189 protein-coding genes and 35 pseudogenes (1 of these 224 only partly in view) are annotated in these 230,686 nt (G+C 52.1%); 46 read left to right on the forward strand and 178 right to left on the reverse strand.

Translation table 11 applies throughout. From position 1 onward, the window contains the following. Together A0V43_RS13355 and A0V43_RS13360 are read left to right on the forward strand one after the other, a co-directional pair. Positions 1–778: the 3' end of a DUF6044 family protein gene (locus A0V43_RS13355; protein ID WP_063193302.1), read on the forward strand. 896 nt of this gene lie to the left of the window's left edge; the window shows 778 of its 1,674 coding nt (coding positions 897–1,674); its start codon lies beyond the left edge, outside the window; it ends in the stop codon at positions 776–778. A 16-nt stretch (positions 779–794) separates the two neighbouring features. After that, positions 795–1,787 (forward strand): glycosyltransferase family 2 protein, encoded by a 993-nt coding sequence (locus A0V43_RS13360; protein ID WP_063193303.1) that lies wholly within the window; start codon positions 795–797, stop codon positions 1,785–1,787. Between the two features lie 406 nt (positions 1,788–2,193). Here the strand turns inward: A0V43_RS13360 and A0V43_RS13365 are convergent, their stop codons facing one another. The 15 genes and pseudogenes from A0V43_RS13365 to hpf all read right to left on the reverse strand — a co-directional run bounded on the left by A0V43_RS13365 (position 2,194) and on the right by hpf (position 17,948). Continuing rightward, positions 2,194–3,642 carry a S41 family peptidase gene (locus A0V43_RS13365; RefSeq protein WP_063193304.1) on the reverse strand — a complete coding sequence of 483 codons (1,449 nt, stop codon included), beginning with the start codon at positions 3,640–3,642 and terminating at the stop codon, positions 2,194–2,196. A 392-nt stretch (positions 3,643–4,034) separates the two neighbouring features. Then, positions 4,035–4,746: pseudogene (locus tag A0V43_RS13375) on the reverse strand (pirin family protein). 589 nt (positions 4,747–5,335) lie between these two features. Next, positions 5,336–6,975 (reverse strand): annotated as a pseudogene (gene merA / locus A0V43_RS13380) (mercury(II) reductase). A gap of 262 nt (positions 6,976–7,237) precedes the next feature. Next, positions 7,238–7,471, reverse strand: coding sequence for a transporter (locus tag A0V43_RS13385; RefSeq protein WP_063193305.1), 234 nt, complete (start codon positions 7,469–7,471; stop codon positions 7,238–7,240). A 199-nt stretch (positions 7,472–7,670) separates the two neighbouring features. Then, complete coding sequence (locus A0V43_RS13390; RefSeq protein ID WP_063193306.1) at positions 7,671–8,969, reverse strand: murein hydrolase activator EnvC family protein; 1,299 nt, start codon at positions 8,967–8,969, stop codon at positions 7,671–7,673. A gap of 24 nt (positions 8,970–8,993) precedes the next feature. Continuing rightward, the gene (gene ftsX / locus A0V43_RS13395) at positions 8,994–9,887 is read right to left on the reverse strand and encodes a permease-like cell division protein FtsX (RefSeq protein ID WP_063193307.1); all 894 of its coding nucleotides are present in this window, start codon (positions 9,885–9,887) and stop codon (positions 8,994–8,996) included. After that, positions 9,868–10,562 (reverse strand): annotated as a pseudogene (gene ftsE, locus A0V43_RS13400) (cell division ATP-binding protein FtsE). Before ftsE ends, ftsX begins: the two are co-directional and overlap by 20 nt. A 260-nt stretch (positions 10,563–10,822) precedes the next feature. Continuing rightward, positions 10,823–11,157, reverse strand: a pseudogene (gene cccB, locus A0V43_RS13405) (cytochrome c551). 61 nt (positions 11,158–11,218) lie between these two features. After that, a complete protein-coding gene (locus A0V43_RS13410; RefSeq protein WP_013146413.1) occupies positions 11,219–12,082 on the reverse strand; it encodes a YitT family protein in 864 nt (287 codons plus the stop codon). 279 nt (positions 12,083–12,361) lie between these two features. Further along, the gene (locus tag A0V43_RS13415) at positions 12,362–12,595 is read right to left on the reverse strand and encodes a type II toxin-antitoxin system RelE family toxin (protein WP_063193308.1); all 234 of its coding nucleotides are present in this window, start codon (positions 12,593–12,595) and stop codon (positions 12,362–12,364) included. After that, positions 12,564–12,824, reverse strand: coding sequence for a hypothetical protein (locus tag A0V43_RS13420; protein ID WP_014196753.1), 261 nt, complete (start codon positions 12,822–12,824; stop codon positions 12,564–12,566). Before A0V43_RS13420 ends, A0V43_RS13415 begins: the two co-directional genes overlap by 32 nt. 111 nt (positions 12,825–12,935) lie before the next feature. After that, positions 12,936–14,040 (reverse strand): peptide chain release factor 2 gene (prfB, locus tag A0V43_RS13425; protein WP_013146416.1). Its coding sequence is split into 2 segments (ribosomal slippage): positions 12,936–13,964 and positions 13,966–14,040, totalling 1,104 coding nucleotides; the frame shifts between segments, so codons are not numbered across the junction. Positions 14,041–14,132: 92 nt separating this feature from the next. Further along, positions 14,133–16,646 (reverse strand): preprotein translocase subunit SecA, encoded by a 2,514-nt coding sequence (secA, locus tag A0V43_RS13430; protein ID WP_060788269.1) that lies wholly within the window; start codon positions 16,644–16,646, stop codon positions 14,133–14,135. A gap of 108 nt (positions 16,647–16,754) precedes the next feature. Beyond that, positions 16,755–17,312 carry an LA_3659 family protein gene (locus A0V43_RS13435; protein ID WP_063193309.1) on the reverse strand — a complete coding sequence of 186 codons (558 nt, stop codon included), beginning with the start codon at positions 17,310–17,312 and terminating at the stop codon, positions 16,755–16,757. A gap of 84 nt (positions 17,313–17,396) precedes the next feature. Then, entirely contained in the window at positions 17,397–17,948 is a 552-nt protein-coding gene (gene hpf / locus A0V43_RS13440) for a ribosome hibernation-promoting factor, HPF/YfiA family (RefSeq protein WP_063193310.1), read from the reverse strand. 173 nt (positions 17,949–18,121) lie between these two features. On the opposite strand from hpf, the gene A0V43_RS13445 reads away from it, so the two are divergent. Further along, positions 18,122–19,201 carry an HD-GYP domain-containing protein gene (locus A0V43_RS13445; protein WP_063193311.1) on the forward strand — a complete coding sequence of 360 codons (1,080 nt, stop codon included), beginning with the start codon at positions 18,122–18,124 and terminating at the stop codon, positions 19,199–19,201. A gap of 294 nt (positions 19,202–19,495) precedes the next feature. On the opposite strand, the gene A0V43_RS13450 is transcribed toward A0V43_RS13445, so the two are convergent. The 8 genes from A0V43_RS13450 to A0V43_RS13485 all read right to left on the reverse strand — a co-directional run bounded on the left by A0V43_RS13450 (position 19,496) and on the right by A0V43_RS13485 (position 24,930). Beyond that, positions 19,496–19,882, reverse strand: a complete 387-nt coding sequence (locus A0V43_RS13450; protein ID WP_063193312.1) for a DUF8042 domain-containing protein — start codon at positions 19,880–19,882, stop codon at positions 19,496–19,498. A 13-nt stretch (positions 19,883–19,895) separates the two neighbouring features. After that, the gene (locus A0V43_RS13455) at positions 19,896–20,249 is read right to left on the reverse strand and encodes a flagellar protein FliT (protein WP_063193313.1); all 354 of its coding nucleotides are present in this window, start codon (positions 20,247–20,249) and stop codon (positions 19,896–19,898) included. Beyond that, positions 20,249–20,650 (reverse strand): flagellar export chaperone FliS, encoded by a 402-nt coding sequence (fliS, locus tag A0V43_RS13460; RefSeq protein WP_049624805.1) that lies wholly within the window; start codon positions 20,648–20,650, stop codon positions 20,249–20,251. Before fliS (A0V43_RS13460) ends, A0V43_RS13455 begins: the two co-directional genes overlap by 1 nt. 161 nt (positions 20,651–20,811) lie before the next feature. After that, positions 20,812–22,317 carry a flagellar hook-associated protein 2 gene (locus A0V43_RS13465; protein ID WP_063193314.1) on the reverse strand — a complete coding sequence of 502 codons (1,506 nt, stop codon included), beginning with the start codon at positions 22,315–22,317 and terminating at the stop codon, positions 20,812–20,814. A gap of 15 nt (positions 22,318–22,332) precedes the next feature. Further along, positions 22,333–22,692 carry a flagellar protein FlaG gene (gene flaG, locus A0V43_RS13470; protein ID WP_044741923.1) on the reverse strand — a complete coding sequence of 120 codons (360 nt, stop codon included), beginning with the start codon at positions 22,690–22,692 and terminating at the stop codon, positions 22,333–22,335. A 301-nt stretch (positions 22,693–22,993) separates the two neighbouring features. Then, positions 22,994–23,380, reverse strand: a complete 387-nt coding sequence (locus A0V43_RS13475; protein WP_063193315.1) for a pepsin/retropepsin-like aspartic protease family protein — start codon at positions 23,378–23,380, stop codon at positions 22,994–22,996. Further along, on the reverse strand, positions 23,377–23,637 hold the full coding sequence (locus A0V43_RS13480) for a hypothetical protein (protein ID WP_063193316.1): 261 nt from the start codon (positions 23,635–23,637) through the stop codon (positions 23,377–23,379). The genes A0V43_RS13475 and A0V43_RS13480 overlap by 4 nt, the downstream gene beginning before the upstream one ends. A 183-nt stretch (positions 23,638–23,820) precedes the next feature. After that, positions 23,821–24,930, reverse strand: coding sequence for an RNA-guided endonuclease InsQ/TnpB family protein (locus tag A0V43_RS13485; RefSeq protein WP_063193317.1), 1,110 nt, complete (start codon positions 24,928–24,930; stop codon positions 23,821–23,823). 260 nt (positions 24,931–25,190) lie between these two features. On the opposite strand from A0V43_RS13485, the pseudogene A0V43_RS20535 reads away from it, so the two are divergent. Together A0V43_RS20535 and A0V43_RS21035 are read left to right on the forward strand one after the other, a co-directional pair. Next, positions 25,191–25,370 (forward strand): annotated as a pseudogene (locus A0V43_RS20535) (IS1634 family transposase); the annotation flags it as partial. A gap of 15 nt (positions 25,371–25,385) precedes the next feature. Continuing rightward, positions 25,386–25,564: pseudogene (locus A0V43_RS21035) on the forward strand (IS1634 family transposase); the annotation flags it as partial. A gap of 521 nt (positions 25,565–26,085) precedes the next feature. Here the strand turns inward: A0V43_RS21035 and A0V43_RS21040 are convergent. The 5 genes and pseudogenes from A0V43_RS21040 to A0V43_RS13500 all read right to left on the reverse strand — a co-directional run. After that, a pseudogene (locus A0V43_RS21040) lies at positions 26,086–26,264 on the reverse strand (IS1634 family transposase); the annotation flags it as partial. A 15-nt stretch (positions 26,265–26,279) separates the two neighbouring features. Continuing rightward, positions 26,280–26,459: pseudogene (locus A0V43_RS20540) on the reverse strand (IS1634 family transposase); the annotation flags it as partial. Positions 26,460–26,811: 352 nt separating this feature from the next. Further along, positions 26,812–27,846 (reverse strand): type II toxin-antitoxin system antitoxin DNA ADP-ribosyl glycohydrolase DarG, encoded by a 1,035-nt coding sequence (gene darG / locus A0V43_RS13490; RefSeq protein ID WP_063193318.1) that lies wholly within the window; start codon positions 27,844–27,846, stop codon positions 26,812–26,814. Between the two features lie 127 nt (positions 27,847–27,973). Beyond that, complete coding sequence (locus A0V43_RS13495; RefSeq protein ID WP_128578032.1) at positions 27,974–29,581, reverse strand: DUF4046 domain-containing protein; 1,608 nt, start codon at positions 29,579–29,581, stop codon at positions 27,974–27,976. A 249-nt stretch (positions 29,582–29,830) separates the two neighbouring features. Beyond that, positions 29,831–30,055: a hypothetical protein gene (locus A0V43_RS13500; protein ID WP_063193320.1), complete on the reverse strand. Its 225-nt coding sequence runs from the start codon at positions 30,053–30,055 to the stop codon at positions 29,831–29,833. A gap of 320 nt (positions 30,056–30,375) precedes the next feature. Here A0V43_RS13500 and A0V43_RS19290 point away from each other — a divergent pair, with 320 nt between their 5' ends. Continuing rightward, entirely contained in the window at positions 30,376–30,864 is a 489-nt protein-coding gene (locus tag A0V43_RS19290) for a hypothetical protein (RefSeq protein WP_236930830.1), read from the forward strand. Here A0V43_RS19290 and A0V43_RS13505 read toward each other — a convergent pair. Further along, entirely contained in the window at positions 30,806–32,473 is a 1,668-nt protein-coding gene (locus tag A0V43_RS13505) for an IS1634 family transposase (RefSeq protein WP_015374097.1), read from the reverse strand. The genes A0V43_RS19290 and A0V43_RS13505 overlap by 59 nt on opposite strands. Before the next feature lie 242 nt (positions 32,474–32,715). Between A0V43_RS13505 and A0V43_RS13510 the strand changes: the two are divergent. Continuing rightward, positions 32,716–34,085: pseudogene (locus A0V43_RS13510) on the forward strand (IS1634 family transposase); the annotation flags it as partial. On the opposite strand, the pseudogene A0V43_RS13515 reads toward A0V43_RS13510, so the two are convergent. Next, positions 34,083–35,553, reverse strand: a pseudogene (locus A0V43_RS13515) (IS5-like element ISGka1 family transposase). The pseudogenes A0V43_RS13510 and A0V43_RS13515 overlap by 3 nt on opposite strands. A 76-nt stretch (positions 35,554–35,629) precedes the next feature. On the opposite strand from A0V43_RS13515, the pseudogene A0V43_RS19295 reads away from it, so the two are divergent. After that, a pseudogene (locus A0V43_RS19295) lies at positions 35,630–35,881 on the forward strand (IS1634 family transposase); the annotation flags it as partial. A gap of 703 nt (positions 35,882–36,584) precedes the next feature. Here the strand turns inward: A0V43_RS19295 and A0V43_RS20545 are convergent. From A0V43_RS20545 to A0V43_RS13620, 22 genes are all read right to left on the reverse strand, one after another. Beyond that, positions 36,585–36,698: a flagellin gene (locus A0V43_RS20545; RefSeq protein WP_014196766.1), complete on the reverse strand. Its 114-nt coding sequence runs from the start codon at positions 36,696–36,698 to the stop codon at positions 36,585–36,587. A gap of 345 nt (positions 36,699–37,043) precedes the next feature. Then, the gene (locus tag A0V43_RS13520) at positions 37,044–38,333 is read right to left on the reverse strand and encodes a flagellin N-terminal helical domain-containing protein (protein ID WP_063193321.1); all 1,290 of its coding nucleotides are present in this window, start codon (positions 38,331–38,333) and stop codon (positions 37,044–37,046) included. Positions 38,334–38,529: 196 nt separating this feature from the next. Beyond that, positions 38,530–38,769, reverse strand: coding sequence for a carbon storage regulator CsrA (gene csrA / locus A0V43_RS13525; RefSeq protein ID WP_063193322.1), 240 nt, complete (start codon positions 38,767–38,769; stop codon positions 38,530–38,532). A gap of 16 nt (positions 38,770–38,785) precedes the next feature. Next, positions 38,786–39,220 (reverse strand): flagellar assembly protein FliW, encoded by a 435-nt coding sequence (fliW, locus tag A0V43_RS13530; protein ID WP_063193323.1) that lies wholly within the window; start codon positions 39,218–39,220, stop codon positions 38,786–38,788. 22 nt (positions 39,221–39,242) lie between these two features. Beyond that, positions 39,243–39,797: a DUF6470 family protein gene (locus tag A0V43_RS13535; RefSeq protein WP_063193324.1), complete on the reverse strand. Its 555-nt coding sequence runs from the start codon at positions 39,795–39,797 to the stop codon at positions 39,243–39,245. A gap of 34 nt (positions 39,798–39,831) precedes the next feature. Beyond that, a complete protein-coding gene (gene flgL, locus A0V43_RS13540; RefSeq protein WP_063193325.1) occupies positions 39,832–40,725 on the reverse strand; it encodes a flagellar hook-associated protein FlgL in 894 nt (297 codons plus the stop codon). A gap of 10 nt (positions 40,726–40,735) precedes the next feature. Further along, positions 40,736–42,331 carry a flagellar hook-associated protein FlgK gene (flgK, locus tag A0V43_RS13545; RefSeq protein WP_063193326.1) on the reverse strand — a complete coding sequence of 532 codons (1,596 nt, stop codon included), beginning with the start codon at positions 42,329–42,331 and terminating at the stop codon, positions 40,736–40,738. 12 nt (positions 42,332–42,343) lie between these two features. Continuing rightward, positions 42,344–42,811, reverse strand: coding sequence for a flagellar protein FlgN (locus A0V43_RS13550; protein ID WP_063193327.1), 468 nt, complete (start codon positions 42,809–42,811; stop codon positions 42,344–42,346). Between the two features lie 15 nt (positions 42,812–42,826). Further along, positions 42,827–43,093, reverse strand: a complete 267-nt coding sequence (gene flgM / locus A0V43_RS13555) for a flagellar biosynthesis anti-sigma factor FlgM (RefSeq protein WP_063193328.1) — start codon at positions 43,091–43,093, stop codon at positions 42,827–42,829. A gap of 71 nt (positions 43,094–43,164) precedes the next feature. Beyond that, positions 43,165–43,575 carry a TIGR03826 family flagellar region protein gene (locus tag A0V43_RS13560; RefSeq protein ID WP_063193329.1) on the reverse strand — a complete coding sequence of 137 codons (411 nt, stop codon included), beginning with the start codon at positions 43,573–43,575 and terminating at the stop codon, positions 43,165–43,167. 205 nt (positions 43,576–43,780) lie between these two features. Next, complete coding sequence (locus A0V43_RS13565; RefSeq protein ID WP_015375855.1) at positions 43,781–44,218, reverse strand: YaaR family protein; 438 nt, start codon at positions 44,216–44,218, stop codon at positions 43,781–43,783. Between the two features lie 82 nt (positions 44,219–44,300). Continuing rightward, positions 44,301–46,694, reverse strand: coding sequence for a flagellin N-terminal helical domain-containing protein (locus A0V43_RS13570; protein WP_063193873.1), 2,394 nt, complete (start codon positions 46,692–46,694; stop codon positions 44,301–44,303). An 18-nt stretch (positions 46,695–46,712) separates the two neighbouring features. After that, a complete protein-coding gene (gene fliS / locus A0V43_RS13575; RefSeq protein WP_063193330.1) occupies positions 46,713–47,138 on the reverse strand; it encodes a flagellar export chaperone FliS in 426 nt (141 codons plus the stop codon). A gap of 56 nt (positions 47,139–47,194) precedes the next feature. Then, complete coding sequence (locus A0V43_RS13580; protein ID WP_063193331.1) at positions 47,195–47,491, reverse strand: EscU/YscU/HrcU family type III secretion system export apparatus switch protein; 297 nt, start codon at positions 47,489–47,491, stop codon at positions 47,195–47,197. After that, positions 47,488–48,360: a hypothetical protein gene (locus A0V43_RS13585; protein ID WP_063193332.1), complete on the reverse strand. Its 873-nt coding sequence runs from the start codon at positions 48,358–48,360 to the stop codon at positions 47,488–47,490. Before A0V43_RS13585 ends, A0V43_RS13580 begins: the two co-directional genes overlap by 4 nt. Continuing rightward, complete coding sequence (locus tag A0V43_RS13590; RefSeq protein ID WP_063193333.1) at positions 48,360–50,381, reverse strand: hypothetical protein; 2,022 nt, start codon at positions 50,379–50,381, stop codon at positions 48,360–48,362. The genes A0V43_RS13585 and A0V43_RS13590 overlap by 1 nt, the downstream gene beginning before the upstream one ends. Before the next feature lie 72 nt (positions 50,382–50,453). Further along, on the reverse strand, positions 50,454–51,146 hold the full coding sequence (locus A0V43_RS13595; RefSeq protein ID WP_063193334.1) for a ComF family protein: 693 nt from the start codon (positions 51,144–51,146) through the stop codon (positions 50,454–50,456). Continuing rightward, the gene (locus A0V43_RS13600) at positions 51,143–52,534 is read right to left on the reverse strand and encodes an ATP-dependent helicase ComFA (protein WP_063193335.1); all 1,392 of its coding nucleotides are present in this window, start codon (positions 52,532–52,534) and stop codon (positions 51,143–51,145) included. Before A0V43_RS13600 ends, A0V43_RS13595 begins: the two co-directional genes overlap by 4 nt. 280 nt (positions 52,535–52,814) lie before the next feature. After that, positions 52,815–53,003 (reverse strand): hypothetical protein, encoded by a 189-nt coding sequence (locus A0V43_RS19860; protein ID WP_041470600.1) that lies wholly within the window; start codon positions 53,001–53,003, stop codon positions 52,815–52,817. Between the two features lie 112 nt (positions 53,004–53,115). Beyond that, positions 53,116–53,961, reverse strand: coding sequence for a DegV family protein (locus tag A0V43_RS13610; protein WP_063193336.1), 846 nt, complete (start codon positions 53,959–53,961; stop codon positions 53,116–53,118). 243 nt (positions 53,962–54,204) lie between these two features. Next, entirely contained in the window at positions 54,205–54,879 is a 675-nt protein-coding gene (locus A0V43_RS13615; RefSeq protein WP_063193337.1) for a response regulator, read from the reverse strand. Beyond that, positions 54,876–56,057: a sensor histidine kinase gene (locus A0V43_RS13620; protein ID WP_063193338.1), complete on the reverse strand. Its 1,182-nt coding sequence runs from the start codon at positions 56,055–56,057 to the stop codon at positions 54,876–54,878. Before A0V43_RS13620 ends, A0V43_RS13615 begins: the two co-directional genes overlap by 4 nt. Positions 56,058–56,276: 219 nt before the next feature. Between A0V43_RS13620 and A0V43_RS13625 the strand changes: the two genes are divergently transcribed. The 5 genes from A0V43_RS13625 (at position 56,277) to A0V43_RS13645 (ending at position 62,873) form a co-directional block, all read left to right on the forward strand. Continuing rightward, positions 56,277–56,918, forward strand: coding sequence for a YigZ family protein (locus tag A0V43_RS13625; protein WP_063193339.1), 642 nt, complete (start codon positions 56,277–56,279; stop codon positions 56,916–56,918). 32 nt (positions 56,919–56,950) lie between these two features. Beyond that, positions 56,951–57,958: an LCP family protein gene (locus A0V43_RS13630; protein WP_015375865.1), complete on the forward strand. Its 1,008-nt coding sequence runs from the start codon at positions 56,951–56,953 to the stop codon at positions 57,956–57,958. A gap of 237 nt (positions 57,959–58,195) precedes the next feature. Further along, positions 58,196–60,643, forward strand: coding sequence for an SH3 domain-containing protein (locus tag A0V43_RS13635; protein WP_063193340.1), 2,448 nt, complete (start codon positions 58,196–58,198; stop codon positions 60,641–60,643). Between the two features lie 217 nt (positions 60,644–60,860). Next, the gene (locus A0V43_RS13640; RefSeq protein ID WP_013146448.1) at positions 60,861–61,538 is read left to right on the forward strand and encodes an SH3 domain-containing protein; all 678 of its coding nucleotides are present in this window, start codon (positions 60,861–60,863) and stop codon (positions 61,536–61,538) included. Between the two features lie 3 nt (positions 61,539–61,541). Then, entirely contained in the window at positions 61,542–62,873 is a 1,332-nt protein-coding gene (locus A0V43_RS13645) for a SpoIID/LytB domain-containing protein (RefSeq protein WP_015375866.1), read from the forward strand. A gap of 106 nt (positions 62,874–62,979) precedes the next feature. Here the strand turns inward: A0V43_RS13645 and A0V43_RS13650 are convergent, their stop codons facing one another. The 13 genes and pseudogenes from A0V43_RS13650 to A0V43_RS13710 form a co-directional block, all read right to left on the reverse strand. Next, positions 62,980–64,236 (reverse strand): glycosyltransferase family 4 protein, encoded by a 1,257-nt coding sequence (locus A0V43_RS13650; protein ID WP_015375867.1) that lies wholly within the window; start codon positions 64,234–64,236, stop codon positions 62,980–62,982. Continuing rightward, positions 64,233–64,499 carry a hypothetical protein gene (locus A0V43_RS13655; protein ID WP_015375868.1) on the reverse strand — a complete coding sequence of 89 codons (267 nt, stop codon included), beginning with the start codon at positions 64,497–64,499 and terminating at the stop codon, positions 64,233–64,235. The genes A0V43_RS13650 and A0V43_RS13655 overlap by 4 nt, the downstream gene beginning before the upstream one ends. Continuing rightward, positions 64,499–65,578, reverse strand: coding sequence for a glycosyltransferase (locus A0V43_RS13660; RefSeq protein ID WP_063193341.1), 1,080 nt, complete (start codon positions 65,576–65,578; stop codon positions 64,499–64,501). Before A0V43_RS13660 ends, A0V43_RS13655 begins: the two co-directional genes overlap by 1 nt. Continuing rightward, positions 65,575–66,690 carry a glycosyltransferase gene (locus A0V43_RS13665; protein WP_015375870.1) on the reverse strand — a complete coding sequence of 372 codons (1,116 nt, stop codon included), beginning with the start codon at positions 66,688–66,690 and terminating at the stop codon, positions 65,575–65,577. The genes A0V43_RS13660 and A0V43_RS13665 overlap by 4 nt, the downstream gene beginning before the upstream one ends. After that, complete coding sequence (locus A0V43_RS13670; RefSeq protein WP_063193342.1) at positions 66,691–68,079, reverse strand: O-antigen polymerase; 1,389 nt, start codon at positions 68,077–68,079, stop codon at positions 66,691–66,693. Positions 68,080–68,091: 12 nt separating this feature from the next. Beyond that, positions 68,092–69,149: pseudogene (wecB, locus tag A0V43_RS13675) on the reverse strand (non-hydrolyzing UDP-N-acetylglucosamine 2-epimerase). Positions 69,150–69,181: 32 nt separating this feature from the next. Next, positions 69,182–70,630 (reverse strand): lipopolysaccharide biosynthesis protein, encoded by a 1,449-nt coding sequence (locus tag A0V43_RS13680; protein WP_063193343.1) that lies wholly within the window; start codon positions 70,628–70,630, stop codon positions 69,182–69,184. Position 70,631: 1 nt separating this feature from the next. After that, positions 70,632–71,363: an acyltransferase gene (locus A0V43_RS13685; protein WP_013524679.1), complete on the reverse strand. Its 732-nt coding sequence runs from the start codon at positions 71,361–71,363 to the stop codon at positions 70,632–70,634. 17 nt (positions 71,364–71,380) lie between these two features. Beyond that, on the reverse strand, positions 71,381–72,694 hold the full coding sequence (locus tag A0V43_RS13690) for a nucleotide sugar dehydrogenase (RefSeq protein ID WP_063193344.1): 1,314 nt from the start codon (positions 72,692–72,694) through the stop codon (positions 71,381–71,383). Positions 72,695–72,709: 15 nt separating this feature from the next. Then, on the reverse strand, positions 72,710–73,723 hold the full coding sequence (locus A0V43_RS13695) for a Gfo/Idh/MocA family protein (protein WP_063193345.1): 1,014 nt from the start codon (positions 73,721–73,723) through the stop codon (positions 72,710–72,712). Further along, entirely contained in the window at positions 73,720–74,457 is a 738-nt protein-coding gene (locus A0V43_RS13700; protein WP_063193874.1) for a GumC domain-containing protein, read from the reverse strand. Before A0V43_RS13700 ends, A0V43_RS13695 begins: the two co-directional genes overlap by 4 nt. Positions 74,458–74,575: 118 nt before the next feature. After that, positions 74,576–75,694 carry a DegT/DnrJ/EryC1/StrS family aminotransferase gene (locus A0V43_RS13705; RefSeq protein WP_033004666.1) on the reverse strand — a complete coding sequence of 373 codons (1,119 nt, stop codon included), beginning with the start codon at positions 75,692–75,694 and terminating at the stop codon, positions 74,576–74,578. A gap of 234 nt (positions 75,695–75,928) precedes the next feature. Further along, entirely contained in the window at positions 75,929–77,011 is a 1,083-nt protein-coding gene (locus A0V43_RS13710; RefSeq protein WP_063193346.1) for a glycosyltransferase family 4 protein, read from the reverse strand. A gap of 268 nt (positions 77,012–77,279) precedes the next feature. Here A0V43_RS13710 and secA2 point away from each other — a divergent pair, with 268 nt between their 5' ends. Together secA2 and A0V43_RS13720 are read left to right on the forward strand one after the other, a co-directional pair. After that, positions 77,280–79,673: an accessory Sec system translocase SecA2 gene (secA2, locus tag A0V43_RS13715; protein WP_063193347.1), complete on the forward strand. Its 2,394-nt coding sequence runs from the start codon at positions 77,280–77,282 to the stop codon at positions 79,671–79,673. Between the two features lie 38 nt (positions 79,674–79,711). Next, positions 79,712–80,605 (forward strand): accessory Sec system S-layer assembly protein, encoded by an 894-nt coding sequence (locus A0V43_RS13720; RefSeq protein WP_063193348.1) that lies wholly within the window; start codon positions 79,712–79,714, stop codon positions 80,603–80,605. A gap of 173 nt (positions 80,606–80,778) precedes the next feature. Here the strand turns inward: A0V43_RS13720 and A0V43_RS13725 are convergent, their stop codons facing one another. The 5 genes from A0V43_RS13725 to A0V43_RS13745 all read right to left on the reverse strand — a co-directional run bounded on the left by A0V43_RS13725 (position 80,779) and on the right by A0V43_RS13745 (position 87,124). Next, complete coding sequence (locus tag A0V43_RS13725; protein WP_063193349.1) at positions 80,779–82,191, reverse strand: S41 family peptidase; 1,413 nt, start codon at positions 82,189–82,191, stop codon at positions 80,779–80,781. A gap of 31 nt (positions 82,192–82,222) precedes the next feature. Next, positions 82,223–82,963: a hypothetical protein gene (locus A0V43_RS13730; protein WP_020753678.1), complete on the reverse strand. Its 741-nt coding sequence runs from the start codon at positions 82,961–82,963 to the stop codon at positions 82,223–82,225. Positions 82,964–83,126: 163 nt separating this feature from the next. Continuing rightward, positions 83,127–83,528, reverse strand: a complete 402-nt coding sequence (locus A0V43_RS13735; protein ID WP_015375879.1) for a hypothetical protein — start codon at positions 83,526–83,528, stop codon at positions 83,127–83,129. Positions 83,529–83,694: 166 nt separating this feature from the next. Next, entirely contained in the window at positions 83,695–85,653 is a 1,959-nt protein-coding gene (locus A0V43_RS13740) for a phosphodiester glycosidase family protein (protein WP_015375880.1), read from the reverse strand. A 238-nt stretch (positions 85,654–85,891) separates the two neighbouring features. After that, complete coding sequence (locus tag A0V43_RS13745; protein ID WP_063193350.1) at positions 85,892–87,124, reverse strand: CAP domain-containing protein; 1,233 nt, start codon at positions 87,122–87,124, stop codon at positions 85,892–85,894. Between the two features lie 221 nt (positions 87,125–87,345). Here A0V43_RS13745 and A0V43_RS13750 point away from each other — a divergent pair, with 221 nt between their 5' ends. Next, positions 87,346–88,089, forward strand: a complete 744-nt coding sequence (locus A0V43_RS13750) for a hypothetical protein (protein WP_063193351.1) — start codon at positions 87,346–87,348, stop codon at positions 88,087–88,089. 51 nt (positions 88,090–88,140) lie between these two features. On the opposite strand, the gene A0V43_RS13755 is transcribed toward A0V43_RS13750, so the two are convergent. The 6 genes and pseudogenes from A0V43_RS13755 to A0V43_RS13780 all read right to left on the reverse strand — a co-directional run bounded on the left by A0V43_RS13755 (position 88,141) and on the right by A0V43_RS13780 (position 98,941). Further along, positions 88,141–90,468, reverse strand: coding sequence for a bifunctional 2',3'-cyclic-nucleotide 2'-phosphodiesterase/3'-nucleotidase (locus A0V43_RS13755; protein ID WP_063193352.1), 2,328 nt, complete (start codon positions 90,466–90,468; stop codon positions 88,141–88,143). 497 nt (positions 90,469–90,965) lie between these two features. Continuing rightward, positions 90,966–92,207 carry an EAL and HDOD domain-containing protein gene (locus A0V43_RS13760; RefSeq protein ID WP_063193353.1) on the reverse strand — a complete coding sequence of 414 codons (1,242 nt, stop codon included), beginning with the start codon at positions 92,205–92,207 and terminating at the stop codon, positions 90,966–90,968. Between the two features lie 381 nt (positions 92,208–92,588). Then, a complete protein-coding gene (locus A0V43_RS13765; RefSeq protein ID WP_063193354.1) occupies positions 92,589–95,495 on the reverse strand; it encodes an Ig-like domain-containing protein in 2,907 nt (968 codons plus the stop codon). 372 nt (positions 95,496–95,867) lie between these two features. Next, on the reverse strand, positions 95,868–96,647 hold the full coding sequence (locus tag A0V43_RS13770; RefSeq protein ID WP_063193355.1) for a hypothetical protein: 780 nt from the start codon (positions 96,645–96,647) through the stop codon (positions 95,868–95,870). Positions 96,648–96,926: 279 nt separating this feature from the next. Continuing rightward, positions 96,927–98,278 (reverse strand): annotated as a pseudogene (locus A0V43_RS13775) (C40 family peptidase). 153 nt (positions 98,279–98,431) lie between these two features. Further along, the gene (locus A0V43_RS13780; RefSeq protein WP_063193356.1) at positions 98,432–98,941 is read right to left on the reverse strand and encodes a hypothetical protein; all 510 of its coding nucleotides are present in this window, start codon (positions 98,939–98,941) and stop codon (positions 98,432–98,434) included. Positions 98,942–99,149: 208 nt separating this feature from the next. On the opposite strand from A0V43_RS13780, the gene A0V43_RS13785 reads away from it, so the two are divergent. Continuing rightward, a complete protein-coding gene (locus tag A0V43_RS13785) occupies positions 99,150–99,557 on the forward strand; it encodes a helix-turn-helix domain-containing protein (RefSeq protein ID WP_063193357.1) in 408 nt (135 codons plus the stop codon). A 121-nt stretch (positions 99,558–99,678) separates the two neighbouring features. Here A0V43_RS13785 and ssb read toward each other — a convergent pair whose 3' ends face one another. Beyond that, on the reverse strand, positions 99,679–100,038 hold the full coding sequence (ssb, locus tag A0V43_RS13790) for a single-stranded DNA-binding protein (RefSeq protein WP_011232661.1): 360 nt from the start codon (positions 100,036–100,038) through the stop codon (positions 99,679–99,681). A gap of 269 nt (positions 100,039–100,307) precedes the next feature. Between ssb and A0V43_RS13795 the strand changes: the two genes are divergently transcribed. Next, positions 100,308–100,748, forward strand: coding sequence for a YwpF-like family protein (locus A0V43_RS13795; protein ID WP_013146485.1), 441 nt, complete (start codon positions 100,308–100,310; stop codon positions 100,746–100,748). A gap of 56 nt (positions 100,749–100,804) precedes the next feature. Here the strand turns inward: A0V43_RS13795 and A0V43_RS13800 are convergent, their stop codons facing one another. From A0V43_RS13800 to A0V43_RS13815, 4 genes are all read right to left on the reverse strand, one after another. After that, a complete protein-coding gene (locus A0V43_RS13800; RefSeq protein WP_063193358.1) occupies positions 100,805–101,434 on the reverse strand; it encodes a class D sortase in 630 nt (209 codons plus the stop codon). 6 nt (positions 101,435–101,440) lie between these two features. Then, positions 101,441–102,340, reverse strand: a complete 900-nt coding sequence (locus A0V43_RS13805; RefSeq protein ID WP_063193359.1) for a processed acidic surface protein — start codon at positions 102,338–102,340, stop codon at positions 101,441–101,443. Between the two features lie 379 nt (positions 102,341–102,719). After that, positions 102,720–104,096, reverse strand: coding sequence for an aspartate kinase (locus A0V43_RS13810; RefSeq protein WP_063193360.1), 1,377 nt, complete (start codon positions 104,094–104,096; stop codon positions 102,720–102,722). Positions 104,097–104,551: 455 nt separating this feature from the next. Further along, positions 104,552–104,986: a DUF1284 domain-containing protein gene (locus A0V43_RS13815; RefSeq protein WP_011232666.1), complete on the reverse strand. Its 435-nt coding sequence runs from the start codon at positions 104,984–104,986 to the stop codon at positions 104,552–104,554. A 431-nt stretch (positions 104,987–105,417) separates the two neighbouring features. Between A0V43_RS13815 and A0V43_RS13820 the strand changes: the two genes are divergently transcribed. From A0V43_RS13820 to A0V43_RS13830, 3 genes are all read left to right on the forward strand, one after another. After that, positions 105,418–106,005, forward strand: coding sequence for a hypothetical protein (locus tag A0V43_RS13820; RefSeq protein ID WP_033006607.1), 588 nt, complete (start codon positions 105,418–105,420; stop codon positions 106,003–106,005). Positions 106,006–106,218: 213 nt separating this feature from the next. Continuing rightward, positions 106,219–107,739 carry an aldehyde dehydrogenase gene (adh, locus tag A0V43_RS13825; protein ID WP_063193361.1) on the forward strand — a complete coding sequence of 507 codons (1,521 nt, stop codon included), beginning with the start codon at positions 106,219–106,221 and terminating at the stop codon, positions 107,737–107,739. 221 nt (positions 107,740–107,960) lie between these two features. Continuing rightward, positions 107,961–108,320: a DUF779 domain-containing protein gene (locus A0V43_RS13830; RefSeq protein WP_015375908.1), complete on the forward strand. Its 360-nt coding sequence runs from the start codon at positions 107,961–107,963 to the stop codon at positions 108,318–108,320. A 200-nt stretch (positions 108,321–108,520) separates the two neighbouring features. Here the strand turns inward: A0V43_RS13830 and A0V43_RS13835 are convergent, their stop codons facing one another. The 14 genes from A0V43_RS13835 to A0V43_RS13890 form a co-directional block, all read right to left on the reverse strand. Further along, complete coding sequence (locus tag A0V43_RS13835) at positions 108,521–110,137, reverse strand: MDR family MFS transporter (protein ID WP_063193362.1); 1,617 nt, start codon at positions 110,135–110,137, stop codon at positions 108,521–108,523. Next, entirely contained in the window at positions 110,122–111,045 is a 924-nt protein-coding gene (locus A0V43_RS13840; RefSeq protein WP_063193363.1) for a TetR/AcrR family transcriptional regulator, read from the reverse strand. Before A0V43_RS13840 ends, A0V43_RS13835 begins: the two co-directional genes overlap by 16 nt. Further along, positions 111,038–111,178, reverse strand: coding sequence for a hypothetical protein (locus A0V43_RS19865; protein WP_011232673.1), 141 nt, complete (start codon positions 111,176–111,178; stop codon positions 111,038–111,040). Before A0V43_RS19865 ends, A0V43_RS13840 begins: the two co-directional genes overlap by 8 nt. A gap of 207 nt (positions 111,179–111,385) precedes the next feature. Then, a complete protein-coding gene (locus A0V43_RS13845; RefSeq protein ID WP_063193364.1) occupies positions 111,386–112,258 on the reverse strand; it encodes an ROK family protein in 873 nt (290 codons plus the stop codon). A gap of 162 nt (positions 112,259–112,420) precedes the next feature. Then, the gene (locus tag A0V43_RS13850; protein ID WP_015375924.1) at positions 112,421–113,242 is read right to left on the reverse strand and encodes a carbohydrate ABC transporter permease; all 822 of its coding nucleotides are present in this window, start codon (positions 113,240–113,242) and stop codon (positions 112,421–112,423) included. Next, positions 113,242–114,213, reverse strand: coding sequence for a carbohydrate ABC transporter permease (locus A0V43_RS13855; RefSeq protein ID WP_063193365.1), 972 nt, complete (start codon positions 114,211–114,213; stop codon positions 113,242–113,244). Before A0V43_RS13855 ends, A0V43_RS13850 begins: the two co-directional genes overlap by 1 nt. Positions 114,214–114,273: 60 nt before the next feature. Then, complete coding sequence (locus A0V43_RS13860) at positions 114,274–115,569, reverse strand: ABC transporter substrate-binding protein (RefSeq protein WP_063193366.1); 1,296 nt, start codon at positions 115,567–115,569, stop codon at positions 114,274–114,276. A 605-nt stretch (positions 115,570–116,174) separates the two neighbouring features. After that, positions 116,175–117,716 carry an AraC family transcriptional regulator gene (locus A0V43_RS13865; protein ID WP_063193367.1) on the reverse strand — a complete coding sequence of 514 codons (1,542 nt, stop codon included), beginning with the start codon at positions 117,714–117,716 and terminating at the stop codon, positions 116,175–116,177. After that, positions 117,694–119,163 (reverse strand): sensor histidine kinase, encoded by a 1,470-nt coding sequence (locus A0V43_RS13870; RefSeq protein ID WP_063193368.1) that lies wholly within the window; start codon positions 119,161–119,163, stop codon positions 117,694–117,696. The genes A0V43_RS13865 and A0V43_RS13870 overlap by 23 nt, the downstream gene beginning before the upstream one ends. Before the next feature lie 58 nt (positions 119,164–119,221). Further along, positions 119,222–119,356, reverse strand: a complete 135-nt coding sequence (locus A0V43_RS20815) for a hypothetical protein (protein WP_255396861.1) — start codon at positions 119,354–119,356, stop codon at positions 119,222–119,224. A gap of 154 nt (positions 119,357–119,510) precedes the next feature. Then, entirely contained in the window at positions 119,511–120,524 is a 1,014-nt protein-coding gene (locus tag A0V43_RS13875; RefSeq protein WP_063193369.1) for a sugar-binding protein, read from the reverse strand. 517 nt (positions 120,525–121,041) lie between these two features. Further along, positions 121,042–121,854, reverse strand: a complete 813-nt coding sequence (locus tag A0V43_RS13880) for an RpnC/YadD family protein (RefSeq protein ID WP_063193370.1) — start codon at positions 121,852–121,854, stop codon at positions 121,042–121,044. Positions 121,855–121,974: 120 nt separating this feature from the next. Next, the gene (locus A0V43_RS13885; RefSeq protein ID WP_063193371.1) at positions 121,975–123,084 is read right to left on the reverse strand and encodes an RNA-guided endonuclease InsQ/TnpB family protein; all 1,110 of its coding nucleotides are present in this window, start codon (positions 123,082–123,084) and stop codon (positions 121,975–121,977) included. A 522-nt stretch (positions 123,085–123,606) separates the two neighbouring features. Continuing rightward, positions 123,607–124,950, reverse strand: a complete 1,344-nt coding sequence (locus tag A0V43_RS13890) for a 6-phospho-beta-glucosidase (RefSeq protein ID WP_063193372.1) — start codon at positions 124,948–124,950, stop codon at positions 123,607–123,609. A gap of 124 nt (positions 124,951–125,074) precedes the next feature. Between A0V43_RS13890 and A0V43_RS13895 the strand changes: the two genes are divergently transcribed. After that, positions 125,075–125,842 carry a MurR/RpiR family transcriptional regulator gene (locus A0V43_RS13895; RefSeq protein WP_063193373.1) on the forward strand — a complete coding sequence of 256 codons (768 nt, stop codon included), beginning with the start codon at positions 125,075–125,077 and terminating at the stop codon, positions 125,840–125,842. A 547-nt stretch (positions 125,843–126,389) separates the two neighbouring features. On the opposite strand, the pseudogene A0V43_RS19325 reads toward A0V43_RS13895, so the two are convergent. The 5 genes and pseudogenes from A0V43_RS19325 to A0V43_RS13915 all read right to left on the reverse strand — a co-directional run. Further along, positions 126,390–126,645, reverse strand: a pseudogene (locus A0V43_RS19325) (IS1634 family transposase); the annotation flags it as partial. A gap of 246 nt (positions 126,646–126,891) precedes the next feature. After that, positions 126,892–128,253, reverse strand: coding sequence for an FAD-binding oxidoreductase (locus A0V43_RS13900; RefSeq protein WP_063193374.1), 1,362 nt, complete (start codon positions 128,251–128,253; stop codon positions 126,892–126,894). Between the two features lie 109 nt (positions 128,254–128,362). Continuing rightward, on the reverse strand, positions 128,363–129,340 hold the full coding sequence (locus A0V43_RS13905) for an alpha-ketoacid dehydrogenase subunit beta (protein ID WP_063193375.1): 978 nt from the start codon (positions 129,338–129,340) through the stop codon (positions 128,363–128,365). Further along, positions 129,341–130,420, reverse strand: coding sequence for a pyruvate dehydrogenase (acetyl-transferring) E1 component subunit alpha (gene pdhA / locus A0V43_RS13910; RefSeq protein WP_063193376.1), 1,080 nt, complete (start codon positions 130,418–130,420; stop codon positions 129,341–129,343). It abuts the gene before it with no gap. A 101-nt stretch (positions 130,421–130,521) separates the two neighbouring features. Beyond that, entirely contained in the window at positions 130,522–131,817 is a 1,296-nt protein-coding gene (locus A0V43_RS13915) for a dihydrolipoamide acetyltransferase family protein (RefSeq protein WP_063193377.1), read from the reverse strand. 478 nt (positions 131,818–132,295) lie between these two features. Between A0V43_RS13915 and gloA2 the strand changes: the two genes are divergently transcribed. Together gloA2 and A0V43_RS13925 are read left to right on the forward strand one after the other, a co-directional pair. Further along, a complete protein-coding gene (gene gloA2 / locus A0V43_RS13920; RefSeq protein ID WP_033011380.1) occupies positions 132,296–132,682 on the forward strand; it encodes an SMU1112c/YaeR family gloxylase I-like metalloprotein in 387 nt (128 codons plus the stop codon). Positions 132,683–132,781: 99 nt separating this feature from the next. Further along, on the forward strand, positions 132,782–133,768 hold the full coding sequence (locus A0V43_RS13925) for a Gfo/Idh/MocA family protein (RefSeq protein ID WP_063193378.1): 987 nt from the start codon (positions 132,782–132,784) through the stop codon (positions 133,766–133,768). Positions 133,769–133,863: 95 nt separating this feature from the next. On the opposite strand, the gene A0V43_RS13930 is transcribed toward A0V43_RS13925, so the two are convergent. From A0V43_RS13930 to A0V43_RS13960, 8 genes are all read right to left on the reverse strand, one after another. After that, positions 133,864–134,301: a DUF4275 family protein gene (locus A0V43_RS13930; RefSeq protein ID WP_060788603.1), complete on the reverse strand. Its 438-nt coding sequence runs from the start codon at positions 134,299–134,301 to the stop codon at positions 133,864–133,866. Then, a complete protein-coding gene (locus A0V43_RS13935) occupies positions 134,280–134,519 on the reverse strand; it encodes a hypothetical protein (protein WP_236930831.1) in 240 nt (79 codons plus the stop codon). The genes A0V43_RS13930 and A0V43_RS13935 overlap by 22 nt, the downstream gene beginning before the upstream one ends. A gap of 4 nt (positions 134,520–134,523) precedes the next feature. Further along, the gene (arsC, locus tag A0V43_RS13940; RefSeq protein ID WP_063193379.1) at positions 134,524–134,943 is read right to left on the reverse strand and encodes an arsenate reductase (thioredoxin); all 420 of its coding nucleotides are present in this window, start codon (positions 134,941–134,943) and stop codon (positions 134,524–134,526) included. Positions 134,944–134,958: 15 nt separating this feature from the next. Then, positions 134,959–136,023, reverse strand: coding sequence for an ACR3 family arsenite efflux transporter (arsB, locus tag A0V43_RS13945; RefSeq protein WP_063193380.1), 1,065 nt, complete (start codon positions 136,021–136,023; stop codon positions 134,959–134,961). Between the two features lie 24 nt (positions 136,024–136,047). After that, positions 136,048–136,395, reverse strand: a complete 348-nt coding sequence (locus A0V43_RS13950; RefSeq protein ID WP_063193381.1) for an ArsR/SmtB family transcription factor — start codon at positions 136,393–136,395, stop codon at positions 136,048–136,050. Positions 136,396–136,620: 225 nt separating this feature from the next. Next, on the reverse strand, positions 136,621–137,004 hold the full coding sequence (locus A0V43_RS13955; protein WP_063193382.1) for a DUF1360 domain-containing protein: 384 nt from the start codon (positions 137,002–137,004) through the stop codon (positions 136,621–136,623). Between the two features lie 633 nt (positions 137,005–137,637). Continuing rightward, positions 137,638–137,754: a DUF3789 domain-containing protein gene (locus A0V43_RS19340; RefSeq protein ID WP_128578038.1), complete on the reverse strand. Its 117-nt coding sequence runs from the start codon at positions 137,752–137,754 to the stop codon at positions 137,638–137,640. An 87-nt stretch (positions 137,755–137,841) separates the two neighbouring features. Further along, the gene (locus A0V43_RS13960) at positions 137,842–138,294 is read right to left on the reverse strand and encodes a VanZ family protein (protein ID WP_063193876.1); all 453 of its coding nucleotides are present in this window, start codon (positions 138,292–138,294) and stop codon (positions 137,842–137,844) included. Between the two features lie 557 nt (positions 138,295–138,851). On the opposite strand from A0V43_RS13960, the gene A0V43_RS13965 reads away from it, so the two are divergent. Continuing rightward, the gene (locus tag A0V43_RS13965) at positions 138,852–139,037 is read left to right on the forward strand and encodes a hypothetical protein (RefSeq protein ID WP_063193383.1); all 186 of its coding nucleotides are present in this window, start codon (positions 138,852–138,854) and stop codon (positions 139,035–139,037) included. 147 nt (positions 139,038–139,184) lie between these two features. Here the strand turns inward: A0V43_RS13965 and A0V43_RS13970 are convergent, their stop codons facing one another. The 8 genes from A0V43_RS13970 to A0V43_RS14005 form a co-directional block, all read right to left on the reverse strand. Then, positions 139,185–140,657, reverse strand: a complete 1,473-nt coding sequence (locus A0V43_RS13970) for a sodium:solute symporter family protein (RefSeq protein ID WP_063193384.1) — start codon at positions 140,655–140,657, stop codon at positions 139,185–139,187. Continuing rightward, complete coding sequence (locus tag A0V43_RS13975; RefSeq protein ID WP_063193385.1) at positions 140,654–140,854, reverse strand: DUF3311 domain-containing protein; 201 nt, start codon at positions 140,852–140,854, stop codon at positions 140,654–140,656. Before A0V43_RS13975 ends, A0V43_RS13970 begins: the two co-directional genes overlap by 4 nt. 36 nt (positions 140,855–140,890) lie before the next feature. Beyond that, positions 140,891–142,075, reverse strand: coding sequence for a M20 family metallopeptidase (locus A0V43_RS13980; protein ID WP_063193386.1), 1,185 nt, complete (start codon positions 142,073–142,075; stop codon positions 140,891–140,893). A 33-nt stretch (positions 142,076–142,108) separates the two neighbouring features. Further along, entirely contained in the window at positions 142,109–143,338 is a 1,230-nt protein-coding gene (locus A0V43_RS13985; protein ID WP_063193387.1) for a Zn-dependent hydrolase, read from the reverse strand. Positions 143,339–143,494: 156 nt separating this feature from the next. Next, a complete protein-coding gene (locus A0V43_RS13990; protein WP_063193388.1) occupies positions 143,495–144,802 on the reverse strand; it encodes a helix-turn-helix domain-containing protein in 1,308 nt (435 codons plus the stop codon). 235 nt (positions 144,803–145,037) lie between these two features. Then, positions 145,038–146,393, reverse strand: coding sequence for a UDP-glucose dehydrogenase family protein (locus A0V43_RS13995; RefSeq protein ID WP_063193389.1), 1,356 nt, complete (start codon positions 146,391–146,393; stop codon positions 145,038–145,040). Between the two features lie 241 nt (positions 146,394–146,634). Next, positions 146,635–147,945 (reverse strand): branched-chain amino acid transport system II carrier protein, encoded by a 1,311-nt coding sequence (brnQ, locus tag A0V43_RS14000; RefSeq protein ID WP_063193390.1) that lies wholly within the window; start codon positions 147,943–147,945, stop codon positions 146,635–146,637. A 321-nt stretch (positions 147,946–148,266) separates the two neighbouring features. Then, positions 148,267–149,607 (reverse strand): N-acetylmuramoyl-L-alanine amidase family protein, encoded by a 1,341-nt coding sequence (locus A0V43_RS14005; protein ID WP_063193877.1) that lies wholly within the window; start codon positions 149,605–149,607, stop codon positions 148,267–148,269. A 312-nt stretch (positions 149,608–149,919) separates the two neighbouring features. On the opposite strand from A0V43_RS14005, the gene A0V43_RS14010 reads away from it, so the two are divergent. After that, a complete protein-coding gene (locus A0V43_RS14010) occupies positions 149,920–150,630 on the forward strand; it encodes a plasmid pRiA4b ORF-3 family protein (protein ID WP_063193391.1) in 711 nt (236 codons plus the stop codon). A 184-nt stretch (positions 150,631–150,814) separates the two neighbouring features. Here A0V43_RS14010 and A0V43_RS14015 read toward each other — a convergent pair whose 3' ends face one another. The 4 genes from A0V43_RS14015 to A0V43_RS14025 all read right to left on the reverse strand — a co-directional run bounded on the left by A0V43_RS14015 (position 150,815) and on the right by A0V43_RS14025 (position 155,644). Then, on the reverse strand, positions 150,815–151,312 hold the full coding sequence (locus A0V43_RS14015) for a hypothetical protein (RefSeq protein WP_236930832.1): 498 nt from the start codon (positions 151,310–151,312) through the stop codon (positions 150,815–150,817). Positions 151,313–151,675: 363 nt separating this feature from the next. Next, positions 151,676–152,653 (reverse strand): hypothetical protein, encoded by a 978-nt coding sequence (locus tag A0V43_RS20550; RefSeq protein ID WP_236930833.1) that lies wholly within the window; start codon positions 152,651–152,653, stop codon positions 151,676–151,678. Continuing rightward, positions 152,646–153,869, reverse strand: coding sequence for an SEC-C metal-binding domain-containing protein (locus A0V43_RS20555; protein ID WP_236930834.1), 1,224 nt, complete (start codon positions 153,867–153,869; stop codon positions 152,646–152,648). Before A0V43_RS20555 ends, A0V43_RS20550 begins: the two co-directional genes overlap by 8 nt. 458 nt (positions 153,870–154,327) lie before the next feature. Further along, entirely contained in the window at positions 154,328–155,644 is a 1,317-nt protein-coding gene (locus A0V43_RS14025) for an SEC-C domain-containing protein (protein WP_063193392.1), read from the reverse strand. Between the two features lie 216 nt (positions 155,645–155,860). Here A0V43_RS14025 and A0V43_RS14030 point away from each other — a divergent pair, with 216 nt between their 5' ends. After that, on the forward strand, positions 155,861–157,504 hold the full coding sequence (locus tag A0V43_RS14030; RefSeq protein WP_063193878.1) for a hypothetical protein: 1,644 nt from the start codon (positions 155,861–155,863) through the stop codon (positions 157,502–157,504). Next, a complete protein-coding gene (locus A0V43_RS14035; RefSeq protein ID WP_063193393.1) occupies positions 157,501–160,263 on the forward strand; it encodes a DEAD/DEAH box helicase in 2,763 nt (920 codons plus the stop codon). Before A0V43_RS14030 ends, A0V43_RS14035 begins: the two co-directional genes overlap by 4 nt. A gap of 165 nt (positions 160,264–160,428) precedes the next feature. Here A0V43_RS14035 and A0V43_RS14040 read toward each other — a convergent pair. The 10 genes and pseudogenes from A0V43_RS14040 to galU all read right to left on the reverse strand — a co-directional run. Then, a pseudogene (locus A0V43_RS14040) lies at positions 160,429–161,318 on the reverse strand (RNA-guided endonuclease TnpB family protein); the annotation flags it as partial. Beyond that, a pseudogene (locus tag A0V43_RS14045) lies at positions 161,315–162,783 on the reverse strand (IS5-like element ISGka1 family transposase). The pseudogenes A0V43_RS14040 and A0V43_RS14045, both read right to left, overlap by 4 nt. A gap of 73 nt (positions 162,784–162,856) precedes the next feature. Further along, a pseudogene (locus tag A0V43_RS14050) lies at positions 162,857–163,138 on the reverse strand (RNA-guided endonuclease TnpB family protein); the annotation flags it as partial. 354 nt (positions 163,139–163,492) lie between these two features. Next, a complete protein-coding gene (locus A0V43_RS14055) occupies positions 163,493–164,056 on the reverse strand; it encodes a Uma2 family endonuclease (RefSeq protein ID WP_063193395.1) in 564 nt (187 codons plus the stop codon). A 379-nt stretch (positions 164,057–164,435) separates the two neighbouring features. Next, the gene (locus A0V43_RS14060; protein WP_063193879.1) at positions 164,436–165,407 is read right to left on the reverse strand and encodes an MTP-1 family protein; all 972 of its coding nucleotides are present in this window, start codon (positions 165,405–165,407) and stop codon (positions 164,436–164,438) included. A 272-nt stretch (positions 165,408–165,679) separates the two neighbouring features. After that, positions 165,680–166,168 (reverse strand): macro domain-containing protein, encoded by a 489-nt coding sequence (locus A0V43_RS14065; RefSeq protein WP_063193396.1) that lies wholly within the window; start codon positions 166,166–166,168, stop codon positions 165,680–165,682. Further along, positions 166,165–166,545: a DUF488 domain-containing protein gene (locus tag A0V43_RS14070; RefSeq protein WP_063193397.1), complete on the reverse strand. Its 381-nt coding sequence runs from the start codon at positions 166,543–166,545 to the stop codon at positions 166,165–166,167. The genes A0V43_RS14065 and A0V43_RS14070 overlap by 4 nt, the downstream gene beginning before the upstream one ends. 6 nt (positions 166,546–166,551) lie before the next feature. Continuing rightward, a complete protein-coding gene (locus A0V43_RS14075; protein ID WP_063193398.1) occupies positions 166,552–166,983 on the reverse strand; it encodes a hypothetical protein in 432 nt (143 codons plus the stop codon). Positions 166,984–166,985: 2 nt separating this feature from the next. After that, positions 166,986–168,299 carry an AAA family ATPase gene (locus A0V43_RS14080; protein WP_063193399.1) on the reverse strand — a complete coding sequence of 438 codons (1,314 nt, stop codon included), beginning with the start codon at positions 168,297–168,299 and terminating at the stop codon, positions 166,986–166,988. A 224-nt stretch (positions 168,300–168,523) separates the two neighbouring features. Further along, positions 168,524–169,411: a UTP--glucose-1-phosphate uridylyltransferase GalU gene (gene galU, locus A0V43_RS14085; RefSeq protein ID WP_063193400.1), complete on the reverse strand. Its 888-nt coding sequence runs from the start codon at positions 169,409–169,411 to the stop codon at positions 168,524–168,526. 563 nt (positions 169,412–169,974) lie between these two features. Here galU and A0V43_RS14090 point away from each other — a divergent pair. After that, the gene (locus A0V43_RS14090) at positions 169,975–171,642 is read left to right on the forward strand and encodes an IS1634 family transposase (RefSeq protein ID WP_015374097.1); all 1,668 of its coding nucleotides are present in this window, start codon (positions 169,975–169,977) and stop codon (positions 171,640–171,642) included. A gap of 137 nt (positions 171,643–171,779) precedes the next feature. Here A0V43_RS14090 and A0V43_RS14095 read toward each other — a convergent pair whose 3' ends face one another. From A0V43_RS14095 to A0V43_RS14115, 5 genes are read right to left on the reverse strand one after another with little or no spacing between them, the layout of a single operon-like run. Next, positions 171,780–172,838, reverse strand: a complete 1,059-nt coding sequence (locus tag A0V43_RS14095) for a BtaManbiosPhlase (RefSeq protein WP_063193401.1) — start codon at positions 172,836–172,838, stop codon at positions 171,780–171,782. Positions 172,839–172,840: 2 nt separating this feature from the next. Then, positions 172,841–173,788, reverse strand: coding sequence for an MTP-1 family protein (locus A0V43_RS14100; protein WP_063193402.1), 948 nt, complete (start codon positions 173,786–173,788; stop codon positions 172,841–172,843). A gap of 41 nt (positions 173,789–173,829) precedes the next feature. Beyond that, positions 173,830–174,660, reverse strand: a complete 831-nt coding sequence (locus A0V43_RS14105) for a carbohydrate ABC transporter permease (RefSeq protein ID WP_063193403.1) — start codon at positions 174,658–174,660, stop codon at positions 173,830–173,832. After that, positions 174,647–175,525, reverse strand: coding sequence for a carbohydrate ABC transporter permease (locus A0V43_RS14110; protein ID WP_063193404.1), 879 nt, complete (start codon positions 175,523–175,525; stop codon positions 174,647–174,649). Before A0V43_RS14110 ends, A0V43_RS14105 begins: the two co-directional genes overlap by 14 nt. Position 175,526: 1 nt before the next feature. Next, positions 175,527–176,852, reverse strand: a complete 1,326-nt coding sequence (locus tag A0V43_RS14115; RefSeq protein ID WP_063193405.1) for an extracellular solute-binding protein — start codon at positions 176,850–176,852, stop codon at positions 175,527–175,529. Positions 176,853–177,450: 598 nt separating this feature from the next. Between A0V43_RS14115 and A0V43_RS14120 the strand changes: the two genes are divergently transcribed. After that, positions 177,451–178,464 carry a substrate-binding domain-containing protein gene (locus A0V43_RS14120; RefSeq protein ID WP_063193406.1) on the forward strand — a complete coding sequence of 338 codons (1,014 nt, stop codon included), beginning with the start codon at positions 177,451–177,453 and terminating at the stop codon, positions 178,462–178,464. Here the strand turns inward: A0V43_RS14120 and A0V43_RS14125 are convergent. Together A0V43_RS14125 and A0V43_RS14130 are read right to left on the reverse strand one after the other, a co-directional pair. Further along, positions 178,427–178,828 (reverse strand): RpnC/YadD family protein, encoded by a 402-nt coding sequence (locus tag A0V43_RS14125; protein ID WP_236930836.1) that lies wholly within the window; start codon positions 178,826–178,828, stop codon positions 178,427–178,429. The genes A0V43_RS14120 and A0V43_RS14125 overlap by 38 nt on opposite strands. Before the next feature lie 169 nt (positions 178,829–178,997). After that, positions 178,998–179,930 carry a DMT family transporter gene (locus tag A0V43_RS14130; protein ID WP_063193408.1) on the reverse strand — a complete coding sequence of 311 codons (933 nt, stop codon included), beginning with the start codon at positions 179,928–179,930 and terminating at the stop codon, positions 178,998–179,000. 264 nt (positions 179,931–180,194) lie between these two features. Between A0V43_RS14130 and A0V43_RS14135 the strand changes: the two genes are divergently transcribed. Beyond that, positions 180,195–180,668, forward strand: coding sequence for a hypothetical protein (locus A0V43_RS14135; RefSeq protein ID WP_063193409.1), 474 nt, complete (start codon positions 180,195–180,197; stop codon positions 180,666–180,668). Positions 180,669–180,711: 43 nt separating this feature from the next. On the opposite strand, the gene A0V43_RS14140 is transcribed toward A0V43_RS14135, so the two are convergent. Further along, positions 180,712–180,876 carry a hypothetical protein gene (locus tag A0V43_RS14140; RefSeq protein WP_236930837.1) on the reverse strand — a complete coding sequence of 55 codons (165 nt, stop codon included), beginning with the start codon at positions 180,874–180,876 and terminating at the stop codon, positions 180,712–180,714. 360 nt (positions 180,877–181,236) lie between these two features. Here A0V43_RS14140 and A0V43_RS14145 point away from each other — a divergent pair. Further along, positions 181,237–181,733: pseudogene (locus A0V43_RS14145) on the forward strand (L,D-transpeptidase family protein). A gap of 199 nt (positions 181,734–181,932) precedes the next feature. Next, a pseudogene (locus tag A0V43_RS14150) lies at positions 181,933–182,424 on the forward strand (transcriptional regulator); the annotation flags it as partial. Positions 182,425–182,553: 129 nt separating this feature from the next. Here A0V43_RS14150 and A0V43_RS14155 read toward each other — a convergent pair. Beyond that, positions 182,554–183,672, reverse strand: coding sequence for an RNA-guided endonuclease InsQ/TnpB family protein (locus A0V43_RS14155; protein WP_041470774.1), 1,119 nt, complete (start codon positions 183,670–183,672; stop codon positions 182,554–182,556). A 144-nt stretch (positions 183,673–183,816) separates the two neighbouring features. On the opposite strand from A0V43_RS14155, the pseudogene A0V43_RS14160 reads away from it, so the two are divergent. The 3 genes and pseudogenes from A0V43_RS14160 to A0V43_RS14170 all read left to right on the forward strand — a co-directional run. Continuing rightward, positions 183,817–184,239, forward strand: a pseudogene (locus A0V43_RS14160) (transcriptional regulator); the annotation flags it as partial. Positions 184,240–184,386: 147 nt separating this feature from the next. Further along, positions 184,387–184,845 carry a MerR family transcriptional regulator gene (locus A0V43_RS14165; RefSeq protein WP_013524778.1) on the forward strand — a complete coding sequence of 153 codons (459 nt, stop codon included), beginning with the start codon at positions 184,387–184,389 and terminating at the stop codon, positions 184,843–184,845. Positions 184,846–184,858: 13 nt separating this feature from the next. Continuing rightward, a complete protein-coding gene (locus tag A0V43_RS14170) occupies positions 184,859–185,467 on the forward strand; it encodes a DUF4411 family protein (protein ID WP_063193410.1) in 609 nt (202 codons plus the stop codon). Between the two features lie 354 nt (positions 185,468–185,821). Here A0V43_RS14170 and A0V43_RS14175 read toward each other — a convergent pair whose 3' ends face one another. The 5 genes and pseudogenes from A0V43_RS14175 to A0V43_RS14190 all read right to left on the reverse strand — a co-directional run. Continuing rightward, positions 185,822–186,202: a hypothetical protein gene (locus A0V43_RS14175; protein WP_063193411.1), complete on the reverse strand. Its 381-nt coding sequence runs from the start codon at positions 186,200–186,202 to the stop codon at positions 185,822–185,824. A gap of 12 nt (positions 186,203–186,214) precedes the next feature. Beyond that, complete coding sequence (locus tag A0V43_RS14180) at positions 186,215–187,135, reverse strand: ADP-ribosylglycohydrolase family protein (protein WP_063193412.1); 921 nt, start codon at positions 187,133–187,135, stop codon at positions 186,215–186,217. Between the two features lie 97 nt (positions 187,136–187,232). Further along, positions 187,233–187,961 (reverse strand): hypothetical protein, encoded by a 729-nt coding sequence (locus A0V43_RS14185; RefSeq protein ID WP_063193413.1) that lies wholly within the window; start codon positions 187,959–187,961, stop codon positions 187,233–187,235. A gap of 154 nt (positions 187,962–188,115) precedes the next feature. Continuing rightward, positions 188,116–188,294: pseudogene (locus A0V43_RS21045) on the reverse strand (IS1634 family transposase); the annotation flags it as partial. Further along, positions 188,293–188,490, reverse strand: a pseudogene (locus tag A0V43_RS14190) (IS1634 family transposase); the annotation flags it as partial. The pseudogenes A0V43_RS14190 and A0V43_RS21045, both read right to left, overlap by 2 nt. A 348-nt stretch (positions 188,491–188,838) precedes the next feature. Here A0V43_RS14190 and A0V43_RS20735 point away from each other — a divergent pair. Both A0V43_RS20735 and A0V43_RS20740 read left to right on the forward strand, forming a co-directional pair. Then, positions 188,839–189,369: an IS630 family transposase gene (locus tag A0V43_RS20735; RefSeq protein ID WP_063192184.1), complete on the forward strand. Its 531-nt coding sequence runs from the start codon at positions 188,839–188,841 to the stop codon at positions 189,367–189,369. Then, positions 189,369–189,896: an IS630 family transposase gene (locus A0V43_RS20740; RefSeq protein ID WP_014195312.1), complete on the forward strand. Its 528-nt coding sequence runs from the start codon at positions 189,369–189,371 to the stop codon at positions 189,894–189,896. Before A0V43_RS20735 ends, A0V43_RS20740 begins: the two co-directional genes overlap by 1 nt. Positions 189,897–190,150: 254 nt before the next feature. On the opposite strand, the gene A0V43_RS14205 is transcribed toward A0V43_RS20740, so the two are convergent. After that, positions 190,151–190,432, reverse strand: a complete 282-nt coding sequence (locus A0V43_RS14205; RefSeq protein ID WP_035018965.1) for a hypothetical protein — start codon at positions 190,430–190,432, stop codon at positions 190,151–190,153. Positions 190,433–190,663: 231 nt separating this feature from the next. Here A0V43_RS14205 and A0V43_RS14210 point away from each other — a divergent pair. Continuing rightward, positions 190,664–191,235: pseudogene (locus A0V43_RS14210) on the forward strand (4-hydroxythreonine-4-phosphate dehydrogenase PdxA); the annotation flags it as partial. Positions 191,236–191,348: 113 nt separating this feature from the next. On the opposite strand, the gene A0V43_RS14215 reads toward A0V43_RS14210, so the two are convergent. Next, on the reverse strand, positions 191,349–192,458 hold the full coding sequence (locus A0V43_RS14215; protein WP_063193415.1) for an RNA-guided endonuclease InsQ/TnpB family protein: 1,110 nt from the start codon (positions 192,456–192,458) through the stop codon (positions 191,349–191,351). A 154-nt stretch (positions 192,459–192,612) separates the two neighbouring features. Here A0V43_RS14215 and A0V43_RS19355 point away from each other — a divergent pair. After that, a pseudogene (locus A0V43_RS19355) lies at positions 192,613–192,864 on the forward strand (4-hydroxythreonine-4-phosphate dehydrogenase PdxA); the annotation flags it as partial. Between the two features lie 112 nt (positions 192,865–192,976). After that, entirely contained in the window at positions 192,977–193,453 is a 477-nt protein-coding gene (locus A0V43_RS14220; protein ID WP_236930838.1) for an MFS transporter, read from the forward strand. Between the two features lie 556 nt (positions 193,454–194,009). On the opposite strand, the gene A0V43_RS20820 is transcribed toward A0V43_RS14220, so the two are convergent. Both A0V43_RS20820 and A0V43_RS14230 read right to left on the reverse strand, forming a co-directional pair. Beyond that, complete coding sequence (locus A0V43_RS20820; RefSeq protein ID WP_257722292.1) at positions 194,010–194,144, reverse strand: hypothetical protein; 135 nt, start codon at positions 194,142–194,144, stop codon at positions 194,010–194,012. 126 nt (positions 194,145–194,270) lie between these two features. Beyond that, the gene (locus tag A0V43_RS14230) at positions 194,271–196,037 is read right to left on the reverse strand and encodes a GmrSD restriction endonuclease domain-containing protein (RefSeq protein ID WP_063193416.1); all 1,767 of its coding nucleotides are present in this window, start codon (positions 196,035–196,037) and stop codon (positions 194,271–194,273) included. Positions 196,038–196,292: 255 nt separating this feature from the next. Here A0V43_RS14230 and A0V43_RS14235 point away from each other — a divergent pair, with 255 nt between their 5' ends. Continuing rightward, positions 196,293–196,745: an N-acetyltransferase gene (locus tag A0V43_RS14235; protein ID WP_063193417.1), complete on the forward strand. Its 453-nt coding sequence runs from the start codon at positions 196,293–196,295 to the stop codon at positions 196,743–196,745. A 992-nt stretch (positions 196,746–197,737) separates the two neighbouring features. Here A0V43_RS14235 and A0V43_RS14245 read toward each other — a convergent pair. Then, positions 197,738–198,887: pseudogene (locus tag A0V43_RS14245) on the reverse strand (YifB family Mg chelatase-like AAA ATPase); the annotation flags it as partial. Positions 198,888–199,006: 119 nt separating this feature from the next. Next, positions 199,007–199,147: pseudogene (locus A0V43_RS20565) on the reverse strand (EamA family transporter); the annotation flags it as partial. 628 nt (positions 199,148–199,775) lie between these two features. On the opposite strand from A0V43_RS20565, the gene A0V43_RS14255 reads away from it, so the two are divergent. Next, entirely contained in the window at positions 199,776–201,443 is a 1,668-nt protein-coding gene (locus A0V43_RS14255) for an IS1634 family transposase (RefSeq protein WP_063193420.1), read from the forward strand. A gap of 364 nt (positions 201,444–201,807) precedes the next feature. Continuing rightward, positions 201,808–202,128, forward strand: a pseudogene (locus tag A0V43_RS14260) (transcriptional regulator); the annotation flags it as partial. Positions 202,129–202,272: 144 nt separating this feature from the next. Here A0V43_RS14260 and A0V43_RS14265 read toward each other — a convergent pair. From A0V43_RS14265 to A0V43_RS14310, 10 genes and pseudogenes are all read right to left on the reverse strand, one after another. Continuing rightward, positions 202,273–203,037, reverse strand: a complete 765-nt coding sequence (locus A0V43_RS14265; protein WP_128578042.1) for a uracil-DNA glycosylase family protein — start codon at positions 203,035–203,037, stop codon at positions 202,273–202,275. A gap of 121 nt (positions 203,038–203,158) precedes the next feature. Continuing rightward, positions 203,159–204,025 (reverse strand): annotated as a pseudogene (locus A0V43_RS14270) (ADP-ribosylglycohydrolase family protein). Positions 204,026–204,154: 129 nt separating this feature from the next. Continuing rightward, positions 204,155–205,429, reverse strand: a complete 1,275-nt coding sequence (locus tag A0V43_RS14275; protein WP_063193422.1) for a hypothetical protein — start codon at positions 205,427–205,429, stop codon at positions 204,155–204,157. A gap of 474 nt (positions 205,430–205,903) precedes the next feature. Next, a pseudogene (locus A0V43_RS14280) lies at positions 205,904–206,287 on the reverse strand (GDP-mannose 4,6-dehydratase); the annotation flags it as partial. Then, positions 206,281–207,751: pseudogene (locus tag A0V43_RS14285) on the reverse strand (IS5-like element ISGka1 family transposase). The pseudogenes A0V43_RS14280 and A0V43_RS14285, both read right to left, overlap by 7 nt. Positions 207,752–207,819: 68 nt before the next feature. Next, positions 207,820–208,419, reverse strand: a pseudogene (locus tag A0V43_RS14290) (NAD-dependent epimerase/dehydratase family protein); the annotation flags it as partial. Positions 208,420–208,433: 14 nt separating this feature from the next. Then, a pseudogene (locus A0V43_RS14295) lies at positions 208,434–209,714 on the reverse strand (phospho-sugar mutase); the annotation flags it as partial. Positions 209,715–209,897: 183 nt separating this feature from the next. After that, entirely contained in the window at positions 209,898–211,076 is a 1,179-nt protein-coding gene (locus tag A0V43_RS14300) for an RNA-guided endonuclease InsQ/TnpB family protein (protein WP_060788679.1), read from the reverse strand. Between the two features lie 395 nt (positions 211,077–211,471). Beyond that, positions 211,472–212,751, reverse strand: a pseudogene (locus A0V43_RS14305) (IS110 family transposase). 236 nt (positions 212,752–212,987) lie between these two features. Continuing rightward, positions 212,988–213,752 carry a tyrosine-protein phosphatase gene (locus A0V43_RS14310; protein WP_063193423.1) on the reverse strand — a complete coding sequence of 255 codons (765 nt, stop codon included), beginning with the start codon at positions 213,750–213,752 and terminating at the stop codon, positions 212,988–212,990. Between the two features lie 221 nt (positions 213,753–213,973). On the opposite strand from A0V43_RS14310, the gene tagU reads away from it, so the two are divergent. Next, positions 213,974–214,915, forward strand: coding sequence for a polyisoprenyl-teichoic acid--peptidoglycan teichoic acid transferase TagU (gene tagU / locus A0V43_RS14315; RefSeq protein WP_063193424.1), 942 nt, complete (start codon positions 213,974–213,976; stop codon positions 214,913–214,915). Positions 214,916–215,045: 130 nt separating this feature from the next. On the opposite strand, the gene A0V43_RS14320 is transcribed toward tagU, so the two are convergent. The 10 genes and pseudogenes from A0V43_RS14320 to spoIIID all read right to left on the reverse strand — a co-directional run bounded on the left by A0V43_RS14320 (position 215,046) and on the right by spoIIID (position 222,086). Then, the gene (locus tag A0V43_RS14320) at positions 215,046–215,831 is read right to left on the reverse strand and encodes an SGNH/GDSL hydrolase family protein (RefSeq protein ID WP_063193425.1); all 786 of its coding nucleotides are present in this window, start codon (positions 215,829–215,831) and stop codon (positions 215,046–215,048) included. Between the two features lie 58 nt (positions 215,832–215,889). Beyond that, positions 215,890–216,588 carry a CpsD/CapB family tyrosine-protein kinase gene (locus A0V43_RS14325; RefSeq protein ID WP_063193426.1) on the reverse strand — a complete coding sequence of 233 codons (699 nt, stop codon included), beginning with the start codon at positions 216,586–216,588 and terminating at the stop codon, positions 215,890–215,892. Beyond that, a complete protein-coding gene (locus A0V43_RS14330) occupies positions 216,578–217,321 on the reverse strand; it encodes a YveK family protein (protein ID WP_063193427.1) in 744 nt (247 codons plus the stop codon). Before A0V43_RS14330 ends, A0V43_RS14325 begins: the two co-directional genes overlap by 11 nt. Positions 217,322–217,572: 251 nt before the next feature. Next, the gene (locus A0V43_RS14335) at positions 217,573–217,944 is read right to left on the reverse strand and encodes a hypothetical protein (RefSeq protein WP_063193428.1); all 372 of its coding nucleotides are present in this window, start codon (positions 217,942–217,944) and stop codon (positions 217,573–217,575) included. 142 nt (positions 217,945–218,086) lie between these two features. Next, entirely contained in the window at positions 218,087–218,524 is a 438-nt protein-coding gene (gene fabZ / locus A0V43_RS14340) for a 3-hydroxyacyl-ACP dehydratase FabZ (RefSeq protein ID WP_063193429.1), read from the reverse strand. Between the two features lie 50 nt (positions 218,525–218,574). After that, complete coding sequence (locus tag A0V43_RS14345; RefSeq protein ID WP_063193430.1) at positions 218,575–218,907, reverse strand: DNA-directed RNA polymerase subunit beta; 333 nt, start codon at positions 218,905–218,907, stop codon at positions 218,575–218,577. An 11-nt stretch (positions 218,908–218,918) separates the two neighbouring features. Continuing rightward, the gene (locus tag A0V43_RS14350) at positions 218,919–219,740 is read right to left on the reverse strand and encodes a flagellar hook-basal body protein (protein WP_063193431.1); all 822 of its coding nucleotides are present in this window, start codon (positions 219,738–219,740) and stop codon (positions 218,919–218,921) included. Positions 219,741–219,761: 21 nt separating this feature from the next. Continuing rightward, a pseudogene (locus tag A0V43_RS14355) lies at positions 219,762–220,591 on the reverse strand (flagellar hook-basal body protein). Between the two features lie 123 nt (positions 220,592–220,714). After that, positions 220,715–221,716 (reverse strand): rod shape-determining protein, encoded by a 1,002-nt coding sequence (locus tag A0V43_RS14360; protein ID WP_063193432.1) that lies wholly within the window; start codon positions 221,714–221,716, stop codon positions 220,715–220,717. A gap of 106 nt (positions 221,717–221,822) precedes the next feature. Beyond that, positions 221,823–222,086, reverse strand: coding sequence for a sporulation transcriptional regulator SpoIIID (gene spoIIID, locus A0V43_RS14365; protein ID WP_011232801.1), 264 nt, complete (start codon positions 222,084–222,086; stop codon positions 221,823–221,825). Positions 222,087–222,393: 307 nt separating this feature from the next. On the opposite strand from spoIIID, the gene A0V43_RS14370 reads away from it, so the two are divergent. Further along, positions 222,394–222,903: a BsuPI-related putative proteinase inhibitor gene (locus tag A0V43_RS14370; RefSeq protein WP_063193433.1), complete on the forward strand. Its 510-nt coding sequence runs from the start codon at positions 222,394–222,396 to the stop codon at positions 222,901–222,903. 20 nt (positions 222,904–222,923) lie between these two features. On the opposite strand, the gene A0V43_RS20825 is transcribed toward A0V43_RS14370, so the two are convergent. The 8 genes and pseudogenes from A0V43_RS20825 to A0V43_RS14405 all read right to left on the reverse strand — a co-directional run bounded on the left by A0V43_RS20825 (position 222,924) and on the right by A0V43_RS14405 (position 230,661). Further along, positions 222,924–223,052, reverse strand: a complete 129-nt coding sequence (locus A0V43_RS20825) for a hypothetical protein (RefSeq protein WP_255407700.1) — start codon at positions 223,050–223,052, stop codon at positions 222,924–222,926. Positions 223,053–223,184: 132 nt separating this feature from the next. After that, a pseudogene (locus A0V43_RS20570) lies at positions 223,185–223,337 on the reverse strand (chromate transporter); the annotation flags it as partial. A gap of 25 nt (positions 223,338–223,362) precedes the next feature. Continuing rightward, the gene (locus A0V43_RS14380) at positions 223,363–224,967 is read right to left on the reverse strand and encodes a gamma-glutamyltransferase family protein (protein ID WP_063193435.1); all 1,605 of its coding nucleotides are present in this window, start codon (positions 224,965–224,967) and stop codon (positions 223,363–223,365) included. Between the two features lie 418 nt (positions 224,968–225,385). After that, on the reverse strand, positions 225,386–226,273 hold the full coding sequence (locus tag A0V43_RS14385) for a stage II sporulation protein SpoIIQ (RefSeq protein WP_063193436.1): 888 nt from the start codon (positions 226,271–226,273) through the stop codon (positions 225,386–225,388). 174 nt (positions 226,274–226,447) lie between these two features. Beyond that, on the reverse strand, positions 226,448–227,479 hold the full coding sequence (gene spoIID / locus A0V43_RS14390; RefSeq protein WP_063193437.1) for a stage II sporulation protein D: 1,032 nt from the start codon (positions 227,477–227,479) through the stop codon (positions 226,448–226,450). Between the two features lie 591 nt (positions 227,480–228,070). After that, positions 228,071–229,375, reverse strand: coding sequence for a UDP-N-acetylglucosamine 1-carboxyvinyltransferase (gene murA, locus A0V43_RS14395; protein ID WP_063193438.1), 1,305 nt, complete (start codon positions 229,373–229,375; stop codon positions 228,071–228,073). Between the two features lie 31 nt (positions 229,376–229,406). Continuing rightward, on the reverse strand, positions 229,407–230,162 hold the full coding sequence (locus A0V43_RS14400; protein WP_063193439.1) for a YwmB family TATA-box binding protein: 756 nt from the start codon (positions 230,160–230,162) through the stop codon (positions 229,407–229,409). A gap of 259 nt (positions 230,163–230,421) precedes the next feature. Continuing rightward, complete coding sequence (locus A0V43_RS14405) at positions 230,422–230,661, reverse strand: DUF1146 family protein (protein WP_011232810.1); 240 nt, start codon at positions 230,659–230,661, stop codon at positions 230,422–230,424. Positions 230,662–230,686 lie beyond the last annotated feature (25 nt).

Consider the following 230,686-nt stretch of genomic DNA (forward strand, 5'->3'; position numbering starts at 1 on the left):
GCGGCGCTTCCTTTTGCTGTTTTGGTTGAACATCGCCTTATCGGCTTGGTATGCGTTTTGGTTTTACAAAGGGTGGCAGCCGCTGAAAGAACGGATTTCCCTTTTGAATACGTTCAATTTCGCCCGCTTCCATTTTTTGCGGCCGATGGTCATTTACGTCGATTTTGCCTTGGCCTTGCAAATCTTAGCCAAGGAACGGACCGCATGGCGGCGCCTCGTGCCGATCGCCTTGGCGCTGCAGCTGCTTTTGCTTGGCGGGTTTAACGAGGAAATCCGCTATCGCCTCGCTGGCACGCCGTCGTTCGAGCAGTTTTATTCCGAACATTTATTTACCAAAATCAAGCAATACATCGGCAAGCCGGTATCGTCCTACCGCGTCGCCAGCGTTGGGCTTCACCCGGCCATCGCTCAATACAACGGGTTTTATACGCTCGATACGTACAACAATTTTTACCCGTTATCGTATAAGCGGAAGTTTCGCCGCATCATTGCGAAAGAACTGGATAAAAGCCCGGTGTTGAAAGATTATTTCGATCATTGGGGCAACCGCGTCTATTTGTTTTCGGCAGAGCTCGGGAAACATTACATGTTCACGAAACGCTCGCATAAGGTCATCCGTCATTTCGAGATCGACACCAAGGCGTTCAAACAGCTTGGCGGCAAGTACATTTTTTCCTCCGTCCCGATCGAAAACGCCCGCGACATCCATCTCCGCTTCTTGCGGGCGTTCACCGATCGACAGTCAATCTGGAAAATTTATGTATACGAAGTGGAGTGAAAAGGAGGCAAGAAACATGGTGGACAAACCATTGTTAGCCATCGTCGTCCCATGCTACAACGAAGAAGAAGTGCTGCCGGAAACGGCCCGGCGGCTGACCGCTTTGCTTGAGCAGCTGCTCGAAGAAGGAGCAATCGCCATCGGCAGCCATATCGTGTTTGTCGACGACGGCAGCCGCGACCGGACATGGGCGCTCATTGAAGAAGAAAGCGAGCGAAATCCTTTCGTGGCGGGCATCAAGCTCGCGCGCAACGTCGGCCATCAGCGGGCGCTGCTCGCTGGGCTCGAAACCGTTCGCGCGTACGCCGATTGCGCCGTGTCCATTGACGCCGATTTGCAAGACGATGTGGAGGCGATCCGCGAATTTGTGCAAAAATACCGCGAAGGATATGACATCGTGTATGGCGTGCGGCGGAGCCGAAAGACAGACACGTGGTTCAAGCGTACGACCGCCCAAGCCTTTTATCGGTTCATGAGGGCCATCGGAATCGAGCTGATTTACAACCACGCCGATTTCCGTCTGATGAGCAAGCGGGCGCTCGATGAACTGAGCCGTTACACGGAAGTCAATCTCTTTTTGCGCGGGTTGGTTCCGCTCGTGGGCTTCCGCTCGACGTGCGTCTTTTACGACCGGCATGAGCGGTGGGCTGGACAGTCGAAATACCCACTCAAAAAGATGCTCGCCTTCGCCTTTGACGGCATCACGTCCTTAAGCGTCGCACCGATTCGCGCCATTACGCTCATCGGTTTTTTGGCCTTTCTCGCGAGCGGTGCGGCCGGGCTGTACGCCCTCATCAGCAAACTTCTCGGGCACGCCGAATCAGGCTGGACGTCGCTCATGATCTCCATTTGGTTCATCGGCGGTCTGGTGCTCATGAGCCTCGGCCTCATCGGGGAATACATCGGCAAAATTTATCAAGAGGTGAAACGGCGGCCGCGGTTTGCGGTCGAAAAAACCGTGCAGCTGCCGCTTCCATCAGAAAGGGAGAAAACACCAGCCCGCCTGTAGGAAGGCATAGGTGATCCAAAACCGAAAAGGTCGGACGGATCAATCGGATCCGCTTGAACATCTCCTGCTTTCACTTGCGGCCTGGCAGCAGCCTCCTTCGATTCGATATAGATGCAACGAAGAAGTTTAACATATCCTTGACGGAAAAGTGGTTTGTCCATTTTCGACTGTCGAAGGCAAGCCTGTGGCTTGGAAGATCGAACAACGACTCGCTTCACAGACCCATTCATGGGTCTGGAAGCGGCGTTGTTCGGTCACTCGACAGTCGGATGCAATCACTGGTAAAAACGAAAAATGGTAAAGCTTTAAATTGCATCTATAGAGATGATAAAAAGAAAGGGTGTCCCAGAAAGATCGGGACACCCTTTCTGATTACCGTATATAGCATCAATCGTCCTCGGCTCGCTTACGACGGAAACAACACGCCAAGCGCTTTTTTCAGCTGCACATCATGGTTCGGATCGCGGACGGCTTCCATGATTTTCGTTTGCAGCACATCCGCCGTCGTCTCATCGATTCGTCCCGTAACCGGCAGCTGATTCGCTTTTTGGAACGCTTGAACGGCTTGTTCGGTTTCTTTGCTGAAGTAGCCGTCCGTGCGGCCCAGGTTGAAGCCAAGCCCTTTGAGCATTTTTTGCGCATTGGCGATTTGCTCGTCGTTCATGTCATACCGAAGCGGTTTTTCCACATGAAGCGGAGCGACGTGGAAATAATCCGGCTGCGCCACCGCGACATCCGGCTTGATCCCTTTTTTATGGATCCAATGCCCGTCCGGCGTCAGCCATTTGTACAACGTCAATTTGATGTTGCTGCCGTCGCCCATCGGAATCGCCTGCTGCACTGTGCCTTTGCCGAACGTCGTCTCGCCGACCAGCTTGTAGCCGCCCGCTTCCTTCAGCGCCCCCGCCAAAATTTCCGACGCGGATGCGCTTCCTTTGTCGATGAGCACCACGATCGGGTATGGCTTTTTCGCCGTTAAATCGGAATAAAACTTTTGCCGATCGCCATCGCGTTCTTCAATTTGCACATATGGTTTGCCTTTCGGGATGAGCTGTTTCAAAATTTCCTCAACGCTTTGCAAATAGCCGCCCGGGTTGCCGCGCACATCGATGATCAAGCCATCAATATGTTCGGCTTCAAGCTTCGCCAGTTTCTTTTTGAAATCGGCGGCCGTGTTTTCCGAAAACGACGTAATTTGCAAATAGCCTGCCTTTTTGCCGTTGTATGTTTTGATCGAGTCATACACCGTCTGAATCGGAATTTCGTCGCGGACGACTTTGACTTTCATCACGTTTTTGACGCCGGGGCGCAAAATGTCAAGCTCCACCGTTGTTCCTTTCTTGCCGCGGATTTTCAATACCGCTTCATATAAATCAAGCCCTTCCAGGCTTTCTCCGTTGACGCGCAAAATTTGATCGTTCGGCTTCAGACCCGCTTTTTCCGCCGGCGAGTTTTTGATCGGAGCAACGATCGTCACCTTGCCATCGATCATGCTCACTTCGGCGCCGATCCCCTCAAACGACGAGTCGAGCGACTCGTTGAACTGCTCCGTCGTTTCCGCATCCATGTAGACGGAATACGGGTCATGGAGCGTGTTGATCATACCTTGAATGGCGCCTTCCGTCAGTTTTTCTTCATCCACTTTCTCCACGTACCGATTCTTAATGAGCTCATAAGCTTGCCGGATTTTTTTCATCTCTTCGCTGTCGTTCGTCGACTTGGACGGCTCATTCGAAACAATCGTCGAAAGCGAGCCTTCCATCGGGCGGTCCGCCAACTGAAGGCCAGCGTACGTCCCTCCCGCCCCAATGAGCATCGATATGGCCATCAATGCGGCCGTCGTCGATTTTTTCACGTTGCTTCCTCCTCACCCTATGCTTGACCTTCCCCACCGCTTGCTGCGGTGCGAGAAGGGGGCTTTCTCCTCGCTCCTCCGTCAGTGAAGCAAATGAACATCCCTTCCGCCCCAACGCTGACGGCTTTTGCAAAACACGAAAAGGAAAAGCACCGCCTCACGCCGTGCCATGCCTTTATCTTCATCATATGTTGGGCTTGTACCGAGTATGCTAGTGCGTTGCCCATCCTTTACTAGTTTACACGCTCCTTGTTGATTTCTCAACTCATACAGAGCGGAAAAAAGAGGCACCCCTCGCCCTTGGCGGCGAACGATGCCTCTTTTTGATTCGTCTTCTTGGCACGATCTAGAATGGAAGCCAAACCAATGAGCCGGACAAAAACGAAACGCTTTCACCCCTCTTTTGGCAAGTCGATGAGCATCAACCGCGATCCTTTGTTCGTTGCGAGGCGAAGAACCGGCGTTTCCGTAATGCGGGCCGCGTCGCGCCGCTCGAGATGGGCCTCGCCGTTTAACGTCAAATCCCCCAATGACAAAGACAAAGATGTTCCGCCCTTCCGGCTGGGTAAACGTCAGCTCATGCCCGGCTTCCAAATCGGAAAGATAAATCGTCAAATCTTGATGAATGTGAGCAATCCCCGGGGAGGACGGGTGTTTCGCGACAATCGGCAGCAGCACATTTTTCATCTTCTCAACCGGGAATTCGGTCCGCTCGTACGACGGCGTGAGCCCATGCTCTTCCGGCAAAAACCATAGCTGCAAAAAGTTCACCTCTTCCGTCGCCGACGGGTTCACTTCCGAATGGACGATGCCGGTGCCGGCCGACATCCGCTGCACGCCGCCGAACGTTGTCACCGCCTTATGTCCGGTGCTGTCTTCATGTTGCAAATAGCCTTTCAGCACGATTGACACAATTTCCATCTCCCGGTGCGGGTGAGCGCCAAAACCGGCAAGCGGCGCAACGAAATCGTCGTTTAACACCCTTAGCGGGCCAAACTGGATGTTGCTCGGGTCATAATACTCGCCAAACGAAAAACTATGATATGTTTTCAGCCACCCGTAATCAGCATGATATCGGGACGACGCCCGGTCGATGCGGATCATCTTGTTCCTCTCCTTCATTTATCGAAATAGAGCACCAAGAGCATGCTTCTTTGATACGGCGATCGCCATAGCGATCATAGTCATGTGATATATACGATGCGGATCATGAAAAATCTAGAATGCTGGTGATTCAACAGGAAATGCGGTTCAATCATGTCGCTTCTCAAACGGAGGAGCCTTATATATAAATGTTGCTCTTCCCTCCACTCAAGAATCATCGATATTAGGGGAAATGGACGTTTTTCACCGGCCTCCTTGGAAGGCTAGCCAGCATGAAGTTCTACATCAATTTGATTGATTCTAAAATCTCGGATTCGAGATTATTATAGAAAAAACCGTTTTGCCTGTCAACTTTGGAACGGATGAAAAATAGGACAAGCGGTAATGTTTCACATAATCACCTCACCTAAAGGATCAACCGTGCACGATCGTACAAGGCCAAGTGAATCGGAACGTTGGGCCGGCATTTCGTTATGAATAGAGAAGCGCGCCGCCAAACGGACCGCTCCCCATTAAGCGTCGTTGCAAGTAGCCATGAGTTCCAACCTCTTGATAACGGTCCGCGAAGCGGCGGCCCAATTCGAAGGCCTCATCCCGCGCAGCACGACAGTTTCGAAACATCTTGGTCAAACGTAAGCGCCGCCAGCTTCAGCCCCTCCGCCATCGTTAAATACGGAGCCAACGTGCGGCGAAGGTCGTCGATCGTTAATCCGAATTGAATCGCCAACGTCGCAGCGTAAATGACCTCGCCGGCATTGGCCGCGACGATGTGGGCGCCTAGCAGCTTGCCCGTACGGGCCTCAGCGACAAGTTTCAACACCCCCGTTGTTTCCCGATTGACGATCGCGCGCGGCACCGCCTCAAGCGGCAGGACGGACGTTTTCACGTCATACCCGTTTTCTTTCGCCCGCTGTTCGGTCAACCCGACAGTGGCGATGGCCGGATGGGTGAACGTCACCGCCGGAACGACGGCCGTATCCCAGCGCTTGTTCAGCCCGCCGACGGCATTGGCCGCGGCAACGGCTCCCTGATAGGCCGCGACATAGACGAACTGCGGGCCGAGCGTGACATCGCCTGCCGCATAAATCGACGGGTTCGTCGTCCGTGTGTATTCGTCGATCAAAATTTCCCCGCGCGCCCCGACTTCCACACCGGCTGCTGGCAAGTTCAACGCCGCCGTATTCGGCGTTCTCCCGGCAGCCACGAGCAATTCGTCCGCTTCGATGACCCGGGTGCGGCTGTCTACATTCACATACACGTTTTTCGTATTCCCGTCTTGTTCGACCCGTTCAAACGAAGCGCCGGTGATGATGCGGATGCCTTGTTCCGTGAGCGCCCGCGCCACCGCTTCGGAAATTTCCGGGTCATACTCTTTCAGCAGGCGTGGGCTTCGCTGCATCAACGTCACTTCCGAGCCGAGATGGTGGAACAGTTGTCCCAACTCCATCCCGATGTAGCCGGCGCCGATGACGGCGAGCCGCTTCGGCACCTTTTTCAGCTCGAGCAACGTCGTGCTGGTCAAGTAGTCGACATCATGAAGCCCCGGAATATCCGGCACAGCCGGGGAAGCGCCTGTCGCGATCAAAAACCGTTTCGCCGACAGCGTTTGGCCGTTCACTTCAATCGTTTGGTGCCCAACAAATCGGGCTTCCCCTTGGATGAAATCGAACCCATACTCTCCGATCAAGTCTGCATATTTCGCTTGGCGAAGCTGCTCGACCAGCTCATTTTTTTGCTTCACTAACGGCGCCAAATCAACCGGACCAGCGGATGTATGCAGGCCGAGAAACGGATGATTTCGCGCCAACGCATGGATTTCACCAGCCCGAAGCAATGTCTTTGACGGCACGCAGCCGATATTGACGCACGTCCCCCGACCGTGCCACGTTCGACCATCGCCACTTTCGCCCCGTATTTCACCGCTTCGATCGCCGAGGAAAACGCCGCCCCGCCGGAACCGATGACGATGTAGTCATACTCTCCCTCGCCATCGATGACAGATCTGGCTGTCACGGCGATCTCCTCGGCTTCCCCCGGCTCGTAATGGGCGTTTTTGACCGCTTGTCTCGCCATGTCAACGTCCGTGCCCTCAGGCAGCGCGAATACCGCTTCACCGCGCCGGAAGCTGACGTCAATCTGCTGGGCCCCGATCTCCTCCAGCGCTTTGGCGACATGTTGTTCACAACCCGTGCATGTCATGCCTTGGACCGTCATTCGGTATGTTTTCATGGTAAAAAAACACTCCTTATCAACAAATGTCTCTTTCCTATTTTGTTCAGATCCTCGATGATGAAACCTATATCACTCATCCTCATGATTCGTTCGGAAGGGGACACAGCACACCTCATGGCCGTTTCCCGTTTTCCCTAGAAGGCCGGTGATTTAGTGAAAAATCTCGGAAAATGGACTTTTTTCTCAAATAGAGAAGTCTTGCAAAATCAACGCTTCTCTTTCGGCCGAAAACAATGGGTTCGGCGAAATCAGTCGTTTTTCACCAGCCTCCTAGGCCGCAGCTTTCCTTTTCACCTGATCGCATTGGCTTTCGCTTTCCAAACATCATCATCAGCGAAAAGAAAAACAAAACCGTAAACAAGCCGATGGCAAGGCTTTGGTGTCGGATCCAATACGCACCGGCCGATGTTCCGGCCAACAGCGGCAGAATAACCGCCAGATGGCACGGGCAGCTGAGCAGTGCCAGCACGGCCCAAAACGATTTTTTGACCATTCCATCGTTCTCCCTCCTTGCGATGACGGGGTGGGGGGTTCCCGTCTTTGCTCAACATTATAAACGATGGACTAAGGTACAGAGTCAAGGGGGATGTGGTGCGGCCAAACCATTTCCTTGATGTCCAATCAATCAAAAAATACGCAACTTGTCCTGCCAAAAGACAGACAAGTTGCGCCATGCCACCTACCGTTCGAAATTAGAAAGGAATATAGTCAAGCGGATTGACCGCATTCGTTTTCGCCTCGTTCCAGCCGCCGCGATGCAGTTCAAAATGAAGATGCGGACCGGTCGAATGACCGGTATTGCCCATGTAGCCAATCATTTGTCCTTTACGGACGTGCTGCCCTTCGCCAACAAGACGCGCTTCTAAATGAGCATACACGGTCGTATAGGTTTGCCCATTCATCACATGGCTGATGAAAATGACGTTGCCGTAGCTACTAGAATAGTAGGAGCGGAACACAATGCCGTCCGCTGCAGCGACAACCGGCACAACGGGAGCTCGCTTGCCGATGTCGACCCCTGGATGGAAGTCCGTGCCGCCAAACCGGTAGCCAAAGCCCGAGGTGATCGGTCCGTTGGCCGGCCGGGTAAACGCCCCGCTCGAGACGGGCGGCGTGCTGCCGCCGGATGGCGTTTCTCCTGATGACGCTCCTCCACCGTTTGGCGAGGCATATGTACGTCCTCTCTGTTTCGCTTCTTCTTCGGCCCGTTTTTGCCGTTCGAGTTCGGCAAGCTGCTCTTTCACCGCCGCTTCTTGTTTGGCGATCAGTTCTTTTTCTTCTTCAAGCGCCATCTTATGATCATGCTCTTCTTCCTCTTTTTGCTTCAAATCGGCCATCAGGCGATTTTTTTGTTCCAGCTGGCCGGCCAGCTCGGCCTGCAGCTGCTTCAATTCTTGCAAATCCGCTTGCAGCTTGTTCCGCTTCTCCGTCAATTCGGCTTCCTTTTTCTCTTTTAACGCTTTATCGGCTTCCTGCTCGCGGATGATTTGCTGGTCCGCTTCCATGATCGTCGTCACGGCGCTCATCCGGTCAATGAAGTCGCTGAAGCTTTGCGCGCCGAGCAACACTTCCAAGTAGCTGATCGCTCCGCCGCTTTCCTGCAAGGAACGAAGCCGCTCCTTCAAAATTTCATTCCGCTTTTCAATCCGTTCTTGAATTTCGGCAATTTCTTGTTTCAATTGGTCAATGGCCTGCTCCGTTTGGTCAATATCGGCGCTGACGCTACGGATTTTGCCGCTCGTTTCCTCAATGGCCATGTTCAGCTTTTCCATATCGTTGGCGACTTGTTTTTGCTGCGACTGAAGGGCTTCGATGTTTTTTTGCGCCTCGCTGATTTTTTCCTGCACCTCTGACCGTTTCGAACGAAGCGCGTCGATCTCGCCTCGCTTTTGTTCGATATCACGAGTGCTGACCGCATCCGCCGCCGGCGGCAGAACGCCAAGGCCGAGCGCCGCGGCGACCGCGAGCGCCATCATGTTTTTCTTTTTCATCGCTTTCCCCTCTCCCTATGATTCTTATACTTTCAAAAACTTGCGCACGGACATGACGCTTCCCCAAATGCCGATGCCCGCGCCGATCACCAAGAGCAGTGCGCTCAACTGCCACATAAACGGCGAAAACGGAAGAAGTTCAAAAAACGGCAAGGAAACGCGCTGTTCATACACTTGATACACGTTGTAGTACACGATCGAAAGCGCCGCGATCGGGAAGAGAGCGCCAAGCATTCCAAGCCATAACCCTTCCAAAAAGAACGGCCAGCGGATAAACCCGTTCGTCGCCCCGACAAGCCGCATAATTTCAATTTCGCGGCGGCGGGCGAAAATCGTAACTTTGATCGTGTTGGAAATGAGAAACATCGCCGTAAACAACAATCCGAGAATGAGCACGAGCCCCACGTTGCGCGCCACTTTCAGCGCGTCAAACAGCTTCTCGACCGTCCCTTGGCCATAATTGACTTTATGGACGAACGGCAATGTTTCGATTTGTTTGGCGATTTTCACCGTATCTTGCGGATGGGCCGCTTTCACGACGTATACATCGCTCAACGGATTGTCCTGTTCAAATAAGCGGAACGACGAGCCTTCATCCCCCATGCTTTTGATCAGCCGCTTCAGCTCTTCGTCCTTCGATGAATAGCGCACTTCCTTCACGTTTGGAATGGCTTCAATTTGCCGGCGCAAAGCGTCTTTTTGCCGGCTGTCGGCCGTCAGCTCGATATGGACGCGAATTTCGACATCGTTTTCGACTTTTTGGGCAAAATGGTTGATGTTGAACATGACGACAAAAAAGACGCCGACAAGCAAAAGCGTCACCGTGACGGCGCTCGCGGAGGCAAACGTCATCCAGCCGTTGCGGCCAAGGCTTTTGATGCTTTCCCGGACGTGGCGCTTAAACGTATGAAGCGTCATAGCCGTATTCCCCTTCGCCTCGTCGCGGACGATTTTCCCGTTTTCGATGGCGATGACGCGCCGCCGGGTCGCGTTGACAATCTCTTTGTTGTGGGTCGCCATCACAATCGTCGTTCCCCGGTCGTTGATTTTTTCAAACAGCTCCACAATGCCCCATGAGGTTTCCGGGTCCAAGTTTCCTGTTGGTTCATCGGCAATCACGATCTTCGGGGAGTTGACGATTGAGCGGGCGATGGAGACGCGCTGCTGTTCGCCCCCGGACAGTTCGTTCGGATAAGAGCGGATTTTATGCTTGAGGCCGACTAAGTCGAGTACTTCCATCACTTTTTTGCGGATCACTTTCGGCGATTCTTCAATGACTTCCAAGGCAAAGGCAACGTTTTCGTAAACGTTGAGCTTCGGAAGCAACTTGAAATCTTGGAACACAACACCGATATGGCGGCGCAAAAGAGGGACTTTGCTGTCTTTGAGTTTGGCAAGGTTGACGCCGTTGACCATAATGGTCCCGCTCGTCGGCTTTTCCTCGCGGTACATCATCTTAATAAACGTCGACTTCCCAGCTCCGCTGGGTCCAACGACATAGACGAATTCTCCTTGCTTGATGCGGACGTTGATGCCGTTTAACGCCACAACGCCGTTTGGATACGTTTTGTATACATCTTGCATTTCAATCATCATCATCACCTATTTTCGACTTCCCTGTTGCCATTTCTCGAGCTGTTTCGAATGAATCTTGCAAAATTCCGCAAGGATTATTATAACACGATTTTCTATTGTCGAATTTTACATTTATATTTCAAATGGGGAACAATGGAGAAACTAGGATAAAAGATGCAAAAACAGAAAACACCGCCCCGTTCTTAAGCGAACAAGGCGGTGCACCTTCCTTGAATGAAACGATCTTTTCCTTTCAAAGAGTCAGAAACATCCGTCCATTATTTTTTCGCAGCCAGCCATTCCGCCACTTTGTCGACGTCTTCCCCTTTAATGATTCCTGCCGGCATCGCGCCGCGGCCGTTGGCGATAATGTTTTTAATTTCATCTTTGGAATACTTGCTTCCAACCTTTTGCAAGTTCGGGCCGACCCCGCCCGACAGGTCTTGTCCATGACAGGACGCACAGTTTTGTTTAAAAATTTGCTCGGCAGCCGCTGCTGTATCCCTCCGCCGTTGCTGCCGCCGTTTTTCTCCCCGGCATTGTCCCCGCCACCGCCGCACGCGGCAAGCGCGAGCGAAACGCCAAGGAACATCGCAGCCAATTTCCATTTCATGGCGAACTCCCCCAGAAAACAAAAATTTCATTCTCCTTTATTATAACCGATTTCTTCCGCTTTACGTACGTTGAAATCCTTCGCCGAGCACCTCAGCGGCGTTCGCAACGATGACAAACGCTGTCGGATCAATGGTTCGGACCAATTGTTTCAATTTCGTGAACTCCGATTGCGCGACGACGCACATCAACACCGGCCGCTCATGTTCCGTGTAACCGCCATACGCGGGCAAGCGCGTCACTCCGCGGTCGATTTCGTGCAAAATGGCGCGGCGCACTTTTTCTTCTTCATTCGTAATAATAAGAGCGATTTTCGAATACCCAAGCCCGACTTGGACGAGGTCGATCGTTTTGCTCGTCACATACAACGCGATCAACGCATAGAGCGCCCGTTCAATATCAAACACAAACGCCGCGGTCAACACGATCAAGCCATCGATCAAAATGACGCACATGCCAAGCGACAGCCCGGTATATTTATGGATGATTTGCGCGGCCAAATCGGTGCCGCCGGTCGACGCCCGGCCGCGGAAGACAACGCCGAGGCCAAGCCCGACGCCGATGCCGCCAAAGATCGCGCCAAGAAGCGGATTCGTCGTCGCCGGCTCCATCTCTTTCGTCAAATAGACGACCAGCGGCAAAAACACCGTCCCGACAAACGTTTTCACGCCAAACTGCCGGCCCAAAAGCACAACGCCAGCGATAAAGAGCGGAATGTTGAGCGCCCATTGGACGTAGGCAGGCTGAATGCCAAACAACGCGTGCATAATCGTGCTGATGCCGCTAACTCCGCCCGAGGCGATCCGGTTCGGCAGCAAAAACACGTTAAACGCCACAGCGACGATCGCCGCGCCGATCAGAACATACGCATACTCCAAAGCCGCCTCCACCGCAGGAGGCATGGTCTTCTCTCTTCGCTTCCGCATGCTTCCCCACCTTCCTCTGTGAGTATAGCATGCCCGTTTTGGCAAGTAAATGACAGCCGATTAACGCGATAATGGTATGCTATGCTAAAGGAAAAAAGGACGATCCGATGATCGCCCTAGCCAAAAAATACAAGCCTCAATACACATCCCCGCGGTTGCCGATCGCCTCAATATATATAAGTTGTAATAAAGATTTTCCGATTGCTCGATTCTGTTTTCCTTCATACAAGTCAGTTTGATAGAATGCGGCGGGCGCTCTACTGGATGTAAAACAAAGTTTCAACTTATATAGATGATTCGTTCTTCATGATCGATGCGAAACAAAACACGATATGTTCCGACCCGCAGCCGATATAATCCATCCTGCCCCTTCAACTTTTTAATATCCCCCTGCGGCGGGATCGCAAGCAGACCTTGCAGCCCGAAAGCGAATCGTTCTTGAACATCTTTGTCTTGACGAGCGATGAATTTGACTGCAGCCTTACGGTAAATCAACTTGTAGCCCGAATTCACGCTTGGCTTCTCCCCCGGTGATATATCCTTCATCGCTTTGCAGCTGCTGGCGCTCTTCTTCCGTCAACGCTTCTTCTTCATCTGTTTCGTCAATCCGCTCCCATACCATTCGTTCCTTTCTGGACCGATCAAGCAAGTACATCAAAAAATCGTACACTGTTTGATGATCCGTTTCATCCAACCGGTCAATCAGTTCGTAAAGCAATTGTTTGCGCACAGCCAAAGCCATCGCCCTCCTTTTTCCTTATCATTACCTTCAGCGTATCACGAAAGCATAGATGCGTCAAAAGGCCAAAACACGATTTTGAAGCGAAAAAAAGGACGATCCGATGATCGCCCTTTACTTCAACTTCGCACGCAAATACGCGTCAATAAACACATCAATTTCCCCATCCATCACCGCTTGCACATTGCCGACCTCCACGTTCGTCCGATGGTCTTTGACAAGCGAATACGGATGGAAGACGTACGAACGAATTTGGTTGCCCCAGCCGATTTCTTTTTGCTCGCCGCGCAGCTCGGCAAGTTCCGCTTGCTGTTCCTCGAGTTTCTTTTGGTACAACTTCGCCTTCAACATGTTCATTGCTTTTTCGCGGTTTTTAATTTGCGACCGCTCCGACTGACACGTCACGACAATGCCAGTCGGCAAGTGGGTGATGCGCACGGCCGAGTCGGTCGTGTTGACGTGCTGCCCGCCCGCGCCGCTTGAGCGGTACGTGTCGATTTTCAGCTCTTCCGGCCGGATCTCAATTTCAATGTTATCATCCAATTCCGGCACAACCTCGCACGACACGAACGACGTATGGCGGCGGCCTGAGGCGTCAAACGGCGAGATGCGAACCAGCCGATGCACCCCTTTTTCCGCTTTTAAGTAGCCGTAGGCGTTGTGCCCTTTAATGAGCAGCGTGACGCTTTTAATCCCGGCTTCCTCGCCCGGGAGGTAATCGAGCGTCTCGACTTTAAACCCTTTTTTCTCCGCCCAGCGCGTGTACATGCGCAACAGCATCGACGCCCAGTCTTGCGATTCCGTGCCGCCCGCGCCCGGGTGGAGCTCCAAAATAGCGTTGTTTTGATCGTACGGCTCGTTGAGCAGCAACTGCAACTCAAACTCGCTGAAGTCTTTCATCAGCTTTTTCGCTTCCTCGACGAGCTCAGCTTGGAGCTCGTCATCCGGCTCTTCCTTGAGCAGTTCGTACGTCACTTCCAAGTTGTCAAACCGTTCTTCAAGCGAGGAAAATTCCTCGACGAGATCTTTGAGCGCATTCACTTCGGAAATGACCGCCTGCGCCGCCTTTTGATCATCCCAAAAGTTGGGCGCCGCCATTTGCTCTTCTAATTCGCGAATGCGCGCCTGCTTCGCTTCGAGGTCAAAGAGACCCCCTGATTTCCGCTAATCGCTTAGCCATTTTCTCAAGCTCTTGCTTGATTTCCACCAAATCGATCATGTTGTCCTCACCTCATCATCAATATAGTATGCCAACGATGAATGTCTGCCATTCAAAAGGGAGGCCGAGCCTCCCTTTATTATTTATAACGGTTATACCACTCTTCCGCAACAATGTTTATATTTTTTCCCGCTCCCGCACGGGCACGGGTCGTTTCGGCCGACGCGCACCGCCTTGCGGACCGGTTTTCTCTTCGGTTCTTCGCCGTCTTCTTTCGGGTGAACCGCTTCGCCTTTGGCCACCTCTTGGCGCTCAAGGTTATGGTGAATTTCCGCCTTCATAATATAGGTGGCGACTTCCTCTTCAATCGCCGCAATCATCTCCTCAAACATGGCGTAGCCTTCCATCTGATATTCGCGCAGCGGGTCGACTTGCCCGTAGGCGCGCAAATGGATGCCTTGGCGAAGCTGCTCCATCGCGTCGATATGGTTCATCCATTTCATATCGACAGCGCGCAAGACGACGACACGTTCAAACTCGCGCATCTGTTCAGGCGGGATTTGCGCTTCTTTCTCATCATAGCGCGCCTTCACTTTCGCCCAAATGAGCTCGATCATCTCTTCGGGCTCTTTGCCGCGCAAGTCAGCTTCCGTTACATCCCCTTCCGGAAGCAGATGGGCGTTGAGATACTCAACGAGCCCTTTCAAATTCCATTCTTCGGGAACCTCTTCTTTCGGCGTATGAGCGTTGACGACGCGCTCGATCACCGATTGGATCATCTTTTCGATAATGCCGCGCAAGTTGTCGGAATCAAGCACCTCATAGCGCTGGCGGTAAATGATTTCCCGCTGTTCGCGCAGGACATCGTCATATTGAAGCAGCTGTTTGCGGGCGTCGAAGTTGTTGCCTTCGACCCGCTTTTGCGCCGACTCGACGGCCCTTGTCACCATTTTGCTTTGGATCGGCTGCGAGTCGTCCATTCCAAGGCGGTCCATCATCGCCATTAAGCTTTCCGAGCCGAAACGGCGCATCAATTCATCTTCAAGCGACAAGTAAAACTGCGACACCCCAGGATCGCCTTGACGCCCCGAGCGGCCGCGCAGCTGGTTGTCGATCCGCCGGCTTTCGTGACGCTCCGTGCCGATGACCGCCAGCCCGCCAAGCTCCTTGACCCCTTCGCCAAGCTTAATGTCCGTCCCGCGCCCGGCCATGTTCGTCGCAATCGTCACCGCGCCTTTTTGCCCGGCTTGAGCGATGATTTCCGCCTCTTTCGCATGGTTTTTCGCGTTTAAGACGTTGTGCGGGATGCCGCGCTTTTTGAGCATCTCCGACAACATCTCGGACGTTTCGATCGCCACCGTGCCGACAAGCACGGGCTGCCCTTTTGCATGGCGGGCGGCGATGTCCTCGACCACGGCGCGGAATTTCCCTTCCATCGTCCGATAAATCAAATCCGGACGGTCTTCGCGGATGACCGGGCGGTTCGTCGGAATGACGACGACGCGCATGTTGTAAATGTTGCGGAACTCTTCCTCTTCCGTCTTCGCCGTCCCCGTCATCCCCGCCAATTTTTCGTACATGCGGAAATAGTTTTGGAACGTGATCGTGGCTAAGGTCATCGACTCGTTTTGAATCTCGAGCCCCTCTTTCGCCTCAATGGCTTGATGAAGCCCATCGCTGTAGCGGCGGCCGTGCATCAAGCGCCCGGTGAACGGGTCGACGATGATCACTTTTCCGTCTTGCACGACGTAGTCGACATCGCGCTGCATCGTCACGTGCGCCCGCAGCGCCAGCTGAATATGGTGGTTGAGCGTAACGTGTTTCAAATCGAACAAGTTGTCGATGCCAAACGCGCGCTCCGCTTTGTTGATCCCTTCTTCCGTCAGCTGGACGCTTTTCGTCTTTTCATCGTATGTGTAATCGACATCTTTGCGCAACGTGCGGACAAACGCATTCGCCTGCACATACAGCTTGGTCGACTTCTGCGCCGTGCCGGAAATGATGAGCGGCGTCCGCGCTTCATCGATCAAAATCGAGTCGACCTCGTCGATGATCGCATAATAGAGCGGCCGCTGCACAATGTGCTCTTTATAGAGCACCATGTTGTCGCGCAAATAGTCAAAGCCAAACTCGTTGTTCGTCCCGTACGTAATGTCGGCGTTGTACGCCGCCTGCTTCTCCTCGCGCGACATGCCGCTTAAGTTCAAGCCGACGGTCATGCCTAAAAACTCATACAATTTGCCCATTTCCGTCGCATCGCGCGTCGCCAAGTATTCGTTGACTGTCACGACATGCACGCCGCGCCCCGTCAAGGCATTCAAATAGACGGGCATCGTCGCCGTCAACGTTTTCCCTTCCCCAGTTTTCATCTCGGCGATGTCGCCTTCATGCAAGACGACGCCGCCCATAATTTGCACTTTATATGGGTACAAGCCAAGGACGCGCTTCGCCCCTTCGCGCACAACGGCAAACGCCTCAACAAGCAAATCATCGAGCGATTCGCCTTGTTGGTAGCGGGCTTTGAATTCCTCGGTTTTTTGCCGCAGCTGTTCATCGGACAGTCGGGCCATCTCCGGACCGAGCGCATCCACTTGATCCGCAATTTTCTCGAGCCTTGCCAACTGACGCTTGTTCGGGTCAAATACTTTTTTTAAGACTCCAAGCATAGGAAACGCTCCTTATTTTTCATGGACTCACTTCTTCATCATATCATTTACAGGGATAGGTGACAACTGTTGCACAGGCTTAGAGAGGGGCATGTCCAAAAGAGGGAATCACGCCTTGGACTGAAGCTGCTCAATCGCCGCTTCCGCATGGTGAAGCCGCCGGTTCAGCGCATAAATTTCAAAACTTTTCTCCTCAACTTTTTCATGAATTTTGCGAAGCAATATTTGCACATCATCCACAAGCTGCGTTTCGACCCGATGAAGCGTCTCTTTCACTTCCTCCAATTCAGTTTCCACACCATTCAACCGCGTTTCCACGCCATCCAATCGGGTCTCTACGCCGTCCAACCGCGTTTCCACGCCGTCCAACCGGGTCTCCACGCCATTCAACCGCGTTTCCACGCCGTCCAACCGGGTCTCCACGCCATTCAACCGCGTTTCCACGCCGTCCAACCGGGTCTCTACGCCGCCCAACCGCGTTTCCACACGGTCTAACCGCTCTTTCACCGCGCCCATTTCCTGTTCGAGGCCGACGAGGCGTCCGTTCATCTCCGTCAAACGGCCATCCATCTGCTCAAACCGTTGGCGAGTTTCTTCTTGGAACACCAAAAATCCTTTTTCCATGTTGTCCAACTTGGACAAAATTTGACGCAACAATTCCTCCATCGCTCTCCCCCATTTTGATTTTTCTCATGCATATTATAACATCCCCTGCCAAAAAAAGCAGGGATGCGCACAAGAGACAACTGTTTAATTCGCCTCGATCAATCCGTATTTTCCATCTTTGCGGCGGTAGACGATGTTCGTCCGGTTTGTTTCCGCATTGGTGAAAATGAAGAAGTTGTGCCCCAACAAGTTCATCTGCAAAATCGCTTCTTCGCTGTCCATCGGCTTCAAACTGAAATGTTTCGTGCGCACGATTTCAAACTCCTCTTCATTATTCTCCGCCGCGGAAGCGCCGTTTGGCACAGGGGCAGCCAGCTTCGCTTCTTTCTCGCGGTCGCGCAGCTTCCGATTGACTTTCGTTTTATGTTTGCGGATTTGCCGCTCGAGCTTATCGGTTACTAAATCGATGGCCGCATACATATCTTCATGGCGCTCTTCAGCGCGCAGCAACAAATGCGGAATCGGAATGGTCACTTCGATTTTCCCTTGTCCATCGTTATAGACTTTTAAATTGACATGGACATTCACGTCATCGGTGCGATCGAAATAGCGCTCCAATTTGCCGATTTTTTTCTCCACGTACTCGCGCAGCGCTGGCGTGACTTCGATGTTTTCCCCGCGAATGTGATACATCATCGCTGACCACTCCTTATCTTTAAAACTGTAAATCCCTACACTTTTTTATTACCCATCCAATCCATGTTTCAATCAAAAATATTTTTGAAGATTTTGTGAAAAACACAGGAAAATATGGTAAGATAGGCATAGGTGTTTTTCTTATGATGTGGAAGGTATGGAGTGTGTGAACGATGCGAAAGGTCCATATTTCCCATGCGAAAAGCGGTGACGTGCTCGCTGTCGACTTGTTCGCCGCCAACGGCAGCGTCCTTTTGTCGCGCGGCGTGCGGCTGACAGGCGGGTACATTCGCTCCCTCGAACAAAAAGGGATTCAATACATTTATATTGACGACAAACAAACCTATGACATCCGCCCGCGCTCGCTCATCAGCCCGACCGTGCGCCAGCAGGCGGTGAAAAAAGTGTACGAGACGATGACGGCCTTGATTGAGCAAAAAAAGCTGCTCAGCCGCGCCTCCTCGCTCGATTTGGGAAAAGAGTATGAAAAAGTGTTCAAAGACATTTTGGACTACTTATTGAAGCAAGAAAACTTGCTCATCAACTTGTCGGATTTGGTCATCTCGAACGGCTACTTTTTCCACCACTCGGTCAACGTGGCCACCATCGCCGGCGTCATCGGCATCGCCAAAGGGTATCGCCCCCAGCAGCTGCTTGACCTCGGCATCGGTGCGTTGCTGTTTGACATCGGCATGACCCAGCTGCCTGACGGTCTTTGGCGGAAAAAAGGAGCCTTGACGGAAGAGGAAAAGGAAATCGTCCGCCGCCATACATATCTCGGCTTCGAACTGCTGCGTCGCCAGCGCAACATCTCGCTCTTTTCCGCCCACTGCGCCTTGCAGCACCACGAGCGGTGCGACGGCAGCGGCTACCCGCGCGCCTTATCGGGCGATGACATTCACGAATACGCCCGCATCGTCGCCATCGCCGACGTTTTTGACGCCTTGACGTCGGCGCGCTACCACCGAAGACAATACTCGCCGCACGAAGCAGCCGAATACCTATCCGCGGCGGGCGGCATGCTGGACTACGAACTCATTAAGCTCTTCCTTTCCTACATCGCCGTCTACCCGGTCGCCACGACCGTCAAACTCAACACTGGAGAAGTCGGCGTCGTCTCCCAAGTGTTTCCGGGCTTCCCGCTCCGCCCGATCGTCCGCGTCATCAAAAATCCCGCGGGCGAGGAGCTGAAAAGCCCGTATGAGATTGACTTGCGGAAAGAGATGAACATCACGATTGTGAAGGCGGTTTGAAGCGAAAAGGACAGCACAGCGCTGTCCTTGCTTTTTTTCCGTTCTCTACTTAAACATCCGTGGCCGCCCGTACAACGAGCGAAACCGTGACAGCACGTTCCCTGCCGCTGCCCCGCATTCCATGCCAGCTGCCACCCCGTCGGTCATTCGTTCCCGTCGCGTGGCGCTGCGCTGATCCCAATGCCTCCCTCCGACAGACAAGGCTGGCGGATGATCGTCCCTACCTTGCGTTGGAATGGACTGGCGATGGATTGTATCTCCCCCTAAGCAATGACCTCGCCAATGGATCCATCCTCATTGAACGACATACCGCCGCAAGCCGTCTTCAACCGCGAGCTTCCACGCCTGAAACGCAGGCGACAACCGCCCGCAGACAATGCGCTCCTTCACCGCCGCATCGGAAAGCTGTCCATCAAGCGCCGCGGCCGCTTCCAACACATCCGCAAACCGTTCGATATGGCCTACCAAATCGCTCCCCCCAGCGAACAGCTCGCATAAATACACGTTCGTCTCGCCGATTTTCCCAAGCGCAAGCAAAATATCCCTAAGCAACACATCGGCATGCATCCGCCGCGGATCGGAAAAGCTCGCCTCCACATAGTCGAGCCCTTCCTCGATCGTCTCGAGCAGCGAGGCATACTGGCGGATGATGTCGAGCGCCGCGTCCGTCAACCTCGCCATCCAAAAATCCCACCTATCGTCGCTTATCGTAAAACATCCCGTCAAACGAAAGCGGCTGCTCATACGGGTGAACGTAGCGGGCGTTCGCCTGCCGCTTCGCCCCTGCCACCCGCAAGTCGCCGCGAATCTCATCGCGCACTTGATGAAGCCGCTTCTCAATCTCCTGATTCCAAGCGATGATCTCACGGCCAAGCCGCTGCTCTTCCTCGCTGTACGGCGGACGGAGCTCCCGAAGCAGCTCCTCGCGCTCCCGAAGCAATCGATCAACCGTCCGAAGCCGCTCTTCCCGCTCCTCGGACGGCCACGGCAGCGCCGTTGCCTCCAGCAGCTCCTTCGTCACCCGCCATACATCATGCACCACGCCCATTACGCCTGCCCGCCTTCCGCGTATTGGCGCTGCCGATGGAGCTGAATCACTTGCTTCCACGTATCGCGAAACTCGACGACATACCCTTCCACTTCATCCAAAATCGCCGCATCGCTTTTCACATTCGCTTCAACCAGGCGGCGGTAGATGTAGTCGTACATCGTCATCATCGACTTCGCAACCTCATACTCCATCTTCAACGTCTTCATCAGTTCCAAAATGATGTTTTGCGCCTTAATCAAATTCTCATTGCGCGCCGCAATGTCCCCCTTCTCGATCGCCTGGCGTGCGAGCTTGATAAACTTCAAGCAGCCGTTATACAGCATCAATGTCAGCTCGCCAGGCGACGCCGTCTGCACGGCGTTGGCTTGGTAGTGTTGATACGGATTGTTTGTCGCCATCTTCCGTCACTCCTTTTCTATGATTCTATGATGTCCACCCATCGCCAAGCCATCATCTGATTCAACGGGCCGCGCCGAACGCCCTTCATCTGTTGCCATCCGTGAGCGTGGTCGCTTCTTCCCCCACTGTCACCGCGACAGCGCCTCAGCCTTCAAACCGCTTACCCCTGCATGCCGCCGCCAAAGGCGTTCATCAAGTACATGCTTTGTTGGTTGGCGCGCTGAATCGCTTCTTCCATCGCCGTGAATTGGCGGTAGTAGCGGTCTTCAATTTGTTTCAAACGGTCTTGGAAGCGGTCAATTTGGTCATTGATCTGGATTAAATCGCGCCCGATCGCAAACTGCTGGTTCGTCCAAATCGTCTTCCCCGCCTTTTGCTCGATTTTCCCGATCGTCGCTTTGATCGTATCGCGCAGGCGGCGGGCGATCCCTTTTTCCGCATCCGTCGCACCGTCTTGGTTAAACAACTGATAGACGGCATCCGGGTTTTCCTTGATTTTCTCCCGCAGCTTCGTTTCGTCAATGATCAACTTCCCGCCGTCTAGATAATTCGACGACGTCGTAATCCCGATTTGCGCGAGCTGCGAAAACCCGCTTGGAATGTTCGCTCCTTCGACTTTCGTGTACACATTCATCCGCATTTGGCTCAAGGCGCTCGACAAAATCGAATCACCGCGAAGCATCCCGCTCCGCGCCTTTTCTTCCCACAGCTCAATTTGTTTCTCCGTCATCGCTTCCTTTTGCTCGTCGGTAAGCGGCGGGTAGTCGCGGTAGCGCTCCTCTTTCAGCTCGGCGTTGATTTTGTCGATCGTTTCGTTGTATTTGTCGACAAACCCTTTAATGGCGTTAAACATCGCGTCCGCGTCCGTCGCCACCGACACCGTCGCCGCGCCTGTCCCTTTGAGCGTGTACGTCACGCCGTTGATCGTAAATGTGTTCGACGAGCGGGTCGTTTGCAAGCCGTTGATGGTAATGTCGGCGTCTTTCCCCGCCGTTTTTCCCGTAAGCTCCTGCCCCGCTATCGCGCCCGCAAACCCGAGCTTTTGCGCAAAAAAGTCAGCCGTCGCCTGGTCGGCGAGCACAAGGCTCGCCCGCGCCCCCGTCTCTTTTTTCATGATCGAAACCCGCTCAGTTTGCTCGTCATAAAACGCGCTGACGCCAAGGTCTAGGTTGCTGTTGAGTTGGGCGATCACCCCATCGAGCGTCGTTCCTTTCTTCACTGTGATCGCCGCCTGCTTCGTCGTCCCATCCCCGTTTGTCACGTTGATCGTCAGCGTGACATCGGCGTCTACCGAGAAACTCGCTTTATCCACCCTTTTCGTAGCATCGGACAGCCAGACGGCCGATGTGGCCACTTGATTGACTTGAATCGCCGCCGCCACGTTCGCCGCACTCGAGCCCGCCGTCGCTGTGACGACCGATTCGTTCGAACTCGAGACGGTTTTTTTGAGCATGCTGCTTTGGAGCGTGATGTTGCTGAACAAATAGTCGTCAAGCCCCTGAAGCAACGTGTTCATCGCTCGGTAATCATCGCGCTGCCACTCAAGCAGCTGCTTTTTCTGCTTCAATTTATCAAGCGGCGCCCGCTCCGCTTTCATCAAATCGCTCACGATTTTGTCAATGTCCATTCCGCTCGCGAGGCCGCTGATGCGCAATGTATTCGCCATGTCGACTCACCACCGTTAAATTTTTTTATCCACCAAAAGCCCGACAAACTCCATCATCGCCGCGTACATATCAAGCAGCTTCTTCGGAGGGATTTCTCGAATGACCTCATCCGTTCGCTCATCAATGATTTGTACGTAATATTCCTGCAGCTCGTCATGCAGTTCAAACTTTAACGACGTATGGCTTGGCTGAAGGAATTCGTTTAAGCCTTTCACTACTTCTTCTAGTTTTTCTTTTGGAATGTTTTGCTGCGGTGCTTCCGAAGTGCTAGCATGATTCTGCTTTTGCGACTCGATCACGCTGCTTGCCTTTTCATTGCGAACACTTTCATACAAATAAGAAGGAGAATGCGAAGAGACCCTTTCCACCGACATAACGCCCGCTCCTTTGCATGAACACTATCTATGTTTTATATCGGATAAAGATGGAGAATTGTGAAGGGGGAGGGAACAATAAATGCAATCCATATAAAAATCAGGGGATGATGATAATTTCATTTCTTGTGTATAATACTTGTCAATTGTTGAAAATAGCGGGGGCATCATAAGCAAAAACTAACGAGGGGGAAGTAGAAACTTAAAAGGGGAATATAAAAGAGTAAAATCACATTAAAACAAAAAAACAAGATGAGGAATATAAGCACAAAACATTCTTGGCAAAACTCAAACATTGCTTTTATCCATATTTAATAATGAAATTTTTAAAATCAATAATCATTCCCGTTCTCTCCATAAAGTCTACGCCTAAAATTCCGTCAAAACCATATATTTCTTTAGTCATTCCCAGTTGTAATAAAAATGATGCTAGCTCCTTTCCATCAATTATAACGTTGTTTACGATTTGTTCATAACAAATCTCGCTGTATCCGCCTACTCCGTACATTCGTTTTGTTCTTCCATTAATAATGTCTAATTCTATACCGATTTGTGCGAGTACATCCGTATCAAAAATGGTCGTAGCACAACCTGTGTCCAACAACACGTCTGTTAAAAGAACAGTTTTTTCACCACACTTTATTTCGACAGAAACAATAGGTAATCCATTTTCTATTCTTATATTCATACTCTCCCCCGAATCCCTATAAAATATTGTTCTTCCACCTCTATTTGCTCCTTGCTTGTGTGAAAAATATATAATTCCTTCGCCGGGAAAGTTTTGTGTTGCTGCTTATAACCATTCCATGCATCAGACACACTATGATACCGATCGATCACTGCCATTTCTTTAATGATACGTTTGCCATTTTGTGAACAAGCCGAAATAGCCTCCACCAACACAAATTGATTCGGATATTGCTTACGTAACTCTGACCATTTCATTTGTTTGCCTCCATCTCTTTTTATTACATTTTATCACTAATCACCTTACATATATAAAGCAATATTTGTGACATACTCCCACCACCTACGCTTCGCTTAGAGGTGGGGGCTTCTCGGGTAATCCCATCTCATGATGGGAAGTTGACCGAGCGATCCCCGTGTGCCCCACGGTTCGAGGACAAATTAGACGATCGCCAATCGTTTCATGCCCTCATGTTTGATATTGATGGCCGCATTGACGTCCCTGTCGCTCTCGAATCCACATTCACAACGGAATGTCCGTTCAGAAAGCGATAGAGACTCCTTGACTCGACCGCAACACGAACACGTTTTGGACGAGGGGAACCATTTGTCGATTTTGATCAGCTTCTTCCCTTGTTCGGCCAGCTTGTACTGAAGGAAAGTGGTGAACATGCCCCAGCCGTTGTCATGAACGCCTTGACCGAAATGGAGGGCTTGTGACATCCCTTTCATGTTGAGGTCTTCGATGACCACGCAATCATACCGTTTCGCTAATTTGTGCGACTCCTTATGCAGAAAGTCCTTGCGCTGGTTGGCAATTTTCTCATGCAGCTTCGCTACTTTCAGACGCTGTTTGTGCCAACGATTCGAGCCTTTCTTTTTACGAGACAATTTACGCTGTTCTTTCGCTAATGTTTCCAATGCTTTGCGATAGAATCGAGGATAATTGGCTCTCTTACCCTCGCTATCGACATACAACGTACTCATGGAAAAATCAAGCCCAACAACCGTTTGTACTTCTTTTGGGGCAGGTTGATGTTCGTACTCTGTGAGAATAGAAATATAGTATTTTCCTGTTTTGGTTTTCGTGATCGTACAAGACTTGATGATATGGTGGGCAGGGATCTCCCGATGTTGCTTGAGCTTGATCCATTTCAGTTTGGGCAGCTTGATATAGCCATCTGAAAGCTTGATGTTGCCATTTACCATATTTGTGGTGTACGACTGTTTCGCCTTGCGGTTTTTGAACTTGGGAAATCCAGCGCGGCCAGAAAAGAAGTGTTGAAATGCTTTCTGCAAATTCAATTGGGCGTTTGCCAGCGCAAGGCTGTCCACTTCTTTTAGCCAAGGAAACTCCTTTTTGTACTTGGCAGGGGTCGGACATGTTTGCTGTTTCAAGGATTCTTGATCGTCCTTGAACTTTTCAAACATTTGTATGCGCTCTTCAAGCATTTTGTTATACACGAAACGGACACAACCGAAGGTTTTGGCGAGCAGTTGTTCTTGTTCTTTTGTTGGGTATAGACGGAACTGATAGGCTTTGTTTGCCATATCGACACCACATCACTTCATACCTTGATTTTCGATATATTTTTTCTATAACTGATTATATTGTAATACACAAAAAAGAGACAATTTTAGGCCCCGAGTTCGACAGTTTTGAGACCATTTTAGGCAAATGAAAATGGTTAAAATGCTGTAATATCAAGGATTTCACGATGTGGATCCTAGAAAAAAACGCTGAATTTCATAGGCACACGAATTGACAAATTAACCTTTTAAAATAGCCAAATATCGTTTATAATATAGGCATGTACATGCGGAAAGTAACACGCAAAAATAAAGATGGAACGACCGTGGCGTATCTCCGGCTTGCTCACAACGAATTGGATCCGAAGGTCAAATATGCGAAAACGAAGGTGATGGATTCGTTTGGGCGCGAAGACGAGGTGGATCGCGCTGTCTTGGAGCGTCTGGCCAAAAGCATTTCGTGATCCTTTCTCCTGACTCATGAATCGTGGCCGAAAGTAAGGGACGAATGCGAGCGTCTTATGCTTGGACATTTTTCTTCAAAAACGGAGACCTTGATCAACGAACCGAGCTGACGGCCAAACAAGCGCAACTCTTTGCGGCTCTAGGGCTGGAACCTCCTCCGAAGATCCTAGGCATCCATCCTCGCCCCTAGATACACGCCCGAAGTGTGCTCAAATGCCTCTCGTCCCTTTTGTATCAAGGGTCGAGAGGCATTTTGTTTGCCTAGTCACTGTCGAACTCGGGTTAGGCTATACCTAACCGAAATTCATCTCCCACTTTCACTTCGTTTAGAAGTGGGAGACTTCTTTCGGAAAGATGTTAAAATTTAAGCGTGGCAAGCAGTATGAGTACAATTTAATGCCAACGTCTAACATCATATCGATAGAAACAAACTATACTAAGGGAGTTTGCTTGTCCTCTGCTTTTTCAATCGGGACCCTATTCGATATCGAGCAAAAATTTTTGACTAATATCCACAGTAATAAGTAAATTTTCATGTCCTTGCTACCATCTGAATACAATTTACAGAAAATATTTCGTATATCGTTTGTTTCATCGTTATTTTCTGACTCATCTACCCCCCGAGTTCGACAGTGACTAGGCAAACAAAATGCCTCTCGACCCTTGATACAAAAGGGACGAGAGGCATTTGAGCACACTTCGGGCGTGTATCTAGGGGCGAGGATGGATGCCTAGGATCTTCGGAGGAGGTTCCAGCCCTAGAGCCGCAAAGAGTTGCGCTTGTTTGGCCGTCAGCTCGGTTCGTTGATCAAGGTCTCCGTTTTTGAAGAAAAATGTCCAAGCATAAGACGCTCGCATTCGTCCCTTACTTTCGGCCACGATTCATGAGTCAGGAGAAAGGATCACGAAATGCTTTTGGCCAGACGCTCCAAGACAGCGCGATCCACCTCGTCTTCGCGCCCAAACGAATCCATCACCTTCGTTTTCGCATATTTGACCTTCGGATCCAATTCGTTGTGAGCAAGCCGGAGATACGCCACGGTCGTTCCATCTTTATTTTTGCGTGTTACTTTCCGCATGTACATGCCTATATTATAAACGATATTTGGCTATTTTAAAAGGTTAATTTGTCAATTCGTGTGCCTATGAAATTCAGCGTTTTTTTCTAGGATCCACATCGTGAAATCCTTGATATTACAGCATTTTAACCATTTTCATTTGCCTAAAATGGTCTCAAAACTGTCGAACTCGGGTACCCGTTAGCCGCCAAATATAAAAAATTACAAATATTGCATAATATCACATTCGATTTTGTCATCTTTAAAAGGTCTGGACGTATCTTTATTTGATTGGGATAAGAATCTAATTAAGGTTTACACTGATAATAAAAGCCTCACTCCCCGAACGAGCAAGGCTTAATCTAACAAGCATTTTTTATTAATTAAGCATCCCTATTCCTTTCAAATGTTGCCAAGCTTTTGTGATATGCGTTTCTTTAAATATCTTCCGCTTTCGTTCGTTCCAATTATGAATTTCTTTAATAATGGAATGAATATCGTCTTTTATATCCGGATTTTCTTTCACAACCCAATGTACAGTGGAAAGCAATTCCAGCCCATATGGAGTTTCAAACCCTTGAATGACATTCCGCACTTTTTCTAAATGTTCGTCAGCCTCGGAATCCCCCTGCAAATACTGTTCAGCTTCTTGTACCACATTCGGTAGTAAATAAATTTCTGCATCCCGGTTGCGGTCGCCAAAACCTCGAATAAAATGACCGTCCAAACGCAGTAAAACATGATTCAAGTTGTCCGCGTATGGACCGTATTTTCCTTTCTCAAATCGCAATCTCATCGGTTCGCCGACAACCTGAAGAAAATAAGCCAACTTCTGAATTTCCAGCAATGACAACTTATACCCCGGAATGGAATAATCATTCATTAACATTAGCAATAACGCTCGAGATCTTGTCATCTTTGGTGGTTTTGTACGTATTTTGATTTGATCAGGGTTAGGGCTCCCTGCAGGCTCATACAAATGCACTTCCACCTCTTTTAAATGCTCAAAAGCCGCTTCAATTTTAGGACGTACTTCATCCCATCTAAGCCCACCATTTCCACAGCCAAGCGGCGGAAGCGCAATCGATTTTATATTAAGCTCTTTAACCACCTTTATCAAATCCGCCAACCCTAGTTCAATATCTTCCATCCGGGATTTATTTTTCCAATGGCGTTTTGTAGGAAAATTAATAATATATTTTGGGTTCAATAACGATTTAGTGGAAACGACATGCATTTTGCCTGGCTGCACTTCCTTGCGACGGCAAGCCTTTTCATACTCCGAAAACATTTCTGGATAAGCTTGCTTAAATTGCAGTGCAATTCCTTTCCCCATCACTCCGACACAATTGACCGTGTTTACCAAAGCTTCTGCTTCATCTTCCAAGAGATTGCCTTGTTTTAGGATGATCATTGCGTCACCTCCTTCAGTAGTACCAATGCGGCCGGACAGCTATCGGTTTATGGCAATGACATTGGCACATAATCTCTTCAACTTTTTGCTTCATTTTATCATTTTTAACCTCTTAATGCCTTAAAAATCATCGTTCCAGAGAACAATGAACATTAATCTGTATCCCATTACTAATCAAAAGGGACACAATTCTTTGAAACCCTTTTTCCCGAAAATCATCAGGCATGATCACAATCAACGTATAATCGGCGAGCGAATGGTAAAACTGCATTTTTCGGTCCGCCTTCTCCGTATACCACTTGTAACGCGTCGAACCATATAGCCCGAAATACTCGACAATCCACTTTCTGTCGTTTTGCTCGATCACCCAGTCAGGGATGTATACTTCGTCATATTCGTGGTTCACAAAACGACATCCTTCTCTTTCCACTTTCCCATCAACGACCGCGCGAATCAAAAAGTTATGGATTTCTAGTTCTTCTTTTGAATCGCACAATTGCCCATCCACGCCTACAAGCAAGCGAAACTCCTCGGGGGAAAACGTGTATTCCGGGTAGGATTCCATAATCCAACGGTAAAATTTGCTGTCGTAATGACGATCGACCATGCTGATAAACCGTGGGAAATGCTTGCGAAAATACGCCCGGTTTAACCGCGGCAACTCCTCACGGCCGATTCCCCGCTTGGCACAAAACGTCCGCAGCGCCTGCACCCGGTTTTGCGGAGAATGCCAATGTTGGTTTGGCACACGCTGAAACTCTGTCACATCATACTTACCCGGAAACACCGCCTCTATAATCTCAATCGGCGAACCGTGATATTCATGCAACAAACCTGTCAACCCTTCCTCCACCAGCCGCTGTTTCGTCATAAAGCGCGGGACATCCTGCTCGGCTACTTTCTCCCTGTTAATCAAATCCATAATCTCCCGTTTCACATTGTCAATATCTTTCCAGTAGCCATTTGGTTTGGTACGAAAATCATCGAGTGAAAACTGATTGGGGAAAAGGTATTGTATAAACTCTAGAGGCGAATTACGGTGATGTTTTAAAGCCGCACTAAAACGATGCTTGATGAGCATTTGCCGCGTCACTTTCTTTGGTACGTCTTCGAACCGAATCTTTTCCTGACGAAGCATGTTCATAAACTGCTCTTTCAAAAATTCGCGGTTCATTGCATAGCCTTGAGGAATTTTTTTAAAATCCGTTTCTTTAAAACGGCCGGGGTATAGGGCATTCATGAAGCGGTATGGAGAATGGCCGTGTCGTTTCAAAGGGTTGGAAAATCCCCACTCAACGAGCAAATCGTAATTCACCTTTCGCGGTATTTCTACAATCCTTATTCCTTCCCTGCGCAAATGCCATTCCAATCGATTGCGTATATTTTGAATATTGTTCCAGTAATTAATCGACACCCGTCTGAAATCAAACTCATTATATCGATCAGGATATACAAATTGAATTAATTTACGAATAGATTTAAAACGATTTAAAGCTCCCCAAAGCTTCTGCTCCTTTATGACAACTCGGTTGATCTTGGGGGTTTGCTCCTTTTTTAAGCCAAGATTCACTTCTAATGCATAACGGACAAGAATGATCACATTTTCGTCTTTTTCCCATGTACCTGAAGGAAGGGCCTTTCTCTTTCCGCTGATGAGTTCCTTATAAAGACTTACAATCGGTAATTGAGCTAGCTCAGAAGGACAAATGCTTCGATAGTAATTTAGATCATTCATATGATCACCTCTACTTTATTATAACATAGATAAGAACACATGTTCTATAATAATTTAAAGAAATAGAGCCTACTAGTCAGTAGACGCCTCGTTTTCACTGTTAAAATTGGAAATCATGATAGTGTCCCCCTTAGTTTTAGTTACTGTATATTGTTTCCAAGATAGTGGATTTTTTATGTGCATCTATGCATCCTTTATGCGTTTTGCAACACGCTCAAATCCTGTAGTCAGAGAATTTAACTTGAACTTTTATAAAAATATCCTATAGTCTTCATCCTCAATTACAGCCCCAGTTTCCTTTTGATATACAAAACCTACTAACGTATCATTCTTCATCCCTTCAAAAACCAAAGAATGAGATGTTTCCTTAATTAGCCTAGTATTAGCAACTTGATAATTGTCTTCAATAAAAACCCTAATTTGCTCTATTTCTTCCTGACTCAGTTCATTCCCCTTGAACAAATAAAGAATCATTACTTAACCACCTCTTATAATTAATTTTGCTCATATTGTAATAATCATCACTTATCCTGTAAAATATCGCTAGTTTTTGTTATTAATAAACAATACCTCTCCTCATCGATGTTCTAAAACTGTCTCATCCCTTTTGAAAAATTCCTAGAAGTTTCTCTATTTTCTTTAAAAAACCTATAATTCCCGTTGCACATAGCTTATAACTACTAAAATACTACCCCATAAAATTAGTCAAAATGCCATCTAAACCTTTCAAAAACATGAGGAATACATTATAATAAATATAAATAGAACATATGTTCTGAAAAGAGGTGAAATAAATGCACGATTTCTTGCGGTTAACTCCTATACAGCAAAATATTCTAATCGCCAGCATTATTGGTGATGGAGAAATTACAAAAATTTATAATAGTCGAAGGAAAAACCATAGTTATCGGGAACATTTTGGCATCGATCAAGAGGAATATCGAAAATGGAAAGTTTCATTTTTTAATGACCTTTTATATATTACGCATAAAAGTCAATGCGTCCGTTCATCATCACTGCCATTGTTTACAAAGTTATATCCTCATTTTTATCACGATGACGGTTCTAAGCACATACCGCTTTCCTTGTTACCATATTGTACGCTACCGCATTTTCTTTCCGTTTTGTATATCCCGAGTTCGACAGTGACTAGGCAAACAAAATGCCTCTCGCCCCTTGATGCAAAAGGGACGAGAGACATTTGGGCACACTTCGGGCGTGTATCTAGGCGCGAGGATGGATGCCTAGGATCTTCGGAGGAGGCTCCAGCCCTAGAGCCGTAAAGAGTTGCGCTTGTTTGGCCGTCAGCTCGGTTCGTTGATAAAGGTCGCCGTTTTTGGAAGAAAAATGTCCAAGCATAAGACGCTCACATTCATCCCTTACTTTCGGCCACGATTCATGAGTCCGGATCTCTACGATCCGAACTAACAAGAGAGCCAGCCAACTGAGCAGCACATGCGCCCGGATGCGGTCTTCCAAGCGATGATACATGGGACGCAGCTCAAGTGTCGATTTCAACGTCCGAAAGGCCTGCTCGATATCCACCAGCTGCTTATACCCGATGGCGACATCTTCCGCAGACAAGGTATCGTCGGATGTTCGGATGAGATATTTGCCGTCATACTTTTCCGCTTCACGAACCGCCTGCTTGTCGATGCGAAGCGTTCCATCCTTCAACTGGCGCAAGTATTTTCCGTAGGACGGATGGGAACGCAGCCGGCAGGTGGCCTTATGATGAGCTTCATTGGGGAGTTGGCGAAGCCCCTCCAACTCCTCTTTCAGCGATTCGAGCAGCGTTTCCCGTTCCTTGCGTTGGCGTTCGGCTTCGCTGGGATTGTACACGAGAACATAGCGCTGACGCGCTTCTCCGTCGCCCACGATGATTTCTTTGATATGCAAGTTCTCGCGAACTTGTTGGTAGCGCCCGCGACGGCTTAGGGCCTCTTCGACGGCGGCTTTGCCGGATCGCATTTTTTCGCCGACAATATAGTGTCCCCCGGCCTGTTGCAAGATTCGCAAATTCTCTTCAGAGGAAAAGCCGCGGTCCATGACGCTGATCACACGTCCAAGCTTCCAGCCAATCAAGTCTTGTTTCACCTGTTTGATGACCGTCATGTCCATGGTATTGCCAGGCCATACCCAAGCGCGAATCGGGATTCCTTCCCGGGTGACAGCCAGCCCAATGACGATTTGAACCAAATCAGGACGCTTATCTTTGGAAAACCCCTGCTTTCGAAGCGATTCTCCTTCCGGTGTTTCAGAGGGATCCACTTCGAAGTACGACGAAGTCGTATCAAAGTAAATCAAATCGACTTCCAGGTTCAATAAATCGGCCACGGCATGGAACACTTGGCGTTCCAATTCCGGCTGCACAGCCAGCAGCTCATCCATCGCCCGGTATAACTGGTGGCTGGCGACTTGGGGAAGATGAGGGATATGCACGTCCTTCTCCACCCACTCCTCCATCGCCAACTTGCTTGACGGATGAAGGGCACGATTCGCCACCATGGCAAAAATGAGCCGTTCCAACGGAATCTGATGATGTCGGGAGGCAAACAAGGAGTGGAGAATCTCTCCCAATCCCAGTTGTCTCCAGAGCTGATCCAAAAGCCAAGCGCCACCAAGGCGTTTGCTTGATTGAAACTGAAAGTCATCCGACACTTCTCCTGTCAACGTCTCGATTTCCCAAGCCTGCTCAGGAGAAAGGAATCGCGAAATGCTTTTGGCCAGACGCTCCAAGACAGCGCGATCCACCTCGTCTTCGCGCCCAAACGAATAAATCACCTTCGCTTTCGCATATTTGGCCTTCGGATCCCATTCGTTGTGAGCAAGCTGAAGATATGCAACAGTCGTTCCATCTTTGTTTTTGCGTGTGACTCTCCGTATGTACATGCCTATATTATAAACGATATTCGGCTATTTTAAAAGGTTAAATCATCAAGTCGTGTGCCTATGAAATTCAGCGTTTTTTTCTAGGATCCGCATCGTGAAATCCTTGATATTACAGCATTTTAACCATTTTCATTTGCCTAAAATGGCCTCAAAACTGTCGAACTCGGGCTTGACACACAAGGAATGTAAAGGAGTTTTTCTCTCATGAATGTGAAAGTCAAAGGGTCTATCGTAATGATTATTTGAATATAATAAGTGTTCTAGTCAAAAAGCTGGACATCCCCCGCTTGATTGACCATCTTGTACCCGTCGATCCACAGGCCAAACACGAGTCAGCGATGCCGTTCAGGCCATCCTTTACAATCTATTTGACGGCCGGCAAGCCCTGGTTCACTTAGAACGATGGGCTCAGGAGATCGATTTAGAGAAACTCATCCGTCCCGGTCTCCAACCTTCCTGGTTGAACGACGATGCCTTGGCTCGTCATCTCGATCGCTTGTATGAGGCCGATATTCACAAGGTCATCAGCACTTGCTTGATTCATATTTATCGCAAAGAAGGCCTTTCCCTCCGAGTCTTTCATGCCGATACGACGGACAAGACGGTTTACGGAGCCTATGAATCGGCCTCGTTGGAGGCTCTGCAGATCACACATGGCTACAACCGCCATCATCGTTGGCAAAAACCAATCGGCTTTGGACTGGTCGGCAACGAGGACGGCATCCCGTTTTACGGCGATGTGCACGACGGCAATCGATCGGATAAGGCGTGGAATCCTGAGGTGCTGTCGCGGATCCACGAACAGTTCAAACAAGCCAAGATCGACGATGAGTGGATTTACGTGGCCGATTCCGCCGCGATGACAAAAGACACCTTGGCGCAGACCAAAGCCGCCCGTGCCTTTTTGATCACCAGAGGCCCTTCATCGCTCCGGATCGTGAAACAGGCGCTCGCGGAGGCCGATTCGCCTCACATCCCGTGGAGCAAACCCTTTACCCTAGCGGAGAGAAACGGCGCTACGTATCGGGTATGGGAAACGGCCTCGACCTATGAAGGCCACTCGGTTCGGCTGATCGTCGTCGAATCGAGCGCCCTCGACCAGCGCAAAGGAAAGACGCTCGAAAAAGAACGAACCAAAGAAGCGGAGCTTCTTTGTGAGGAACAAGTCCGTTGGGAGCGCCACCCCTTCTCCTGCCGCGAAGACGCCGAACAAGCCTTGACGTCCCTCAAGGCGTCCCTTCGCCCTCGGTTTCATCGAGTGGAGGCCGCGGTCGAAGAGATCGTGCGTCCGAAAAAACGGCGCGGACGGCCGAAAAAAGGGGCGGAGCCCGAGACGGAGACGCTGTACACCCTTCGCCTAAACGTCGAATTCGACCAACCGGCATGGGAACAGGCAAGACGGAAAGCGTCCCGGTTTGTCCTCGTCACGACCGTTCCGAAGGAATGGAAGGGCCAACCCATGGATGCCCAAGAGATCCTAAAGCTGTATAAAGGGCAAATCTCGGTGGAAATGAACTTCGCGTTTTTGAAAGATCCGTTTTTCACCGATGAGATTTACGTCAAAAAACCGGAACGGGTCGCCGTATTGGGCTATTTGTTTCTGTTGGCCCTAGAAGGCCGGTGAATTAATGGGGCATAGACTTCCCACATGTCGAATTTTGGAGGCCATTCTCCCCGCCGTTTGGCGCCAAAGGATGGGAAGACGAGCAGGACTTCCTGCTCCCAATTCCGGTTTTGCGCACGCCAAAGAGCCGGTCCCCCCTCGTTTTTTTTCGAAACCGGCACAATCGCTTCAGATTTTGCACGACGGCGGTCAACAGCGCCTGTTCTTCCATGGCGTAAAGGCCCCGGCTTCGGGCCCGGTCCAGCCCGTGACATTCCTTCCCTTCGGCGAACACATGCTCACAACGCGTGCGAAGGGCTTGAATGGATCGATAGCCGCCCTGTTGCTGAATGAGCCTCGCTTGATTGCGAATCTGAACGTCTCGGACTTTCGCCTGGCGCTTTGCTTCCTGAGCGGGATCCTTCGCCCGGCGCTTCCAGGTTGGAATCTCCTCCATCTCCTTGCGGCGCAACGGCACGAGCGGTGTGATGCCTTGAACGAAGAGCGCTTCCAGATACTCGGTGGTGCCATACGCTTTGTCCGCAGACAAGGTCCGAATCGTAATCGACGGGTGGCGAAACTGAATCGAAGCCAGCTGCTCCAAACTCGTCTCCCGTTCCGCCGTTCCAGTGGCGAGGCTGGCCCGTCTGGATAAAATCACGCGCGACTGGACATCGATGACGTCGTGCACCAGATACCGAGGATACGCTTCCTGGCCTTTTCCTTTCTTGTACAACCGGGCATCCGGATCCGTCACGCTTCGATGGGTCCGGTTGGAAAACGTGGCTCCACGGAAGTTTCCCCGTTCTTCGGCATGGACGCGTTCCCCTGATTTTGGAGACGGAGAGGGTGGGTCGTCATCCGGATCCCGGGCCTCGGTCTGTTCATCTTCCCGGGCAGTGCGGGCCAGATAGTCTTCCAACGTCTCCACCGGAGCGAGCTTGACCTCCCGCAAGCTGTGGATCGAGGCATTCGCCCGCACTTGGGTGCCGTCAGCCGCCGCATGGACATCCGGCGAGACCAACCCCGCCGCGATGCATTGATCCACCACATAGGTCATCAGCCGGTCAAAGATTCCATGTTGGCGCCAGCGTTTCCGTGTTTTGACGAGCGTCGTTCGATCCGGAAGCGTAGGATGATGAGGATCCGGATGAAGCACGGATTCAAAGTCGAGACCGCAAAACCACAAGTATCCGGCATGCATGGGGAGGATCTCATACAACTCCCGCTCAGAGTGGTCGAACAAATACGAGAGCAGCATTAGGCGAAGCAGCCGTTCCGGATCCGCCGCCGGGCGACCCGTTTTTTCCGTGTACAGGGGAGCCACCCAATCGTGAATGACGGAAAAGTCGACGGCTTCGTTGATTTGGCGCAGGATATGGTGTGGGGGAACCAGGTCCTCCATGTCGATGACTTGAAACAGCCGAGGCTGAGTCGAAGGGTTTTTGGGGGCTTTCATCATCCATTCACGCTCCATTCCAACGATTTTTCTTCCTTTTTCGACATAAGCCCCCTAAATCCCTGCCTCAGGGTGTACTTTTTTCACCGGCCTTCTAGCGATTTACCGCGTTTTTCAGCGCCGGGTGCGCCAGTTCATCACACCCGAACGTCCGTTAAAGGGTGCGGGAGGCCGCAAGTTGACACGGCCAACGGGACAGGCGATTTTTCAGCTGTTTCAATATGTGAACGTCATCCTGCTGGAGCTGCCAGACGGGCGCATCCAACGCGCACTCGATCGCCCCCTCAACCCGGACCAGCGAAGGATTCTGCAGGGATTGGGCATGGATGAGAGCATCTACGTGTAACGTGATACGGAACGACCAGCGATGGTAAAAAAAGGATTGCCATCGCTCGTTGTGTTGGTCAAAAAGTTATTCTGAAAAACTAAATAAAAAATCCTTCGTTTTGACCTTGTTAGGGTGCGAAATGTGAGTAAAACCGTATTCTACTGAAGAAATACGGCTACTGAAAGAAATGAAGCAAGAAGAAGCTACGATTCAAGAAATCGCCGATGCGTTGCAAAGAAGCTATTGGTCCGTTGTGTATAAATGGAGAGAGATAAAAAATAAATAAGGTGTTCATGAAAAAAGAGACCCTAGATAACCTAAGGTCTCTTTTCGTTTGCGTATGATTAACGAAGCAATTGCAATACCCCTTGCGGTTGTTGGTTGGCTTGCCATGCCTCAACGTCTTTCGACCGTTGTGTAGACTATATCTTCACCCTCAGCTTTACCTGTTAGGGGCTGGGCACTTCGGTTCGGCTATCTTGCCTCCCCTACGGGCTTCATCACCATAGCACTCGCCTTAGGTGGTATGCCCTAGTCGTTGAACCTTCTCCACCCTTTCGGGACAGGAGCTTGGCTGCTGATTGCCCAATCCTTTGGCTTTTTCCGCCGTCACGTCTGCCGTTTCCAGCTCCGTTGTGGCGCCAAAGGCTCTTAGGGTTTCCCAGCAATTCACCCAGTCATCCTCTTAGCCGTTTCCAGCTAAGACGCCCGCCAAACCAGCCTACCGAAGCAGCTGCAACACCGCTTGCGGCAGTTGGTTTGATTGAGCCAACATCGCTTGCGCTGCTTGCGCCAAGATGTTGTTTTTCGTGAATTCCATCATTTCTTTGGCCATCGTGCCACCCACCCTTTCGGTGCGGGACAAGACTACATCTTCACCCTCAGCTTCACCTGTTAGGGGCCGGGCGCTTCGGATGAACGAGGACGATGGAAATCCTCTTCACCCTACGGGCTTCATCGCCATAGCATGTGCCGTAGGCGGTATGCCCTAGTCGTTGAACCTTCTCCACCCTTTCGGGACAGGAACTTGGCTGCTGGTTGCCCAATCCTTTGACTTTTTAAGCCATCACGCCTGCCGTTTCCAGCTACGTTGTGGCGTCAAAGGCTCTAAGGGGTTTCCAGCAATTCACCCGGTGATACTCCTAGCCGTTTCCAGCTAGGACGACTGTGCCTGTCGCCATTAAGCGGCTAAGGCATAATCTACGTCACGAATACGAGATTCAGCTGCTGTTAAGTTTTCAGATGCTGTTCCTAAGTTATTAATTGTATGTTCTAATCTATTTTGAATAGCCCCTAACTTAGAACGTTCTGTAGAAACTGTTCTAATAGCATCATCCACAGCAGTAATTGCACTTGATGCTCCAGAAACAGATGTAACATCTAAATTACTTACACCCAAAGCTGTAGAAGACATATCATTAATACTTAATTTTGTAGTTTGACCTGTATTAGCTCCAATTTGGAAAGTTAAGGCATTATTTTGGACAACAACATTAGTATCCGCACCAGTTGCGAGGTCTGCTTTAATTCCAAAATTAATTCCACCTATAGTAAAATCAGTACTCTTATAGTTAGTAAATGTTTGTGTACCAACTACAGTACCAGTATTAGTATTTGTTAGAGTTGCAGTAAAAGTTGCTTGCACATCGAATGTATAAGTACCATTAGCTAGTGCGGCACCTGCACCACCTTGTTTAGTAACAGTAAAGCCCCCTATCGTGAAAGTTGAACCATCATTTGTAGGATCAATATTATTTACTGTTTGTACAGCTCCGGTAGTTTTGTTTGTAAGTGTAGCTATTTTTCTCCCTGAGTTATTTGGGTCATCAGAAATTTTCAACTCATATACTCCCAAGTCCACATTAGCTTCTTGACCAGTAGTAATAGCAACACTTGCAACATTTGTACCACCGTTAATACCATTGGCTACTGCTGCTGAAGTAACTCCACTAATAGCCAACTGATAGGTAGCACTAGCAACAGTATCATCTACAACTTTACCACTCTTAATTTTAGCAGTATTCGTTCCAGAAATAGTAGTATTAGCAGCAAATGAACCATTTAATAAGTTTTTAGTGTTAAAATCAGTTTGAGTTGAAATTCTGTCAATTTCACTTTTTAATTGGTCAAATTCCTTTTGTATTTGATTACGATCATCTTGAGTAGTTGTTTCGTTAGCTGCCTGGACAGCTAATTCCCGCATGCGTTGAAGAATAGAGTGTGTTTCGTTTAAAGCTCCTTCAGCCGTTTGGATTAAAGAGATTGCGTCTTGCGCATTACGAGATGCTTGTTCTAATCCCCGAATTTGTCCACGCATTTTTTCAGAAATAGCAAGACCTGCTGCATCATCACCTGCGCGGTTAATGCGAAGACCAGAAGAAAGTTTTTCCATGTTTTTTGCTGCTGCGCCTTGACCGATCGTTAATTGACGATACGTATTCAACGCCGCAATGTTGTGGTTAATTCTCATCTTCTTTTCCTCCTTGAAATTTTTTTATTCCACATCCTTGTGGAATGATAGATTCGCGGATAGGAAGAAAGTCGGCCGCCTTTCTTCGCTATTCCGCGTTCACTTTTTATATCGGCGCGTTTTTTGGAAGTTTAATAGGGAAATTTAATTTTTTTGTCGATGGAGCGAAAAAAAGCGCCGCATGGGCGCTTCGGCGTTATGGATGTTTCCATTGTTTCAGCTTGGCGGTCAGTTCGGCGAGCGAGGCTTCGGACGCTTCGGCGGCGGCGCTGTTTTCCGCCTGAATGGCGAGGTACACTTCTTTGCGGTGAATGTCGATGTGTTTGGGCGCGTTGATGCCAAGCTTCACTTGATCGCCTTGGATAGCAAGGACAGTGATTTCGATGTCATCGCCGATTTGGATCGCTTCTTTGAGTTTGCGCGTTAAAACAAGCATGGTTCGCCCGCCTCCTTTACGTCGCCGCTTTTTCCGGGAAAAGGCGATGTTTCGTTTTGTACGCGGTGTTCGATAAGATCACTTGCTTGCCGAGCCGCTTGCGAACGTTGATGACAACGGGCGCCTGCAAGTTCGCCGTCGTGTTGTCGAACGGGTCGGCGACCGTCAAGATGACGTACACGGCGACGTCGCGTTCGGTTTCGATCTCAAGCTGTTCGACCATCGCTTCATCCAGTTCAAATTCGTACGCCGGAAAGTACGAAAACGGCTCGATCAACACAAACCCAAGCGCGGGCGTCTCGACCGACTGCAAGATGACAAACGGCGTGTCGGCGAGCGGCAAAAGGACGAACCGCTTCTCGTCCGCAAATCCGGGCAGGCCGTGGGGGAAGCGGATGATGTCTTCTTCCTTCACCGCCACCGTTCCGTGGTATTTCGTGTCGATGTTCAATGCTTGCTCCTCCTCATGTTCCTCAAATGACGACGTCAATGTGAAGCGACGGGTGCTGGGCGAGATCGATCTTGACCGCCCCTTGCTGGCAGCGGATGATCGGCGCATGCGCCTTCACATTAATGCGCGGCGTGTAGGTGTTCCAGTCGATCGTGAGTCTGCCCGGTTCATAGTCGACCTTGACGCTAAACGGCGGTGGGACGAGGGCGATCTCCAACTCAAGCGGCGGGCCTTCGCTGTTGGCCTCCGCCTGCTCCACGAGAGGATCGCCGCCGTGTTCAATGCGCATCAGTTCATCGCCTTGAATGGCGGCGCGCTCGATGAAGTCGAGCACCGCTTGCCGTCCGTCAGCGGTCGCGTCTTCGATCAGCCGAAACACGTGCTTGTTGTTGACCGCCGCCCACGCCTCGGTCTGGTCGATCGTCAGACGGGCGGGAATGGAGGCGATGCGCATGTCAGCGGGCGGCTGCTCGATCGTCATCTCCGCGGGCGGCTGGGTGATGTCAAGCCGCGCCCGTTCGCTTGAGATCGCCAGCTTGGCGTACGTCGCTTCCATCTTAAGCTGCGGAATGCGCATGGCCATCGCTCCTTTCGGCGGGCATTACGCTAGTTTAACGCAAAAAGTCAACCAACGTCGGCTGAATGACGCGCGCGCCGACGGCCAACGCCGCGCGGTGGACGCTTTCTTGCGTTTTCAAGTCGGTGATGACTTTTTCCAGATCAACGTCTTCGTTGTCCGACAACATTTTTTCCGCGATCACCTGCTGGCTGTCGATGCGGTCTTCCATGAGCTCGATCCGGTTCATGCGCGCGCCGAGTTCGGCGCGGACGCCGAGCAAATTCGTCAAGTGGCTGTCGAGTTTGTCTAAATAGCTCGTTACATCATTACCGGTCGTGCTCGGATTTTCGAGGGAAGCGGCCAAGTTTTGCAAATCCGAAAACAATCCGCCACCCGCCCCGAACGCTGTGCTCGGCGGAATGTTGACCGGAATGTAAATGCCTTTGGCAAGCTCTATGTTCAGCTGTTGGCTGTTTGCCGACACGGAAATCGTGCCGTCCGGGTTCACCGTAACAGGCGGCTCGGTCGTTTTGGCGCCGTTGAAAATGTATTTGTTGCCGACTTTCGTATTGGCGATCGTGACCAAATGTTCGGTCAACTGGCGCACTTCTTTGGCGATCGCCTGGCGCTGCGTTTCTTCGTATGTGTCGTTGCTCGCCTGCACGACGAGCTCGCGGATGCGCTGGAGCGCCTGCGTCGCCTTATCGAGCGCCGAATCGGAGTTTTCCACCCAGTTGTACGCTTCCGAGAAGTTGCGTTTGAACTGCTCGACTTCGGCTAAATTCGAACGGTAGGCGATTCCTTTCATCGCCACAACAGGATCGTCCGACGGGCGGGTGATTTTTTTCCCCGTCGAAAGCTGGGTTTGATATTTGTCCAAATTGGCGTAGCTTCGGGTGATCTGCTTAAGCGTATTGTTCGCCAACATGCTTTGCGTAATGCGCATCACCGTTCACCTACCTTCCGACGACGCCCATGCCGTTGATGAGCTTATCGAGCATTTCGTCAATCACCGTGATTTGCCTTGCCGCGGCGTTGTAGGCGTGCTGGTATTTGATCATGTTCATCATCTCTTCATCGAGCGACACGGAGCTGACGGACTGCCGTTTTTCCTCCACCGACTGGCGCAGCGTTTCGCTGTTCGTTTTCATCCGGTTCGCCTGTTCACCGTCGACGCCAAGCTGGCCGATCCAGCCTTGATAGTTCGTTTCAACCGTGCCTGAGGAAAGCGGCAAATTCAGGGACGCCAAGTTGACGGCGATGTTGTCTTGCAGCGAAACGGTCGCATTGGACAGAAGCAGGCTGCGGACGTTGGCGAGGTTGATGGCGTTGTTGCCGTTCCCTGTTTCCCCGCTTTTTGTGGACGCCGCGATGTTCGCCAAATCGTCGATGTCGTCGGCGAGCTTGATCGTGTTCGCCGCGCCGCTTACGGCACTGATCCCATCAAAAAACGGGTGATTCGTGCTCCCGTTTAGCCCGTAGCCTTGTTGATGAACGGCGTTGAACACCGTGCCGAACGTATAGGCGAGCTTGTCCAAGTTGGCAAGCATGTCAGGATATAGCCCTTTGACGATCGGCTGGCCGCTGGCGTCGGTTCCGCTTTGATAGCCGTATCCTTCGATCAACCCGCGCAATTTGCCGTTCGGAAGAGAGGAAAAGGAAACGGTCGTCCCGCTGACATCGAGCGTATTGACGCCTAGATCGGGAGGCATCTCCTTCACCCCGTCGCCGTCGACATCGCTGCCGTCGGGAAATGACACAACAGACGCCGTGCGCCCTTGAACGAGATACACTTTCGCACTCCCGTTCATCACGTAAACATCGTACGTTCCTTCCGCCATGGGCAAGGCGTTGCCGCCAGTTGGATGCTTTTCCACACCGATCTCCATATATTGCGACAGTTGGTCGATCAACCGATCGCGCTCGTCGTACAAGTCGTTCGGCAAATAGCCGTTCGGTTCAATTTCGGCGATCCGTTCATTCAATGCGCTGATTTGGTTGAGAAGGGAATTGATTTCCGTCACCGTCGTGCCGATTTGCGTGCCGATGTCCGTGCGGATTTGCGTCAGTGAATTCGATAAATAGTGGAACGTCTCGACAACCGCCAACCCGCGCTGGCGGACGACGGAGCGCGCCCCTTCGTTCTCCGGCTGGGTGCTCAAATCTTGCAGCGCCTGCCAAAACTGGTCCATCGTTTTCGCCAGCCCGCTGTCGGACGGCTCGTTCATGATGTCTTCCATCTTCGCCACCGCATCCGCGCGCGCTTCCCAGTACCCGAGCTTGCTGTTTTCGCCGCGGTATTGGATGTCGAGGAAATATTCGCGCACCCGTTCGACCGACGACGCTTCCACCCCTGTCCCCATTTGCCCTGGGATGTTCGGGCGGTTGAGGCCGGGCGTCGGGAACGGCGGCGTCGGCTGCAGTTGAACGCGCTGCCGTGTATACCCTTCCGTATTGGCGTTGGCGATGTTATGGCTTGTCGTATACAAGGCGGCCTGTTGCGCCATCATGCCGCGCCGGGCGGCTTCAAGGCCATGGAATGTCGAGAGCATCGTTCTTCCTCCTTACGCTTTCGATTCAAACAGCGGTCGCTCGGGCGAAGGGGCGTATTGTTGCGTGCGGCTGTACGTGGACGGCGTTGGGGCGAACGTCTCGAGCATCGCGGTGACAAACTGGAGCGACTGTTCAATAAGCTGGCGGTTCAGCTCATTCGCTTCCGCCACCGCGGCGACAGCCGTCTGAAGCCGCGCTTGGCATTCCTCCAACTCCTCGCGCTCCTTGCCTGTCGCCATCTCGACGCATCGAGAAATGGTCGCCGCCTCATCGCCGAGCGTCTCCTTCAGCCATCGCTGCCGCCGTTCCTCGAGCTGGCGGATGGCCAAAATATGCTTCTGTTCATCCGCAAGCAAAGCCGACAGCGCCTCGATGTCGTTTTTCTTCAACACTTCTGTCTTCCGCCGCGCCAGCGCTAACAAGCTTCCATGCAGCTCGACATGCGCCCGCAATAGGTGAATGAGTTCGGCAAATGTCATCTCGATCCGCTTCCTTTATCGATGGTTTCGGTAATAGTCGATCATCCGCTTGGCGACCGCCCGCGGGTCGACTTGGTATGCGCCGGTTTCAATTTGTTGGCGCAGCTCTTCAAGTTTCGCTTGCCGCGCCCGTTCCCAGCTTGCCGCTTCTTGCAGCTCTTTCGCTTCTTTGGAAATTTCCACTTGATCGCCCTTCGTCTTCCCCGCCGCCAACCGCTCCGTTTTGGCGAGCTGGCGTTGGTACGGGTTGACGTTCATTGGACCGATATGATGGATTTTCATCGCGTTCACCTCGCTTGAGAGACACGGTTCACATCGTGCTACTGTTTATATCGGAACACTGACGGAAATGTTTAGCGCTCTTTATGATCTTGGCTGTAATAAGTGGCGCGGCGGGAACGAGCTTCTTTTTCCTTTTCCCCCTCCGCCCGCCGCAAGTCGGCTTGCAGCTGGCCGAGGCACTTGGCGCACAACCGCCCTTCACGGATCATCGCACCGCACGAGTCGCACGGGTAGCCGAGATTCGGGAAATGAACAAGCTGCAACCGCCCTGCGCGAATCCATTTAATGATCAGCTTCTCCTCCACCCCTGTCGCCTCCACCACTTGCGCCATCGTCGCCGTGCGGTTTTCCCGTCTGCGCAAAAACGCGTAAACGCGTTCAAATTGCCGTTCTTCTTCTTGATAGCACGACTCGCATACGTCGCGGGTCGATAACTTGACAAACAACCGCCCGCACTTGGAACAATTGGCTAGTTCCGCCATCGTGCATCCCTCCCGATCATGGCCATAAAGCCGCCTTATAAAAGCGATTAGGTTGAGTAACGGCGTCTTCTCGTGATCACCGGCTTGGCGCCGACATCATCCCTCTGTCAGCGCCGCACCCCTGCATGCGGCGCCGTTAGCCATCTTCTACAGCCGCAAGCAGGTCGACCACGGGGCTATGTTGATGCCCACATAAACAGAGCGGTTATGTGTAAATGTTGATGATCAATCCTTGAATCTCGCCCACAAGCCGCAAAATTTCAAGCCCCTTTTGTTCTTTTTTCAACACTTCGTTCGTCAGTTCCACAAGTTTTTGATCCACTTCCTTCACGAGCTTATAAATGCGCGCGCGCCCGCCGCGGCTGAAGCCGCGTTGTTCCTCGAGCTGCAGGCCGTTTTTCACCGCGTCGTCCAAAAACGACTTGACGAGCTGTTTGTATTTGCGCAAATCCTCAACCGTCCGCGACTCGGCAAGCTTCTTCCCTTGCTCCTCGATTTGGCGGACTTGTTCGTTGATCCGCTCCCATACGACGTCGCGGCGCGTTTTCGCCATCACTTCGGTGAACGACACCGATTCCATCGGGGCATCATCTTTGCGGCCCACGTTCGCCAGCCCTGTGCGCGTCACTTTTTGCACTTCCATCGCCATCACCTCTCGCTACCCCCATTATCGCACAACCATAGCAAAAGGGCGAGGCGTTTATGCCCCGCCCGATGCGGTCCGATTAGCTTTTCAAAAGCTGCAAAATCCCTTGCGGCAGCTGGTTCGACTGCGCGAGCATCGCCTGCGCCGCTTGCGTCAAAATGTTGTTTTTCGTAAACTCCGCCATCTCCATCGCCATATCCGTATCGCGGATGCGGGATTCAGATGAGGTCAAGTTTTCTTCCGCTGTTTTCAAGTTATTGATCGTGTGCTCAAGGCGATTTTGGACGGCACCTAAGCTCGAACGTTGCTCTGATACCCGAGAGATTGCGTAATCGTAGACTTTTACGGCCGATGTCGCTTTTTCATGCGTCGTGACGTCGAGGGCATATTCGGTCACGCCGTCATTGTTGACGCCAGCCGTGTTCGTATAGTAGGCGGTGACAGTCTCCCCTAAATGGTTTGTAAATGAAACCGTTCCACCGGCGCTGTTGCCGGAAAGTTTTAACGCGAGCGCACGCATATCGTCAATACCAACACTGAGCATTTGTCCTTCATTCGCGCCGATTTGAATTTTCAGCGACTGGTCGTTCGTCCCTCCTGTGATCGTAAAGGAAGCTTCACCATTCGTTAGCGCACCGATATTCATCGTCAGATCGCCGTTTTGGAAACGCAATGTCGTATTCGGGGCGATATTGTTCAACGTCTCAACCTCAACGCCGTTCGTGCTTAACGTTGCTTTTGTCGCAATGGTTGCCCCTACTGTAAACGTCCGTGTTCCTGCTGACAATGTGTCAGTCGTAAACGAAACGCCTGTGCCGCTGCCAAACGAATACACGCCGTTATTGTCAACGACGAGCATCGGTACGCCGGACAGTGCGTTTCCCACGTCATCAACCAGCGTGGCTGTATACGATGACGTCGTGCCAACGTCAATCTGCACGGTCGTATCCCCTGTCGTATAATCAGTGATATTGTCGGCTGTATCAACGAAAATGCCGCCATTTAAGGTCAGATTGTCACCTGCATTAAACGTCGTGAACGTCGCTCCATCGGTCGAGTATGAAAGCATACTCTGTATGCCGAACGTTGCTGGTCGATTGATGTTCGTGCTGGTATATCCGTTATGATTGATTGTGTAGCTAATCCCATCCGAACCGTTAATGGTCACATTGCCAGCCGTCCCATCTGTCGGAGTGATGACAGCCGTTCCGATTTGCGTGCCATTTTTCTTTAAAGACAGCGCAATATCAATATCAAATTCATTGTATTTTCCGTTTTCACTTGCTGCCGCTAGTGTTCCGTTAATACCGGAAATCGTCGTAAAGGAAACACCAAGTTTGTTGCCAGATAAATCATAAAACTCGTAGTTTTGTTGGTTATTATCTAAGATGACCGCTTGGGATAAATCATTCCCGTTTTTATCTTGCAAAGTTACCGTGAACTGGCCGGATCCTGGTGACGTTTCTGTATAGACGAGCCGGAAATCTTCACCTTTTAGTGAAAATTTGCTAGAGTCAATATTGACATTCGTAATATATAGACCATTGGCCGTCCCATTTTGCACACCAGAAGCTTGGGACTTTGTTTCTATCACAAACGTATCATTTGGATCTAGATCTGCAGAGGCGGAAACTTGCACTCCTGTCAGACCCGTGCCACCTGATTGGAAGTTGTTCACATCATTCGTGCGACGGATCACGAGATTCACTGTTCCATCGCTTAACGGGGAGTTCGGCGCGATCGATACCGCATCAATGGCCGGCGACGATCCCGGATTGTTTGTAATAACTTTCACATCTTGCTGTTCGATTTTCACCCCGTATGTATTACCGACCGTCAAGTTTGATGTTGCATCCAGTGTGATTTGTTGCACCCCGCCGGCAGCTGGTCCTGTGCTTTGTATTGACTTCGTAGCAACATCTTCGATTTTCACTTTATAATTTCCAGCCACCATCGTGCTTTCCGGGTCCAGCTTCAGGCCCGCTCCATCGATTGTTGTGCCGCCTGCTGAAAAGCTACCTTGAGCAATTTGCACACTTCTCGCTTGGCTGGAAACGGACTCATTGAGCAATTTTTTCGTATTGTATTCGGTGGAGTTGGCAATCCGGTTAATTTCAGATGTCAACTGATTGATTTCCTTTTGAATCGCTTCTCGGTCTTCAGACGTATTCGTATCATTCGCCGCCTGCACAGCCAGCTCGCGCATCCGCTGCAGGATGCTGTGGACTTCGTTTAACGCCCCTTCCGCCGTTTGAATGAGCGAAATCGCATCGAGCGCGTTCCGTTCTGCCATTTGCAGGCCGCGAATTTGCGAGCGCATTTTTTCCGAAATGGCAAGCCCCGCCGCGTCATCAGCGGCGCGATTGATGCGCAAGCCGGAGGAGAGGCGCTCCAAGTTTTTCGAAATGCTCGATTGATTGGCCGCCAAGTTGCGGTAGGCGTTGAGCGCCTGAATATTATGGTTGATTCGCACAAACATCCGCTCCTTTGCTTATGATTTCTCGTATGTAATGAATTGTTCGTACGCTGCGGCTTTTTGCCTTTGTGCCGCATGCACGGAAGAGGCGCCGCTTTTGAGCGCCTCGTTCCACGCGGTGGCGATCGTAGTCGTTAATTGCCACACTTCCTGAACAATCTTCACGTCTTTTTTCATATTCGCCTCGATGAGGCGCTCAGCCATATAGTTGTAGAGCGCATCCAACTGATGGGCGATGATGCCCGCGTCATAACGCAATCCAACGCCGAGGCGGCGAAGGATGTCGTTTCCTTTTTGCAGCTGTTTATTTGCTTTCCAATAGTCTTTTTGTTCAAGGGCCGCGATGGCCTCTTCCAAACATTCCATCAATCCTTCATATAGCAATGCCGTCAGCTGTTGCGAGTTTTTTTGGTAAATCCATTCCTCGGTTAAAAAGTCCAACGCCGTGCACCCCCATTTGCCCTCTGTTTTTTATATCGGCGATGAGTCGACAATGTTTAAGCATTTTTTTCAATTTCTTCAATCAAAATCAAAATTTCGGCAATCACCGCGTACAACTGCGGCGGGATGCGGTCGCCCAGATCCAGCTGCAGCAAGTTTTGCACGAGCAATGGGTCTTCTTGAATCGGGATGTGATGCTGTTTCGCCAGTTCAATGATTTTCTGCGCCACATGTCCGCTTCCTTGAGCGACGACAGTCGGCGACCGACCCGATGATTCATCATAGCGGATGACAGCTGCCGTCGGGCCATTCATGTGTCTCTGCTTTTTTTGGTTGAAATAGTTCGCCATCATATCGTGAAATCGTACCCTCTTTCCGTAAACGATCCATACGGGCGAATGGATGGCGCCCGTTTTTCTTCTTCCTGCCGCTTCGTTTCATTCATCAGCCTTGTGATGTTGACCGCTTTGACGTGGTAGCCGATCTCCTCCAATCGCTCTTTCACCACATCGATGAACGGCGCGGCTTTTTCGGCAAAATCATCGCGGTCGTTGCGAAGGGTAATCGATAAGCTTCGCTCATTCGCCTGAAGCAAAATGCCGAGGCCTCCCAATTTTTTTGTCTCCAACAAGAAATAGAGCTGACAGTTTTCCCAATCGATTCGCTCGCCGTCTTGACGGGCGTTGACATAGACGTTGACGTTGCGCACCTCATGTTGCCATAACAGCGGCAGTGTGAAGAAAAAGCTTTGCCACCCCATCATGCCATCCCACTTGTTTAACAGCTGCTGGCCGGTCAAGTTCGTCAACGCTTGTTCCGCTTGCCGCGCAACCGATTCATTTCCGCTTTGCGCCAGCCGCAAAAGCACTTCCTTTATGTTTGGCGGCGCTGATTCCTCTTGGTTTCCCTTCAATACGAGCCGTTCGGCGGCTTCATACTCGTGCATCAAACCGAGACGGCGAATCGTGTCAAACACGTGCCGCGCTGATGGCCCATCGACTGGCGGCTGCATCACTTGATTCACTTGGTCAAGGAACACGTTGGACGAATCAGCCTTTGTGTCGTCTTGCATCCTCACAAAATGTTTCACCTTCGCCTCAGCCGGTTTGAACACGGTATGGGCTAACATGTCCTTCACTTCATTGACAATTTTTCGCGCTCCAACCGCATCGCCTTGGCGAAGCCGTTTTTTTGCCTCAGCGAGCTCGGAGCTGGCTTTCATCAACTGCTTTTCCGTCCCATATCCGTAAACAGCATGATGTCGCTTTTTAAAATGGTGTTGTCTAATTGTTTGATCGCCATTTCCAACATCGAGACAGCCTGCAAGCGGGTGGCGGGGCTGTTGTGTTCCGTCAACTGCGCCACCGTCTCTAGCCGGCGCATCACATCGCGCTTCACGGTTTTGAAATCAAGGCCAGCCTGCGCCATTTTTTTCGTGACCGTTTGCACAAGAAACTGTTTGGATTCGAGCGACAAGGCCGCTTGCCATGCCCCATCAAATAGGCTGTCACCATCCAGCGGGCGATCGGTTGGCGCGGACGGGATCGACGCCTCAATCTCACGCAGCGTTTTCAACACGGTCTGCCTTGCGGCGAGCTCCCGCCCTTTTTCCATCAGATTTCGCGCACTGACAAACGAATGAGCCCATGCTTGCTGCCAGTGAGGATGGACGCGAAACGCTTCCGCGACTTTCACCTCAACGGCATCCAACGCTTTCTCCAACAGGGGCTCTTGTTGCAGCAGCTTGATCGCCTGGCGAATGGCCTCACGCAGCTGTTTGGTCGGCGGGCTGTCGTTCGCCGCACCATCTGCCGTTTCGTTTAAGCTATTGGCCGAGGAGGCGGCGTACCGAACCCCATCTCCAAGCGCATCGATATCATCCGATAACTTTGCAGCAACGGGACGCTGTAAAGTTCCTTCCTGCCCTGACGCTGCTGTCGCTCCTGATGAAATCGACATGTCATCAACGACCGTTATATGGAATGAAGATGACGCCTCATTGCCAATAGGGGACGGTGGCTGGACAACTGACAGCTGTTCATTAGCTGTGCTTACGCTCAACTCGATTTGGCCCAGTTGACGGACAAGGTGGGCTCTTGCTGCCGCATGGTGGCCAGCTTGTTGCAACCACGCTGTCTCGTTGAACACCGCCTCTAGTTTTTGTCGGACATCTCTTGGCCACTCGCTGCGTTCAGCGAGCAACTTTTGAACTTGGAACAAGGTATTCGACAAATTTGGAGTGCGAGCGGCTTCCGTTCGGATGTTTCGAATTTGCCGCACTAGCTCTGAAGACGGTTGAGAGACATCAATCGCGAACCGGGCAGCCGCTTTCGACGCGCGAATTACTTGTTCCGCCTCCGCCAATGCTTCATTCAGCCGCGCCCGCGCTTCCCCTTCGCGCCCTTGCCGCTGCAGTTGAACCACTTCACGCATCGCGCGTTCCACTTGTTCCGCCACATCCCGGTCCACACTCGGCGCGCGCACGACTTCGCGGCGAACATCCTCCACTCCTTTTGACAAATTCCTTTCGCGTGCGATTTGCTCGCGCACTCGCTCGAGGAGATGGGCTGTTTCGTTGGATGGCGCCCTTCCCGTCCGCCACGCTTGGCGCTCGAACTGATCGACCGCAACGGCCAAATTGTGCGGCGTTTCTTTCATCGCGCTTTGTTCTTCTCGTTGAGCCAGTGTAAAGGCTGGATCGAGTTTGTTGGCAATCTCCGCGAACTGCTCCCCTAACGGCTTCCCATGCAGCGCCTCATGGACAGCCGCAAGATGAACGTCCGTCAGTTCTAAATGCTTATTGATGACCGCGCGGACGGTATCGAGTTTTTGCTCTACGGTGCCTAGGGCTTCAGAGAAAAACGTCCGCAAGGTGGAAACGATCTCTTTCGTGAGCGATTGTCCATGTTTTTGCAGCCAAGCCCCGACCTGTCTCAGCTCAGGTGATAACGGTTCAGAAGCAGAAAAATGAACCGCTTGTTTGTCCGTCTCTTGAGGAGGACGGGGAACGATTCGCGCCACCGGGACGCCGTCTTGTTCCCCGACGATCTTGACGGCCACACGTCCTTCTTGCGGCCATTCCCCTTCCGTTCGCACCTGCACTTCGGTTCCTTTGATTACGACAACAGCGGCGCCCCCTTGGCTTTCTTTGATGACCGCATCGTATGTTTCGCCTTTTTGCACGATCAGCGTTTGATTTGGCGCCGTTATCGATTGTCTAGTCAACACGTTGCGAATTTCCATCCCCGTTCACCTTCCGCTCCATTCGGTTGCTACTGTTTATATCGGCATCCTGCAGGCAAATGTTTAGCCCACTCACGCCCTCACCAACGTCAACGCCCCCACCTCGGCCGCCCCCGCCTCAAGCAGCACAAGGGCCGCGTGGCGGACGGTGATGCCCGTCGTGTAAATGTCATCGATAAGAACGATTCGCTTCCCATTTATCGGCGGATGGCCGGAGAGAAAAAACGGGTTGTCGGTGTCCAGCCGTTCGTGGCGCGATTTTTTCGACTGCTTCTCGGAATGCCGGCGGGCCAGCCAAGGGAAATACGGGGATGGAAGCAAGCGGGCGAGCGCTTCCGCTTGGTTGAAGCCGCGCTCATACAGCCGTTCGGGGCTCAGCGGGATCGGGACGATGTGCCAATCGCGGCCAAAATGGCGGCGAAACGCTTGGGAAAACGGACGGCGGAACGCCTCGACGATGACATAGTCGCCGCGGAATTTCCACAAGGCGACGACGTCTTTCATCCAGTCGTTGTATAGATAGACAGATCGGTTTTTCACGAGCACCCTCCTCCACTGTTCATCGTCCTGCCACCGGAGGCAGTCGGCGCACAAGGATGGCTTGGCTTCCTCAAGCGGACGGCCGCACATCTCGCAAAGGCGGCCGCGAATGACGGCGAACGACCCGCGGCAGCGCGGGCAAAGGACGTCAAGGTCTTCGAGGAAAAGAAGCTGGCGCCAGCTCGCGATCGGGTTGTACGGAGAATGGCAAAGGAGGCAGTTCATGAGCGCAGCAGCCCCCTTTTTCGCGCTTCTTCGTTCATGCGAAGGATATGGCGGCGCGCCCGCACCATCTCGTTCGTTTTCCCGTGATGGAAAAAGCGGACATCGCCGTCAGGGAACGCGGCGTGGCGGCCGACGCGGCCGGCGATTTGCACGAGAGCGCTTTCCGTGAAGATGCAGTCTTCGGCGCCGAGAACGGCGACATCGATGTTCGGCACCGTCACGCCGCGCTCAAGGATCGTTGTTGTGACGAGCAGCGGCACGCGCCCATCGCGAAATGCCTGAACGTGCTCGGCTCTGTCTGGGGCTTCGGCATGAACGCCGACGATGCGGGGATCGACGCGCTGCAAGAGGCGGGTGACCGCTTCAAGCTCATCGATATGGGGAACGAACAAAAACGCTTGTTTTCCCTGCGCCAAACGATGGAGAACCCACGCAAGGACGTTTTCGGGCAAGCGACCGCGCTCTAACCGTTTGCGCCAATTGCCGCACCATTCGAACGCGGGGACGGGAAGCGGACGGCCGTGGTAGCGGGCGGGGATGACGGCGGCGTTCCGTTTGCCTCTTGTGATGTCAAGCTGCCAATCGCGGGATGGGGTGGCGGTTAAATAAATGAGGCTCGACTGTTCTTTCCGCGCTTCACGAACGGCGTATTCAAGCATCGGCTCGACCGAGTACGGGAAGGCGTCGACTTCATCGACGATCATGACGTCAAACGCGCGGTAGGCGCACAGCAACTGGTGGGTGGTTGAGAGGACCAAGGAAGCGATCCGCCCGCGCTCTTCGCTTCCGCCGTACCATACGGCAAGCGGAACGCGCGGAAACGCTTGACGAAAGCGGGGAGCAAGCTCGCGGACGACGTCGACACGCGGCGTGGCTAGGCCAACACGCCAGCCCTTCTCGAGCGCGGCGGCGATGGCGGGAAACAAAATCTCGGTTTTCCCTGCACCGCATACAGCCCAAACGAGCAGTTCGCTTCGATCGAGCACGGCCTGTTTGACAGCCATAGCGGCATCCTCCTGAGCGGCGGACAGCGTCCCATCCCAAACAAGCGGCGCCTCGTGCCGCTCGGACGGAAGCGGCATCGTCACGTGCACAAGGTGAGTGCAGGAGCTGATGCGCCCCATCACGAGACACTTGCGGCAATACGCGCAATCCGATCCACAGCGGGCGCATGGAAACGAGGCGAACAGATGGCGATCATCGTTTCCACAACGGACGCAGCGCCAGCCGCGCGCTGTTTTGATGAGCCCGGGCTGTTCGTGAAGCGAACCGGTCTGGATGGCGGCAGCGACTTCTCCATCGGGAAACGACAGCTGCTCTCGGGGTAGGCGCTGGCCATTGAGCCAAGCGACGAGCGGGGAAGCAGCGGCTGATGAGGGAATGTACAATGAGCATCACTCCTTTTGTCATTTAGGAAAAGCATGTCTCCTAGTCGGGAGCCAAAAAGAGCGGGTGACGCGGCAAAAACGCCATGGAAAACCACCCTCTCCCCAAGTTGAGAGACTTGAAGCGCATAAAGGTACAGGAAGAGCGATCTCACGGCATTCTTTAGAAGGCTGGTAATAAAAGACGGGTGTCATGCACAAAACAACAACATTCGATCAGAAAAGAAAGTGGAGATGAAAAGGCCTTTCCAAATGGAATCAGGATGTGGTTTGACCGTCTTTTTCACGACATATCGGCCTTCGAAAGAAATGGATGCGGCGAAACCTGATGCCAGCGAAGATTCACAGGAGAGTCATGGAGCCGATCGATAACGTGTTTCGACAACATTCCCAGGGAAATAGCGACAAGTTTTTCAGGAAAGGAAAACGGTTCGACAAGTTCGGCCAGCCCCGCATCTTCGGTCCGTTTCATAAAGCAGAGAGAAACCTACTGTACAACAAATTCGCCGCCGCGCAAGGCGGAGCGCACCGTTCCGCCTTGCGCTTGGCTGCAGCGCCTCGAGACGGCGCTTTGCAGCCCCGGCTTAAGGCTGATACCACGTCAACCCGAGCGCCCCTTCGCCGACATGCGTGGCGATGACGGGACCAAAATAGCTGATCGAAAATTCGACGTGCGGATAGCGGGCGGACAGCTCATCGCGCCAGCGGCCCGCTTCATCCGGCTGGTTGGCGTGGATGATGGCGGCTTTGAGCGGCACACCCTTTTCCGCATCTTCGGCGAACAGCTCTTCGATGCGGTGGATCGCTTTTTTGCGCGTGCGAATTTTTTCAAACGGCACGATCACTTTGTTTTCAAAGCGAAGAAGCGGCTTGATTTGCAAGAGGCCGCCGATGAACGCCTGCGCCCCAGTCAGCCGTCCGCCGCGCTGGAGGTGGGCCAAGTCGTCGACCATAAAGTAGGCGCGCAGCGTTTGTTTCATTTCATCCAAGCGAGCGATGATATCCTCAGGGGACCTCCCCGCCTGCGCCATTTCCGCCGCTTCGATCGCATAAAACCCTTGCGCCATGCAGCTGATTTCCGAATCGTAGGCGTAAACACGCAAGCCATCGACCATCGTTCCCGCCGTGACCGCCCCTTGGTACGTGCCGCTGATGCCGCTTGAGAGGTGGATGCTGATGACAGCGTCGTACCCTTCCTCACGAATGGCAGTGAACAAGTCGACAAATTCGCCGACTGAGGGCTGCGATGTCGTCGGCAGCTTCGGGTGCTGCTTGATTTTGGCGAAAAATTCATCGGCCGTCATATCGATCTCTTCGCGATATGTTTCGTCCCCAAAAATGACGCTGAGCGGAATCATCCGGATGCCGAGCCGCTCGCGCACGTCTTTTGGCAAATAAGCCGTGCTATCGGTGACAATCGCAATTTTCACGGGCGCCATTCCTTCCTGATTCAGCCTTTTCTGCCATTATACCAAAAAGACTGGCTGTCCACCACCGCTCAATGCATGAGGAGGCAAAGAACGCGGGCAAGCCGTGAAGCGGAAAATCGTTGATCCTCATGCAACGCTTTGCCCAAGCCGCTCCTTCGCCGCCAAACGGCGCATCGATGCCACAGGAAGCCGCTTCGATCGTCAATGCACCGCTACAAAGACTGGCCAGAGCCCCCATTCCGTTCAGCGCACCTCGACCCAGCCGTTTTTGATCGCGACCACAACGGCTTGCGTCCGGTCATTGACGTTTAATTTTTGCAAGATGCTGCTGACGTGGTTTTTCACCGTTTTTTCGCTAATGTACAGCGCTTCGCCGATGGCGCGGTTGCTTTTGCCGTCGGCCAACAGCTGCAGCACTTCGCACTCGCGCCGCGTCAATAAATGCAGCGGACGACGCACTTCTTGTTTGACCGCCACGCCCCCTTTTTCTGTCGTCAAGCGGCGGTATTCGCGAATCAAGTTGTGCGTCACTTTCGGATGCAAGTACGAACCGCCTTCGGCGACGATTCTCACCGCCTCAATGAGCGTATCGGCATCCATCTCCTTTAACAAATACCCGGTCGCTCCCGTCTGCAAGGCGCGCATGACATAGTTTTCATCGTCATGAATCGACAACACGACGACTTTCGTATCAGGGTAAGCTTCAATCAGCTGTTTCGTCGCCTCCACGCCGTTGATGTCCGGCATGTTAATGTCCATCAGCACCAAATCGGGGCGGTATGTTTCGACGATCGAAAGCGCTTCGCTTCCGTCGCTTCCTTCCGCCACGACTTCAAAATCGCCCTCAAATTCCAAAATGCGCTTGATGCCCTCGCGAAACAGCTGGTGATCGTCGATAATCGCGATGCGTGTTTTCATCGTTTCCTTTCCTCCTTGTTCGTTTTGTCAGTCGAACGGTCGAGCGGAACGCGAATGAACACGGTCGTTCCGCTGCCAATCTTTGAGCGGATGTCGAGCGTGCCGCCGAGCAGCTCCACCCGCTCCCGCATTCCAATCAAGCCGAACGCATTTTCTTTTTTGACCGACGGATCAAATCCTTTGCCATCGTCTTTGACACTGACAAGCAGATGGTGGCACGTCACTTCCATTTTGACGTCGATATGGCGCGCTTCGGCATGCTTCAAGGCGTTTTGCACCGATTCTTGGACAAGCCGAAACACGGCCGCCTCCATCCGCGACGGCAGCCGAATTTCTTCGCCGATATGTACAAAGGAAATGTGGACTCCCTTGTTATATTCTTCGGTCGTTTGCAAATATTTTTTTAGCGTCGGAACCAATCCTAAATCATCAAGAGCCATCGGCCGCAAATCGTAAATGATGCGGCGCACTTCGGACAAAGCCGAACGCACCATTTTGCGAAAGTCGCGGATCTCAGCGATCGCCGCCTCTGTCCCTCGCTCTTTGATCACCTTTTCGACCAAATCAGACCGAAGAAGGACGTGAGCGAGCAGCTGTGCCGGGCCGTCATGGATTTCCCGAGACAGCCGACGCCGCTCTTCTTCCTGGGCTTCGATGATTTTCAGCCCAAATTCCTGCTTTTGCTTCGCTCCTTCAATAAGCTCGCCGACCTGGCGGAAATCGCTGTTTAAGTAGTGGAGCACGACCGTAATTTGTCCGACTAAATAATCGGCGCGTTCGATAATTTGCGCAAGGCTCGCCAATCTCCGCTCGAGCTCGTCGCGGCGCAGCCGCAGCTGTTTCTCCCGCTCGCGCACCATCGTCAGCTTCATATGCAGCTCATGCGCCGCTTCATACGCCTCGCGAATATCTTGCTCCGAGTGGGTCGAAAAGTTTTGGCTCACTTCCGACAGGCGGCGGCGCGCCTGACGCGCCTTCCTGTCCAGCTGATCCGCTTCTTCGATCGCCTGCACGGTCAGCCGCTTCACCTCCTCGAGTTCGCGAAGCAAATGGTCGTGCTCTTGACGCGACTGCTCTCCGATGCGAAAAATTTCGTCTTTGCTGTGTTGAACGGTGTCGATCATTTTTTCGACAATCCGATCCAACTGCTTCACGTCCCACTGTTTTGCCTCAGCCATTTGCCAACCTCCAACAGCGCTGCCAAGCGGTGCGCATGGGCGCCAGCAAAATTTGTTTGAAGGAAAAAAGTTGTCGATTTATAATAATAAAAGCATGCCCTATCTATTGCTCTTTTATTTTCAGTTTACCATAATGAGAGTAGAGCGCTAGCCATTCATGCAAAAAAATGAACAAAATTAAACCGTTTTCGCGTTTTTTGTATGTTGAGGTGTTTTGCTTTGTTACAAACATATTACACGGTCAAAGGATACGGCGAACGCGAGATCGTGATCGAAAAATCACGGTTCATCTGCTATATCAATCGCGCCGAAACCGAGGAAGAGGCCGTCGCCTTTATTCAACAGATCAAGAAGAAGCATTGGGACGCCACCCACAACTGCTCCGCCTATTTGATCGGCGAGCATGACCAAATCCAAAAAGCGAACGATGACGGCGAGCCGAGCGGCACCGCAGGGGTGCCGATGCTTGAGGTGCTGAAGAAAAAAGGATTGAAAGACACCGTCGCCGTTGTCACCCGCTACTTTGGCGGCATCAAGCTCGGCGCGGGCGGGTTGGTGCGCGCTTACAGCCGCGCTGTCTCCGAGGGGCTGAACGCCGCCGGCATCGTCGAGCGTCGGCTCATGCGCGTCATGCGTGTCACGATCGACTATCCGTGGCTTGGGAAAGTGGAAAATGAGCTGCGCTCTTCCGTATATACTATTAAAAATATCCAATATGCCGACCGCGTCACATTTGACGTTCTCGTTCCCGAGGACGGCCAGTCTTCGTTCGGCGAGTGGATGACCGAACTGACAAACGGAAGGGCGGACATTCAGGCGGGAGCGATGGAGTATGCCGAGCGGCTGCTTCCGTCTTCCTAAAACGACACCGTAAAGGAAAGAAGGGTTAAACGATGAATCATACAAGAAAAACGGTGAAAAAGCGAAAGAAAAAAAAGCGGCTCCGCCGATTCTTTTTGCTCGTGTTTCTTCTGTTGCTCGGGGGTGTCGGCGCCTTTGGCTACAATATTTACTCCGAGGCGAAACAGGCGTCAAGCAAAATTTATCAAGCGCTTGATCCATCAAGCAAGCCGGCAAGAAACATTGAGATGCGCAAAGACCCATTTACCGTTCTGTTAGTCGGAGTGGAAAACCAGTACCACGACGAGGAGGGGCGGTCTGATGTCGTCATGTTGTTGACCGTCAATCCGAAGACGAACAAAGTGTATTTGTTGAGCATTCCCCGCGATACGCGCGTTTACATCCCGAGCGAAGGGCGGAAAGACAAAATCACCCATTCTTACAGTCATGGCGGCATTCAATCGACCATTGCAGCCGTCAATGAGCTGATCAATGTTCCGATCGACTATTACGTGACGACGGATTTTGAAGGGTTCGAAAAAATTGTCGATTCCCTAGGCGGCGTCACGGTGGATGTTCCGTTCACATTCAAAGCTCAGCTGACAGGTTCGCTCAAATGGCATACGTTCCATAAAGGCAAACAAGAGTTGAATGGCAATGAAGCGCTCGCCTATGTGCGCATGAGAAAATCGGACCCCCGCGGCGATTTTGGCCGAAACGAGCGGCAAAAGCAAGTCATTCGCGCCATTATTGACAAAAGCACGTCCATCACCTCGCTGCCGAAGCTGGATGACGTCATCGCCGATTTAGGGGATCACGTGCGGACGAACATCCCTCCGTCCGAGTTGTTGTCATTCATCTACGTCTATCAAAAAATGAAAAACGCGGATGTAGAAAATTTGCATTTGAAAGGATACGACGAAACGATCAACGGCGTGTACTACTACATCCCGGACGAGCAATCGGTCAGCTCAATCAATGAAACGCTGCGGCAAGCGCTCGAGACGTCCAACGCCTCCCTCACGCGCAGCGATTCACCATCCACACAAAGCCAAAATTAACGATCACAAAGAAGGTGCTCCCAAACGCAATGGGGCGCCTTTTTCCATTTACAGCGTATCATGCCGCAATGATGATGAAAGAGCACAACCTTTCATGTCCTCTGCTTTTTTCTCTCTTTTTCAACAAAACTTTTCATTTTTTCTCATAATAGGACTGAATTCGGGTTGGATAAAACGGCAAAATTCGCTATGATAGTATAGAAAACACAAACTTGAGAAAAAGGGGGGATCGAATCCTTGAAAAAAACGCTTCTTTCCGTCTTGTTGGCGACTTGCCCGCTATGGCCGTCAGCCGCCTTGGCCGCCGATGGAAGTCCTTCCTCATCCTCACCGACACTCATGGTCGCGGAGCATAACGCTTTGCTGAGGAGAGGAGCGACGGATTCCTATCAAATCGTCGAATCCATTTCCGCTGGCCAACAAGTAAAGGTCATCGACAAGTTCCAAAATGCTGCTGGCGAAACGTGGTATCGCATCGAATACAAGGGCATCACGGGCTGGGCGCGGGCAGACGACTTTTCTGAAGCGCATGTCTCTTCCGCCTTCCCTAACGTGATGTTCGCCAAGCAAGACTCGTTGCTGAAAAGAGGGGCAACCGATTCATATCGGGCCGTTGGTTCGATTCCCGCTGGCCAACAAGTGAACGTCATAGACGAGTTTCAAAACGCCTATGGTGAAACGTGGTACCGCATCGAGTACGGAGGCGTCACCGGCTGGGCGCGTGCGGACAGCTTTTCCAACCAACCACCTTCCATGCTCGTCGGAAAGCGTGCGGTCATCGCCGCCAACGACATCGCGGTGCGCAAGGGGGCATCCCCTTACTATCGGGTCGTAAAAACACTGTCTAACGGCGATGTCGTCTCCATCATGGCCGAGTTCACCAATTCGCTCGGGGAACAGTATGTGCGTGTGGAGTGGGCGGGAGTCAAAGGATGGGTGAAAACGGAACAGATCTACATACCCAAACAGCTTCCGACACTTTTGCCGACATTCATGAACGTTGTGCAGTCCTCCCCGGTTCGCCGCGGGGCGAGCGTCCATTACCGCGCCGTCGCCACAGTGTCACGCGGTCAATCTGTCAAAGTGATCGATTTGTTCGTCACAAATGGTCAGGAACTTTGGTACCGCGTTGATCTCGGACATGTCCGGGGATGGGTGTCGGAAAAAGTGTTGACGATGTCATCAACCATTTCGGTTCCAAGCGGTGTCTCGGATACGTCCAGCATCTCAGGCCAGCCGCTGACGGTCAGCGTGTCGGTCGCCAATGTGCGGCAAGCTCCATCTTTAAAAGCAAAAGTCGTCACCCAACTGAAAAAAGGAACCAAACTGAACAGCCTGTCAAGCGCCAAAGATGCGTCGGGAGCGCTTTGGTACAAAGTGTCCCTCAATGGAAAAACGCTCGGCTGGGTGCACGAGACGGTCGTAACCAAATCCTACCTTTCCCCACCAGCCAGCCAGGGGAAGCAAAAGCAGGTGACAACCGCTAATGCGGCGCTGTTTGCCGAACCTTCGTTGAGCGCCGCCGTCATCGAGCGGATTGCGAAAAACCGAACGGTCACGGTTTTGAAGACGACAGAAGCATCTCCGTTCGACTGGGTGCAAGTCACCTCTGCATCGGGGAAAACGGGATGGATGCCGGCGTTTGAAGTCAACGCCCCATCCTACGTATACGTCAAACAGGCGGGCACTCCGCTGCGCCGAGGCGCCTCTTCAAACTATCAATCGTTGAAGACGCTGGCAGCGAATGAGCGGCTTGCTGTCCTTTACGAATATCATGGATGGCTGAATGTCGAAACATCCAATGGCGTCCGCGGATGGGTGGAAGAATCGAGCACCTCTACCGTCGCCTTAAATAGTCTCGTGGAACCGACGTTTTCGACCATCAACGACAATGCCTATTTGACGTGGAAAAAAACGTCTAATTTCCGCGTCTCCTATTCGTTGTTGCCTGGCAATCGCCTGAAAATCACCGGCTCGTTTTCCTACGCTGAAGTCCCGTCGACCGACATTCCCGGCATCCAAACGGTGGAGTGGACGGGCAGCAGCCTGCTCATCACCTTTGAACCGGGGTACACGTTCACCCTTCGCCATTACAGCGACCGATTGGCGCTGAAAATTCTCGAGACCGGACTCAAGGGCAAAAAAATCATTATTGACGCAGGGCACGGGGCGCACGACACCGGGGCGATCGGCCCTGGCGGCACGCGGGAAAAAGATATTACGCTGGACACCGCCTTATTGCTAAAAGAAGAATTGGAGCGGGCCGGAGCGATCGTGAAATTGACGCGAAGCACCGACATCTTTTTGGAGCTGTCGGAACGGACATGGATCGCCAACAGTTCCGACTACGACGCCTTTATCAGCATTCACGCCGACTCGTACTCGCGGACATCTCGCGGAACGACAACGTACTACAACGTATCGAGCAACTTCAACGGGCCAAAAAGCGAGCAGTTGGCCGCCATCGTGCAAAAACATCTTGTCCAACAGCTCGGAACATATGACCGCGGCCATAAAACGCAAGACTTTTACGTCAACCGGAAAAACGAGCTGCCGAGCATTCTTGTTGAGCTCGCCTTCATCTCCAATCCGAATGAAGAGGCGCTGCTCAAAACGAAAGCGTTCCGCCAAAAAGCGGCTGTCGGCATTCGCGAAGGACTGGAAGAATACTTCAGCCAATTCTAGTTTGTTCGCATTCGGAGAATAATAGCATGAGAAGGCCGATGATGCAACGGATATAAAGCTTTGGCAACGGTGTTTCTCAAGCTGGAGGAACATGGTGACATCGCGTTTTCATTCCTTGCGATTCCTCATGAACCAAGCGAATCCGTTGTGTTTCACCGGCCTTTTAGGAAAGCTATTATTCTCCTTTCTTTCCATATCCAAAACGGGGGAGATGAACATGATGAAACGAAAAGCCAAATGGGCCGTTGCTGCCAGCCTGGCGGTCGGAATGACGGCAGGCGCCCTCTTGTTTACGCCATCGGCGATGAAAGCATCGGAAGAAGTCGTGTTAGCGAGCGTCGACTGGGTGACGTCCCAGCTCAACCCGATGAAAAACGACATTGCCAATCTGAAAGCACAACTGGCCGCCCAGCAACAACAAATTCAACAACTTCAACAACAACTTGCCAGCAAACCCGCTTCGCCTTCTTTGCCTTCTGTCGTCTATGTAGCGAAAAACAATGCGGCCGTCCGCAGCGGAGCGTCAACGAGCTACCGCGTCATCACTTATAAACAGGCAGGGGCTTCACTGCAAGTCGTCGGGGCGCACCTTACTTCCCAAGGACTTTGGTACAACGTCGTCCTATCTTCATCGCTGAAAGGATGGATCCATTCAGGCGATGTCTCGACATCCGCTGTCAGCAGCGACAGCACCAAGCACGTCATCGCCACGGCCGCGGTCAATATTCGAAAAGGAGCGACGACTTCTTATCCGATTATTGCGACCGTTCCAAAAGGGACAGAGATGGTCTATATCCAGCCGTTTACCAACAGCAAAGGAGAGAAATGGTACAACGTGCAGCTGTCTGACGGGCGGCGGGGTTGGATGGCCGCTGAATTTGGTGAGGTGAAGTAGACGGTGAAAAAACTAGCGTGGTTGGCCGTCGTCCTGTTTTGGCTCATCACCTCTCCTTCCGCCTCGAACGCCGCTGGGGTGAAAACGTACAACAATCCCGTGCAAGTCCTTTTATATAAAGGGGCATCGGTGACAGCCGCCGTCGAAGGAAACTATCAAATCGTCAATAAAGAGACGTTGACGATCACCCCGTTGCCAAGCGGGACAAATCTGACATTTCGGTCTTCCTCTTCGACCGTGTTTGTCACGTACAATGGAAAGACGGATTTTTCAAGCACCGGATTTACTATTCAAGAAACGATCGGCGCGGCGCCGTTGTCCCTTGTCAAGGTGAACCAAACGCGGTATCGGGGAAGCGTCGACATTCGCCTGCAAAACAGCGCCTTGTATGCTGTCAATATTTTAGATATGGAAGATTATTTAAAAGGAGTCGTGCCGAGCGAGATGCCTGCCTCTTGGCCGCTTGAGGCGCTGAAGGCGCAAGCCATTGCAGCCCGAAACTATGCCTATAAACATAAAACAAGTTTGACGACCAATCCAAACACACAGACGTATAAAGGATATGATGGAGAATCTCCCCGATCGAACGAGGCAGTGGATGCGACAAGAGGATTGTATCTTAAATATAATGGCAGTGTCATTGAAACGTATTACCACTCGACAAGCGGCGGCAGAACCGCCAACGTAAGCGACGTCTGGAACTCGTCGCAAACCGCCTACCCATATTTGGCGAGCGTCGATGACCCGTATGAATCATCGCCGTACAGCCGTTGGTCGTTCACCTTCTCCCCGTCTGTGCTGCTGCGTTCGTTCGGGCTCACCGATCCATCGGTTGTTTTATACGACGTCTCGATCACCAAAACCGGCGCGAACGGGGAAGTGGGGGCCGTCACGATTGAAACCTCGGCCGGCGAAAAAACGGTGAAAGGCAATGAAACGACCATCCGCAAACTGTTCCCGCTAGACGGCAATCAATTTTACGGCATCTTGCCGTCCAACTGGTTCGACATTCAAGTGCAAAAAAGCGGTCCATCCGTGTCGATTCAAACGACGAACGGCAGCATCGCCGCCTCTTCCTTGTCATCTTATTCTGTCCAAACAGAGAACGGAACGGTTTCGCTCGCCGGCGTCGAAGGAATCAAAGTACAAACAACGGATGGCATCATGCCGCTTTCCGCCTCGCCGTCAGGGGTCAGCTCGATCACCGTCACGGGAAAAGGCTGGGGGCACCGGGTCGGCATGAGCCAATACGGAGCAAAAGCATTCGCCGAGCGCGGATGGACGGCGGAGCAAATTTTAGAACACTACTTCCCCGGTGCTGAAGTCTCGTTCTAGCGACAGAGTCCATGATGTCATACGGGATTTTGCTCTCCACCTCGGCATCACGCGGGAACAAAAAAGGGCGTCCTTCTTTGTGAGCGGAACGCCCTTTCTTCTTTTTCTATTTTTCTGTCCATCTGACGGATTCACGTTTTGTTTCATCGCCAAGGGCGTGAAGCAAATCGTCGACAATGCGAATCCATGAGTATTGCTCCACCGCCAACTTGCGCCCATTTTCCGCCATCTTTTCGTATTCCTCTCTCGGAAGGCAAAGCAGCTCGAGAACCGCCGCGGCGATCTGTTCGGGATTTTCTGGAGGAGCGATTTTTCCGCAATGGTATGTTTCTAAAATCTCTGCGCTCTCCCCTTCGCCGCAATACAGCACCGGGGTTCCGGTGGCGATCGCCGGGAAAATTTTCGACGGCCTTGCTCCTTTAAACAAATCGATGTTGCGCAGCGAAACGATGCTGTAATCGGTGATGGAGAAAATCTCCGGCATCTTCTCAACCGGAACGGATCCGTAAAACGTCACATTGTCAAGGCCGAGCTCTTCTTTTAACGCCATCAGCTTTTCCCGCTCTTGGCCGTCGCCGACAAACAGGAAATGCGCCCGTTCATCTTTCGCTTTGACGATGGCCGCCGCCCGCAGCACCGAATCGAGCCCTTGGGCGTATCCCATCGTTCCGGCGTACGTAAACACCACTTTTCCTTCGAGCCCTAATTCCGCGAGCAGCTTCTTGTTTTTCGGCAACGGGCGAAACACATCCGTGTTGACGCCGTTCGGCAATAAAAAGACATCCTCGGGCGCTTTCCCTTGCTCAATCATATAATCGCGAATGCCTTCCGTCGCGGCGGCGATTTTCCACGCCTTCCGGTATAAAAACAGCTCGAGCCATCTGGCCATTCGGATGAACAGCCGATTTTTCAAAATGCCGAGCTCAACGGCCGATTCCGGCCAAATGTCGGCGACGTTGAAAACAAACTTCGCCCGTTTCAACTTCGCGCCCACGTACCCGGTGATCCCTAAAAACAACGGCGGGGAATTGCAAATGATCACATCCGTCGGCTTCGCTTTCACAAGCAGCGAATAAAACGAGCTGAACGTAAACGAAAAATACGAAGCGAGCCGTTTCCAAAAGCTCCCCTTTGGCGACGGATAAATCCATGTCCGATGAACGGGAATGCCGTCCCATTGTTCGAACAAATAAAACAGGCCGCGGTATGGCTTGGGGATGACGCCGTGCGGATGATGCGGGAACGCCGTGAGCACTTCCACTTGATGCCCCCGTTTGATCAGCTCTTTGCTCACCTCATACACACGAATTTGCGGTGCGCCTGTTTCCGGCGGGAAGTGTTGGCATAGGTACATGATCCTCATGGCCCGCTCCACACCACTTTCCCAAAAAATCGCAAACGAACGTTCCATTTCGAGCGCCAAGAGGCGAGCGCAAACGAGGCGTGGAAAAGGGGAAACGCCCCCCTGGCATCGTCCCGCTGTCCTTGGATGGATAATCGTTGCCGCGAACCGACGGTCATCATGAGCTTGCCAACGGAAAGCCGCCGGCTTCGCGACTTCGCCTCCGCTTTCGGCAACAAACGAGCACCAACCGCGGCGGCTGACATGACGGCTTTGTTCCTCATCAACTCCCTCCACCGCCTTTCAACGTTTGTTCATACAATCGGATCATACGCATCGCATTTTCCGTCCAATCGTAATGTTCATGGACATGGTTGACGCCGTTTTCCCCCATTCGTTGCCGCAGCCTCTCATCAAGCAGCAGCCGTTCGAACGCCTCCGCCAGCTTTTCCGGACTGTTTTTCGGCACGATCAACCCCGTTGTTCCCTCACGAACGACTTCCGGCAGCCCGCCGACGTTGGAGACGACAACGGGAACGCCGCACGCCATCGCCTCGACGGCGGCAACGCCAAAACTTTCGCTGTCTTCCGTCGAAGGCACGGCGAAAATATCCATTTGATTGATATACAGCGGCACTTGTTCGTTCGGAACTTTGCCGGCAAACGTCGTCACGGATTGGATGCCGAGGCGGGCGCACAGCTCCTCGTATTCGCTCCGCTGCGGCCCGTCGCCGACGATCAACAGCTCCGTTTGCGGATGCCGCTCGTGCACAATGGCAAACGCCCAAATCAAATCGGCGATCCCGTACTTGTCGGAAAGAGCTTTCACCGTGCCGATCGTCACGGTCCGTTTCGGCTGTTTCGGCAACGGTTTGAAGCGGGCGACATCAACACCAAACGGCGTCACTTCGATCGGTTTGTCCGTATACTTTCCGGTTTCTTTCGCCATCACATGGCTTGTCGAACAAATGACATCCGCACGCTGGAATGTATATTCAAGCATCCGTCGGTTCCAACGATTGGCATTCGGAAACTGATACACGTCGCGCCCCCAGACGGAGACGTAAAACGGATGATACGAAGCAAGCGCCCCGATCAACCCGTAGCTGGAGGCATAATGGGCGTGCAAAATATCTGGTTGAAACGAAGCGAGCAGCCGCTTTAATGAAAAGACAGTGGAAAAATACGACAACTTCCCCGGCAGCCATTTCGGCAGCACGACTGTCTCGACTTCTTTCGCTTGCTCCGGCCCGTAATGGTCTTTAAACGTCACGACTTTCACATCAATGCCTTGCGTTTGGTAAAAGCGGGCCCACTTATGCGTATGGATCGATTTGCTTGGAGCCAATAAGGCGACTTTCATCGGAGGCCCCCCACCAACGTTTCTTTCACCTTTTCCACTCTCGCTTCCCACGAATGTTTCGCCATAAACGTCTGCGCAATGCGCAAGCGGCACTCCTCGAGCATGTCGGCCATCTTGGCGATCGCTTCTGCCATCGACGACGGGTTGTCGTCGCAAATGACGCCGTACCCATCCGCTTCAATCAACCGCTTTTGCGCTGAGCAAGCGGTGGCGACAATCGGCAGGCCGCTCGACAGATAGTCAACCAGCTTGACGGGAACGGAAAAATCATTGTACTCGCTCCGCCGCCGCGGGATGAAGGCGAAATCCATCTCCGCATACAAACGGTCGAGCGCTTCGCCGCTGACGTGCTCGACGCGCACTTGCAAGGCGGCAAGCTCTTCTTTCACCGCAAGCGGCTGCCGCTCGTACTCGTCTTTTCGGCAGACGACGGTGAGCGAAACAAGCGGCTTGCGGCGGTTGGCCAAGCGAATCGCCTCAAGCAGGAGCAAAAGCCCATAGTCGGCATTGTTGATGCCGCCAACATAAATGGCATTCAGCGGCTGTTTCGCCGTCCCGAACCGCTGAAACGGCTTTTGCTTCCCACCCGGCGGCAAATCGACCATCGGGCGGCGGATCGCGACGTATGTTCCCATTTCGAGGCTCGGCAAAAAGATGACATCGCAGTACCGCTCGTAAAACCGTTCTTCCCAACGGTACATCATTTGCATGGCCGTTTTTTTCCAACCGCGGAGCGGATACAAATCAGGAAACTTCCAATAGACGTCGCGGTAAAAGACGCCGATCGGAACATTGCGGGCTTTCAAGTAGCGGAGAACGTCTCGGTCGACGAACGGACGTTGCGGCCGGTGTCCTGGGTCCGTGAGCCAAAGCGGAATCGTCTGGTTTTCCATATAGCAAAACCAGACATCATCGAGCTTGCCTTGGCTGCGGAGCTCTTGAAATTGCTTCTCCCGCTCGGCTGACGTGCCGGCGATCAGAAGAACGTCCACTCCCTCTTTCGCTCCCCAGCGCAAAAACGCTTGATGCATTTCATACGGCCGCAGCTTTGACCCGCTGTTTCGTTCCGCGGCGAGTGAAAACGGGTAATAAATCAATACGGTTTTCATCATTCATCCCTCATCAGTGATTCGCCTTTTCGTTGCAAACCATGCCCGTAAATCCCCCTGCACCCGCAGCCACAACGCCATTCCGCCAAACAATGCCACGAGCAGCACCCAGGTCGGATTGAACAAAAAATCGGTGAACCCACCGACGAGCGTGCGGGGGATGTTAATGGAAAAATAAACGAACAAACTTAAAAACAAAGGATTTTTTGGCAGCCGTAGAAACCCAATATACAACAGCTGCGTCACGACACCGACATACAGCGTGCCGATGACGATCCCCACATAACCGAAATTGGCATACGCCTCAGCGACAAAAAGGGTGTTCAACACTCCCCCTGTCCCGTCTTCAATCCGCTCTGGGAACACGTGCGCCATCACGAGGCGGGCGGAGCGGACATTCTCGACGTCAAACAACCCTGTTAAAATCGAGGGCAAGCTTTTTCCATAAAGAAATGGCAGCGCTTCGCCGAACAAATTCAAATGAAGAAACGTCGGCGCGATTTGCGCCAAAATCATGCGGCCGATCGGGCCTTTGTTGTAAGACAAAAAGGTCGCAACATCTTGCACCCCTTGAATGACGATGTACATGCCGACGAGCACCGCCGCCCCCACTCCCCCATACAACGCCAATTTCGCCGCCGACAGCCTTGTTTTTCCAATGTAGATGCGAATCAGCAAAAACATCATCACGTAAAAGAAAATCGGCGATTTGGCCAAATCATACACATTGACGAACACCGCCCCGACAAACAGACAGATAAACAGCAGCTTCCACCGCCACTCGTGCGTCAGCTCGGCAAACAAATAAGCGATAAACGACAAAAGCGGCGTGAGCGTAATGGCAAAAATATTGCGAACGAGCACGTTTCCGGCAAAATGGCGCGACGCCTCAACACGCAACGCAGCCAAGCTCTCATCCGTCCCTGTCAAGAGCGCAAACACCGGAATCGTCGGCGTTTTCCAAATCATATATGCAATGGCGGCAAAACTGAGCAGCGACAGCGCCAAAAACGCATAAAACACTTGGCTGCCCGTCGCTCCAGCCAACGGAGAAAGCGGCTTTTGCAAATAGGCGCGAAACTCCTGCCTCGCTTCAAATCCGCACAGCCTTGAAACGACCACCATCGACAGCGGGAACACGATCATGACAAAGCATACGACAGCAAATCCAATCTGCCGGTATTCCTCAGGCCGAAACAGCTTGCGAATCATGTAGTAATCGTCCATCCCCAAGGCGATCAGCAGCGCGCCGATGAAGCTTGACAGAAGGAACGAGTAATAGTACACAATCGACACGAGATTCGGCGCCGTCAATGAAAGCGTCCCCGCTGCATAGCGAAACATCAAGGTGGAGGCGACAAGAACCATCAACCCAATCAACACGTCCAACATGCCGACGCACCCTTATCGCTGTCCGATCGCCGCCACGATTTTCTCCGCCGCATGCCCATCGCCAAAGACGTCCACATAAACAGGGGCGACTTCCTTGTGAACCGCCGCGACGATCTTCTCGCGGTCCGTGCCGGTTAAGATGTTCGCCCCGCCTTCGAGCGTTTCCACCCATTCGGTTTGTTCGCGCACCGTCACGCAAGGCACGCGCAAGAAATACGCCTCCTTTTGCACGCCTCCTGAATCAGTGATGATTTTTTTCGCGCCGCTCTCTAACCGAAGCATGTCCAAATAACCGACCGGATCGATCAGCCGAAGCCCTGGAATCGCCGAAGCGTCCAAGCCGTACTCTTCAAGCTTATGCCGCGTCCGGGGATGAATCGGCCACACTTTCGTTCCGTCAATATCCCGAAAAGCAGCCAAAATGGCTTTCAATTTGTCGGGGTCATCGGTATTTTCCGCTCGGTGAATGGTGATCAAGTAGTAGGATTGTTCCGCCAGCGACAAATCAGCCAAAATCGTCGATTGGCGCTGTGCGAGCTCCTTGTTGTACAAAATGGCGTCATACATGACGTCGCCGACATTCCAGACGTTTCGCGTAATATTTTCTTTTCGTAAATTTTCCACGGCCGTCTCCGTTGGACAAAATAAGAGCTCAGAGACATGATCGGTCATGATGCGGTTGATTTCTTCCGGCATCTGCTTGTTGAAGCTGCGCAGTCCGGCTTCGACGTGGATGACGGGAATATGGAGCTTCGCTGCGACAAGAGCGCCCGCGAGCGTCGAGTTCGTATCGCCATAGACGAGCACATAATCCGGTTTTTCCTGCATGACAATTTCTTCAATTTTCATCAGCATTTCGCCCGTTTGCTTTCCATGGCTGCCTGAACCCACCCCAAGATAGTAGTCAGGCGTCGGAATGTTCAACTCCTCAAAAAAAATGGCCGACATATTCGGGTCATAGTGCTGCCCGGTATGGATCAGCACTTCGGTATATTGTTTTCGCAAGACGCGCGAGACGGGGCAGCCTTGATAAACTGCGGTCTGGCGCCTAACACGGTGGCGATTTTCATCCGAAACACCTCCTAGATCAGATGAGCGGTTATCAAGTATTTTGCGCATTTTCGCCCTCGATCGTGCGCACCGGACGGCGCAAATCACGATCAACCCGGCTGGCAAAGAGCGTGGCGGCAAACAAGCCCCAACCAGCGAGCACCCAGCCGTCAGCAAGCGGCGCCTGCTGAACGTAGACGATGACGATGAGGGCGAGCAATGTGCCGACCAAAACCAAAGCCATCTTTTTCCATGACACTGGCACAGGATACACTTGCTGGCTTTTGCGAAAAATGAAAGCCACGGCGACCATATACGTCATGAGGCTGGCCGCGATCGCCCCCCAGCTGAGCCAAAGCGGCACCAACACGGCGTTCAACGCAAGGTGAAAAAGCGCCGCTAGCGTGAACACCCGCGAAATATAGCCGGTTTCCTTTGTCAAAAACAAGCCGGTGGAAACAATCAGATAATAAAAGTTCAAAAACGTGACGGCCGATAAAAACGGGATATAGGACGCTGCATCGCGATATTCCGGTTTGAAAAAGGTTCCCACAAGCCACGGGCTCGCCGTGGCGATCAAAAGCAGCCCAAACGCTCCAATGAGCAAAAGCGCCATATACACTTTCGCAAACAGCGCACGGCTTTCCGGCCGGTCTTTCATCGACATCGAATACGGACGCCACGCCATCTGCACGCCGCTCGTGATGAGCGTGATCACGGTCGCGAGACGCAAGGCAACCCCAAACACCCCGACTTCCTCCAACGACGCAAACCGTTGGATGAAAAACGTGCTGACGTTGGCGATCACCCAAAAGGCGAGCGAAGTCGGCACGAGCGGGGCGGCGTAGGCAAGCAGCTCCTTTAACACGTCAAAGCGCACGCGCCACACCATATACTTGACGGTCAAATGCAACATCAACAAAAACACGAGCGCGCTGCTCACGAGCCGGCCGATGAGCAGCCCTTCCGGCGTCGCCGCGAACCACCGGAGCGCCGCATACGACAGCACAGCGACAAGCAGCATTTTCACGAGCGTCCAAATCACGACTTTTTTCGTCTGAAATTCAAACCGCAGCACCGTCGTCGCCATGACGAAAATCGTATCGAGCAGCAACGTCGCGATACTGATGTACAGCAAATCGACATAGCGAGGCTCTTGAAACAGCGCGCCTGCGATCCACGGACCGGCCAAAACGACAGCCAAAAATAAGATGGCGACGACAAACAGCCGGAAGTACATGACGTTGCGCACATACAAAAGGCGCTTCTCTTTGTCGTCCGTGTCGTAATAGTAAAAAGAGAGCGCCGAATCTGTACCGAAAATGACGAGAAACGTTAGCATCGACGTCCATTGGTCGATCAAGTAGACCGCCCCGTACTGCGCCTTGGACAAATAACTTGTATAAATCGGCAGCATCAAAAAGGCAATCAGCTTCGTGCCGACGTTCATAAACGCGTAAAGGAGCGAGTCCGCTCCTAAACGCTTGAATGCCGAGAACAATTTATAACAACTCCCGCTCGTCGACCATTTTGCTGAAGCGCGCCGGGAATCCTTTCACGACCGTCCTCGGTTCCGTATCTTTCGTCACAAGCGCCCCAGCGGCGACAAACGTCTCTTCCGCCACCGTCACGCCCGGCAGCAAAATCGCTCCGCCTCCAACGCGCGCCCCGCGCTTGACGGTCGCCCCTTTGATTTTGGCGAACCGTTCTTCCGTCCGCCCCATGTAGTTGTCATTGGTCGTCGTGACGCACGGAGCAATGAACACATGGTCTTCGAGCGTTGTGTAGGCCGTGATGTAGGAGTTCGACTGGATTTTCGTCCGATCGCCGATTTGGACGTGGTTTTCGACGCACACCCCGCGCCCGACGATCACATATTGGCCGATGTGCACGTTTTCGCGCACGCTCGCCAAATCAGCGATCAATGTGTAGGCGCCGATCACTGCTCCTCGATAGATGACAGCGTTGGCGCCGATCGTGCAATGATCGCCGATGACAAGCGGCGGCAGCTCGCCCGACAGCTTGACGGTGCTCGTTTTCGCCGGCTTCGGCGGTTTGCCGAGCACCGCTCCGTCGGCGATCGTCACGCCGTCGCCGATGACGGTTCCTTCGTGAATCGTGACGCGATGTCCGATTTTAACGTCGTTTCCGATTTTGACATTCGCCTCGATGACCGTGAAATGGCCGATTTCGACACGTTCACCGCAAACAACAGAGGGATCGACAACGTTCATGGTTTCGTCTCCTTCGCTTACAATTTGACGTATTTGGCCGGTTTCGACACATCTTTCATGGCGTTGCGTGTGTCAAACACGACCCGGCTGTGACGAGCGACCATTTCATAGTCGATGTTGGAATGGTCCGTCGTAATCAAGACAAGATCTGACTGCGCAAGCAGTTCCGGCGTCAGCTCGACCGTCTCAATCACCCGGTTGCACGCCCGGAACGACGGAACATACGGGTCGACGACCGCAAATTCCGCTCCGTATTGCTCGAGCAGCTCGACGATTTTCAACACTGGCGATTCGCGCACATCATCAATGTCTTTTTTGTAGGCGACGCCGAGCACCGTCACTTTCGAACCGCGCAGCGCCTTGCCTTCTTCGTTTAAAATGAGCATCACGCGGTTGACGACATATTCCGGCATGGCGTTGTTGATTTCTCCGGCCAGCTCGATCAAGCGCGTATGGTAGTTGTATTCGCGCGCCTTCCATGTCAAATAAAACGGGTCGATTGGAATGCAATGGCCGCCAAGCCCCGGCCCCGGATAAAACGCCATAAATCCGTACGGCTTCGTTTTCGCTGCATCGATGACTTCCCAGACATCAATGCCCATCCGTTCGCACAAAATGGCCATTTCGTTCGCCAACGCAATGTTGATATGGCGGAACGTATTTTCAAAAATTTTCTCCATTTCCGCCACCGCCGGACTCGACACTTCGTGTACATCGCCTTCAAGCACGGCGCGATACATGGCCGCCGCCACTTTCGTGCACGTCTTTGTCACGCCGCCGACGACTTTCGGCGTATTTTTCGTCTTAAACTGCTTGTTGCCCGGGTCAACCCGCTCCGGCGAATAGGCGACGAACACCGTCTCCCCGACGACGAGCCCTTTTTTCTCCAGCGCCGGTTTCACGATTTCTTCCGTCGTACCTGGATAGGTGGTCGATTCCAACACGACAAGCATCCCTTCATGGGCGTATTTAGCGATTTCCTTCGCCGAGTTTTCGACGTAGGACGTATCCGGCTGATGATGCTCATCGAGCGGGGTCGGCACCGCGATCGCCACGGCATCGACTTCCGCGATCCGGGCGTAATCGGTCGTCGCCACAAGCCGCCCTTGTTTGACCATCTCATGCAAATCTTCATCGACGACATCGCCGATGTAGTTGATCCCATTGTTCACTTGATCGACGCGGCTTTGTTGGATGTCAAAGCCAATGACATGAAACCCTGCTTTTGCTTTTTCGACTGCCAGCGGCAACCCGACGTAGCCAAGCCCGACCACGCCGATGACCGCGTCGCGTTTCTCAAATTTTTGCAACAGCCGTTCCGCGTAGTTCATTCCTCTCATTCCTTTCTACTCAGATAGTTGCACTCTTGTCCCCGTTTCCGCCGAATGCAAAATCGCTTCGATCAGCCGAACAGGAGCCAATCCATCCAAACCCGTGACGATCGGCTCGCGGTCTTCGCGAATCGCTTGCACCATATCTTCAATGATCCATTGGTGCCCCGGCTTGCCAAACGGGTCGGCGTTGATCTCATCGATGAGCTTTGCCCGTTCTTCCTCGCTGACGCCTTCCGCTTCCCACGTTTCGATAAAGTTGGCCGTCCGGCCGCCGATTTTCACCGATGCCGTTTCACCGAAAATGGCGATCGATTCCTCCAAGTTTTGCGGATAAATCGTCGTCGCTGCCTCAATGACGCCAAGCGCCCCGCTTTCAAACTCGACGACCGCCGCCGCGACGTCTTCCGTCTCAATCTTGCGCAGACGAGTCGCCGCCATCGCTTGCACCGCCTTGACCGGCCCCATCAGCCAAAGCAGCAAATCCAAATTGTGAATGGCTTGATTCATCAAGACGCCGCCGTCAAACTCTTTCGTCCCCCGCCACGCCGCCTGATCATAATAGGCTTGATTTCGATTCCAGCGCACCGTGGCGTTCGCATGGCTCAGTTTTCCGAACATCCCGCGCTCCATCGCCTCTTTCAGCTTCCGAATCGCTGGACGGAAGCGGTTCGGATGAACGACCGCGAGCTTCACGCCGCTTTCTTTCGCCGCGCGGATCATCTCTTCGGCGTCGCTCACACGGAGCGCCATCGGTTTTTCCACAATGATATGACGACGATAGCGGGCCGCCAGCTTGGCCAGCCGCGCGTGCAATCCAGACGGAACGCAAATGTTGACGACATCGATCTGTTCGTTCTCCTTCAACATCGTCTCCATATCAGTGTAAACCGAAACATCCGACACGTCGCGCAAACGTTCCGGATTCGTGTCGCACACGGCCGCCAGCTCGGCGCCGTCCGCCTTTTCAATGGCATCGATATGTTTTTTGGCGATATGCCCCATGCCGACAATGGCAAAACGGATCATGAAGAATAGTACCTCCTCGCGTCCAATATATACTTCCAAAGCACGAGCCAAACGACCGTCAAAAACAGGCCGAGGACAAGGCCGACGGCCATCAGCTGCCCCGTATACGTTTTCGATTTCGCCACCGTTTCCGACAATACGGCCGGTTTTTCGTAAAAGACAAGATTGCCGCGGATGCGATTGACACGCTCCATCACTTCAGTCAAGTTGTTTTCCGACTCAACCAACAAGTCGCTGATGTCATTGAGCTGTTCCGGATTCAAGCGGCCCGACTGTATTTGTTCGCTATAATAATCGACTTTTTGCTGCAAGGCGCGCTCCCGTTCTTCCAGCGCATGCAAGTATTTCGTGGTGACATCAATCCGCTCTTGCGAATGGCGCTTGAGCCCCTGGCTGTATTCCGACACAACAAGCTTCAATTCTCGACTCACGTCTTGTTCATCGTCGCCTTTGACCGTGATTTGCACGTACTGTTCTTCAGGAACGACGACATCCAAGTTTTTCACATCTGGAAACTTCGCTTCTATATTTTTCGGATCCGTCAACTCTTTTACGTCAATCGATCCGGTAAACACGACAGCTTTCCCCGTATACTTCTCCCCCTGCAGCAAAAGCCGCCCTGCGATGACGGTCAACACGATCGTCGCAAGCGGAACGACAAGAAACCACCATTTTCGTTGCCAAAAAAAGCGCAAATATTCGTATAGCACAAACGGTCGTTTTTCCGCCGTCAATCCGGCCACCATCCCTTATCATAAAATAACAAAGTGTTGTGAACAAAACAAATGATCCAACGCCAAAGAAAACGCCATTGCTGTGCGCAAGTGACGTTTCCTTTGGCCGGTTGGACGATCAAGCGAAATGACGGTAAAATTCCGCAATTTTCTCCACGACGTACTGTTGCTGCTCCTCTTTCAGCTCTGGGAACATCGGCAGCGACAGCGCTTCTTTCGCCGCTTTTTCCGCCTCCGGCAACTGCCCTTCCTTATACCCGAGCGAAGCAAACACCGGCTGCAAATGCAGCGGCAGCGGATAGTACACCATCGTCGCGATCCCCTGTTCTTTCAAAAACGCTTGCAGCTCGTCGCGCTTCGGCGCTCGAATCGTGTATTGATGGAACACATGATAGCGCCCGTCGACTTCTTTCGGCGTCACAACAAGGTCGCCGACCGCCTCCTCGAGCAGGCGCGTATACGTCGCCGCATGCTTGCGCCGCTGTTCCGTCCACCGATCCAGATGCGGGAATTTGACGCTTAAAATCGCCGCTTGCATCTCATCGAGGCGGCTGTTGTAGCCAAGTACATGATGGTAATATTTCGGCTTGCTGCCATGGACGCGGATGACCCGGCATTTTTCGGCCAGTTCGTCATCATTCGTAATGATCATGCCGCCATCTCCGTAGGCGCCCAAGTTTTTCGTCGGGAAGAAGCTGTACGTCGCCGCCGTCCCAAGCTCGCCAACGCATTTCCCGTTGTATTTCGCGCCGATCGCCTGGGCGGCGTCCTCAATGACCGCCAATCCGTGCCGGTTGGCAATCGCGGCAATCGCCTCCATATCCGCCATTTGCCCGTACAAATGCACCGGGATGATGGCTTTCGTCTTCTCCGTCACCGCCGCTTCAATTTTCGCTGGATCGATGTTGAACGTCACCGGATCGATATCGACAAACACCGGTTTGGCGCCGGCCCGCGCAATCGATCCTGCCGTCGCGAAAAAGGTGAACGCCGTCGTGATGACTTCATCGCCCGGCCCGACGCCGGCCGCTTGCAAAGCAATATGTATCGCATCGCTTCCGTTGCCGCAGCCGATCCCATGTCTAGCCCGGCTGTAGGCGGCAATATCTGCTTCTAGCTTTTTGACATAATCCCCTAAAATAAAGCGGGAGGAGCGCATCACTTCATCCAATACGCGCATGATCTCCGGCTTCAATTGTTCATACTGTTCGCTCAAATCCAACATTGGCACATTCATCGCAAGTTCCTCCAAATCCAAAAAATATATAGAATAAACATGTTTAGTTTATCACATTTGCGTCAATATATAATGACAGTTTTGTGGCAATCTTGGCCTTGCCGCAAAAAAATCAGCGAAGGAACGGAAGAAGCTGCATAAACAACGAAAAAGAAGGGTATAATTTTCCAAAGACGGGCCATTCCTGAAAAAAGCCGTTTGTCCCTTTCATGACACAAACGGCCCATTTGCTATTTATCGGTCATTTCCGTATACTTTTCGGCTTCCCCGAAGCAGCTTGCGAATAAAGGTCATAAACGGCTTGTACTGATCATTGACCAAGCCGATCAGTTCAGCCAGCAGTTCCCCGAAGACGATCAAGGCAAAGACGATGAGAATGGACTGCCATAACGTCGAGGCGGAGAACAAAATCGCGCTGATGGCAAACATCAAGCCAAACGCATAAATGAGCAGCACCGTGTTGCGATGCGAAAAGCCAAGGGCCAGCAGCCGATGATGAAGATGCGACTTATCCGGCGCCGAGATCGGCTTTTTATTCACAATGCGGCGAATAATGGCAAATGTCGTATCGAAAATCGGCACACCCAAAATGATCACCGGAACGACGAAGCTGAAGAGCGTCACGCTTTTGTAAAGCCCTAGCACCGACAGGACGGAAATCGCATATCCTAAAAACAACGCGCCGGTATCCCCCATGAAAATTTTCGCCGGGTGGAAGTTGTAAAACAAGAAAGCGATGACGCTGCCCAAGATGATCAAGCAGAGCGTGAAAATGAGCATTTTGCCCGCCATGCCCGCCATAACGGCAATGGCCGCAATCCCAATGGCGGAAATGCCCGCGGACAATCCATCCAATCCATCGATCAAGTTGATGGCGTTCGTAATCGCGACAATCCAAAATATCGTGATCGGGTAGCTCCACAGCCCCAACTCAAACGTGCCGACAAACGGAACGGTCAAAAGATCAACCTTCAGCCCGGAAGCAACAACGACGAACGCCGCCAGCAGCTGGCCGGCCAGCTTCACTTTTGGCGACAGCTCGTACAAATCGTCGAGCATCCCGACGAGCACGATGATGATGGCGCCGACCGTCATCCCCGTCACTTGCTCTTTATACACCCCGCCGACAAAATAGCCGACGGCGACACCGATAAAAATGGCCAATCCGCCAAGCCTTGGCATGACTTTTGTATGCACTTTTCTCCCGTTCGGCCGATCGACCGCGCCAATTTTGATGGCGAGCTTGATCACGAACGGGGTGATGACCAATACTGTGATAAACGAAGCCAAACATGCGGCAAATGCTTCCATATTCATATGCAATCACCTTGGCCTTATAAAATCGCGGAAACACACATCATCTTTATGTTACCATATACGATGAGTAAATCAATCTTTTTTTACACCCCTTTTTTGTCCCCAAGGATGGAAAATTTCTTTTTCCCTTGCCGCGAGAAGCTCCGAGCGCCAATCCGGCGGACGATTCCACATTTTACATCCTCCCTCCACAGGAAACATCTTGTGCTATAATTAGGTTTTAGAGCACTTGGTGTGAATCATGCCTGTCTAGGAGAGGAATGGACATATGTTTGCAAAAGTAAAGCAACTATTTGACGAAAGCGCGCGAGACGTGCAGCGTCTTGCCAAGCTGGCGGCGCAAATCAATGAATGGGAACCAACCATTTCTTCGCTGAGCAATGAACAACTGCGCCAAAAAACGGTTGCCTTCAAAGAACGGCTCGAACGCGGTGAGACGCTCGATGACATCAAAACCGAGGCGTTTGCCGTCGTCCGGGAGGCGGCGCGGCGCGTGCTCGGTCTGCGCCATTACGACGTGCAACTGATGGGCGGATTGGCGATGCATGAAGGAAACATCGCCGAAATGCAGACCGGGGAAGGAAAGACATTGGCGGCCACTTTGCCAAGCTACTTGCACGCCCTCCTTGGAAAAGGCGTCCACATTATTACAGCCAACGAATATTTGGCGCGCCGGGACTGCGAACAAATGGGCCGTGTGTTCCGCTTTCTCGGCTTAACCGTCGGCCTGAATGTGTCGCAAATGACGGCCAGCGAGAAAAAAGAAGCGTACGCGGCCGATATCACGTACGGCACCGGCACCGAGTTCGGCTTTGATTATTTGCGCGACAACATGGTGCACCGCCTCGAAGATAAAGTGCAGCGCCCGCTGTATTACGCCATCATCGATGAAATCGACAGCATTTTAATCGACGAAGCGCGCACCCCGCTCATTATCGCCAATAAATCGGGAATCGGAGCCGAATTGTTCCCGATTATGGCGCGCATCGTCCGCACCTTTGAAGAAGGAAAAGAGTATGAACGGTCTTTGGAGACGAAACAAATTTTCCTCACCGAAGAAGGGGCGCAAAAAATCGAGCGGGCGTTTGGCATCGACAATCTATACGACTGGGAGCATCACGTGCTGCTCCATCATGCGATGCAGTCGCTGCGCGCTTGGTTTATCATGCGGCGGGATGTCGATTACATCGTCAAAAACGGCAAAGTGATGATCGTTGACCCGTTCACCGGCCGGGTGATGGAAGGGCGCTCGTTCAGCGACGGCCTGCATCAAGCGATTGAAGCGAAAGAAGGTGTGGAAATCACCGAAGAAAACGACATCCAAGCAACGATTACGATCCAAAACTATTTTCGCATGTATGAGAAGCTAGCCGGGATGACCGGCAGCGCTACGCCGTCGAAAGAAGAATTTTGGCAAACGTACCGGCTGCGCGTCGTTACGATTCCGACCAACCGGCCATCCCGCCGCACCGACTGGGACGACCTCGTCTACCAGACGTACGAGGCGAAAGTACGGAAAATTATTGACGAAGTGAAAAAAATGAATGCCATCGGCCGTCCCGTTCTCATCGGCACGACATCGGTCGCACAGTCGGAACGGTTGTCAGCAGCGTTTTCGAAAGCAGGCATCTCTCACCACCTGCTCAATGCCAAAACGGAGGAAGAAGAAGCGCGCATCATCGCGACCGCTGGGCAAAAAGGGCAAGTGATGATCGCAACCAATATGGCCGGGCGCGGGACCGACATTTTGCTTGGAGAAGGCGTCAAGGAACTTGGCGGGCTGCACATCATCGGCACAGAGCGGCATGAAAGCCATCGCATTGATATGCAGCTGCGCGGCCGGGCAGGACGCCAAGGGGATCCGGGGTCTTCCCAGTTTATCATTTCGCTCGACGACGATTTATTCCGCTTGTATGATCAAGATGAATTGAAAAAATGGAAAAGCAAAGTCAAGACGGATGAAACCGGGCTCATCGTGTCGCCCGACCCGATCAAGTTCGTCCAAAAAGTGCAAACAACGATCGAAAACGCCCATTATTCAGCGCGTTTGCATTTATTGAAACTGGACACTGTGATTGACCAACAAAGCAAAGTCATCTACCATATGCGCGACCGCGTTTTGGCGCTGAAGCAAGCAGAGGTGCTGTCCGAGCTCCTTCGACACATTCAGCGTTATATCACGCAAACGATCGACCGTTATTGTCCAGAAAACGTCTTTTTTGAAGAGTGGAACATCGAAGGACTGCACAACGAGTTGCGCCGTGCCTTTTTCCAATTTGTCTATCCGATTGATGATCTTCGCCATAAGCAAAAAGAAGAAATCGCCCAACTTGTTTGGGACGAATACAAATCGCTTGAAGCGGCGCTCGCCGATCTTCCGTGCGACGAAGAACAAACGATGCGGCTTAAGCATTTGATGGTCGAAACCATCGACGCCCACTGGATTCGCCACTTAAATCAACTGAATGTATTGAAAGAGGGGATTCATTTGCGCAGCTACGGCCAAGAGGATCCGTACCGCGCCTTTGAAATGGACGCCTACCGCGAATTCGTCGCGCTGCAGCAAGCGATCGACGCCGGCATTTGCACCACAGCCATGAACTATTTGAAAAGCCAGTTTGTCATCGATGACGAAGCGGCCGCTGCCGCGAACGAACCATAACCGCGGCGCAACACGCCGCCTCGTAAAGGAGGTTCCCTATGATTTTCCGACGAAAACAACGCACGCAACCGGAGGCCGAGCTGCCGGCGCAGCATGTCGAACAGCCGGAGGGCGGAACGAAAACGACGCTGTCGTTTCATCCGGACTGGCAGCTGTCTCCAGAGGAAACGTACGTCTATCGCTTTTACCACGAACAGCTGCCGCCGCTTCAGCCAAACCAAATTTCCATTTCCGGCGTCAAGCTGGTCGAATACAACGATGGGTTTGTCGCTGTCGCCATTTTGCGCAACACGCTGCCGAAGCCGGTTCGCTTTGAACGAATCCGCCTGTTGCTGCTTGACGAGGATGGCACGGCGATCGCCCGTAAAGAGTTTGATATGAGCGCTTTCGGCGAGCTGCCGCCGATGACGGCCCGCCCGTGGCGGTTTTTGTTCGCCGCCGAGGACAAGCTCGTCGATCAGTTGCCTCAAGATGGATGGAAGATCGCCTTTGAACTGACACCGCGGCATCGGCTCGACCTAGAGGAAAGCTGGGAGCAGGCGCTGTCGGCCAAGCAGCGCCAACAGCTGCAAGCCCTCGTTGACTCGGTTCCGCCTCCCGCTCCCGGGGAGGTGAACTTCATGGGCATTGAAGCGAAACAGCTGCCTTCCGGTGAACTAGCCGTCACGTTGCTCATTCGCAACGGCAGCGACAAACATATCCATTTTGAACAAATCCCGCTTGAAGTGCGGGATCATGCTGGCGACATGGTCGCCCGCGGATTATTTCCGTGCCATCTGGAAGTGAAAGCCCACACCAGCAAACCATGGACGTTCCTCTTCCCACCGGAATTGCTGCACAAAGCAGAACCGGATTGGACGTCCTGGAAGGTGACAATCCCATCCTCCACGGCACAGAGCGAAAATCAAGAAACGCAATCAAGCGACGAGTAACCTGCAAAAAGCTGGCCTCCATGGTCGCCAAACGACCGATGGAGGCCAGCTTTCTTTGCATCGTTCCGTTCAAAACGACCGCGCTCCCGTTGTCAGCCGAGCCTTAGTCGAAGCAGCCGAACTTTGCACCATCAAGAGCAGACGGCTATCCAACGCATCTGGACGGGAGGGCCTTATTTCGCAGAAGCAGCGGTTTGAATCTCCATGTAAGCGCCTTTTTTCATCGCCACACCGTCTTTGCTTTTTAACACCGGCGGAATGACCAATAAATAGCTCTGCCCTTTGGCCAGCTTCGCTGTCGGTTTGATCAAAAGCTCCGTCCCCCGGCGGATTTGCGCCGTCACCGCCGCTTCCTGTCCACCTAATTGATACAATTTTACTCCGCTTACCGCGGTATTGGCGAGCGGACGAGAGAAGCGGACGACAAACGTCTTATCGACCGGCGCATTGCGCAGCTTGCCGAGCGACTGATACCCTTTCAGCTGGCCAATCAGCAAATCGCGGTGAGCGGCATACAGCTCTTTACCGACAACCGTCGGCACATCCGGCTTCACCCCAACGTGATGAATCGGCGTCCCTTTTGGCGAGAAAAAGTGGGCGACGGTCAACTTCAACATGCTGCCGTCCGACAGCTCAAACATTTCCTGCATCGATCCTTTGCCAAACGTCCGTTGCCCATACAAAACGGCCGCCTTTTGCTCCTTCACCGCCGCCGCCAACATTTCCGACGCGCTCGCGCTCGACGCGTTGACAAGCAGCCGGATCGGACCCGCCATTTGCACCGGCTGTTTGACAGCGGCATACACTTCTGGGTGATTCGAACGGTCGCGCAACTGAAACGCCTGTTTCACATTTGGGAAAAAGCCGGCGATTTGCTGCGCCGTTTCTACATATCCCCCCGGATTGTCGCGGAGGTCAAAAATCCACCCTTTCACCCCGCTTAACGAGCGAATGGCGCGTTCGATCTCACCAGGCGCTGTCTCATCAAAACTATATAGCTGAATATAGCCGATATTCCCTGCCAGCCGTTTGAACTCCACGTTCGGCCAGTCGATTTTTTCCCGCTTGATGGTGACGCTGACGGTTTCCTCGGTCGACGGCCGCCAAACGGTTACGGCCACCGTCGTTCCTTCTTCCCCTGCGATCAAGCTCAATACTTTTTCCATTGTCTCATTCGTTACCGGCTGCCCATCAACAGCCTGAATCACATCGCCCGGCTGCAGTCCGGCGCGGGCGGCTGGCCCATTGTCCAAGACAGACATGATGTGGACGCCGTCCTCATCTTCCTCAATCATCACACCGATGCCGACAGACTCCATATCGATCCACTTCAAAAATTCCTCGTATTCTTCCTTTGTCATATAGGCAGAATACGGGTCAAGCTGTTTGACAATATCTTGCGGGGTGCTGGCTTTCAACACTCGATCGCTTACGGGTTCAACATAATACTGACGAACCAACTCCCGCACTTCTTCGAGCACCTTCGTTGACGCCGGAGCCGTGGCCGCCTCCGCCGGCGGACTCCAAACCGAAAATGAAGCCGCAAGCAATAGAAGAGCCGCCGCCCATCGCTGAATCACATTCATATCCGTCTCTCCTCTCCCGACATGCGCCGGTTTATTCGATATCGACATCTAAGACAACCGGCGCTTTAAAATCATCGATATACACCGCCAGCTGCTTGCGCGTCGCCGCATCCACCACGTTTGGCAGCCACCGGTCGCAAAGCGACAGCAACCGCTCCGCCCGCGCGATATCCCCTTCATCATACGCATCAAGCAGCTTGTCCATGGCTTTCATAATATTGATGGGATCATAGGCACGCAGCTTGACAGCCAAAGCCGGGCGTTGAAACCATCCTTCCATCTTTTCGCGCAGCGACGCTCCCGGAACGCGGCCGATGAGAATCGCTGTTTTGCGAATTTGATATTCCAGCGGACCGTAGGAATCGTACACAACATCCACATCCCCCGTCCGCAGCGCCCGGTCGACGTTGGCCGTCAAGGCGCGCAATCGCTCCCCGCTTTCGACCGCGCTGATATAGGCGGAAGCCTTTTTCATCGTCTGTTCTCCGGCCGCGATCCGTTTTTCCAACTGCGCCCTTGCCGTTTGTGGACGCACGCGCGCCACTTCTTTTTTTGCCGCCTCATAATCGCGTTTGACTTGGTTGAAGAGACGGTACGGCTTGGACCATTGATCCGCTTTCATCGCCCGCTCAAGCTGGGCGGCATGCTGTTCAAGCCGCTCCACACTTGGGAACGGGGCCGCTTCCGCCTGAATAGCCAACAGCGAAAACGACAACCAAAACACCGCCAGCCATCCGATGATGGAAAATGCTTTTCTCCGTTTTCTCCTCACGCTCTCACCTGCTATCTATAAAAATAGGAAACATGTATTTCAATTTTACTGGAAAAGAAACAAAATGAAAATATGTTCTGAAAAAAATCGAACGTAAGCCCTTCAAAGCATAAAATAAGGCCGACTCTTCAGCCACCTTTTTGACTGTCAGAGCCAGCCTTGATCAACGAAAGTCCGGCCAATGAGTTTGCTGCTTGTCGCCGTCGATTTTGCTCAGCGTCCGGTAGCGAAACGGAACGATTTCCTGCTCTGGCTTGCCAAGAAACTCTTTCGCCCATTCGAACGGAATCAAATCGAACTGCTCCTTGTTTTCAGCGATAAAATAGACGCCGACGACTCTTCCTTGTTGATTGAGGTCAATTGTCAAAAAAGCCGGGTAATACGTGCCGTCTTGCGCCCACAGCACCGCTTTGGCCGTCACCCGGCCGTCCCCTTCGTCTTCCACATCCGGATTGGCGATTCGCTCCAACACTTTGATCGCCCATCCTTGTTTTTTATATCCTCCGACCAGCTTCGGCGGATTTTTCCGCAACTGCTCCAACAATGTTTGCTCGTCCATCGTCAAACTTTTGCCTCCCTTGTGGTTTGCCTATCCGCCCATTTTCTAATATATACAATACTTTTCAGAGAAATGCAAATGCCTAGAAGAACAGCATGCAAGGACTTTCTCGATTAGTGAGCAACATCCCTTGTTCATTCCCTCTTCTAGGCAAGCAGGGGAGGCGCGCCCATCAGCGGAAGATGGCGCGAAGGCCGTCGATGTAAATCGCTCCGGCGTTTTTCCGTCCGATATCCGTTTCCATATAACGCACCGGCATCTCCAGCATGAGCGGAAGCGCGACATCGCTGGGCACAGCGGCTTCGACATATTTCCAACCGATCCAATCGACATGGCGGGCAAAATCGATCCAAATGCGGCGCCCGCTTCCATCCTGCAGCTGGGCGCGCAGCCAATGGCCGCTTCCGTCTCCATACACCCACATGCCAATCGCTTGCGGCCGTTTCGAAATCCAAATCGCTTTCTCCCGACTAGCATAGACGCCGGATGTCCCTGGCATCCCGCGGAAATCGTATGAAATTTTCAGCGCCTGCTTTCCTTCTCTCACCTTTTCTGTCGTCCGCTCGACCGCAGCCCCCACATAGTTGACGCCCGATGCATTCCACTTCAACTCGTTCTCAAAATCATCAAGCACTTCTTCGCTTTCCCCGTTCTCTTGCGTCTCTTTGTACACAACAAGAAGCGCATTCGCCACCGGACGCGCAAATCCATCAGACGGCTTGTTTTCGACTTTGAGCTGCCCGTTTGGCTGGCGGACGACAAAGGTCGAAGAACCGCCGCCATCGAGCGTCATCGCATCGACGGCGCCAAGCTCATGCATCAGTTTGGCCAGCTCATTCAACGTCATGCCTTGGCTATGAGCAGGCTGGCGGCCATCGACAACGACGAGCATGACGTTGCCGTTGCGGTCAATGCCGACAGCTGTGCGAGGATGCACCCCAGCAATCGCAAACGATTGCGCCTGTCCATCCGCCACCAACCGGTATCGGCCGCCAAGCGCTTCTCTCACCCCACTCCATTCGGGCTGGTCATACTGAAGGGAAATTTCCACCGCATCCCCTTCTTTCGCCTGCCGCAAATAGTCGCTCGCCCGGCCGTGGCCCGATAGCACGAGCTCTCCAGGTTGGAGCGGTTCATTGCCTTGACCGACTACAACTTTCTTCACCGTTCCGGTGACCGTTCCATTCCCGTTCAACACCCCTTGTACATTCGTCAGCACGACTTCCGTCCCAAGAGCGTTCGTTTTCGTGGAGGCAGCGAAATACGGGGTGTACAAAATCAACTGATGAGCGCGCCGCGGCTTGTTGATGCCATCGACGGGATATGAGCCTCCTTCTCCAATTCGAACGCCAATTTGAACATCTGGGTTTCCAATCATCGGCTTCCCATCAGCACTGATGCCAAAAATCGTCCGTTCCGCCGTTGGCGTTGTATTCGTCATCACGATCTCTCCCCGGTGCACCATCAAATCGGTCGGCGAACCATCCTCTTTGAAATAATCGCCGTTCACCGCCGCCAGTACGATTCCGTCGCGGCCATCGTACCGTTTTGCCTGCTCAAGCACCGGTTCAATGCCAAGCACTTGATCATTGGACAGCGCCGTCTCAATAGCCAGCCTCTCATTCGACGTATCGATGTCAAGCTTGTACACATGCTGCTTGCCGCGCGTTCCGACGATTTCCATTTCCTCTTTTTCCACCCCGGAGGCGATGCGCGTCGACACCTCCTTTACCACCGTGCCGACCGCCAGTTGTTTCGCTCCGTACCGCCCAGGATTGACAAGCTTCAGCTTCTCCTTTGACGGCGTTTTATACACGACATGCCCTTTGATATTGGTGACGTAATATCCACCGCCAACCCCGTATTGGCCGCCAAACGCTTCGTCATACGAATACACCCGGTACTGTTCTCCAGGCTGCAACACGCGGACAAACGTCAGCGCCCCGTTTTCCCGTTTCCATAGGTTAATCGGTTTCACGATCTCCAATTTTCCAATCTGCCCCTGCACGAGGCGCATGCCTTCCCAGTAGACGACATTCGCTCCGGCATCCGCTTCTGCCGCCTGCAGCGCCGTCCATGCGGCCAACACCGCCCCGATCCCAATGCGGATGATGTTCTTCGCTTTTCCCACTGGTCCTATTTTCCTCTCTTTCTATCATTTTGTTGACACTGATTCTATTATACGACAAACTTCTACAAAAAGGGGAACCCTTTTCCATTTATTTAGTCAAAAAACATCCATGAGTAAGCTTTTACTCGCCACCCAAGCATGAAAATAACCGCTCATGGATTCATTATTTTCACAGAAAAAAAAAAGAACGTCCCAGCAAGGTTGGGACGCTCTGTAGAAGCGAAAACATCATCCGCGGTCACGGAGTATAAAACTCTTGAGAGTAGTAGGGTTGATGAAATGAATTGAACGCCACCCCAACGCCGAGGCGGGTAAAGTCCGGATATAAAAGGTTTTGCCGATGACCGAGCGAGTGCATCCACGCTTCATGGACAAAAATCGCATCGTATTGTCCGTAGGCGATGTTCTCTCCCGCCACGCGATAAGCGATGCCATGGCGCTTCAGGCGGTCAAACGGCGACAGGCCTTGCAAGTTCGTATGAGAGAAGTAGTGATGGACCGCCATATCTTCGCTATGTTCACGGGCGGCCGCCGCCGCCTTCGCATCCCACGCGAGCGCCGAAAGCCCGTGCAAGCGGCGCGCCGCGTTTGCTAAATCAAAAATTTGATATTCATAGGCCGTGCGCAGCTCCTCCGTCGCCGTTCCGTAAAACCCGGGTTTTTCATCCTCGAGCGCCCGATTGACGACAAGCACGCCATCCACCCGGTTGTTGTTGTACCGGTCATAAAAGAAGGTGACGTAGCGGCCGTTGACAAGATACGTATCATATTCATCATTTTGGATGCTGTAAAGGCCATCTTTTTTTTGAATCACCGCAAGCGGCCGGCCGTACAGCGATTCCACCACCGTTTTCGCCGTTCCGATGCCCGTTCCTTTTTTCGTTTGGACAATCGGCTGATTCGTGTACATCGCCGCCACCCGATCACGGTCATAGCTCACCATCAAAAAGTTTTTGTAACCGCCCTGATCATACGCCTCCCAATATAGGCCGTAGGCGTTTTTCGTCTTCCGCTTCGCCTTGCCGTACATTGCTTCGACCTTGGCGCGCGAGTCGCCGATCGCCACCCCGTTCATCGTGACATCCGCCATGTTTGCCTTCGCCTGCTGCACGCATAAAGCAGCGGCCAACTTCTCTTTTGACGGCGTTTCATAGCGGACGCGGGCATCGTTCTTAATCGCATATCCTCGGCCGACCTCGAAATACCCGCCGCCTAGCGCGTACACGCGATACACCGCGCCGCTTGGCAGCGTCTTCACTGCTTTGTTCGACAACCATAGCTCTGTCGGCGCTGTGACCGTCAACCGGCCGATTTGCCCGGGCTTCAGTTCAACGCCGTCCCACCACACTTTTTCCGTTCCGACAAGCTCCCCGCAATCCTCCGCCTTGACCATTGATGAACTCGGCATCCAAAGCCATCCGGCCGCAGCCAACAGCATTCCGATTGCCGCCGTCTGCACCCATTTTCTCACTTCCGTCCGCTCCTTCCTTTCTCTTTTTCTTTCATCATAGATGCCTTTCCATCAAAAGAAAAGAGAAAAAAGAATGATTTCAACGAAAAAGAGGTCGCTTTGGCGGTGCAAAGGTCAACATTTCGTCAAACAAGATTTCCAACGGACTTGGCTAAAGAGTGAAAGATAGGTTAAAATGGATCATATTATTCTTCCATCTTTGTAAGAGAGGAGCATACTTTATGAAGATCATGAAAAAATTTCTAGCCGTCTCAGCGCTAAGCGCCGGAATCCTTCTGTCGCCATTTCACGCCCACGATGCGCAAGCAAAAGTTTGGTGGAACGGCATGGAATTGGTGCAGGGACAGATCGGCAAGTTGACTGTTTTAAAAGATACCGAGCTTTATAAGTTGCAAGGAGAGAAGAAAGTTTACATAAAAACGTTAAAAGCCGGTGGAGTCTATCGCATTTACACGTTTAAACCTGGCATGTTAGGGTTGGGCGGCGGATATTATGTCGATCGCGATGCCCGGGTAAAATACGAAACGCCGTCCAAAGCCAAACTCAATCAAGTCAAAATGGAGCAACTGTTCCGCGGAGTCAAGCTCGGCATGTCCGCTTCTCAAGTCAAGAAGTTGGAAACCGCAAAATTTATCACGCAGGAAAATATAGACGGCGGCCAAGCCTGGGTCTATTCGACTTCTCTTTTTGGATACGATACGCTGCTCGTCTACGGATTTGAAAACGGAAAGCTGGCCTTCTACGGCTACTCGTTCGATGCCGGAAAGGAGTACACAAACGATCAGCTCACAGCGATTTACAACAATCTGAAACAACAGCTCATCACGCTATTTGGAAACCAGTATGAACAGTCCGATTCTGGCCAAGGCTACCCGCCTGCACTCGTATTTCACAAAGACGGCCTTGTGATTGCCCTTTCCTATGATGCGGACGGGTTGGCGGTTACGGTCACGAGTGAACAATAACGTGCAAAAAGCGAGGCTGCCCCATTCATTCGGACAGCCTCGCTTTCTTGCTTACTCCCCATTCACCAACTTCAACTTCTCCTTTGACGGCGTTTCGTAGCGGATGTGCGTGTCGATGTCGGTCACGTAATACCCGCCGCCGACCGCGTACTGCCCGCCGAAGCGCGCGTCATACCCGTAGACGCGGTACACTTCCCCAGGCTGTAAGATGCGGACGAACACAAGGCGCCCATCCTTCGTCCGCTTCCATAGATTGATCGGCTTTTGCACCGTCAAGCGGCCGATTTGCCCTTTTTTCAACTCCACGCCATCCCAATACACTTTTTTCACTTGGCCTGGAGGAGTGGTTGGCTTCTCCGGCTGCTTGGGCGGGTTGGGCTTTTCTTCCCTCCAAAGCGGCAAGGCAAATTCATATTGGGCAAATCCGCTCGGCAAAGTGGCGACATAGCGGATGCTGCCGTCTTGCGGCAAGTATTTTTGCGCTTCCGGCGACGATTCAAACGTGACGGTCACCGGCGCTTTCCCTTTCACTGGCGCAAACCGCCAGTTGCCATCTGCCGACGGGTTGATCGTTCCGTTTTCCCGAATGTAGTCGATGATCACTTGCCGGTTTTCATCCGGCGCAGCCAAAATCGTGTTTTTCCCGCCCGGATTGATGATCCGGTTTGTCGTCGCCCGATAGTTGTTCGTTGCGACGATAAATTCCATGTTCGGCGTCACTGGCTTGCCTTCGAATTTCAAGTTTTTAATCCGGTTCGCGTTCGGATTGATCACATTTTGGTTTTTGTCGTATTTCGCCGGCTCGGTGACATCGATCTCGTACGTCACTCCATCCATAATGTCGAAGTTGTACGTCGGGAAATCGTTGTTGACGAGCGGCTGAACGTCTGTCTTGTTCGGGTCGATTTGGTTGAATTGCCCCGCCGACCACTCAAGCCATTCTTTCAACTCGGCTCCCGTAATTTTCAGCGCATACACCGTGTTCGGATACAAGTACAAATCAGCAACGTTTTTAATGGCGATTTCCCCTGCCGGGATGTCGGTATAATAGCTCGCCCCACCGCGTCCGCCGGCTTTGAACGGAGCGCCGGCCGACAGCACCGGAAGGCCTTCATATTTCGTCCCTTTCAACATCTTTTCGACATACCATTTTTGCGCATTCGTGACGATTTGCACAGACGGATCGTCTTTGATAAGCGCAAAATAGCTGTTGATCGGGCTCGTTGTTTTTCCAACCGGGCTGCGGACGTACTGAATCGTCGCTTCATGTTCCGCTTGGATCGCCTGCTCAACGGCCGGGTCGCTGTCGACAAGCGGCGTTTTCGTCGCCTTGTCATACACTGGACGGAGTTGGGCTTTCGCTTGCGTCACTTTCCATTTCCCGTCGACTTGCTCGACCGTCAAGTCGATCACGCCGAGCGTATCGCCCCATGAACCCGGCATCGTCACCGGAACACCGTTGATCGTGCCGGTTTCATTGTTGATTCCGTTTCCGTCCGGAAAATCTGGTGTTGTGCCTGGAAGGGCCGGGAATTTTTTATGCTGGTGGCCGGTCAACACGGCGTCGACCCCCGGAATTTGCGTTAAATAATACGATGCGTTTTCCATATTCGGGATGTTTCCGCCGGTCTCAATGCCTGAGTGCGATAGCACAACGATCAAATCGGCCCCTTCCGCTTTCATTTTTGGAATATACTTTTGCGCCGACTGCACAATGTCTTTCGCAATCACTTTCCCTTGCAAATTCGCTTTGTCCCAATCCATAATTTGCGGCGGCACAAAGCCGATGACGCCGATCTTCAGCGTATGCTTCTCCCCGTCTTCATCAACGACTTCTTTCTCTAAAATTTGATACGGCGTGAAATAGTTGACATCGTTATCCGGATTTTGGTCATGATCGTCACGGTACACGTTCGCATTCACGATCGGCAGCTTGGCATCGTCATACACTTCATTGAGGAAATCCAAGCCATAGTTGAACTCATGGTTCCCAACCGTCGCCGCATCGTACTTCAACAAATGCAACAGTTTCACCGCTGGATGCACTTCGCCATCTTGCAGCGGCTTCACTTTCGCCACATAGTCGCCAAGCGGCGTTCCTTGAATCAAATCTCCGTTGTCAAACAGAAGCGTATTCGGCTGCTCAGCGCGCGCCTGCTCGATCAAACGCGCCGTTTTCGACAACCCGAACTCATTCGTCGGACTATCTTTGAAATAATCGTAGTTGACAAGATTCATATGTACGTCCGTCGTCTCTAAAATGCGCAGCTTGACGACATCTCGGTCTTCCGCGCCCGCTGCGGTCGGCAACACAGCCGGAGCAAGCAGCCCCAACGCCAACACCACGCTCGCCGCCGCGTATTTCTTCCGTTTTTGCAATGCCCATCCCCCTTTAGTGATTCGAAAAATTTGTACCATTGTCATCATATCACAAAAAACACAAAATTATTAGAAAAAAACACCTAAATCCTTCACAGCAGCTTACCAAAAACAACAGAAAACGCAATCAAAGTATGGAATCCTGCTTCGGATCTTCAAGCTCAGCAAGAAGCCATCACCTTCATGATTTCAAGGGAGACGAAAATTAGGAAAACACAGTCTGTCTCGGGGGATAGTGAAAAAGAATCCATCATTCACCATGATCGTAGCCTCTGGAGAACACATCCATCAACATTCTCCGTTAATGTAAAAAAGTGTCCCGCCGTCTGGGGACACCCTTTCCTTTCATTTCTACAGCAACTGAAGAGCTGGCGAGATTTTTTCTTTACCTTACGCTCTGCACTTTACACTGCAGAACGGTGTATTTTTTACACGTGGTGCCAGTCAAATGTCGACGCTCCATCAGCCGAAGTACGTTCTTTCCTAAATAGCCACAGCTACAAAATTCCCTGCACCCGCACAGCCCACTCAATGGCTTCCTGGTAGCACGACAATACCTTATCCTCCATCAAGCCCAATCGCCCACATAGGCGCGCCATCTGCTCCCATTCCCCTCGCTCCATGCACCAAACTAGGTCATAGACAGCACAAAAGCGGCCTGTTCTATGCAGGAGACAAGCTTGTATATCATCATGAATATTCAGCTCATCTAAAATTTCCGACAATGGCTGATGCAATAGAACGTCCAACAGCGAACAAATCCCCATTAAAAACAAACTAGCCTTGTCCTGTTCATAGCCCAATAGGCCCCCTAGCAATTCGCAAGCTTTTCCTCTAATAAAGGACAATGTGACAATTTCTTCATACAGATGCTTCTGCCCATCTTGAACATGCAAATCGTACAACTCTCGCAAAGCCAATACGGAGATCCACTTTTTCAGCTCATTGATGCCCAATACCATGATTGCATGACGGATTGATTTAATTTTTGGGCGATGCGACACGATCATCGAATTCGCCAATTTCAATAATCGGTACGTAAGCGCTAGATCGCGCTCGATCATCTCTGCAATTTTATGAATATTCGGATCATCCTTGTTCAAACGCCCCAACAGCGCCCAATAGGATAGATAGGAGCTAAATGGAAGGGCTTTATCCCTGTAAATTACGGGTTTACTAAAGAAGAAACCTTGGAAATACACGAATCCCATTTCAGCAGCCCGCCAAAATTGTTCGTACGTCTCCACTTTTTCCGCCAGCCATTTCACTCCTAACCTGTTCGATATCTTCATGAACGACGATGCGTCCTGTATGGAAACACGAGAAAGATCTACTTTGACGAGATCTATGTATGGAAACAGTGGAAGATAAGAGCCATCTAACACAAAATCATCGAGCGCGATCGTGTATCCACGGGACTTCAACTTACGGCACACAGACAAAAGCCAGTTTGACATCGAGATCGTCTCCAAAATTTCCACCACGATCGCCGCAGGCGGAAACTGCAAGGGCACTTCATATTTTAACAAATTCTCTGTAAAATTAACAAAACATGGCTTTCCATTGGTCAACTTCTCAATCCCAATGTTCATAAAACTGTTAATCAGCACTTCCAAGGTAGCTTGGTCCTCATTCAACCCATCATAAAAATTGCCCTTACCGCTTCGGTAAAACAGCTCGTACCCCACCACATTCCGTTCAACATCGAATATCGGCTGCCTCGCCACGTATATCTCCATAGCTGCCCATCCCTCTCCCTACCGCAATTGATGGAGACGAAACTATTCGTTCCCTTAGTTCCACCATTAAAGCCAGCGCGGACTTGTCTCTCTTTTTATTGTACCATTTTTCCCTTTTTTCGGAATTAGGAGGACAGTACTAATTCAAACCAAAATCAGATTGTCTCGATTTTTAACGTCCTTAAAACAATGAGGCTCCTTGATGTTTTTCTGACAGTTAAGGAGGAGAGTATGATGATCGCTTTTATTCATCAATCTGCCCTCCGACTTTCACATTGCAACTCATCAAGGTAACCATCATATCCTCAGCCGATCAGCAAGGGGAAAACACATTCGGAATGCAAAAAAGAGGGTCCAGGGTGGACCCTCTTTCCGCCAACATCACTTAACTGTAATTGTCGTTCCAACTTGAATCGGATTTTGAAGGGTGCTTTGATCTTTAACAGCAGCGTTGTTCACGACTTTTACTTTCAAAGCAGACAGCAAGTTAACATCAAGCGTTGCATCACCAACCGCTTTGGTCGTTCCCGTTTGAACGAGAATATCTCCGGAATCAAACGCATTATTTCCGTTTACATCCAAGTACAAGCGGTTATCTGCAGTAGTTGCTTCATTATTGTCAGCACCTTTATCTACTTTTGCTTTAAAGGTGACGACATATTTGCCAGCGTCAGTTCCAGTACCATTGTCAAATTGAACGATGTTAGCGTTGTACGTAGTTGCGACTTCTACACCATTGATGACAAACTGGAAGTCAGAAGGCGTACTAGCTCCCACTTGATTTACAGATTCCGAGAAGCCAAGGACGAGTAATCCATTGCTGGAAATAGTTGCTGTTTTCAATTCAGGCGAAACATCGTCATTCAAACGCACGTTTGCCACTTTCGGATCAGCGATGTTTCCAGCCTTGTCTTTAATGTTATTAATATTCAATGCATACGTGCCGTCTTTCGTGATCGATTTCGCTGGAATATTGAGCGTAACAGTAATGTTTGTTGCTGCACTGCTTGAGCTTCCGCCGTTATGCGCAATCGTTACATAACTTCCAGACGGCAACGGCTTGCCGTTTAACAAGTAGTTGTTGACATCTTGAACTGTGGCCAAATCCAAGCCGACGTTGTCCGTCATCGTCAGCGAGATTGTCGTGCCGGACGTTTGGTTTGTTGCAGCTGCAGCCGATACAGATGTTTCATTCACCACTGGCTTGGAGCTGTCCGACGAAGCGCCGACCGTAAAGGTTGTAACAGCTGCTGCGTTCCGATTTTCTTGAGTGGACAAATCTTTCACAACGTCATTGCCAACTCGCAATGTATACGTCCCAGCGCTCAAAGAGCTGTTAAGCGGAATAATGACTTCTGTGTTATCATCATTGTTTACTGCAGCACCGCCAGCATTCAAACGGCTCGTGAAATCTTCGCCTCCAGCTGTGATCAATCTGAAGTCGGAGCCAATTTTCGCTACGTCCTCATTGAATCTCAAAACAATGGCACCGTTCGTATACGTATTGCCTGCATATTGGCCGCCAGCAGCAACATAAGAAGCACCAGCCACTGTTGGACGAGCAGTATCTTTTGTCAAGGTGATGCTGTGCGTCGTAGCGGATTTCGCGTTACCGTTAACATCTTTGATACCGTTCCCAAGCACGAGAGTACCAGAGAACACCCCGCTGTCGTTAAACGGAACTGCGCTTCCCAACGCTAAGCGAACCGTTTTGCCTGCCGTGCCCGATTTAATAGTCGCCGTGATCACTCCACCTTGTGGATTGCCGTTCAAATCGAGCACCCGTGTATAACCTGCGAATGTCGATGCGTCCATCGCTTTGTCGAATGTCACTTCAATGAGGTTGTCACGGACAACTTTGACATCCTGCACAGTCGGCGCCACTGCATCACTGGATACAGTAAACGATTTCGTCGTCGGATTCGGCTGTAAGAAATTGTTTGCGTAATCTTTAAAATTGAGCAATGTCAAGTCATATGTTTTTCCAGCTTCAAGCGCCTGAGCTGTTGTCAAAATCACTTCGTTTACATTTGAACCTGGTTGAACTGAAGCAGCTTGGCCGCCCACATAGGCAATTGCCCCGTTAGTTTGAACCGGCTCGCTAAATACAAGCGTCACTCTTGTCGTTGTAGATTTCGCAGTAGCTTTCACATCTTTCAATGTCGGCGCCACTGTATCTTTCACAACTAAATTAGTCGAGTATGAATCTAACGTTTTGCCATATTTATCTTTCAAATTCTCGACGATAAACTTGAACGGAGCATCATTGGCAACGCTGAACTGTGAAATGATTCCATTAGTTGTTGTAATCGTTACAGTTTTACCATCATCAGATATCGAAATGTCAGCAGAGCCATCCAACGTTGCAAGTGCTGTAGCGCTGTTATCAGAGCTTTTTTGAACTTTATAGTTATTTTTATTGCTTGCTGTTGAAGTGTCGACTGCTTTATTCAGTTTAATTTCAATTTGTTTAGCATTTACGACGGCAACACTCTCAACTTTGAAAGGAAGCGCCGCTTCATACGCCGCGTTGGCGTCTTGCGCTGCTTTTTGCAGTTCGGCTTTGAACGCATCGGTTACTTTCGATACGTATTGGTTGACTTGGTCAAGCGCGGCTTTTGCTTTGTCCAAGTTGCCTGCTTTGACGGCGTCTTGCGCTTCACGCGCTTTGATCGAGACCGTGATGTCGTAGATCAAGCTGTCGCGCAGTTTTTGCGCTTCGTTTTTGTATTGGGAACGAAGCAGGTCGCGCGTCGATTGGCCGTAGACGCGGTCGAGAATGACCGTGCGCGTTTTGAGCTCGTACGAAATTTTGTGGTAGAGCTCTTCTGCCTTTTTCAAGTCTTTTGCTTCGACAGCTTTCGCCAGATCTTGACGCAGACCGTCAAGCTTGACTGCGTAGTTGTAAGCGTCGATGTACGTAGCCACGCGTGCTTCGCCCGATTTCGGGTTGGCTTTGAATACATACGTTTCGTATGTAGCTTGCAAATCAGCCAAATACGCGTCTTTTTTCGCGCCGCCGGCTTTGTTCACGACAGCGACCGCGTTTGCATACGCTTGTTTCGCTTTGTTGTAGGCGGCATATACGTCGCTGATGTTCGGGAGTTTGCCCGTTTCCGTTACCGTGTGGCTGTACGCATAATACGCTGCTTTAAATTGCGCTTTCGCTTGGCTCACGACCGTCGCCACGTCCGTTGCTGCTTGGGAAGCGTGCGGGTTGGCGGCGACGAAAGCGCTCGCTGCTACAGCGCTGGCTGTGGCGAGTTTGACTGCTTTCTTCTTGTCCATAAAGCCTAAAATCCCCCTTCATTTTTATGAAACTTTAAGACAATGATCCTAAACGGCTGCCGTTTAGTAGATTCATTGCCTAAAAGGTGCTAACATGAACCAAGATCATCCTGTGTGTCCAGATGATAGACTTATTAGCAAGGCTATCATCCAGTGCTAGCACTTTCACATCATTCCTTAATGCTCCACGTCTCCTATAATAATACATTTTTCTTCTAAATTCTAGCCCTAAATACAAATTTTTTAGAGAATATGCCATTGAAATTATTGCCATCGATGGCGACATTGATATGAATATGCCTGTAACAGAAATTTAGAACAATATTTTGGCAGTTTGATGGTTTTGGTTGGCAAACATTTTGTGCAAAAACATCAATCGTTTTTCTTCACCGTGACGTCCATCGGTTGGCCAAGCGTCATTTTGACGACGTCATAACGGTCATCCAAGTACAAATCGAGAAAGCGGAACTGTCCTGCGAATTGTTCCGGGCTGTTCGTGATGGAAAATTGCAGCTGCATGGCGTAATCGCCGCTGTTGGCGAGCTGTTCGGCGATTTTTTCGATCTCTTCCTTCGGCACGTTGTACGCTTTTAAGTAAGAGATCGAGTCGGCGATCGCTTCGGTGTTGTCGTTGAAATAAATGGAGAGTGTCACCGTCGCGCCATCGATGCGGCCTTCAAGCGGCAATGACATATTTTGGCCGTATAAGTACCAGCCGAACAAGCGGCTGCCTTTTTGCCGCTCAATGACGAACGGGACGGATTCCTTTCCTGCCTGAAGAATGTACTGCCCTTTCAATGAGCGGGCGACAAGGGCGAGAAGTTCGTCTTTTGTGAACGGCACGTATTGGATGGCGTCCCCTTGTTTGGCATACAGTCCGCCGCCGAGGCTGTAATAGACGGCGCCGCCTGCCCGTTTTTGGCTGTAGACGCGATACTCGCGCCCTTGTTTCGCCGTCATGGCGGACTGCCATGCTGCTCCGTTCAGGCGGTATAGAGGCGTGTCGCGCAAAATGACGACTTTGCCGATCATGCCTTGTTTCCATTGGACTTGCCCCCATTGGACGGCGGCGTCAACCGTTTGCCCATTTCCTCCGAGGGCGATGGCGGCGGCGAGGCAGATGGCGGCTGCCATTTGGGATGCATGTTTCATCTTCGTTTTCCTCCTCATTTTGGTCATCGGTGTCGTTCTATATAGATGCAATTTGAAGCTTTACCATTTGCAGCTTTTAGCGGGCGTTTGATCGACTGTCGGGCGACCGAACAACGCCGCTTCACAGACATGAGTCTGTGAAGCAGGTGGTTGTTCGGTCCTCCGTCACGCCAAGGCGTGACGGAGAAGCCTGGTGGCTTGCCTGCGACAGTCGAAAAGGGACAAACCGCTTTTCCGTCAAGGATATGGTAAACTTCTTCGTTGCATCTATATAGCATGCTAAAATAACCGCTTCGCCCCCAAGTACCGCTGTTTCCAATACGGTTGGTCGAGGCGGCTCGTCGTCACGCCGGTCGAGGCGCCGCTATGGATGAACTGGCCGTTGCCGATATAGATGCCGGCATGCGATGGGCCGCTCGTGGTCGTGGCGAAAAAGACGATGTCGCCGACTTCCGGGGCGGAAACCGATGCGCCTGCACTCCACATCAAGGCGACGGTGCGCGGGATGGGACGCCTTGTTGCTGAAAGAGATAGAAAATGAAGCCGCTGCAGTCAAACCCCTCTTCCGGCGCATCGCCGCCCCAAACGTACGGGACGCCGAGCAGTTCGGCCGCATCGGCGACGAGTTCGATGACGTCCAGCTTCGCCGCAGGGGCTTGTCCGATCAGGCGCTCGTATGTTTCGCCGTCCACGACGCCGGTTGCGGGGAGTTGGGCCGCTTGTTGGAAACGGCGGACGGCATCGGCGGTGGCGGTGCCGTAGTAGCCGGTGATGGCCGTCCAGAAGTAGCCGAGCTCTTTGAGCTTCGTCTGAATGCGCTTGACGTCTTCGCCGAGCGCGCCGATTGAGAGGCGAACCGCTTGACGCTCGCGTTCGATCGGTGCAGGGGAGGTCGTTTTCGCTTTTACTGCGCTCGCGAGGCGGGCGGCGGTTTGGTTGTCGACCGCGCCGGTCACTGGCAGGCCGTTGTCGCGTTGAAAGCGGCGGACCGCGTCGGCGGTCAGCACCCCATAGTAGCCGGTGATGTCCGAATACGTAAAGTAGCCGAGTTGTTTAAGCTGCTGCTGCAGCTTGCGGACGTCGTCGCCGCGCGAACCGATCGTCAGCGCGTCAGATGACGTGGCCGGCTGACTTGTTGCTTTTTGCTTCAGCCGCTCAAGCGTTGCCCGATCCGCCCGGCCGGTGGCGGGAAGTCCGTTCGCCTGTTGAAACTGCTTCACCGCATCGGCGGTCACCGCGCCATAGTAGCCGGTGATTTGCGGATAGCGAAAATAGCCGAGCTGTTTCAGCCGGCGTTGCAAATCACTGACGGCCGCACCGCGGGAACCGATGGCGAGCGTGTTGTTTGACGCAGGCTTTTTCAGCTTCGCGTAGGTGGCGTCATCGACGATGCCGGTCGCCGGCAAGTTCATCGCCCGTTGGAATGCCTTGACGGCTTCTTCGGTGATGGCGCCAAAGTAGCCGGTCGCTTTTGGGTATGTAAAAAAGCCTTGTTCCTTTAAACGCTGCTGGATTTGTGTGATTTCAGGGGAACTCATGCCTTTTTTCCATTCCGCCGCCTGGCTGTCATCCGGGGCAAGAAAAAAGGACGAAACCATGGCAGCGGCAAAGAAGGCGTGATTCGGTTTCACGGATGCGTCCTCTCCCTTCGCCGCCCCTTTCGTTTGTTGTCGTCTTGTCCTGAGTGGATGTTCAAGATGAGGCGCGGCAATGTTCTAATTTTCAGTATATCGTATGAAAGCCATGAAAGGAAATGCTTTTTTCCATTGGGAGAAGAAAGAAGATCATGAACCGGAATGGGGTGTTCCCCGTTTCGGACGCGACAGATTGGCGAACAAGTGCGATACATGCCGGTCATCGACAAGGTAAATCGACTGCAGCACTTCATAAATGAGCTGTTTTTCTATCGCCAGCCATTCATCTGCACGGATCGGGATGTATTTTTGCCTCGGTTCGTTCCACTCATAAAGGGCGACGGTAAACTTTTTTTGGCGAAGATCGAGCTTGACGATAAACATGTACAATTGGCTTGTGCATTTAAATACAAAATAGAGCTGAGCTTCCTTTGAGCAGGTGATCGTGCGGAACAGCGCCTCGCCTTCCGATGCAAAACGCATCCGTCCACCTTCATTTTTCAGCGAGCGCAGCGAATCGGTGAAACTGGCCGGGGCGATCGTTTTCAGCCGCACGGAAAACGGATTTTTCATTTCCTTAATATAGATACGGTACATGTTTTGCGTATGCTTCTGCCCGTTTCGTTCACAAATGACAAAATCGGCAAGATAGATATTCACCTTGACCCCCTCTTTTTGCTTATAAATTTCCTATTTTTAACTAATTGTACTATGTGTTTCCTGGGCAAAAAAGAGGCCGAACGACAGAATAATCGACAAATATGTTCTAATTTGGAAACGAAGAAATAAATGGTCCAAAAAGGAACAACCATTACCTCCGCGCTTTTCTATCTTTAAAGAGTAATGATGAAAAGCGTGGTGACAAACGATGACAAACCTTGGGGAAACGCTCAAACGATTGCGAAAAGAACGGCGCTGGACACAGGAAGAGCTGGCCGAGCAACTGAATGTATCGCGTTCGCAAATCAGCAAATGGGAAAACGGCAGTTTGCTTCCCGATGTGCAGTCGCTTGAGAAGCTCTGCCAGTTGTTTGACGTCAGCGCCGATTTTTTGCTTGGCGGCGAAACGCGCCAGCGCGAGCTGTTGCGCGAAGTGACGGACATGTACGGAACGGCGGACGTGCACGAAACAGTGCTGGCGGCGTTGGACTACTTGCTTCATAACCAAGAGATGAGCGAAGCAGTGTACACGCTCGCGAAGCTGCCGGATAAAAAGCGAAAACATGTCGAAACGATGATCATGACAATCGTAAAAGAGTGCTCCGAGCTCATGTAGCTCCCCCCGCACGCTGAAAAAAGCGCTAACAACAACGTGCTAGCGCCATCCGTTGGGGAGTGTTTGGGGACACGTTCTTTCTCTTGGGGATTCGCTTTGAAAGGCATGTATGGGGAAACGACTATACGTGCTCCGGCCATTCTGGTTTCTTGCCGGAGTGGAGAAATTGGACGGACTCCGCGACGACTTCGGTGACATAGACGCGTTGACCGTCTTTTTTATCGTAGCGGCGCGTTTGGATTCTCCCCGTCACCGCCACCATCGAACCTTTTCGGCAATAATTGGCGGTATGTTCCGCCGTTTTCCGCCATAAAACGCATGGAACGAAATCGGCGTCAATCCCCCCTTCCGCGTTGCGGAAATTTCTGGCCACCGCCAGTGTGACAGTCGCGACGGCAGCCCCTTCGGCCGTGTAGCGAAGCTCGGGATCTTTCGTCAACCGGCCGACCAACACGACTTGGTTGATCATGTGTTGGCGCATCCCCCCTTTCCTCCACCGCACCTTTATGATAACGAATCTCGTTTTGGGTCGTAAAATCGCGATTTTTGCATTTTTTTGTGCACTCTATAGATACAATCCAGCGAAAAAGGCGAAATCTTCGTCGACAATGGCGGGGCAAAATGGCGTTTTTGGCATCCGACGGAAAACATGCAGATCGTTTTTCAGCAACAGGGGCGGCATCCCGTTTTTCTTCCCTCGTCCGCCTGTGCTATAATCTTGGATAAGACAACGGTAACGAGGTGGACGAGATGAAAACGTTCAAGCTTGTCGGGCTCTCGGTCATCGACGACGACATGCACCGCCAAGACATCCCGTTTATTGACGGGTTGATCATCAACAAAGAAGACGGGCAAAACCGCTGGCTCGTGGAGGCGTATTTGGATGACGACTATGAGCCAATGTTTGTGAGCTTGCAGCGGCGTCCAGAATTCCAACTGCAAGTGACGATCACCCACACGAGCAACGACCCGGCCAACATGCTCGTCGCCGTCCGTTCGATCACGAAAATGAACGGCCACATTAGCGTCTTGATGGAAGGGCTGATGATCCCGCGGCGCACCCATTTGGCGGAAGTCGTGCTGGCCGGCCTTGTCAAGAAAGGGCTGCAAGGCGAGGCGCTGCTTCAAGAGTTTCGCCAGCAAATGCATGAGCGAATCGATGCCAAGGCGCCGCAGGAACGGAAAAGGTAAAAGGCTGGAGAGCGCACTTTCCAGCCTTTTTGTTTGCCTTCCTGCAGGCAAGTGGATCATCCTCTTGGAAACGCCAGGGCATCAACCCGGACCGGGCGGGCGGTGACGATGCAGCGTTTCGGAGCGCGGCCGATGAGGCGAAACGGGTAGCACGTCGTCACCGTCAGCGTTGGGCGCGCTTTGTCGACCAAAACGGTCCGGTCGTCGTCATCAACGATGCGGATGTTGACGATGCGGTAATGGATGGCGGCGCGATCCGTTCGAATGACGAGCGCATCGCCGATCTCAAGCTCGCCAAAGCGGCGGAACACCGTATCGCGGTGCCCGGATAGCACGACATGCCCTTTTTCCCCTGGCCAATCGCTCGCCGGATAATGGCCGACGCCTCGGCGCAATTCTTGTTCACGAACGCCTTCATACACCGGAATCGCCGCCCCGAGCTTCGGAATGGCGAGTTCGCCAAGGCGGGCGCCAAGCGGCACGTCTCTTTGCGCCGAACGTTCCGCTGGAAGGCTTGCGGCCGGCGGTGAGGAAGGCGCAGGGGCATCCCGCTTGACCGCCATCCGACCGACGGTGTACCAATAGCCGTTCCAACCGGCTGTCGCCGCCCCGATGACGATCGCCCAAAGCGCCGCCCATTGGGCGGCCCGGCGCCCCCACGAAAACTGCGCGGGCTTGCCGTTCACGTTCCTTCACCCTTTCAGCCGCCCGACCCGCCGGTAAAGAAGGAACCCGGCGGAAGCGAGCATCAGTCCGGCCAACGTATAGGCCAAATACGGCGACGCCGTCTCCGGCAGTTTTTCCCCATACATCTTTCCTTTCATCTCGACAGCGAGCAGCCCGGCGTCAACGCCTTTCTCCCCCGCGCGGACGATGTAGCCTGATGTGAGCATCTCCCGCGTTATGGCGATATCGGCGACCTTCTCGCCTTGGCGGGTGTACAAGCGAACATGGATGGGCTTCGCTCCGGCCGTCTTGATGTCCGGCACGTCCGCCTTAAGCTCAAGCAGGCGAAGCCCCTCTTCCCACATCGCCCGCAGTTTGTGGCGCTCTTCATCCGTCCACGGCCCTTCCGTCTCCGCAAACGGGCGCAGCCGCTCACGAAGCGCCAAAAGCCGCTCTGCTACCTGCGGGTCGTCAAGCGAGGCGATATGGCGGGTGAAGGCGCGCACTTCTTGTTCCGTCATCCCGAGCACCCCAAGCAAGTCGTTGATTTGCTGCATGGCGGCGTTGTGCTGCGAGTAAAAACGGATGGCCCGGTCTAAGTCTTCGACAAATGTGTAGTCTTGCACCGTTTCGCCAAACTGGCCAAGCAGCGCCTCGAGCTCCTCGACCGTCAGCCCGTGCCGGCGCAGAACGGCATGAAGCCGCTCGTCGGTGATGGGCGTGCCAAGCCATTGTTTCATCTCATCCATGGTGCGAAAATCGGCGGCTGTCAAGCCGTATCGATCTAAATAGTCCAACAAGTCGCTCACCGTCCAGCCGACACTCTCAGCGTACTGCTCCAGCTCGCTTCGGCTGATGGCCGCCGCTCCAGCCGGAAACGAAGCGAAAACAGCGACAAGCACGGCCATTCCTAGCCATTGCCGCATTCGTTCTTCCTCCCTTCCGCTTTCTTTGACGTACATTGGTAGTATTTTCCGAACATGCCGCTCTTATGTACGCCAACGAGCGGAAAAAGAAGAAAGCTCGGCTTGGAGCGCTTGAACGCTCTCCCACCTACGCAAACGCTTAGAGATGGGAGATTCTCGGGAACACCCGCCATAAGGCAGACTGCCAGCTAGACCATCCCCCGTCTGTCCCTGTGATTTGGCGGTTCCAACGAAGTCCTTCTTTCAAGATACTTTGAGCGGCGTTGGGGAACATCCATGATGGGAGACGCTGATTCATTCCCCCTTCGGCTGATCGCGTGAAAGTGGGGCTTCTCGGTTCATAAGAATAGGCGCCCGAGTTTCGGACGCCTGTTTCGCGTTAGGAAAGGTGACTTACGGTTGCCTGTTGGAAGTAGGCGTTGTACAACGCGCGCACCGCCTCGTTGACGACGTCTTCTTTGACGCCGAACATCATGCTCACTTCGGACGAGCCTTGGTTGATCATCTCCAAGTTGATGTTGGCGTCAGCGAGCGCAGTCGTAGCTTTTGCCGCCATCCCGATCGTTTTTTCCATTCCTTCGCCGACGACCATAATGAGCGCCAAGCCGTACTCAATCGTCACCTCATCGACGGCAAGCTCTTCGCGGATGCGGGCGAGGATGCGCTCCTCTTTTCCGTCCGCGAGCTGATCCGCCCGCAAGATGACCGACATGTTGTCGATGCCGGACGGCGTATGTTCGTAGGAGATGCCTTCGTCTTCTAAAATTTGCAGCACGCGCCGGCCGAATCCGATTTCGCGGTTCATTAAATATTTGCTGATGTTGATGCTGCAAAAGCCCGTGTCGCTCGCAATGCCGGCGACCGGTTCGTCGATATGGTTGCGCTTGGCGACGATCCACGTGCCTGGGGCAGCCGGGTTGTTTGTGTTTTTTACGCAAACGGGAATGCCGGCGCGATAGACGGGCTCCAGCGCCTCGTCATGAAAGACGGAAAATCCGGAATACGACAGCTCACGCATCTCGCGGTACGTGATTTCTTTCAGCTTGCGGGCATCGGCGACGATCGACGGGTTGACGCAATAAATCGAATCGACGTCAGTAAAGTTTTCGTACACGTCCGCTTTGACGCCTGCGGCGACGATCGAGCCCGTAATATCCGACCCGCCGCGCGGGAACGTGACGATATGGCCCGATCGGGAATAGCCGAAAAATCCTGGGATGACCAAAACGCCACGCCGTTCGCGCAGCTGCTTCAGTTTGTCATACGACTCCGGAAGCACTTGGGCGTTGCCCGGCTCATCGGTGACGATAATGCCGGCTTCAAGCGGGCTGACGTAGCTCGCCTCAAGCCCGCGATCTTGCAGATAGAGCGCCATGAGCTTTGCGTTATGGTCTTCGCCGCTCGCTTTCATGGCGTCAAACAACCGAGGCGGCTCGCTTCGATAGGCGCTGATTTTCGACTGCAAGTCATCGACAAGCTCGGCCAAAAAGCCGTCGGCTTCCAGCCCCAGCTCATTGGCAATGTCCGCATACCGCTTCACGATCGCTTCCATTGTTTCCTCATGCGGCTCGCCAGCCACAACTTGTTCGGCCAGCTGGATGAGCATATCGGTCACTTTCACATCGTCCTTGTACCGTTTCCCCGGCGCCGACACGACGACGATGCGGCGCTCGATATCCGAGCTGACGATGTCGGCCACTTTACGGAATTGTGCAGCGCTCGCCACCGAACTTCCACCGAATTTGGCTACTTTCATCGTTCATGACCCTTTCTGTCGAAAGTCTCTATAATTGTTTATCATATCACATTTTTCCGCCCATGGGACTATTCATTTTTTAGAAATTTCCGCCAACGTCTAAAACTGCCGCCATCGCCGGCCATGACTCTTTTCAAAACATATAGATGCCACTTGAAGCTTTACCATTTGCCGCTTTTACCGAGCATTGGATCGACTGCCTGGCGACCGAACAACGCCGCTTTCAGCCCCAGTATGGGTCTGTGAAGCGGATGGTTGTTCGGTCTTCCAAGCTACAGGCTTGCCCTCGACAGTCGAAAATGGACAAACCGCTTTTCCGTCAAGGATATGTTAAACTTCTTCGTTGCATCTATCAGATGCCGCTGCAACAGGCCCCCCACCTTGACAAACGAATGACGGCTCAGCGCAGCGCCGTGTTCCCATCGTCCTTCGATTCTTTTTCCGCAAATCACTTCTCACGTTTGCGCCACATTGCCGCGGCGGACGTTGGCGATTCCTTCTTTGCAGACGCCGTACGGCAGCCACGAGCAGTCGCGGCATAACTCGTCCAAATCATCCGGCTTGACCCGTTCCGCCGTCCGCCGAATCAGTTCGGACTTCCAATACACGTTGCCTGGCTCCAAGCCTAAATGGCGAATGACGTTTCCGTCAAGTGAACGGACGTGGGCATCGGAATTTGGACCGGCTTCACACGTTGTCTCCCCATGATGCGGGCAGGCGAGGCACGCCTCATCGAGCGCCGCGACGACTTCAATCGGGAAATCGTCGTGTTCATCGCGAATGCGGGCCACGATCTCCCACATTTTTTCCACGAACGACGGGCTGTAGCCCATGCCGCGAAATCCGTGCACACAAAGCAAATGATGACCGCGCAAACGAACCGGTTTCATCTTTATCTCCCCCTTCCTTTTTTCCGGATGACCTTTGACCAACCGAACCGTGTCGAAGTGAACATTTGGAGATGGGAGTGTCTGTTGGCAGTACTTGGCTTCCACACACAACAGACAGACCTACGCTCGATGTTTGACGGTTGCAACGTTTCCTGCAACCAACTCCATCCATCGAGCAGCCGTTATGGGAGTGCCTTTATTGAACGGTTTTCTCCACGTCTTTATTCTATCATACACAAAAGAAAGGGGGAACGCGCATTCCTCTCCCACTTACTCCCTTTGGTCGTTGAAGAGGGAGTCTCCTGCGCGAAATAGAGATGAAACGATGGATCCCAATCTTCGCTCAAACCGCCGTTTTCCTCCGTCAATTCGGAAACATAACGGATCTGCTTTATCCAGACAGCCGTCATGATACAATGTGAAAGAGAATGATGTTGCTGGGAAAGGACTGGCTGATCATGACGAAAGAAGAATTGGCACGCTCGCTTTCCGTCTTGCTTCATGAGCTGACGAAATCATGGCAGAAAGAAAAAATTCATTCCGATGTGCTCGAAATCATTATGAAGCTGCGCATTCAAACTGATGACGACGAGCAATACGTTGCCGATCTGCTCGGCAACATCGCGTTTGCGAGCGAATCGGCCCATGCGCTCAAGCAAATTTGGGGCTATATGCTGCGCGAGCAAACCTTTCTATCGCCACAGACGATCGAGGCGATGCTCACGGACGCCCAGCGCAAGATCCAGCGCCGGCTGTCAGAGATGACGGCCCGCTATGAGCGTCCGTTTTTGTCCATCGATGACCCGCTCGAGCGGAAACGCCAGCTTGAGCGCTCCTACGGCGCGCTTCTTTTGTTCAACCGGATCGCCACCGACTTTTTGCTTGAGTTCGTCCGCGAAGAAAACGAAACGGCCGCCAGCACCTTTTTTGCAGCTGACCCGAACGAGGCGATCGAAGTGTTCCACCATCTTTGCAGCGTCTACGCAAGCCGCTGGCTGGAAGGCTTGGAAGTCGATTGATGGCCGAACCGTCGATTCAAGTCCTTGAAGCCAACCAAGGGCGCCCCAAACGCAGCGGGGCGCCTCTTCTCATCACCATCTATACGGCTGCATGGACATTTTCGATTTGACAGTATTGTTCAGTCATGATATTGTATTCATTGGAAAGAATTTTTATAATATTCTTTCCTTTGTAAGCGAATACAAAAAACTCAAATGGAGGAGGAATCGGGGATGATCTATGCTCAACCAGGCCAGCCAGGAGCGCTCGTCACATTTAAAAAGCGCTACGAAAACTTCATTGGCGGCAAATGGGTGCCGCCGGTCGACGGCGAGTATTTTGAAAACATCACGCCCATCACCGGACAGCCGTATTGCGAAGTGCCGCGCTCCAAAGCGGCGGACATCGAACTGGCGCTTGACGCCGCCCACGCGGCCAAAGACGCATGGGGACGCACGTCTCCAGCGGAGCGCGCCCGTTTGCTGAACAAAATCGCCGATCGGATGGAAGAACATTTGGAAATGCTGGCCGTCGCCGAAACGTGGGAAAACGGCAAGCCGATCCGCGAGACGCTCGCGGCTGACATTCCGCTTGCCATCGACCATTTCCGCTATTTTGCCAGCTGCATCCGCGCGCAAGAAGGCACGATTTCAGAAATCGATCACGACACGGTCGCCTATCATTTCAAAGAACCGCTCGGCGTCGTCGGGCAAATCATCCCGTGGAACTTCCCGATTCTCATGGCGGCATGGAAACTCGCCCCGGCATTGGCCGCAGGCAACTGCGTCGTCTTGAAACCGGCGGAGCAAACGCCGACGTCGATCCTCGTTCTCATCGAACTCATCGAAGATTTGCTCCCACCTGGCGTCGTCAACATCGTCAACGGCTTTGGCTTAGAAGCCGGCAAGCCGCTCGCCTCGAACCCGCGTGTGGCGAAAGTGGCATTCACCGGCGAAACGACGACCGGACGGCTCATCATGCAGTACGCCTCGCAAAACATCGTGCCGGTCACGCTTGAGCTTGGCGGCAAGTCCCCGAACATTTTCTTCGCTGATGTGATGGACAACGATGACGAGTTTCTCGATAAGGCGCTTGAAGGGTTTACGATGTTCGCTCTGAACCAAGGCGAAGTGTGCACATGCCCGTCGCGCGCCCTCATCCATGAGTCGATTTATGACGTCTTTATGGAACGGGCGCTTGAACGCGTCAAGCAAATCAAGCAAGGCAATCCGCTCGATACGGAAACAATGATCGGCGCCCAAGCCTCCTCTGAACAGCTCGAGAAAATTTTGTCATACATCGACATCGGCAAACAGGAAGGCGCCGAACTTTTGATCGGCGGGGAACGGAACATACTGGAAGGGGAGCTCGCCGGCGGCTATTACGTCAAGCCGACGATTTTCAAAGGACATAACAAAATGCGCATCTTCCAAGAAGAAATTTTCGGCCCTGTGCTCGCGGTCACGACGTTCAAAGACCACGACGAAGCGCTTGCCATCGCCAATGAGACGCTGTACGGCCTTGGCGCCGGCGTCTGGACGCGCGACATCAACACCGCGTACCGCTTTGGCCGCGGCATCCAGGCTGGCCGCGTCTGGACGAACTGCTACCACGTCTATCCGGCCCATGCGGCGTTCGGCGGCTACAAGATGTCCGGCATCGGCCGCGAAACGCACAAAATGATGCTTGACCATTACCAACAAACGAAAAACTTGCTCGTCAGCTATTCGCCGAAAAAACTGGGCTTGTTCTAATACTCACCCACCCGCTCTTTCATCGCCTCCTCGTTTTGAGGCGAAGAGCCCACCATACCATGTTGACAAGGTGTCCCGGTCCGTTTGGGACACCCTCTTTTACCTTGATGACATTGCTGTTGTTTCACTCATTCTCCGCCAAGCGGCGGGCCGCCGATCCGCCGATCGACCGTCCATACCGAAAACAAACGAAATGCATGAATGCAAAGGAGGGACACCCAATGGCTGAAGAACCGAAAGTCATCGCCACCGAAGCAGCGTTAGCGTTAATCGAAAAGCTGAAAGCAAAGTACGGCCCGCTCATGTTCCATCAATCCGGCGGCTGCTGCGACGGCAGCTCGCCGATGTGCTACCCGCTCGGCGAGTTGATCGTCGGCGATTCCGACGTTTTGCTTGGCGAAATCGGCGGCTGCCCGTTTTACATCGCCAAGGCGCAATATGAATATTGGAAGCATACGCAGCTCATCATCGATGTCGTTCCGGGGCGCGGCGGCATGTTTTCGCTTGAAGGCCCGGAAGGCGTCCGCTTTCTCACCCGCTCGCGCGTCTTCGGCCAAAGCGCGGATGCAGGCGCGCCGTAGCCGCCCGTTGCCGATCGTCACCGTGAAGCTGCCAAGCGCCGAGCATCGCGTTGATGCGAGACCCGCCCGGCGAAATGAGCGGCACAAAAGCAAACCGACGCCTACCTTTGGATGCCTCATCGCTCTTTTGTTCGTTGCCGCCCACAAAAAAGGCGGCCCGCCTTCTCGCCGAAAAGGCGCGGTCCGCCGTTTCCTTTTCTTCACTCAGTCTCTTTTGCCTGCTTCAACGGCTTCATCGCCTCAGCCCGATCGGACAAGGCGATCCGTTTCAAGCCGAACACCAAAAGCAAGCCCACCGCGATAAACGCGAGCCCGAACCAAAAGACCGCCTGCAGGGAATCGACAAGCGACTGCTTCAGCACCGGCACGAACATGTCCCGAAGCGGCGCTGGAATTTTCGCCATCGCTTCCGGACTGAGCAAGACAGAATACAATCCTTGCGGGTCGGTATGAATCATATCAGCAAAGCGGTCGACAAGCCCTTTCGCCTGCGCCGGCAGCGCTTCAAGCTTTGGCATGAGCCGCTCGTCAAGCAAAGTGCTCGAACGATGATTCATGATGGCCCCGAGCACTGTCATGCCAAACGTCCCACCGATCGAGCGGAAAAATTGGCTTGAAGATGTCACCACGCCAAGCTCCGATTTCGGAAAGCTTTCTTGCAAAGCAAGCGTTAAAATCGGCATCACGAGCCCTGTACCGAGTCCAAGCACGATCATATACAGCGTTGCCGTCCATTTTGACGTATCGACATCCATCGTGCCAAGCAGCCCGAATGCGGACGCCATAACGGCCATGCCGATGATCAGCTGCGGCTTCACCCCGATCCGGTATACCAGTCGACCGCCAAGGACGCTGCCGATAATCATCGTAATCATCATCGGTGTCATAATCGTTCCTGACTCTGTGGCACTTACCCCAACCACCCCTTGCATAAAAAATGGGACGAACATGATGGCTCCGAACATACCGACGCTCATGAAAAAGCCGATGCCGTTTAACAACGTAAACGTCCGGTTGCGGAAGAGCCAAAGCGGAATGATCGGCTCCTCCGCCCGCTTTTCTGCCCAAACGAACAAGGCGAAAAAGATCACCGCCGCCGCAAACAGCGAGATGATTTGCCATGAGCCCCACGCATATTGGTCACCGCCAAATGTCAGCCCAAGCAATAAGCTGACGACACCTGCCGTCAGCGTCGCCATCCCGGCAACGTCGAATTTCACTGGCCCTTCAGCTTTATATTTGCTTAACCCCATCGCAATCAGCACGGTCGCTAAAATGCCGACCGGCAAGTTAATATAAAACACCCAACGCCAGTTCAAATGATCGACGATAAAGCCGCCGATTTGCGGGCCCAGCACTGAAGCGAGACCGTACAGACCACCGAACACTCCTTGCCATTTCGCCCGCTCTTTCCCCGTAAACACGTCACCAACGACAATCATTGCCATCGGCATCATAATCCCGCCGCCGATTCCTTGAATGCCGCGGTAAATGATGAGCTCGGTCATATCGTTCGCCATGCCGCAAAGCGCCGAACCAGCCATAAAAATGACCAACCCGCTCACATAGACAATCCGACGACCCAATAAGTCGGCGAGCTTGCCGGCGATCGGCACGACCGTCGTTGACGTCAACATATACGCTGTCGTCAGCCACGTCATAATCCCCAATCCGTGAAGCTCCCCGACGATGCGCGGCATCGCCGTGCCGACGATCGTCCCGTCTAATGCCGCAAACAGCATGGCAATGATCAGCCCGGTAATGAGCAACGGACGATGACGAATGGTGATCGCTGGCACTGTTACCGCTTTTTCCATACTTCTCTCTCCCATCCGTTTTGTCGTTGGTATTCATCCATTTCTTTGACCAATGCATCCAAAGCCGGCGCCAGTTGAGGCGTTTGTTGATGACGCAAATACAACAGCAGCGCTTCGACGATATAGGCACGGGGCGGCGCGTGCCGTCCAAGCAGCTCTTCCTCCAGCGCCGCTATGGCTTCCAGCACATCGTTCCCCTGCTTCGGATTGAGTCCATTGGCGGCCTCCCGGACGGCGGCGAACGCCGAAGCCAGCCGCTCCCGCTGACGCTCTCGCTCCTGCTCCTCCATCTTCACCCATGGCGCAAACGACTCTTCCGTCAAAAGCGGACGCTCCTCAGCCGTGAAGCTAGCGACAATGGCATCAATGCGCCGCACAAGAAAACGAGCTGCCTCGTCCGCATCAAACGCCTCCTCGCGAAAAAAGAAGTAAAACAAATATTGCCTGATGATGCCGTTCGTCATCATGGCCACATCATACACATACGGACCAACCGCCTTGCCATAGACCTCCGCTAGGCGCGTGCAATACCATAAAAAAAGGCGCCCATGCTGGCGGAACATATACCGTTCCACTTCCGGATTGACTTTCGGCAATTGCTCCGACATCATCATACGCAAAAAGTCTTTGTACTCGCGAATGTGAGAAAAATGGGCAGCCAGCTGGCGGACAAACCGCTCTTTTTCCGTCCCTTCCCCGCCGTCCGCCATGAAATCAGCGACCATTTTTTCGCTGTAGTAGCGGAGCACCGAAAGCAACAACTCCTCCTTTGAGGCGAAATGGTGATAAAACGCTCCTTTGGAAATCCCCCACGCCTCGACCAAATCTTGAATGGAAGTGGTGTGATACCCTTTTTCAGCAAACAATTTCAACGCCGCCTCAATAAATTGGGCGCGCCGCTCATCCATGGCAGCCACTCATTCCTTTCCCATTCGTCCTCATCCACTGCCGATACGACGGCAGCAGCGCGCGCGGTTTCACTAAATCGGCGCGCACACCTTGTTGTTGCAGCCATTCCACCAACCGTCGAGCATGGATCATTGTCCTCGCCTCCATATCACCCATGACCGGATGGTCAAACTAATTATAAACTAATGTTATACAGATTTGCAACTCAAAAACGATATTTTTTTGACCAATAGGTCGATTTTTGAACGAGTTTTTTGAACAGTCGGTCAGAGCCCCTGCCTTCAAACAAAAAACAAACGGCCCCACCGCCTGATTGAAGACGGTGGACGGCCGTTCTTGCTATTCGATCGCCCTCGCCGCAAGCGCCAACGCGCCCGCCACGCCGGCGTTGTCGCCAAGCCCTGGGAGGACGATGTACTCATCGATCTTCTCGAGAATCGCTTCGTGCTGAATATAGCCGCCAAGCAATTCCTGCACATGACGGCGCACAAGCGGCAGCACGTGCGTCTGCTTCATGACGCCCCCGCCCGTGATCACCTTTTTCGGCGATAAAATGAGGATGTAGTTGGTGATCGCCTGGGCAAGATAAAAGGCTTCCAACTCCCATACTTCATGGCGGTCCGCCAATTCCGCCCCCTTTTTCCCCCAGCGCCGCTCAATCGCGGGGCCGGACGCCATCCCTTCCAAGCAGTCGCCATGATACGGGCAAATGCCGGCAAACGCGTCATCCGGATGGCGGCGGACCAACATGTGGCCCATCTCCGGGTGAAGCAGCCCATGCAACAGGCGGCCTTCGATGATCGCCCCAACGCCGATGCCGGTGCCAACCGTCATGTACAGGCAGCTGTCAAGTCCTCGCGCCGCCCCCCAGCGCTGCTCGCCGAGCGCCGCCGCGTTGACATCCGTGTCAAAGCCGATCGGCACGGGAAAATGTTGCTTTATCGCGCCGACAAAATCGAAGTTTCGCCACGCCTGTTTCGGCGTGCTCGTAATATACCCATACGTCGGGCTGTCCGGGCGCAAATCAACCGGGCCGAATGACCCGATCCCGATCGCCTCCACGTTGTGGGGGCGGAAAAAATCGATAACGTGCGCCATCGTCTCTTCCGGCGCCGTCGTCGGAAACACCGCCCGTTCATGGATGTTGCCGTGTTCATCGCCAACGGCGCAGACAAATTTCGTGCCTCCAGCTTCAATGGCTCCCAAAATCATATGTACGCCTCTCTTTCTTCATCTGCTCTTTTGTTGTATCTATTTTACTGGAAAAAGGGAGAGGACATCAATGGCAAAAAGCCGCGGATCAGCGGCTTTTTGAAACATAGGGAAATCGATTCTATTGTCCGCCGGGGTTGTTGATCTACACCGCTGATCGGCTCACCCCTTCACCGACCCCGCGAGCAAGCCGCGGACGAAGTATTTGCCGAGGAAAATGTACACAAGCAAAGTCGGCAGCGCGGCGAGCAAGGCGCCTGCCATTTGCACGTTCCATTGGACGATTTGGCTGCCGGATAAATTTTGCAAGGCGACCATGATCGGCTGTTTGTCGGATGTCGTGATCGTCACCGCGAACAAAAACTCGTTCCAAATGTTTGTAAACTGCCAAATCGCCACGACGACGAACCCGGTAATCGACAGCGGAAGCATAATATATCGGAAAATGCGGACAAACCCTGCACCGTCGATTTTCGCCGACTCGATCATCTCATCCGGTATCGCGGCGTAAAAATTGCGGAACATGAGCGTCGTAATCGGAATGCCGTAGACGACATGGACGAACACGAGCCCCGGAATCGTGTTGTACAGCCCGATTTCGCGCAAAAACTGGATGAGCGGAATGAGAATGCTTTGATACGGGATGAACATGCCGAACAAAATGAGCGTAAAGAGCGTATCCGCTCCTTTAAACTTCCATTTCGACAGCACGTAGCCGTTGAGCGCCCCAAGCAGCGCGGAGAGCAGCGTCGCCGGCACGACGAGCAAAATCGAATTCCAAAAGTTCGGGGCGAGCTTGTCAAACGCTGTGGCGTAGCTGCTCCAATCGATCGTTGACGGCAGTTTCCACATGTCGGCCAGTGTCACTTCATCAAGCGGCTTCAAGCTCGTGGCGACCATGACATACACCGGCATGAGGAAAAACACGCTCATAGCGATGGCCAATGCGTACAAAAACGGCCGCGCCCACACGGATCTCGCCATCACGATCCCCCCTTCCGGCTTGAGATAAGATACGGAACGATAAAGATGGCGACCGACAGCAGCATCACGATCGCAATCGCCGCGCCGTTGGCGTAATAGTTGCCGCGGAACGTCGTTTCAAACATGTATACGCCCGGCACATCGGTGACAAAGTTCGCCCCCGGCCCGGTCATGGCGTAAATCAAATCGAAAATTTTCAGCGAAATATGGGCCATAATGATGATGACGCTGACGGTGATCGGCCGCAGCAGCGGCAAAATGATTTTCCAATACAATTGAAACTCGGTCGCTCCGTCCATCCGCGCCGCTTCCCGCACTTCATCCGGAATGGCGCGCAGGCCGGCGAGATACATCGCCACCGCAAATCCGGTCATTTGCCAGACGGCCGCCACGACAACGGCAATGATGGCGACAGGAACGCCAAATTCGATTTTCCCCCAATGGAATCCGCCAAGGATGTTCGTATCCGTATACCATTTTCCATCAAGGCCAAGCGGTTTCAAAAATAGATTCACACCCGTTGACGGGTTGAACAGCCATTGCCACACGACTCCGGTGACGACAAATGACAAGGCCATCGGGAAGAAGAAAATGTTGCGGAACAGCGACTCGCCGCGCAGCTTTTGGTCAAGCAAAATGGCAAGCAGCTGGCCGAGCACGATGACGGCGGCGATAAACAACACCGTAAACACGAGCGTATTGCGCAAGTCGGCCTGGAAGCGGAAATCATGAAACAAATACAAATAGTTTTTCAACCCGGCAAACGACCAATCCGGTACAAGGGAGTTCCAGTTGCTCAAGGACACATACCCCGTCCAGCCGATAAACCCGTACACAAATAAGAAAATCAGTACGACCGACGGCGCCAAAAATGCGGCGGCCAGCCAATGGTCGGCTGTCCATTTCCGCTTTTTCCGCACCGTAGGGACAGCCGCTGTCTTCTCGGCTGGCGTGATGTTGACCGTTTCCACTACGATTCCCCCTCATGATGGCGAAAAGGGAAGAGAATGGCTCCCGTCCCCTTTTCTCCATTATTTCTTCAGTTCTGCTGCAGCCGAAGCCAACGTATCGATGAACGTCTTCACATCTTTTTGCGTCACGAAAATGTTGACGGCCTGATTGACCTTCGTGACAAACCCTTCCGGCGCTGCTGAACCGTGCGCTAAGCTCGGCGCCAGCTCCGCTGTTTTGAAGTCTTGCATCGTTTGTTTGCCGTATTCATCGTACTTGGACGGATCCGCGTCGATGCGGGCCGGGATGGAGCCTTTCAGCGGGTTAAACGCATCTTGCCCTTCCACCGAGCCAAGCACCGCTAAAAATTTCTTTACATCATCCGGGTTTTTCACGCCTTTCGGCAGGCCGAACGTATCAGTGATGACCATAAACTTGCCTTCCGTATTCGGCACTGGCACATAGCCGAAGTCTTGGTTCACCTTCAATTTCAAATCGTTAACAAAATAGCCTTTCACCCAGTCTCCCATCACGTACATGGCCGCTTTTCCTTCGGCAACGAGCTGGGCGGCGTCTTGCCAGTTGCGCGAGCTATGGTCTTCGTTAATATAACCGAGCATTTTCTTAAACGTCTCGACGGCTTGTTTCACTTGTGGGTCGTTAAACGACAATTCGCCCGTCCAAAGCTTCTTGTAGTTTTCCGTTCCGAGCGTGCCAAGCAGCACGTTTTCAAACAGGTGCGTCGCCGCCCACGGCTCTTTGTCGCCCAAGGCGAGCGGCGTAATGCCTTTTGCTTTCAGCTTATCCGCCACTTGGAAAAACTCGTCGAACGTTTTCGGCGGCTGGAGTCCGTTGTCGGCGAAGATTTTTTTGTTGTACCAGAGCACGTTGCCGCGGTGAATGTTGACGGGCACGGAGTAAATGTTGCCGTCTTTGCTTACCATATCGATAAGCGCTTTCGGGAATTTGTCCATCCAGCCTTCTTTTTCATACAAATCGTTGAGCGGCTCCATTTTGCCAGCCGCAACCCAGCCTTCATTCAGCTCCGCTCCGCCGTGCACTTGGAACGTTGATGGCGGGTCGTTCCCTTGCATGCGGCTCGCCAACACCGCCTTGGCGTTCGTTCCGGCCCCGCCGGCGACCGCGGCGTTTTCGACTTTAATATCCGGATATTTTTCTTGGAACAGTTTGATGAGCGCTTTTAAGCCGTCTTCCTCGCCGGCTCCGGTCCACCAGCTGAAAATCTCGAGTTTCTCTCCCGCTTTTTGGCTGCCTTGTTTGGCGTGATCGGATGAAGAGTTCGAGCTGCTGCAGCCCGACAGCGCCATCCCAATTCCAAGCGCCAACGCCAGCCATGCGGATGCTTTCTTTCGCATGTTCCTCCCCCTTTATTCTCTTTTGAAAACCCTTTCAACAATGATTGTATCATGCACCACTCCTCTGATTCCGACTTGATTTCTTCACTTTTTTGCGTTTTTCTTCACTTTTTTGTTGTGGAGCAAAAACGAAAAGCGGTTTGTCGATGAGACGGGTGAGGCAATGGAAAATGAGGATGAATCATGCAGTTTCTCCATTGGAGAAACTGCATGCCCCCGATGTTTCTCAAAATCGCTGGAAGGCAAACAGCTGATGTTCAACCGTCTTCTATAGGGCTGGTGATTTCGTGCAAAATACTGCCAGTTTCATCTGTTTCTCAATTAGAAAAACCTTGCAGGATCAGCTTTCTTTTTTAGCAAAATGCCGCTGATTTGCTCGTGACAGCCGTTTTTCACCGGCCTTCTCTATTCACGCAGGAACGCTCTGTTTCAATAGTGGAATGTAAGTGGTGGATCATTGACAAGTCACGACAGCTGCCTCATCAGCCTCCCTTCTTTTCAAACCGTTTGCCCCCTCAACGGGAGAGCGGGCGCACAGCACTAAAAAAGCCCGCGCAATTCAGGGCAAGCCCATAGGCTTCTCAATGTAGGCGAGGCTGCACCCGCTACCGCCTCTGCAGTTTTTTCCGGTATTCACTCGGCGACCAGCCCGTTTGTTTTTTAAACACGCGGCTGAAATAGTTTGGGTCATTGTAGCCAACCGAAAAACAAATTTCTTTTAAACTGCAATCGGTGCGAACGAGCGCTTCTTTCGCCCGTTCGATGCGCACGTTCGTCACGTAATCGATAAACGTGATGCCAAACTGCTCTTTGAACAGTTTGCTGAAGTAATGCGGGCTCATCCCAACGTGTTCGGCCACCTCTTCAAGCGTCAGCGGCTCGGCATAATGGCGGTCAATGTAGTCCTTCGCCTTGCCGATTTTGCCGTGGGCTTGCTGCTGGCGCCATACTTCCACCTGTATGACGATGCGGTCAAGCTCATCAACCATCGCTCGTCTCAATTCCTCCTCTGAACCGCAGGAGGAAAACGAAGAAGTTCGTTCATAACGAACACCTAGCTCAGCAAGAAAACGGGCAAGCGAAACGAACAGCTCATCCATCTTACGCCATGCCGCCGAGAGAGAATAGGAAGAGAGAAGCTCATCGACATAAGCGAAGCTGAGCATTCGTGCTTGTTCGCTGTCACCAAGGCGCACCGCCTCAAGCAACTGTTTTTCCTGCTCGGCTTCCCTTTCCGGACGCATCGCTTCCGCAGGCAAAAACCCAACCCGCGCTTTTTGACGTTTAGCATAATAATGGACAGCCGACAGCGCCTCGTAATACGATGACCGTAACTCATGAAGGTGCAAAACCGGGGAGCCAAGCCCGATATAAAGCGTATCATTATAGCGAAGGGCGAACTGGCTGACCAGTTCGAGCGCCAACGACTGTGCAGCCGGCCGCCAGGCGATCGCAGCATCATGATCGCTTTGGAACAACAGCACCGGCAAGCGTCCGTTCGCCATCCAGCCCGTCATATAGCGAACAGGCGTCTGTTCGCTGAGCCGTTCCTCCACCCATCGCTTCCATTCTTCCGCCCGGTTGCCAGCAGGAAACTGAATGACGAGAAACATCCCTGAAACGACGGAAAATGGGAGCAACTCCTCCCACCGTTTCCACTCATCTGCCGGCACATCCTCGATCATCAATACGGACAACCATTCTTTTTCAACGAGCGTCTGCAAACGGTGAAATCGTTCTGCCAGCTGACGGTGCTGCTCTTCCGCTTGCCGCTTGGCTGCCGCTTCCTCGCTCACCCGCTGCAGTGCGGAGATGACGTCCTCCTTTCGGCTTGGCTTTACTAAATATTCCTTCACACCAAAGCGCATGGCTTGCCTAGCATAGTCAAACAAATCAAAGGCAGAAACGATGATAAAAGAAATGTCCAAATCGAACTGACGGATCGCTTCGATCGCCCCGAGCCCGTCGAGGCCAGGCATTTTAATGTCAATGAGCATCACATCGGGGCGATATTGTTTGGCAATCTCAACGGCCTCACGCCCGTTGGCGCCTTCCGCTATGACTTCAGCATGCGGGAGATGGCTGCCGATCATTTTGCGCAACGCTTTCCGTTCGAGCGCCTCATCATCCACGATCGCTACTTTCACTGCTCATCCCTCCTTGCCATCGCGGCAATAATAACCGAATGGTTGTCCCCTTTTCCGGCGCTGATTCAATTTCCGCCACGTCCGTCACTCCGTAAAACAATTGCAGCCGACGGATGACATTGCGCAGACCGATGCCGGTCGAATGGCCGCGCCCTTGCTCACGGCGCGCCGACGTCTCTTCGCCGCGAATAAACGCCTCGAGTTCCGCTTTCATCCGCTCGTCCATGCCGACGCCATTGTCCTTCACTTCGATGACGACCCGATCATGTTTTTCACAAATGGATACGGTCAATTCGGCTCCCCGTTCGTACGATTCGATGCCATGAATGAATGCATTTTCAATCAGTGGCTGCAATGTAAGCGGCGGAAGCCGTTGATCAAGGCAGGCCGATTCCGCCTCAATGGAAAACTTAATCCGATCAAAAAAGCGCGTTTGTTGGATGAAGAAATATTCGCGAGCGATGCATACCTCCTCAGCAAGTGCCACCGTCCGCTGCAAGTCCCCTAAGTTGTAACGCAAAATCGCCGCCACTGCTTCGATGAGCCTTGATGTTTGCTCAGCCTCTTCTAAATACGCCATCTTGGAAACGGTGTTGAGCGTATTAAACAAAAAGTGCGGATTGATCTGGCTTTGCAAACTTTTCAGTTCAAGTTCTTTCACGAGCCGGTCAAGCTCCGCTTTTTGTTTCATTTCTTCGATCAGCTGCCTTAAATTGCGGCGCATATCATTAAATGTGATCGTAAGCAGCCGCAGTTCGTCGTTCGTTGTCGGCCTCACATCCGGTCCATCGAGCCGTCCGGCACCGATTGCCTGAGCTGCATGCGCGAGGTGGATGATCGGCTTCGTCAAACTGCCAGAGAAAAACACAGCGAGCAGCACACCGAGGCAGAGTGTTGTCGCAAACAGACCCATCCCCATATACCGGAAATAGCGGTTGCGCCGCTCGACTTCATCATACCGCTGTTGATAAGCCGTTAACTCATCGTCGATGAAGTTTAACGTTTCTTCTTGCAAAAATAAGGCGATATTCATCGTTTCATGCAGATGGGATGAGTACAAACCAATATTTCCAGACTGAAAATGATAGACCGTGAGCGCCGCTTCCTCTAACAAACTTTCAATCATATGTTCATAGTTTTCTGCCGCCAGCCGGTCGGACAGCACTGGCAAGATGGCGCCGAGCTGCCGGCGGCGTTGCTGCAGCCAGCGGAACTCCCGCTCATACGCGCGCGCGTATCGTCCTTCTTTTTCCGAGACGTACGCATTGAGTTGTTCGGTCATCCGATTCGTCCGCTGCGACACCTCATTCAGCAACAGCAATCGGCGCATCCGTTGATCATAATCGCTCATCATCTCTTCGCTCGTTTGGTACAAAAGAAACACCGCTCCATTTAACAAAAGCAAAAAAACGGTAAAACAAAGCAGCATCTTCGTGCGGATGTTCATCCTGGCTTTCCCCCCGCTGTCCCCAGCGCTTTGTTGTCTGCACCATCCCCGTGCCGTTTCAAGCTAAAACGGATTCCAACGTCAAGCTGATCGAACCGATGAAGGCGCCGCCGCGTTCAAATGGGCGTACTTGAATGCGACAGCCATCCATATTTTCATCGCACACCCCACCGTTTTGACGGCGCTCCCCCATCTTCCGCCGCTTTCCGTTCACCCTGCCAAGCTGTTGTTCGAATAGAACGTGCTGTTTCCCAAATCAGAGTCGCATTGACTCCTCTTTGCACACAAGGAACGATCAAGAAAAACACTTTTTTACTCGTTTTCTATAGGAGCTGCAAATGCCAACGTTATGGCGTGTTGACCTCATAATTGCGCGCCGGGCGCAGCGGCAAGTCTTTTTTCCGAATGACTTTCGTCTCCGTATTCGTCACCGCCGGCACGTCTCTCCCGGCGACGATCTCGGCCATCATTTTGACAGCCTTGTATCCCATTTCATACGGCTCCTGCACCACGGTCGCCGCAATCGTTCCTTTCTGCAAATAGCGGATCGTCTCAGGAAGCGTATCAAAACCAATAATATACGTCTTTTGCTCCCGATGAAACTGCTCGACCACCTTGGCAACGCCAATCGCATCAAGCGCGCTCGTGCCGTAAAACGCATTCACATCCGGGTGCTTTTTCAAAATCGTATACGCCTTTTCCGCGGCTTGTACACGCGTAATGTGCGACTCTTCGATGGCAACGATGCGGATGCCTTTTTCCTGTCTCACCGCATCCTCAAATCCGCGCACTCGCAGCTGTTGGTGCGCCGCCGTCAAACTGCCGGTAATAATCGCGACCGTCGCTTTGCCCTTCGTATCCTCAGCTAACGCCCGTCCCGCGAGAAAACCGGCATAATAATTATCCGTTCCCACATAGGCGACACGTCGGCTCGTCGGGGCATCCGTATCGATTGTCACCACAGGAATATTCTTGTCCGTGATTTCGTTAATCACTGGGACAAATTCCGCTTCCGTCAACCCTTGTGTGATAATCCCATCGACTTTCGCTGCTGCGGCTTTTTTCAAAATGCGCAAATGCTCATCAATATTCGCCTGCCGCGGACCGATATACTCGAGGTCAACCCCCAGTTCTTTCGCCGCTGCTTTCGCTCCTTTTTCCACGAGCCGCCAGTAATCATTATCGAGTTCTTCTGGCACAAGCACGAAATGATATGCCTCTTTTGTTTTTTCCGGAACCCGTTCCTTCTCTGATTTCGGATACGCATACACGTTCCAAGCGCAATAGGCGGTGAAGGAAGCGCTTGCAAAGAGCAGGGCGATGCCGCCCCCGTAAAACAGCCGTTTCCACCAATCGCACATCTTGATTCCTCCTACCGCCATTGTACACGAACGTCGGGGCGCTAGCCTAGAAAAAAGAAAATGGATGCCGTGTCTCTCCTTTCTTCCCGCCTGCCGCGGCCGCACATCGCTCTCCTCTGCTTCTCGATGACAGCAAAAGCTTGTATAGATATAGATGCAACGAAGAAGGTGAACAGATCCTTGACGGAAAAGCGGTTTGTCCATTTTCGACTGTCGAAGGCAAGCCAAAGGCTTGCCCCGTCACGCCAAGGCGTGACGGAAGACCGAACAACCACCTGCTTCACAGACCCATCTATGGGTCTGGAAGCGGCGTTGTTCGGTCGCCCGACAGTCGATAAAAGCTGCAAATGGTCAATCTTCAAATTGCATCTATATGAAATACAAATAGGGGTCAGTCTGGCCGTCATCATTCGCCATGCGGCGGTGGCCATGCCCATCATCAAGTGCAGAACGAGCAAAAAAAAAAAACGCCGTTCCGAAACAGATTGGCTGCATTGGAACGGCGTCTCCCCATTTTTTACTCTTTCAACTTTTCCACCGCCTCCACTGGCAGTCCGGTCAACTCACAAATCGTTGGCACATCATATCCTTTCCCTAACATCCGTTTCGCAACGTCCATCTTGCCTTTTTCCATCCCCTTTTCCACCCCCCGTTGCTCGTACGACACGATGAGATCCATCACTTTTTTCGCTTCCTTCGTTTCCATTTCGTTCACCTCGTTTCGCAATTCGAGTTCCTCTTGTTCGGACAACCGCAAATACGTCTCAAAAAAGCCAAACAACAGCCGCTGTTTCGCTTCATCAAGCTCCAAACGGACGAGCATGCGCAAAAATTCTCTTTTCACGGCCACTCTTTCACTTTCATTATACCCCATTTTGCTTAACAGAGCGGCGGCGACCGGGTTATCGTGGCGAATGTACTCGCGCCATGGCAACTTGCGCAGTTCAACGGTAAGAAAGCGGAAATCGACAACGGTTAGGAACGAAAACTGGATGGTGAACGAGGACAGTTCATCGCGGATGGCGTCATAGCTGAAGATGGCAACGGGCAGAATGCGGCGGCGGTATTTTTGAAACAAACGGCTGACATAAAGGAACATGTGCTCGGGAAACGCCGGCTGCGTGTAGCTTTGGTGCTCGATATGGACGATGATCAGCCCGGCTTCCCCCTTCAACTTTGTTTCCACTAATAGATCGACACGGTGCTTTTCGCCAGCTGCCACATCCGTAAACACCTCTTCGGACAAAAAGGAGATGTGGCGGAAGTCGACTTGTTCATACACATGCGGGAAAAACAGAAGCAAAAACTCTTCAAAAAACGTCGACAACAACTCCGTGACATACTCCCACCACCTACGCTTCGCTTAGAGGTGGGGGCTTCTCGGGTAATCCCATCTCATGATGGGAAGTTGACCGAGCGATCCCCGTGTGCCCCACGGTTCGAGGACAAGTTAGACGATCGCCAATCGTTTCATGCCCTCATGTTTGATATTGATAGCCGCATTGACGTCCCTGTCGCTCTCGAATCCACATTCACAGCGGAATGTACGTTCAGAAAGCGATAGAGACTCCTTGACTCGACCGCAGCACGAACACGTTTTGGACGAGGGGAACCATTTGTCGATTTTGATCAGCTTCTTCCCCTGTTCGGCCAGCTTGTACTGAAGGAAAGTGGTGAACATGCCCCAGCCGTTGTCATGAACGCGTTGACCGAAATGGAGGGCTTGTGACATCCCTTTCATGTTGAGGTCTTCGATGACCACGCAATCATACCGTTTCGCTAATTTGTGCGACTCCTTATGCAGAAAGTCCTTGCGCTGGTTGGCAATTTTCTCATGCAGCTTCGCTACTTTCAGACGCTGTTTGTGCCAACGATTCGAGCCTTTCTTTTTACGAGACAATTTACGCTGTTCTTTCGCTAATGTTTCCAATGCTTTGCGATAGAATCGAGGATAATTGGCTCTCTTACCCTCGCTATCGACATACAACGTACTCATGGAAAAATCAAGCCCAACAACCGTTTGTACTTCTTTTGGGGCAGGTTGATGTTCGTACTCTGTGAGAATAGAAATATAGTATTTTCCTGTTTTGGTTTTCGTGATCGTACAAGACTTGATGATATGGTCGGCAGGAATCTCCCGATGTTGCTTGAGCTTGATCCATTTCAGTTTGGGCAGCTTGATACAGCCATCTGAAAGCTTGATGTTGCCATTTACCATATTTGTGGTGTACGACTGTTTCGCCTTGCGGTTTTTGAACTTGGGAAATCCAGCGCGGCCAGAAAAGAAGTGTTGAAATGCTTTCTGCAAATTCAATTGGGCGTTTGCCAGCGCAAGGCTGTCCACTTCTTTTAGCCAAGGAAACTCCTTTTTGTACTTGGCAGGGGTCGGAAATGTTTGCTGTTTCAAGGATTCTTGATCGTCCTTGAACTTTTCAAACATTTGTATGCGCTCTTCAAGCATTTTGTTATACACGAAACGGACACAACCGAAGGTTTTGGCGAGCAGTTGTTCTTGTTCTTTTGTTGGGTATAGACGGAACTGATAGGCTTTGTTTGCCATATCGACACCACATCACTTCATACCTTGATTTTCGATATATTTTTTCTAAAACTGATTGTATATAAGTTGAAACTTTGTTTTACATCCAGTAGAGCGCCCGCTGCATTCTATCAAAATGACTTGTTATGAAGGAAAACAGAATCGAACAATCGGAAAATCTTTATTGCAACTTATATATCATAACACACAAAAAAAGAGACAATTTTAGGCTATACCTAACCAAAATTCATCTCCCACTTTCACTTCGTTTAGAAGTGGGAGACTTCTTTCGGAAAGATGTTAAACAGCCGATCATGGTCGATTCGCGTTTCGGACACGGTCTCCCTCCTTGTGATATTTGAACTTCCTTTATTTTCTTCGCCGCGCCTTAGGCAAAATCCTGCCGAAAAGGCTGGTGAAAAGCATTGATTTTGTCTAAAATAAGGGGAACGTGAACGGGAAGAAAGCCCTTGTGTTGTGCGGCTTTTCACGATGAAATGACAAAGCCGCCTGTCACTGGCGGCCTTGTCAGTCCACTATAGCTTAGTTTCCAGCCGCTGCTTTGGTCTGTTTGAAAAACTGCGGCAAGTATTCTTTATGCGCTTCAAGCATTTCGTCCAACATTTGTTTGGCGATGGTGTCAGACGGCACAAGCGGATTGATCGTCATGGCGACGAGCGCCGTTTGGTAGTCGCCGGTGACCGCCGCTTCGGCTGCGACGCGCTCGAACGACTTGATTTGCTGGACGAGCCCGCGCACCGCGACCGGCAAGTCGCCGACGGCGATCGGTTTCGGCCCATCTTTTGTGATGACGCAGTTGACCTCAACGGCTGATTCTGGCGGAATGCTGGCAATGGCGCCGTTGTTTCTCGTGTTGACCGGCTGAATGTCGCGCTTGTCGTTGTAGATGGAGCTGATCAAGCTGCAGGCGGCGTCGCTGTAGTACGCCCCGCCGCGCTGTTCGAGCTGCGGCGGCTTGATGGCCAAGTTCGGGTCTTTGTACAGCTCAAACAGCTCTTTTTCGAGCTGTTGGACGACTTCGGCGCGGGTTCCTTTCGTTTTCGCCGCTTCCAGTTCCTCGGCGAGCATTTTGTCTGTTTGGTAGTAATACCGGTGGTACGGGCATGGCAGCACTTTCAGCCCTTTTAGGAAATCCGGCTCCCAGCCAAGGTCGACGATATTTTTCATCGTCACACCGGAACGATCCGGATGGGCAAGGAGGTCGATCACCTTTTCCGTCACCCGGACGCCGTCCAGATAGACGTGCAAGCCAAACACCATATGGTTCAAGCCGGCAAAATCAATGTGCACGCGGTCGGCATCAACGCCAAGCAGCTTGGCGACGCCCATGCGCATGCCGATCGGCACGTTGCACAAACCGACGACTTTTTCCTGCTTCGTGTAGCGCAAGACGGCTTCCGTCACCATTCCAGCCGGGTTTGTGAAGTTGATCAGCCATGCATCGGGGCAAAGCTCTTCCATATCGCGAATGATGTCCAAAATGACCGGAATGGTGCGCAGCCCTTTAAACAATCCACCCGGACCGTTTGTCTCTTGGCCGATCACCCCGTATTGGAGCGGGATGCGCTCGTCTTTCGCCCGCGCCTCAAGACCGCCGACGCGAAACTGCGTCGTGACAAAATCAGCTCCTTCTAGCGCCCGACGGCGATCCAAAGTCAAATGAATCTCGATCGGCACACCGGCTTTTTCGACCATCCGTTTGGCAAGGGCGCCGACGATTTCGAGTTTTTCTTTGCCTTCCGGAATATCGACAAGCCACAGCTCCCCGACCGGCAATTCATGATAACGCTTGATCAACCCTTCGACCAATTCCGGCGTGTAGCTTGACCCGCCGCCGATCGTCGCCATTTTCAATCGTTTCCCCATACTCCTCTTCCCCTTTCGCCCAGTTGGGCATGGTATAATCAATGTAGGAATCAACCAGTGGGCTTGAAAGCGCCATCCTTTCCCGGCTATCGCATGTTCTGTCCCATGAAAGCGAGGTATCCCGATGTTCACTCCCGAACAAATCGCTCAGTTCTCCGAACTCGACTACGCCATTTACGACTATGTGATGAAACATCCGCATGAAGTCGCGTACATGCGCATCCGCGAGCTCGCCGAAGCCGTCCATGTCTCGCCGCCGACTGTGCTCCGCTTTTGCAAAAAGGTCGGCTGCGAAGGGTTCAGTGAATTTAAAACGAAATGGAAGCTGTATTTACGCGAGACAAAGCGAACCGCGATCATCAGCAGTCAAGAGGTGCTTAAGGAATTTTTCGAACGGACGCTGACGACCGATTACGAGCGGACCATTCTGGATGCGGCAGCTGTGATCGCCCGGGCGGATCACGTCATTTTCGTCGGATCGGGCAGCTCGGGCATTTTGGCCGAATACGGCTCGCGTTATTTTTCCGCGTTTCAAAAGTTTTCCGTCTACATCAAGGATCCGTTTTTTCCGATTTACGGCCATTATTTCCACAACTGCGCCGTGATCGCCTTGTCGGTGTCTGGAGAGACGTCCTATACGCTCGCCCAAGTGCACCGCTTCAAGGAAAACGGCAGCACGATCATCAGCATCACCAATCGGAAACATTGCACACTCGCAAACATCTCGGACTACAACTTGACGTACTACGCCACACCGGAGCGGATCGGGCAGACCGATGTCACCACCCAGCTTCCGGTCGTCTACTTGCTTGAGCGGCTGGCGAAAGAAATGTATCAACAACTGAGACGGGAGACGGAAACGATCGGAAAGGACAGCAGCCCAACTGATTGAGCCCAGCGCTGCGGACCGCAGCAACGCCTTGTTGTTGGCTCCATCTACTATTACTAAACCGCGCCGGAAGGGAAAAGTAAAGGGGACGGCGCTCGGCTGTAACAAAGGAAAAACGAAAAACAGCTGTTTCTATGTTGTAACGTTGTGTTACAGAAACAAGGGCCTCTGCTTCTCCTGTTTTGTTGATTCTCTTACATTGGCTTACTGTAGCCAATGCACATACAACCGATGTTTTTATATAGATGCAACGAAGAAGTTTAACATATCCTTGACGGAAAAGCGGTTTTCCCCTTTTCGACTGTCGGAGGAAAGCCACAGGCTTCTCCGTCACGCCTTGGCGTGACGGAAGACCGAACAACCGCCTGCTTCACAGACCCATATATGGGTCTGGAAGCGGCATTGTTCGGTCGCCCGACAGTCGATCAAATACTCGGTAAAAGTTGCAAATGGTAAATCTTCAAATTGCATCTATATAGAATCACAGTTTAGCCAACACGACAAACGATGGCCATCCTTTTTCTGCCATCGCTTGTCGTTCCATATGACGTTACACGTAAATGCTCTCATCCACGACCAATCCCTGCAGAACCCTTTGCTGATCCAAATTGAGGAAACGATCCAGTGCGCGTTGGATGCGTCCATCCGACAGCTCCAGCGGGACGACTTGCACATACTCAAACAAAAACCGCCTGTCCCGTCGGCCGGGTCAGCTTGCGGCCTCCAGAACCCTTCAATGGGTGTTCTAGTGTAATAAACTGACGCACCCGGCGCTGAAAGATGCGGTAAATGCCAGCCTCATACAGACGGTCGAGATGGCGTGCCAACGTATCGTTATTCAATTACAAGAAAAAACTCTTACACTTTCCTTGTGTGTCAAGGATTCATTCAACATCGGTACGAAAAAGTCCTCCTGATTTTCTCCGAGAGGGTGCGAAGTGTGAGCAACACGTTTATATTGTTGGAACGCTTAGCGGATTTCTCCTTTGCGCCGCCCACCGATCAAAAGAAACATCCCCGCCAACAGGCAGGGATGAAGAGCGTCCGCATGATTAAAAGATTTTCCCCGGATTGAGAATGCCGTTTGGGTCAAACAATTGTTTCAGCCGTTTCATCCACACGACGGCGTCTCCTTTCTCCTCGCGCAAAAACGCCCGTTTGCCAAGGCCGATGCCGTGCTCTCCCGTGCACGTGCCGCCGCGCGATAAGGCATAGCGGACGATATGGGTGTGCACGCGTTCGATCCGCGCCATCTCATCTGCATCGTTCGGGTCAAAGGCAAGCACCGTATGGTAATTGCCGTCGCCGACGTGGCCGAAAATCGCGGCGGTCATCTTCTGCTCGTCAACGAGCCGACGCGTATCGGCGATGGCGCCGGGCAGTTCGGACAGCGGCACGCACACGTCGGTGGAGAGCATCGCCTTGCCTGGATAGGCGGCTTGAATGGCAAACGCCGCATGGTGGCGCGCTTCCCACAGCTTCGCACGGGCGAGCGAGTCGGTCTCGACCATAAACGAAACCACCCCCTCCGCTTCGCACAATTCGTTGACAAGCTTTGTCCCTTCCTCGACGCTTGACGGGCTGCCGCTCAGTTCAATAAAGAGCGTCGGCTTCACCGGGTAATCGGTTTTTTTGTACGCATTGACCGCGGCGATCGTCGCCTCGTCCACGAGCTCGATTTTGCCGGGGCCGACGCCGGACCGCAAAATGGCAAACGCAGCCCCTGCCGCTGTCTCGAGAGACGGGAAGCACACTTTGATGGCGTTCGTCGCCTCCGGAATGCCGTGCAGGCGGACGACGAGGCGGGTGAACACGCCAAGCGTCCCTTCCGATCCGACGAACAAGCCGGTCAAGTCATAGCCGGCCGACGATTTCACCGCCAAACTTCCCGTCTGAATGACTGAACCGTCCGCGAGCACCACCTCTAATCCGAGCACTTGATCGCGCATGACGCCGTATTTCACGCAGTTCGTGCCGCTCGCGTTCGTCGCCGCCATGCCGCCGATCGTCGCGTCCGCCCCCGGATCGACTGGGAAAAACAACCCGTATCGCTTCAGCGCCTCATTCAGCTGCAGCCGCGTCACTCCCGGCTCGACGATGGCGAGAAAATCGTCCGGGCGAATGTCGATGATATTGTTCATCAACGTCAAATCAAGGCTAATCCCGCCTTGGACCGGAATGACGTGCCCTTCCAAGCTCGTGCCGGCGCCAAACGGTGTGACCGGAATGCGATGCTCGTTGGCAAACGCCATCACCCGGCCCACTTCCTCCGCCGTTTTCGGAAACACGACGACATCTGGCTTATGCGGCGCATGGTAGGCGATGCCTTTGCTGTGGTGTTCGAGCACCGTTTCATTGATGCTCACCCGCTCGCGGTCGCCGATCAATTCAAGCAGTGATTCGTATACGTTCATCGTTCTCCTCCTCACCCGATCGGATCAAGCGGCGCCACCCATCGATGCGCCGCCTTTTCTCTTGACGCACTCTGATGGTGGATCGATCGACCCGGATGGCATGGTTCGTTTAGTATCGCAGCAACGTTTCGATCCCTTCCACGATGCGTTCGGCGTTCGGCAGCCAATCATCCTCGACCGACGGCACCGGATACGGCGTGTCGTAGCCGGCGATACGCACGATTGGAGCTGATAGAGAAAACAGCGCCCGCTCGCTGATCAAGGCCGCCACTTCGGCGCCAAACCCGCCCGTTTTCACTGCTTCATGGACGATCATCACCCGTCCTGTTTTTTCCACCGAAGTGATGATGGTGTCGATATCAAGCGGCTGCAGGCAGCGAAGGTCGATGACCTCCGCATGGATTCCTTTCGCTTCCATCTCGGCGGCGACTTTGGCGGCAAGCGGCACCGTCGCCCCCCAAGAGATGATCGTCACATCATCGCCCTCTTTCACGACGCGCGCCTGGCCGAGCGGAATCGTGTACGGTTCTTCCGGCACCTCCATGCGAAACGCCCGATACAGCTTCATCGGCTCCAAAAACAAAACCGGGTCTTCATCGCGAATGGCGGAAATGAGCAGCCCTTTCGCATCGTACGGATTGGACGGCATGACGACTTTTAAGCCCGGCGAATGGGTAAACAGCGCCTCAAGCGCATCGGAGTGCAATTCCGGCGTCCGCACCCCGCCGCCGTACGGGCTGCGCACGACGATCGGGCACGAAAACCGTCCGGCCGAGCGGAAGCGGATGCGCGCCGCCTGGGCCGCCAGCTGGTCCATCGCCTGGTACACAAACCCGAGAAACTGAATTTCGGCAATCGGGCGCATGCCGTTGATCGCCAGTCCAATAGACGTGCCGATAATGCCCGATTCCGCCAGCGGCGTATCAAACACGCGCCCCTCGCCAAACTGCGCAAGCAGCCCGTCCGTCGCCCGGAAGACGCCGCCGTTTTCACCGACATCTTCGCCAAGCACGATGACGCGCGAATCGCGCTCCATCTCCTGGCGCATCGCTTCATTGATCGCTTCAATCATCGTCAGCTCGGCCATTTATCTCACCCCGCTCCGTTGTTTGCGCCGCATCACTTCTTCTTTTTGCTCGGCCAGCAATTTGGGCGCCTCGCTGTACACACAATCGAATGCATCGACAATCGAACCGGACTTGCTGGCGATGGCCGCCTCGTACGCCGCCGTCACTTCATCATTCACTTGGGCGACAAGCGCGTCTTCCTGCGCTTCCGTCCATAATCCGCGCCGTTCCAAAAGCAGGCGCAGACGGCGGAGCGGATCTTTCGCCCGCCATGCTTCCACCTCTTCCGGCCGACGGTATTTCGTCGGGTCGTCCGCCGTCGTGTGCGGCCCAAGCCGATAGGTGAGCGCCTCGATCAACATCGGCCCCTCGCCGCGGCGAGCGGCTTCGACGGCCTGCTTCATCGTTTCGTACACCGCCAGCACGTCATTGCCGTCAACGAGCACCCCTTTCATCCCGTACGCAAGCGCCTTTTGCGCGATCGTCCGGCTGGCCGTCTGCTTCCGGTACGGGACGCTGATGGCGTATTGGTTGTTTTGGCAGAAAAAGATGACCGGCACGTTGTACACCGCGGCAAAATTCATCGCTTCATGAAAATCGCCCTCCGACGTTGCGCCATCGCCGAAATATGCGACGGACACTTGCGGCTCCCCCTTCAATTTCGACGCCCACGCGCAGCCGACCGCATGAAGCGTCTGAGCCGCGATGATAATTTGCGTCGGGAAAATGTTCACTCCCTCCGGTATCCGTTTCCCTGACAAGCGGCCCTGCACGTAATGGAAAAACTGCTCAAGCGGCATGCCGTGCATCAGACAGACCGCCACTTCGCGGTAGCTCGGGAAAATCCAATCGTCTTTTTGAAGCGCAAGGGCGCTGCCGATTTGCGCCGCCTCTTGGCCGCTAAACGGGGCATACGTCCCGATCCGCCCTTGCCGCTGCATGCGCAACAGCCGCTCATCAATGACGCGCGCCCGCCGCATTTCCCGATAGGCGCGAAGCAGCCATTCATCGGAAAACGCCGCCAGCTGCCTCTCGTCGCCGTTTCCGTTTTCGTCCAAAATTTGCACGACCTCGACCGACAATTGGTCCGGATCAAACATGGGCTTCCCTCCTCATCATTTTTTTCATCACGGCCCAGCTGCTTCTCTTTGGCGCTCGCTCTCTTCCAGCACGAAGACATGTCCTCCTAACCGCGCGCCGCCTACCGCACGTCCAAGAGCAGCACTTCCGGATTTTCCAAATAGTAGGCCACCGTCCGCATAAACCGCCCGGCCGGCTCGCCGTCAATGACGCGGTGGTCAAAGGTGAGCGACATTCCCATCATATCGCGGATGACAATTTCGTCGCCGACGACAACCGGGCGCCGTTTGATCGCATGCGCTCCGAAAATCGCCACTTCCGGATAGTTGATGATCGGCGTCGCAAACCACCCTCCGCCCGCGCCGGTGCTCGTGATCGTAAACGTGCTTCCTTGCAGCTCGTCAAGGCGAAGCGCCTGGCGGTGCGCTTTTTCCGACAGCTCGGCGATCTCAACGGCGAGCTCGCGGATCGATTTTTGATCGGCGTCGCGGATGACAGGGACGACAAGCCCCGCTTTCGTCGCCGTCGCGATGCCAATGTGATAGCGCTTTTTCAAGACGATTTCATTCGTCTCTTCATCGAGCGAAGCGTTAAACATCGGATATTGCTTCAGCGCCCTTGTCACCGCTTTAATAATAAACGGCAAATACGTCAGCTTGATCTGCTCCTTGGCCAGCTCGCTGGCCAGGTTTTTGCGGATCTCGACGAGCTTCGTCACGTCCACCTCGTCCATCCCGGTCACATGCGGCGCCGTGTACGCCGATTTCACCATTTTTTCGGCGATTTTTTTGCGCAAGCCGCGAAGCGGGATGCGCTCTTCTTCTGGAACCACAAGCTCCGTGCTGGCGATGGACGTCCATGCGGCTTTGTCCGCCTTTTGCTCTATCGCCGTGCCCCCAACTGGCAAAACCGCGGCCCCGCTCCTTTCACGTTGCTCTGCCACCGCCACGGCTGCTTCCCGCTCGCGGACATATCGCTCCAAGTCGGCGAGCGTCACCCGGCCGCCTTCGCCCGTTCCTTCCACTTCATCGATCGGAACGCCCAACTCCCGCGCCCGCTTGCGCACCGACGGCGCGGCAATCGCCCGTTTGCGCGCAGGACGAGGCGTTTCTCCATGCAGAACAGGCACGGGCTCCCGAACCGAATCTTCGATGGGCGCGGCTTCCCCCACGACCGACGCCTCGGTTTCCACGACAATGAGCGGCTCTCCAACCTTCACCGTCGCCCCTTCCGGCCCGGCAAGCGCCACCACTTTGCCAGCGACCGGCGTCGTCATTTCCACCATCGCCTTATCCGTTTGAATTTCAGCGATCGGCTGATCGGCCTTGACCACATCCCCTTCGCGAATGAGCCAGCGGATGATTTCCGCTTCATGCAGCCCTTCGCCGATGTCAGGCAATTTAAATTCGTAGATCATGCCATATCCCCTTCCCCTTGTTCTCATGCTGTGATGGGAAACAAACACAATGGTGCAGCATCCATGGTGCGGCGATCATGAGGAAACATAGAAGTTAAGCGCTTACAAAAAAACGTGGTGACCATTCGTTTTTTTCTACCAAAATATCAAATGAATATTTTAAATTTTCCAACCTACAAGATTTATGATAGTCTATAGATTGTCAAACTGTCAATATAAGGAGAGCAGACATTTTTCGCCCGCTTCGACAATCAACGACAGCAACTTCCATTATCGCAACATAACATTTTCGATTTCATTTGTCCCCAAACACCGGGAACGGGTCCAAAACGGCGGGGAGGCTGTTTTTCCCAGTATGAGCCATACAGGCGCCAATCGGCGGCATTGGGTGAAAAAGAAGTTGGTTTTATAAGGTTTTTCTAATTGAAAAATAAAACTAGTTCAACGGCATCACCCGTTTATATAAGGAGGAATTGACATGCGCCTTGCCACGATTCACCATATCGCTTTGATTTGCTCGGACTATGAACGATCAAAACGATTTTATACAGAAATTCTCGGATTTCGCCCCATCCGTGAGCAATACCGCGCTGAGCGCCGTTCGTACAAACTCGATTTGGAGGCTGATGGCGGCATTCAGCTTGAGCTATTTTCCTTTGAAAACCCGCCGAAGCGCCCAAGCTACCCGGAAGCGTGCGGACTGCGCCATCTTGCTTTGGCGGTGGACAACCTCGATGAAGCCATTGCCTACTTGCGCCAACATGGCATCGATCCCGAACCCGTCCGCGTTGATGAAGCGACCGGCAAACGATTCACCTTCTTCCAAGATCCGGACGGGCTGCCGATCGAGCTGTATGAAAACTAGAGAGAAAAGCACACTTGCTCCATGACGATGACAAAACGAAGCCTCTCCGTTGATTTGTGGTACAATGGGGGGCGATACAAATGAAGGAGGCCAAACAACATGATTCGATTCGCAACCATCGGCACAAACTGGATCACCGAAGCATTTCTTGACGCCGCGCGCCTCGTCGATTCCTTCGAACTTGCCGCCGTCTACTCGCGAACCGAGGAGACCGCAAAGCGGTTTGCCGACAAAGTCGGGGCGCCGCGGACGTTCACCGACTTGCAAAAGCTGGCCGAAAGCGACGACATTGATGCCGTCTATATCGCCAGCCCGAACGCACTTCATGCCGAGCAGGCGATTTGGCTCATGAACCACGGCAAACACGTCTTATGCGAAAAACCGCTCGCCTCCAATGCGAGAGAAGTCAAAGCGATGATCGAAGCGGCGGAGCGAAACGGCGTCGTATTGATGGAAGCGATGAAAGCGACGCTGCTCCCCACTTTCCGGTCCATCCGCGAGCACTTGCCGAAACTCGGCCGCATCCGCCGCTACGTGGCGAACTATTGCCAATACTCATCGCGCTATGACGCCTATAAGCAAGGAACGGTGCTCAACGCCTTCAATCCCGCTTTCTCCAACGGGGCGTTGATGGACCTTGGCGTCTATTGCCTGTACCCGATGGTCGTTTTGTTCGGCCAGCCCCGCAACGTGAAGGCGCAAAGCGTGAAGCTCGAATCCGGCGTTGATGGCGAGGGCTCGATCGTGCTCGATTACGGCGACATGGACGCAGTCGTCTTTTATTCCAAAATCACGAACTCGCACTTGCCTTCGGAGATTCAAGGGGAAGACGGAAACATGATCATCGACGCCATCCACACACCAACCAAAGCGGAAATCCGCTACCGCGACGGACGGGTCGAGGACATCACCGCGCCGCAGGACAAGCCGCCGATGTACTATGAAGTGAAAGAATTCATCGATCTCATTGAAAGCGGAGCGCGCGAATCAGCGATCAACTCGCACCGTCATTCGCTTTGGACGATGGAAATCATGGACGAAGCGCGAAGACAAACCGGCATCGTGTTCCCGGCCGATCAGCGGTAATAAAAAAGTTCCAACCTAGTCTGCCTGGGGCTAGGTTGGAACTCTTTTTCTTTCTGTCTCATTGGATTTCCTTGGCCGCCGATAAGCCATGGCTGTCACCTTCTGCTAAAATACGGACCAAGCCATCCGCTTTCATGCGTCATGACAAACGTCCAGTTGAACTCGCTGTCCACTACGTATAGATCGATTTTGTCGTTTTCCGCTGCCAGATCGGCGGCTTTCAAGCCGGACGCATCCTCCACGGTGAACGCATCGTCGCCATGTTGAAAGAAAAGATAGCAACACGTTTTCTCTTCTTGATCAAACGCCATTTCCGCTTCTTCTCCTGTGAAACAGCCTCTCATCCCATAGCTGAACAGGTGCCATAAGTAGCCGTTGACTCCATTCCGATTATGAAGGTGGATGCGTTGTTTTTCTTCCGCTGTCAAATGGCCGGCAAACGCCTCTTCCCACTGTTGTCGCCATTGCGCTCCGAAACCGGACTGTTTACGGATTTTGATGTTTCGGCGAGCTAACTGATGAAATAACTCCATTTGATTTCTCCCCCAGTGACCTGATGTGGCACTGCCTTCATCGATGTGCTCATTTCGTCTGTCAAAACGTTCGATGGATCGACAAGATGGCTTCTCACCATCTTTGTCACGCCGAGCGGTTTTCGTCCGCCCAGCCACTTCCCCGTTTCCGGCCGCACTTCGACGAGCGGTTGCTGCGCAAGACAGTTTCCCCGCTCTTTGCGCCTGCCTCGCTGCACCGTCCTATTCCCCCGTCTCGGCAAACCGGCGAATGCGCTCGCCAATTTCATCGCGGACGCGGCGGAACACCGCGAGTTTCTCCTCTTCCGTCCCTTCCGCCTTCGCCGGATCGTCAAAGCCCCAATGGACGCGCTTCACGTGCGGCGGGGTGACGGGGCAATGGTCGGCCGCATGGCCGCACAGCGTCACGACCAAATCAGCGCGGTTTAACATGTTCGGGTCGATGACGTCAGACGTTTGCTTCGAAATATCGATGCCGACTTCTTTCATCACCTTCACCGCATGCGGATTGAGCCCGTGCGCTTCAATCCCGGCGCTGTACACCTCCCATTCGTCACCAAGAAGTTGTTTCGCCCAGCCTTCCGCCATTTGACTGCGGCATGAGTTTCCGGTGCATAAGAAATAAATGATTTTTTTCTTCATCGTTGATTCCCACCTTTACTTTGATGTTGGAGTGACCGAGGAAAAATACTTTCGCTGAAACGCCAAGGCGACGTTGACAAGCGCCAGCATCACCGGCACTTCAATCAGCGGGCCGATGACCGCCGCAAACGCCGCGCCCGAATGAATGCCAAACACCCCAACCGCCACAGCAATCGCCAGCTCAAAGTTATTGCTCCCCGCTGTAAACGCCAGCGTCGTCGATACCGGATAGCCAGCCCCCAATTTTTTCGCCAAAAAGAACGACACAAAAAACATAATGACAAAATATAGCAGCAACGGAATCGCAATGCGCACAACATCGAGCGGCAAGCTGACGATCATATCGCCTTTGAGCGAAAACATCACCACGATCGTAAACAAAAGCGCAACAAGCGTCAGCGGGCTGATTTTCGGCACAAACACTGTTTCATACCATTGCCGCCCTTTCGCTTTCACAAGCACAAACCTTGTCGCCATGCCGGCCAAAAACGGAACGCCTAAATACAAGAACACCGATTTCGCCACTTCCGCCATCGTGATCTCGACAACGGCTCCCTCAAGCCCGAACCATTCCGGAATGACCGTCACAAATACATACGCATACAGCGAGAAAAACAGCACTTGAAACAGGGAATTGAAGGCGACAAGTCCTGCTGCGTATTCCGTGTCGCCGCGCGCCAAGTCGTTCCAGACGATGACCATGGCGATGCAACGGGCAAGCCCGATTAAAATCAAGCCGATCATATACTCCGGCTTGTCAGGCAAAAAGACGACCGCCAACAAAAACATGAGAATGGGGCCGATCACCCAGTTTTGCACGAGAGACAAAACGAGCACCTTCACATCTTTGAACACGCGCCCCATTTCCTCGTAGCGCACTTTCGCCAGCGGCGGATACATCATCAAAATCAAGCCGATCGCGATCGGAATCGAGGTCGTACCGACTTGCAGGCGGTTCAACCCATCCACCAGCCCCGGAGCCCAAATCCCGATTCCAATCCCAGCCGCCATCGCTAAAAAAATCCATACCGTCAAAAAGCGGTCTAAAAACGACAACCGCTTCGGTTCACAACAATCCATCATCATTCACCCCGTTGTCCATCATCAGCACCCGCAGCGGGCCGCGGGATTCGCTGTCTCGATTTTGCGAATGTTTTCGTCTTGGTCCGGAACGTATGACAACACCGCTTGCAGCAGGGAGTAGTATTCGCTTTGCGGCCGGAGCGAATAATACACCCATTGCCCCCTCCGCTCCTCTTGGATCAGCCCGGCGTCTTTCAACTTGCGAAGATGCTGGCTGATCGCCGGCTGGCTGGTCGAAAACACCTCCAGCAGCTCGCACACACAGCACTCCCGCTGATTCAAAATCGCCAAAATCGTCAGCCGCGTCGGATCACCGAGTAGCTTCAACACCCGGGCTGTCGCTTCCATCTCCATTGCGAGTTGCGGCATATAACCTCCTCCATTCATCATCATATCATGATTTGCTTATATCAAAACGAACAACCATCATGAAACGGCCACGCCGACCAACGAAATGGTTTCCGTCAATCAGTATATAATTAAATACTTATATAAGTCAACCATGATGTATCGACAAAAGCAAGAAAAGCGAGCGTGTCGCATGTTTCCGCCGCACGCCCGCAAATGTTCCCCGCCCTCTGCCGCCAACACGCCTTAGTCCATCCGCTTTTTCGCCGCCGACAACAGATCGATTGCCTTCGTCCCCACCCCGACAAACGTCTCCAAAATCGCCTGCGCCCCGGCGATGGAAAAGACAAAAATCAACGGCATGGCGATCTTCGGGATGAATAAATACCCAAGCGCGAGAAACATCGCGCTCCATACGCCTGCGCACCAGTAACAGTTCAACAAATAACCGAATTTCGATTTCGGCACTTTCTTGATTTCCGTACTCCCGTCCTCGTGTTGGATTTTCTCTTTTTTCATAAACGGATTGCGAATAAATTCCGTGATTTTATCAAAGACGATCAAGTGAGTGAACCGATAGCTGGCCAAAATGATCATGATGTACGTCATCCAGTCGAGTTCACGAAGCATGGTAGGTTCCTTTCTTTTGCAATCTTTTTCTTTAGTATGAACAAAGATGTGTTTCCTTATGACCTCTGATGGTTGACGGAGCCGGTCGAGGGAAAGAGCGGTATAGACTTTCGTGACAAAGCCAATCGATCCCGCTGCTATTGCTAAGGTGGTGATAGCGTATGCGCAGAAAGGAGAATCGCCAGTTGCGAAGATCAGCCATTTCAAGGCGAAAAGATGTGCGAGCACCGTCATTAAGATCGATTTATGCTAAACCTGCTGTGCGAAATCGATACGCAAACATCAATGCGTCTTCCAGTTCAAGCATTTGTTTTGATCGGTTGCCTTCTGCTCCTTTATTGGATGTTAGCCCTGATGGTGTTGTGACTGTGAATCCCGATAATCCTGTGCATCAACGGTGGCTAGATGAAGAATGATGCAGCCGGGTGGTATTTACGATATATATTTTCGTTTTCAGGAAGGGCAAGGCGGTACAATATCGTCCTGTTCTTATTTTGGGCTTTAAAGGCCATCGAGCCATTGCTATTGGATTAAAGGCATCCTCAAACAATGCGCGCTTTTTTTGCAAGCTGACGTAAACATGATCGCATAGCACTTTCACAAAAAAATCCCTTGCCTGCCGCAAGGGACTTCTCACTTTTCCCTCCACCGTTCGCTTGCTTCATCCGCCTGTTTGGCCGCCACCATCATGCTCATGGTGACGAGCATCACGAACGAGCCGACAAACATTCCTGCGATAAACGCGACCATGACTCTCTCTCCCTTTTCTCGCAAACTTGTTATTGGCCATTCTTTCCGTTTGCATTTAGGCCTATACGTTGAGAGAGATCTGTTCTATTATACGCCGCGTTTGACCGCCCGATGCTTGGTCCTTGCCCAACAGCGGCAAACAAAGACGATCAAAAGCGCAATCAGCGCCCCACATGAATCAATCGCCACATCTTTTGGCGTCGCCGTCCGCCCCGGTTCAAACGATTGGTGCCACTCATCGGTCGCCGCGTAGGCGGTCGCAAACAGCCAAGCGCCCGCATACGCAAACCGCTTGGGCAACAGCGCCCGCCACACAAGCGCGGCCAAAATGCCAAACTCGGTCAAATGCGCCGCTTTGCGGATCACAAAGTTCAACCATGACGGCCCCTCTTCATCCCCTCCGCCGAACGGCAAGTACGACAAAATCATCTGCAGCACATGCGCCGTATTCGCCCCGGTGAACCAGGAAGACTCGCTGAACGTGTAAATGACGAGGCACCAGAGAATGACAGGAAGCCAGCGGGAAAGGAAAGCTCTCATCGTTTCACCTGCCAACAACCTTTTTACCAATAAAACAAGGTACCTAAACAACAAACGAAAGTAGACACCTTGTTCGCTAAACCCTTTACCATCATAACAGGGAGGGTGATATTTTTCCATTTTCTTTTTTGAAAGCTGCTTCACCATTGCTTGAAAATCGTTCGCTCACAGGCTGGAAAGAAGACTTCTTTTCCGTTCCCTTTTTTCTTTCCCCATTTCCCTTTTAAGAGAGATTCTCTCCCTAGTTTATGTTTTCATGAACAAGGGTATGGGTATAGTAGTAAAAGGAAAATCTGTACATTTTTTTCGGTCAGCATTATAATTTTTAGAAAGGAGAATCAATGAGGTGATCGATATGCCTTCCGCTTTGGAAACGAAAATGAGGGTGACACTGTCTTGCACGGAACAGGCCAACAAACCGGATAAGGATCTTTCATTCGCCGAATTACGGAAAAAAATAGCCAAACCTTCTCCCTTTGGCAAAAAATTAGTGGACATCTACAAACAAGGACGGTAGCCGATTATGTCGTTTGTGATGACATATGAAGATGCCATAGATGAACATTTTGGACAAGCGTCTATATACATCGATGCTTGTCAACATTCAAGATTTAGCCTTGGCTCAAATGCGGTTCCTTCAGCTCGAAGCCTATGATGCCTTGCACTACGCCATTGCGACATACCATCATTATGACTACTTCGCTACGCTTGACGGCGATTTTGTCCACGCTCTTTACAGCTAGGATTCTGCCTCAACCGCGATGATCGGAATCGCAAAAATCGCCTAACCATCTTCATCTTACACGAAAAAGAAGGCACAAGCACGCCCGCTTATGCCTCCTCTTTTCCACTTTCTTTCCTATCCCGTGAAGGAAAATAAAGCTTTTTTCCTACATCGCCCGTTTTCCTTCTTTCACCGTAACTGGGCCAAACGGAATCCAACTCACCACAACTGTCACGACAGTGTTGACAATCAAAGCGACAATGCCAACGTTCAAATCTTGCACGGCTTGCGGCAACGATGGAAACATGGTGCCGACACTGCTGCCTGACAAGTTAATATACGCTACGGTGGCTACACCAGCTAAAATGCCGGCAAACGCCCCTTGCTTCGTGACAAAGTTTTGCTTCGTCAAACTGAGCACAAACGATGGGAACAGTTGGGTGACAAGGCTGTACCCCATCAGAAGCAACGCCACGATCGTATCCCCGCCCCGGAACGTAAAGTACAAGGAGACGAGAGCGATGATCGGGACGAGGTATTTCGCCAGTTTCGCGACTTGCTCATCTGTAGCAGACGGCACAATCACTTGGTACACGTTTTTCGCCAACAGGGTTGATGCTGTCATTAAAATCATCGACCCTGGCACCATGGCCGTGAGCAACCCAGCGGCGCCAATCAATCCGACCACCCAAGGATCAAACGTTTGGACTGACAATTTCAACAACGCCAAGTCTGCATCCGAACCTTCGAGCCCCGGTACTTGCAAAATCGCGGCAAAACCGACGAAAAAGACAAACAGCAACACGAGTTGGTAAATCGGCAAAACAATCGCATTTTTCCGAAAAACATTAGCGCTTTTCGCCGAATAAATCGACCCGAACGTGTGCGGCCACATATAGAATCCGAGTGCCGTCAGCAACACTGTCGAAATAAACCATGAGATGCTCATGCCTTTGTCCGGCAACGTCAAAAAGCCAGGTTTTGCCTGCTCAACCGCCTCAAACATCGGCTGAATTCCACCGTAATAGTGGAACGGGAGATAGATCCCTAAAAAGACGGCCACCGCCAAAATCATAATGTCTTTCACAACAGCTGTCCATGCCGAACCATGAATGCCTGAAATCATCACGTAGACGGTTACTGCCAACACCCCGATCCAAATAGCGGCAGTCGGGGGAATCGTACCATAGGAAGCTTGGGAAACGATGATGCCCAACCCTTTGAGTTGCAATACTAAATACGGAATGAGCGCCACCACCCCAACAAGCGCTACGAACACACCTAACATCGGGCTGTTGTACTTGCGGGCGAAAAAGTCCGATTGGGACATCAATCGGTGTTCTTTCGCGTACTTCCATACTTTCGGAAGCATCCAATACGATAACACATAGGCCAGGCAGCCGTAGGCAATGATGTAAAACGTCGGCCCCCCTTTTCCATAGGCCCAACCGCTTCCGCCAAGGAACGTGAACGTTGTGTAAATTTCACCGGCCATCAGGAGGAAAACGAAAACCGTGCCAAATCCGCGCCCACCGACGGTCCATTGCTCCAAATTCATGTCTTTTCCTTTTCGCGCCTGCACCCCTAGATAAAGAGACAGCAACAAGAAAGCAAAAATCATCACTAAGGCCGAGTTCATGTCTGCTCATCCTCCTTCACCGCAGGGTCAAAACGATACACGATGGCCATGATAACCGAAGTGGCGATCACCCAAGCGACCAGCCAAAAGAGAAGCAACGGCATGCCAAACACGTACGGAGTCACTTGATTCACAAAAGGAATGCCGCCGAGCATGCCGATAAATGGGACAATCATTAACCAACGGATGCTTTTCATCTTCTCTCCCTCCTTGGATATGTCAAGCGAAAACAGCTATTCCGCCCCCGCCAACAGTTTCAACGTCGCGGCGACAAACATTTGCACGCCAATCTCAAGCGCGTCTTCGTCAATCGTAAAGCGCGGGTGGTGGTGCGGGTAGACGATCCCCTTTTCTTCGTTTCTAGCGCCGACGTAGAAAAAGCTGCCCGGCGCTTTTTGCAAGAACGCCGAAAAATCCTCGCCGCCCATGTTCGGTTTCAAGCGGGCCACTGCCTCTTCGCCGAACAGCTCACGCGCCGTTTCTTCGATGACGTGGGTCACTTCATCGTAATTAATGACCGGGCGGTAGCCGTAGTCAAATTGAAACTCATACGAGGCGCCGTGCGCTTCGGTGATCCCTTTGACAATGCGCTCCATCCATTGTGGCACCGTGCGCCGCAGCGTCTCATCGAACGTGCGCACTGTCCCTTGAATTTCGACTTCCCCTGGCAGGACATTATGGGCCGTACCCGCCACAAATTGTGTCACGGACAGAACAAGCGGCTCGAGCGGATCGACATAGCGCGAGACAATATGCTGCAAGTTCGTCACCACTTGCGCCCCAATGGCGATCGCATCGATCGTTTGGTGCGGCATCGCTCCATGGCCGCCTTTGCCGATGATGCGGATGAAAAAGCGGTCGGGTGCGGCCATCATCGGCCCATACACAATGCCGATTTTTCCGCGCTCAAGCGGCGACCAAAGGTGAGTGCCGATGACGACGTCCACCCCGTCCATGACGCCGGCTTGCACCATCTCCTCTGCCCCGCCGGGGAACAATTCTTCCGCGTGTTGGAACAAAAAGCGAATCTCACCATGAATGTGATCGCGAAGCTGGGCGAAAATTTTCGCTGCCCCCAACAGCATCGCCGTATGGCCGTCATGCCCGCACGCATGCATGACGCCTGGGTTTTTGGAGGCAAATTCAAACGTGTTTTCCTCTTGAATCGGCAATGCGTCCATATCGGCGCGAATGGCGACGACCCGGCCTGGCTTTGGGCCGACAAGGCGCGCCATGACGCTCGTTTTCGTCGGACGGGTAATCTCGAGACCGCCGAACGATTGCAGCGTCTCGTAGACAAACTGCGCCGTTTTCTCTTCCTGGAACGACAATTCGGGATGGGCGTGCAAGTGGCGGCGCCAGGCGATGACGTCCGTTTTCACTTCATCGACGAGCCGTTTGATTTCTTCCTTTGTCATCCATAATCTCCCCCTGTTCGTTTGTCTTTTTCGTTATTCCCCTTGGGCTAGTTGCCACACCGTATGATAAAGCACCTCTGCTCCAGCGGCGCAGTCTTCTTTCGTGCTCCATTCCGCCGGACTATGGCTCACCCCGTCTTGGGAGCGGACAAAAATCATCCCGATCGGGCAAAGAGGAGCCAACTGTACGCCGTCATGGGCTGCGCCGCTCGGCAGCCAAAACGGCGGATAGCCAAGTTTTTGGCACGCCGCCTCCGCCGCGCGCTTCACCTCATCGGAACATAGCACCGGCGCCATTTCTTGCAGCCGCTCGGTCGTGAGGCGAACGTTCCGCTCCTTGGCGATCGTCTCTGCCCGCGAGGCTATGTCATTCCATACTTGATCGCGCACCTCAGCCTTCAAGTCGCGCAAATCGAGCACAAATTCGACCCGTTCCGGAATGACATTAATACCGCCCGGATATACATGCAACTGTCCTACAGTACCGACCGTTGTCCCTGTTCGTCTTGCTTCCTCTTCGATCACTGTGATGATCTGGGCAGCCGCCGCCATCGGGTCGCGCCGCAATGACATCGGCGTGGCGCCGGCATGTTCTGCCTTTCCTTCGATAGTAAATTTCACCCAAATCAGACCGGCGATGCCAGTGACGATGCCAACTGGAAGACCAGCCTCCTCCAGCACCCGTCCTTGTTCGATGTGCAGTTCGACATAGGCTTTCACCGTTCCTGGTTTTCGTGCTGCCTGCGGCAAGCGGTCCGGGTCAAGCCCCGCCTGTTTCATTGCTTCAGCGAGGGAAATCCCTTCCGCGTCGCGGCACTCGAGCGCTTCCGGAGGCAACGTCCCCGCCATCGCGCGGCTGCCGATCATGCCGAAACGAAAGCGCGCTCCTTCTTCGTCCGTAAACGCCACTACTTCAATTGGATGGTGCGTCACAACCCCGTGCTCGTTCATCGCCTGAACAACTTCCACGCCGGCCAACACCCCGAGCGGTCCATCAAAGCAACCGCCGTTGTAAACCGAATCGAGATGAGACCCAACAAGGACGACCGGAGCATCCGGATTCGCCCCTTCTTTCCGTCCGATCAAGTTGCCAGCCGCGTCTTCATATACGAAAAGCCCCGCTTCGCGCATGTAAGAAGCGACGAGATCTTTGGCCCTCCGCTCTTCAGCAGTGAACGAGAGGCGCGTGACGCCGCCGCTTGGTTTCTTGCCGACCTCCCCTAGTTCCATGAGCCGTTGCCAAAGACGTTCCCCTTGAATCAAGCTATCCTCCCCTCACGCCAATTACGGATAATTTTCGGATATGTCCTTAATTATAATGGAAACAGAGGAAATTTTCAAATAATACAAATAATAAAAACGTCTTCAAGACAACAAAAAACTTCTGCCTGGCGCTAAAGGCAGAAGCTGATCGAGCGATTATAAGAAAATGCGGTATACTTTGCGCGGACGCCCGCGCGGATACGGGTTTGTCTCCCCGGCCACTTCGGCAAGGCCCACAGTCTCCAATTGGTTTAAAATCCGGCGGGCGCTGCGCGGCACAATCCGCATATAAGAAGCCAACTCATGCGCTTCGATCTCGTTGGTTCCGCGTTTTTGCAATATGGCTTTCAATTTGCAGAGCGTCGCGGCGCTTAATCCCGTCCGCTCCGCCAGCTGCCGCAGTTCTCCGCCGCCGAGCGAATAGCGGAGGTGCACACTTTTTCCTAACGGACCCGAGATCGTTCCGTCATCAAACACCACCATCCACGCACCCCGTCCACTTTGTTTCGCATGCAAAAACGCCTTCCCAGCCTGAATTTCGGCCTCATACGCCGTTCGGCCGATGCCGATTCCGCACGCGATGACCTCGCCGTAAAGGAGCTCCGTCTCCTCGGCCGAGGGGACCGTTTTATAGCCATCGGTGATCTCTTTTAATGCGCCCCTTGTCGTAAAAATGACATAGCGGCCCGGTCCGGCACTTTTCAGCGACCCTTGGACTTTTTTTGCATACCGTAGCAATTTTTCCGTTGTCTTCATCTCCAGACGATATATGTCATCGGTCGAAAATGTCTCTGGGGAGGCCGCCTGCATCGCATCGACTTCAATCATTTGCACGGCGATTTGCGCATCTTGCGCCTGTAGCATCTGTCCGGTGCGAATGATTGTTTGGATGACCGCTTCCACCGCCGAGCGGGCAGGCAATACCCGATACACCGGCATCCCGAGTTTCTCTAGTTCGAGATGGGCTGTCCGCAAACAGGTGACCGCTGCTTCCGTTTTCCCTTGTTTCCAAAGGGTGTAATGATAGTCGGACAGTTCCTGGGCCGAAATGCCTCCCTCGTAATGCTTGACGTATGGAATCGGTTCTTCGATGCCCGCCTCTTCCAGCAGCCGTTCGATTTCGCGACGCTCGTACGTGTCAAAACTAAGTCGGCTGACCGGAATCTGCTCCGTATAGTGCGCCTGCAGCAGTGTGCGGTACAAGCTGGCACCAATATGTGGAACATAAAACAGCGGCGCATCGACCTCACCGGACTGCTTGACGATCGAATACGGCACTTGTCCGGAAAACAGCCACATATCAACCTCTGACGCGAGCGGGCGGATCAAATCGATCACTTCACTTTCATCCCAATACACAACGGGAACGCAAACAAGCTCTTTGTACTCTTGCGCCACCGCCTGAATAATTGACAGCGAATCGTCCGCACCAAATATGCCTAATCGAATACGAATGGAGCACACCTCCTCACTATCCCCGTCCTATCGGCAAACAACACCCTCGTCCGATTCACTTTCTTCCTCAAACTCCCCAACGGCTCGTTGCAGATACAAAAATGCATCACCACGTTTTTAGAAAGCGCCTAAACGAACAATCCTCAGCATCGCAATGCCATCCAATTCCTTCAGCAGGCAGCGCCTCCCGCCATCGCTGGGGACGAACCATCGCCAGAGAACAGATGGGGCACAGCTGCTTTCTTTACCCCTCTTTTTCTGCTTGTGTAGCGACCGGTGCGTATAGCGAAACGCCTGTCGCTCCACCCACCACCGGCCGCCCGATCGACTCGTAGATTAAGCCGGCGGCTTCTGCCGCCTTCGGATCGTAACAATTCCGCCCATCCACCACAAGCGGTGTTTTCATCAGCGTCTTGTAGCGGTGAAGGTCAAATTGCAGCACAGCCGGCCATTCGGTGAAAATGAAACAAACATCCGCGCCGCGAATGGCTTCCTCAATCGTCTGACAACAAACGACCGCATCGCCAAAACGGCGGACGACATGTTCGAGAGCGGCTGGGTCCCAGACGCGCACGACTGCTCCTTCGGCAATGAGCCGTTCGATGTTCGCCAATGCCGGCGATTCGCGCACATCATCGGTGCCCGGCTTGAATGCGGCGCCAAGCACGGCGACCGTCCGGTTGCGGAAATCCCCAATGTGCAGACGCGCTTTGTCAAGAAGTTTCCATTTTTGTTTCTCATTGACGTCGATCGCCGCCCATACCGTTTTGAGCGAATAGCCGTGGGAAGCCGCCAAGGAATAGAGGGCATTTGCATCTTTCGGCAGGCATGAGCCTCCATACCCGACGCCAGCGCGCAAAAAGCGGCGGCCGATGCGCGGATCCATGCCGATTCCTTCCGCCACCGCCTGAATATCAGCGCCTACCAACTCGCATACATTGGCGATCTCGTTGATGTAGGAAATTTTCAACGCCAAAAACACATTGGCCGCGTACTTGATCATCTCGGCGCTTCTCCGGTCCGTCACGACGTACGGGAGCGCAAACGGGGCGTAGAGGTCCTTCATCATCCGCTCCGCTCTCTCCGATTCGACGCCTAACACAATGCGCGGCGCCTGCAACGTATCGCGCACCGCCGTTCCTTGTGACAAAAACTCCGGGTTGGACACAATGTCGATGCGCACCCCAGAGCGTCCATTTTCTGCTACAAAACGCGCGGCCTCATCCCCTGTGCCGACCGGAACCGTCGATTTGATCGCCACCAAACAGTCGCGCTCCACCGCCATCGCAATGCGGCCGAGCGCCTTCCAAACGGCGTCAAGCTGCACAGAACCATCCGGCAACGGCGGGGTGCCGACCGCGACCATGATCACTTCCGCCCATCGATACGCTTCCGCATCGTCTGTGGTAAAGCGAAGGCGAGCGCTGTTCCGTTGGATGAGCGGTTCGAGCCCCGGTTCATAAATGGGGACGATTCCTTCATTCAACCGCCGAATTTTTTCCTCATTGACATCCACGCATATGACATCATGCCCTTTATCAGCCAGGCAGGCGGCGGTCACCAGCCCCACATATCCCGCCCCGGCGATCGTGATTCTCATCGTTCCTCACACCTTTTTGATCCATTGCGGCTATTGTCGCTTGTTCTCATTATATCGAATCGCCTGCCGGTTTTCACGGGTTCCGCCCCGTTGCTCGAACAAAAAACTATTTTCCACACAAAAAAGAGAATGCCCCAAAAGCAACGAGGCATCCTCCCTTCTTCCATATATATACATCAGACGGATTTTATATTCATATTATTCCCCCGACCGGGCGTACATGACCTTTTGAGTCAGCCCTTTACGCCGCATGTTTCCGTTTCGTTGCGGACGGCCGATCGATCATCAAGCCAAGCGCAGCGCCGATCAGCGCAGGGGCAACCCAGCCGAGCCCGACTGAAAACAGCGGCGCCCATGAGAGGAGCGGTTCTAACCATGCCGTCTCCAGCCCGATCGTTTTCAAACCGTCATACAGGCTGAACATGCCGGTAAAGAGCAACGCCATCCCGTACACTTTCGCCGAACCACGGTAAAAGCGGCGGAAAAACGACAGGGCGACGAGCACGATCGCCAATGGATACAGCATCGTCAACACTGGAACGGAAACAGCGATCAACGCATTTAAGCCGAGGTTTGACATCAAAAAGCTAAATAAGGTTAATACAATGACATACGTTCGGTACGAAACAGTCGGGGTGAGCTCTTGAAAGTATTGCGCACAAGCAGCGACTAGACCAACCGCCGTTGTTAAGCAGGCAAGCGCCACGATCACGCCCAACAGCAACTTCCCGCCGCCGCCAAACAGCAGCGATGACACGTATGACAATAGCTCGGCTCCATTGGCAAATGCACCGGTGCCAGCCATTCTCGCGCCAATGACGGCAATGCCGGCATAAACGAGTGCAAGCCCTAGTCCGGCGATCACCCCCGCTTGTATCGTCGCCTTCGCCTGCAGCGATGGTCGATCCACCCCGCGATCCCGAAGCGCGTGAATGACCACGATACCAAAAGCGAGCGCCGCGATCGTATCCATCGTTAGATATCCTTCGAGCATTCCTTTCACAAACGGCGCCGAGGCATACTTCTCAGCCGGCGCCGCCTGTGGGTCATTCAGACGGACCAGCCCAGCCACACAAAGCACAGCAATGGAAAGCAACAAAACCGGCGTCAACAGCTGGCCGATGCGATCCACAAGCTTCGACGGGTTTAAGCTGAGCCAGTATACGAGGCTGAAAAAGATGCCGGTAAACAGCCACATCGCCGCTGCACTGCCCTCAAGAAAAAACGGTTTCGCTCCGATCTCATAGGCGACGCTGGCGGCGCGTGGAATGCCGAAAAACGGACCGATCGCCAAATACACGGCAAGGGAAAAGCAAAGGCTGAACAGCGGATGAACGGCGTTGCCGAGCGAACGGATGCCGTCTTTGGCGAACGCCACCGCCGCGACCGACAATAACGGCAGCCCAACACCGGTGACGATAAATCCAAGAATCGCCGGCCATACGGCCGTTCCTGCTTCCATCCCTAAATATGGCGGAAAAATCAAGTTCCCCGCACCGAAAAAGAGGGAAAAGAGCATCAATCCAGTAAACAGCACATCTCTCGTTTTCATTGTATCCCCCATTTCTATTATTTTTAAAATGAATTTAATATTCTGATATATAATAAAACAATAGTGTTAATTAGGATAACAGTCGATTATTATTATCCTAATCCTTTATAAATATTATACTTTTTTAACTATTGTGTCAACCAACTTCCACCCTTTCGCCCTTGCAGCCCTCAGGCAAACGCCTTGAAAAGCTAATGGCCCTCTATGGTCAGCCAGCGGTGATCCAAACAAGGCGAGGCGACAAAAAGCGCCCCGGATTTTCGGGGCGCTTTTTGTCATGCCGCAGTAGATCCGCTATCCACTTTTTAGAAAAGGGACGTACTATTGAAAATAATGGCGCACCGCGTTCACGATGGCCGTCGTCACCGCTTCTTGATAACCGTTTGTCGCCACAACCGCAGCGTCCGACCGATTGCTTAAATAGCCGAGCTCAAGCAACACGGACGGCTTCTCGTTTTCTCGCAACACGTAATAGTCACCAAAGGCGATGCCGCGAAACGGCAATGCGGAAAGTTGCCTGAACAGCCCTTGGAACGATTGCGCCAATTCGTAGTCCGCAAACCGATCGTAATAGTAAATGGTGATGCCGGACGCATCTGGATCAGCGGCGCTGTCGTAATGCAGGCTAATAAACGCGTCCGCCTGATACAGGCGGGCGGCGGCAACACGCGCCGACAGCGGCACATACTCATCGCCGGAGCGCGTCAGCACGACGCGGGCGCCGTAAGATTGCAGCTTGTTTTTCAGAAGCTTGGCGGTTTCCAACGTCAACTCCTTTTCCTTGATGCCATCGACACTTTTCGCACCGCCGTCTTTGCCTCCGTGGCCAGCGTCAAGAACGATCGTTTTTCCGGCCAGCGCCTGAACAGGACCGCGCGTCCAGCTGTCTACATACAGGCGCGAGTCGCTAGGCGCGATGGCTGAAAGCAGCGAGCGGTCAGCCGACTGGGGCGCTTCCGCTTCCTTTTCATTGGCTTGTCCACCCTTTACCTGCACATACGCGGACGAAACCCAGCCACCAAGCCCTGTTGAGGAGGCAATTTTATACCATCCCGGTTTCTTTTCTACAATCTCGACCTCTTCACCACGGACAAGGCGTCCGACGCGCGCTGCCTTCAATGACGGCTCAGCCCGAACGTTGAGCGAACTGGCGTTGACGATTCCGGTTTGATGCGAAATCGATGACTCCCGAGCCGCAGTGAGGTATGCTGAAGACACCCAGCCGATCGCACCGTCTGCGATCACTTCCGTCCATTCCCCATCTTCCTTGATGACCCATACCGTTTCTCCCCGCGCCAAATGCCCGATAATTCGCCCATCTCGGCTCGGCTCTTGGCGAAGGCGGAGCCGGTCTTCTTGCACGACGGCTGTCTCTTTTGCCAACGCGACGTACCGCGCAGCGAGCCACCCGGTTCGATTCGGTTTCCACTCGATGTTCACCCATCCATCCTTGACCTCGATCAGCCGATACGCCTCGCCCCGGTGGACGTTCGCCAATGGACGATACGGCACTCCCGGCCCTTGGCGGACGTTCACCTGATCCGCCGTCACCACCGCCAACTGAGCGGTTTTCCCACTCTCCCCTTTCGCCCCCACCGGCCAAGCAGCCGCAGCCAACCATAGCAAACAAAACGACAGGGCGAGCCATGTCCCTCGCCTCATGCCCATTCCCTCCCCCGTTGTCCCCAATTTGTCTACTATATCGTTCGCGCACAACGGGGAATTTCCTGTCTGCCGCTTCGGAAAACCGCTCGACAAAACTAGCGAGGCGGCATCCATCAACCGACAACGGCTCTCCTTTTTCTGCATCATGCTTCTTCATACGACAGCCACTACAACGCGGCCGATCGACATGCGTCATCCTCCCCTTCCATCTTTCTTTTTTCAATATTTCCATCAATAATGTTTAAATTCTACTATGGACAGGATAAACTACTATTATACAAAACGTTTATCCGAAAGGAGACGAGGGCTATGAACCCCGACAATCTTGCTAAACTGATCGACGAATTGTCTGCCATGTTCCATCCGACAGAGCGGGACCGTCCACACGGCAGATGGGTTGAGGCGCCAAAGAGCGCACCCCCTTCCAAACGGCGGCGGTCCAAAACAGCCTACCAGCTGAAAATCACATTAAACGGCATCCGCCCGCCGATTTGGCGGCGCGTCCTTGTTCCCGGACATGCGACATTTCACGAGCTTCATCTCATCATCCAAGAAGCGATGGGATGGGAACAAGCCCATTTATACGAATTCGATTTCGGAAGCGTTCTCATCGGCATCCCTGACGGCTGGGATTCGTTTCAGCTGGAAAAAGAACTGATGGACGCCCGCCGCATCCCATTACAGCAATGGCTGACGGAAGAAAAACAAAAGTTTCTATATATTTACTATTTTGGCGACTACTGGCGCCATACCGTCACTGTTGAAAAGATTGAAACACTCCCAAAACCGTTGGAACGCGCCGCTTGCCTGAAAGGAAAACGGGCATGCCCTCCCGAGGATTGCGGCGGTGTCTATGGCTACCTGGAGCTGCTGGAAGCGGCGGCGCAAAAAGACTCTCTTGCCGATCCCGAATTGCGCGAGCTGGTAGACTGGATGTACGACATGAAAGGCGAAGATTTTGATCCTGATGCCTTTGACGTCGAGGAAGCGAACGAGCGGCTGGCCTATATCCGATTGTAACGATCCAACCGCCACAATCCGGCCTCCGCGATGCCGGTTCCAATCCATTCAGCAACCGTCGCGGCACCCGGAAGCAGCAACAGCCAGACATGTATATGTGCACGCGAAAGAAGGGGTTCGGCATCTCCCAAGGACACCTTCTTTCGCACCCATCTGCGCTTCGTTGCCTGCTTTGTCCGCCGCCTTACAAAAATCCCCGTTCAGCAAACGTCTCCCAGACGAGCTCCTCGAGCTCCTTGCGCAACTCAGCTGCATCGACTCCTTCAAGCAACCCGTCCTTTTTCCATGTTCGGATCGCTTTGTCGATCAAGCGATGGACTTGATCAACGTCCCAGCCCTCGCAATCAAACAACTCCTCAACTTGGTCAAGCCATTCCTCAATCGCACGGTCCAGCTCATCACCATCCTCCATCCCACCGTCGTCGAACCAGATCTCATCACCGTCATCCCCATCGTCAAAGAGCCACTCATCATCATTCTCGCCCTCATCATCTCCATCATCGAGCAACTCTGTGCGAAATAAAAACAATTCCATCACAGCGGCTTCCACTTCCTCTACAGGAACACCGTATCGTTTGGAAACATCTTCTATATTGACAAATTCTCTTCCAGCCATTTCACTCGCCAAATAACGGAGTGCAGCCGCATACACAGCAGGATTCTTGATGACCGGTTCATTCATTTCGCAGTATGCGCGCCAGAGGAATGCAGCCTCGCTGAGCACTAGGGAGGAGGTTTCAACGCACGACGAAACTGCTTTCATCGATACATGTCGCAAGAACTTTAGGAGGCTGGTGAAAAACGACTGATTTCGCCGAACCCATTGTTTTCGGCCGAAAGAGAAGCGTTGATTTTGCAAGACTTCTCTATTTGAGAAAAAAGTCCATTTTCCGAGATTTTTCACTAAATCACCGGCCTTTTAGACTTTCGCTGCTCGTCCCAAGCACATTCCCATTTTTTGCGCCCAACCAAAATTCTAAGAATATGACCGGTTCTTACCTGCGTAATGGCAAGAGAAAAAGCGCCCCGTCATCCGTCGGGACGCCTACGGCCGGCGAATCAAGCGAGACAACGAGGCAAGCAGGCGCTCTTGAAACGCAACCCATTCTGTCTCCGCCTTGTCTGGCCACGCTTCCAGCGCCTGAAGCCACGGCTCTACGTACGGAGAGAAAGACGGCGGATACACGCGGGCAAGATCGTCCATCTTGCCATTGCGATCGGTCGCGGCGACGATATACATGCCCGGCAACAGATGCGGCTCTGCCCGCTTCGGAATGTCCCATGTCACCGTTCGGTTATGGGCAAGCCAATCCAGCACCGCCTTCCCCTGTTCCACACGCTTGACGCGGAAAAACGAGAAACTGACGGAAAGGGGAATAGACAAGCCAAACAAATGGGCAAGCTGCCAAGCCATCAGTTCCTCATCCGCCTTTCCTCTCTCGCCCCCCCATTCATCCAGCAGAGCAAAGCAATGTTCCAATTCGCTTCTGACCTCTTCCAGCACGGCACCAATAACAGTTCGATGATTCGTTCCATAACGGCGGTCCAGCCAATCGGCCCACTCAAGCAACATATCGAGCGCTCGGCTCACCACTTCCCATGAAAACGAACTCCATCTTGACGGGATTTGCTCGACGATGCATTGTTTCCAGTCTTCTTCTCCTACGTCCTGCCACGATGAAAACGTCCGCCCGTTCATATATTCACACACGAGCAAAACCATGGCCCCAAACGCCTCTTTGGCTTCTTTTTCTCCGCTCACGATGACTTCGTTATAAAACGCCAATGCGTCATCGGTGAAATACATCCCTTCCCATTCCGCGCGGATCAACAACGTCTCGGTTCTTTCCGGCCCCATCCATTTCATTTTCCATAAGTCCGAAAGACGATGTGATGAGCTAAACGGAGATGGGGGCAATCCATAACGGGAGCGAATGGAATTTACTCCGATGAGCACCGGCAAATTGGCTCGTTCTTGCATGTTAAATAAATGGAATTCATACTCTTTCAGCCACTCATCCACTTCCTGAACACGCCCCTCGCGCGCCATTTCGTGAGGGTTTTTCCATTCCATTTCTCAAGTGGGGTGTGAAGGGCTTTTTCCATTTGAACATCCAATCCGGCCATCGTTGCCACCCAAGGGGAGAGTCTGGGTCTGAATCAATATGAAGCGAAACGTTTTCGATCCATTTTCGGCGCAAAACAGCTTCTGTCCGCCGTTTTCGTTCTTTTGGGGAATACCCGAACGCTTGCAGCAGCGACACGAGCTGTTCGGCCGTCCCTTCCTCCTCGGTAGACAACACGAGACGCGACCGATGAGCCGATAATGACCCGCCTAATTCAAATACACGAATCAGCTTGGGGGAAATCACCCCGACATAATGGTACACATTGGTGCACCACGAACCTTCCACCTTCTCCCCATCATCATGATCAATGTGAGCGCGTCCAATCGAAGCAAGCTTCCTCATCGCCTCAGCGGCTTCTTGGCATTCGTATTCATACGTCCACCGCGTGCGCTCCTCTTGTACATCGTCCGCCTTCGGAGGATAGCCTGCATCGACGATATCGAGAAAATGTTCAACGGCTACCTTGTCATACGGCCAATCGGTTTGCGTCAACAAGACGCGAATGTTCTCTTCCGCCCGTTCCACGCCCTTCGGATCTACGATCGATGATACACCGCAAACGTAATAGCCGCCGTCAAATGGCTCCAAAAAGGCAAACATGCCGCCCCAAGGGCGCACAACCTCCAATGTCTCGCAATACGGCATGAGAAGTTTCTCGCCCGTCAACCGGTCAACCGCCACTCCTCCTTCATCATCCAAATCGACAAATTGCACAAGGCGCGGCACAAGCCGAACCCAGCGGTCCAACATTTCTTTCAGCTCTGGAGAAAGACGACGCCCTTTTTCCTGTTGAAACCATTCAACGCCGCGCAATCCATTCGGATAACGATGGAGGAAAAAACGCCAAAGCGTCTCAAACACCTTCAACTCTTCACGATGATCCTTTTGTTCGATCATTTGGCGAAATGTACGGTTGACCGCTTCGCGTTCATCGTAAGACAGCGCTTCATCCAAAAACCGTTGCACCATTTGCGACAGCTCATATTTTTGGTCAAAAAAGCGGCGCTGCCGCACCCGCTTGATCTCATGCTTTTGCTGTTTGTTCATGCAGCATTTCTTATACTTTTTCCCGCTTCCGCACGGGCACGGGTCATTTCGGCCGATTGCCATGCAAAATCCTCCCTTCTAATCTTTCGGCTCTTCACCACAAAGTGTACTTGACAAAGAAAGACGATTATGATAGAGAAAATCAAAACAGCATTTTTCCTTTTTATACCACACATCTCTTTGAGCAACATTGCTATCATGTTTGTCTTTAAAAGTCAAGTACATCTTTTGGTGATGAACCAATCTTTCCTTTCCAAAACGGCGACCAAGATATTAAAAACGGTCGGAATTGCGCACAAAGCCATTTTTCCCAATCCATTATGGATTCGGTCAAAACGGATCGTTCCCCGCCGCTTTTTTTGGAGTTTCACGAATGGAACGTATTCCATTCCCTGTTTCTGCTTATAGAGAGCTTGGGTTGAGCTCCATGATGGTTGAATGAGAGAGCCCTTGTGGAACCGGCTTTCCTTTCTGACGAAATGCCGCTGACTTGCGCGCAGCGCCCGTTTTTCTGCCAGCTTCTAGATGAATCCCCGATCGGTGAAGATCTCCCACGCTACATCGCGGAGTTCTTTACGCAATTCTTTTTCATTCACTTCCTTGAGCAGGCCCTCATTCCGCCACGAACGGATGGCGCGGTCAATATGACGGTTGACTCGCTTCTCGTTCCATCCTTCACGCATCAACATCAGATCGATGTCATCGATCCATTCATTGATGCGCGCATCAAGCTCATCCCCTTCCTCTTCGAACCAGTCTTCCTCCCAGTCATCGAGCCATTTCTCGTCGTCTTCATCATCAACAGCCATCAGGAAAAAATCCAACGCCGCCGATCGCACATCTTCTGGCATCACGTCATACCGATCGGCGATGTCTTCCACCTCCGATCCTTCCGCCTTCATCAAATGCCCAGCCACATAGCGGAGCGCCGCGGCGTAGACGGGAACCGAATAAGGGAGGCGGGATGTTTTTCCGCAATAGATCGCCCATATGGCGAACGCTTGATTGAGCAGCGCCGCTGGCGCCTCCGGCTCGTTTTCATCGAGCTCGCGAATGACGGCCGCTTGTTTCGGATCATCCCATTTGAACTGTTTGGCGAACTGCCAAAGCCACTCCAAGAGCACATCGGAAAGCACAGCGACGAACCGATCGCGCATCCATAAAGCCGATGGCTGACCGCTCCACTCCCTTTCTTGTTGAATCGCCCGAAGCAATCGATCTTTCCCTGACGCCGGGAGCGGAAACACCGCTGTGAAACACGTGAACACGTCTTGGTACGGCACAAGGAAGCCGAACACCACATCTCCTGTTTCGATCACGCTCGGCCATTGATCGGAAGTCAATAAATGAACGATCTTTTCCTCTCCCGTCAACAAATCCCGGACAACGGGGCGATTGTCGTCATCATAGCCGATGAACTCGCCAAGCGACGGAACGGCTCCTTCCCACCTCTCGATGTGAGCCTGAACGGACGGGCGCCACCGCTCCCAATGACGGCTTTTCCGGTAAGCAGAAAAGATCGTTTGTCCTGTTTCATCAACCGGCCAACAAAACAACATCCAGTTCACCGCCATGATCTGCACGCCAAGCTCGAGTTCCTCCGGCATCTCATCCAGCGGGAACTGGTCTAAAAGCTCTTCCGTCTCCCTCTCATACCGCTGCAAAACAAACTCACGCATATCATTCATGCATTCGATCAACTCGCGGTCAATCAATGACGAAATCGAAACCGCCTCTTTTTTTCCGCAACAATGCTTGTACTTTTTCCCGCTTCCGCACGGGCATAACGCGTTCCGTGGCGTTTCCGCCATATTCGATGCACCTGCTTTCTTTTCCATTTGGACTTTTTCTATTCCTATTATACCATCATCGATAGACGTTCAACCATCACCAGCTTTCTTTCTATCAAAACGCGTACACGTTCAAAAGCTCGCAATGTCCTTTCATGCCAGCTCGAGAACAGACGCGTTTTGTCACATTGCCCCTCTTTTTTCGACATGCTGTCACATGCTATAATAGGATGATAAGGAATGGATCGGAAAGGACGGACCGACATGTTGCAGACCACGATCTCCAAACCGCTTTTGCGGCAAGCGGCAGAAGAATTGGTGAAAGAATTGCCGTATCCCATTTTCCACACGCTCATTCAAAAAGGACGCGATTTGTCCAGATACGGGTTCGTCTATAACGTGATGGTCATCAACAGCCATGAAGTGGAAGGGGTCGTGTCTGACAAAACTCCTCATGACGTCATGGTTGATTTGTCCAACGTCACCCGCCGCCATCGCTGCCCGTGCGGGACGGAAGGGCTGTGTCCACACGTTTTGGCGCTGTTCTTTTATATATACGGCAACGTGTTCGACGTTGGCGAGCTGTTCCGCCTTTGGAAAAAAGGGCAAATCAGCCCGTTGCAGAAAGAATCCGCTGTCCATGAATCAAAAACACCTGCTCCAAAACGCGCGGGGAAAACGGCAGGCCTTTCGATCACAGCCAATGAAACGGTTGAAGATTGGCGGGGCCAGTTCGAGAAACAGTATGAAGACTTTTTCTCCCGCCATCAAAACGGCCAAAACTGGCCGTACCGTTTAGCCTTCCAGCTGCTCCCGAAACTTGGCAAAAACGAAGGGAAGCAAGCCGGCGCCCGTCCGCTGCGGGAGCTTCATGCCGCCCTCTTTTTGTTGGAAAAGCTTCGGCAGTACGGAGAGGCGCAAGGGTGGAATGACGTCGTATTCGCCTCTTACGGACAGTTTTCCTGGCAGCAGGACGTCAACTATGTCGCCGACCGCGCCTTTGACGCCTTGGAAAAATTGTCTACTCAATCGCTGCCGCGGTCGCTCAACGCGTTGATTGAACAGACGATTCCGTATGTTCGTGATGTATTGTTTTTGGACGGGGCGCTGTCATCATTCGGCTATGACTTTTACACAACCGCGTGGGAATCGCTGTTCACCAAGCCCACATGGCGGCAAGAGGAACGGGCCGAACTCCTTCGGCTCGCCAAAGACCGAGACGACATCCGCGCCGCTATGGCGGCGGCTCATCTTTCCTTTTTGCTTGGCGAAGACGACGAAGCGATGGCGCTTTACCGCGCGTTCCCCGATCAGGCAGGCTTGTTTTTGGTGGAATGGATCGGGCGATTCATTCAAAACGGCCTCTTGAAGCGGTTTGAAGCCGTTTGGGAAAAAGCAAAAGACGATTGGCCGCTTTATCTTTCGCATATACCCGCTCCCATCCGAAGCAGTTTTTTGGACGAAGCGGCGCACTGGTTTGAAATGTACGCCCGGCAACGAAACCGCTCGGACGCATGGGAAGATTTTTTGCAGCGAAGCCTTCCGTACAGCGTCAACGAGTACACCAACTTTTTGTATCGGCAAGGACGCTACCGGGAAGTCGTGGACCTATTCTTATGGGCGAACATCACCGCTGATGAGCTGCATCCGCAGCTGCTCAAAACATTGCAAGCGCGCGGGACGGATCTTGTCATGCCGTTATATCATCGGACCGTGATCAAGCTGCTCAACGAGAAAAACCGGTCAAGCTACCAAAAGGCGGTCCGCCACTTGAAAACGATGCGGGCTCATTACCGCTCGATGAAGCGGTTCGATCAATGGGAAGCGTATCTTGAACAGCTGCTCGCCAAAACGGCGCGCCTGCGCGCGTTTCATGAAGAATTAAAGAAAGGAAAACTGCTTCCATGAAGGCATTGGAGACGATTCAGATTTCCTGCAGATGGAATGAAGAGATTCGATGTTTCGAGCTCTCTGGTTCCACCCATCCCTCATCATGGGTTTCGCCTTTATTGGCTTGGCACGAAGAAACCTTTTACGGGACCATGATCGATATCGAAGACGACATCGTGCGGCTGTCGCCGTGGCAAGCGCTCACTCTGTTCGCGTTGCGTCCGCACTCGCGCTTTTCCGTCATCGAATGGGCGGATGAATTCACCGCCCGATTGGAAGAGTGGGCGAGACACATTTGGAATGGGTTGGGGGAACGCCGCTTCCTTCCAGACGCTTCCCTTTGGAAAAACACAGGCGGCTCATGGAGCGAAGCGGGTCGCACCCGTTGGCGCAGCACGGACGATGATCCCGATCCGTTCGTCGCCACATGGCGGTCGCTGGCGATTGCCGACTGGCTGTCGCGTGACCCGGAGCTTCGCGGCATTTGGGGCGAAATCGTTCGCGCTTATCCATTGATCGCCTCCCCCAGCGGCCAATGGACCGGAACGGAAGACGATTGGCTTGAACAAATCGGCTGGCTCGGCGACCGGCCGCCGTTTACGGTCGGGCTTCGCCTCGTCGAGCCGCCTGAGGACGGCGACGTATGGACGCTTGAAGCGGTGTTAATCGCCGTCGACGACAGTGTCATCACACCTGCGAGCGACATTCCGCACGCCTGGCGCCCATATGCATCATCGATCCAGCGCGCCATTCGCCGCATTTGCGCGATCGTGCCATGGCTGGGCAATGGAAGCGAGTCGCTGCTTCATGAACTGTCTGACGAACAAGCGTGGCGCTTTTTGTCCGAAGACAGCTTAAAGCTGACGGAAGCGGGTGTGCGCCTTTTGCTTCCCGACTGGTGGCACGACATCCGCCAGGCGCAGCTGTCGATCAAAGCGAAACTGTCGCCTTCCGTCAACGCGGAATCATTATTCGGCCTTGAGCGCCTCGCTGATTTCGATTGGCGCGTCGCGACCAACGGGATTGAGCTGACGGAAGAGGAGTTTGCCGCTTTGGCGGAACAAAAGCGGCGCCTCATTCGCCTGCGCGGCCAATGGCTCATCCTTGACCCCGCCCTTGTCCGCCGCGCCCAGGCGCTCATGGAAAAGGCGAAAAAAGAAGGCGTGCCGATCCACGATATCGTGGCGCAAACGCTGCTTTCAGAAGCAGAGGAGCGCGAAGAGGCAACGGACGAATCGATCCCGATTCACATTGACGTCCATGATCAGTTCCGGGCGTTCATCCGCCAGCTCCAGCAGCTTGATGGATTGCCGAAAGCAAATGTGCCGCCGTCTTTTCACGGCACGCTCCGCCCGTATCAGCAGCGTGGCGTCGACTGGCTCGTCTTTTTGCGCCGATTCGGCTTTGGCGCCTGCTTGGCCGATGACATGGGGCTAGGCAAAACGGTGCAGCTGCTTGCTTATTTGGCGCACGTCAAAGAAATCGAACGCCCGGACACGCCGGCGTTGCTCATCTGCCCGACAAGCGTGATCGGCAACTGGCAAAAAGAATGCGCCCGCTTCACCCCAGACTTGCGCGTCTACGTGCACCATGGACCGAACCGGGCGAAAAACGATGCGTTCGTGCAAACGGCAGGCGAGGCCGATGTCGTCATTACGTCTTACAACCTTGCTCATTTGGACCAAGACGATTTAAAACAGATGCACTGGCACGTCATTTGCTTGGATGAAGCGCAAAACATAAAAAACGCGCAAACAAAACAAGCGCGCGCCATCCGCCGCTTGAGCGGAAAACATAAAATCGCCTTATCCGGCACGCCGGTTGAAAACCGTCTCGGCGAACTTTGGAGCATCTTCCACTTCCTCAACCCGGGCTACCTCGGCAGTGCGGCCGAGTTTGAACGCCGATTTGCCGGACCGATCGAAAAAGAAGGCGATGCCCGCAAAAAAGCGGCGCTGCAAACACTCATCCGCCCATTTCTCTTGCGGCGGACGAAAACGGATGAAGCGGTTGCGCTCAACTTGCCGGATAAGCTTGAACAAAAAGAATATTGCCCGCTCACAGCCGAACAGGCTGCCTTGTACGAGCAGCTCGTCAACGACACACTCGAACGGGCAAAGGAAGCCAGTCCGTTTGCGCGGCGCGGCTTGATTTTGCAAATGCTAAACGGTGTGAAGCAAATTTGCGACCATCCGGCGCTGTATTTGAAAGAACGCCGCCCCCGCCAGCTCGTTGAACGGTCGCACAAGCTCGAAAAGCTCATCGAACTGATCGAGCAAATTCGCGCCAACGACGAATCATGCCTCATCTTCACGCAATACGTGCGAATGGGCGAGATGATCCAAGAGCTGCTTTCCGACTTGTTTGATGAGCCAGTGTTGTTTTTGCACGGTGGCGTCCCGAAACAAACGCGCGATCGAATGGTCGAGGAGTTTCAAGCACGAAAAGCGCCGATTTTCCTTTTGTCGCTCAAAGCGGGCGGCACCGGCCTCAACTTGACGGCCGCCAACCATGTCATCCATTTTGACCGTTGGTGGAACCCGGCTGTGGAAAACCAAGCGACCGACCGCGCCTACCGCATCGGACAGACGAAATTCGTCCACGTCCATAAATTGATCACCATCGGGACAATCGAGGAAAAAATCGACGAGATGCTCGAACAAAAACAAGCGCTCGCCGACATCATCACCGAAGGCGAGGCGTGGATCACCGAACTGTCCGATGACGAACTGCGCGACTTGCTCGCCTTATCGGCCGCCGCGAAAGGAGGCGCTTGAGCATGGCGGAAGAAAAACGAAAGCGCAAGAAAAAAACGACGGAAAACCCGTGGGAAAAGCTGCTGAAGCGGATGGAAGAAAAGTTGAAAGAGCGGGAAAAGCGGCAAAGGCAACCTTGACACTCCACACGGCTAAAGCCGTGGGATTCTTGGGTCGTTCGCGTCCTCATCCATTTTTGGTTCGGACAACGCCCAAATTCAGGGGTGTGTCATCACCCCGTCCCATCGGGTTAGAGTGTACCCCGATGGGCGGCGCACCTGTGACCAGTGCGCTAGGTTCGACGGCAAAGCCCGAAATCGCTTTGGCGATGTTGATGGCGCCATTCAAGTCGGCGTGGAGAGTGTATCCACACCTTTGGCATCGGAAGCGGATGCCGTTTCGGTTCGCTTTCTCTCGATGACCACATTTACACGTTTGGCTCGTGTAGGTTGGATTCACCCACTCCACCCGAATGCCCGCCATTTCCGCTTTATAGGCGATCATCGTTTGCAATTGATGGAACGCCCAAGCTGAAGGCTTCGCCCCGCTTCTTTGGCCGATTTTGCCCGTTTCCGAATCCCCGTCAACGCTTCCATCCGAATCACGCCAACACCGTTGGCGAGGGAAAAATTTACGATTTGACGGCTGATTTTGTGATTTTGATCCTTCATCCAGCGGGACTCTTTACGGCCGATTTTGCGAATCATATGAAGCTTCTTGGCTTGGCCCAGCCTTCGCCGCAAAGCCGCATATCGTCGACGTACAAAGGCGCATTGGTTCCCTTTGAAAAACAGTGATTTCGTTCCTACGCTGGCCACGGCGATATAGCGAAGCCCAAGGTCAACCCCCATCACCTTTGTTTCGTGTCGCGGTTCCACTTCAAATGTGACCGCAACAGCCAAGTACCATTTCGTTCTCTTTTTATAGAGCTTGGCGGCCCCTTGTTTGGCGGTTCCATCGAGCAGCCGATTCAGCCACGCTTCTTGATAGGAACGCGTGACCACTGGCACGCCGATTCGCTTCTCCAGTGTGGGGAAGGAAACCGTGTAGAACGATCCTTTCTTCTCCACCTTTAGAAGGCCGGTGAATTAATGGGGCATAGACTTCCCACATGTCGAATTTTGGAGGCCATTCTCCCCGCCGTTTGGCGCCAAAGGATGGGAAGACGAGCAGGACTTCCTGCTCCCAATTCCGGTTTTGCGCACGCCAAAGAGCCGGTCCCCCTCGTTTTTTTCGAAACCGGCACAATCGCTTCAGATTTTGCACGACGGCGGTCAACAGCGCCTGTTCTTCCATGGCGCAAAGACCCCGGCTTCGGGCCCGGTCCAGCCCATGACATTCCTTCCCTTCGGCGAACACATGCTCACAACGCGTGCGAAGGGCTTGAATCGATCGATAACCGCCCTGTTGCTGAATGAGCCTCGCTTGATTGCGAATCTGAACGTCTCGGACTTTCGCCTGGCGCTTTGCTTCCTGAGCGGGATCCTTCGCCCGGCGCTTCCAGGTTGGAATCTCCTCCATCTCCTTGCGGCGCAACGGCACGAGCGGTGTGATGCCTTGAACGAAGAGCGCTTCCAGATACTCGGTGGTGCCATACGCTTTGTCCGCAGACAAGGTCCGAATCGTAATCGACGGGTGGCGAAACTGAATCGAAGCCAGCTGCTCCAAACTCGTCTCCCGTTCCGCCGTTCCAGTGGCGAGGCTGGCCCGTCTGGATAAAATCACGCGCGACTGGACATCGATGACATCGTGCACCAGATACCGTGGATACGCTTCCTGGCCTTTTCCTTTCTTGTACAACCGGGCATCCGGATCCGTCACGCTTCGATGGGTCCGGTTGGAAAACGTGGCTCCACGGAAGTTTCCCCGTTCTTCGGCATGGACGCGTTCCCCTGATTTTGGAGACGGAGAGGGTGGGTCGTCATCCGGATCCCGGGCCTCGGTCTGTTCATCTTCCCGGGCAGTGCGGGCCAGATAGTCTTCCAACGTCTCCACCGGAGCGAGCTTGACCTCCCGCAAGCTGTGGATCGAGGCATTCGCCCGCACTTGGGTGCCATCGGCCGCCGCATGGACATCCGGCGAGACCAACCCCGCCGCGATGCATTGATCCACCACATAGGTCATCAGCCGGTCAAAGATTCCATGTTGGCGCCAGCGTTTCCGTGTTTTGACGAGCGTCGTTCGATCCGGCAGTGTGGGGTGATGAGGATCCGGATGGAGCACGGATTCAAAGTCGAGACCGCAAAACCACAAGTATCCGGCATGCATGGGGAGGATCTCATACAACTCCCGCTCAGAGTGGTCGAACAAATACGAGAGCAGCATTAGGCGAAGCAGCCGTTCCGGATCCGCCGCCGGGCGACCCGTTTTTTCCGTGTACAGGGGAGCCACCCAATCGTGAATGACGGAAAAGTCAACCGCTTCGTTGATTTGGCGCAAGATATGATGTGGAGGAACCAGTTCTTCCATGTCGATGACTTGAAACAGCCGAGGCTGAGTCGAAGGGTTTTTGGGGGCTTTCATGATCCGCTCACGCTCCATTCCAACGATTTTTCTTCCTTTTTCGACATAAGCTCCCTAAATCCCTGCCTTAGAGTGTACTTTTTCACCGGCCTTTTAGGTTTTGATTGTTAAAGCAACACCAGAATGTTCGGAACTTCTTTGTTTTCTGGTTTTTCTTTTGGGACTTCACCTCTCGAATCGTCTGATTCACGACGGCGGAAGGAAACCGCTGCGACGAAAACTCTTTAAACAGTTTGCTCGTCGCTTGATTCAGCTTGGGATGATTCAACAACCAATTCGCAAACGCGGTATTCACTTCTGTCATCCGTTCGTACATGTCTTGTTTGGCTTTCGTCGGCTTGTGCAGTTCCAGCTTTAGTGTGATCGTGGGCATGGATTCACCTCCTTGCAGCAATGACAGGATGCCATTTCCATATGAAGAAAACGGCTCACTTTCATCCCACGCCTAAAGAGCGTAGGCTTTCTCGTTCGCGAATCTGTAAAGGGACATCACGCAGGCGATGAACATCCTGTTGGACACAGAAAAAACTTCATCAACAAGTGTTGCTCTTTGTCCAGCCATGAAAAGGATCATCCAGGCACGTGTGTTCATCGAAACATCTCATGGGCAACGTTTTGCCCTTCACCCGGGCATGAACATGAATCATCAAGGCACGCGCATTTTCACGGAAACAGCGTGGGATTGTTCCCACGCTGTTCGCTTTCAAGCCATCCTCTCAGCATCTTGTCAACGAAACAATTCGGCCATGTCGATTGCAAGCCCCGGAAAATACACGGAGCGAACCGTTCCCGTTTTCACTTGAACATCCGCCTGCTCATACAGCCGTTCCTCATTGAGCACATACACCGTCACAGCCTGCTTCATCGGATTGACGATCCAATATTCATGGACACCGCATGCCATGTACAAATTGAACTTGGTGACAAGATCATGCGCCTGGTTCGACGGACTTAAAATCTCGACGATCAGCGGCGGCACTCCGATATACTTCGTTCCATCCAACCGTTCTTCGCCGCAAATGACCGTCAAGTCGGGAACGACCACATGTCGTTCCCCTGTTTGCTCATCAACAAGCTCCACATCAAGCGGCGCCGCCAACACATCGCACGGCTTTCCTCGAAAAAACAAACTGAACTGAAAATGAAGCCGGCTCGAGATGAGCTGATGCCGCACGCTTGACGACGGGGTCATATACACGGCCCGATCAATATACTCTAAACGATCATCGCTTTGTTCACGCAGGACCCAATAGCGCTCATACGACACGCCAGAAGCAAGCGGCAAAGACAACGAAGGCCCCTCCCCATTCCTTTTTTTCTCAGTATACTGGATGGCTTCGAAAGGGGCAATGGGAGGCGAAAAGGTCTTCCCTAAGAATCCGTCCAATGGATTGAAGTCAGCGAATATGAATGCAAAATCTTCCGTTTTATACATTATGAACATTTTTTGGATCCATATCCGCCAAAATGGTTTCGTCCGACCGACTCCTAGGAGAACAACGCGGCTCCGACTGCCGCTGGCTATTATGGTCTATCGCGCAAACAAGTCACGTTTATGTCAAACCGAAGCCCTTCGCACAAGGCAAGAAACATGGCCGGCCAAATGTGAAAAAGGACCGGCCGCCAACCTTCCCCATTCATAGAGAAGGTTTGTCGCACCGATCCTTTCCCTAAACGGAAGCATACATCCGATCAAGCTCTTGCGCTTCGTATTTCACAAACGGGTCGATGAGCGAAATTTTTTGCGCCTCGGCGTCGCTCACGCCGGCGTACAGCTCAGCCGTGCCGTCGCCTTTGCGGATGAGTCCGCCGCTGAAAACGACGTTCGCCAAATCCGGCCGTTTCGCCGGCCCGTCTAAAAAGTGGGAGCGAAGCGCAAGCAATTCCAACTCCGAACGCTCCATCGTCTCCGGGTTCAACACGAACACCATCGGGTAGTAATGGCGGTTGCCGTGCTCGTCAAAGCAAGCGATATGGCCGAGCGCCCCAACAAGCCCGTTCGCCAGCAAATGCGCCTCGTTCACGCCGCCCCATTCTTCATCCGTAAATTGGGCGTCCAAAATCGGCGCGGCCTCGATCACGTCCGGCGTCAACTCATCGAGCGAGAAAATGCGGGTGAACCCGATTTTCCCGCGGCCGCCTTTTTCCCCTTGCGGCCGGGTGAACACGCCGATCGACCCATCTTTCAGCTCGACAAGGCGAATGTCTTTCATCCCATCCGGCCCTTCGGCGAACTTTTCTAAGCGGCGAATGTTCGGTCCGCGGTAAAAGACCGTCCGCCAGCTATGCTCGCCAACAAACACCGGATGCGGAAACGTCTCCACGCCGCCGAACACCAACTGACCGTGAATGCGCGCCACAAACGGATCCTGCAAGGCGAACACCGGCGCCCCTTCACGAGGAACCCAAACGCCGTCGCGCTCGACGAAAAAGTACACTTCCGACTGCTCGCTGTCGCGCGCCTCGACGCGCCCAGCGATCACCCATTCTCCTTCATCCACAAACGGTGCGGAAATATTATAAACGTCCCGGCCCCCGACACCCGCAAAGCGGAGCTTTTCCGGCTCAAACGGCTGTGGGGCTAGGCGGAATTCATCGACTAATACTTGACATGTCTTTAATGTTGGCGATTGAAACAACATCATCATCCCTCCGGATGGCGCCCAAAACGCTTGCATAAGCGTTTTGGCCGTTTTTCCTGGTCGCGGTTCGAACAGGAAACCCCACTCCCTTTTACACCGGCTTCGTCATTCGGACACCAACGATGATGCCACCCCCGTCGCCGGATCAGGAAGTCAATGAAACTCATTCATTCGTGTGTTCCTATTATAATATGATATGAGAAAGAAGGAAACACGTTATTCGTTGCCAAAAAAAGAAGGGCCAAGACGAAGTCAAGGCCCTTTTTCTCCCTTTATTGGCGCTGTTGGACAAAACGGATGAATGCTTGATCAATGTCCACGACCACAAACTCCACATCCTCGACCGGGCCCAACACCTCCACAAACAACTGCGCCACGTTTTCTTTGTCAAGCCTTCCGACGCCTGTCCCCAACGCCGGCAACGCCACCTTCTTGATTCCGTGCTCCCGACAGTGCGCGACAAGCCGCTCGAGACACGCCCGGACGATGTCATACGACGTCGCCCCTGCAGGTTGCTTCATCGTCACTAAGTGAATCACCCCGCGAAACGGCAACGAGCCTGCCCCTGTCACGTACAAATCGCCGGGCTTAGGGTCTTGCGCTTGACAGACGCGGATCGCTTCCTCTTCAATCACGCGCCCTCCTGCCCGACGGATCGCCGCTGCCACCCCACCGCCCATCGGTCCGATGCCGTTGGCGGCATTGCAAATGTACTCGACCCCTTCAACCTTCGTCAAATCGCCGACGATCGCACGAATCATCCAAACCCCTCCTTAGCGATGTTGCGCAAAAACTCCCTAAGAACGATGGCATGGTTATGCTGCTCGTCTTTGGCGGCATAAAGCAACGTCACCGTCCCGGAAAGCGAAAGCAGCTCGCCGACAAGCGCCTGCTTCGTCTCGTCCGTCACCAGTTCCCATTCATATTTTCTCGCAAACTCGGCAAACCGCTCTGGCCGATGGCCAAACCATTTCCGCAATTCAGGGCTTGGCGCGATATCCTTCATCCAGCGGTCGATACGCGCCCCGGCCTTTGACCCCCCGCGCGGCCAAAGGCGGTCAACGAGAATGCGGATGCCGTCATCCCGTTCTGCTGGAATATAGATTCGCTTTGTTTGGAACACAGGTCCGTTCCTCACGTTCCTTTACACCTCTACCTCGTCCCAGTTCACTTTCACCGCTAACGAACCGCCCGTTCTCCGCAACATTTTTTCCAGCTTGATCCTATCGGTCGATTTTACATCAGGCGTTCTCACACGCGTCATGATAATTCGTCCTTCAAACCGGTATCCAGACAACTTCTTGCCTAATTGTTCAACCGTCCGCATGATTTGCCGCACCGCTTCCACGAGATTAGACCCTTTTAATTCGATGAAAAATGCCCGCTCCCCTTCGATCACCAAAAATAAAAAGTCGCATTTTACCCCCTCTTGAATCAAACAACCGTCTACACGGTATAAAGCCACCCTCTTTTCCCCTTCGTTGACAAAACGAATCTCTCTCCCTTTTTCCTTAACAACCGCTAATTTTCGACGGTCGCAATATTGCAAACAACTTTCCCAACCTACAACCGCCATGTTTATTCCCCCTCTTCCTCCGCCTCCATAAGCTCATCCAGAACACGGTTGATGGCAGACGATGCTTCATCGATGGCTTCCGCTTGTATTAACTGCAATTCATGATCGATAATGCTTCGATAGCAGAATCTCCCTCCTTCATTCTTCAGAATATAGGCCTTTACCCTTTGCGGAGAAAGCCGCAACTTTCGGTCTATAATCGGATTGGCACGCCCATCCAATTTCCTTCCGATTTTGGCAGCGTACAAATAAATATTAAAAGCAGACAAAATGTACGGGCTATGAGTCGTGATCACGAGTGTACTATTCGTTACGTTGAGCAGCAACGCAAATAAGGCCACCATTTCTTGTTGGGCGTTGGGGTACAAGTGCGCCTCCGGTTCTTCAATCACCATAAACACTCGTTGCCGTTCCAAAATGACGGTGAAAATGAGCAATAAAATCCAAACCACTTCCTGCTGTCCAGAAGAGGAAAACTTCAGTTTTGTATACTCTCTTTCATTAAAAAAAATCCGCTCTCCATAATCAGAGAACATGTATTTTCCTTTCATCACGCCTTCGATCATCTTGATGGCCAGTCGAATGGCTTCAAAGTCAATTTTTTCTGTCGAGAATTTTTTGCGATCTTCGATGATTTCCTCAAATGAATGGGAAAACATCTTCTTCAGCAAATTGATTCGCTCGATAAACTGCTCTGTCAACACATCGAGCTGTTGCGGATTAATGTCCTGAAGCTGATCCGACAAGGTCGCCACTAGACTTCTGCCCGCAGGGATAAAAATAGGTGTTTTGGAATCACCGAATACTTCAGCGATGGAGGCTTTGACCGTTTCCAATATATTTTGCTGCCGCACTTTCCAGGAGGAGACATTCCAAAAATCATCTAACTGTTGTTGTTCGTATTGCATCTCCTTTTTCAACTTCACAACATGCAAAAAATTTTCCTGGATCTCCCGTTTGAGCGGATCGCTGAAATGGATTTGCACATAACCGTCCTTTAAATCTAGGCGAACAAACTTTTGAACATCATACTCATAACGAATATGGAACGGTTTCATATGTTTGGTTGTGCCAAAGTATCCGACAAATTTTCTTCGCAAACGTTTATTGAACTCGAAAAATGGGTTGTGTTCTTCCGTTTGACGCACTGAAAGCAAATAGTTGACCCATTCGTCAGGAATGGATTGAAAGAAAAAAATCAATTTGCTGATCGTACTTTTTCCGCTCGCTTGAGGACCAATCAAAACGGTCACATCCGCGATCTCCTCATCAAACAGCTCCACAGGGCCAAACTGTTCAATCCGTATGCGCGCCACATCCTACCCTCCCTCTAGAAATGTTGATGTATCAAGGCTTTTCGGCCCCTCAGGGGTGTCCAAAAAATATTTTTCGACAAAATCCCTTACATCCTTTTTCAGTTTTGTGGATATCTTACAGACCTAGGGTGCGCTTCGCGGCCACGGCTCCTTTTTGTCTTCATCCCTGAAAAACGACAAGCTGTCATGCAAAACATGCCAATGCGAACGACTTGATGGTTGAATTAGCTGTTCTTCGATCCTTTCTCCTCTGCCACCACCCGCTCCAAAAACGAAAGCAAGTCATCCCGCAGCTCCTCGTTTTGCAAGGCAAACTCAATCGTCGTTTCGATAAAGCCGAGCTTTTCGCCGACATCGTACCGTTTTCCTTCAAATTCATAGGCAAACACGCGCTGAATTTCATTCAGCCGCCCGATTGCATCGGTGAGCTGAATCTCCCCGCCTGCCCCGGCTTCTTGTTTCTCCAAAAACAAGAAAATTTCCGGCGTCAACACATACCGCCCGACGATCGCGAGGTTCGACGGCGCCGTTCCTGGAGCTGGCTTTTCGACAAAACGCCGCACTTGGTAGCGCCGCCCCTGTTGCTCGAGCGGGTCGATGATCCCGTAGCGATGCGTTTCTTCCTCCGGCACGCGCTTGACGCCGATCACCGAGCTGAACGTTTGTTCATACTGCTCAATGAGCTGCTTTAAACAAGGCTTTTCCGCCTGGACGATATCATCGCCCAACAACACCGCAAACGGCTCGTCTCCAATGAAATTGCGCGCGCACCAAACCGCATGCCCCAGCCCTTTCGGCTCTTTTTGGCGAATGTAGTGGATGTCAACCTTCGACGGCTCTTTCACTTTCTCAAGCAGATCCAGCTTCCCTTTTTGCTTGAGCATCTGTTCCAGCTCAAACGCGTAGTCAAAATGATCCTCAATCGCCCGCTTCCCTTTCCCGGTGACGATGATGATGTCCTCAATGCCTGAGGCGATGGCTTCTTCGACAATATATTGAATCGTCGGCTTATCAACGATCGGAAGCATCTCCTTCGGCATTGCCTTCGTCGCCGGCAAAAACCGCGTCCCAAGCCCGGCCGCCGGAATGATCGCTTTGCGCACTTTTTTCATCTCCGATGGTTCCTCCTCGATCTTATAATCCTCTATTCTTGCCACTCATGGCCATTGGTTTTCGTGACTCACCTGCAGGCTATTCTGCGCGGCCTGACCGATGAATCGCCGTTGTTGGCTCTTCACCAAAAGTTGTACTTGATTTTTTCTGAACATACTCTATTTACGCTTGTGAGGGAAAATCAACAAATCAGTGATTTTTGCACATCTTTGGGCAGGAAACCGTATTGCTTGTCAAGTACATGTTGTGGTGAAGAGCCCCGTTGTTTTTATTATACCAAATTCTGTTGAACGAAAAAGAAAACGAAGCGACGCAATGAGCGTTGAACGCTCTCTCACCTGCACTCACGGTATGTTCGCGGCAAACCAAAAAAGAAACGCCCGGCCATCCAGGCCCCGAGTTCGACAGTTTTGAGGCCATTTTAGGCAAATGAAAATGGTTAAAATGCTGTAATATCAAGGATTTCACGATGCGGATCCTAGAAAAAAACGCTGAATTTCATAGGCACACGACTTGATGATTTAACCTTTTAAAATAGCCGAATATCGTTTATAATATAGGCATGTACATACGGAGAGTCACACGCAAAAACAAAGATGGAACGACTGTTGCATATCTTCAGCTTGCTCACAACGAATGGGATCCGAAGGCCAAATATGCGAAAGCGAAGGTGATTTATTCGTTTGGGCGCGAAGACGAGGTGGATCGCGCTGTCTTGGAGCGTCTGGCCAAAAGCATTTCGCGATTCCTTTCTCCTGAGCAGGCTTGGGAAATCGAGACGTTGACAGGAGAAGTGTCGGATGACTTTCAGTTTCAATCAAGCAAACGCCTTGGTGGCGCTTGGCTTTTGGATCAGCTCTGGAGACAACTGGGATTGGGAGAGATTCTCCACTCCTTGTTTGCCTCCCGACATCATCAGATTCCGTTGGAACGGCTCATTTTTGCCATGGTGGCGAATCGTGCCCTTCATCCGTCAAGCAAGTTGGCGATGGAGGAGTGGGTGGAGAAGGACGTGCATATCCCTCATCTTCCCCAAGTCGCCAGCCACCAGTTATACCGGGCGATGGATGAGCTGCTGGCTGTGCAGCCGGAATTGGAACGCCAAGTGTTCCATGCCGTGGCCGATTTATTGAACCTGGAAGTCGATTTGATTTACTTTGATACGACTTCGTCGTACTTCGAAGTGGATCCCTCTGAAACACCGGAAGGAGAATCGCTTCGAAAGCAGGGGTTTTCCAAAGATAAGCGTCCTGATTTGGTTCAAATCGTCATTGGGCTGGCTGTCACCCGGGAAGGAATCCCGATTCGCGCTTGGGTATGGCCTGGCAATACCATGGACATGACGGTCATCAAACAGGTGAAACAAGACTTGATTGGCTGGAAGCTTGGACGTGTGATCAGCGTCATGGACCGCGGCTTTTCCTCTGAAGAGAATTTGCGAATCTTGCAACAGGCCGGGGGACACTATATTGTCGGCGAAAAAATGCGATCCGGCAAAGCCGCCGTCGAAGAGGCCCTAAGCCGTCGCGGGCGCTACCAACAAGTTCGCGAGAACTTGCATATCAAAGAAATCATCGTGGGCGACGGAGAAGCGCGTCAGCGCTATGTTCTCGTGTACAATCCCAGCGAAGCCGAACGCCAACGCAAGGAACGGGAAACGCTGCTCGAATCGCTGAAAGAGGAGTTGGAGGGGCTTCGCCAACTCCCCAATGAAGCTCATCATAAGGCCACCTGCCGGCTGCGTTCCCATCCGTCCTACGGAAAATACTTGCGCCAGTTGAAGGATGGAACGCTTCGCATCGACAAGCAGGCGGTTCGTGAAGCGGAAAAGTATGACGGCAAATATCTCATCCGAACATCCGACGATACCTTGTCTGCGGAAGATGTCGCCATCGGGTATAAGCAGCTGGTGGATATCGAGCAGGCCTTTCGGACGTTGAAATCGACACTTGAGCTGCGTCCCATGTATCATCGCTTGGAAGACCGCATCCGGGCGCATGTGCTGCTCAGTTGGCTGGCTCTCTTGTTAGTTCGGATCGTAGAGATCCGGACTCATGAATCGTGGCCGAAAGTAAGGGATGAATGTGAGCGTCTTATGCTTGGACATTTTTCTTCCAAAAACGGCGACCTTTATCAACGAACCGAGCTGACGGCCAAACAAGCGCAACTCTTTACGGCTCTAGGGCTGGAGCCTCCTCCGAAGATCCTAGGCATCCATCCTCGCGCCTAGATACACGCCCGAAGTGTGCCCAAATGTCTCTCGTCCCTTTTGCATCAAGGGGCGAGAGGCATTTTGTTTGCCTAGTCACTGTCGAACTCGGGCAGGCGTTTCCGTTCTTACACCGCAATGTGCGGACCACTTCCCTTTCATACTTTCACAAGCGAATCCAAAATCTCACCCAGCTTCAGCTCCACGCACGCCATCGACGTATCGGCGGCGCCGTAATACATTTTCACAATATCACCGTCCACAAGCGCCCCGCATGAGAACACGACGCGGCCGAAAAAGCCATTCACCTCATAGTCCGCTTCCGGCTCAACAAGCGGCCGCTCCGAGCGGGCGAGAACTTTGGATGGGTCGTTCAAATCGAGCAGCACCGCCCCCATGCAATAGCGGTGGTCATCCGACGCACCGTGGTACAACTCGAGCCAGCCTCGCTCCGTTTTGATCGGCACCGCCCCGCCGCCGATGCGGGCGCTGTCCCACTTTCCTTCGCGCAGACCGAACAAAAAGCGGTGATTCCCCCAATGAAGCAGATTCTCCGACTCCGCGATCCACACCTCAGGGCGGCCGTTGCTTCTCGGCACCGGGCGATGGAGGGCGTAATACTTGCCGTTGATCTTCTCCGGAAAAATGAGCACATCTTTGTTTTCCGGCGCGAAAATCATGCCGTGGTGCGTCACCGTCTGAAAGTCTTTCGTCGACACCATCGCCTCGCCGACTCCTTTCGGCGACACGGCGCTGAAATAAATGTAATACGTGCCGTCAATGTACGTAATGCGCGGATCTTCAATGCCGAACGTCTCGAGCTCATTCGATGGATAGACGAACGGGCGGTCGTCGATCACAAACCGCCGCCCGTCCCGACTTCGGGCAAGGCGCAAATACGAAAGCGACGTCAAGTAAGCGAACCGCTCCGCCCCCGCCTCTCTGATCACCCGCGGGTCGGAAAAATCATAGCGCGGGTCGTCTTTGCGAAATTCGTAAACATCGACCTTCCCCGTCTTTGGATTCCATACCGGCGCTTTCACGATGTTCGGGTCATCCGACACGGGACGCTCCGCCACCCGAAGCACCAGCAACACGTCCCCTTGAAACCTCGCCACCCCAGCGTTAAACGCCCCGATCACTTCAAACCCGTCGTGATGCGGCGGCACATCTTCCGGCGTAATGAGCGGGTTTTCTTCGTAGCGGTAAAGGTGCATCGTCACCCCTGCCTTTCGTATTTCGTAAATGGATCCACGATCGTGAGTTTTTGCGCTTCTGCGTCACTTGTTCCAGCGTAAAAATCGGCCGTGCCGTCCCCTTTGCGAATCAGTCCGCCGCTAAACACGACATCCGCCAAATCTGGACGCTTCGCCGGGCCATCGAGGAAATGGGCTCTTGTGGCGATCAACTCCATGTCCGACGCTTCCCCCGTATCCGGATTGAACGCAAACACCATCGGATAATAGTGGCGGTTCCGCTCCTGATCGAAACAAGCGATATGGCCCAAGACGCCGACGAGCCCATTGCCAAGCAAATGCACCTCATTGGCGCCGCCCCATTCTTCATCCGAAAATTGGCCGTCAATGAGCGGAGCCTTCTCAATCGCCTCCACCGTCAACTCATCGAGCGCACCGATGCGGGTGAAGCCGATTTTTCCGCGTCCGCCTTTTTCCCCTTGCGGACGGGTGAAGACCCCAACTGACCCATCCCGCAGCTCGACAAGGCGAATGTCCTTCATCCCGTCGGGACCGGTGAAGAAATGCGCCAATTCCTTGATCGTGTTTCCGCGGTATAACACCGTCCGCCAATACAACTTCCCGTGAAGCACGGGATGCGGAAACGTCTCCACGCCGCCAAACACGAGATGTCCGTGCACCCGCGAAACAAACGGATCCTGCAGCGCAAACACCGGCGCCCCTTCCCGCGGCACCCATGCCCCTTCACGCTCGACGAAAAAGTAGACTTCGGATTGCTCGCTGTCTCGTGCCTCCACCCGTCCGGCAATGACCCACTCGCCATCGTCTTCAAACGGCGCGGAAATGTTGTACACATCCCGCTCACCGACACCGGCAAACACGAGCTTCTCAGCCTTGAGCGGCTGCGGTGCACGCTGAAATTCCTCAAGCAGTGTCTTGCAAGTCTTCATGGTCGGCGTCCTTGTCTGCATCACGTCTCTCCCTGCTCCCTCTTCCGATTATGATGTTTTTATTATTTTAATATGAACTGCATGCCTTCTTTAAAATTCCTGCTAAACAAAAGGAACAAAATCAAAATCGGCAGCGTGAGAAGCACCGAAGCGGCGTACATCGGCCCCGGATATCCGCCGTACGGCCCAAACATTTGCGCCAACAATACGTTTAACGTCAACATCTTTTCATTGTTCACGACAAGCATATCCCAGAGCAACTCGACCCAACGCTCCATAAAGAGGAACAAGAAAATAATCGTCGTAATCGAGCGCGACATCGGCCAAACAATGCGGCGAATGATGGTGAAATGGCCCGCTCCATCCATCTTTGCCGCTTCAATCAATTCATCGGGAATGCTGCGGAAAAAGTTCGTGTACATAAAGATCGCCCACAAGTTGACCGCCTTCGGCACGATCATCGCCCAATACGTGTTGTACCAGCCGAAATAGCGAACGATCAAAAACAGCGGAATCAACAAAATGATCGACGGATAAAACATTTGAAACAAAATCGCGTTGTTGACCCATTGCCTCCCTTTAAACTTCACTTTCGACAGCGCATAGCCAACCATCACCGCCGTCACAAGCATGAGCAGCGTTGACGCTGACGTGACGAGCAAACTATTGAAAAACGCCCGAAGCCACGGCCGCGGCACGACATCTTCGCCGCCTTGAAACAGCCATTCATACGAGCGAAGCGTCAATGACGACGGGATGAGCTTTCGGTCGACTTCATCCCATGGGGCAAGAGAGCCTAATACCATATACAAATACGGAAACACCATGACGAACAAAACGGCAAACGCCAAAACATAAAGCAGTCCGACCTTCCATGTTTTACTCCCAGCCATGTTTGCCACCCCATTTTTCCAACACCTTGCGAAAGACGAAAATCGACGCAAAGGTGACGATCGAATTGATGATCGCAACTGCTGTTCCATACCCCGCATTCAATTTTTCAAACGCTTGGTTGTAAATCTCAAGCTGCCACGTATGGGTCGCATACTCCGGCCCGCCGCCCGTCAGCACATACGGTTCGGTGAAAATGCCAAACATCAGGCCGACCGCCAAAATCGTCACGGTATAAAACGAAGGGTACAGCATCGGAATCGTCACGTGCCAAACCCGCTTCCAGCCGACCGCCCCGTCCATTTCCGCTGCTTCATACACTTCTTTCGGGATGCTTTCCAAGCCGGACAAAAACAGCAGCGCATAATATCCGACAAACTTCCACGCCATCATGAGCGCAATGACGAGCGGGGCTAAGATGGGCGAGCCGAGCCAATCCACATCCAAGCCAAACGCATCCCGCAAAAATTGATTCAGAGGGCTGTTGTAGGAAATGACCCCTTTGACGACAATCGACGACGCCACTCCCGATGCCAAATACGGGAGAAAATATCCGACGGCAAACAATCCTTTCCACCGAGGCAGATGGTGAAGAATCAGCGCCAAAAACAGCGAGCCGGCGATGACGATCGGCACAAACATCAACATAAACTTATACGTCACCCAAAACGCCGCCCGCACGCTCGGACTCGAGAAGGCGTCAAGGAAGTTTTGCATTCCCACCGTCTCATATTCGGGAGAAATTAAATTCCAATTCGTAAAAGCGAGATATAACGCCCAAAACAGGGGGATCAAAAAGAAAACAGCCGAATAGATAAGGTATGGGCTGGCGAGCAGCCAACCCACTTTTGCCGCATGTTTATTCATGTTATTTTAACACCCCATGGATCGCCTTTTCCATGTCCTCCCACGCTTTTTCTGGGGTTTTCTCGCCTTTGACGACCGGATTCAACGCCTCTTTGCCGATCAGCTCTTGAAGCTCAACCATTTTGGCGTTGTCCATCGGCGGGATGGCGTTCGGAATGTTTTCCGCATACAGTTTCAGCTGCGGATTTTGTTCAAAATAGGAGACAAACGCCTCGTTCGTCGACAAGTCGTCCCGCGCCGGCGGCAAGTTCGTTTCTTTCAACCATTCCAAATCGTTTTGCGGATCGGAATACACCCATTTGACGAAATCGAACGCGGCTTGTTGCTGTTCTTTCGTCGCCGAAGCGTAAATGACCAGCCCTTTTGTATCGGCGAACGTTTTCGCCTGCGACGGGTCCATGCCATCCGGCAAAGGCGGCATCGACAACACATACTTCTCGTTAAACTTCATTTCCGGAAACTTCTCGGCCCAATACGGGAACGTCCACGGCCCTAAATCAGACATCACGGATGTACCGCTTTCAAACGGGTCTTTCGTCTCTTTCGTCAACACGAGCTGATTTTTGCTTAAATCAGCGAAGAACTGGAGCGTCTTCACACCCGCGTCACGATCCGCGCTCAACTTGTTTCCATCGATGAAATGCGTCCCATTCGACGCCGCATTGTAAATCATGAAGAAGTCAAACCATCTCGCCCACCACGTCGGTTTAACTAAATCGGCTCTCGCCCATAGAAACTTGTTCGGATATTTCTCTTTCAGCTTTTTGCCGACCTCAAGGACTTCGCTGTACGTCTTCGGCGGAGCGTTATACCCCAACTCTTTCAAAATATCGATTCGCCAACCGAACAGCATGGCGTTGGAGTAAATCGGCAGCACATATTGATGGCCATCGGCAAATTTCCATGTTGAAATCGTGCTTTTCATCTGCCGCTTGGCGATTAAATCGTCAAACCCTTCAAATTGATCGAGCGGCACAATCGCCCGGCTGTCCGAAAGCTGCGCGGCAAACCCGCGGGAGATGTTTTCGGAAATGACCGGCGCGTTCCCCGCGGCAATCGCCGACTGAATGCCCGCCTCCGAAGAAGGGCTTTCCGGCATCGGCGATACTTTGATTTTCACATCTTTATGCTCTTGCATGTAACGGTCGGCCATCTTCTTCCAAAATGCTTGCTGCGTCGGGTTCGGCGCCGCCCAAAACTCAATTTGTACGGTTGATCCTTCCTTCTTCTGCTCTTGTTCCTTGCCTGTCTGTCCTTGGCAACCTGTCCCCGCCACCGCAGCGGCAAGCAACAACAGGGCCAATTTGAACCACTTGCGTTTTTTCATCGCCCATTCCCCCTTTGTATTTGATGTAAAAACGCTTACATAAACAACCGCTTCGAACAACTCCTCTCCTCCCCATGATCAATCATGGAGACGAACGGAATTGTCAACTAAAAGAAAACATTTGTAACTGTATTTTATAACATTACAATGACATTATTTCATGATTCAACGAAATAGTCAACTCTTTTTACAAAAAGACACGAAAAAGCCTCGAGTTTAGAAAGCTGGTGATTTCATGAAAAAGGCTGATGACCCCGCTTATGTTCAATGAGATAAACCTTGTCGAACAGACTTGCGATTCTGATCCAACGTCGCGGATTTGCGCACGACGCTCTGTTTTTCACTAGGCTTTTAGACACAACTCATCAACTTGACAAACAATATTTGTAACGTTACAATTTCATTCCGTATATATCGGTTCCGATGGAGTAAATGGCTTTCGTTTTCACAAAGGATATACTTGAACTAGAGAAACGCGGTGAAAGCGGAGCCAGCCTTCAAGATTTCGATGTATACTTGAATCATGAAAAGCAAAAAACCGCCATCCTGATCGCCCCTCACATAGGGGGACAAAAATCGCGAAAAGTGGAGGTAGCGAATGAAAAAACGCGTCACCATGCAAGACATCGCCGATCGACTGAACATTTCCAAAAACTCGGTCTCGCAAGCGCTGCGCGGCAAAGAAGGGGTGAGCGAAGAAACGAGGGAGCTTGTAAAGCGCACGGCCAAAGAAATGGGGTATGAATATCCCGCCTCCCGCGCCAAGTCGCGCGGCAAACCGCCGAAGCAAATCGCCCTCATCGCCTCCGACCGCACGTTTTCGCTGAAATTTTTTGGCGAAATCTACTTAAGCATTGAACAGGAAGCGCTGTCACACGGCATGAAGCTGCACATCCAATCGGTGAACAACGAACAAAAAGAACGGCTTCTGTTGCCTTCGTTCATCGAGGAAAAACAAGTCGACGGCGTCATCGTTCTTTCCCACATCAGCACCGAGTACATCCAACAAATCGTCAAAACGGGCATCCCGACCGTTCTGGTCGATCACCACCATCCGAACATCCAAGCCGATGCGGTGCTGACCAACAATCGGTTCGGGGCGTATGTGGCCGTCCAGCATTTGTTGGAGCTCCACCATACCGACATCGCGTTTGTCGGCGACGTCCACTATTCGCCGAGCTATCAAGAGCGGTATGAAGGGTACTTATTGGCGCTGAAAGACTATGGAGTGAAGCCGAACGAGGAGTGGATGTTCTGCCAGGCGCAAGAGGACGAAACGGTCATCGCAGGCTACATCCGCGATCTGAAGCGGCAGCCGACCGCCTGGTTTTGCGTCAATGACGGGCTTGGCTTTTTCGTCAGCACCGGCCTGCAGCGATACGGACTCAACGTGCCCGATGACGTTTCCGTCTGCAGCTTTGACAACGGGCAGCTGTCGCAAATCGCGACGCCGAAAATCACGACCGTCGACATCGACCTGAAGCGCTACGGCAAACGAGCGGTGGAATTGTTGCGATGGCGGTGGGACAACCCGAACGAACCATTTCAAGAGGTGCTATTGTCGACCAAACTGATCAAACGGGAATCAACCGCAGCGAACCAGAAGCGCTAGGGCGGGGCTGGCCTTTTGCCCCGCCTGTTTTATGGGCGGCGTGCGGCGGTTCATTTCCATTCACTTGAAGCCGCCTCATTTCCCCAATCTCCGCCACAGGCAATCCGGTCAGTTCGTGAATCGTCTGCGCATCAAACCCTTTCATCAACATCCGTTTCGCAATGTCCCGTTTTTCTTGTTCCGCTCCCTCTTTGCGCCCTTCCTCCCGTCCTTCCTCCCGCCCTTCGATTTTCCCCTTTTGCTCGTACGAAATGATCAATTCCAGCACGCGTTCTTTTTCTTTCGTCTCCATTTGTTCCACCTCGCTTCGGAGCTGTTGTTCTTCTTCATCGGACAGCTTCACATACGTTTCAAAAAAGCCCATCAACTTTTCGACACCATCAAGCAAAATCCTGCCGATGGCACAAAAATGGCTGTCCCTTTTCGAGAAGAGACAGCCAAGACGCCAACCGCAATGTGAATCCCTTATTCCTGGAACTATAAATGTTCCGCCACTTGCACGCAAGGCCGAAAAGCGGGGGATGCCAAGGCGGCTACATCCCCACCTTCCTTCCCCCAGCCGCCACTTTCGCCCGGCGGAAACGGGCGACCACATCATCCATCCCTCCGCTGCCGAACAACACGCCCACGACGATGAAAAGAAAACCAGCCAGCTGCATCGGCGAAATCGGCTCGCCCAGCAGCCAATGCGCCCCAAGAAGCGAAAAAAACGGATTGAGATTGATGAACACCGCCGACTCCGCGGGCCCGAGGTGCTGCACAGCTTGGTTGTAAAACATATGACCGAGCGCTGTGGCCACGACCGCCGAAGCAAGGAAAATCATCCAAAGCGGAAGCGTGCCCTCTTTCAAACTCGATAGGCCGCCTGGTTCCAGCACGAGGCTTAAGACAAACAGCCAAAGCGACCCGAAGACCAACATCCACCCGGTCATCAACCGCGCCTCGACCGTCGCTTTTTTGATCATAATGAAGCTAATCCCTTGCGCCAAGACGGCCAAAAAGATGTACACATCCCCAATGGACAAATGGCCGAGGCCGCCGTTGCCGCTCGCCACGACAAACACGACGCCAAAAAACCCGAGCGCGATGCCAAGCAAACGAAACAACGTCGGCCGCTGCCCCAAAAACACGATCGCCAACAGCGCCGTCACAAGCGGCACAAGCCCCAGCACAAGCCCCGCATTCACCGCTGTCGTCCTCGCAATTCCCAACGCTAAAAAGAAGTGATGGGCCACGACGCTGAACAAGGCGGCCACGCCGATCTGTTTCGCCTCCTTCCAACTGACTCGTTCCAGCTTGCCGATCCCCCATAAAAACAAAAGCACGACCAACCCGGCCGTTAGAATGCGCAGCGCTGTCAACGCGACGGGCGAAAAATGCTCAACCAAAATTTTCAACGCCGTCACATTCAATCCCCACGCCACCATAATCCCCACTAACAGCACATACGTAAATGACTTCCTCATCTTTCTCTACCTCTCCTGCCTGTTCCATATTTCACCGAAACGACAAAGGAAAAACGGAGCCGATGGACGCTCCGCTTTTCCACCCGTTTCCACATAGAACGAATGATTTCACTTCCGCCGCCAACGGCTTCTGCCATCTATTTTACTACGCCGCAGCCGATTTTTTGACTAAAAAAGCACCGGCATGATCGAGCGCTCTTCCTTTCTCCGCCCATATCGGCCGTCCATCGTGCATATGGTATAACAGAGAGGAGAGGAGACCCCATGTTCCCACGCTACCGCCAAAAAACGATCCGAGCCAGGACTGGGGTGGCGGTTCTCACCGCCGCCGCCGTGCTGGTGGCGATCTTGTCCCTGTTTCTTTCGAACGAACGAAACGAGGCGAAGGAAATCGTGGACACGTTTTACCGTTATGAACAGGCAGGGGATTTTGGCAGCTCTTGGGAGCTGTTTCACCCGCTCATGAAAAAAAAATTCCCAAAAGACGTCTACATCCAGCGCCGCGCCCACGTCTTTATGCAAGACTTCGGCGTCGAGACGTTCGACTACCGCATCGATGAGGTGGAAAACCTGTCGTCATGGTCGATGTCTGATAAGGACAAACCGCTTCACGATGTGTATCGCGTCCGCGTCATTCAGACGTTCCATAGCGTCTTTGGCGTGTTCGAGATCCACCAAGACGTCTTCGTCGCCACAGAAAAAGGGGGAAAGCGCATTTTGTTCCCTTACCGTCCGTAACCCCCAACATCAATGCGGCCCCAATATCGACTGGGCGCCGCTTTCAACTCTCCTTCCATTCCTCGATGATCTCAAGCGTCCGATTCATGCCGACATTGTATATCAACAGCTTAAGCAAGTTTTCCCGCTCCTCTTTTGCAAAAAAAGAGATCGCCGTCCATGTTCTCAAGCGGGACAGGGGAGAGCTCGGCATAGAGCTCATCATCAACCTTCTGTCCTTCCTTCTGGTTTTAGGACAAACGTTCTCATTCGCGCCATCCTCCCCCTAGAAATGTTGATCTATCAAGACTTTGCGGCCTCTCAGGGGTGTCCGAAAAATATGTTTCGACAAAATCACTTCTTTTCCCCCTACACGTTTTGACAAGAAACACCCGTTAGGCAGCGCTCCCTGTCAAGTATAGACTAACGCACAGCACGTTCATGCGACTGGCAGCCGCACCGTATTCCCATGCCATGCGCATGAGACCTCTCTTCCTATTGGAGCAACCTCATCCGAATCTTCTCATACACTAATGTATCATCAATCGGAGCTGTTTTCTCCATCCAGCGAAAAAAGGAGCGAACTGCCATGTACAAACATATCGTCAAACGCGGGGAAACGATCGCTTCCATCGCCCGCGACTACCGCACATCTGTTGAGGCGCTCCTTCGCGCCAATGGGCTGACCGCCGCGTCCGTCATCTTCCCTGGACAAGGGATCGTCATCCCCCACCTTCCGCCGAAAGGTTCGATTCCGTACACGATCCACATCTCGATTAGCCGCCGCCAGCTGACGTTAAAACACCGAGGGCGGACGATCCGCACGTATCCCGTCGGCGTCGGCAAAATGGTCACCGCCACCCCGTCGGCGACTTTGTCATCGTCAACCGCCAGCCGAACCCAGGCGGGCCGTTCGGCGCGATGTGGTTAAGCTTATCCAAACTCCATTACGGCATCCACGGCACAAACGACCCGTCCTCCATCGGCAAATACGTATCGAGAGGGTGCATCCGCATGCATAACAAAGACGTGCTCGAACTCGCCTCCATCGTCCCGAACGGAACGGAGGTGTTTATTCGGCCGTGAAGGCAAAACAGTGTCATCCGTCTGTTCTGCCGAGAGTCAATAGATGAAGGAGCGTTTTACCTGCTAGAGGAACCTTCCATTTTCGAGAAGATGCCCTTCACTCTCACCGAACGAACAACGTGTTTCCTCCCGCGATGGCAGCTGACAACCGATCGGGCAAGTAGTATAATTGAGATAAAAAGCGAATGGAGTGGAGATGATGCCAGGCGGGATCTCGCATCACGCCAAAGACATTTTGTTCAAATCACTCAGCGCATTGTACCAAAACCAAGCCCTCGATGTATACGGACTTCACGGACTCCCGCGGATTAAAGCAGTGCTGCCAACCGAATTTCCGTCTGTTCGGGCGGACGAACGACGCGCCGACACTGTGTTTCTTCTCGAAGACGATTCCATTTTGCTTCTGGAGTACGAAAGCAACGAACGGTTTCTCGACAACCATTTGAAGTATCTCGGTTATGCCTGCCGCATCCTTCACACATACTATCAACAGGAAAAACGAATACGCCCAATTCGCATTGTGGTCATCTACACAAGCGATGTCACGAGCGCCCGCGAACAGCTTGACGCCGGCGATGTGTTTCTTTCATCCAAAGCGGTGCTGCTTGGCGAATTCAACGGCGATGCGATTTTCCATGCCATTGAAGAAAAAGTCCACAACGGCGAACCGCTCACTCCGGAAGAAACGGTCAACTACCCCCACTTCGCTAACGCTTGAAGTGGGGGCTTGCAACTCCCCAGAAGTGCGAGCGGACTTCGTCCTCCTTCCTTGACTTGGGGTTGCATCAGGGGCAGGTTGACAACTGCCCAACGACGCAGGTCATGCCTGTGTCGTTCCTTCAACGATGTACTCTATTCCTTTTCGTTGAAGGTTCATGGCACCAATGCGGTCATCGTTTGAGGTGTATCCGCATGTTCGGCAACAAAAGGTGTGTGTACGCTTGTTTCGATTGGCTTTTTCCGTATGCCCGCACTTTGGACATGTCAAAGAGGTGTAATGCGGAGCAACCACCATCACTTTTGACCCATGCAAACGTGCCTTATACTCTAACATTTGACGGAACTGATAGAAAGCCCACGATACAGTTTCATATCGGTCATGGATCCATACACGTTCTGTTTTTTCACGAATGCCTGTTAAATCTTCTAATACAAAAAGGGTACGTTCTCCATATTGACGAACGAGTGCCTTCGTGACAGCATGGTTCACATCCGTCATCCAACGGTTTTCTCGTTGTCCGATTGTTTTCAACTTCCGACGCGCAGAAGCCGTCCCTTTTTGCTGGAGGGTTTTTCGCATTCGTTTGTACTTCGCCCGCATATGCTTGATTTTTCGTCCGTTAAAAAAGGTAGTTTTCCCTTGCGAATCATAAGCTGCTGCAAGAAAGTTAACCCCTACATCGACACCGACCACTTGGCGAATGTTGTGTTCATCTACGGTCGGAATTGTTTTAGTCATGGGAATGTGCAAAAAGAATTTGTTATGCTTATAGACGAGTTTGGCTGTGCCAAACGTCCATGAGCCATCAAAATATTGTTCCATGCCTTTTGGTTCGAATGGCACTTTGATTCGTCCTTCTAGTGTATTGACAGAAAATAACCCTTGAACAATGGAGTAATCTCGATTCCAAACGAGATCATATTCAGGCTTTTTAAAGCGAACCAATGTCCATTCGTGACCATTGCTTTTTAGGGAACGATATCTAGCGATAACCGTCTTGATTACAGATTGTGCCATTTGCGAACGCAAAGCGTAGTTTGATCGAAGTAGACGATAGGTCATGTCGTGTAACTTGGCTTGTGCAAGCACTTTTGTGTCAAAAATCACAACAGATACAGCGTTGCACGCTTGTCGATAAGCGGAAAGGGTGGCTTTCAATACTTCTGCTTGTTCCGCTGTTGGGTAAATTTTGATTTTGGCTGTTAACGTCATGTCCATTTGTCTCACCTCTCTTTCACTAAATATATTATATAATATATTATATCATATATTATATCATATTTTTTAGTGATACAAAAACAAAAAAAGCGATTCCTCCCCCACTTACTCCCTTTGGTCGTTGAAGTGGGGGTCTCCTCGCCAAAGACGATGAAGCTCATCCTCGTGCCGCTCATGCACACCCGCTTCGACCGGCAAACGATGATCGAAAAAACGATCGAACTGGCCAAAACAATCGGCGACGAACCGAAACAGCTGCACATCATCGCCGGCGTCCTGACCGCCACAGACAAATTCATCGACCGGTCATACGCCGAAAATGTAAAGGAGTGGATCAAAATGAACAAAGTGTTTCGCCTGTTAGTCGAAGAACTTGAACAAGAAAGAGAAGAAATGTTGAAGAAAGTGATGCAGGAAAAAGAGCAAGCGGTTAAGCAAGCCGAAAAACAGAAAGCCATTGAAATCGCCAAAAACTTCCTTGATGTCTTGCCCATCCACGAAGTGGCGAAACGGACCGGCCTGACCGTCGCCGAAGTCGCCGACCTTGCAAAGGAAATGGACAAATAGGCAGCACAAAAGAGCCGCAACCGCGCGGCTCTTTTCATCTTCCCTTTGCTGCTTGGCAAGATCTCAATTTCTTTTGTTTCCTTTTTTTCTTTTGTTTCTCCAGCCAAAATAGTATAATGGATATAAACATCAAGGAGGGAAAGAAAAATGAGTACTTTGTCCCGCAAAACAGAAACCCGAAAGACAGCCCCCCCACCTCTTCACGAAACTGTACTAAGCGACAACGTTCGACGTTATGTAGAATTGGTCCAACAGTCGCTTGAACTTGAGAAGCGAAAAAAAGAAATCTATTCCAACCTAAGCGACCAGGAAAAACAGAGCGTACGGCATATTCTTACCGAAATGGCGGAACAAACAATTCCAGATGATCTCCATGTCCGCGATGTGGCTCTTCTGCTTGATGTCACGCCGCAAATGGTGCGCCGTTATTGCGCAGAAGGAAAAATCGAGGCTTACCAACGGCTTGGAGACAGTGGAAAATGGATCATCCCGGCCGCACAGTTTTTTCACCACCCAAACTGGCCTTCATTTCTCCAAATGAGAGAACAGCTGAAAAGCCAGTCGATTCGTATCGCGGAAAAAATGGAAAAAGAGTTTGGAGAATAGGAGAAAGTTCTTCATGAGCGGAAACGGCAGGGAAACAAAAGCATATTTACTGGATACAAACGTATTCCGATACAAGTCAAGCTCATCTGCCCACACGAACCACAAAAAAGCCGCCAAGCGTTTTTGGAAAAATGTTTTGCAGGAAGTTCGCCATGAAGAGGCTGTGCTCTATATCCCTAAAGAAGTCATCCGAGAGCTTGAATTGCAATCCTACACACTTGGCGAAAAGGAAAGGCAACGGATCTCGGAATTGTTGGAAAATATAACGATAACGATTCCTGATTGGACAACTCCCGATATGGAACATCAAGTAAGGAAAATGGCGGCTTATATTCGCTCTGAATACCAGAGGAAAATCAATGCCATGAGAGACATGGAATACGGCAGCGTGTCTGATGCCCGTATCCTGCTAACCGCTTGGCAATACGACTGCATTCTCGTCACAGCCAATATAAAAGATTTTGCGCTTTATCCTCTTCTGTTTCCTCAACACGAACATAGACTGCTGAATCTTTTATCAAATGATTATATCACCATTTCCCCGAGCATATATGACACCATTCATCATGACCCAATATTCACGGGCATGCTCCAAGAATTGAATGACTTCATCAACAGCTGATTTAGACCGCATCGTCTTCCTAAAAGCACAACAAAGTCATTTCTCTATTTTGCCGGTCGCCAATGGCAAACCGCAGAGCCGATCAAAACGAAACAAGCATTCCTTGTTATCACTTCCTCCCAGAATGATGTTCCTGATGCCGGAAACAACAAAGCGAATCGGCCTGACCGTCGCTGAAGTCGCCGATCTCGCGAAGGAAATGGACAAATAGGCAGCACAAAAGAGCCGCAACCGCGCGGCTCTTATCACTGGTCTTTTCCCTATGGCTCTTGGCGTGTGGAACAAGCAACAGCCGGACTTTTCCCTTGGCCTTTGGCCGCCAAAGCGAGCGCACGTCCCAGTGTGTCAATCCCTCTACTCGCCACTTGCCAGCCGCCGGCGTGCCTCATCCGTTAACAACAAATACGGACGGCGCTTTCCATCCTCCAGACACACCACTTTCTCCGTCCACGGGTGAAGCAAAAACAGCCCTAACTTTAGACGGGATTCCGGGTCCACCATTTTTTGCCGAACGCCATCTTCATGGGCGATGAGTTTTTCAATCACGTTGAGCATCGCCTTCTTGCTTAGAAACACTTCCTTTTCCTTCGAAGTCAAGCGCACGGTAATCCCCTCATCGGAAAACGAGACGACGCGAAACGCCTCCTTCCCTTTGAACGTCGATACGATTTTTCCTTCGTACAGCTTATCCAGCAACGACTTCCACATTTCCTCGGCAAACGTTTGTCGATCCATCCGTTTCACCCCCTATCCTTCTTTGTCCCTCATTCCGTTCGCCCCATCCGCACCGCTCGGACTGAACGAACTTCGCACATCGGCCAGTTGCACCGCCAGTTTTTCCAGTTCATCCGCGCAACCGATCGTTTCCACAAACCGCTTTGGCAACTGGCTGTACCCGGCTTCAAGCCCTTTCAGTCCTCCCGCAATGGCTGCGATCGTATCGCTGTCCCCACCCATATTCGCGGCCGAAATGACGACATCTTCAAACGATTCACAACGAAGCAGCCAATGCAACACCCACCCCATCGTATGGACGACATACCCGTCAGGAGGATAGGCAGGCGTCACCATAAGGAGCGGCTCATAGCGGGTGTGCTCCACTTCCTTCCGAATCGCCTTAGCGAGCGGCTCCCCTTGAAGCACCCGAAAGGCGATGCGGTTGTAAATCAGGCACGCTTCCGTCGCCCGTTCGTCCGCATGCGTCATGCGGGAATGCAAAGCCGTTATTTCTTCCATCTTCTCTTGGTCCGCATACGCCAGCGCGATCGGCAAACAGCGCATCAGCGATCCATTGCCTGCACATCTTCCCCCCAACTCCTCGCAAGCCTGCACCGCGGCCGCAAACCAGTCGCCCTGATACCGCCTCAACACCGTGCGGATGATGATGCCGACATCGGGCGGGTCAGTCTCGTACCACCGCAAAAACTCTTCGCCAATGTCATGAATCGGGCATGTCGGATCGCGAATGATCCCCCGCGCCACCGCGATCGTCATCGCCGTATCGTCCGTTACTTCCCCGGGCTTCAAGTCAAGGAAACCGCCGCCAATGATGTCCGTCACCTTTCCATACTTGCGGCGGACGTCATCAGCGCTCATAAACTCCGTCGTCGCCCCAAGCGCATCCCCGATCGCCACCCCAAACAGTCCGCCTTTGATCCGATCCAGCACCCTGCAGTCTCCCCCTTCTCTATGTATGAACGGCCTCAATCGTCAAAACCATCGATTGCGATCCATCGCGGCTGCGCACCGCACTCCCCAAAGGCCTTCAGGCCGACGTGAAGTTGTTCTCCGAATTCCCGTCCGGATTCGTCCGCTCATAGCCGCCGCCCTGTTCCTCGGTCAAGTTCACGTCTATGTTCCCGTCGCCGTCGCGCCAATATCCTTCAATCCACTGTCCGTCACGCCAATGCCCGTCCACCCAGTGTGGGCGGACATGGTGCGTTCCCGGGCTTTCGTCTGATTCGATATCCGCAGCTGCTTCAAGGGACGCGGAACTGACCGCTTGATTCGGATCATCTGCACCATGGGTTTCCAAGTTCACATCTTCACTCCCCTCGACCCCATCGATCATGTCGACAATTCCGACAGCCAACGTTCCTATCGCCGCCGTTTTGGCGATGCTGGCCAGCCCGTTTTTCACCTTTTGGACGTCATCATCGCGCATCCCCTCATACACTTCCTTGCCGCTTTGGTATGTATGTTTAGCGGTCTCATATACGCCTTTTGCCGTGCGTGAAATCGACTGGCCGATGTTTTCCAGCCCTCTCTCGATCTTCGCCTCGTCCTTCTGGATAAGGCCGGAAGCCGCATTCCATGCGCCGTCAACTGCCTGGCCGAGCGTGTCGCCAGCGAATTCGGACGCCTTTTTCACCCCGTCTCCGACCTCTTTGAGAAAGCGGCTGTCCGCCAGCTCGCCGACTGCGTTTACCGCTCCTCCGATCAATGCCCCTGTTGCTTTCCCTGCTAATCTGCCAAGTTCCCGAAACACACTCAATGGAATTCCCTCCATGTCCTTTTATGTAGATGTCCGTTGTTTAATTTCGACCTTTTTTCTCACCCGAGTTCGACAGTGACTAGGCAAACAAAATGCCTCTCGACCCTTGATAAAAAAGGGACGGGAGGCATTTGAGCACACTTTGGGCGTGTATCTAGGGGCGAGGATGGATGCCTAGGATCTTCGGAGGAGGTTCCAGCCCTAGAGCCGCAAAGAGTTGCGCTTGTTTGGCCGTCAGCTCGGTTCGTTGATCAAGGTCTCCGTTTTTGAAGAAAAATGTCCAAGCATAAGACGCTCGCATTCGTCCCTTACTTTCGGCCACGATTCATGAGTCAGGAGAAAGGAATCGCGAAATGCTTTTGGCCAGACGCTCCAAGACAGCGCGATCCACCTCGTCTTCGCGCCCAAACGAATCAATCACCTTCGTTTTTGCATATTTGACCTTCGGATCCCATTCGTTGTGAGCAAGCTGGAGATACGCCACGGTCGTTCCATCTTTATTTTTGCGTGTTACTTTCGGCATGTACATGCCTATATTATAAACGATATTCGGCTATTTTAAAAGGTTAAATTATAAAATCGTGTGCCTATGAAATTCAGCGTTTTTTTCTAGGATTCACATCGTGAAATCCTTGATATTACAGCATTTTGACCATTTTCATTTGCCTAAAATGGCCTCAAAACTGTCGAACTCGGGTCTCAGAACCCTTTTCCTTCCATAAAATTTTTAAGAACGAAGGCCCAGGACATAGGGACTTCCCAGCATTCCGGTGTTGACTATATATATGCTCATTGAAAAGTTAACCTTCGTATAAGTGGTTCCCACTCCGGTTATACTGCTCCTAAGGAAAAGCATGGAAAAGGAGCGGAATTCTGCATGAAACGTCTCAAAATCACCAACGATCACGGATGGACACCTCGGACACTTCGCAAACAGGAACGGAAAATCAAAAACACCCTTCTTCGCCAACGGGTGATGGCGGTTCGCCTGGTCATGGAAGGCTATTTGGGCAAAGAGGTGGCCTCCATGGTCAACGTGTGCCGACAAACCGTTTCCCATTATGTGTCGCTGTTCAACGAAGGCGGTCTGGAGCTCTTGCTTCATCGGGATTTCGCCCCCGGGCGGGAGCCGTTTCTCACCGAAGAACAGCAGGAAGAGATCAAACAGCTTGTGTTGACCACCACTCCCGCGGAACTGGGCTGGGACGTCGCTTCGGCGTGGAACACCAAACTCCTGCAATCCTATGTCGAAAAGCACTTCGGTGTTTGCATTTCCCGCGAAGCGTTGCGAAAACTCCTGCACCGCAAAGGGCTGTCGTGGACACGGCCGACCTACACATTGGCGAAAGGCGATCCGGATCGACAAAAGAATTTTGAGAAACAGATCGACTTCATAAAAAAAACTTAATGGATCCTGATTCGGTCTTGTTGTACCTTGATGAAACACATATCCGCTCTTACCATGTCTTGCGGTCCACATGGTCGGAAGTCGGCCGCCAAAAACAAGTGCCGACGTTCGGCCATCATGCCCACGTATCGCTGTTTGGCGCGGTCAACATCCACGATGGCGAAACGGTGCTTCATCAAACGACCGCTGCCAATGCCGCGACGTTCTTGGATTTCTTGAGAATGCTCAAAGAGCGCTATCCGGACCGTCTCATGGTCTTGGTGTTGGATAACGCCCGCATTCACCATGCCAAAATGGTCAAGGAGTTTTTGCGGGAAGAAGGGCAGTGTTTTCACTTTATTTACCTTCCTCCCTATTCGCCACAGCTGAACCCGATTGAACGCTTATGGAAATGGCTGAAAGATACGGTGATTGCCAATGTATTTCACAAGGATCGCAACGATATCATTCAAGCCATTACTCGGTTTGTCAACTACATCCACGAACGTCCGGAGGAAGTGCTGCAGCGCTTAGGGTGTGCAGGATGACTGAGAAGTTAACTCTTCATGTTGCATGTATATAGTTCACAGATTTTGGCTCTTCACCACAAAGTGTACTTGACAAAGAAAGACGATTATGATAGAGAAAATCAAAACAGCATTTTTCCTTTTTATACCACACATCTCTTTGAGCAACATTGCTATCATGTTTGTCTTTAAAAGTCAAGTACATCTTTTGGTGATGAACCAATTTTTTCTATGTACGGGCTGAATAGTCACCCGCAAACTCTGACTGCATCTTGTTAATATCGCCTTAATCTCGGAAACTCCTTTCCGTTCACAAACAAATAATATTTTCGCACCGCATTTTGATAAGCATTATGATATAGCTTATCATTAAGCCTTTCTTGAATTTGCAGCAACAAATGATACATGGCTTCATCATTTTTCACAATATCATCTAAATTGACGTTCAGCTCTCGTTCGACCCTTAAAGCCTTTGCTACTCTTGAATGAACTGCTTTCACTTTGCTTTTTATATTGCTGTCGTTCATTAAGAATCTTCGAAACTCTTCTTCTCTCATTCTACACTCCTCCCTTCTTTATTTAGAATATTATCACAAAAAACAGCAGCCTGATTTAGCAAATTGCTGCTTAAACATTTCTCTTTATTAAGGTGGGTCAAACGCAATGGCATTTTCTCTTTTCAGCAATATATCAATCACTAATTTTCTTGCCCATTTCAATGTTCGTGCAATCGATTGGTCAATGTTTCCCATCTCCGTCGATCTTCGCTTCCTTCGACACAGAAGATCGAAGGGAAATATGAACACGGAACGATTGATGTTATTTCACTGAACAATGTAAATGTGGACACCCTTGAAATGGGAAAAGTCCAAGCACAATGTGGCAAGGCAGCCTATGAATATATTGAAACGGCTGTTCGTTTGGCATTGAATGGAAGCGTATCAGCTTTAGCAACCACACCGATCAATAAAGAGTCGCTGAAAGCTGCCAATGTTCCTTTTATCGGCCATACAGAGATTTTAGCTGCTTTGACCAACACCGATGATCCGCTGACGATGTTTGAAGTAAGAAATATGCGCATTTTCTTCTTAACGAGACATCTGTCCTTGAAAGATGCCATCGCTGCCATGACAAAAAAAGAGTTTGCGACTATCTCATTCGTTGTGATCAAGCCCTACAACGCTTGGGAGTAGAAAATCGGAAAATCGCCGTTGCCGCATTAAACCCACATGGTGGAGAAAATGGGCTGTTTGGAAGGGAAGAAATCGATGAGATTCTCCCAGGCATTCAAATGGCGCAAGAAAAGGGAATCAACGCGATTGGCCCTGTTCCTGCCGATTCAGTATTCCATCATGCTGTGACATACTCCCACCACCTACGCTTCGCTTAGAGGTGGGGGCTTCTCGGGTAATCCCATCTCATGATGGGAAGTTGACCGAGCGATCCCCGTGTGCCCCACGGTTCGAGGACAAGTTAGACGATCGCGAATCGTTTCATGCCCTCATGTTTGATATTGATGGCCGCATTGACGTCCCTGTCGCTCTCGAATCCACATTCACAGCGGAATGTACGCTCAGAAAGCGATAGAGACTCCTTGACTCGACCGCAGCACGAACACGTTTTGGACGAGGGGAACCATTTGTCGATTTTGATCAGCTTCTTCCCCTGTTCGGCCAGCTTGTACTGAAGGAAAGTGGTGAACATGCCCCAGCCGTTGTCATGAACTCGTTGACCGAAATGGAGGGCTTGTGACATCCCTTTCATGTTGAGGTCTTCGATGACCACGCAATCATACCGTTTCGCTAATTTGTGCGACTCCTTATGCAGAAAGTCTTTTCGTTGGTTCGCAATTTTTTCATGCAGCTTTGCCACTTTCAGACGCTGTTTATGCCAACGATTCGAGCCTTTCTTTTTACGAGACAATTTACGCTGTTCTTTCGCTAATGTTTCCAATGCTTTGCGATAGAATCGAGGATAATTGGCTCTCTTACCCTCGCTATCGACATACAGCGTACTCATGGAAAAGTCAAGCCCAACCACCGTTTGTACTTCTTTTGGGGCAGGTTGATGTTCGTACTCTGTGAGAATAGAAATATAGTATTTTCCTGTTTTGGTTTTCGTGATCGTACAAGACTTGATGATATGGTGGGCAGGAATCTCCCGATGTTGCTTGAGCTTGATCCATTTCAGTTTGGGCAGCTTGATACAGCCATCTGAAAGCTTGATGTTGCCATTTACCATATTTGTGGTGTACGACTGTTTCGCCTTGCGGTTTTTGAACTTGGGAAATCCAGCGCGGCCGGAAAAGAAGTGTTGAAATGCTTTCTGCAAATTTAGTTGAGCATTTGCCAGCGCAAGGCTGTCCACTTCTTTTAGCCAAGGAAACTCCTTTTTGTACTTGGCAGGGGTCGGACATGTTTGCTGTTTCAAGGATTCTTGATCGTCCTTGAACTTTTCAAACATTTGTATGCGTTCTTCAAGCATTTTGTTGTAAACGAAACGGACACAACCGAAGGTTTTGGCGAGCAGTTGTTCTTGTTCTTTTGTTGGGTACAAACGAAACTTGTATGCCTTGTTTGCCATATCCAATCACCTCACTTCATACCTTGATTTTCGATATATTTTTTCTATAACTGATTATATTGTAATACACAAAAAAGAGACAATTTTAGGCTATACCTAACCGAAATTCATCTCCCACTTTCACTTCGTTTAGAAGTGGGAGACTTCTTTCGGAAAGATGTTAAATGGACGCTATGATGCCATTCTTTCCCTTTATCATGACCAAGGTCATATCGCCGCAAAGATGGCCGATTTTGAAAGAACCATTTCGATTACCAATGGACTTCCATTTTTACGCACATCCGTTGACCACGGAACCGCGTTCGACATCGCAGGAAAAGGCATTGCAAGCAGCATAAGTATGGAAGAATGCATTAAAGTGGCCGCTAAATACGCTGGACGGTTTCGCTCCTTACAAACAGCATAAACCGTCCAGCTGACCGAAAGCAATCGGGCAGTCGTTTTGTCCGTATTGCTTTCCATCACACGCTATTTGAAAGCGGTTGCGAAAAAATCTTCATGTAAAATGGGGGAGTACGATGAAATCAAAATGGGCAAGAATCATTCCTGTCGCCTTTATCATGTACATGCTTGCGTATATGGATCGTATTAACATAGGTGTGTTGATGCCTTATATACAGGAAGATTTAAATATTTCTTCTTCTGCAGCTGGAGATATCGCTGGAATCTTCTTCGGATATTTATTATTGCAAATCCCTGGGGGCATCTTAGCCACAAAATGGTCAGCCAAAAAGTTTATTTTTATCTTGATGATCCTTTGGGGATTGGCCGCTATGGCCTCTGGTTTTGTTCAAACCGAGGGACAGCTAAAACTCGTTCGATTCTTGCTAGGCGTAGCTGAAGGAGGGGTTTGGCCAGCGGTTCTCGTATTGCTCGCCAACTGGTTTACCCTTCAAGAACGAGCGCGGGCTAACGCATTTTGGATGGCTTGCGAGCAAAGCATGCTCGAGGCCATCCGCGTCGCTGTTGAACTGTCTCCAGAAGCAAATGCGTAAACACGAAAATCGGCAGCCTATCCTTGGGGCTGCCGTCTTTTTGAAAAACAAAAGATGCATAAAGATCAGAAGAAGGATGTTTCTCCTTCACCCATAAACAGTTTCCCCTCTTTTGTCCATACATATTTGACAAACAGGGGCCCTCATTTCCCATCACCATGATCCCGTTTCCGCTGGCGGCACCATTTCCGGATCTTTTTCAATTCCCACTTGACGTTGATCATCTCATTATGTATTTTTACCCAGTCTTTTTCCCCCAACAATCTTAGGTCGATCATTTTCAAATGATCCCATGCTCGTTGAACCGTTTGTTCATCATAATTCCCAGGGTTAGTAATGATGTCTAAAAGCCTCTCCTTCGTATTGCCTAAACTTCTTATGATTTCTTTTAACTTCCCTCCGAAAGAAGTCTCCTACTTCTAAACGTGAAGGTGCGCCAGCACCAGTGAAAGTGGGAGATGAATTTCGGTTGGCGTTAGCCAACGAATATGATAGAATATGGCTAGAACGGACACCTTCGGAACGAAGGGAAGCGTAAAGGGTTCTTGTGTGTGGCTTACCGTTCAGCGAACACACACAAGTCGCTTGAAGCCCCCACCTCTAAGCGAAGCGTAGGTGGTGGGTAGTTCACATATTCTATTTCCATTTGTCTGCTGTCCAGCAGCCAATGTATCTGTTCCTGTTTTTCCATCAAGCTTTCCCCCTTTGATCTCCCCGCGGATACGTCGTTCCAAGGCATTTGCCAAAAAGGTCCTAAAGATCCTTTTCCTTGAAATATAAACCAAAACCTCTCCCCTGCAACATCCGCCCATCCCACTCACTCCACTTTCTTACCCATCACCCGCTCGATCATCGCAAGCAGAGCCAGCCTTCTTTTTTCAAAAAACTGGTCAAAATCATCCGCTCTTATGGATGCCACATCAATGACATGCGTTTGCAGGATGTCATCCAACACCGCTGCCGAAACGCCGTTCCTCTCCTCTAGTTTCTTCAAATATACACTTGGAGCATCACGGCCAATCATCCGATTCGTTTTATAGGACAATGGAGTTTTATTCATAATGCAATCGTACTTCGCTTTCTCAATCCCTCGTTTTTCACAATAGTCACGAGGGAAAATATGGTGAATATCAATCGATTCGCCGTAATACGTCTGAATATCGATCGGTACGCCAGATAGGAAATCCCGCGCCCCTTCCCTCATGAGCAAGGCGTGCAACCCTTTATAAGCGGCGCTGTTTCGCGTGCGCAGCGTGAAGAGACGGTCAGCGGCGAAATGGGCATCCCGCACCGTCGTCGGCTCCGCACCGCCGCGAATCCATTCGACGACTTCCACCACGTCACGGGCAATCCGCGTCTCCGTCGCTCCTCCATACAATTCACCCAATACACCGCACCAATACCAACGGGCGATTCGGTCACGGACACAAACATTGTGCGCCTCTTTTCCCAGCTCGACAAAAATGGCCGCCAGCGGGATCAACTGGGTGCCGTACGGCAAGTCGCGCGCGGAAAACACATGCTGCTCATGCAAAAATTGAGCCGCCTGAATAAACCCTTCCGTCACCCGATCCGCCCATCTTTGGTAATCCGCCAACGTCAACTGCAAGATGTCGCGCCGCTTGCAACTGACCGCCACGCCGTCCCCCGCTTTTCGTCGATTGTACGTGGCCAACAACGCAACTGCCTGCAGGAAGTCGGTGCTGCTGATATCAGCCAACACTTTGTTGTAAATTTCTCCAGATCTCTTTAATTTTGCTTCCTTCTCTTCCCAATCATCCCTCAGCTTGAAATCTTCCGCCGCAAATGTGGCGGTAAGAAGCTCGAAGACGGTCAGAGAGACGCCCCCCGTGTTTACATTCTCAAAAACTTGGCAAACCGCCTCTTTCGGAGTCGGCTTCCGAAGCATAATAACAGGCACTTGATATTGCTGAAAACGGGGAAATACGTCCGTCATCAACTTTTGCCACTTCAACGACCGTTCCGCAAGCCTCGCTGAATCCGAAAAATAGCACGTCTGCCACACCAACAACCCCGCAGGATCGAAAAGCAAATTCACCGGAAGCATTCCCGCTTCGCATTCTTTCTCCAAGTCAGAACAATCAAGAACGACTCTCCCTCCCGGCCCGCGAATGATTCGATCTTCCGGGACGCTGACAATCGTCTCTTCTCGGTCGACGTTCGGATCTAACATTTTGTCAATGTCAATATAGTAGAACCGTTTGATTGCCTTGTCTCTCTTGTCTCTTGTCGCTACAGGCGCTTTCAATTTCAATGATTGAAACAGCGCCGTCAGCCGCTGTTGACCGTCAAGAATCAGCCGTTCCGGCTCCACTTGGCGGGGGTTGTCGACCCCTTCAATCGGCCTTGAGGCAAAACGGACATTCGGATTTCCCGTCTGCAACATCATCACCGCACCGATCGGATAAGAGAGAGAAACACTGATCAACAGATTTCGAATCCGCTCGTCATCCCAAACCCAGCCTCTCTGAAAATCAGGAAGCTGTGTTCGACATTCTTGAATGCTTTCAAGCAAATCAAGCAAACTTTCGACCGTACTGTCAAACGTGGTAATCGTGCTCATATCCTTCCCCTCGTTTCATGAAAAACCCTACACTTCCATACGATTCAATCGACCAATATGCCATCATCCAATGCATATTCCTGTTGCTTTCCAAAAAACACTTTATTCTTTCGACAATGGCATTCTTTTTCCTCCTCCTGCCACGCAGCGTTTGGCAGAAACATCCCCCAGCCAACGAAAATCTGTAGTTGAATATAAAAACAAAATAATGTATATTTATAAACATACAATGACGATTGATCGCGAGGGATCCCAATGCAAATCGACCATGCCGTCACGAGCGATGTCAAAGACATGCACGCGCTCATCCAACACTATGCAAAAAAAGGACTCGTGCTGCCCCGCTCGCTGCTGTCCATCTACCAGCACTTGCAATGCATGTATGTCGCCAGGGAAAACGGTCAAATCGTCGGCACCGCCGGGCTGCATATCCTAGGGCACGATCTCGGGGAAGTGCGTTCGCTCGTCGTATCTCCTGAGCATATGGGGAAAGGAATCGGCCGCCTGCTCGTCCACCATATTGCGAACGAAGCGGCCAGACTCGGGGTGAAGCGGTTAATATCCTTTACTTACCAAGTCGAGTTTTTTCGAAAATGCGGGTTTGAGATCGTGGACAAATCAACACTGCCGGAAAAAGTGTGGATTGATTGCGTCAACTGCCCGAAACTGGACTGTTGCGATGAAACGGCGATGATAAAATACATTTGATCCCCCTCCCACCCGCATCACGGGGAAGGGGGAGATCCCTTGGAAAAACCTTTTCCCTTCGCTGTTTCGTTCTCCATACCCTTAACTAAAAACGAGTATGTTCGAAACTGGAAGGCTGGTGATTTCGTGAAAAATCGCGGAAAACGGAATCTCTTATCAAATTGAGAAGTCCTGTAAAATCAACGCTTCTCTTTCAGCCGAAAGCAACGGGTTCGGCGAAATCGGTCGTTTTTCACCAGCCCTCTAGAAAATAAAACCGCTTTGCCCCCTGCTCGTGCGCCCCAGCCGCATTAACGTAGCGAAGGATAATATAGTGGAATCCATTCCAGAGGCAAAATCGGCCAAAACTAATGGATTTGTTCGTTAATCAATTCAATAACAAATAAGCAAATTGTTTGGCGTGTTGTGGGCTCATAGTAACCTTTCCGAGGTATATATTCTCATCGGGCGATTGCTGTTGAAGATTAAGGATAATATCATGAAGACTCATACTTAAACTAATGGAATTACAATAAACATTGAAGGGCCTCTTTTCCATATTCCCTTCCATATACCTTTCCTCTCCCTTTTAAAACGGTATTGTAATTATATTTTACACCTTAAAGAATTTTCTTGCACTCATTTCATTAGGGAAACCGCTGTATATAGAAAATGCCTATAAATAAACCGCCCCACCAAGGGGCGGCCTAATCATCGTCCTTTCCGCTGATGCCATTTCCACGCGCTTTCGATGGCTGACAAGTGACAGGCACCCTCACCCCCTCACAAATTCAGCATATTTTTTCTTCCGCTCTGTTTTTGTGCCTGAAAAGTAATCTAATCATGCATCCATATTCATAAATTTCGGAGGCAGCGATTTGGGATGCATATACAAATAAACTCTCCATCGGTAAAGTTCCGGCGCATGCACCATATGAGCTTCTACAGGATTGAGATGAATATATCGACTCACTTCCAACATTCCGCTGTCATTGTCAATCCATTTACCATAATAACGCTTCATAAATCGGTCCGGAAACACGATTTCGATACGCTTGAATTTGTTTCGGACTACATGTGCAATAGCGCGTTCTTGAGCCTAAATATCCACACGGACACGGATTCATCGCCCCAAGCAAAATAAAGTCCGCGGGATATGTCACCGTCGACGAAATACGGCTAATCGTCACTTTCCCCGTCTCTAACGGCTGGCGAAGCATTATCCAGCGTCTTTTTCGCAAATTCCGCCATTTCATCGAGAAACAAAACACCGCGATGTGCCAGCGACACTTCGCCAGGCTTTGGGTGCGTTCCCCCGCCAATTAAAGAAACCGATGAAGCGGAATGATGCGGATGACGAAAAGGCGGATGGCCGCTCTCGATTTTTTCCCCTGCCAGCTGGTACAAACTGATCACCTCTAACTGCGCATCATGAGAAAGGCTCGGCAAAATCGTCGGAAACGTTTCCGCCAACAAACTTTTCTCGCACCCAGGCGGTCCAACCATTAACACGTGATGTCCGCCTGCCGCTGCGATCTCCAATGCTCGCTTTGCTTGATGATGGCCAATAATCGATTGAAAATCCCGATGATGCTTTCGCGGGGAGTTCGTAATTTCAGGAGTGCGAAAAGCTGGGGGTAACGAAAGAACGCGTTGTCCTTGCAGATATTGCACCATTTCTTCCAATGTCTGAACAAAGATACAATCGAGATCTTTCAAATGATGAAGCGGAAGTGTGGGATCATACGGAAGGTATACTTTTTGAAAACCGAGCTTCTTTGCTGCCAATATCGCTGGCAGCATGCCATCCACCGGCTGAATCGCTCCATCCAACGATAACGAACCTAAAAACGCTGCATCGGGGGAAACCGGCGCTGTCAGCTTGCCCATTGCCTTCAAAATCCCAATCGCCATCGCCAAATCAAACATCGGGCTATGCTTTTTCCGCTCCGGCGGAGACAAATGAACAACGAGCCTTTTATCAAAAAAGTCGCATCCGAAAGCATAAAGCGAAGCAAGAACACGTTCCTTTGCCTCTTTCACCGACGCATCCGACAACCCAACAATCACCATCGCCGCAATCCCAGGCACCTCCTGCACCTCCACCTGCACCCGATACCCTTCTAACCCCCTTAACCCAATGCTTAAAATCTTCACCGTCACTCATCCATCCCTCCCAATCACAGAACATTAGTTCTTACCCATCATTGTAATACCCTCTCCTTTATCTTTCAATTACCAATATTTCGACAAATTTCGGGTGGTGACAGGCACCAAACCCCAACGATCCCTGCAGTAAAAATCCGAAACGACGTTAACGTCACCGGCGAAAAATGTTCAACTAAAATCTTGATGGCAATCACGTTTAATCCCCAGATCATCATAATCAAGACGAGGGAGATATAAACGAACGATTTCGACATATCCGAACTCCTCTCACGCATCAACATAAAGTCATAAAAAATTATTTTGGAAAAGTACTGCCCAAAGATGCGGCATGCATTATTCTAGCAACCATTTAACGGAATGACAATCAAAGTAATACCCAACCGATGATAAAATGTTCGTGATCCATTCCTATATATGTATGTGTTTCTTCACGACATCATGTTTGTTGTTTCCATTATGTAATATGAGTTGCGAATAACATCTGGTGCACCGAAGAGAGAAGCTTTCCCGATCCATCAACGTCACGATGATTGGGGGAACACTTTTTGCATTACCTTTTTTACAGATCAACAATAGCACATATGTTCGTTTATGCGGAATAAAAAATTGCCGATCCGTCTCCTCCTACACGCTGTTTAGAAGAGAGAGGCTTCTCGAAGAAAATGTTACTTCTTGTTCTCGATAAAGAAGCGGTTTGATCAATCCCTAGCTTTACCCGAGTTCGACAGTTTTGAGGCCATTTTAGGCAAATGAAAATGGTTAAAATGCTGTAATATCAAGGATTTCACGATGCGGATCCTAGAAAAAAACGCTGAATTTCATAGGCACACGACTTGATGATTTAACCTTTTAAAATAGCCGAATATCGTTTATAATATAGGCATGTACATACGGAGAGTCACACGCAAAAACAAAGATGGAACGACTGTTGCATATCTTCAGCTTGCTCACAACGAATGGGATCCGAAGGCCAAATATGCGAAAGCGAAGGTGATTTATTCGTTTGGGCGCGAAGACGAGGTGGATCGCGCTGTCTTGGAGCGTCTGGCCAAAAGCATTTCGCGATTCCTTTCTCCTGAGCAGGCTTGGGAAATCGAGACGTTGACAGGAGAAGTGTCGGATGACTTTCAGTTTCAATCAAGCAAACGCCTTGGTGGCGCTTGGCTTTTGGATCAGCTCTGGAGACAACTGGGATTGGGAGAGATTCTCCACTCCTTGTTTGCCTCCCGACATCATCAGATTCCGTTGGAACGGCTCATTTTTGCCATGGTGGCGAATCGTGCCCTTCATCCGTCAAGCAAGTTGGCGATGGAGGAGTGGGTGGAGAAGGACGTGCATATCCCTCATCTTCCCCAAGTCGCCAGCCACCAGTTATACCGGGCGATGGATGAGCTGCTGGCTGTGCAGCCGGAATTGGAACGCCAAGTGTTCCATGCCGTGGCCGATTTATTGAACCTGGAAGTCGATTTGATTTACTTTGATACGACTTCGTCGTACTTCGAAGTGGATCCCTCTGAAACACCGGAAGGAGAATCGCTTCGAAAGCAGGGGTTTTCCAAAGATAAGCGTCCTGATTTGGTTCAAATCGTCATTGGGCTGGCTGTCACCCGGGAAGGAATCCCGATTCGCGCTTGGGTATGGCCTGGCAATACCATGGACATGACGGTCATCAAACAGGTGAAACAAGACTTGATTGGCTGGAAGCTTGGACGTGTGATCAGCGTCATGGACCGCGGCTTTTCCTCTGAAGAGAATTTGCGAATCTTGCAACAGGCCGGGGGACACTATATTGTCGGCGAAAAAATGCGATCCGGCAAAGCCGCCGTCGAAGAGGCCCTAAGCCGTCGCGGGCGCTACCAACAAGTTCGCGAGAACTTGCATATCAAAGAAATCATCGTGGGCGACGGAGAAGCGCGTCAGCGCTATGTTCTCGTGTACAATCCCAGCGAAGCCGAACGCCAACGCAAGGAACGGGAAACGCTGCTCGAATCGCTGAAAGAGGAGTTGGAGGGGCTTCGCCAACTCCCTAATGAAGCTCATCATAAGGCCACCTGCCGGCTGCGTTCCCATCCGTCCTACGGAAAATACTTGCGTCAATTGAAGGATGGAACGCTTCGCATCGACAAGCAAGCGGTTCGTGAAGCGGAAAAGTATGACGGCAAATATCTCATCCGAACATCCGACGATACCTTGTCTGCGGAAGATGTCGCCATCGGGTATAAGCAGCTGGTGGATATCGAGCAGGCCTTTCGGACGTTGAAATCGACACTTGAGTTGCGTCCCATGTATCATCGTTTGGAAGACCGCATCCGGGCGCATGTGCTGCTCAGTTGGCTGGCCCTCTTGTTAGTTCGGATCGTAGAGATCCGGACTCATGAATCGTGGCCGAACGTAAGAGACGAATGTGAGCGTCTTATGCTTGGACATTTTTCTTCCAAAAACGGCGACCTTTATCAACGAACCGAGCTGACGGCCAAACAAGCGCAACTCTTTACGGCTCTAGGGCTGGAGCCTCCTCCGAAGATCCTAGGCATCCATCCTCGCGCCTAGATACACGCCCGAAGTGTGCCCAAATGTCTCTCGTCCCTTTTGTATCAAGGGGCGAGAGGCATTTTGTTTGCCTAGTCACTGTCGAACTCGGGCTTTAGAAACAATTTCTTATAATTAAACTCCCAGTAGAAATGCCAATGCTACAGCGGCAACGCCGACGATTTCTTTTAGTAGCTTATGGCTAAAACTTTGTTAAATATCGAATTTTGTTATGTGTCCTAATGATCTTCGGGTGGTGACAGGCACCAAACCCAATGACAGAGATGACACGCACTAAGACGGGGGAGTATATAGTAAAAACAAGTGAGGATGGAAAAATGGCAGGTGGTATATCGTATCATGCGAAAGACGTTTTGTTTAAGTCGTGATTGAAAAAACGATCGAGCTCGCGAAAGAAATTCGTGACGAACCAACGCAACTACACGTCATCGCCGGCATCTTAACCGCTACCGATAAGTTTATTGATGAAGAATATGCAAAAAAAGTAAAGGAGTGGATCAAAATGACAAAGGTCATTCGGCTTTTCGAACAGGAAAAAGAAGAAGCAGTGAAAGAAGCAGAAAAACAGAAGGCAATTGAAATCGCAAAAAACTTACTAGATGTCCTGCCTATTCATGAGATTGCGAAACGGACCGGATTAACCATCGCTGAAGTGGCAGACTTGGCGAAAGAAATGGGCAAATAATCTGTCTCGCGACACGACCATCCCCAACAATGATGATGGACAAAACAATCCATATCTTGATATTGCTCATCCAACTTTTCACCTTAACAGCGCAACGGCAGCAAGGCTACAGCACCGAGAGATCTATCGACCATTCTCGGCGCCTCACAGAACCTGACCCTTTTCCTTGTCTAACAAATGATAAAGACGTTCACGCAGTTGCTTATAGAGAAGCGGACCCTCTATTTGTGTCTTTTTCGGAACCCCTTTTAACGAAAACGGAACGCTCATGTACTTTTCCGGATGCAGCCGAAGTTCGTGGCTAAATGCATCTCTTGGCTCTGAACCGACCAATATGACCAGTTGGGGATTTAATAAATGTATTTCGTCCATTAACAGTTCCTTGCACTTTTTCATATCTCGGATCCCTCTATGATTAGCTACCCTAGCAAAATCCGTCACATATGATCTCTCTGCAATATCCCTGGTGATCCCTAAATTTCGAACAAGCGGATCATAATTTTTGGTATTGGGCCAATAGCGATCAAAAAATGACTGATAAGGTTGTACGTCTTCAAAAATCCAAAAACAAGAAAGGACGGTCATACTCAGCTTCTCTTCCTTCTGCAAGGAACCCTTAAACACAAAGATATACTCTGCCTTACCTTGCTCAACAACCTTACGCCCAATAAACGGCAAATCCACACTTCGGGCAATATTGTCCTTCTTAAAAGACCAATAATTCCGAGATGGATCCATTGCTTTTTTATAATGCTGGAAATACGCTTCATAAAAATCCACTAAATAATTCAACTCCGGAACTTGTTTCAAATCCGATACGATATGAAAGTCAACGTTCCCATTGATTTGTGATTCACTATAAATGCCAAAGTTCGAATGTATTTCAGCCAATCGATGAGCTAGCATCATACATCCCCCATCATTCACAAAAATTTCGAACAAAGAAACATCGATGGAAATTATTGAAAACCTATAAATCCTATCTCAAACCGATCAGCCAAATAGGAAGGCCGCGGCAAACTCCACCCGACTAACCCCGAATATTTACCAATTGCACCGCCAGCTCTTCCAACTCATCGGCACAGACGATCTTTTCAGTAAAACGGCTTGGCAGTTGGTGATATCCGACTTCTAATCCCTTCAATCCCCCAGCAATCGCCGCAATCGTATCGCTATCGCCGCCCATATTCACCGCTGAAATGACGACGTCTTCAAACGACTCGCAGCGCAACAGCCAATGAAGAACCCAGCTCATCGTATGCACGACATAGCCGTCAGGCGGGCAGGCCGGTTCAACCGTTAAAAGCGGTTCGTATCGCGTATGAACAACTTCTTGCCTAATCGCTGCTGACAGTTTTTCTCCATGCAACAACCGAGAAGCAATGCGGTTATAAATAAGGCACGCTTCCGCCGCTTGACTATCATGATGTGTCATATTCGAATGAAGGACCGTGACTTCCTCCATCTTTTCCTGATCCGCATACGCCAGCGCAATCGGCAAACAGCGCGTTAACGACCCGTTCCCCGCACATTTGCCGCCGAGCTTCCGGCAAGCCCGATAAGCAGCATCAAACCAATCGCCAGCATACAATGAAAACACGGTGCGGATGATATTGCCGACGTCCGGGGGATTGGTCTTATACCACTTCAAAAACTCCTCTCCGATTTCAGCAATCGGATTTTCCTTATTCCGAATGATCCCTTTCGCCACCGCAATCGTCATTGCCGTATCGTCCGTCACTTCCCCAGGTGGTAAATCAAGCAACCGCCGCCGATGATGTCAGTCACTTTTTCCGTACGTGCCGCGAATTTCCTCGGCACTCATAAACTCCGTCGTCGCCCCCAGCGCATCGCCAATCGCAAGGCCGAACAGCCCTCCTTTGATTCGGTCAAGCATTCCTTTACCCCCTTAGTTTTCCACATTCGCCAAACGCACAATCACGCCTTTCCAATGTTCCTCCTTACACATGGATCGACAAATGGCGTTTTTAGTAAATTCCATCCGCTATACTAGCCTATTTTATCTTTAATAATCATTAAAACCTCGATCTTTGTTATGCACAGGATCCGGTACATTTAAGTCACCCTGGAGTTCTTTCAACTTGTTAATATGCTGGACAATTGCACCGATGCTGCGGTTAATGATTTTGCTGAATCGTTCATTCTCTTTGATGAGAACGGCAATTTCCCAAGCGCTTTTTTGCGGAAAAAGGTCCAAATAATGATAAATGCAAAGATTCTCTTCCCGCGTCCACCGTGGCCGTCCTTTCGATGTATGGACATTCGATCTCATTTCTACATCATCTTCCAATCTGTCATTGCCATCATTCGACGTGCGGCCAAGTATGGGATACAAGTAACGTTCCGTAACTTGCTGATAATAACGTAGCATCGATTTCCCGTCTTGGAATCCGTATCCTGCCTGCGGAAACGGAAGAAGGAATATATGTAGATCTTTATGATCAAGATGGACAGTCGCGCGATACGATGATAGATTGGTTGGGGAATCGGCTCGTACATCTAATGGAGAGAAGTCACGATCTCGGAGTTGGAACATTTCCTTCAACACTGTTTTCTTCACTCCGTTAGCTCCTCCTAGACATAAAATTACCTTAGCTTTTGAAGAGACAAACGCGTTTTTTAACAATGCCATCCTTCTCTTCACATCTTCGGTAAAATTGCTGAAGTCCGTTTTTATTTCTTCCTTTATATCCGAGTTGTTAAATGCTTTTAGATATGGATTTCCTATAGAATGATCCGGCCAAATTTCACTATATTCCGTCGGCCATACCCGTTCTGACGGCCGAGGGAGAGGACGCCAATCACTTAAGCACGTTTGAAGTCCCTCTCTTTTTGTAAACAATTCATTTAAAATATAAAGTCGAATCGTTTCTTTAAGCTTAGGACATTTATTATATGTTTGAAACAAATTACTAACACTATCACTTCCCCACTCTAAAGCAAGGCAAATTCGGGCCACCATAGATAAAAAGGTACCTTTTGTGTAAAACTTATCTTCGACTTCCTCCCCATATTGCTCCCGTAAGTAGCGGGCGATTTTGTCCTCTTTGCGGGATTCCCAAAACCCTTCGCCTAGGTCGTTCACGTTAAAACAATCCACATACTCACCCGCTTCGTTTTTTCCATAATAGCGAATGCGTGCCTCCACATTCTCCTCAATTCCGTAATCGCCTGTCCCTTCCTCATTGCCAAAAACAATCATGTCCGCTTCACGGAAATTTCCATACCCAATAAACGATAATAACTGCCGATATTTTTCACTCGTCAGCTTCCATTCCATCACTCTCCCTCCCTTTGTATCGAAATAGAGAATTTGGAAAAAACAACAAAAAAGACTCTTTATCATTTCAATAGCGGTCCCTCATATTCCTTTTAGACAGATGATTTTTGTCAATATCTTCCCGTGACTGTACACTATTCCTATTTAACTGTTCAAATATATACCGAATATTTCGATTACTTAAAGTGAACTACCCACCACCTACGCTTCGCTTAGAGGTGGGGGCTTCAAGCGACTTGTGTGTGTTCGCTGAACGGTAAGCCACACACAAGAACCCTTTACGCTTCCCTTCGTTCCGAAGGTGTCCATTCTAGCCATATTCTATCATATTCGTTGGCTAACGCCAACCGAAATTCATCTCCCACTTTCACTGGTGCTGGCGCACCTTCACGTTTAGAAGTAGGAGACTTCTTTCGGAGGGAAGTTAAAAAACAACCAGCCGCCCCACGACGAGGGCGGCCTGTCTTCCTTATCTTATCCTTTCCGCTGATGCCATTTCCACGCGCTTTCGATGATTTGTTCTAATGAATATTCCGCTTTCCAGCCAAGTTCTTCGTAAATTTTTTGCGAGGAAGCGACAAGGCGCGCCGGATCGCCAGGGCGGCGGCCGGTGTATTCAATGACAGCTTTGCGGCCGGTTACCTTCTCGCATGTTTCAATCACTTCTTTGACGGAATAGCCTAAACCGTTGCCAAGGTTGTAAATGGCGGTTTTCTTTTTGCCTGACAATAAAGCTTCCAGCGCTAAAATATGCGCCTTCGCTAAGTCGGTGACATGGATATAGTCACGAATGCATGTCCCGTCTGGTGTATCATAGTCCGTACCGAAGACGGAAATTTTGTCGCGCTGGCCTAAAAGGCCGGTGAATTAATGGGGCATAGACTTCCCACATGTCGAATTTTGGAGGCCATTCTCCCCGCCGTTTGGCGCCAAAGGATGGGAAGACGAGCAGGACTTCCTGCTCCCAATTCCGGTTTTGCGCACGCCAAAGAGCCGGTCCCCCCTCGTTTTTTTTCGAAACCGGCACAATCGCTTCAGATTTTGCACGACGGCGGTCAACAGCGCCTGTTCTTCCATGGCGTAAAGGCCCCGGCTTCGGGCCCGGTCCAGCCCGTGACATTCCTTCCCTTCGGCGAACACATGCTCACAACGCGTGCGAAGGGCTTGAATGGATCGATAGCCGCCCTGTTGCTGAATGAGCCTCGCTTGATTGCGAATCTGAACGTCTCGGACTTTCGCCTGGCGCTTTGCTTCCTGAGCGGGATCCTTCGCCCGGCGCTTCCAGGTTGGAATCTCCTCCATCTCCTTGCGGCGCAACGGCACGAGCGGTGTGATGCCTTGAACGAAGAGCGCTTCCAGATACTCGGTGGTGCCATACGCTTTGTCCGCAGACAAGGTCCGAATCGTAATCGACGGGTGGCGAAACTGAATCGAAGCCAGCTGCTCCAAACTCGTCTCCCGTTCCGCCGTTCCAGTGGCGAGGCTGGCCCGTCTGGATAAAATCACGCGCGACTGGACATCGATGACGTCGTGCACCAGATACCGAGGATACGCTTCCTGGCCTTTTCCTTTCTTGTACAACCGGGCATCCGGATCCGTCACGCTTCGATGGGTCCGGTTGGAAAACGTGGCTCCACGGAAGTTTCCCCGTTCTTCGGCATGGACGCGTTCCCCTGATTTTGGAGACGGAGAGGGTGGGTCGTCATCCGGATCCCGGGCCTCGGTCTGTTCATCTTCCCGGGCAGTGCGGGCCAGATAGTCTTCCAACGTCTCCACCGGAGCGAGCTTGACCTCCCGCAAGCTGTGGATCGAGGCATTCGCCCGCACTTGGGTGCCGTCAGCCGCCGCATGGACATCCGGCGAGACCAACCCCGCCGCGATGCATTGATCCACCACATAGGTCATCAGCCGGTCAAAGATTCCATGTTGGCGCCAGCGTTTCCGTGTTTTGACGAGCGTCGTTCGATCCGGAAGCGTAGGATGATGAGGATCCGGATGAAGCACGGATTCAAAGTCGAGACCGCAAAACCACAAGTATCCGGCATGCATGGGGAGGATCTCATACAACTCCCGCTCAGAGTGGTCGAACAAATACGAGAGCAGCATTAGGCGAAGCAGCCGTTCCGGATCCGCCGCCGGGCGACCCGTTTTTTCCGTGTACAGGGGAGCCACCCAATCGTGAATGACGGAAAAGTCGACGGCTTCGTTGATTTGGCGCAGGATATGGTGTGGGGGAACCAGGTCCTCCATGTCGATGACTTGAAACAGCCGAGGCTGAGTCGAAGGGTTTTTGGGGGCTTTCATCATCCATTCACGCTCCATTCCAACGATTTTTCTTCCTTTTTCGACATAAGCCCCCTAAATCCCTGCCTCAGGGTGTACTTTTTTCACCGGCCTTCTAACAAATGCTGCAAGACAAGCGGAATCAAATGTGTTTCCGGGTTATGGTCTTCGCCAATTTCCCCCGACTCGTGTGCCCCAGCCGCGTTAAAGTAGCGAAGGACGACATAGTTCAAACCATACGCAGAAGCAAAATCCGCTAAAATTTGTTCGATCATTAACTTCGAACGGCCGTATGGGTTAATTGGATTTGTTGGGCAATCTTCCGTAATCAATTTGACATTCGGAATTCCATACGTCGCCGCGGTTGACGAGAAGATAAAGTTTTTCACATTATATTTCAGCATCGTTTCTAGCAACGTTAATGTAGCGGCAACGTTGTTTTGATAATATTTCAGCGGATTCACCGCCGATTCGCCGACCAAGCTGTTCGCCGCAAAATGCATGACGGCTTGAATCGGGTATTTTTCAAAAATCGGCTCAAGATCCGCTTTGTTTCCTAAATCCCCTTGCACAAACACCGCGCGATCATCCACTAAATAGCGATGGCCAGTCGATAAGTTATCAAGCACGATCACTTGCTCTTTTTCCACTAACTCTTTCACTAAATGACTGCCGATATAACCGGCTCCGCCGACAACGAGAATCATGTACAATCCCCCAATTATACATTAACTATTTGATGGACTATAGCCATTACCGCGTTTTCTAATGCGGCAACAAGTTCTTCGCTCTCTTGTAACGATGTTCCTCTCACGCCAAAGTAAAACTTCGCTTTCGGCTCTGTGCCTGATGGACGCAAGCAGAACCACGCGCCATTCGCAAGATGATATTTCAACACGTTCGAACGAGGCAGATCAATTGTCTGTTCTTCCCCTGTCGCGACAATGGTGCGTTTGCTCATCAAATAGTCTTCGATCGCGACAACGGCAACGCCGGCGATTTCTTTCGGCGGTTCTTTGCGGAATGTCGCTAAAATATTCGCGATTTGCTCGGCGCCGTCTTTTCCTTTTAATGTTAGCGAGCGCAATGATTCACGATAGTAGCCGTATTTTTCAAAAATCTCTAATAACCCTTCATACAATGTTTTTCCCTGCGTTTTATAATAAGCCGCTACTTCCGCGGCAAAAATCGCCGATTGCACCGCATCTTTGTCGCGGACAAAGTCGCCGATTAAATAGCCATAGCTTTCTTCATAACCGAATTGGAACGTGTATTCTTTCGTTCGTTCAAACTCGTTAATCTTCTCGCCAATAAATTTAAACCCAGTCAACGTATCGATCATTGGCAAACCATAATGCTCGGCAATCGCGCGACCGATTTCGGACGTCACGATCGTTTTCACAACGACGCCGTTTTTCGGCAAGATTCCTTTTGCCTGCTTTTGCGATAATAAATATTCCAGCATCAACGCGCCCATTTGGTTGCCTGTTAACACGACATATTCACCATCTAAATTTTTCACCGCGACACCAAGCCGGTCCGCATCCGGGTCTGTTGCCATTAAAATGTCGGCATCGATTTTTTCACCGTATTGAATCGCTAATGCAAACGCGGCATGCTCTTCCGGATTTGGCGAGGCAACAGTGGAAAAGTTCGGATCTGGAAGTTCTTGTTCTTTTACCACCGTCACGTTTTCAAAACCAAATGCTTTTAAACCAGCGCGGACTAACTTATTGGCTGTGCCATGCAAAGGAGAAAAAACAATTTTTAACTCTTTCGCCACTTTCGCAACCATTTCTGGATTGAGTTGAATCGTTTTTAATTGCTGAAGGTAGGCTTCATCGATTTCTTCGCCGATATAGGTAAGCAATCCGTTTTCCAGAAGTTCTTGCTCGCTTGCTACTTCAACCGTCAATTCATTTTCGACCGCATTGACGTATTGAATAATCGTATCCGCCACAGCTGGCGGGATTTGTCCGCCGTCTTGCCCATACACTATGAACCTCTCCCACCTACACTCCGTTTAGAGATAGGAGTTTCTTACCACTCGCCCGAAGAAGCTTCGGCGCAGAAGAAGGCTCTCTTCTCCCGCTCGATGCACGCATCGGAAGTCTTCCCGGCCGATTCGGTAAGCAACATCGGCTTTTGACCGATGGGGCGGTCCGGCCCGTCTACTACTTCTTGCTTACGCAATCCGTAGATACGTGAGCTTCGTCGGTACCGACCAAGGAAGAATATGTCCATGCACCGCCTTGCTCAAGATATTTCGGGCTCCATGAACGTCCCGATGTTCTTTATATCCACAAGAACAGGCGAAAATTCGGCCCGACACTTTTTTTCGTTTCCGGCAGACAGGACATGTCTGGCTCGTATACGATTCGTCCATCTCTTTCAGGCGAATGCCGTGCTGGGCTAATTTGTAGGCCAGATAGTTCTTGGTTTTCCCGAATGACCAATTCGAGAGCTTTTGCGCTTGTTTCCGGCTGGCCCGTTTTTTCTTTCGCGTGTGCCGCTGGACTCCCTCGACATTTCCGATGTACACATCGGAAACCGATTGGGCACGGCACCAATCGACAAACTGTTTCGTTGTTTTATGAAGGGCATCGCGCAGCTGGCGTTCCGATTTCGATAAGATGTACTTCTTGGCCCGTTCATACTTTTTCCATTGCCGGGACCCTTTTTGGCATCTCGATTGACGGCGTTGAATCTCGGCTAATTTTTTGTTTCGCAGCCGGTGAAGCGAGCGCACCTTTCGCCCCGTGATGAGGAGGGCTTGGCCGTTTTCGCAAAACGCCCCGATCGTATGGATTTCGCCAAGATCGACGCCAACCGCATGCCCCGGCTGGTACGCTTTCGCTTCCTGGCCATCGTCATAGGTGATGGCAAGATACCAGCCATGATCATAACAACATTCGATTTCTTTGATCGTTCCCTGCGGCAGCTGTGAGACGTAGACGATAATCGGTTTTTCGCGTTTTCCACCATGGATGCCCATGGACAACGTGATTTTCCCATTTTCATGAATGGTGAATCCGTCTTTTGCCCATTTGGTGTTGAAAAATGTCTTCTGCTTGTACGGATAACGAACGTGGCGATGTCCTTTCTGGATAGCGGCTCGAGCGGATTGCCGGGCGAAGAGGTATTGGTGGCAGACGGCTTGAATGGACTGGCTGTGAAGATGGAATCGCCCTTTCGTTTGTTTTTGCAGCTCGCTTTTCGAGATCCAGCGGCCGTGTTGAAGGAAATGCTCTTTGGCCAATCGGAGGCATTCATTCCAGACGCGAGCCGACTCGCGGTTACAGGCACGAAGCCGCTCGAGGTCCGCCTTCGATGCCCGGAAGGCCACTTTTTGCCCACGAAGCATGGTGGATCCTCCCTCTAGAAATGTTGATTTATCAAGGCTTTTCGGCCCCTCAGGGGTGTCCAAAAAATATTTTTCGACAAAATCCCTTACATCCTTTTTCAGTTTTGTGGATATCTTACAGACCTAGGGTGCGCTTCGCGGCCACGGCTGGACATATTTTCCTGCCGTGGGAGGAAGCGTATTCGATGCACCCTTTGGATCTCCGCGTCGCTGATGAGGACGAACCCTCCCATGTCTCCGGGCGTCTTCGCGCCAACATTCCCTCGTTCGGTCTCGTCATCAGGCGGAGGCCGGCCAAGCTCCTTTGGGGACTCAAGGTCGAATGGATACAATCACGCCAGCTTCTCCGGTGTCATCCTGTTGTCCAACGATTCTTCCGTTCGCAGGGGGAGGCCTTAGGCCGCCCGTTGCACCTGGGACAAGACGTCCTGTTTCATTCGCTCCGCGTCAAACGCTTGTTTCTTCGTACAAATCGCAAACAGCACATTCAACAGCTTCCGGCACAAGGCGACGATGGACTGCTTTCCGGTCAGCGGATTGACGGATCGGGTCGTATAATACTCATGCAGCTCGCGAAACGCCTCGTTGTGCCGGATCAGCGGAATCATCGCCCGAAACAGCACCGATCGCAGCCGTTTCCGTCCCCGTTTGGAGATGTGCTTTTGCCCTTTGCGCTGGCCGGAGGAATTCTCTTTGAGCGTCAGGCCCGCCAACTTCACCAATTGACGCGGGTCCCGATAGTGGGCGAAGCTGCCGATCTCCGCCAGCAGATCGATGATCGTGGCGTCTCCCAACCCGTCGACCGTTTTCAGCCATTGATACTCCATCGTCGTTTGAACCAATGCCTTCAACTCGGCGTCCAACGCGGCGATCTCAGCCTCCAATTGGCGGTATCGGCGGACGAGCGCGGCGATCTCAAACCGGGCCATCGTCGTCCCTTCCGTCACCCCAATCGAGTCCTTCGCGGCGTTGATCAACGCCTGAATTTTGGCCTTCTGCGGGCATTTCAGCCCTTCGCTTTGCCGGTACACCTCGATGAGCTCCTCGGCGGATCGGCTGGCCATATCGGCTGGAAGCGGCGTCCACTCCAGCACCGAAAGCGCCGTTTTCCCCAGGTCGCGAAACACCGTCCAAAACTCTGGAAAATATCGGTCGGTCCAGCGGACGATCGCGTTTTTCACCGCCGTCTGTTCCTTGCGGAGCTTCTCTTTGAGCGTGCTCCCGACGCGCAAATCGGCTTCAACCTCGTGCAGCAGCCGGGGACGAGGAATCGTCCGTCTTTCGCCAGTCTGGCGATGACTAGGGCGTCTTTGGCGTCATGTTTCGTCGGCAGGTTGTCGTCGAGTTCTTTCGACCGGCACACATGCGCCGGGTTGACCATGACCAACGGGATCCCGTGCTCCTCGAGGAAGTAGGCCAGGTTCAACCAGTAGTGCCCGGTCGGCTCCACCGCGACGATCACCTCTGACTTCCCGAACGCTTGCATCGCCTCCTGAATCGCTTCATACAGCTGGCGAAAGCCCTCTTTCGACTGGAAGATCGGGAACGATTTGCGAAGCACACGCCCCCGGTCATCCACGAAGCAGGCGTAGTGGGTTCGTTTCGCGATATCGATGCCCACGACAAGCGTTTGTTCGGTGACTTGATCAATTTTATAGTTTTGTGTACAATTCATCTGAAGTCCTCCTTGGTATGGTGAGTGATGTGTTTGACACCCCTGCATCATACCAAGAGGGCTTTTTTTGATCAAGTCCCCGGAAAAGCTCCTAACGGGAATGCTCCTTTTTAATGGTTGGTTGCACTTTCATTTTAAGGGGATCCTCATGCAAGGGCTATTTTTATGCTTGTTTGAGTTTATCTAGCACCACGGGTTAATTTGTAAATTATTTTATATCATACTGCCAACTATTTCTAAAAGAGGCCAAGGAACTTTTTCTTTTTCACCCGCTGTGGTTCGTCGCGGAACACGGCTTGGCCGCGAACGAGCAGCTCGGCGTTCTCTTGGAAGTAGTACACCATGTCTGTCCCGTATTCTTTCCGGATCACCTCGTACGCCTCGCGGAGGCGAAACGGCCGCGTTTTCGTGTTGTGGGCGTCCGAGGCGATGAAATGGGCCAAGTTCGCTTCGATCAGCTGAAACGAGAACGTTTTGATTTTCTTGCCGAAATGGCCCGTAATGCTTGATGCCGTCAGCTGGGCCAAGGCGCCGCGTTTGACGAGCTGGTACAGCCGCTCGAGGGTTTCGATGATCTCGGCGTTTCGCTCCGGATGGGCGATGATCGGGATAAACCCTTTTACTTGGGCATCAAAGAGGAGATGCTCCGCATACTTCGGCACATGATCGGGCGGAAATTCGATCAACATGTATGATGTATCGGCAAGCGTCATCACCTCGCCTCGGGCCAAGCCGTCAAGCAAGTCGCCGTGGATGCGCACTTCCTGGCCAGGAAGGACGGTGAGGTCGATGCCGCGCCGTTTCAATTCGTCGTTCAACTCAGCCGCCAAGGAAAGGACGGCTGGTCTTGGGTTTTCATACGTCCCATTTTGATGATGGGGAGTGGCGATGATCGTCGTGATTCCTTCCTTGGCTGCGGCCTGCGCCATGGCGATGGCGTTCTCCATCGCAGCCGCTCCGTCGTCAACACCGGGCAAAATATGGCTGTGAATGTCGATCATCGTCCACTCCTCCTTTTTTCGCTCTACTAAACATCTATTATGGTAACATAGGAAAAACAGTCTATCAATGGACGAGATTTGTCGAATATTGTCGGGATTAGGAGGAAACTCCTACTGATAAAAGTCAAAACCGTTGAACATTTAGTTGTCTTCGCTTGGAAAACGGTCTATAATCGAAATGGCATGCACGAAAATTTCGGAATGGAAAAGGAAGAGTGCGCATGAGAGCAGAACGTCGAAAAAAGAAGAAAACATGGCTCCGCTGGGTGACGGGATTGCTCGTCGTGTTATTCGCTGGAGCGGGAATATTCGCCTATTCTATTTATCATCATGTGAAACAGACGGCGAACCAAATGCATGAGAACGTCAACTGGAAGTCGGAGAAGCGAAAAGAAGACGTTTCGTTTGAACGGAAGACGCCGATTTCCATTTTGTTGATCGGTGTTGATGAACGCAAAGGGGATAAAGGGCGCGCCGATACGCTCATCGTCATGACGGTGAATCCGAATAAGCAGTCGATTGAGATGGTGAGCGTGCCGCGCGACACAAGGACCGAAATCGTTGGAAAAGGGACGGAAGATAAAATCAACCACTCGTACGCCTTTGGCGGCGTGGAGATGACAATGGCGACGGTCGAGCATTTCTTGGACATCCCGATTGACTATTACATTAAAGTCAACATGGAAAGCTTCCGCGACATTGTCGATGCCGTCGGCGGTGTGACGGTGAACAACCCGTTCGCGTTTACGTATGAAGGAACGCATTTCCCCAAAGGTGAGATTACATTGAACGGGGACGAAGCGCTGAAATACTCTCGCATGCGGAAAGAGGACCCGCGCGGCGATTTCGGGCGCCAGGACCGGCAAAAGCAGATCATTCAAGCGATTATTGAGAAAGGCGCCAGCTTCTCGTCGCTTGCCAATTACAGCGATGTGCTCGCAGCGATCGGGAAAAACGTGAAAACGAACTTGACGTTTGAGGAAATGAAAGAAATTCAAGCGAATTACAAAGACGCCCGCAAGCACATTAAGCAGCTGCATATTACGGGACAAGGGACGAAAATCAACGGCATTTATTACTTGCTTGTGCCGGAGAGCGAACGGCTGGCGATTTCGAATGAGTTGAAAGAACATCTCGAGCTGAAAGCGACAGCGGTGAAGTAATGCGACAGTGCTGACCCAAAAGGCCGTCTGTCTCCAAGATAGGCGCAACATATAGTGTGGAAAAAGTGGTCAAGTGCACATATACGGAGACGAACGAGGGCGTCCCCATCCTTTTGGGACGCCCTCGTTTTTATTGGGCGATGAAGCGCTTGGCGAGCGCATCGGCCCACACGTTGGCGCCTTCTGCGGTCGGCAAGTCGGTTTGCGGGTCGACGTAGCGGTTCAGTTCCTCGCTGTTTGCATCCGGCCAGGCGGGCCAATGGTTGATATAAGGATAACCGTTCTCTTTCGCGAACGCTTCAAGCTGCTCGACTTGCCGCGGATAGTAGGTTGCGTTGTAAATCGGGTTCGGCGGCTGCAAGATCACGACCGCATTCGGGGCCGCGGATTTGAGCTCGTCGATGATCGATTGGATGTGGGCGAGCGTGTCATCGATCGTCACGACGCCGTTGTCGTTTAACAAAAACGGTTCAAGCAAGACAAGATCCGGCTTGTCCTTGACCCAGTCGGCGGCGATGCGCTGTCGGTCGGCGTCGGCGGTCGTCAAGCCCTCGTATTCGTGGACGGTGATGTGAAACACGCCTTTCCCGTAGGCGTCATCGAGCGCTTGTTTCAACCGCTCAGGCCAGCCGCCGTTTTCTGGCGTTGATTCGGAGCCAGCGATGACAAGGCGGATCGGACGGTGTTCCTCCACCGCCCGCTTGATGGCAGCTTGCGCGGCCGCGGGCAGCTGCTTGGCGCGGGCGAGGATCGCTTCCGTTTGGCTCGTCTCCGTTTCCTGCTTGGTGGATGTTTCGACTTTCGCCCGCGCCGCTTGCACGGTGGCTTCGATTTTTCGCTCCCAGTACAAGTGACCGGTTATGATGAAGGCAAGGCAGGCGGCGGTGAACAACAAGATGAGGATGAAGTTTCTCAACGGCTCTCCCCCTTTTCTCTATCAGAACGGCTTCCCGCGGTCGGGAAGCCGTTTGTGGTTACTTGTATTGATAGTAATAATAATACCCGCCGTCGCGGTGCTTCCGCTTGTTCAAAACGACGCCGAGCAACTTGGCGTTGGCCGCTTCGAGCAGTTCTTTCGCCTTGACCGCCGCTTCGATTTCGGTGCCGCCGCTTTCGATGACCAAGACGGTGCCGTCGCATTGATTGGCTAAAATTTGCGCGTCTGTCACGGCCAAGACAGGCGGAGTGTCGAAGATGACAAGGTCAAACGTCTCATACAGCTGTTCGAGGCATTGCGCCATCGCTTTCGAGCTGAGGAGCTCGGCCGGATTCGGCGGGATCGGGCCGGAGGTTAAGATCGATAAATGGTCGATCTCGGTCTCCTGGCACGTCGGCAACAGCGGCGCCGAGCCCGTCAAAACGTTCGTTAATCCCATGTAGTTGTTTAACCGGAAGGTGTAATGGACCGTCGGTTTGCGCAAGTCGGCATCAATGAGCAATGTCTTTTTCCCTTGCTGGGCGAAGACGGCAGCCAAGTTCGCCGCGGTGGTCGATTTTCCCTCGCCAGGTCCGGTTGACGTGACAATTAAGGAGCGGAGCGGCGCATCAATGAATGAAAATTGGATATTCGTCCGGATCGTCCGGTATTGCTCTGCAATGGGGGATTTTGGATTCTCGACCGTGATCAGCTTCCGTTCCGCTTTGCGGATTGATGCTGCTGGTTTACGAGCCAATGGTTTCACCTCTTGTTTGTGGAATGGCGGTTTCGCGTTTCGCTTTTTGCCCGCCTTCCGCCGTGATCAAACTGACCGCACCGAGCACCGGCAGGCCGAGATGTTTTTCGACGTCTTCTTCCGTTTTGATCGTGTTGTCCAAATATTCAAGCAGGAACGCAAGCCCGACACCCGTCATCAAGCCGACGACAAAGGCGATGGCCATGTTCAGCAAAGGCTTCGGTTTGACCGGGGCTTGATGATCCTTCACTTCCGCTTTGGACAGAATCGTTACGTTGTCGATGTTCATGATTTTGACGATTTCGTTTTTGAACACTTCGGCCGTTTTGTTGGCGATCTTGGCCGCCAAGGCGGGATCGGGATCTTGGACGGTGACCGAGAACACTTGCGAGTCTTTTTCGCTTGAGACTTGAATCTGTTCGTTCAGTTCGTCAAGCGTCCGGTCAAGGTGGAGCTCGTCTTTCACTTTTTCCAAAATCGTCGGGCTTTTGATGATGACGCTGTACGTGTTAATGAGCTGCACGTTCGTTTGGATTTCGTTGAAGTTGTAGAGCTGCTGCTCGGATTTCGCCTGGTTGACGAGAATTTGCGTCGATGCCTGGTAGATTGGCGTTAATAGAAAATAACTGACCACACCGCTTACAACGGTAGCAAGCGCGGTGATCAGGACGATAAGCCAAAGCCGTTTGCGCAATGTTTCGAACAACTCACGCAGGCTGATGGTTTCTTCCATCCGTGTTCCCCCTCTCTTGTTTGCCTCCGTCTTGCTTGACGTTCGCTGAATGTACGCCCTTTCTGATGCAAAATAGGCGGGTTGTGCGAGTGTTTTCCCCGCAAGGACATCGCGGTGTTCGACCTCTGTCCCGATCTTTCGAACATGAATCGACATTCCCATTATAGCGAATGAAGCGAAACATATCTAGCCTAAATCGGTACTAATTTTGGCGAAACGAAAAGGCCGCCTCGATCGGCAGCCTGTTTTCGTTATTCGTCTTTATTGTCTTTGTCATTGGCGTCTTGTGGGTCTTCAATCGGGTCTTCGCGGTCCGGAACCGTATCGCGCTCATCGTCGCCCGGTCCGTTGTTCGTGTCGTCTCCCGGCGGGAGTTGATTGTTTTGGTTGTCGTTCAAATCGGTATCGCGGTTGTCCGGGATGCCGTCATTGTCTTTGTCGTTGTCGACGTTATCGTTTTGGTTGATGTCATCAGCCGGGTTCACGTCTTGGTCGTTGACATCGTTTTGGTTGTTGTTCGGCGGCGGCGGATTGTTGTTGTCGCGGTTCATATTGCATCCAGCCGCTAAAAAGAGGGCGACAAGAGCGCTGAACAGCCGGATCAGCAACGCTTTTTTCTTCATCCTATCTGCTCCTTTCTATTGGTTGTGGTGACCTTATGTAAGGCCGGTCCTTGTTTATCTTTCCCAGAAAGAAACGTTTCATTCGTTCGCTATATAGCGCAGCCGACAAAAAAAACGCGCTCCCCGAAGGAACGCGTTTTGTTCAGTCAGCTCGTTTGTCGCCAAGAGCGAACATCAACTCCGTTTCGCAGACAAGCTCGCCGTCGACGGTGGCGATGCCTTTGCCTTTGCCGATGGCGCCGCGGGCGCGGAGAATCTCGACTTCCAAGCGGAGCTGGTCGCCCGGTTTGACTTGCTTTTTAAAACGGCAGTTGTCGATGCCGGCGAAAAAAGCGAGGCGGCCGCGGTTTTCCTCACTTTGCAGGAGGACGACGGCGCCGACTTGGGCGAGCGCCTCGACGATCAACACGCCGGGCATGACCGGGTATTCGGGGAAGTGGCCGGCGAAAAACGCTTCGTTGGCGCTGACGTTTTTGATGCCGACGGCGCGCTTGCCTTCTTCGATTTCCAGAATGCGGTCAACAAGCAAAAACGGATAGCGGTGCGGGATGATGGACTGGATTTGCTGGATGTCAAGCATGGAAACACTCCTTTTCGTTATCATCAAAACGGCGTTGCTGAGACAGCCTCTTATGCCCCTTTTTCGACAAAATCGAGGATGTGCAGCCACGTCGACGGGCGGAACACGTCAAGCCACGCCCCATCGCCGATGGCGCTGTAGCCGACGACCGCTCCCGCCGCAAGGCAGATGGCCATAAGAACGGTGACGATCACAAACCGAAGCCAGATCGGGATGAGCCGGGTGCGGACGAACCGGCGCGGCGCGGCCGCCTCCCCTTCCGGCGGAAGGGCTTTGGCTTCCGGTTCGGCGGGAGTCGGCGGGCTCTTTCTTACTCGGCCTTTCCGCCTTGCCATCCGGGAAGACGGCGAGCTCATAGGTTCTTGATGCCTCTCGTCACTCATCGCGATCCTCCTTATGAGGAGCGCATGCCGTTGATCAGCCCGAGCATTTGTTCCGAGATGGAAATGGCGCGGGCGTTCAGCTGATACGCTCGGCTTGTCGCCATCAGGCCGACCATTTCCTCGCCAAGGTCGACGTTCGACTGTTCCAAGGCGCCTTGCTTGACGCCGATTTGGCCGCGCAAGTTGCCGTTCAGTTCTTCGGCCGCGCCTGGGACGTTGGGAAGCGCATAGACATTGCCGCCGCGGGCTTCCAGAAGCTGCGGACGGCGGATCACGGTGACGCCCAAATTGACGCGGGCGACGACGCGGCCGTCGGCATTGGTTGCCGTCAACGTCCCAGTCGGGGACATCTGTACGTCATGCGCATCGGCGGGAAGCACAATCGGCGCGTTCCTTTCATCAAGCACAAACAGGCCGTCGCTTGTCGTCAAAGCAAGCTCGCCGTTCATGGGCGCAAGCGAAAAGTTGCCGGCGCGGGTATAGCCGATCGTTTCCGCGCCGTTTTGATCGGCCAGACGGACGCGAAACCATTGGTTTTCGGCCGTCAAGGCAAAATCCAAGCGGCGGCCGGTTTCCACCAGCGCGCCTTGCTTGGTGATGAGCATCGTCGAAGCGAGACGCGCCCCGTTGCCGTAACGCACGCCCTCTGGCGTTTGCCGGGGCGCTTCGTCGTTCGGCAGGCGGTCGATTTGTTGGGTCAAGAGCTCGGCAAAGCTCGCTTCGCGCCGTTTAAAGCCGACGGTGTTGCTGTTGGCGATGTTATGGCTGATCGTATCAAGCCGCTCTTGCAAGGCGTTCATCGTGTTGGCGGCGGTGAGCATCGAACGAAGCACGGGCTTGTCCCCCTTTTGTCATCATTTCAGGCGGCCGACTTCGTTGACGGCCTTGTCCAAGCTGCGGTCGTACGCTTGGACGATTTTTTGGTTCGCTTCAAACGTGCGGTAGGCGGCGAGCAAATCGGTCATCGTCCGCTCAATGTCGACGTTCGACCGCTCGAGAAAACGCTGTTTCACCGTATACGTCACATTGCCGGGCGCCTGCGGCAACGACCCTGTCGTGCTGCGGAATAAGCCGTTTCCTTCCTTGACCAACGTTTGCGGATTGGCGGCGAATGCAACGCCGAGACGGGTGGCCGTCCCATTCTCATCGATGATCGTTCCATCGTCGCGGACCGAGAACCGCTCGCTTGAGAGCGGAATGCGCTCGCCATTGGCATTAAGCACATACCAACCCTCTTGCGTCGTCAAGTAGCCGTCCGGGCTCAAGGTGAAATGACCGTTTCTCGTGTAGCGGACCTCGCCCTCACCTGTTTCGACGGCAAAAAACAGCGCGCCTCGCTGGCCGCTTGCCCGGTCGACGGGACTTGTCCGTCCACAATGGCCATATCGGCCGCCAAGCCGGTTTCTTTCACATCCCCTTGGCGGAAGTTCGGGATGAGTTCTTGCATATAGACGCCCGTAACGAGCGGCCCAATGACGGTTTGCGTCGGGATGGCGCGCCTTGAGGCGGTCGGGATCGGTTGATCCTCGAGGCGGCTCATCAACAGTTCCGGAAACGCTCTCATCGCGGCCGCATCGGCTTTGTATCCCGGCGTTTCGGCGTTCGCCAAATTGTTCGTCAACCAATCCACGCGCCGCTCTTGCGCCAACATGCCGCTCGCGGCGGTGTACAATCCTCTTAGCATGGCAGCTCCCTCGCTTGTCCATGAAAATTCGTTGCAGAAAGCCGCTGCCGGCTTTGGCGGGCGGCTTGTTGATTCCATTATAAGCGGGCGGAGGCGACAGTCGCATCCCCCGCTTTTCCTTTTTTACACCAACTGCGATTTTGGCGCCCGATCGATGTTTTCCAGCATAATCCCGGTGCCAAGGGCGACGCAGTCCATCGGATTCTCCGCGACGAACACCGGAAGCTTCAGCTCTTCTGACAGCAATAAATCGATGCCATGAAGCAATGCGCCGCCGCCCGTTAAAATGACGCCGCGGTCGATAATATCCGCCGACAATTCCGGCGGGGTGCGCTCGAGCACGCTTTTGGCAGCTTGTACAATCAACGACACCGGCTCGCGAAGCGCCCGTTCGATCTCCTCCGATCGAACGGTGATCGTGCGCGGCAGTCCGGTGACGAGATCGCGGCCGCGGACGTCGATTTCTTCGGACCGTGCGCCTGGGAATACCGTTGCGACCTTAATCTTGATTTCCTCGGCCGTTCGCTCCCCAATGAGCAGCTTATATTCGCGCTTGATGTAGTTTAAAATCTCCATATCAAACTTGTCCCCGGCCATTTTAATGGAAGAGGCGGTGACGATGTCTCCCATCGAGAGAACCGCGACGTCAGTCGTGCCACCGCCAATATCAACGACCATGTTTCCGCACGGCTGAAAAATGTCCATTCCGGCGCCAATGGCTGCGACTTTCGGCTCTTCCTCCAAGTACACTTTTTTGCCGCCGCTTTTTTCCGCTGCCTCTTTGATCGCTTTCCGTTCCACGGATGTTGTGTTCGTCGGGCAACAAATCAAAATGCGCGGTTTGGCGAAAAAGCCTTTTAGGTCGAGCTTGCTTAAGAAATGCTTCAGCATCGCTTCGGTAATGTCAAAATCCGCGATGACGCCGTCTTTGAGCGGCCGAATGGCAACAATATTCCCAGGAGTACGTCCGACCATTCGTCGTGCTTCTTCGCCGACTGCCAGCACTTTGTTCGTGTGTTTATCGATCGCCACGACGGACGGCTCATTGAGCACGATGCCTTTGCCTTTGACGAAAATGAGGACGTTCGCCGTGCCTAGGTCAATGCCGATGTCTCGTGAAAACATATGACTTGCTCCTCCTTGCCTCTGCCCTAAAATCATTCCTAATTGTTTATTCTACCATATTTGCCTCCCGGAATGATACTGCAAACGGCAGATGGCAAGGAAAAAGTCAGTTGTTTTTCACCGTCTGCTTTTTATACTTTTTCTTCGTTGCTTCCCCGCCGCGCAAATGGCGGATCGATTTATGGTAATCGAGGATTTGTTTCACTTCTTGGGCCAGCTCCGGATTGATTTCCGGCAGCCGCTCGGTCAAGTCTTTATGCACGGTGCTTTTCGACACGCCAAACTCTTTCGCGATGACGCGAACAGTTTTCCTCGTCTCCACGATATACTTGCCAATCTTGATCGTACGCTCTTTGATGTAATCGTGCACACCACTCGCCCTCCCTAAGTTGGATGTGAGAAGTGAGAAGTGTGAAATGAGACTCGTCTTGCCACTGATGAGCGCCGCTTTCGTTGGATGTCTTAGAAGCGTCTTCGCCGCGTCGCTTGCCGGTTGTGAACGATCCCCACCTCAACCACTCTCATTGCTGTTCAATTTGTAACATTTTATTAGACAAAACGGGCATATATACCAGAAATATCAAGGCGGACAACGGTTTTTTCACAATTTTTTTGCGGTTTGTAACGAGAGCGAAATGGGAAACGACTATAATAGAAAAGTCAAAGGAGGAGCGAGAATGGGAAACGGAAAGACGATCGGCATCATTGCGGCGCTCGTGGGAGCAGCAGCGGCGAGTGCGTTGTTCATGTACACAAACAGCAGTGATCAACCGCAGGCGAAAGACGATTTACTTGGCCCCGCTCCGGCCGGCAAACCAGCGCCCGCGGGCGGAAAAGGCATCATCGCCGGGACGCTGGAGCCGTCGCTCACGTACGAAAGGCAAAACGATGCTTACGTGTTTACCTTTACGGTCAAAAACCAAACCGAACGCGTGCAAACGGTGACGTTTACGAGCTCGAAAAAGTATGACTACGTTTTATACCGCGATGGACAAAAGGTGAAGCAGTTCAGCGAAGGGAAGATGTTTGCGCAAATTTATGAGGAACGGACGTTAAAACAAGGCGAAGAGCTGTCGTTTCAGGAAACGTTCCGCGACCTAGAGCCGGGGACGTATACGCTTGAGTGGTGGCTCGCCGACCAAAACTGGCCGAACGCGCGGGCGAAGGTGACGTTTACGGTGCAATGAGGCTTCGGGCGAATGACAAGTCAAACGGCCGGCCGCATGCGGCGCATGCCAAACGCCGCTCGTGCCGAGTTGGCCAACAGCCCGGTGAGAGAGGGCGCCCGTTCGCCTGTCAACGGCAACAATGACGACAAGAGGGATGCTTCCGTCACTGTGAGGAAGCATCCCTTCCATCTTTCTTTAGCCATAGAGGCCATTCATGGCGAGAGAAACACCGCCCCGTACACGAGCGCCAAGGCGATGACGTACGCCGGATGGAGGCGCCATTTGCCAAACATCAAAAAGGCGCTGGCGGCGATTTCAGCGAATTCTTCATCCGCCATCCAGCGGTATTTCGCCACCACTTCAGCACGCACAAGCGGGATCGAAGACGGGCCGCCCCCATATCCAAGCATGCCGACGCGGAAAAAAGCGAGAAACAAATGCCATTGGTTCATCGAAGTCATCCCTTTATCGTGAGTCTCACCAAGCGGCCACCGCACCGTCCGTGCGCGGCTCCGTCCCGGCGGCGAGCACGCCGGTGTCAGGATCGCGCCAAATGATTTGCCCACGGCCGAACAGTCCGCTGTCCAACGCCAAGCGGATGTCATGCCCTTTGCGGGCGAGCGCTTCGGCGATATGACGCGGGAAGTGCGGCTCGACGAGCACCGTTTTTCCTTCCATCCACTGCCAACGTGGCGCATCGAGCGCCGCTTGCGGGTTTAAGTCAAAATCGACCGTGTTCATGATCACTTGCAGATGCCCTTGCGGCTGCATAAATCCCCCCATGACGCCAAACGGACCGACCGGCGCACCCCCTTTGGTCAAAAAGCCGGGGATGATTGTATGGTACGGCTTTTTCCTTGGCGCCAGCCCGTTCGGATGACTCTCATCAAAAGCGAAGTTATGGCCGCGGTTGTGCAGGGCGATGCCGGTGCCTGGGACGACGAGGCCTGATCCAAAGCCCATATAGTTGCTTTGAATGAACGACACCATATTCCCTTCGCCGTCGGCGGCGGCCAAATAGACCGTTCCGCCTTTTGGCGGCGTCCCCGGCTCCGGCGTGAGCGCCTCCGCGCCGATTTGCGCCCGGCGCATCGCGGCAAACGACTCCGACAACAGCTCGTCTGGGCTGCAGTTCATATAGCGGCGGTCGGCGATGTACGCTTTCCCATCGGCAAAGGCAAGCTTCATCGCCTCGATTTGCCGGTGGTGCGTCTCGACATCCGACACGCTTGGCACGTCAAACCCGTTCATGATGTTTAACGCCATTAAAGCCACAAGCCCTTGACCGTTCGGCGGAATTTCCCACACCTCATAGCCTCGGTAGGAGACGGAGATCGGCTCGAGCCATTCCGGTTCATACTCGGCGAGGTCGTCCGCCGCCAAAAAGCCGCCGTATTGCTTCGAGAAGGCGGCGATTTTTTCCGCCAGCTCGCCGCGGTAAAAGCTTTCCGCTTCCGTTTCGGCAATGGAGCGCAGCGTCGCCGCATGGTCCGGCGAGGCCCACACTTCGCCGATCTTCGGCGCGCGGCCGCCCGGCGCAAACGTCGCAAACCAGGCGGCAAACTCCGGCCCGCGAAGCGCTTCTTTGTATGTACGAAACGCCGCAGCCCAATACTTTCCGAGCACTGGCGAAACCGGATAGCCGTTTTCCGCATAGGCGATCGCCGGTGCGAACGTTTCCACAAGCGGCAGGCGGCCGAAGCGCTTTGACAGCGCCGCCCACGCCGCCGGCGCCCCCGGAACGGTCACCGGAGCGAAGCCGTACTTCGGCATCTCGGTATAGCCGAGCTCTTTGAGCGCTTCAATCGAGATCGATTTCGGCGCATAGCCGCTCGCATTCAGCCCGTACAGTTTCCCATTCGTCCAGACAAGAGCGAACGCATCGCCGCCGATGCCGTTCGATGTCGGTTCGACAACCGTCAAGCAGGCGGCCGCGGCGATCGCCGCATCGATGGCATTGCCGCCTTTTTTCAACACATCAAGCCCCGCCTGCGCCGCGAGCGGCTGCGATGTCGCGACAACGCCGTTTTTCGCAAACACCGTCACCCGCTGCGACGGGTACGGGTGGTATAGGTAGTCCATGGCCGCGATCCCCTTTCTTTCGTTAAGTGAAGAATAAAACGTTTCTCAAACGAAACTGTTTCCGTTTTCATTTATTTTAAAGGAAAGAGGGGGTTATTTCCATCCTTGTTCCTAAAAAATGAAAGAATATTCAAATCATAATTTTTGGCGGTTCATCACCGAAAGATGTACTTGACTTTTAGACACAAACATAACATCATCCCTCCCGATCGAACAAAAAATAGCCATTCCTTTTTGGGACACCTATCATGAAAAATGTTTTTTATCTTATGGTGAAGAAGAGCTTTTTTGGCTACCGTTTTTCCCACGTCTGATTTTAGAAGCGGCAAAGCACAAAAAAGACCCGCCCGCTTGTCTTGGCAAACGGACAGGCCTTTTCGTCGCGTTTTTCGTTTCCTCTTGCTCGACGCCTTGTCGATTACGCTCTTGCCATGCCGATCGAGGCGTCTGGCGTTTTGTAGGATGAAGCGTCGTTGTTTTCGTCTTGATGGTTGTCGCTTGGCGTCGTCGAATGGTCGTCAGCCGATGGTTGTTCATTCGCTGGGTTTTCGTCTGTCGGCGCTGTTTCGTCACTCGGGATCAATTCTTTTTCTTTGCTCGTGGCGGCGCGATCGGTTCCCGTTTTGTCTTCCGCTTTGTCGGTCAAAGCCGTCAACGGTTTGTCGACATAGTCGATCGGGTTGACCGCCCGGCCGTCTTTGCGAATTTCAAAATGGACGTGGATGCCGGCTTCTTTGTTGAATTCGCTTTGCCCTGCCTTGCCGATCACTTCACCTTGTTTCACCGTGTCGCCGGCTTCGACTTTCACATCAGCGAGCGATTGATAGACGGTCGTGACCCCTTGTTCATGATTGATTTCGACAACATAGCCCAAAATCGGGTCTTTTTCCGCTTTCGTCACCGTGCCGCTCAAGGAAGCGGTGACATCAAACGTTTTGCCGTCTTGGCGCACAAGATCGATGCCTTGGTTCGGGTGGTACGTATGATCATAAAAGACGAGGGCTGCTTCCTGTTCTGCTTCGGATGCTTTGTCATCGTAGAACGGCGTTTTCACTTGCACCGCATTTGGATCCAGCACCGGCATCGCAATCATTTCGACCGTTTCATTGACCGGAACAGCCGGATTTTCTTGCTGGGCGGTGCCGTTTTTCGCCACGTTGTCTCTGCCCGTATTCTCCTCTTTGCCCAATTGGAACCAAAGCGCACCAGCGACGATCAATGCGGCAGACGATAAATAGATGGCCGGAAATACCCAGCGTTTGCGGAACAGACGCTTCAGCGACGATTGTTTTTGTTCCTCTCTCATGTTCATCACCTCAGCAACCATTTTGAACAGAAAGAGGAAAAGATATACACATCAAAACCAATTTTTTCACTTATTTTTTGACATTCGGCTAGATTTTATACAAAAAAATGAGGGGCGTCTCCCTGCCGTTTGCCCCGAACATTTGACAGAAAAACCGGGGTGCAGAACCCCGGTTCATCCATTTTTCGCGGTCAATTTGTTTAAAAACGCCGTCGTCGACGAAATATGGACGCCGCGGTAATAATATTTAACGATGTCGGCGTACGTTTTCCCTTCTTTGGCCATAAAGTTGGCGCCGTATTGACTCATGCCGACGCCATGGCCGTAGCCTTTCGTCGTAATGATGATGTCATTCCCGCTACGCACCCAGGTGAAATCACTTGACGGCAATCCGAGCCGTTCGCGCACATCGCGGCCCGTAAACGTCTTGCCGCCAATCTTCACTTCGCCGACGCGGCGGCCGGGAGTGCGCGATACAATGACGCCGACTGAGCCGTCAGCGGGCAGTTGGACCCCCAGTCTTCGCTCGAATTCCGCCACCGACATCGTTTTTCTCTGGTAAAACTTCGGGGATTGTTTGTCCCATGGGCTGGCGACGCTTTTTAAATAAGGAAAATCGCTTTGCCAATAGGCTTCCGAATTTTCCGTATAGCCGTTGCTTGTCGAAAAAAACAGCGCCTCGATCGGCTCGTTGTGGTATGTCAAAATTTGTCCTTGCGTTTCCAACACGGCTTTTGTCACTTTTTTGATTTTCCAATCATAATCACTGCCCCACAGCTTTCGCAGTTCGTCATCACTGTAATAGACTTGATGAGCCACCGTGTCGGTCACATTCGCTCCTTTTGGCAGGCGAAACGGCTGGTTGGCGAGCAATTGCTTCACGATGTACGTTCTTGCCGTCAACGCTTGCGCCTTTAATGCCTCGAGTTCAAATTCGGCCGGCATTTCCGCCGCCACGACGCCGATGACGTATTGCTCGAGGGGAATATGTTCGATGCGTTGTTCTTTGCTTCGATAGACCGCCACGTCGATGGACGGCCCTTCGGCTGCCTGCGACCGCTGAATTTGTTCTTGCTTGTGCAGTTGTTCGGCCAATTTCGCCACCTTCCCGTCATAAAATGGAAGAACGAGCGCCGTCGGAATGACGAGGATGGCGACAAACAGCAAGAAAGCGAGCACCATTACGGGTTTCAATCGTTTCACCATAGCCGAGCCCCCAATATGCGTTTTCCAAGCACAAGCGGACATCGCGAATGAATGCCTGCGTTGGCTTCGGTTCGTTACTATAGTTATGGGCTCGGACAAGTATGTATGACAGTTTTCTCTCGAGCCAAAACGCCTTGAGCGCGTTTCGCACCCCGTCTAAAGGGCTGGTGATTGAGTACAAAATACTGCTAGTCCCAGCTGTTTCTCAATTAGAAAAACCTTGCGAAATCAGCCTTCTTTTTTGGCGAAATGCCGCTGATTTGCTCGTGACAGCCGTTTTTCACCGGCCTTCTAAACATGAAGCCGTTGAAAAAAGTCGGTGACGGAATAGGGGGCGATGGAACAAGGGGGTTTTCGAAAGCACATATTTCACCACCGCCGCAACGCACATGTTTCACCACCGCCGCAACTTGCCGCGCGCGATGCGATCAAGCTTATGGAGAAACTTCATACAGACGGTCTTTCTCTGAGCTTCAAAACAGACCGTTAGGAACGAACAGTTGTTTTCTACCGTCCTTCGACGGTCGCCTGTGTTCCAAGAAAAAACGACCATTCCCTGCCAAAAGGCAAGGAACGGTCGTTTTTCGCTCTTTATCCGTTCCATTGGATCGTTTGAATTTGGTCGAATTGTTCCGTTTCTTCGCGGACGCGTTCAATGTCGGCCCCAAGCGCAGCCAACTTTTCGTGGAAGCGGACATACCCGCGGTCGAGATGACGAAGCTCGGTCACGCGCGTGTAGCCGTCCGCCGCGAGTCCAGCCAAAATCAACGCCGCCGCTGCGCGCAAATCGGTGGCCGCCACTTCGGCGCCTTGCAGCTGGCACGGGCCATTGATCATGACGGAACGCCCCTCAATTTTAATATCGGCGTTCATGCGCCGGAATTCCTCCACATGCATAAAGCGATTTTCAAACACCGTCTCGGTGATCATGCTCGTGCCTTCCGCTTTCAACAAGAGAGCCATCATTTGCGACTGCATGTCGGTCGGAAAGCCCGGATATGGCATCGTTTTAATGTCGACGGCTTTCAGCTTTTCCGGACCGATGACACGCAAGCCATTTTCCTCTTCCATGACGGTCACGCCCATTTCTTCGAGTTTGGCGATCAGCGAGCCTAAATGTTCCGGAACGGCTCCTTGCACGAGGACATTGCCGCCGGTGATCGCCGCCGCCACCATAAACGTGCCGGCTTCGATGCGGTCCGGAATGACCGTATGCGTTGTGCCGACGAGCTCGTCAACTCCCTCGATTCGAATCGTTCCGGTGCCGGCGCCGCGCACTTTGGCGCCCATCGCGTTCAAAAAGTTCGCCAAATCGACGATTTCCGGCTCTTTCGCACAGTTTTCGATCACAGTCGTGCCTTCCGCGAGCACGGCGGCCATCATAATGTTTTCCGTCGCCCCGACGCTTGGAAAGTCCAAATAAATTTTGGCGCCGCGGAGCCGTCCGTTCACTTCCGCATCGATAAAGCCATTGCCGACTTTCACAGACGCGCCCATCGCTTCAAACCCTTTTAAATGTTGATCGATCGGGCGCGAGCCAATGGCACAGCCGCCCGGCAGCGCCACGCGGGCTCGGCCGTTGCGCGCCAACAGCGGCCCCATGACAAGCACCGACGCGCGCATTTTTCGCACATATTCAAACGGCGCTTCCACCGTCAACGGACCGGTGGCATCGACGGTGACCGTCTCGCCGGCAATGTGCACATCGGCGCCTAAATAGCGGAGCACTTCACTGATTGTATATACATCGGAAAGAGCAGGCACATCATGAATCGTACTTGTTCCTTTCATAGCCAATAAAGTGGCAGCGATGACAGGCAAAACGGCATTTTTGGCGCCTTCCACTTTGACGGTGCCGCTCAACCGGTTTCCGCCACGGACGATGATCTTTTCCAAGGTATTCCCCTCCGCGTCCAATTTCTCTATATTAGTATTCAATGGTAATGATTGGGGTTCCAACAACGACGCGCGTCTTGCCGCCCAATCTTTCCCTCAAGGCGAGTTGCAGGTTGACCGGCTGATGATGGGCGGTTGGGAGAACGTTCTTCCACTGCCCAGTATATGCAGACAGGGAAACGAGTGACTCTTCCCGCAGCCACTCGACAGGCGCCGCGTGGAAATCGCGAAGCAATTGAGAGGCTTGGTCGAACAAACCACCTTCCATATTACCACTGAACTCGCCTTCAATACAAGCAAAAAATGTAGGGTGATTCACAAATAGTCCGTTCGTCGTTTTTTGAATGTGCTGTGCTGCTTCTTTCCACCCAGCTTGACTCCACGTTGGGCCGGTCGCTTCATAGAGGATATACGTTTGCGGCGTTCCATTTGTGACGGTCATCACGAGCTGAATTTGTTCACGAAACAAGGAATGTTCATTCGTGCCGATCGCTTTTTGCCAATGGCTCGTTTGGTGGAACGTCCAGTGAAAGGAGCGGTATGTTTGTTTGAACTCCGCCATTTTTTTGAAAAAGTCCGCATCATTTTGAATATCGTGGGCATACTCTCTTGTGTACACGACCCAGCGGCCGAGCGAGGCACCGTGCTGCGCCAATGTGTGCGCCATCATTTCCAATGGTTCGGACCATTCGTTCCCCCGCGCGCCTTCCGTCCGGTATTGCCCTGCGGCCAACAACAAGACCGCGGCAACGAGCGCCATCAGCCAACAGATTGGATTTTTTCTCATCTTCGTTCCCTTCCTCTCCTTACTTGTTATTGTTGCCACCGGGCAAGGGAACATACGTCAAAAAAATCGACAACCGGCGATTTTTGAAATCGCTTTCATAAATAAACATCAAAGCGGAGGGCAAACAGCCGAGAATCCATGGAAGAAGGGGACGGGACGGGGAGCAAAGAGGCGGGGGCAAGAACGGATCAGCCGGACAGAGGGCGGGGCAAGCGGGCAATTGGAGGGGAGCCGAAGCACCACGGCGCCCCGGGCCTCCCTATTCGCGGAACAAATACGGCAAATCGGTTGACCAAGCCCAATAGTCAAGGAAAAAGTTCGCCACCGTCGAGCCGATGGCAATCGTCAATAAAATGTACAGCAGCCGCCCTTGGACGACGCGGTTCGGCCGAAGCAGCACCTCGAGCCGCACCGCCTGCAGCGTCCACCACGTCACCGCTAGAAACGCCAAATGAACGATAATCGAAATCAACGCTTGTTGGCCGATGACCGGCATCATCAAGTTTCACCTCTTTCTCAAGCAT

The sequence above is a fragment of the Geobacillus sp. JS12 genome, from assembly GCF_001592395.1.
GTDB classification, from domain to species: Bacteria; Bacillota; Bacilli; order Bacillales; family Anoxybacillaceae; genus Geobacillus; species Geobacillus zalihae.

Coding starts and splice junctions, on each gene's coding strand:
- A0V43_RS13360 (WP_063193303.1), top strand. CDS start 795: ATGGTGGACAAACCATTGTTAGCCATCGTCGTCCCATGCTACAACGAA.
- A0V43_RS13385 (WP_063193305.1), bottom strand. CDS start 7,471: ATGGTCAAAAAATCGTTTTGGGCCGTGCTGGCACTGCTCAGCTGCCCG.
- A0V43_RS13390 (WP_063193306.1), bottom strand. CDS start 8,969: ATGAAAAAGAAAAACATGATGGCGCTCGCGGTCGCCGCGGCGCTCGGC.
- ftsX (WP_063193307.1), bottom strand. CDS start 9,887: ATGACGCTTCATACGTTTAAGCGCCACGTCCGGGAAAGCATCAAAAGC.
- A0V43_RS13410 (WP_013146413.1), bottom strand. CDS start 12,082: ATGCGGAAGCGAAGAGAGAAGACCATGCCTCCTGCGGTGGAGGCGGCT.
- A0V43_RS13420 (WP_014196753.1), bottom strand. CDS start 12,824: ATGGCTTTGGCTGTGCGCAAACAATTGCTTTACGAACTGATTGACCGG.
- secA (WP_060788269.1), bottom strand. CDS start 16,646: ATGCTTGGAGTCTTAAAAAAAGTATTTGACCCGAACAAGCGTCAGTTG.
- A0V43_RS13435 (WP_063193309.1), bottom strand. CDS start 17,312: ATGGAGGAATTGTTGCGTCAAATTTTGTCCAAGTTGGACAACATGGAA.
- hpf (WP_063193310.1), bottom strand. CDS start 17,948: ATGATGTATCACATTCGCGGGGAAAACATCGAAGTCACGCCAGCGCTG.
- A0V43_RS13445 (WP_063193311.1), top strand. CDS start 18,122: ATGCGAAAGGTCCATATTTCCCATGCGAAAAGCGGTGACGTGCTCGCT.
- A0V43_RS13450 (WP_063193312.1), bottom strand. CDS start 19,882: ATGGCGAGGTTGACGGACGCGGCGCTCGACATCATCCGCCAGTATGCC.
- A0V43_RS13455 (WP_063193313.1), bottom strand. CDS start 20,249: ATGGGCGTGGTGCATGATGTATGGCGGGTGACGAAGGAGCTGCTGGAG.
- fliS (WP_049624805.1), bottom strand. CDS start 20,650: ATGGCGACAAACAATCCGTATCAACACTACCAAGCCAACGCCGTGCAG.
- A0V43_RS13465 (WP_063193314.1), bottom strand. CDS start 22,317: ATGGCGAATACATTGCGCATCAGCGGCCTCGCGAGCGGAATGGACATT.
- flaG (WP_044741923.1), bottom strand. CDS start 22,692: ATGTCGGTGGAAAGGGTCTCTTCGCATTCTCCTTCTTATTTGTATGAA.
- A0V43_RS13475 (WP_063193315.1), bottom strand. CDS start 23,380: ATGAATATAAGAATAGAAAATGGATTACCTATTGTTTCTGTCGAAATA.
- A0V43_RS13480 (WP_063193316.1), bottom strand. CDS start 23,637: ATGAAATGGTCAGAGTTACGTAAGCAATATCCGAATCAATTTGTGTTG.
- A0V43_RS13485 (WP_063193317.1), bottom strand. CDS start 24,930: ATGGCAAACAAAGCCTATCAGTTCCGTCTATACCCAACAAAAGAACAA.
- darG (WP_063193318.1), bottom strand. CDS start 27,846: ATGATCATCCTAAAACAAGGCAATCTCTTGGAAGATGAAGCAGAAGCT.
- A0V43_RS13495 (WP_128578032.1), bottom strand. CDS start 29,581: ATGAATGATCTAAATTACTATCGAAGCATTTGTCCTTCTGAGCTAGCT.
- A0V43_RS13500 (WP_063193320.1), bottom strand. CDS start 30,055: ATGATTCTTTATTTGTTCAAGGGGAATGAACTGAGTCAGGAAGAAATA.
- A0V43_RS19290 (WP_236930830.1), top strand. CDS start 30,376: ATGCACGATTTCTTGCGGTTAACTCCTATACAGCAAAATATTCTAATC.
- A0V43_RS13505 (WP_015374097.1), bottom strand. CDS start 32,473: ATGTACATACGGAGAGTCACACGCAAAAACAAAGATGGAACGACTGTT.
- A0V43_RS20545 (WP_014196766.1), bottom strand. CDS start 36,698: ATGGCCAAAGAAATGATGGAATTCACGAAAAACAACATCTTGGCGCAA.
- A0V43_RS13520 (WP_063193321.1), bottom strand. CDS start 38,333: ATGAGAATTAACCACAACATTGCGGCGTTGAATACGTATCGTCAATTA.
- csrA (WP_063193322.1), bottom strand. CDS start 38,769: ATGCTTGTTTTAACGCGCAAACTCAAAGAAGCGATCCAAATCGGCGAT.
- A0V43_RS13535 (WP_063193324.1), bottom strand. CDS start 39,797: ATGCGCATTCCGCAGCTTAAGATGGAAGCGACGTACGCCAAGCTGGCG.
- flgL (WP_063193325.1), bottom strand. CDS start 40,725: ATGCGCATTACGCAAAGCATGTTGGCGAACAATACGCTTAAGCAGATC.
- flgK (WP_063193326.1), bottom strand. CDS start 42,331: ATGCTCTCGACATTCCATGGCCTTGAAGCCGCCCGGCGCGGCATGATG.
- A0V43_RS13550 (WP_063193327.1), bottom strand. CDS start 42,811: ATGACATTTGCCGAACTCATTCACCTATTGCGGGCGCATGTCGAGCTG.
- flgM (WP_063193328.1), bottom strand. CDS start 43,093: ATGAAAATCCATCATATCGGTCCAATGAACGTCAACCCGTACCAACGC.
- A0V43_RS13560 (WP_063193329.1), bottom strand. CDS start 43,575: ATGGCGGAACTAGCCAATTGTTCCAAGTGCGGGCGGTTGTTTGTCAAG.
- A0V43_RS13565 (WP_015375855.1), bottom strand. CDS start 44,218: ATGGAAGTGCAAAAAGTGACGCGCACAGGGCTGGCGAACGTGGGCCGC.
- A0V43_RS13580 (WP_063193331.1), bottom strand. CDS start 47,491: ATGATGGCGAACTATTTCAACCAAAAAAAGCAGAGACACATGAATGGC.
- A0V43_RS13585 (WP_063193332.1), bottom strand. CDS start 48,360: ATGAAAGCCAGCTCCGAGCTCGCTGAGGCAAAAAAACGGCTTCGCCAA.
- A0V43_RS13590 (WP_063193333.1), bottom strand. CDS start 50,381: ATGGAAATTCGCAACGTGTTGACTAGACAATCGATAACGGCGCCAAAT.
- A0V43_RS13595 (WP_063193334.1), bottom strand. CDS start 51,146: ATGAACTGCCTCCTTTGCCATTCTCCGTACAACCCGATCGCGAGCTGG.
- A0V43_RS19860 (WP_041470600.1), bottom strand. CDS start 53,003: ATGAAACGGACCGAAGATGCGGGGCTGGCCGAACTTGTCGAACCGTTT.
- A0V43_RS13615 (WP_063193337.1), bottom strand. CDS start 54,879: ATGAAAACACGCATCGCGATTATCGACGATCACCAGCTGTTTCGCGAG.
- A0V43_RS13620 (WP_063193338.1), bottom strand. CDS start 56,057: ATGGCTGAGGCAAAACAGTGGGACGTGAAGCAGTTGGATCGGATTGTC.
- A0V43_RS13630 (WP_015375865.1), top strand. CDS start 56,951: ATGAATCATACAAGAAAAACGGTGAAAAAGCGAAAGAAAAAAAAGCGG.
- A0V43_RS13640 (WP_013146448.1), top strand. CDS start 60,861: ATGATGAAACGAAAAGCCAAATGGGCCGTTGCTGCCAGCCTGGCGGTC.
- A0V43_RS13650 (WP_015375867.1), bottom strand. CDS start 64,236: ATGAGGATCATGTACCTATGCCAACACTTCCCGCCGGAAACAGGCGCA.
- A0V43_RS13655 (WP_015375868.1), bottom strand. CDS start 64,499: ATGAGGAACAAAGCCGTCATGTCAGCCGCCGCGGTTGGTGCTCGTTTG.
- A0V43_RS13660 (WP_063193341.1), bottom strand. CDS start 65,578: ATGAAAGTCGCCTTATTGGCTCCAAGCAAATCGATCCATACGCATAAG.
- A0V43_RS13665 (WP_015375870.1), bottom strand. CDS start 66,690: ATGATGAAAACCGTATTGATTTATTACCCGTTTTCACTCGCCGCGGAA.
- A0V43_RS13670 (WP_063193342.1), bottom strand. CDS start 68,079: ATGTTGGACGTGTTGATTGGGTTGATGGTTCTTGTCGCCTCCACCTTG.
- A0V43_RS13685 (WP_013524679.1), bottom strand. CDS start 71,363: ATGAACGTTGTCGATCCCTCTGTTGTTTGCGGTGAACGTGTCGAAATC.
- A0V43_RS13690 (WP_063193344.1), bottom strand. CDS start 72,694: ATGAACTACGCGGAACGGCTGTTGCAAAAATTTGAGAAACGCGACGCG.
- A0V43_RS13695 (WP_063193345.1), bottom strand. CDS start 73,723: ATGATCCGTTTTGCCATTGTCGGCATGGGGCATATCGCCAAAAAACAT.
- A0V43_RS13705 (WP_033004666.1), bottom strand. CDS start 75,694: ATGAATGTGCCAATGTTGGATTTGAGCGAACAGTATGAACAATTGAAG.
- A0V43_RS13710 (WP_063193346.1), bottom strand. CDS start 77,011: ATGAATATGGAAGCATTTGCCGCATGTTTGGCTTCGTTTATCACAGTA.
- secA2 (WP_063193347.1), top strand. CDS start 77,280: ATGTTTGCAAAAGTAAAGCAACTATTTGACGAAAGCGCGCGAGACGTG.
- A0V43_RS13720 (WP_063193348.1), top strand. CDS start 79,712: ATGATTTTCCGACGAAAACAACGCACGCAACCGGAGGCCGAGCTGCCG.
- A0V43_RS13725 (WP_063193349.1), bottom strand. CDS start 82,191: ATGAATGTGATTCAGCGATGGGCGGCGGCTCTTCTATTGCTTGCGGCT.
- A0V43_RS13750 (WP_063193351.1), top strand. CDS start 87,346: ATGAAGATCATGAAAAAATTTCTAGCCGTCTCAGCGCTAAGCGCCGGA.
- A0V43_RS13760 (WP_063193353.1), bottom strand. CDS start 92,207: ATGGAGATATACGTGGCGAGGCAGCCGATATTCGATGTTGAACGGAAT.
- A0V43_RS13765 (WP_063193354.1), bottom strand. CDS start 95,495: ATGGACAAGAAGAAAGCAGTCAAACTCGCCACAGCCAGCGCTGTAGCA.
- A0V43_RS13770 (WP_063193355.1), bottom strand. CDS start 96,647: ATGAAACATGCATCCCAAATGGCAGCCGCCATCTGCCTCGCCGCCGCC.
- A0V43_RS13785 (WP_063193357.1), top strand. CDS start 99,150: ATGACAAACCTTGGGGAAACGCTCAAACGATTGCGAAAAGAACGGCGC.
- ssb (WP_011232661.1), bottom strand. CDS start 100,038: ATGCGCCAACACATGATCAACCAAGTCGTGTTGGTCGGCCGGTTGACG.
- A0V43_RS13795 (WP_013146485.1), top strand. CDS start 100,308: ATGAAAACGTTCAAGCTTGTCGGGCTCTCGGTCATCGACGACGACATG.
- A0V43_RS13805 (WP_063193359.1), bottom strand. CDS start 102,340: ATGCGGCAATGGCTAGGAATGGCCGTGCTTGTCGCTGTTTTCGCTTCG.
- A0V43_RS13810 (WP_063193360.1), bottom strand. CDS start 104,096: ATGAAAGTAGCCAAATTCGGTGGAAGTTCGGTGGCGAGCGCTGCACAA.
- A0V43_RS13815 (WP_011232666.1), bottom strand. CDS start 104,986: ATGAAACCGGTTCGTTTGCGCGGTCATCATTTGCTTTGTGTGCACGGA.
- A0V43_RS13820 (WP_033006607.1), top strand. CDS start 105,418: ATGTTGCTGGGAAAGGACTGGCTGATCATGACGAAAGAAGAATTGGCA.
- adh (WP_063193361.1), top strand. CDS start 106,219: ATGATCTATGCTCAACCAGGCCAGCCAGGAGCGCTCGTCACATTTAAA.
- A0V43_RS13830 (WP_015375908.1), top strand. CDS start 107,961: ATGGCTGAAGAACCGAAAGTCATCGCCACCGAAGCAGCGTTAGCGTTA.
- A0V43_RS13835 (WP_063193362.1), bottom strand. CDS start 110,137: ATGGAAAAAGCGGTAACAGTGCCAGCGATCACCATTCGTCATCGTCCG.
- A0V43_RS13840 (WP_063193363.1), bottom strand. CDS start 111,045: ATGGATGAGCGGCGCGCCCAATTTATTGAGGCGGCGTTGAAATTGTTT.
- A0V43_RS19865 (WP_011232673.1), bottom strand. CDS start 111,178: ATGATCCATGCTCGACGGTTGGTGGAATGGCTGCAACAACAAGGTGTG.
- A0V43_RS13845 (WP_063193364.1), bottom strand. CDS start 112,258: ATGATTTTGGGAGCCATTGAAGCTGGAGGCACGAAATTTGTCTGCGCC.
- A0V43_RS13850 (WP_015375924.1), bottom strand. CDS start 113,242: ATGGCGAGATCCGTGTGGGCGCGGCCGTTTTTGTACGCATTGGCCATC.
- A0V43_RS13860 (WP_063193366.1), bottom strand. CDS start 115,569: ATGCGAAAGAAAGCATCCGCATGGCTGGCGTTGGCGCTTGGAATTGGG.
- A0V43_RS13870 (WP_063193368.1), bottom strand. CDS start 119,163: ATGAACATCCGCACGAAGATGCTGCTTTGTTTTACCGTTTTTTTGCTT.
- A0V43_RS20815 (WP_255396861.1), bottom strand. CDS start 119,356: ATGGGGGAGCGCCGTCAAAACGGTGGGGTGTGCGATGAAAATATGGAT.
- A0V43_RS13875 (WP_063193369.1), bottom strand. CDS start 120,524: ATGTGCGATTGGTGGAAACGGCTGTTTTACGGGGGCGGCATCGCCCTG.
- A0V43_RS13885 (WP_063193371.1), bottom strand. CDS start 123,084: ATGGCAAACAAAGCCTATCAGTTCCGTCTATACCCAACAAAAGAACAA.
- A0V43_RS13890 (WP_063193372.1), bottom strand. CDS start 124,950: ATGGGGAAACGATTGAAAATGGCGACGATCGGCGGCGGGTCAAGCTAC.
- A0V43_RS13895 (WP_063193373.1), top strand. CDS start 125,075: ATGTTCACTCCCGAACAAATCGCTCAGTTCTCCGAACTCGACTACGCC.
- A0V43_RS13900 (WP_063193374.1), bottom strand. CDS start 128,253: ATGAACGTATACGAATCACTGCTTGAATTGATCGGCGACCGCGAGCGG.
- A0V43_RS13905 (WP_063193375.1), bottom strand. CDS start 129,340: ATGGCCGAGCTGACGATGATTGAAGCGATCAATGAAGCGATGCGCCAG.
- pdhA (WP_063193376.1), bottom strand. CDS start 130,420: ATGTTTGATCCGGACCAATTGTCGGTCGAGGTCGTGCAAATTTTGGAC.
- A0V43_RS13915 (WP_063193377.1), bottom strand. CDS start 131,817: ATGATCTACGAATTTAAATTGCCTGACATCGGCGAAGGGCTGCATGAA.
- gloA2 (WP_033011380.1), top strand. CDS start 132,296: ATGCGCCTTGCCACGATTCACCATATCGCTTTGATTTGCTCGGACTAT.
- A0V43_RS13925 (WP_063193378.1), top strand. CDS start 132,782: ATGATTCGATTCGCAACCATCGGCACAAACTGGATCACCGAAGCATTT.
- A0V43_RS13930 (WP_060788603.1), bottom strand. CDS start 134,301: ATGGAGTTATTTCATCAGTTAGCTCGCCGAAACATCAAAATCCGTAAA.
- arsC (WP_063193379.1), bottom strand. CDS start 134,943: ATGAAGAAAAAAATCATTTATTTCTTATGCACCGGAAACTCATGCCGC.
- arsB (WP_063193380.1), bottom strand. CDS start 136,023: ATGGATTGTTGTGAACCGAAGCGGTTGTCGTTTTTAGACCGCTTTTTG.
- A0V43_RS13950 (WP_063193381.1), bottom strand. CDS start 136,395: ATGCCGCAACTCGCAATGGAGATGGAAGCGACAGCCCGGGTGTTGAAG.
- A0V43_RS13955 (WP_063193382.1), bottom strand. CDS start 137,004: ATGCTTCGTGAACTCGACTGGATGACGTACATCATGATCATTTTGGCC.
- A0V43_RS19340 (WP_128578038.1), bottom strand. CDS start 137,754: ATGGTCGCGTTTATCGCAGGAATGTTTGTCGGCTCGTTCGTGATGCTC.
- A0V43_RS13960 (WP_063193876.1), bottom strand. CDS start 138,294: ATGAGAGCTTTCCTTTCCCGCTGGCTTCCTGTCATTCTCTGGTGCCTC.
- A0V43_RS13965 (WP_063193383.1), top strand. CDS start 138,852: ATGAACATTTTGGACAAGCGTCTATATACATCGATGCTTGTCAACATT.
- A0V43_RS13970 (WP_063193384.1), bottom strand. CDS start 140,657: ATGAACTCGGCCTTAGTGATGATTTTTGCTTTCTTGTTGCTGTCTCTT.
- A0V43_RS13975 (WP_063193385.1), bottom strand. CDS start 140,854: ATGAAAAGCATCCGTTGGTTAATGATTGTCCCATTTATCGGCATGCTC.
- A0V43_RS13980 (WP_063193386.1), bottom strand. CDS start 142,075: ATGACAAAGGAAGAAATCAAACGGCTCGTCGATGAAGTGAAAACGGAC.
- A0V43_RS13995 (WP_063193389.1), bottom strand. CDS start 146,393: ATGAGAATCACGATCGCCGGGGCGGGATATGTGGGGCTGGTGACCGCC.
- brnQ (WP_063193390.1), bottom strand. CDS start 147,945: ATGAAAACGAGAGATGTGCTGTTTACTGGATTGATGCTCTTTTCCCTC.
- A0V43_RS14005 (WP_063193877.1), bottom strand. CDS start 149,607: ATGAGGCGAGGGACATGGCTCGCCCTGTCGTTTTGTTTGCTATGGTTG.
- A0V43_RS14010 (WP_063193391.1), top strand. CDS start 149,920: ATGAACCCCGACAATCTTGCTAAACTGATCGACGAATTGTCTGCCATG.
- A0V43_RS14015 (WP_236930832.1), bottom strand. CDS start 151,312: ATGAATGAACCGGTCATCAAGAATCCTGCTGTGTATGCGGCTGCACTC.
- A0V43_RS20555 (WP_236930834.1), bottom strand. CDS start 153,869: ATGGCAATCGGCCGAAATGACCCGTGCCCGTGCGGAAGCGGGAAAAAG.
- A0V43_RS14025 (WP_063193392.1), bottom strand. CDS start 155,644: ATGGAAAAGAAAGCAGGTGCATCGAATATGGCGGAAACGCCACGGAAC.
- A0V43_RS14030 (WP_063193878.1), top strand. CDS start 155,861: ATGTTGCAGACCACGATCTCCAAACCGCTTTTGCGGCAAGCGGCAGAA.
- A0V43_RS14035 (WP_063193393.1), top strand. CDS start 157,501: ATGAAGGCATTGGAGACGATTCAGATTTCCTGCAGATGGAATGAAGAG.
- A0V43_RS14060 (WP_063193879.1), bottom strand. CDS start 165,407: ATGTTGTTTCAATCGCCAACATTAAAGACATGTCAAGTATTAGTCGAT.
- A0V43_RS14065 (WP_063193396.1), bottom strand. CDS start 166,168: ATGATTCGTGCGATCGTCGGCGATTTGACGAAGGTTGAAGGGGTCGAG.
- A0V43_RS14075 (WP_063193398.1), bottom strand. CDS start 166,983: ATGGCGGTTGTAGGTTGGGAAAGTTGTTTGCAATATTGCGACCGTCGA.
- galU (WP_063193400.1), bottom strand. CDS start 169,411: ATGAAAAAAGTGCGCAAAGCGATCATTCCGGCGGCCGGGCTTGGGACG.
- A0V43_RS14090 (WP_015374097.1), top strand. CDS start 169,975: ATGTACATACGGAGAGTCACACGCAAAAACAAAGATGGAACGACTGTT.
- A0V43_RS14095 (WP_063193401.1), bottom strand. CDS start 172,838: ATGCACCTTTACCGCTACGAAGAAAACCCGCTCATTACGCCGGAAGAT.
- A0V43_RS14100 (WP_063193402.1), bottom strand. CDS start 173,788: ATGCAGACAAGGACGCCGACCATGAAGACTTGCAAGACACTGCTTGAG.
- A0V43_RS14105 (WP_063193403.1), bottom strand. CDS start 174,660: ATGGCTGGGAGTAAAACATGGAAGGTCGGACTGCTTTATGTTTTGGCG.
- A0V43_RS14110 (WP_063193404.1), bottom strand. CDS start 175,525: ATGAATAAACATGCGGCAAAAGTGGGTTGGCTGCTCGCCAGCCCATAC.
- A0V43_RS14115 (WP_063193405.1), bottom strand. CDS start 176,852: ATGAAAAAACGCAAGTGGTTCAAATTGGCCCTGTTGTTGCTTGCCGCT.
- A0V43_RS14120 (WP_063193406.1), top strand. CDS start 177,451: ATGAAAAAACGCGTCACCATGCAAGACATCGCCGATCGACTGAACATT.
- A0V43_RS14125 (WP_236930836.1), bottom strand. CDS start 178,828: ATGGGCTTTTTTGAAACGTATGTGAAGCTGTCCGATGAAGAAGAACAA.
- A0V43_RS14130 (WP_063193408.1), bottom strand. CDS start 179,930: ATGAGGAAGTCATTTACGTATGTGCTGTTAGTGGGGATTATGGTGGCG.
- A0V43_RS14135 (WP_063193409.1), top strand. CDS start 180,195: ATGTTCCCACGCTACCGCCAAAAAACGATCCGAGCCAGGACTGGGGTG.
- A0V43_RS14155 (WP_041470774.1), bottom strand. CDS start 183,672: ATGGACATGACGTTAACAGCCAAAATCAAAATTTACCCAACAGCGGAA.
- A0V43_RS14165 (WP_013524778.1), top strand. CDS start 184,387: ATGAGTACTTTGTCCCGCAAAACAGAAACCCGAAAGACAGCCCCCCCA.
- A0V43_RS14170 (WP_063193410.1), top strand. CDS start 184,859: ATGAGCGGAAACGGCAGGGAAACAAAAGCATATTTACTGGATACAAAC.
- A0V43_RS14175 (WP_063193411.1), bottom strand. CDS start 186,202: ATGGATCGACAAACGTTTGCCGAGGAAATGTGGAAGTCGTTGCTGGAT.
- A0V43_RS20735 (WP_063192184.1), top strand. CDS start 188,839: ATGAAACGTCTCAAAATCACCAACGATCACGGATGGACACCTCGGACA.
- A0V43_RS20740 (WP_014195312.1), top strand. CDS start 189,369: ATGGATCCTGATTCGGTCTTGTTGTACCTTGATGAAACACATATCCGC.
- A0V43_RS14205 (WP_035018965.1), bottom strand. CDS start 190,432: ATGAGAGAAGAAGAGTTTCGAAGATTCTTAATGAACGACAGCAATATA.
- A0V43_RS14215 (WP_063193415.1), bottom strand. CDS start 192,458: ATGGCAAACAAGGCATACAAGTTTCGTTTGTACCCAACAAAAGAACAA.
- A0V43_RS14220 (WP_236930838.1), top strand. CDS start 192,977: ATGAAATCAAAATGGGCAAGAATCATTCCTGTCGCCTTTATCATGTAC.
- A0V43_RS20820 (WP_257722292.1), bottom strand. CDS start 194,144: ATGGAAAAACAGGAACAGATACATTGGCTGCTGGACAGCAGACAAATG.
- A0V43_RS14230 (WP_063193416.1), bottom strand. CDS start 196,037: ATGAGCACGATTACCACGTTTGACAGTACGGTCGAAAGTTTGCTTGAT.
- A0V43_RS14235 (WP_063193417.1), top strand. CDS start 196,293: ATGCAAATCGACCATGCCGTCACGAGCGATGTCAAAGACATGCACGCG.
- A0V43_RS14255 (WP_063193420.1), top strand. CDS start 199,776: ATGTACATACGGAGAGTCACACGCAAAAACAAAGATGGAACGACTGTT.
- A0V43_RS14265 (WP_128578042.1), bottom strand. CDS start 203,037: ATGATGCTAGCTCATCGATTGGCTGAAATACATTCGAACTTTGGCATT.
- A0V43_RS14275 (WP_063193422.1), bottom strand. CDS start 205,429: ATGGAATGGAAGCTGACGAGTGAAAAATATCGGCAGTTATTATCGTTT.
- A0V43_RS14300 (WP_060788679.1), bottom strand. CDS start 211,076: ATGCTTCGTGGGCAAAAAGTGGCCTTCCGGGCATCGAAGGCGGACCTC.
- A0V43_RS14310 (WP_063193423.1), bottom strand. CDS start 213,752: ATGATCGACATTCACAGCCATATTTTGCCCGGTGTTGACGACGGAGCG.
- tagU (WP_063193424.1), top strand. CDS start 213,974: ATGAGAGCAGAACGTCGAAAAAAGAAGAAAACATGGCTCCGCTGGGTG.
- A0V43_RS14330 (WP_063193427.1), bottom strand. CDS start 217,321: ATGGAAGAAACCATCAGCCTGCGTGAGTTGTTCGAAACATTGCGCAAA.
- A0V43_RS14335 (WP_063193428.1), bottom strand. CDS start 217,944: ATGAAGAAAAAAGCGTTGCTGATCCGGCTGTTCAGCGCTCTTGTCGCC.
- fabZ (WP_063193429.1), bottom strand. CDS start 218,524: ATGCTTGACATCCAGCAAATCCAGTCCATCATCCCGCACCGCTATCCG.
- A0V43_RS14345 (WP_063193430.1), bottom strand. CDS start 218,907: ATGAGTGACGAGAGGCATCAAGAACCTATGAGCTCGCCGTCTTCCCGG.
- A0V43_RS14360 (WP_063193432.1), bottom strand. CDS start 221,716: ATGTTTTCACGAGACATCGGCATTGACCTAGGCACGGCGAACGTCCTC.
- A0V43_RS14370 (WP_063193433.1), top strand. CDS start 222,394: ATGGGAAACGGAAAGACGATCGGCATCATTGCGGCGCTCGTGGGAGCA.
- A0V43_RS14380 (WP_063193435.1), bottom strand. CDS start 224,967: ATGGACTACCTATACCACCCGTACCCGTCGCAGCGGGTGACGGTGTTT.
- A0V43_RS14385 (WP_063193436.1), bottom strand. CDS start 226,273: ATGAGAGAGGAACAAAAACAATCGTCGCTGAAGCGTCTGTTCCGCAAA.
- spoIID (WP_063193437.1), bottom strand. CDS start 227,479: ATGGTGAAACGATTGAAACCCGTAATGGTGCTCGCTTTCTTGCTGTTT.
- A0V43_RS14400 (WP_063193439.1), bottom strand. CDS start 230,162: ATGAGAAAAAATCCAATCTGTTGGCTGATGGCGCTCGTTGCCGCGGTC.
- A0V43_RS14405 (WP_011232810.1), bottom strand. CDS start 230,661: ATGATGCCGGTCATCGGCCAACAAGCGTTGATTTCGATTATCGTTCAT.